The sequence below is a fragment of the Streptomyces profundus genome (assembly GCF_020740535.1).
Taxonomy (GTDB): Bacteria; Actinomycetota; Actinomycetes; order Streptomycetales; family Streptomycetaceae; genus Streptomyces; species Streptomyces profundus.
This window is the reverse complement of record NZ_CP082362.1, coordinates 3027844-3258529: the sequence shown is the minus strand read 5'-3', so window position 1 is coordinate 3258529 and position 230686 is coordinate 3027844. Positions and strand designations below refer to the sequence as shown.

The 230686-nt window shown below is 70.9% G+C and carries 179 protein-coding genes, 1 tRNA gene and 5 pseudogenes (2 of these 185 running past the window's edge); 77 read left to right on the top strand and 108 right to left on the bottom strand.

The features are described from left to right. A protein-coding gene (locus tag K4G22_RS14185; protein WP_228080601.1) for a hypothetical protein crosses the window boundary here: on the bottom strand, positions 1-380 show its 5' portion. Its footprint begins 217 nt before the window's first position; the window shows 380 of its 597 coding nt (coding positions 1-380); the start codon lies at positions 378-380; its stop codon lies beyond the left edge, outside the window. A gap of 328 nt (positions 381-708) precedes the next feature. Here K4G22_RS14185 and K4G22_RS14180 point away from each other — a divergent pair, with 328 nt between their 5' ends. Together K4G22_RS14180 and K4G22_RS14175 are read left to right on the top strand one after the other, a co-directional pair. Continuing rightward, positions 709-2220, top strand: a complete 1512-nt coding sequence (locus K4G22_RS14180) for an SDR family oxidoreductase (protein WP_228080600.1) — start codon at positions 709-711, stop codon at positions 2218-2220. Between the two features lie 18 nt (positions 2221-2238). Continuing rightward, positions 2239-3600 carry a cryptochrome/photolyase family protein gene (locus K4G22_RS14175; protein WP_228080599.1) on the top strand — a complete coding sequence of 454 codons (1362 nt, stop codon included), beginning with the start codon at positions 2239-2241 and terminating at the stop codon, positions 3598-3600. A gap of 16 nt (positions 3601-3616) precedes the next feature. Here K4G22_RS14175 and K4G22_RS14170 read toward each other — a convergent pair whose 3' ends face one another. Next, positions 3617-4702 (bottom strand): hypothetical protein, encoded by a 1086-nt coding sequence (locus K4G22_RS14170; protein WP_228080598.1) that lies wholly within the window; start codon positions 4700-4702, stop codon positions 3617-3619. A 164-nt stretch (positions 4703-4866) separates the two neighbouring features. Here K4G22_RS14170 and K4G22_RS14165 point away from each other — a divergent pair, with 164 nt between their 5' ends. Then, positions 4867-7089, top strand: coding sequence for a terpene synthase family protein (locus K4G22_RS14165; RefSeq protein ID WP_228080597.1), 2223 nt, complete (start codon positions 4867-4869; stop codon positions 7087-7089). Positions 7090-7141: 52 nt separating this feature from the next. Here K4G22_RS14165 and K4G22_RS14160 read toward each other — a convergent pair whose 3' ends face one another. Both K4G22_RS14160 and K4G22_RS14155 read right to left on the bottom strand, forming a co-directional pair. After that, entirely contained in the window at positions 7142-9430 is a 2289-nt protein-coding gene (locus tag K4G22_RS14160) for a rhamnogalacturonan lyase (protein WP_228080596.1), read from the bottom strand. A gap of 1032 nt (positions 9431-10462) precedes the next feature. Next, positions 10463-11653, bottom strand: coding sequence for an RNA-guided endonuclease InsQ/TnpB family protein (locus tag K4G22_RS14155; RefSeq protein WP_228084079.1), 1191 nt, complete (start codon positions 11651-11653; stop codon positions 10463-10465). Positions 11654-11818: 165 nt separating this feature from the next. On the opposite strand from K4G22_RS14155, the gene K4G22_RS14150 reads away from it, so the two are divergent. Next, positions 11819-12460: a sensor domain-containing protein gene (locus K4G22_RS14150; protein WP_228080595.1), complete on the top strand. Its 642-nt coding sequence runs from the start codon at positions 11819-11821 to the stop codon at positions 12458-12460. Between the two features lie 190 nt (positions 12461-12650). Here K4G22_RS14150 and K4G22_RS14145 read toward each other — a convergent pair whose 3' ends face one another. From K4G22_RS14145 to K4G22_RS14125, 5 genes are all read right to left on the bottom strand, one after another. After that, positions 12651-12857 carry a cold-shock protein gene (locus K4G22_RS14145; protein WP_228080594.1) on the bottom strand — a complete coding sequence of 69 codons (207 nt, stop codon included), beginning with the start codon at positions 12855-12857 and terminating at the stop codon, positions 12651-12653. 231 nt (positions 12858-13088) lie between these two features. After that, entirely contained in the window at positions 13089-14966 is a 1878-nt protein-coding gene (locus tag K4G22_RS14140) for a hypothetical protein (protein ID WP_228080593.1), read from the bottom strand. An 82-nt stretch (positions 14967-15048) separates the two neighbouring features. Next, entirely contained in the window at positions 15049-15684 is a 636-nt protein-coding gene (locus tag K4G22_RS14135) for an MBL fold metallo-hydrolase (protein WP_228080592.1), read from the bottom strand. Next, a complete protein-coding gene (locus K4G22_RS14130) occupies positions 15681-16766 on the bottom strand; it encodes an S-(hydroxymethyl)mycothiol dehydrogenase (RefSeq protein WP_228080591.1) in 1086 nt (361 codons plus the stop codon). The genes K4G22_RS14135 and K4G22_RS14130 overlap by 4 nt, the downstream gene beginning before the upstream one ends. 114 nt (positions 16767-16880) lie before the next feature. After that, positions 16881-17411, bottom strand: a complete 531-nt coding sequence (locus K4G22_RS14125; RefSeq protein WP_228080590.1) for a hypothetical protein — start codon at positions 17409-17411, stop codon at positions 16881-16883. 343 nt (positions 17412-17754) lie between these two features. Here K4G22_RS14125 and K4G22_RS14120 point away from each other — a divergent pair, with 343 nt between their 5' ends. Continuing rightward, on the top strand, positions 17755-18183 hold the full coding sequence (locus tag K4G22_RS14120) for a pyridoxamine 5'-phosphate oxidase family protein (protein WP_228080589.1): 429 nt from the start codon (positions 17755-17757) through the stop codon (positions 18181-18183). A gap of 78 nt (positions 18184-18261) precedes the next feature. Continuing rightward, positions 18262-19179: a DUF6891 domain-containing protein gene (locus K4G22_RS14115; protein WP_228080588.1), complete on the top strand. Its 918-nt coding sequence runs from the start codon at positions 18262-18264 to the stop codon at positions 19177-19179. A gap of 88 nt (positions 19180-19267) precedes the next feature. Here the strand turns inward: K4G22_RS14115 and K4G22_RS14110 are convergent, their stop codons facing one another. The 3 genes and pseudogenes from K4G22_RS14110 to K4G22_RS14100 form a co-directional block, all read right to left on the bottom strand. Next, positions 19268-21565 carry a heavy metal translocating P-type ATPase gene (locus K4G22_RS14110; protein WP_228080587.1) on the bottom strand — a complete coding sequence of 766 codons (2298 nt, stop codon included), beginning with the start codon at positions 21563-21565 and terminating at the stop codon, positions 19268-19270. Between the two features lie 68 nt (positions 21566-21633). Beyond that, on the bottom strand, positions 21634-22584 hold the full coding sequence (locus K4G22_RS14105; protein ID WP_228080586.1) for a hypothetical protein: 951 nt from the start codon (positions 22582-22584) through the stop codon (positions 21634-21636). Between the two features lie 161 nt (positions 22585-22745). Further along, positions 22746-23069: pseudogene (locus tag K4G22_RS14100) on the bottom strand (heavy-metal-associated domain-containing protein); the annotation flags it as partial. Between the two features lie 227 nt (positions 23070-23296). Between K4G22_RS14100 and K4G22_RS14095 the strand changes: the two are divergent. Together K4G22_RS14095 and K4G22_RS14090 are read left to right on the top strand one after the other, a co-directional pair. After that, on the top strand, positions 23297-23767 hold the full coding sequence (locus K4G22_RS14095) for a DUF4396 domain-containing protein (protein WP_228080584.1): 471 nt from the start codon (positions 23297-23299) through the stop codon (positions 23765-23767). A 199-nt stretch (positions 23768-23966) separates the two neighbouring features. After that, positions 23967-24572: an NADPH-dependent FMN reductase gene (locus K4G22_RS14090; protein WP_228080583.1), complete on the top strand. Its 606-nt coding sequence runs from the start codon at positions 23967-23969 to the stop codon at positions 24570-24572. Here the strand turns inward: K4G22_RS14090 and K4G22_RS14085 are convergent. Both K4G22_RS14085 and K4G22_RS14080 read right to left on the bottom strand, forming a co-directional pair. Continuing rightward, positions 24557-25435, bottom strand: coding sequence for a helix-turn-helix domain-containing protein (locus tag K4G22_RS14085; protein ID WP_228080582.1), 879 nt, complete (start codon positions 25433-25435; stop codon positions 24557-24559). The genes K4G22_RS14090 and K4G22_RS14085 overlap by 16 nt on opposite strands. Positions 25436-25615: 180 nt before the next feature. After that, entirely contained in the window at positions 25616-26317 is a 702-nt protein-coding gene (locus tag K4G22_RS14080; RefSeq protein ID WP_425336681.1) for a lytic polysaccharide monooxygenase auxiliary activity family 9 protein, read from the bottom strand. Positions 26318-26779: 462 nt separating this feature from the next. On the opposite strand from K4G22_RS14080, the gene K4G22_RS14075 reads away from it, so the two are divergent. Then, positions 26780-27838 (top strand): glutathione S-transferase family protein, encoded by a 1059-nt coding sequence (locus K4G22_RS14075; protein WP_228080581.1) that lies wholly within the window; start codon positions 26780-26782, stop codon positions 27836-27838. 45 nt (positions 27839-27883) lie between these two features. On the opposite strand, the gene K4G22_RS14070 is transcribed toward K4G22_RS14075, so the two are convergent. The 3 genes from K4G22_RS14070 to K4G22_RS14060 all read right to left on the bottom strand — a co-directional run bounded on the left by K4G22_RS14070 (position 27884) and on the right by K4G22_RS14060 (position 30308). After that, complete coding sequence (locus tag K4G22_RS14070; protein WP_228080580.1) at positions 27884-28789, bottom strand: hypothetical protein; 906 nt, start codon at positions 28787-28789, stop codon at positions 27884-27886. Then, complete coding sequence (locus K4G22_RS14065) at positions 28786-29355, bottom strand: hypothetical protein (protein ID WP_228080579.1); 570 nt, start codon at positions 29353-29355, stop codon at positions 28786-28788. Before K4G22_RS14065 ends, K4G22_RS14070 begins: the two co-directional genes overlap by 4 nt. A 140-nt stretch (positions 29356-29495) precedes the next feature. Beyond that, on the bottom strand, positions 29496-30308 hold the full coding sequence (locus tag K4G22_RS14060; protein ID WP_228080578.1) for a LysR substrate-binding domain-containing protein: 813 nt from the start codon (positions 30306-30308) through the stop codon (positions 29496-29498). A gap of 59 nt (positions 30309-30367) precedes the next feature. On the opposite strand from K4G22_RS14060, the gene K4G22_RS14055 reads away from it, so the two are divergent. Continuing rightward, positions 30368-30772, top strand: a complete 405-nt coding sequence (locus K4G22_RS14055) for a DUF5997 family protein (RefSeq protein WP_228080577.1) — start codon at positions 30368-30370, stop codon at positions 30770-30772. 34 nt (positions 30773-30806) lie between these two features. On the opposite strand, the gene K4G22_RS14050 is transcribed toward K4G22_RS14055, so the two are convergent. After that, complete coding sequence (locus K4G22_RS14050) at positions 30807-32015, bottom strand: RNA-guided endonuclease InsQ/TnpB family protein (protein WP_228080576.1); 1209 nt, start codon at positions 32013-32015, stop codon at positions 30807-30809. Positions 32016-32040: 25 nt separating this feature from the next. Here K4G22_RS14050 and tnpA point away from each other — a divergent pair, with 25 nt between their 5' ends. After that, positions 32041-32457: an IS200/IS605 family transposase gene (gene tnpA, locus K4G22_RS14045; protein WP_228080575.1), complete on the top strand. Its 417-nt coding sequence runs from the start codon at positions 32041-32043 to the stop codon at positions 32455-32457. A 181-nt stretch (positions 32458-32638) separates the two neighbouring features. Here tnpA and K4G22_RS14040 read toward each other — a convergent pair whose 3' ends face one another. Continuing rightward, complete coding sequence (locus tag K4G22_RS14040; protein ID WP_228080574.1) at positions 32639-33343, bottom strand: glycoside hydrolase family 11 protein; 705 nt, start codon at positions 33341-33343, stop codon at positions 32639-32641. Between the two features lie 538 nt (positions 33344-33881). On the opposite strand from K4G22_RS14040, the gene K4G22_RS14035 reads away from it, so the two are divergent. From K4G22_RS14035 to K4G22_RS14010, 6 genes are read left to right on the top strand one after another with little or no spacing between them, the layout of a single operon-like run. After that, the gene (locus tag K4G22_RS14035; protein WP_228080573.1) at positions 33882-34856 is read left to right on the top strand and encodes an MBL fold metallo-hydrolase; all 975 of its coding nucleotides are present in this window, start codon (positions 33882-33884) and stop codon (positions 34854-34856) included. 23 nt (positions 34857-34879) lie between these two features. Then, on the top strand, positions 34880-36718 hold the full coding sequence (locus K4G22_RS14030; RefSeq protein ID WP_228080572.1) for an ATP-binding protein: 1839 nt from the start codon (positions 34880-34882) through the stop codon (positions 36716-36718). Further along, entirely contained in the window at positions 36715-37143 is a 429-nt protein-coding gene (locus K4G22_RS14025; protein WP_228080571.1) for a roadblock/LC7 domain-containing protein, read from the top strand. The genes K4G22_RS14030 and K4G22_RS14025 overlap by 4 nt, the downstream gene beginning before the upstream one ends. After that, the gene (locus K4G22_RS14020) at positions 37140-37496 is read left to right on the top strand and encodes a DUF742 domain-containing protein (RefSeq protein WP_228080570.1); all 357 of its coding nucleotides are present in this window, start codon (positions 37140-37142) and stop codon (positions 37494-37496) included. Before K4G22_RS14025 ends, K4G22_RS14020 begins: the two co-directional genes overlap by 4 nt. Further along, entirely contained in the window at positions 37474-38064 is a 591-nt protein-coding gene (locus K4G22_RS14015) for a GTP-binding protein (RefSeq protein ID WP_228080569.1), read from the top strand. Before K4G22_RS14020 ends, K4G22_RS14015 begins: the two co-directional genes overlap by 23 nt. Positions 38065-38073: 9 nt before the next feature. Further along, on the top strand, positions 38074-39330 hold the full coding sequence (locus tag K4G22_RS14010; protein ID WP_228080568.1) for a cytochrome P450: 1257 nt from the start codon (positions 38074-38076) through the stop codon (positions 39328-39330). Here K4G22_RS14010 and K4G22_RS14005 read toward each other — a convergent pair. The 6 genes from K4G22_RS14005 to sigJ all read right to left on the bottom strand — a co-directional run bounded on the left by K4G22_RS14005 (position 39276) and on the right by sigJ (position 47522). Further along, the gene (locus K4G22_RS14005) at positions 39276-40712 is read right to left on the bottom strand and encodes a nitrosuccinate lyase (RefSeq protein WP_228080567.1); all 1437 of its coding nucleotides are present in this window, start codon (positions 40710-40712) and stop codon (positions 39276-39278) included. The two genes, K4G22_RS14010 and K4G22_RS14005, sit on opposite strands and share 55 nt — an antisense overlap. Further along, positions 40709-42736 (bottom strand): FAD/NAD(P)-binding protein, encoded by a 2028-nt coding sequence (locus K4G22_RS14000; RefSeq protein ID WP_228080566.1) that lies wholly within the window; start codon positions 42734-42736, stop codon positions 40709-40711. The genes K4G22_RS14005 and K4G22_RS14000 overlap by 4 nt, the downstream gene beginning before the upstream one ends. A 358-nt stretch (positions 42737-43094) precedes the next feature. Beyond that, on the bottom strand, positions 43095-44165 hold the full coding sequence (locus tag K4G22_RS13995; RefSeq protein ID WP_228080565.1) for an acetylserotonin O-methyltransferase: 1071 nt from the start codon (positions 44163-44165) through the stop codon (positions 43095-43097). Positions 44166-44288: 123 nt separating this feature from the next. Then, on the bottom strand, positions 44289-45875 hold the full coding sequence (locus tag K4G22_RS13990; RefSeq protein WP_228080564.1) for a class I adenylate-forming enzyme family protein: 1587 nt from the start codon (positions 45873-45875) through the stop codon (positions 44289-44291). A gap of 243 nt (positions 45876-46118) precedes the next feature. Beyond that, positions 46119-46490, bottom strand: a complete 372-nt coding sequence (locus K4G22_RS13985) for a nuclear transport factor 2 family protein (RefSeq protein WP_228080563.1) — start codon at positions 46488-46490, stop codon at positions 46119-46121. 99 nt (positions 46491-46589) lie between these two features. Next, positions 46590-47522, bottom strand: a complete 933-nt coding sequence (gene sigJ, locus K4G22_RS13980; RefSeq protein ID WP_228080562.1) for an RNA polymerase sigma factor SigJ — start codon at positions 47520-47522, stop codon at positions 46590-46592. A gap of 206 nt (positions 47523-47728) precedes the next feature. Between sigJ and K4G22_RS13975 the strand changes: the two genes are divergently transcribed. Further along, on the top strand, positions 47729-48103 hold the full coding sequence (locus tag K4G22_RS13975) for a DoxX family protein (RefSeq protein WP_228080561.1): 375 nt from the start codon (positions 47729-47731) through the stop codon (positions 48101-48103). A gap of 125 nt (positions 48104-48228) precedes the next feature. Further along, on the top strand, positions 48229-48837 hold the full coding sequence (wrbA, locus tag K4G22_RS13970; protein ID WP_425336679.1) for an NAD(P)H:quinone oxidoreductase: 609 nt from the start codon (positions 48229-48231) through the stop codon (positions 48835-48837). Positions 48838-48910: 73 nt separating this feature from the next. Here the strand turns inward: wrbA and idi are convergent, their stop codons facing one another. The 9 genes from idi to K4G22_RS13925 all read right to left on the bottom strand — a co-directional run bounded on the left by idi (position 48911) and on the right by K4G22_RS13925 (position 58122). Continuing rightward, complete coding sequence (gene idi, locus K4G22_RS13965) at positions 48911-49483, bottom strand: isopentenyl-diphosphate Delta-isomerase (protein WP_228080559.1); 573 nt, start codon at positions 49481-49483, stop codon at positions 48911-48913. A gap of 115 nt (positions 49484-49598) precedes the next feature. Then, positions 49599-50540: an aromatic prenyltransferase gene (locus K4G22_RS13960; RefSeq protein ID WP_228080558.1), complete on the bottom strand. Its 942-nt coding sequence runs from the start codon at positions 50538-50540 to the stop codon at positions 49599-49601. Positions 50541-50714: 174 nt separating this feature from the next. Continuing rightward, entirely contained in the window at positions 50715-51713 is a 999-nt protein-coding gene (locus K4G22_RS13955; protein ID WP_228080557.1) for a methyltransferase, read from the bottom strand. Between the two features lie 10 nt (positions 51714-51723). Further along, positions 51724-52875 carry a DegT/DnrJ/EryC1/StrS family aminotransferase gene (locus tag K4G22_RS13950; RefSeq protein WP_228080556.1) on the bottom strand — a complete coding sequence of 384 codons (1152 nt, stop codon included), beginning with the start codon at positions 52873-52875 and terminating at the stop codon, positions 51724-51726. Between the two features lie 2 nt (positions 52876-52877). Beyond that, complete coding sequence (locus tag K4G22_RS13945; RefSeq protein WP_228080555.1) at positions 52878-53435, bottom strand: cupin domain-containing protein; 558 nt, start codon at positions 53433-53435, stop codon at positions 52878-52880. 94 nt (positions 53436-53529) lie between these two features. Next, on the bottom strand, positions 53530-54597 hold the full coding sequence (locus K4G22_RS13940) for a type III polyketide synthase (RefSeq protein ID WP_228080554.1): 1068 nt from the start codon (positions 54595-54597) through the stop codon (positions 53530-53532). 1067 nt (positions 54598-55664) lie between these two features. Then, a complete protein-coding gene (locus K4G22_RS13935; RefSeq protein ID WP_228080553.1) occupies positions 55665-55856 on the bottom strand; it encodes a hypothetical protein in 192 nt (63 codons plus the stop codon). Then, positions 55853-56278 (bottom strand): hypothetical protein, encoded by a 426-nt coding sequence (locus K4G22_RS13930; protein WP_228080552.1) that lies wholly within the window; start codon positions 56276-56278, stop codon positions 55853-55855. The genes K4G22_RS13935 and K4G22_RS13930 overlap by 4 nt, the downstream gene beginning before the upstream one ends. A 1217-nt stretch (positions 56279-57495) precedes the next feature. Next, positions 57496-58122 (bottom strand): TetR/AcrR family transcriptional regulator, encoded by a 627-nt coding sequence (locus K4G22_RS13925; protein ID WP_228080551.1) that lies wholly within the window; start codon positions 58120-58122, stop codon positions 57496-57498. A 102-nt stretch (positions 58123-58224) separates the two neighbouring features. Between K4G22_RS13925 and K4G22_RS13920 the strand changes: the two genes are divergently transcribed. Beyond that, complete coding sequence (locus K4G22_RS13920; protein WP_228084078.1) at positions 58225-59250, top strand: hypothetical protein; 1026 nt, start codon at positions 58225-58227, stop codon at positions 59248-59250. Between the two features lie 10 nt (positions 59251-59260). Here the strand turns inward: K4G22_RS13920 and K4G22_RS13915 are convergent, their stop codons facing one another. The 5 genes from K4G22_RS13915 to K4G22_RS13895 form a co-directional block, all read right to left on the bottom strand. Next, complete coding sequence (locus K4G22_RS13915) at positions 59261-59851, bottom strand: NADPH-dependent FMN reductase (RefSeq protein ID WP_322785096.1); 591 nt, start codon at positions 59849-59851, stop codon at positions 59261-59263. A 115-nt stretch (positions 59852-59966) separates the two neighbouring features. Then, the gene (locus K4G22_RS13910) at positions 59967-60176 is read right to left on the bottom strand and encodes a hypothetical protein (RefSeq protein ID WP_228080549.1); all 210 of its coding nucleotides are present in this window, start codon (positions 60174-60176) and stop codon (positions 59967-59969) included. A gap of 30 nt (positions 60177-60206) precedes the next feature. Next, entirely contained in the window at positions 60207-60707 is a 501-nt protein-coding gene (locus K4G22_RS13905; RefSeq protein WP_228080548.1) for a Pycsar system effector family protein, read from the bottom strand. Positions 60708-60810: 103 nt separating this feature from the next. Beyond that, complete coding sequence (locus tag K4G22_RS13900; RefSeq protein ID WP_228080547.1) at positions 60811-61629, bottom strand: hypothetical protein; 819 nt, start codon at positions 61627-61629, stop codon at positions 60811-60813. Positions 61630-61785: 156 nt separating this feature from the next. Continuing rightward, on the bottom strand, positions 61786-62508 hold the full coding sequence (locus tag K4G22_RS13895; protein ID WP_228080546.1) for a Crp/Fnr family transcriptional regulator: 723 nt from the start codon (positions 62506-62508) through the stop codon (positions 61786-61788). A gap of 109 nt (positions 62509-62617) precedes the next feature. Between K4G22_RS13895 and K4G22_RS13890 the strand changes: the two genes are divergently transcribed. Further along, the gene (locus K4G22_RS13890) at positions 62618-63058 is read left to right on the top strand and encodes an SRPBCC family protein (RefSeq protein WP_228080545.1); all 441 of its coding nucleotides are present in this window, start codon (positions 62618-62620) and stop codon (positions 63056-63058) included. A gap of 305 nt (positions 63059-63363) precedes the next feature. Here K4G22_RS13890 and K4G22_RS13885 read toward each other — a convergent pair whose 3' ends face one another. Further along, the gene (locus K4G22_RS13885; RefSeq protein WP_228080544.1) at positions 63364-65064 is read right to left on the bottom strand and encodes a sensor histidine kinase; all 1701 of its coding nucleotides are present in this window, start codon (positions 65062-65064) and stop codon (positions 63364-63366) included. 169 nt (positions 65065-65233) lie between these two features. Between K4G22_RS13885 and K4G22_RS13880 the strand changes: the two genes are divergently transcribed. Then, entirely contained in the window at positions 65234-65902 is a 669-nt protein-coding gene (locus K4G22_RS13880) for a response regulator transcription factor (protein WP_228080543.1), read from the top strand. Positions 65903-65928: 26 nt separating this feature from the next. Beyond that, complete coding sequence (locus tag K4G22_RS13875; protein WP_228080542.1) at positions 65929-66519, top strand: hypothetical protein; 591 nt, start codon at positions 65929-65931, stop codon at positions 66517-66519. On the opposite strand, the gene K4G22_RS13870 is transcribed toward K4G22_RS13875, so the two are convergent. Genes K4G22_RS13870 through K4G22_RS13850 form a run of 5 tightly spaced genes read right to left on the bottom strand, consistent with a single transcriptional unit; the run spans position 66512 to position 68107 of the window. Then, on the bottom strand, positions 66512-66883 hold the full coding sequence (locus K4G22_RS13870; protein ID WP_228080541.1) for a hypothetical protein: 372 nt from the start codon (positions 66881-66883) through the stop codon (positions 66512-66514). The genes K4G22_RS13875 and K4G22_RS13870 overlap by 8 nt on opposite strands. A 22-nt stretch (positions 66884-66905) precedes the next feature. Then, the gene (locus K4G22_RS13865) at positions 66906-67322 is read right to left on the bottom strand and encodes an NUDIX hydrolase (protein ID WP_228080540.1); all 417 of its coding nucleotides are present in this window, start codon (positions 67320-67322) and stop codon (positions 66906-66908) included. A 20-nt stretch (positions 67323-67342) separates the two neighbouring features. Further along, complete coding sequence (locus K4G22_RS13860) at positions 67343-67714, bottom strand: DUF7848 domain-containing protein (protein ID WP_228080539.1); 372 nt, start codon at positions 67712-67714, stop codon at positions 67343-67345. Then, positions 67711-67941, bottom strand: coding sequence for a DUF7848 domain-containing protein (locus tag K4G22_RS13855; protein WP_228080538.1), 231 nt, complete (start codon positions 67939-67941; stop codon positions 67711-67713). Before K4G22_RS13855 ends, K4G22_RS13860 begins: the two co-directional genes overlap by 4 nt. A gap of 22 nt (positions 67942-67963) precedes the next feature. Beyond that, positions 67964-68107, bottom strand: coding sequence for a hypothetical protein (locus K4G22_RS13850; protein ID WP_228080537.1), 144 nt, complete (start codon positions 68105-68107; stop codon positions 67964-67966). A gap of 255 nt (positions 68108-68362) precedes the next feature. Between K4G22_RS13850 and K4G22_RS13845 the strand changes: the two genes are divergently transcribed. Both K4G22_RS13845 and K4G22_RS13840 read left to right on the top strand, forming a co-directional pair. Next, positions 68363-69697, top strand: coding sequence for an NsdA family TPR-like regulatory protein (locus tag K4G22_RS13845; RefSeq protein WP_228080536.1), 1335 nt, complete (start codon positions 68363-68365; stop codon positions 69695-69697). Between the two features lie 49 nt (positions 69698-69746). Beyond that, complete coding sequence (locus K4G22_RS13840) at positions 69747-70283, top strand: NUDIX hydrolase (protein ID WP_228080535.1); 537 nt, start codon at positions 69747-69749, stop codon at positions 70281-70283. Positions 70284-70424: 141 nt separating this feature from the next. Here K4G22_RS13840 and K4G22_RS13835 read toward each other — a convergent pair whose 3' ends face one another. Then, on the bottom strand, positions 70425-71639 hold the full coding sequence (locus K4G22_RS13835) for a helix-turn-helix domain-containing protein (protein WP_228080534.1): 1215 nt from the start codon (positions 71637-71639) through the stop codon (positions 70425-70427). A 602-nt stretch (positions 71640-72241) separates the two neighbouring features. Here K4G22_RS13835 and K4G22_RS13830 point away from each other — a divergent pair. Then, complete coding sequence (locus tag K4G22_RS13830; RefSeq protein ID WP_228080533.1) at positions 72242-72847, top strand: HD domain-containing protein; 606 nt, start codon at positions 72242-72244, stop codon at positions 72845-72847. 452 nt (positions 72848-73299) lie between these two features. On the opposite strand, the gene K4G22_RS13825 is transcribed toward K4G22_RS13830, so the two are convergent. The 5 genes from K4G22_RS13825 to K4G22_RS13805 are packed head-to-tail and all read right to left on the bottom strand — an operon-like array spanning position 73300 to position 79427. Then, the gene (locus K4G22_RS13825; protein ID WP_228080532.1) at positions 73300-75186 is read right to left on the bottom strand and encodes an FAD/NAD(P)-binding protein; all 1887 of its coding nucleotides are present in this window, start codon (positions 75184-75186) and stop codon (positions 73300-73302) included. After that, positions 75183-75986, bottom strand: a complete 804-nt coding sequence (locus K4G22_RS13820; protein WP_228080531.1) for an ABC transporter ATP-binding protein — start codon at positions 75984-75986, stop codon at positions 75183-75185. The genes K4G22_RS13825 and K4G22_RS13820 overlap by 4 nt, the downstream gene beginning before the upstream one ends. After that, a complete protein-coding gene (locus K4G22_RS13815; RefSeq protein WP_228080530.1) occupies positions 75983-77116 on the bottom strand; it encodes a FecCD family ABC transporter permease in 1134 nt (377 codons plus the stop codon). Before K4G22_RS13815 ends, K4G22_RS13820 begins: the two co-directional genes overlap by 4 nt. A 6-nt stretch (positions 77117-77122) precedes the next feature. Next, a complete protein-coding gene (locus K4G22_RS13810; RefSeq protein WP_228080529.1) occupies positions 77123-78205 on the bottom strand; it encodes an ABC transporter substrate-binding protein in 1083 nt (360 codons plus the stop codon). Positions 78206-78251: 46 nt separating this feature from the next. Next, positions 78252-79427 carry a peroxidase-related enzyme gene (locus K4G22_RS13805; RefSeq protein ID WP_228080528.1) on the bottom strand — a complete coding sequence of 392 codons (1176 nt, stop codon included), beginning with the start codon at positions 79425-79427 and terminating at the stop codon, positions 78252-78254. Between the two features lie 292 nt (positions 79428-79719). Between K4G22_RS13805 and K4G22_RS13800 the strand changes: the two genes are divergently transcribed. From K4G22_RS13800 to K4G22_RS13785, 4 genes are all read left to right on the top strand, one after another. Beyond that, positions 79720-80025: a hypothetical protein gene (locus K4G22_RS13800; protein WP_228080527.1), complete on the top strand. Its 306-nt coding sequence runs from the start codon at positions 79720-79722 to the stop codon at positions 80023-80025. Between the two features lie 185 nt (positions 80026-80210). Then, entirely contained in the window at positions 80211-81353 is a 1143-nt protein-coding gene (locus K4G22_RS13795; RefSeq protein WP_228080526.1) for a hypothetical protein, read from the top strand. 74 nt (positions 81354-81427) lie between these two features. Beyond that, entirely contained in the window at positions 81428-82219 is a 792-nt protein-coding gene (locus K4G22_RS13790) for a hypothetical protein (protein ID WP_228080525.1), read from the top strand. Positions 82220-82262: 43 nt separating this feature from the next. Continuing rightward, complete coding sequence (locus K4G22_RS13785; protein WP_228080524.1) at positions 82263-82919, top strand: hypothetical protein; 657 nt, start codon at positions 82263-82265, stop codon at positions 82917-82919. Here K4G22_RS13785 and K4G22_RS13780 read toward each other — a convergent pair. After that, positions 82906-83061, bottom strand: a complete 156-nt coding sequence (locus K4G22_RS13780) for a PIN domain-containing protein (protein WP_228084295.1) — start codon at positions 83059-83061, stop codon at positions 82906-82908. The genes K4G22_RS13785 and K4G22_RS13780 overlap by 14 nt on opposite strands. Before the next feature lie 196 nt (positions 83062-83257). Here K4G22_RS13780 and K4G22_RS13775 point away from each other — a divergent pair. Beyond that, positions 83258-84619: pseudogene (locus K4G22_RS13775) on the top strand (AfsR/SARP family transcriptional regulator); the annotation flags it as partial. A 473-nt stretch (positions 84620-85092) separates the two neighbouring features. Here K4G22_RS13775 and K4G22_RS13770 read toward each other — a convergent pair. The 7 genes from K4G22_RS13770 to K4G22_RS31645 all read right to left on the bottom strand — a co-directional run bounded on the left by K4G22_RS13770 (position 85093) and on the right by K4G22_RS31645 (position 93162). After that, on the bottom strand, positions 85093-86544 hold the full coding sequence (locus K4G22_RS13770) for an MFS transporter (protein ID WP_228080523.1): 1452 nt from the start codon (positions 86542-86544) through the stop codon (positions 85093-85095). Then, positions 86541-87461: a DUF6895 family protein gene (locus K4G22_RS13765; RefSeq protein WP_228080522.1), complete on the bottom strand. Its 921-nt coding sequence runs from the start codon at positions 87459-87461 to the stop codon at positions 86541-86543. The genes K4G22_RS13770 and K4G22_RS13765 overlap by 4 nt, the downstream gene beginning before the upstream one ends. A gap of 2 nt (positions 87462-87463) precedes the next feature. Then, entirely contained in the window at positions 87464-88654 is a 1191-nt protein-coding gene (locus K4G22_RS13760; protein WP_228080521.1) for a radical SAM protein, read from the bottom strand. Beyond that, positions 88651-89607, bottom strand: coding sequence for a DUF6895 family protein (locus K4G22_RS13755; protein ID WP_228080520.1), 957 nt, complete (start codon positions 89605-89607; stop codon positions 88651-88653). Before K4G22_RS13755 ends, K4G22_RS13760 begins: the two co-directional genes overlap by 4 nt. Then, positions 89582-90784 carry a glycosyltransferase gene (locus tag K4G22_RS13750; RefSeq protein WP_228080519.1) on the bottom strand — a complete coding sequence of 401 codons (1203 nt, stop codon included), beginning with the start codon at positions 90782-90784 and terminating at the stop codon, positions 89582-89584. Before K4G22_RS13750 ends, K4G22_RS13755 begins: the two co-directional genes overlap by 26 nt. Next, complete coding sequence (locus K4G22_RS13745) at positions 90781-92931, bottom strand: prolyl oligopeptidase family serine peptidase (RefSeq protein ID WP_228080518.1); 2151 nt, start codon at positions 92929-92931, stop codon at positions 90781-90783. The genes K4G22_RS13750 and K4G22_RS13745 overlap by 4 nt, the downstream gene beginning before the upstream one ends. A 105-nt stretch (positions 92932-93036) precedes the next feature. After that, positions 93037-93162, bottom strand: a complete 126-nt coding sequence (locus K4G22_RS31645; RefSeq protein WP_265590228.1) for a hypothetical protein — start codon at positions 93160-93162, stop codon at positions 93037-93039. 282 nt (positions 93163-93444) lie between these two features. Here K4G22_RS31645 and K4G22_RS13740 point away from each other — a divergent pair, with 282 nt between their 5' ends. The 8 genes from K4G22_RS13740 to K4G22_RS31815 all read left to right on the top strand — a co-directional run bounded on the left by K4G22_RS13740 (position 93445) and on the right by K4G22_RS31815 (position 103315). Next, on the top strand, positions 93445-94524 hold the full coding sequence (locus K4G22_RS13740) for a radical SAM protein (protein WP_228080517.1): 1080 nt from the start codon (positions 93445-93447) through the stop codon (positions 94522-94524). Then, positions 94521-95234, top strand: a complete 714-nt coding sequence (locus K4G22_RS13735) for a heme oxygenase-like domain-containing protein (RefSeq protein ID WP_228080516.1) — start codon at positions 94521-94523, stop codon at positions 95232-95234. Before K4G22_RS13740 ends, K4G22_RS13735 begins: the two co-directional genes overlap by 4 nt. After that, positions 95231-95485 carry an aroma-sacti cluster domain-containing protein gene (locus K4G22_RS13730; RefSeq protein WP_228080515.1) on the top strand — a complete coding sequence of 85 codons (255 nt, stop codon included), beginning with the start codon at positions 95231-95233 and terminating at the stop codon, positions 95483-95485. Before K4G22_RS13735 ends, K4G22_RS13730 begins: the two co-directional genes overlap by 4 nt. Positions 95486-95513: 28 nt before the next feature. After that, positions 95514-98690 carry an adenylate/guanylate cyclase domain-containing protein gene (locus tag K4G22_RS13725; RefSeq protein WP_228080514.1) on the top strand — a complete coding sequence of 1059 codons (3177 nt, stop codon included), beginning with the start codon at positions 95514-95516 and terminating at the stop codon, positions 98688-98690. Beyond that, on the top strand, positions 98687-99526 hold the full coding sequence (locus K4G22_RS13720) for a S8 family peptidase (protein WP_228080513.1): 840 nt from the start codon (positions 98687-98689) through the stop codon (positions 99524-99526). Before K4G22_RS13725 ends, K4G22_RS13720 begins: the two co-directional genes overlap by 4 nt. A gap of 25 nt (positions 99527-99551) precedes the next feature. Next, positions 99552-100139: a GAF domain-containing protein gene (locus K4G22_RS13715; RefSeq protein ID WP_228080512.1), complete on the top strand. Its 588-nt coding sequence runs from the start codon at positions 99552-99554 to the stop codon at positions 100137-100139. Positions 100140-100236: 97 nt separating this feature from the next. Further along, the gene (locus K4G22_RS13710) at positions 100237-101142 is read left to right on the top strand and encodes a helix-turn-helix domain-containing protein (RefSeq protein ID WP_228080511.1); all 906 of its coding nucleotides are present in this window, start codon (positions 100237-100239) and stop codon (positions 101140-101142) included. Between the two features lie 79 nt (positions 101143-101221). Continuing rightward, positions 101222-103315, top strand: a complete 2094-nt coding sequence (locus K4G22_RS31815) for an Atu4866 domain-containing protein (protein ID WP_322785094.1) — start codon at positions 101222-101224, stop codon at positions 103313-103315. 37 nt (positions 103316-103352) lie between these two features. On the opposite strand, the gene K4G22_RS13695 is transcribed toward K4G22_RS31815, so the two are convergent. Then, the gene (locus K4G22_RS13695) at positions 103353-103607 is read right to left on the bottom strand and encodes a helix-turn-helix domain-containing protein (RefSeq protein ID WP_228080510.1); all 255 of its coding nucleotides are present in this window, start codon (positions 103605-103607) and stop codon (positions 103353-103355) included. A gap of 710 nt (positions 103608-104317) precedes the next feature. On the opposite strand from K4G22_RS13695, the gene K4G22_RS13690 reads away from it, so the two are divergent. Further along, on the top strand, positions 104318-105292 hold the full coding sequence (locus K4G22_RS13690; protein WP_228080509.1) for a TauD/TfdA family dioxygenase: 975 nt from the start codon (positions 104318-104320) through the stop codon (positions 105290-105292). A gap of 28 nt (positions 105293-105320) precedes the next feature. On the opposite strand, the gene K4G22_RS13685 is transcribed toward K4G22_RS13690, so the two are convergent. The 3 genes from K4G22_RS13685 to K4G22_RS13675 all read right to left on the bottom strand — a co-directional run bounded on the left by K4G22_RS13685 (position 105321) and on the right by K4G22_RS13675 (position 109762). Beyond that, positions 105321-106091, bottom strand: coding sequence for a helix-turn-helix domain-containing protein (locus K4G22_RS13685; RefSeq protein ID WP_228080508.1), 771 nt, complete (start codon positions 106089-106091; stop codon positions 105321-105323). A gap of 22 nt (positions 106092-106113) precedes the next feature. Continuing rightward, entirely contained in the window at positions 106114-106881 is a 768-nt protein-coding gene (locus K4G22_RS13680; RefSeq protein WP_228080507.1) for a helix-turn-helix domain-containing protein, read from the bottom strand. 949 nt (positions 106882-107830) lie between these two features. Next, positions 107831-109762, bottom strand: coding sequence for an ABC1 kinase family protein (locus K4G22_RS13675; protein WP_228080506.1), 1932 nt, complete (start codon positions 109760-109762; stop codon positions 107831-107833). 374 nt (positions 109763-110136) lie between these two features. On the opposite strand from K4G22_RS13675, the gene K4G22_RS13670 reads away from it, so the two are divergent. From K4G22_RS13670 to K4G22_RS13595, 16 genes are all read left to right on the top strand, one after another. Continuing rightward, positions 110137-111372: a beta-ketoacyl-[acyl-carrier-protein] synthase family protein gene (locus K4G22_RS13670; protein ID WP_228080505.1), complete on the top strand. Its 1236-nt coding sequence runs from the start codon at positions 110137-110139 to the stop codon at positions 111370-111372. Continuing rightward, positions 111369-112502: a beta-ketoacyl synthase N-terminal-like domain-containing protein gene (locus K4G22_RS13665; RefSeq protein ID WP_228080504.1), complete on the top strand. Its 1134-nt coding sequence runs from the start codon at positions 111369-111371 to the stop codon at positions 112500-112502. Before K4G22_RS13670 ends, K4G22_RS13665 begins: the two co-directional genes overlap by 4 nt. A 33-nt stretch (positions 112503-112535) precedes the next feature. After that, a complete protein-coding gene (locus tag K4G22_RS13660; RefSeq protein ID WP_228080503.1) occupies positions 112536-112997 on the top strand; it encodes a 3-hydroxyacyl-ACP dehydratase FabZ family protein in 462 nt (153 codons plus the stop codon). Continuing rightward, entirely contained in the window at positions 112994-114721 is a 1728-nt protein-coding gene (locus K4G22_RS13655) for a phytoene desaturase family protein (RefSeq protein WP_228080502.1), read from the top strand. The genes K4G22_RS13660 and K4G22_RS13655 overlap by 4 nt, the downstream gene beginning before the upstream one ends. Before the next feature lie 188 nt (positions 114722-114909). After that, the gene (locus tag K4G22_RS13650) at positions 114910-115161 is read left to right on the top strand and encodes an acyl carrier protein (RefSeq protein WP_228080501.1); all 252 of its coding nucleotides are present in this window, start codon (positions 114910-114912) and stop codon (positions 115159-115161) included. A 36-nt stretch (positions 115162-115197) separates the two neighbouring features. Continuing rightward, positions 115198-116463, top strand: a complete 1266-nt coding sequence (locus tag K4G22_RS13645) for a beta-ketoacyl-[acyl-carrier-protein] synthase family protein (protein WP_228080500.1) — start codon at positions 115198-115200, stop codon at positions 116461-116463. After that, on the top strand, positions 116460-117638 hold the full coding sequence (locus tag K4G22_RS13640; protein ID WP_228080499.1) for a beta-ketoacyl synthase N-terminal-like domain-containing protein: 1179 nt from the start codon (positions 116460-116462) through the stop codon (positions 117636-117638). Before K4G22_RS13645 ends, K4G22_RS13640 begins: the two co-directional genes overlap by 4 nt. Positions 117639-117650: 12 nt before the next feature. After that, positions 117651-118631, top strand: coding sequence for a beta-ketoacyl synthase N-terminal-like domain-containing protein (locus K4G22_RS13635; RefSeq protein ID WP_228080498.1), 981 nt, complete (start codon positions 117651-117653; stop codon positions 118629-118631). A 62-nt stretch (positions 118632-118693) separates the two neighbouring features. After that, complete coding sequence (locus K4G22_RS13630; RefSeq protein WP_228080497.1) at positions 118694-120544, top strand: alpha/beta fold hydrolase; 1851 nt, start codon at positions 118694-118696, stop codon at positions 120542-120544. Further along, positions 120541-121626, top strand: a complete 1086-nt coding sequence (locus K4G22_RS13625) for a beta-ketoacyl synthase N-terminal-like domain-containing protein (protein ID WP_228080496.1) — start codon at positions 120541-120543, stop codon at positions 121624-121626. Before K4G22_RS13630 ends, K4G22_RS13625 begins: the two co-directional genes overlap by 4 nt. Further along, positions 121623-122117 (top strand): 3-hydroxyacyl-ACP dehydratase FabZ family protein, encoded by a 495-nt coding sequence (locus K4G22_RS13620; RefSeq protein WP_228080495.1) that lies wholly within the window; start codon positions 121623-121625, stop codon positions 122115-122117. Before K4G22_RS13625 ends, K4G22_RS13620 begins: the two co-directional genes overlap by 4 nt. A 17-nt stretch (positions 122118-122134) precedes the next feature. Continuing rightward, positions 122135-122881, top strand: a complete 747-nt coding sequence (fabG, locus tag K4G22_RS13615; RefSeq protein ID WP_228080494.1) for a 3-oxoacyl-[acyl-carrier-protein] reductase — start codon at positions 122135-122137, stop codon at positions 122879-122881. 45 nt (positions 122882-122926) lie between these two features. Beyond that, a complete protein-coding gene (locus tag K4G22_RS13610) occupies positions 122927-123658 on the top strand; it encodes a 2-hydroxychromene-2-carboxylate isomerase (protein ID WP_228080493.1) in 732 nt (243 codons plus the stop codon). 100 nt (positions 123659-123758) lie between these two features. Beyond that, entirely contained in the window at positions 123759-124028 is a 270-nt protein-coding gene (locus K4G22_RS13605; RefSeq protein WP_228080492.1) for an acyl carrier protein, read from the top strand. 16 nt (positions 124029-124044) lie between these two features. Next, positions 124045-125265 (top strand): cytochrome P450 family protein, encoded by a 1221-nt coding sequence (locus K4G22_RS13600; protein WP_228080491.1) that lies wholly within the window; start codon positions 124045-124047, stop codon positions 125263-125265. Between the two features lie 286 nt (positions 125266-125551). Then, complete coding sequence (locus K4G22_RS13595; protein ID WP_228080490.1) at positions 125552-125944, top strand: hypothetical protein; 393 nt, start codon at positions 125552-125554, stop codon at positions 125942-125944. 61 nt (positions 125945-126005) lie between these two features. Here K4G22_RS13595 and K4G22_RS13590 read toward each other — a convergent pair whose 3' ends face one another. From K4G22_RS13590 to K4G22_RS13570, 5 genes are all read right to left on the bottom strand, one after another. Next, a complete protein-coding gene (locus K4G22_RS13590; RefSeq protein ID WP_228080489.1) occupies positions 126006-127232 on the bottom strand; it encodes a cytochrome P450 in 1227 nt (408 codons plus the stop codon). Positions 127233-127318: 86 nt separating this feature from the next. After that, entirely contained in the window at positions 127319-139099 is an 11781-nt protein-coding gene (locus tag K4G22_RS13585) for a non-ribosomal peptide synthetase (RefSeq protein ID WP_228080488.1), read from the bottom strand. An 11-nt stretch (positions 139100-139110) separates the two neighbouring features. Next, complete coding sequence (locus K4G22_RS13580) at positions 139111-150327, bottom strand: non-ribosomal peptide synthetase (protein WP_265590227.1); 11217 nt, start codon at positions 150325-150327, stop codon at positions 139111-139113. Further along, positions 150312-164522: a non-ribosomal peptide synthase/polyketide synthase gene (locus tag K4G22_RS13575; protein ID WP_265590226.1), complete on the bottom strand. Its 14211-nt coding sequence runs from the start codon at positions 164520-164522 to the stop codon at positions 150312-150314. The genes K4G22_RS13580 and K4G22_RS13575 overlap by 16 nt, the downstream gene beginning before the upstream one ends. A 313-nt stretch (positions 164523-164835) precedes the next feature. Next, positions 164836-165195, bottom strand: coding sequence for a transposase (locus tag K4G22_RS13570; protein ID WP_228080485.1), 360 nt, complete (start codon positions 165193-165195; stop codon positions 164836-164838). A 153-nt stretch (positions 165196-165348) separates the two neighbouring features. On the opposite strand from K4G22_RS13570, the gene K4G22_RS13565 reads away from it, so the two are divergent. After that, positions 165349-166425, top strand: a complete 1077-nt coding sequence (locus K4G22_RS13565) for an LLM class flavin-dependent oxidoreductase (RefSeq protein WP_228080484.1) — start codon at positions 165349-165351, stop codon at positions 166423-166425. 182 nt (positions 166426-166607) lie between these two features. Further along, positions 166608-166862 (top strand): LysR family transcriptional regulator, encoded by a 255-nt coding sequence (locus K4G22_RS13560; protein WP_228080483.1) that lies wholly within the window; start codon positions 166608-166610, stop codon positions 166860-166862. A 136-nt stretch (positions 166863-166998) separates the two neighbouring features. Here K4G22_RS13560 and K4G22_RS13555 read toward each other — a convergent pair whose 3' ends face one another. From K4G22_RS13555 to K4G22_RS13525, 7 genes are all read right to left on the bottom strand, one after another. Further along, positions 166999-167208, bottom strand: a complete 210-nt coding sequence (locus K4G22_RS13555; RefSeq protein ID WP_228080482.1) for an MbtH family protein — start codon at positions 167206-167208, stop codon at positions 166999-167001. Positions 167209-167252: 44 nt separating this feature from the next. Beyond that, a complete protein-coding gene (locus tag K4G22_RS13550) occupies positions 167253-167957 on the bottom strand; it encodes an NADPH-dependent FMN reductase (RefSeq protein WP_228080481.1) in 705 nt (234 codons plus the stop codon). 58 nt (positions 167958-168015) lie between these two features. Continuing rightward, the gene (locus K4G22_RS13545; RefSeq protein ID WP_228080480.1) at positions 168016-168882 is read right to left on the bottom strand and encodes an ABC transporter permease; all 867 of its coding nucleotides are present in this window, start codon (positions 168880-168882) and stop codon (positions 168016-168018) included. Next, complete coding sequence (locus K4G22_RS13540) at positions 168879-169862, bottom strand: ATP-binding cassette domain-containing protein (RefSeq protein WP_228080479.1); 984 nt, start codon at positions 169860-169862, stop codon at positions 168879-168881. Before K4G22_RS13540 ends, K4G22_RS13545 begins: the two co-directional genes overlap by 4 nt. A 703-nt stretch (positions 169863-170565) precedes the next feature. Continuing rightward, complete coding sequence (locus K4G22_RS13535) at positions 170566-171663, bottom strand: DUF4185 domain-containing protein (protein ID WP_228080478.1); 1098 nt, start codon at positions 171661-171663, stop codon at positions 170566-170568. 28 nt (positions 171664-171691) lie between these two features. Next, the gene (locus K4G22_RS13530) at positions 171692-172681 is read right to left on the bottom strand and encodes an alpha/beta hydrolase (protein ID WP_322785156.1); all 990 of its coding nucleotides are present in this window, start codon (positions 172679-172681) and stop codon (positions 171692-171694) included. Positions 172682-172806: 125 nt separating this feature from the next. After that, positions 172807-173829 (bottom strand): ArsR/SmtB family transcription factor, encoded by a 1023-nt coding sequence (locus K4G22_RS13525; RefSeq protein WP_228080476.1) that lies wholly within the window; start codon positions 173827-173829, stop codon positions 172807-172809. A gap of 446 nt (positions 173830-174275) precedes the next feature. On the opposite strand from K4G22_RS13525, the gene K4G22_RS13520 reads away from it, so the two are divergent. Next, positions 174276-177581, top strand: coding sequence for a type ISP restriction/modification enzyme (locus tag K4G22_RS13520; protein ID WP_228080475.1), 3306 nt, complete (start codon positions 174276-174278; stop codon positions 177579-177581). A gap of 9 nt (positions 177582-177590) precedes the next feature. On the opposite strand, the gene K4G22_RS13515 is transcribed toward K4G22_RS13520, so the two are convergent. The 6 genes from K4G22_RS13515 to K4G22_RS13485 form a co-directional block, all read right to left on the bottom strand. Continuing rightward, the gene (locus K4G22_RS13515) at positions 177591-177977 is read right to left on the bottom strand and encodes a hypothetical protein (protein ID WP_228080474.1); all 387 of its coding nucleotides are present in this window, start codon (positions 177975-177977) and stop codon (positions 177591-177593) included. Between the two features lie 338 nt (positions 177978-178315). Beyond that, a complete protein-coding gene (locus tag K4G22_RS13505; protein ID WP_228080473.1) occupies positions 178316-178732 on the bottom strand; it encodes a PIN domain nuclease in 417 nt (138 codons plus the stop codon). Further along, positions 178729-178920 carry a type II toxin-antitoxin system VapB family antitoxin gene (locus K4G22_RS13500; RefSeq protein WP_228080472.1) on the bottom strand — a complete coding sequence of 64 codons (192 nt, stop codon included), beginning with the start codon at positions 178918-178920 and terminating at the stop codon, positions 178729-178731. The genes K4G22_RS13505 and K4G22_RS13500 overlap by 4 nt, the downstream gene beginning before the upstream one ends. 276 nt (positions 178921-179196) lie before the next feature. Further along, positions 179197-179730, bottom strand: a complete 534-nt coding sequence (locus K4G22_RS13495; RefSeq protein ID WP_228080471.1) for a hypothetical protein — start codon at positions 179728-179730, stop codon at positions 179197-179199. 137 nt (positions 179731-179867) lie between these two features. Then, positions 179868-181061: a response regulator transcription factor gene (locus tag K4G22_RS13490; RefSeq protein ID WP_228080470.1), complete on the bottom strand. Its 1194-nt coding sequence runs from the start codon at positions 181059-181061 to the stop codon at positions 179868-179870. Between the two features lie 179 nt (positions 181062-181240). After that, the gene (locus tag K4G22_RS13485; RefSeq protein WP_228080469.1) at positions 181241-181507 is read right to left on the bottom strand and encodes a hypothetical protein; all 267 of its coding nucleotides are present in this window, start codon (positions 181505-181507) and stop codon (positions 181241-181243) included. Between the two features lie 413 nt (positions 181508-181920). Here K4G22_RS13485 and K4G22_RS13480 point away from each other — a divergent pair, with 413 nt between their 5' ends. The 5 genes from K4G22_RS13480 (at position 181921) to K4G22_RS13460 (ending at position 187033) form a co-directional block, all read left to right on the top strand. Continuing rightward, on the top strand, positions 181921-182970 hold the full coding sequence (locus K4G22_RS13480) for a beta family protein (RefSeq protein WP_228080468.1): 1050 nt from the start codon (positions 181921-181923) through the stop codon (positions 182968-182970). Between the two features lie 423 nt (positions 182971-183393). Then, a complete protein-coding gene (locus K4G22_RS13475) occupies positions 183394-184641 on the top strand; it encodes a serine hydrolase domain-containing protein (RefSeq protein WP_228080467.1) in 1248 nt (415 codons plus the stop codon). Positions 184642-184756: 115 nt separating this feature from the next. Then, positions 184757-185419, top strand: a complete 663-nt coding sequence (locus K4G22_RS13470; RefSeq protein WP_228080466.1) for a response regulator transcription factor — start codon at positions 184757-184759, stop codon at positions 185417-185419. Then, the gene (locus tag K4G22_RS13465; RefSeq protein WP_228080464.1) at positions 185416-186633 is read left to right on the top strand and encodes a sensor histidine kinase; all 1218 of its coding nucleotides are present in this window, start codon (positions 185416-185418) and stop codon (positions 186631-186633) included. The genes K4G22_RS13470 and K4G22_RS13465 overlap by 4 nt, the downstream gene beginning before the upstream one ends. Before the next feature lie 112 nt (positions 186634-186745). After that, a complete protein-coding gene (locus K4G22_RS13460; protein ID WP_228080463.1) occupies positions 186746-187033 on the top strand; it encodes a hypothetical protein in 288 nt (95 codons plus the stop codon). A 424-nt stretch (positions 187034-187457) separates the two neighbouring features. Here the strand turns inward: K4G22_RS13460 and K4G22_RS13455 are convergent, their stop codons facing one another. From K4G22_RS13455 to K4G22_RS13430, 5 genes are all read right to left on the bottom strand, one after another. Further along, positions 187458-187979: a hypothetical protein gene (locus tag K4G22_RS13455; RefSeq protein ID WP_228080462.1), complete on the bottom strand. Its 522-nt coding sequence runs from the start codon at positions 187977-187979 to the stop codon at positions 187458-187460. An 11-nt stretch (positions 187980-187990) separates the two neighbouring features. Next, the gene (locus K4G22_RS13450) at positions 187991-192427 is read right to left on the bottom strand and encodes an RHS repeat-associated core domain-containing protein (RefSeq protein ID WP_228080461.1); all 4437 of its coding nucleotides are present in this window, start codon (positions 192425-192427) and stop codon (positions 187991-187993) included. A 725-nt stretch (positions 192428-193152) separates the two neighbouring features. Continuing rightward, the gene (locus tag K4G22_RS13445; RefSeq protein ID WP_228084076.1) at positions 193153-193452 is read right to left on the bottom strand and encodes an Atu4866 domain-containing protein; all 300 of its coding nucleotides are present in this window, start codon (positions 193450-193452) and stop codon (positions 193153-193155) included. 179 nt (positions 193453-193631) lie between these two features. Then, positions 193632-194135, bottom strand: coding sequence for a nuclear transport factor 2 family protein (locus K4G22_RS13440; protein ID WP_228080460.1), 504 nt, complete (start codon positions 194133-194135; stop codon positions 193632-193634). A gap of 1202 nt (positions 194136-195337) precedes the next feature. Beyond that, entirely contained in the window at positions 195338-196759 is a 1422-nt protein-coding gene (locus K4G22_RS13430; RefSeq protein WP_228080459.1) for an endo-1,4-beta-xylanase, read from the bottom strand. Positions 196760-197890: 1131 nt separating this feature from the next. Here K4G22_RS13430 and K4G22_RS13425 point away from each other — a divergent pair. From K4G22_RS13425 to K4G22_RS13415, 4 genes and pseudogenes are all read left to right on the top strand, one after another. Beyond that, a complete protein-coding gene (locus K4G22_RS13425) occupies positions 197891-199357 on the top strand; it encodes a non-reducing end alpha-L-arabinofuranosidase family hydrolase (protein WP_228080458.1) in 1467 nt (488 codons plus the stop codon). A 373-nt stretch (positions 199358-199730) separates the two neighbouring features. After that, positions 199731-200021, top strand: a pseudogene (locus tag K4G22_RS31980) (leucine zipper domain-containing protein); the annotation flags it as partial. An 84-nt stretch (positions 200022-200105) separates the two neighbouring features. Then, positions 200106-200444, top strand: a pseudogene (locus K4G22_RS31975) (tyrosine-type recombinase/integrase); the annotation flags it as partial. 53 nt (positions 200445-200497) lie between these two features. Then, positions 200498-201655, top strand: coding sequence for an IS701 family transposase (locus K4G22_RS13415; protein WP_228080457.1), 1158 nt, complete (start codon positions 200498-200500; stop codon positions 201653-201655). A gap of 716 nt (positions 201656-202371) precedes the next feature. On the opposite strand, the gene K4G22_RS13410 is transcribed toward K4G22_RS13415, so the two are convergent. From K4G22_RS13410 to K4G22_RS31965, 4 genes and pseudogenes are all read right to left on the bottom strand, one after another. Beyond that, entirely contained in the window at positions 202372-203604 is a 1233-nt protein-coding gene (locus tag K4G22_RS13410; protein WP_228080456.1) for a DUF4365 domain-containing protein, read from the bottom strand. Positions 203605-204076: 472 nt separating this feature from the next. Beyond that, on the bottom strand, positions 204077-205510 hold the full coding sequence (locus K4G22_RS13405; protein ID WP_228084074.1) for a sensor domain-containing diguanylate cyclase: 1434 nt from the start codon (positions 205508-205510) through the stop codon (positions 204077-204079). 123 nt (positions 205511-205633) lie between these two features. Further along, positions 205634-206134: pseudogene (locus K4G22_RS31970) on the bottom strand (caspase, EACC1-associated type); the annotation flags it as partial. Positions 206135-206287: 153 nt separating this feature from the next. Further along, positions 206288-206692, bottom strand: a complete 405-nt coding sequence (locus K4G22_RS31965; protein WP_425336677.1) for an effector-associated constant component EACC1 — start codon at positions 206690-206692, stop codon at positions 206288-206290. Positions 206693-207489: 797 nt separating this feature from the next. Here K4G22_RS31965 and K4G22_RS13395 point away from each other — a divergent pair. Continuing rightward, complete coding sequence (locus K4G22_RS13395; RefSeq protein ID WP_228080455.1) at positions 207490-210414, top strand: NACHT domain-containing protein; 2925 nt, start codon at positions 207490-207492, stop codon at positions 210412-210414. Between the two features lie 1035 nt (positions 210415-211449). Here K4G22_RS13395 and K4G22_RS13390 read toward each other — a convergent pair. The 10 genes from K4G22_RS13390 to K4G22_RS13345 all read right to left on the bottom strand — a co-directional run bounded on the left by K4G22_RS13390 (position 211450) and on the right by K4G22_RS13345 (position 217164). Continuing rightward, positions 211450-211884, bottom strand: a complete 435-nt coding sequence (locus tag K4G22_RS13390; RefSeq protein WP_228080454.1) for an NUDIX hydrolase — start codon at positions 211882-211884, stop codon at positions 211450-211452. Positions 211885-211939: 55 nt separating this feature from the next. Then, positions 211940-212551, bottom strand: a complete 612-nt coding sequence (locus K4G22_RS13385; protein WP_228080453.1) for an AAA family ATPase — start codon at positions 212549-212551, stop codon at positions 211940-211942. Next, positions 212473-213330: a hypothetical protein gene (locus K4G22_RS13380; protein WP_228080452.1), complete on the bottom strand. Its 858-nt coding sequence runs from the start codon at positions 213328-213330 to the stop codon at positions 212473-212475. The genes K4G22_RS13385 and K4G22_RS13380 overlap by 79 nt, the downstream gene beginning before the upstream one ends. A gap of 78 nt (positions 213331-213408) precedes the next feature. Next, positions 213409-214197, bottom strand: a complete 789-nt coding sequence (locus K4G22_RS13375) for a hypothetical protein (protein ID WP_228080451.1) — start codon at positions 214195-214197, stop codon at positions 213409-213411. A 2-nt stretch (positions 214198-214199) separates the two neighbouring features. Beyond that, on the bottom strand, positions 214200-215189 hold the full coding sequence (locus K4G22_RS13370; protein WP_228080450.1) for a radical SAM protein: 990 nt from the start codon (positions 215187-215189) through the stop codon (positions 214200-214202). Positions 215190-215278: 89 nt separating this feature from the next. Further along, positions 215279-215929: a hypothetical protein gene (locus tag K4G22_RS13365; protein ID WP_228080449.1), complete on the bottom strand. Its 651-nt coding sequence runs from the start codon at positions 215927-215929 to the stop codon at positions 215279-215281. Positions 215930-215934: 5 nt separating this feature from the next. Next, a complete protein-coding gene (locus tag K4G22_RS13360; RefSeq protein ID WP_228080448.1) occupies positions 215935-216084 on the bottom strand; it encodes a hypothetical protein in 150 nt (49 codons plus the stop codon). Further along, positions 216084-216602 (bottom strand): hypothetical protein, encoded by a 519-nt coding sequence (locus tag K4G22_RS13355; RefSeq protein WP_228080447.1) that lies wholly within the window; start codon positions 216600-216602, stop codon positions 216084-216086. The genes K4G22_RS13360 and K4G22_RS13355 overlap by 1 nt, the downstream gene beginning before the upstream one ends. Positions 216603-216832: 230 nt before the next feature. After that, on the bottom strand, positions 216833-216994 hold the full coding sequence (locus K4G22_RS13350) for a hypothetical protein (protein WP_228080446.1): 162 nt from the start codon (positions 216992-216994) through the stop codon (positions 216833-216835). Further along, a complete protein-coding gene (locus tag K4G22_RS13345; RefSeq protein ID WP_228080445.1) occupies positions 216991-217164 on the bottom strand; it encodes a hypothetical protein in 174 nt (57 codons plus the stop codon). Before K4G22_RS13345 ends, K4G22_RS13350 begins: the two co-directional genes overlap by 4 nt. Before the next feature lie 226 nt (positions 217165-217390). Between K4G22_RS13345 and K4G22_RS13340 the strand changes: the two genes are divergently transcribed. The 4 genes from K4G22_RS13340 to K4G22_RS13325 are packed head-to-tail and all read left to right on the top strand — an operon-like array spanning position 217391 to position 219381. Then, a complete protein-coding gene (locus K4G22_RS13340) occupies positions 217391-217810 on the top strand; it encodes a hypothetical protein (protein ID WP_228080444.1) in 420 nt (139 codons plus the stop codon). Continuing rightward, the gene (locus tag K4G22_RS13335) at positions 217770-218297 is read left to right on the top strand and encodes a DUF6879 family protein (RefSeq protein ID WP_228080443.1); all 528 of its coding nucleotides are present in this window, start codon (positions 217770-217772) and stop codon (positions 218295-218297) included. The genes K4G22_RS13340 and K4G22_RS13335 overlap by 41 nt, the downstream gene beginning before the upstream one ends. Before the next feature lie 7 nt (positions 218298-218304). Continuing rightward, a complete protein-coding gene (locus K4G22_RS13330) occupies positions 218305-219159 on the top strand; it encodes a helix-turn-helix domain-containing protein (RefSeq protein ID WP_228080442.1) in 855 nt (284 codons plus the stop codon). An 18-nt stretch (positions 219160-219177) separates the two neighbouring features. Next, complete coding sequence (locus tag K4G22_RS13325; RefSeq protein ID WP_228080441.1) at positions 219178-219381, top strand: DUF397 domain-containing protein; 204 nt, start codon at positions 219178-219180, stop codon at positions 219379-219381. 13 nt (positions 219382-219394) lie between these two features. Here the strand turns inward: K4G22_RS13325 and K4G22_RS13320 are convergent, their stop codons facing one another. From K4G22_RS13320 to K4G22_RS13305, 4 genes are all read right to left on the bottom strand, one after another. After that, positions 219395-221014, bottom strand: a complete 1620-nt coding sequence (locus K4G22_RS13320) for a mobilization protein (protein ID WP_228080440.1) — start codon at positions 221012-221014, stop codon at positions 219395-219397. After that, positions 221011-221622 (bottom strand): plasmid mobilization relaxosome protein MobC, encoded by a 612-nt coding sequence (gene mobC / locus K4G22_RS13315; protein WP_228080439.1) that lies wholly within the window; start codon positions 221620-221622, stop codon positions 221011-221013. The genes K4G22_RS13320 and mobC overlap by 4 nt, the downstream gene beginning before the upstream one ends. 2 nt (positions 221623-221624) lie before the next feature. Beyond that, positions 221625-222347 (bottom strand): DUF2637 domain-containing protein, encoded by a 723-nt coding sequence (locus K4G22_RS13310; protein ID WP_228080438.1) that lies wholly within the window; start codon positions 222345-222347, stop codon positions 221625-221627. Between the two features lie 230 nt (positions 222348-222577). Continuing rightward, complete coding sequence (locus K4G22_RS13305; protein ID WP_228080437.1) at positions 222578-223723, bottom strand: DUF3631 domain-containing protein; 1146 nt, start codon at positions 223721-223723, stop codon at positions 222578-222580. 588 nt (positions 223724-224311) lie between these two features. Between K4G22_RS13305 and K4G22_RS13300 the strand changes: the two genes are divergently transcribed. The 3 genes from K4G22_RS13300 to K4G22_RS13290 all read left to right on the top strand — a co-directional run bounded on the left by K4G22_RS13300 (position 224312) and on the right by K4G22_RS13290 (position 226859). Continuing rightward, entirely contained in the window at positions 224312-224527 is a 216-nt protein-coding gene (locus tag K4G22_RS13300; protein WP_228080436.1) for an excisionase family DNA-binding protein, read from the top strand. Continuing rightward, a complete protein-coding gene (locus K4G22_RS13295; protein WP_228080435.1) occupies positions 224527-225648 on the top strand; it encodes a tyrosine-type recombinase/integrase in 1122 nt (373 codons plus the stop codon). The genes K4G22_RS13300 and K4G22_RS13295 overlap by 1 nt, the downstream gene beginning before the upstream one ends. Positions 225649-225743: 95 nt before the next feature. Then, positions 225744-226859, top strand: a complete 1116-nt coding sequence (locus K4G22_RS13290) for a hypothetical protein (RefSeq protein WP_228080428.1) — start codon at positions 225744-225746, stop codon at positions 226857-226859. Positions 226860-227194: 335 nt separating this feature from the next. On the opposite strand, the gene K4G22_RS13285 is transcribed toward K4G22_RS13290, so the two are convergent. Continuing rightward, positions 227195-227268, bottom strand: a tRNA-Gly gene (locus tag K4G22_RS13285). Positions 227269-227408: 140 nt separating this feature from the next. Between K4G22_RS13285 and K4G22_RS13280 the strand changes: the two genes are divergently transcribed. After that, positions 227409-227606, top strand: a complete 198-nt coding sequence (locus K4G22_RS13280) for a hypothetical protein (protein ID WP_228080426.1) — start codon at positions 227409-227411, stop codon at positions 227604-227606. Here the strand turns inward: K4G22_RS13280 and dcd are convergent. The 3 genes from dcd to K4G22_RS13265 form a co-directional block, all read right to left on the bottom strand. Beyond that, positions 227574-228149: a dCTP deaminase gene (gene dcd, locus K4G22_RS13275; protein WP_228080424.1), complete on the bottom strand. Its 576-nt coding sequence runs from the start codon at positions 228147-228149 to the stop codon at positions 227574-227576. The two genes, K4G22_RS13280 and dcd, sit on opposite strands and share 33 nt — an antisense overlap. A 29-nt stretch (positions 228150-228178) precedes the next feature. Further along, the gene (locus tag K4G22_RS13270; protein ID WP_228080422.1) at positions 228179-229039 is read right to left on the bottom strand and encodes a Yip1 family protein; all 861 of its coding nucleotides are present in this window, start codon (positions 229037-229039) and stop codon (positions 228179-228181) included. Positions 229040-229113: 74 nt separating this feature from the next. Further along, positions 229114-230686, bottom strand: the 3' portion of a protein-coding gene (locus K4G22_RS13265; RefSeq protein ID WP_228080421.1) for a (Fe-S)-binding protein. It continues 695 nt past the right edge of the window; the window shows 1573 of its 2268 coding nt (coding positions 696-2268); its start codon lies beyond the right edge, outside the window; its stop codon occupies positions 229114-229116.

The following is a 230686-nucleotide window of genomic DNA, read 5'->3' as shown; positions in this document are numbered from 1 at the left end:
TCGATGGCGGGCGCCAGATCCAGCCGCGCGACCACGTGGTTCACGGAGAGCGGCTCGTCGCCGGCCCTGACCGTGGCGGTGTGGCGGACCAGGACACCGTCGTCCTCGCCGGTGCGCAGCAGCGCGGCGACGCCCTCGCCGGTCTGTCGGGCGGTGACCCGTAACTGGGCGAGGAACCGTAGCCGCAACGATTCTCCCGACAGTGATTCCAACAAGGTGGTGGTCTGGCCCTCGCTGCTGAGCAGCATCCGGGTGAGGGGGGAGGCGAACCCCCTGGTGCGCGCGAGGGGGCGTTCGCGGGCCGCCGCCACTGCCCGCTCCAGCGGGAAGGCGAGGGGGAACACCAACGGGAAGACACCCGGCGGCGTCGGCATGGACATCCTGATCACTCCTCACCGTGGGCATCCGAAGGGGCCAACGGTCGCCACGCCCGTCAGGTCACGGCCCAGGACCCGGGGCGAACACACGAGCGAGGATTCGTTCCGCTTGGGGAACCGGGGGCGTTGTTTTCACTCGAACGGGGAAACGCGATCCGATCATCGATTCCGTGGTCATCGGATCGTGGGAACGACGGCCGCCGGCGGTCCCCCGCTGCCGCCCGCCGCCCGCCGGTCCTCGGCCGCCGCGCTTGCGGGCGTTGGCGGGGCCGCCAAGCATGAACGGGAGGGGGAACCTACGGGTGCGTCGCGCCGCCGACCGGAGGCTCATATGGGGCAAGCCGAAGCAGAACCGCCACTGCGCTGCCTGGTCACGGGCGCCACCGGTTATCTGGGCGGCCGGCTGGTCCCCGAGCTGCTGGCCGCCGGCCACACGGTGCGCTGCCTGGCGCGGCGCCCCGCCAAGCTGCACGGTCGGTCGTGGTCGGGGCGGGTGTCGGTGGCACGCGGGGACGTCACGGACGCCGACTCGTTGACCGAGGCGCTGCGGGACATCGATGTGGCGTACTACCTGGTGCACGCGCTCGGCGGTGGCTCGGACTTCGCCGAGACCGACCGGCGCGCGGCCCGGGTGTTCGGCGAGCGGGCGCGCGTCGCCGGCGTGCGGCGCATCGTCTATCTGGGCGCGCTGACCCCGCCCGATGTGCCGGAGGAGGAACTCTCGCCGCATCTGCGGTCGCGCGCGGAGGTGGGGCGCATCCTGCTGGAGTCGGGGGTGCCGACGGCGGTGCTCGGGGCGGCGGTGATCATCGGCTCCGGCTCCGCGTCCTTCGAGATGTTGCGTCATCTGACCGAACGACTTCCGGTGATGACCACCCCGAGCTGGGTTCGTTCGCGGGTCCAGCCCATCGCCGTTCGGGACGTACTGCATCTGCTGGTGGGGAGCGCGCGGCTGCCCGAGCACGTCAGCCGGCGGTTCGACATCGGCGGCCCCGACGTGCTCACCTATGAGGCCATGATGCGGCGCTACGCGTTGCACGCCGGGCTGCCCCGGCGGGTCATCCTGCCGCTCTCGGTGCTCACCCCCCGGCTCTCCAGCCTCTGGGTCGGCCTGGTCACCCCCGTGCCCCGGGCGCTGGCCCGGCCGTTGGTGGAGTCCCTGCGCTACGAGGTGGTCTGCCATGAACAGGACATCACCTGCTACGTGCTGCCACCGCCCGGCGGATTCCTCAGCTTCGACCTGGCGCTGCGCCGCGCGCTGCGTCGGGTCGGCGGCGGCGAGGCGGTCGCCCCGGCCGAGGCCGTGGCGCCCAGCGATCCGCTGCCCAGCGACCCGGCGTGGGCCGGCGGCTCCCTCTACGCCGACCGGCGCGAGCGGGTGGTGAACGCGCCCCCTGAGGCGCTCTGGCGGGTGGTCGAGTCGATCGGCGGACAGAACGGGTGGTACTCCTCGCCCCTGGCCTGGGCGGTGCGGGGCTGGCTCGACACCCTCTGGGGCGGCTCCGGGCTGCGCAGGGGCCGCCCCGATCCGGTACGGCTACGGCTCGGCGACGCGCTGGACTCCTGGCGGGTGGTGGCGCTGGAACGCGGCTCCCTGCTGCGGCTGCGGGCGGAGATGCGGCTGCCGGGGGAGGCCTGGCTGGAGTTGGGAGTGGCCAGCGACGCGGCGGGTCGGACGGTCTATCGGCAGCGGGCGCTCTACCATCCGCGAGGGCTGGCTGGTCACCTCTACTGGTGGGCCGTCGCCCCCTTCCACGCGTGGGTGTTCGGCGGCATGGTCCGCAAGATCGCGGCGCGGGCCGAGGCAGGCCCCGCCGCGCTGCCGGCGCCCGCGCACCCCTGAACTGCTCCCGGAGGAGCGATGGACGTCTCGATCGCGCTGTTCACCGCCGACCTGCGGCTGCGCGACAACCCGGTGCTGCGCGGGGCGTTGGACGCCGCGCGCCGGGTGGTGCCGCTCTTCGTCGTGGACCAGGGCGTCGCCGAGGCCGGGTTCGTCGTGCCCAACCGGGCCGCCTTCCTGGCGGACGCGCTGGCCCAACTGGACGAGGGGCTGCGGGAACGAGGCGGCCGACTGGTGGTGCGGCACGGCGACGCCGTGGCCGAAACCGCCAGGGTCGCCGCCGAGACGGGCGCCGGCGAGGTCCATCTGGCGGCGGGCGTCAGCGCGTTCGCCAACCGGCGTGAACAGCGCCTGCGCGCGGCGCTCGAACGGGACGGACGCGCCCTGCGCGTCCATGACGCGGTGCTGACGGTCGTGCCGCCCGGCGCCCTGGTGCCCGCCGACCGCGACCACTTCGCGGTGTTCACCCCGTACTTCCGCCGCTGGGACCGCGAGCGGGTGCGCGATCCGCTGCCGGTGCCGCGCTCCGTGCCGGTGCCCGAGGTGCGGTCGGAGCCGCTGCCCACGGGCGCCTCCCTCGCCAAGGGGACGCCGTCGCCCGGGCTGCCCAGGGGCGGCGAGGCCAGAGGGCGACGGCGACTTTCGGCCTGGACAGGGCGCCACCTCGACGACTACCACACGGCGGCGGACGATCTGGCGGCCGACGCCACCTCGCGGCTCTCCCCGTTCCTGCACTTCGGCTGCCTCTCCCCCACCGACGTGCTGTACCAGGCGCGACGGCGGGGCGGCCCCGGCGCTGACGACTTCGTGCGGCAGCTGGCCTGGCGCGACTTCCACCACCAGGTGCTGGCCGCCCGCCCGGCCGCCGGGCACCGCGACTACCGCCCGAGGAACGACCGTTGGCGCCACGATCAGGCCGCGTTCGACGCCTGGCGCGCGGGGCGCACCGGCTACCCGGTGGTGGACGCCGCGATGCGCCAGCTGCGCCACGAGGGGTGGATGCACGGGCGGGCGCGGCTGCTGGTGGCCAGCTTTCTGACCAAGACCCTCTATCTGGACTGGCGGGCCGGCGCGCGGCACTTCCTCGACCTGCTGGTGGACGGGGACATGGCCAACAACCAGCTCAACTGGCAGTGGGCGGCCGGCACCGGCACCGACACGCGCCCGGGGCGGGTGCTCAACCCGCTCACCCAGGCGCGTCGCTTCGACGCGGCGGGGGACTATGTCCGGCGCTGGGTCCCCGAGTTGGCCGGAATCAGGGGGCGTGCGGTGCATCAGCCCTGGCGCCTGCCCGAGGCCGAGCGCCCCGACTACCCGCCCCCACTGGTCGATCTGGCGGACGGCGCGCGGCGCTTCCACGCCGCGCGCGACAGGGCCTGACCGGCCCCCGGACGGCTCAGTCCCCGCCGCCCCCGCCGCCGCCCCCGCCGCCCCCGTCGCCGCCCCCGCCGCCGGAGCCGCCCCCGTCGCCGCCGGAGCCGCCGTCGTGCCAGCCGTCGCCCGAGGCGCCAGGACCCGAGTCGTCCCGGTGTTCGCCGAGCCCGGTGTACCAGTGCGCCGCCCAGAGCAGCGGATCGTTGGGGCGCGGCACGGGGCGGGGGCTGCCGAAGCGGACGGTGCCCACCGCGTCCCCCAGGCCGAAGGAGACCGCGAGGAGATGGGCCGCCACGGCGTCCAGCGGGTCGGCGCTGGCATGGCGGATCTCGGCCAACGGCAGCAGCGCGCCGCCCGCCGGGGAACGTCGCGCGGCGGGGCGGGTGAGCTCCGCGACCGCCTCGCCGTCGCGGGTGAGCCGGGAGCCCCGGCGGGATGTCCTGGTCAGCCGCCACTCGCCGGCGTCCGCCCGCAGGGTGACGGCGTTCTTGGCGGCCCGCCAGCCGAACGTGGCGCCGAGCGCCGCCCGTTGCTCGCCCACCGTCACATCGAGGCCGTCCACGGCGCCCCGCTCGTCGTTGATCCAGCCGAGCGGGCCGCGCAGCCGCACCGGCGGCGCGCCCCTCGTCCACACGTCGGCGCGGACCAGGCGGCGGTCCACGGCCACCTGGATCGGGTGGCCGTGCGGGCCCTGGGCCTGCCGGCGCGCGATCCACAGCGGGACGGCGTCCCGCTCGGCCAGCGCCGCCGCCTTCCAGACGACCTCCCGGCCGCCGGCGAGGCGGACGGCGCTCTCGCCGAGCGCGGCGGCGAACGCGGCGACGTTCCGCACGCCGACCGGCACCGCCGCCCCGCTGGCGCGGGTCACCGGCAGGACGCCCGGGCCCTGCGGGAGTTCCGCCAGGGGGCGTTCGCTGCCGCCGCCGCCGAGCCAGGCGCCGCGCAGATAGGCGTCGGCGATCGCCACCAGCCGCAGCTCGGCCAGCGGGGTGCGCCGCCGGCCGACCCGCAGCTCCGTCGCGCCGAGCTCGACGGGCGGCGCCCCGAGCGGATTCCAGGATCGTCTCTCCGCGTAGTGCGCACCGCTGTTCGCGTTCATACCGTTCATCGGCGTGGATTTCCCCTGTCTCGCGTCCCGGTTCCGGCCGGACACCCAACTCATATGACTTATTGGGTACTTGGGTAGTTCCACCGAACGGCGGGTAAGGCTGGGCCGATCGGGCGTGGTGAAAACGCGAGGAACGGCAAGGACAGGGCGGAAAAGACGAGATCATGGCACAGCCGTTTGATTTGCCGGACTTCTATCTGCCGCACCCAGCGCGGCTCAACCCCCATCTGGAGCACGCCAGATCACACACCAGAGCCTGGGCGCACCGCATGGGAATGCTGGAGGGCTCGGGCATCTGGACGGAGAGCGATCTTGAGGCGCACGACTACGCGCTGCTCTGCGCCTACACCCACCCCGACACATCGGCCGAGGGATTAGCCCTGGTCACCGACTGGTATGTGTGGGTCTTCTTCTTCGACGACCACTTTCTTGAGATCTTCAAACGCTCCCAGGACCGCGAGGGCGGCAAGGCGTATCTGGATCGGCTGCCCGCCTTCATGCCCATGGACGGAACGCCGCCCCCCGAGCCGACCAACCCCGTCGAGGCCGGCCTCGCCGATCTCTGGGCGCGCACCATCCCCGCGATGTCGGCGGACTGGCGGGCCAGGTTCGCCGAGAGCACGGAGCATCTCCTCAACGAGTCGCTCTGGGAGCTGTCCAACATCAACGTCGGCCGGGTGCCCAACCCCGTCGAGTACATCGAGATGCGCCGCAAGGTCGGCGGCGCCCCCTGGTCGGCCGGCCTGGTCGAGTACGCCACGGGCACCGAGGTGCCGGCCCGGGTCGCGTCCAGCCGCCCGCTGCGGGTGCTCCGCGACACCTTCTCGGACGGCGTGCATCTGCGCAACGACCTCTTCTCCTACCAGCGCGAGACGGAGGAGGAGGGCGAACTCAGCAACGGCGTGCTGGTGTTGGAGACGTTCCTCGACTGCACCACCCAGCAGGCCGCCACCGCCGTCAACGACATGCTGACGTCACGTCTCCAGCAGTTCGAGCACACCACGCTCACCGAGCTGGCGCCGCTCTTCGCCGAGACCGGCCTCGACCCGGTCGAGCAGGCCGCCGTGCTCGCCTATGTGAAGGGCCTCCAGGACTGGCAGTCCGGCGGCCACGAGTGGCATCTGCGCTCCAGCCGCTATATGAACGAGGGCGCCGTCGACGCGGGCGCCGGCGGGCCCACGTTCGGCGCGTTGCCCCTGGTCCCCACGGGCCTGGGCACCTCGGCGGCCGATCTCCCGCGCGTCGTCGGCCGGTTGGGCTCCCGCCGGCTGCGCACCTTCAGCCATCTGCCGCATCCGGTCGGGCCCTCCCGACTCCCGGACTTCGAGATGCCGTTCAAGGTGCGGCTGAGCCCGCATCTGAACGCCTCGCGGCGCCATGTGGTCGAGTGGGCGCATCGGATGGGTCTGCTGCGGCCCCAGCCGGGCCATCCCGCCTCCTATGTCTGGGACGAGGCCGATCTGGTCGACTTCGACTTCCCGCTCTGCGCCGCCGGCATCCACCCGGACGCGCCCGAGGAGGGGCTCCACCTCACCTCCTGCTGGCTCACCTGGGGCACCTACGGCGACGACTACTTCCCCGCCGTCTTCGGCCGGTCCCGCGATCTGGTCGGCGCCCGCGCCTGCGTGGCCCGGATGTCCGCCTTCATGCCCGTCGACGGGAGTCCGCCCGCCGCGCCGGTCAACGCGCTGGAGCGCTCCCTCGCCGATCTCTGGGCCAGGACGGCGGCCCCGATGGGCCAGGAGGCGCGGCGCACCTTCCGGGCCACCATCGAGACCATGGTCAACAGCTGGGTCTGGGAGCTGGAGAACCAGGCGTGGAACCGCGTGCCCGATCCGGTGGACTACATCGAGATGCGCCGGATGACGTTCGGCTCCGACCTCACGATGAGCCTCTGCCGCCTGGGCCACGGCCGGAGCGTCCCGCCCGAGGTCTACCGCAGCGGCCCCATGCGTTCCCTGGAGAACGCGGCGGCCGACTACGCGGCGCTGCTCAACGACGTCTTCTCGTACCAGAAGGAGATCGAGTTCGAGGGCGAGATCCACAACGGCGTGCTCGTGGTCCAGAACTTCTTCGACTGCGACTACCCGACGGGCCTGGCCATCGTGCACGATCTGATGAAGTCCAGGATGCGCCAGTTCCAACATGTCGCCGCCCACGAACTGCCCGTGGTCTACGACGACTTCGACCTGAGCGCCGAGGCGCGTGCGGTGCTGGACGGATATGTGCGGGAGTTGGAGAACTGGCTCTCCGGCATCCTCCTGTGGCACCAGGACTGCCATCGCTACGCCGAGTCCGACCTGCGCCGCCTCCCCGGCCCCCGGGGCATCGGCACGATGGCCGCCCGGCTGCCGCAACTGGCCCTCGGGGGTGCCGCCACGCGCTGAACGGTCGGGGCCGGCCCGCCCGGGGTGTCCCGTGCGGGCCGGCGGTGGTGCGCTACCGGCGGGGCAGCGGCACGTTCGACCAGTCCATGTCCGAGGCCAGATAGAAGCTCGGATAGGCCGGCTGGTTGTAGGTGGTCTGCTGCCTCGCCACCTCAACGCGGTACTGCGGATCGTGCATCAGCGTGTAGAGCTTGTGGCCGGTCACCTCGGTGCTCACATAGATCCGCATCGCCGAGCTGTCCTCGGTGCGCACCAGCAACTCCTCGCGCCAGTCGCCCAGGACGTCGGCGACCAGCGAGGGGTTGCCCTTGGTGTGGTTGTTGGTGCGGGTGCCCTCGGCCGTCAGCAGCCGGCCGCGCGTCCAGTCGTCCACGGTCGGCGTCTCGTCCAACGCCCCGTTGACCAGCTGGGTGGTGGGCTCGGGCCCGAAGCGGATGCTCATGTTGGTGCCGGGGATGTCCGTGCCCAACTGCTCGCCGCCCGCGCTCCACAGGCCGACGCCATGGGAGCCCCAGGTCTCCAGGCCGGGAACGTCCGGGTCGATGTCGCCGATCATCCCGCGCCCGGTGTCCACACCGGTGTAACCGCCGTGGAGCACCTCGCCGGTGGCGGCGTCGCGCAGGGCATAGCCGAGCGGGGCCCAGGCACCGCCCTCGTGCACGGTGTAGATCTCAAGCCCCGGGCGGTCGGGGTCGATGTCCGCCACATGCATGGCGTCCCCATGGCCCAGTCTGGCCTCCTCGCCCGGCGTCGCGCTCTCCGGCGGCATGAGGTACGCCGAACTGTAGAGCAGGCTGCCGTCGTCGTCGATGGTGGCGGAGCCGTAGACGATCTCCTGCCGGCCGTCGCCGTCCACATCGGCCGAACTCAGCGAGTGGAAGCCCTGGGTGGTCAGCGTGCCGAACTCCGGATCGGTGCCGTCCACGCCGTGCGGGGAGTCGTTGAACGGGTTGGACATCGGGGCGAACCCGCTGTCCACGGTCCACTCCTGACGCAGCTTCCTGCCGTCCCAGCGGTAGGCGGCCAGGGTGCTCCTGGTGTAGTAGCCACGGGCGAAGACGGCCGAGGGGGTGCGCCCGTCGAGGTAGGCCACGGTGGCGAGGAACCGGTCGACGCGGTTGCCCGGCTCGATCCGGTTCATGGCGTAGTCGCCCCACATCAGCCCGTCGTCATGTCGGTCGGGCCAGTAGCGGACGGTGTCCAGCTCGCGTCCGCTCCTGCCGTCGATGACGGTGAGGTACTCGGGGCCGTCCAGGATGAAGCCCTCGAAGGCGCGCAGATTGTTGTTCGCACTGCGGGAGGGGGCGTAGACGTCGATGAAGTGGTCGACGAGGGCTTCCGCGTCCGTCGTGGAGAGCGGATAGGCATAGCTCGGCTCGATGCCGAACGCCTCCTCCAGCGTCGCGGGCCAGTTGCCCGCCACCACCTCGGGGTGCTCCGACCAGCCCTCGAACATCTCGACCAGATGGTGACGGTAGTCCTCCGCGCTGAGTCGGTAGTCGTCCTCATGCCCGTACCCGGCCCGGATGTCGCTTCTCGGCATGGTGATGTACCGCTCGGAGCGCACCTCGCCGCGCTCGTCATAGCGGATGATCCGACTGCCAGGGGCGGTCTTCAACATCAGCTCGGACCGGCCGTCGCCGTCGAAGTCCGCGACCAGGAACTGGGTGTAGTGCGCGCCGGCGCGCACATTGACGCCCAGGTCGACGCGGTGCAGCAGGGTCCCGTCAAGCCGGTAGGTGTCCAGGTAGACGGGCCCGGTGTAGCCGACCTGGGAGACGTCCTTGGAGTTCGACGGATCCCATTTGACGACGTACTCGTAGGCGCCGTCGCCGTCCATGTCGCCGACGCTCATGTCGTTGGCGTGGTAGGTGTACTCCTCGCCGGCCGGCGTCACCCCGTCCGCTGGCTTGCGCAGCGGGATCTCGTGGAACGCCTCGGAGGTCGGGGCGACGGGGGCGCTCGGGCGCTGCTCGCGCCCCTCGACCACGGCGGCCACCCGGTAGCTGGACTCCGGGGTGCCGCCCTCGTCGAGGAAGTTGGTGCTGTCGGTGACCGTGGTCAGGGCCTCACCGTCGCGGTAGACGACGAAGTCCGGCCCGGCGACGCCGGTTTCGGTGTGTCCTGTGGCCTCGGGGCCGAGCAGCCGCCAGCTCAGGAACACCCCCTCGTCGGTGCTGATGGCCGTAAGGCCCCGGTCGAGCCGTTCCATCCGGGGCCCGGAGGCATGGCCCCCAGGGCCGCCGTGGCCGCCGTGGTCACCGGGCTGGCCCTGGGCCAGGGGGGCGCCGGTGGCCAGCAGGCCGGCCGCCAGGAGGGCGACACCGAGCCGGCGTCTCACGCCGTTCGGGTGCCGGTTGCCTCGCCGTCGAGGTCGCATCGGAGGTCCTTCCGCTGTGCGGATGCGGGTTGAGTCGTTTCAATCAGATCGAGTGGGCGCGACAGTATGAGCGCGACCGGGATCGGTCAAGGGGGTGGGTAAGGGCTTTCTACGCGACGCGGGCCCTCCCGGCGGGTGGGAGCGGTGCCGTCCCGGCGGGTGGGAGCGGTGCCCTCCCGGCGGGTGGGAGCCGTCCGGGGTGCTGGTCGTCTGGGTGGGTGGGGGTCGGACCCTCCTGGCGGGTGGGGGTCGTCCGGGGTGGTGGGTTTGCCGCCCTGGGGTGTGCCGCGGTGGGCTTGCCGCCCTGGGCTACGTCGCGTTGGGGTTGCCGTCCTGGGCTGTGCCGCGTTGCGGTTGTTGCCATGAGGTGCGTCGCGTTGCGGTTGCCGCCTTGGGTTGCCGCCTTGGGTTTGCCGCCCTGGGGTGTGCCGCGGTGGGGTTGCTGCCTTGGGCTACGTCGCGTTGGGGTTGCCGCCCTGGGGTGTGCCGCGTTGCGGTTGCTGCCTTGAGGTACGTCGCCTTGGGCTTGCCACGGTGGGTTGCCGCCTTGGGGTTGCCGTCCTGGTGGGTGGGGGTGTCGGCGGTGCGGGCCTGTCGTCTGGTGGGTGGGGGGAGGGTGCACGGGCGGGGGTGTCGGCGGGTACACCCTCGCCCGGGTGGTGGCCGGGCTGACGTCGACTCCCGTCCCCGGAAGGATCGTTGATACCGGCCCTTGGGGCGCGGGCCGCTGCGCGGGACCGTGCGGGGCGCGGGGCCGTGGTGGGGCCGAAGCGGTGTGGCCGTGGGACGTGGCGCGAGGGGGGCGTGGGGCGTGGTGCCGTGCGTCGGAACGCGGCGGGATTCGGTGGGGCCGAGGTGGGGCGGGCGTAGTCGTGTCTCCAGTTGGCTGTGGTCAGCGGTGGTCCGTTTATGTCAACTCAGAGCGATTTCAAGGGACTTAAGGAAGCGCAGTGAGCTCGTTGACTTCCTCCCCCTCGTGAACGAGGGGGATTCCTACGGCTCGCGCCGTGGGGTTTTCTGCTTCGTCGCCGACTGCCCGCCCGGAGGACTCCGTTGAGGTCTTACACCAGCTCCACAGACAGACACCGTCAGCCCGACGGCCAGCAGGTTGCGCGCCGCGTTCACGTCCCGGTCATGGGTCGCCCCGCAACCGCCGCACGTCCAGACCCGGACGTGCAGCGGCATCCCACTTCGTACGGCGCCGCAGGTCGAGCACAGCTTGGAGGAGGGGAAGAAACGGTCGACCGCGATCACTTCCCGCCCGTACCAGGCCGCCTTGTACTCCAGCATGCTCCGGAACTCCGACCACGCCGCGTCCGAGATGGCGCGGGCCAGAGAGTGGTTTCGCACCATGTTCCGAACCGCGAGGTCCTCGATCACGAGCGTTTGGTGTTCACGCACGAGTCGAGTGGTCAGCTGGTGCAGGTGGTCCCGCCTACGGTCAGCGATCCGGGCATACACCCGGGCGACCTTCCGGCGGGCCTTGGCGCGGTTGGCCCCATCCCCCGCGGCCTTACGGGCCAGCCGCCGCTGGGCCTTCGCGAGACGGGCACGATCCGCACGCTCGTGCCTCGGGTTGGTGATCTTCTCGCCGGTGGAGAGGGTCAGCAGGTGGTCGAGTCCGACATCGATACCGACGGCCGTGTCGGTGGCCGGGAGCGGCTGAATGGTCGGGTCCTGGACCAGCAGGGACACGTGCCAGCGTCCGGCGGCGTCCTGGGAGACGGTCACCGTGGACGGCGACGCACCTTCGGGGAGCGGGCGGGACCACACGATGCCCAGCGGCTCCGCCATCTTCGCCAAGGTCAGCCGGCCGTCCCGGAGCCGGAACGCGGAGGTGGTGTACTCCGCCGACTTCCGCGATCGCTTCCGCGACTTGAAACGCGGGTACTTGGCTCGCTTGTCGAAGAAGTTGGTGAACGCTCCCTGGAGGTGCCGAAGCGCCTGCTGGAGCGGGACGGAGGAGACGTCGTTGAGGTAGGCGAACTCCTCGGTCCTCTTCCAGGCCGTCAGCATGGCCGAGGTCTGGTGGTAGTTCACCCGCTCCTGCCGCGTCCACGCTTCCGTACGCGCGGCAAGGGCCAGGTTGTAGACCTTCCGCACGCATCCGAAGGTGCGCGACAGCTCCGCCGCCTGCGCATCCGTCGGATAGCAGCGGTACTTCAACGCCCGCTTCACGTGCATGGTCTTCACAGTTCACATGATAAGGGATCAATTAGTGGTGAACTGCCGGTCGTTGCTGGTAGACGCCGGTCCGCCCTGACGGCGAACCGGCTTCCCCTGCCCTGCTCCGCAGGAGCCTCGTTTCCACCCCCGGCTGAAGCCGGGGATATCCACAAAGGAGTCCCGATGAACTCGACACAGGCGGGTGCTTCGGTGGGGTACGCGGTGGAGGGCCGAGTGGCCGGTTGGGTGCTCGCGCCCTGGCGGTCGCTGGCGCTCGCGGCGCTCACCCTGGCGGTCTCCGTGCCGCTCCTCTGCTTGGCCGTGGTGTCCATCTGCCTGATCCCGGTCGGGGTCGGGCTGTACACCACCCCGGTGCTCTTCGGCTGGATCGGGGCGTTGGCGGACCATCGGCGTGCGCTGGCGACGCGGTGGAGTGGGCTGTCCCTGCCCGCCCGGCGGGAGCTCCCCGCGCGCGGCGAGGCTCACGCGCCGGCGCGCACTCTCGCGCTGCTGAGGGAAGGGGCCAGTTGGCGGCAGCTGTGGTGGTTGCTGACGGATTTGACCGCCGGATGCCTGGTCGCCCTGCTGCCCGCCGGGCTGATCGCACAGGGCGTGTACGGCTATGTGCTGGCGGCCGGAGTATGGGAACCGATTCACCGGGCGGACGGCACCCACTGGTATGCGTTTGTGCCGGTGAGCGATCAGCAGACGGCGAATCTCGCGGCGCTTGTCGGCACCGGCGCACTCGTGCTCGGGATGGTCATCGGGCGCGCCTGCCTGCGCGGCCACTTGCGAACCACCGGCGCCGCGCTGGGAACTTCGTGAATCGCGGATGAACCACCGCCGGCCCGCGGCAGCGGCCCCGATCGGGGAGATCCGCTTCGGGGCCGGAGCGGCGGCCGGGAACGCGTTCGCGCTCCGGCCTTCCGGCCCGGCGCGCACGGGGCGCGCGAACGCGTTCGGCCGGGGACGCGCCACGCTGGGCGCGCCCCCGGCCGAACGGTGTCTCCCCAGGTCAGGCGATGGGGGAGATGTTCTCCGCCTGCGGGCCCTTCTGGCCCTGGGTCACGTCGAACTCGACCCGCTGGCCTTCCTGGAGCTCGCGGAAGCCCTGGGCGGCGATGTTGGAGTAGTGCGCGAAGACGTCAGCGCCGCCGCCGTCCTGCTGAATGAAGCCGTAGCCCTTTTCCGAGTTGAACCACTTGACGGTTCCGGAAGCCATACCTTTTCTCCTGCTGAATTCAATGCCAGCCCCACACTTTGTGGAGCTGAATTGTCGCCGCAATGAGCCCGTCTGGAAATGGCCGGCACAAAAAACGCGCCTGCGGGCCATATCCCGCCAGGCGCATAAAACGTTCATGGGTAACATGACTGCAACGCCGCCCAGCCTAGCACGGGCGATGCCGAATCGGGAGGCAAAACGTTATCGCGCCGCATCGGAGTCGAGCCGGTCTCAAGGGGCGCGATCGGGTCCCGCGAGGTCGAGCGCCGTGCCCAGGCGGAGCCCGCCGGGAGCGCGCAGCGGGCCGGTGGCGAAGCGGTGCCAGGCGTCGGCGTCGTCGCCCAGCGCCTCGGTGATCACCGAGAGGACGGTCGGCCCCGCCGCGCCGGGCTCGGGCGCCGGCGCGCGGAGTGCCGCGAGCGCCGGCAGCGCCCTGATCGTCCTGGCATCGCCGGTGCCGGACGCCAGCACCGCCTTGGCCCAGGTCTCCTCGGCCCCCGGGTGGTCGCCCAGATGATCGGGCAGCTCCTCGGTGAGCCGGCGCAGCGCCTCGGTGGGCGCCGAATGCGTCGCCAGCAGCTCGGCGAAGGCGGGCCCCGAGCGGTAGCCGCGCACGGCGTGGCCCAGCAGTAGCCGTTCGACCAGCGCGTCGGGGGCGCCGTCGCGCACCAACTCGCTCAGGACCCCGGCCGGTTGGAAGGCGAGTTCGGTCAGCGAAGGGTCCTGTGGGAGACCGCGCCAGCCCACGCCGAGCAGCTCCCTCAGCTCGGTGAGCGACTGGTCGAAGGCGCGGTCCTCGGCGACCGGATAGGCGCCCCTGCGGAGGCGGCGGTGTCGGCGCCCGCGCTCCGCGTCCGCCAGCAGGTCGGTGGCGCGCTCCCGCAACGCGCCGCGCAGCGGGGGGAGTTCGCGGGCCAGGGTGCGCAGCCAGTCGATCTGTTCCGGTCGGCAGAGGGGGAAGTCGGGGCGTGGGCGCCAGAGTTCGAGCGCCCGGAGCGCGGTCAGCGCGAAGCGCTCCCGCAGGGCGGCGCGCGTTTCGGGCGGGGTGCGCCAGGTGTGGGAGTCCTCGGCGGTCAGCAGCGGGCCCCAGCGTTCGGTCACCGCGCGGGCGACCCAGTCGGAGGCCGTGCGGAGCCCGCGCTCCGGGGTCGCGCCGAACTCCCCGAGGTAGGCGAGCGGCAGCCGGCGGTCCCTCGCGGGCAGCGCGTCGAGGTCGTCGGCGACCAGCGCCGTCGTCTCGTCGGAGGAGTGGCCGGCCAACAGGAGCTGACAGATCCTGGTGGTGAGGGCGGCGCCGGCGAACCGTTCCAGATCGTCCTCGGCCAGGGCGACCAACAGCTCGGGGTCGACCGTCCAGGGCAGCGCGCCCAGCAGCAGCTGGTGCACGACCGTCTCGGCCTGCTCGTCGTCGAGCAGCGTCAACAGCCGGGCGTAGCGGGCGGGGTGGGCCGTCAGCACGCGGCGCCACATGGTCCGCCAGGCGGCGAGCGCCGCGCCGTGCCTGGCCACCCAGTCGCGCAGCTCCTCCCCCTCGGTCAGCTGTGCCGGCGGTCCTGGCAGCAGCGGGATCGCGGCGTCGAAGACCTCGTCGGCGAGATCGGTGGAACGGAGCAGCAGCTGGGCGGCGTCGGGTCGGTCCAGCGCCTCGGGGGTGATGGGGGCCGGCGGACGCTGGGGCAGGCGCCGGCGCAGCTCGGCCACCACGCCGGCGCGCAGGGATTCGGGCGCGCCGGCGTGCGCGAGGGCGCCCAGGTGTTGGTCCGCGCTTCCCCGGAGGGCGGCCTCCCTGGTGTCGGGCGGGCAGTCCGGATGGGAGAGGGCGACGAGCGTCAGCCGCGGGTCGGCGTGGGGCGGTTCGGCCGTCGCCGCAGCGGTCAGCAGCCAGTCGGGCGCGGTGGTCGCGCACGGTCCTGCCAACAGGGCGGCCAGCAGGGACGTCCGGTCCGGTCCCGGGGGCAGTTGGCGCGCCTGGCGCAGGGCCAGCCGGACGACGGGCGACGCGGGGTCGACGTCGCGCAGCAGCGCGTTCAGCAGGGTGGCGGGCAGCCGCACCCGGTCCGCGCCAGGACCGGGCCGGGCCTCGTCTCCCGCGAGGTCGTGCTCCGCCACGCCGATCTCCCCCTCCGCCCCGGTACGCCTTGGCGTGAGCCTATGCGTACCGGGGCGGGCGCCGGCGGGGCGGGGGCCGGGGTCAGTGGCCTCGGGCGATCCACTCCGGGAGGTGTGGTGCCTCCTCGCCGACGGTGGTGCTGTCGCCGTGGCCGGGGCGCACCACGGTGCCGTGCGGGAGGGTGAGGAGCCGCTCCCTGATCGAGTCGACGATGGTGGGGAAGTCGGAGAACGAGCGTCCGGTGGCACCCGGGCCACCCTGGAAGAGCGTGTCTCCGGAGAAGACCGTGCCGAGCGCCGGCGCGTACAGACAGATCGCGCCGGGCGCGTGCCCCGGCGTGTGCAGCACCGTCAGCTCCGTGGCGCCGATCACCAGGGTCTGCCCGTCGGCGAGTTCGCCGTCCGGCGCGCGGTCCGGGTGGGTGGCCTCCCAGAGCGGCAGATCCCCCGGGTGCAGCAGGATGGGGGCGCCGGTGCGACGGGCCAGTTCCGGTGCGGCGTTGACATGGTCGTTGTGCGCGTGGGTGGAGACGATCGCCCGCAGCGTGCGGTCGCCCACGGCCTCGGCGATGGCGTCGGCGTCATGGGCCGCGTCCACCACCAGCACCTCGCTGTCGTCGCCGACGAGCCAGACGTTGTTCTCCACCTCCCAGCTGCCGCCGTCAAGCTCGAAGACACCTGCGGTGACAACCCGTTCGACGCGGACGCCGCCGCTCACAGGACCACCACCGAGCGGAGGACCTCGCCCGCATGCATACGGTCGAAAGCCTCCTCGACCTGGTCGAGGTTGATCGTTTCGCTAACGAAGGCGTCCAGATCGAGTCGGCCCTGTTGATAGAGATCGATCAACATCGGGAAGTCCCGCGACGGCAGGCAGTCGCCGTACCAGGAGGACTTCAGCGCCCCGCCCCGGCCGAAGACGTCCAGCAGCGGGAGGTCGATCCGCATCTCCGGGGTCGGCACCCCGACCAGGACCACCGTGCCCGCCAGATCCCGTGCGTAGAAGGCCTGTTCGTAGGTCTCCGGGCGGCCGACCGCCTCGATCACCACATCGGCGCCGAAGCCCCCCGTCAGCTCGCGGATCGCGGTGACCGGGTCCTTCTCTCCCGAGTGCACCGTGTGGGTGGCGCCGAGGCGCAGCGCGGTGGCCAGCTTGCGCTCGTCGATGTCCACCGCGATCACCTTGGCCGCGCCCGCCAGCCGGGCGCCCATGATCGCCGCGTCGCCCACGCCGCCGCAGCCGATCACGGCGACGCTGTCCCCCCGGCCGACCCCGCCGGTGTTGATCGCCGCGCCGATACCGGCCATCACGCCACAGCCGAGCAGCCCGGCGGCGGCCGGCGAGGCGGCGGGGTCGACCTTGGTGCACTGACCGGCCGCCACCAGCGTCAACTCGGCGAACGCGCCGATGCCGAGCGCCGGGCTGAGCGGCGTGCCGTCGGCCAGCGTCATGGACTGCTCGGCGTTGTGGGTGTTGAAGCAGTACTGCGGACGGCCGCGCAGACAGGCCCGACACTGCCCGCACACCGCACGCCAGTTGAGCACCACGAAGTCGCCCGGCGCGACCTCCGTCACGCCCTCCCCGACGGACTCCACCACGCCGGCCGCCTCGTGCCCCAGCAGGAAGGGGAAGTCGTCGTTGATGCCGCCCTGCTTGTAGTGCAGGTCGGTGTGGCACACCCCGCAGGTGCTCACTCGGACCAGGGCCTCGCCCGGGCCGGGATCGGGCACCAGGATCGTCTCCACCCGAACCGGCTCGTTCTTGCCGGGTGCGATCACACCGCGTACCTCATGTGCCATAAGTGCCCCTCCGGCGCTTTTGTCGATCAGGAACCAGCCATTCTGGTTCACCTCGAAGGCGTCGGAAACCCCCTACCCCCACCCGTCGGCCAACAGGCCGGGGCCCGGCGGGCCTCAGCGCGGACGGATCGGGGCGCGACCGCTCGGGGCCAGCGCGGCGAGCGCCCAACCCGTGGCCGCGCCGTAGGCGGCGTGCGGGAGCAGGTCGCTCAGCCAGTCCTTCGCCGACCAGGTGCGGGGGTCGCTCACCCCCAACACGGCCATCGGCGCGTTCGCCGCGACCAGGGCGCCCAGGGCGGCGGCCGTTCCGCCGAGCAGCGGCCCCGGCCGCCAGCCGGCCGCGCGGCCGAGCCCGAGCGCCGCACCCACGCCGACGCCGGTCGCGAGGCCGAGGAGCGGCCCGAGCCCGGTGACACGGTTGGCGCGCGCCGCGCCGTGACCAGGCACCGGCACCCGGCTGACCTCGGAGAGGCGTTCGACGGTCTCGCTCGGGGTGTCGCTTGACGCGCGTCCGCGCAGCACCATGTCCAGATAGCTGACGGCGTTGAGCGCGGTGGTGCCGGCGGCGCCGGCGACCGCGCCGCAGAGCAGACCGACCCCCGGCCCCGGCCGGAGATATGAGAGGTTCTGTCCGGTATGGCTCACGGGTCGAGGCTACGACGGGCGCCCGGGCGGCGCAGCGCGAGGGCGCGGTGTCGCGCGGTTGTCAGTGGCGGATGGCAGGCTGGGCCGGTCGCTTGGAAAAGCGGCCCGCTGATCCCGTCGACGGCCGTGTCCGGTCCTGTGCGGTCGTCGGACGATGGGGAACAGCGGCCGGTGCCAGCCGAGTTGAGCGGGTGTCGCCGTTCCGTTCGGCGGGGTCCGTCGTGTCCACGGGGGGCGCGGCGGGCCCACCCCGGCCAGGAGCGCGGTGCGTGGGCGCGTCGGGACCATCAGGGTCATGAGGGCCATCGGAACCACAAGAACCATGAGAAAGGGAACCAGGCGCATGCCACTCACTCCCCAGGAGCGCGAGAGCTTTCTGGCCGAGCCGCATATCGCGGCGTTCTCCGTGGCCTCGGGCCGCGCCGACCGCGCTCCGTTGACGGTCCCCGTCTGGTATCGGTACGAACCGGGCGGCGAGGTCTGGGTCCTGACGGGGCGTGACTCCCTGAAGCACCGTCTGCTCACCGAGGCGGGCAGGTTCACCCTGCTGGTGGAGCGGGTGGAGCCCACGGTTCGCTATGTCTCCGTCGAGGGCCCGGTGACGAGCGTGGTGGACGGCACGGAGGCCGATCTGCGCGAGGTCTCGGCCCGCTATCTGCCGCCGGAGAAGGTGGACGGCTATGTCGCGTTCGCCCTCGCCGAGCACGGTCTCTCGGTGGTGGTGCGGATGCGGCCCGAGCGCTGGTTCAGTTCGGACATGGGCGCTCTCTGACACGGCCGGCCCCGGGGTGGAGGCCCTGGGCCGGTGGTCGAGGGGCTCGTTGTCAGTGCCTCGTGGCAAGGTGTGACCATGCTGGGGATCACGGTGCTGACGGAGCGCCAGGAGCGGCACGTCCGCCCATCCGTCGATGAGTTGGCCGCGCTGGTGCGGCGGGTCGGTGGCGCGGGGGACAGGTTCCTCGTCGTGTGCCGGGTGCCGGATCTGCCGGAGTCCTTCGTCCAGCTGTGGCATGAGACGGGTGCGGACTACACCCTGGAGTACCGCGACGGCGGTCCCGAGCGGCACTTCGCCGTGCGGCTGGACGCGGTGGAACGGGTGATCGAGGCGGTGGTCGGCTGGGCGCGCCAGGAGCCCGGCTGGGACGCGGGGCTGGTCTGGGAGCCGGTCGGGCTGCCCGTTCCCCAGCCGCCCCCGCCGCTGGAGCTGGCGGAGAAGGACGAGAAGGCGCTGCTGGAGAGGATGCGCGAGCTGCTGGTCGGTGGCTACGCGACGCGGGCTGAGCTGGTGGAGGCGGCCGAGGAGTTCCTGGTCACGGCCGAGCGGCGGCCCGTCTCCAGGGAGCAGGCCCGCCAGTTGGTGGATCGGATGTGGCTGGAGCGGGTCGCCGAGCAGGCCGCTTGGGTGGGCGAGACGGATCCGGAGCGGATCACCCGGGCGTTCGACGCGCTCAGCGAGGCGGGGATCACGGCCAGGGAGCACTTCACCTGCTGCCGTGGCTGTGGGGTCGCGGAGATAGGCGGGGCGGGCGAGCCGGACGCGCGGGGCTTTGTCTTCTTCCACCACCAGTCCACCGACTCGGCCGCCGCCGGCTACGGCCTGACGCTGCACTACGGCGGGTTCGACGGCGCCGAGGAGACGACGGTTGCCGTCGGCCGCGAGGTGGTCGCCGCGCTCGGCGAGCTCGGCCTCTCAACGGACTGGAACGGCGATCCTGGCCGGGCCATCGCCGTCCCTTCGTTGGACTGGCGCCGCCGGCTTGTGGGGTGACATCGCCGCCGGGGGCAGCTAGCGGGAGCCGCCCCGGCGGTCCGGGGCGGCTCCCGTGGCTGCCGGCGGCTGCCGGCGCCGCGTCGGCTCAGGCCGCCCTGGTGGCGTGGAAGCGCCGCAGCCGAAGGCTGTTGCTGACCACGAAGACGGAGCTGAAGGCCATCGCGGCCCCGGCCAGCATCGGGTTGAGCAGGCCGGCGGCGGCCAGCGGCAGCGCGGCGACGTTGTAGGCGAAGGCCCAGAAGAGGTTGCCCTTGATGGTGCTCAGGGTGCGCCGCGCCAGTCGGATCGCGTCGCCGGCGGCCCGCAGGTCCCCGGAGACGAGGGTCAGGTCCGCCGCCTCGATGGCGACATCGGTGCCGGTGCCCATGGCCAGCCCCAGGTCCGCCGTGGCCAGGGCCGCCGCGTCGTTGACGCCGTCCCCGACCATGGCCACGGTCCGGCCCTCGCTCCGCAGCCGGGCGATCACATCGGCCTTGTCGGCGGGCAGCACCTCGGCGATCACCCGGTCGTCCTCGATGCCCACCCGCCGCGCCACCGATGCGGCGACGACCGCGTTGTCCCCGGTCAGCAGCATGGGGGTGAGCCCCAGCGCGCGGAACCGCTCGATCGCCTCCGCCGAGGTCGGCTTGATCGCGTCGGCCACCACCAGCACGCCACGCGCCGCGCCGTCCCAGGCGACCACCACGGCGGTGCGCCCCTCGGCCTCCGCCTCGGCCAGGGCCCGCGCCACCTCGGCGGGCAGCGTCAGGCCCCGGTCGGCGAGCAGGCGCGGCCGGCCCACCAGCACGGCGTGCCCGTCGACGCCGCCCCGCACGCCGAGTCCCTCGACATTGGCGAAGTCCTCGGGCGCGGGCAGCGCGCCCACCCGCTCCGTCGCGGCCTCGGCGATGGCCCGGGCGATCGGGTGCTCGGAGGCGTTCTCCACCACGCCGGCCAGCCGGAGCACCTCGTTCTCCTCCTCCCCCTCCGCCGGCCGCACCGCCAGCAGCGTCATCCGGCCCTCGGTGACCGTGCCGGTCTTGTCCAGCACGATGGTGTCCACCCGGCGGGTCGACTCCAGCACCTCGGGGCCCTTGATCAGGATGCCGAGCTGGGCGCCGCGCCCGGTGCCGACCAGCAGCGCGGTCGGTGTGGCCAGGCCGAGGGCGCAGGGGCAGGCGATGATCAGTACGGCGACCGCGGCGGTGAACGCGGCGGAGAGACCGCCGCCCGTGCCCCACCAGAAGCCGAGGGTCGCCGCGGCCAGCGCGATCACCGCGGGGACGAAGACGCCGGAGATCCGGTCGGCGAGCCGCTGCACCCGCGCCTTGCCGTTCTGCGCGTCCTCGACGAGCCTGGCCATCCTGGCGAGTTGGGTGTCGGCGCCGATCCGGGTGGCGCGCACCACCAGTCGGCCACCGGCGTTGACGGTGGCGCCGGTCACGGTGTCGCCCACGGCGACCTCGACGGGCACTGACTCCCCGGTGAGCATCGAGGCGTCCACCGCCGACGAGCCCTCGATCACCTCCCCATCGGTGGCGATCTTCTCGCCGGGACGGACGACGAAGGTGTCGCCCACGACCAGCCGCTCAACCGGGATGCGCTCCTCACGCCCACCGCGCAGCACCCCTACGTCCCGTGCGCCCAGCTCCAGCAGGGCGCGCAGCGCGGCCCCCGAACGCCGTTTGGCCCGGGCCTCGAAGTAGCGGCCGGCCAGGATGAACGTGGTGACGCCGGCCGCGGCCTCCAGGTAGATGTTGGCGGAGCCGTCGGTGCGTTCGATGGTGAACTGGAACGGATGGGTCATGCCGGCCTCGCCGGCCGTGCCGAAGAGCAGCGCGTAGAGGGACCAGCCGAGGGCGGCCAGGGTGCCCATCGACACCAACGTGTCCATGGTGGACGCGCCGTGCCTGAGGTTGGTCCAGGCGGCCCGGTGGAACGGCCAGGCGCCCCAGATCACCACGGGCCAGGCGAGGGCCAGCGAGATCCACTGCCAGTTGGTGAACTGCCAGGCCGGGACCATCGCCATGGCGATCACCGGCACGGTCAGCACGGCGGAGATCGTCAGCCGGTCGCGCAGCGCGCGCGTCCGGCCGTCCTCGGCGGAGGCCGCGGCCCCGTCCGCCGTCTCCGCCGGGCCGGGGGGCCGGTCGGGGTCGGGTGGTGGGGGCGGTGGTTCCGCGGTGTAGCCGGTGGCCTCGACCTGGGCGATCAGATCGTCCACCGTGACCCCGTCGGCGAAGTCGACCCTGGCCTTCTCGGTGGCGTAGTTGACCGTGGCGGTCACGCCCGCCAGCTTGTTGAGCCGGCGTTCGACGCGGTTGGCGCAGGCGGCGCAGGTCATTCCGCCGATCGACAGCTCCACCTGGCTGGTGTCCTCGGGGGCCGTGGTCCCGGTGCTCATGGTTCTGGTTCCCTTCGCTTCTGCCTGAGTTCGCCTGGATGGTCGACGGGGGCGCGGGCGCCCTGCCGTCAGTGCCGGTGGTCTCCGGGCTCCTCGGGGGCGGCGGGGGCGGTGTCGCCGACCCGCACCGTGAACTCGGCGGTCCGCACCTCGCCCCGGTGTTGGAAGTCCAGATACAGCCGGTATGTTCCCGCGCTCGGCACCTCGGTGTGGAAGGTGATCCCGGGACCGGCCGGGGTGACCCCGTCCCCCGGCTCGCCCTGCGGATGGACGTGCAGATAGCCGAGGTCCCCGGCGCGGAGCGCCACCAGATGGCCGTAGGCGCCGAGATACGGCTCCAGATCCGTGACGGGCTCGCCGTTCTCGTCCGCGACGGTGAGCGTCAGCTCGCTCTCGGCGCCGGCCTCGATCTCGCCGCCGAGGGTGACGCTGTAGCCGTCGACGGAGGCGGTGCGCTCGGCGGCCGGCAGCGCCCGCGGCTCGTAGGGCCCCGTGACGGCGACGTCGGCGCCGAGGGTGAGCCCGCCGGCGGGGTCGTCCGCCGGTGTGAAGTCGGCGAACACCCGGTGCTCCCCGGCCTGTTCGAAGGTGAGCGGGACGCTCCAGGTGCCGTCGGCGCTCAGCTCGGGGTGCACATGCTGGAACCCTGAGAGGTCCCGGCGGACCACGATCAGGTGTAGTTCCTTGTCGTGCGCCTCCTCGTAGTCGGTCAGCGGGGCGCCGTCCGGGCCGAGGATCCGGAACGTGAAGTCCGTGCGCTCGCCGGCGGGGAGCGGGGCCTGGTCGGGGGCCAGGGTGTAGCCGCGCTCGGAGATCTGTAGGCCACCGGGGGCTCCCCGCTCGCCGGCCCCCTCCCCACGCTCCTCGGACGCGCCGTCGTCGCCGTCGCCGTGGGCGCCGTGCGCGGCCGGCTCGGGATCGGAGCCCACCGGGCCCACCAGATGGCCGACGCCGAACGCGGCGCCGAAGGTAAGGGTGATGCCGGCCCCGAAGGCGCCGACCTTGATGGCGGTGTTCATCGCTCTGCTTCCCCGGGGTCGGACGCTGACTCTGGACGGTGGGCCCGCCGCCGGCTCGCGGCGCGAACCGGCGGCGTTCCCTCTCAGTGGCAGCCGCCGCCTCCGCAGCAGCCGCCGCCCTGCTCGGCGTCGGCGGTCGGCAGCGCGCTCGGCGCGGGGCGGACCAGCTCGTAGCCGGCCTCGTCGACGGCCGCCGCCACCGACTCCTCCGCCAGCGGGCCCTCGCTGGTGACCGTGACCAGGCCCTCGGCCAGGTCGACGCCGACCTCGCTGACGCCGGCGAGCTCGCCGAGCTCGGCGCTGACCGCGCTGACGCAGTGCCCGCAGGTCATGCCCTTGACGGTGTAGACGGTGACGGTCGTCGCTCCGGTGGAGGTGCTCATCTTCTCGATCTCCTGTCGCTGCTGCTCAGCCGCTGTTCCGCCGCTGCTCACTGGACTTGCCTGCGGTCGCGCCGTCGCCCTGGCGGTCGGCACATCGCCCATGGAATACCCCAGGGGGGTATATGTCAAGCCTGGGCGCGCCCGGGGCGCGCTCATACCCCTCAAGGGTATGACAGGCGCCGGGTGGGATCTCGCCCAGGTGGCCACGGGGGCGCCGGAGGGCGGCGCGCGGTCCCTCGCCCTCCTCCGACCGGAGCGCGGGGAACCGACCCGGACGGCGGTGGGTCACCGGGCGGCCCCATACCCCCCGGGGGGTATGGTCCGGGCCCATGGGAGACGACCACCCGCACGGGGCGGAGAGCGGCGGATGGGCCCCGGCCGTCCGCGCCACGGCGCACTGCCTCACCGGCTGCGCCATCGGCGAGGTGTTGGGCATGGCCATCGGCACCGCGCTGGCCTGGCACGCCGCGCCCACCATGGTCCTGGCCATCGCCCTGGCGTTCGTCTTCGGCTACTCGATGACCCTTTTCGCCGTGGTCCGGGTCGGGTTGGCGTTCAAGGCGGCCCTGGGGGTGGCGCTGGCCGCCGACACCCTCTCCATCACCACCATGGAAGTCGTCGACAACGCCGTCCTGTTGCTGCTTCCCGGCGCGATGGACGCGCATCTCTCCGACGGGCTCTTCTGGTGGTCGCTGGCGTTGGCCTTCGTGGTCGCCTTCGTCATCACGGCCCCGGTCAACCGTCGGCTGATCGCCCGCGGCAAGGGCCACGCCGTGGTGCACCGCTACCACGGGCACTGAGCGTCGCCGACACTGAGCGTCGCCGGCACTGAGCGTCGCCGACACCGAGCGTCGCCGGTGCCGGGCCGGAGGGTGGCCCTGTCGGTGTGCCCGTCTTCGCGCGGCCTTCCTCCGGGTCGCCGACGACCACAGACTCGCTGATCAGGCGGTGCGACACCGGATGTCGTGCCGCGTCAAGGATGGACGGGAGTCCGCAGCGATGTCGAGCAGTACCCTCAAACTCGCCGTGATCGTCGGAAGCGTCAGGGAGGGCCGGTTCGGCCCCGTGGTCGCCCGGTGGGCGGAGGAACAGGCCAAGGCGCACGGCCGGTTCGCGGTGAAGGTGATCGATCTGGCGGAGACGGAACTGCCGCTGGCGCTCGGCGAACTGCCGCCGGCGGCCGTCGCCGAGGACCAGTACCCCAGGCCGGCCGGGATGGCGCCGTTGACGGCGGCGCTCCAGGAGGCCGACGCCTATCTGGTGGTCACACCGGAGTACAACCACAGCTTTCCGGCCTCGCTCAAGGCCGCGATCGACTGGCACTACACCCAGTGGACCGCCAAGCCCGTCGGCTTCGTCTCCTACGGCGCCACCTACGGCGGCGTCCTCGCGATCGAGCAACTGCGCCAGGTGTTCGCCGAGATGCACACGGTGACCGCTCGGGACACCGTGACCTTCCCCAGGTACTGGGAGGGGTTCGACGAGTCGGGTCAGCCCACCGACCCGGAGGCGGGGCCGGCCGCCACCCGGCTGCTGGACCAACTGGCCTGGTGGGCGGCCACGTTGACGCGGGCCAGGGCCGCCGAGCCCTACCCGGCCGCCTGACCGGTGCCGACCGGACGAAGCCCGTCGGCGGAACCTGCCCCCCGTTCGCCCTCGTTCAGATCACGCAGTCGGGCGGCGGTGGACCGGTCGGCGGGGAGCATCACCACCAACCGCTGGTCGTCGTCGCTCGCTTCGAGCGTCTCGAAGTTCAGCCGTAGCGCGCCGATCTCGGGATGCTCCAGGGCGCGCACGCCGGAGCGCGGGCTCCCCAGCGGGCGCGTCTCCCAGCGGCGGGAGAACTCCTCGCCCGCCGCGCTGGTCAGCGCCGCCGCGAGATCGTCGACGGCCGGATCGCCCCAGCGCAGCTCGTGCAGGGCGGCCACCTGCTGGTCGGCCAGCTCGGCCCAGTCCGGGTGCGCGGCGCGGGCGCGCTCCTCGGCGAAGGTGAACCACGCCAGGTTGGGCGCTTCGGTCTCGAAGAGGCCCAGCGGGCGCATCAGCCGCGCATAGCCGTCGGTCCAGGCCAGCACGTCCGCGAGGTGGTTGACCACATAGCAGGGGTTGGGTTCGAGCTGGGCGAGGATCGCCCGCGTCTCGGGGCGAACGGTACGGGCGGTGCGCCGCGCGTGCCGGCACAGCTCGGGCCCGTTGCTGATGGTGGCGAGGTTGTTGAGGTGGTCGACGTCCGCCTTGCCCAACCGCAGCGCGTCGGCCAGCGCGGCCAGCAACGAGGGGGACGGACGGCGGTCCCTGCCCTGTTCCAGCCGGGCCAGGTACTCCACGCTGACGCCGGCCAGCATCGCCAACTCCGCGCGGCGCAGACCGGGGGTGCGGCGCCGCGAGCCCGCCGGCAGGCCGACATCGGCGGGGCTGAGGGCCTCGCGGCGGGCACGGAGAAACGCGCCCAGTTCGCCATCTCTCATGCCCTCAGTGTGGCATCGCCGCCGGCGCGGGACCCGCCCGCTGTGCCGCCCCGGGCTCCCCGCCAACCTTCCGTTCCGGAACAGGCGAAGGCCCGCCGGGAACGTCCCGGCGGGCCTCGGCGGCGCCCGCGCGTAGGCGGCGCACGCCCGGGTCGGCGGCTCAGCCGGCCGCCGACGCCGTCAGAAGACCACGTCGGAGCAGGAGTAGAAGTTCTCCTGGCTGTCCGACCTGATCCAGTGCACATAGAGGATGTGCTGACCGCTCTTGCCCGAGGGCAGCGTCACGTCCCAGTAGTAGTAGCCGCCGTCCGAGCCGGCGCCACCGCGCTGCGGCGGGTCGGTCACGCTGTCGATCAGCTCCAGGTCACCCCAGCCGAGCGGCTGGGTGGGGGACCAGCTGTCGTTGGTGATGTAGACGTCGAAGTCGCCCGGGTGCGCCGCCCAGTTGCTGTACTGCACCTCGATGGTCGAGCCAGCCGTGAGGCTGGTGGTGGGCCAGTCGGCGCGCGCCGCGTTGTAGGAGGAGAAGTCGTACGGGCCGTTGTGGCCGCCGCTGCACAGCTCGCCGTCGGGGATGTAACCGACCGTGCGGCCACCGGCGTTGGAGTCGAGCACCGCGAACCAGTTGTACAGCGGGTTGGTGCCGGTCTCGGCGACGGCGGCGGCGCAGGCCGGGTTGGACGGGGTCTGGTTCCCGCTGTCGATCATGTCCCGGTAGCACTGGTAGGTGCGTGAGCCGGGGGACATGCTGACGCCGTGCGCGGCTGCGGGTGAGGGCAGGCTCGTCATCACCAGCGCGACCAGCGCGGTGACCAGAATGCTGAGAAAGCGCGCCCGGCGCGCCGGTGAGGCGCTCCGCGATGTGGGGGGTCGATGGGTCATGTGGGGGTTCCCTCTCAGGTCCGCACCCCGGCGAAGGACGAACGCCGCACCGTCGACGGCCCGGCCGTCGAACCGACCGACCCGCGCGCCGGCGGACGTGGCGATGTCGCGCGCCCCTGCGCGACCACCCATGCACCCGCCCGTCCACACACGCCGGCCAACCGCGCCGACCACGTCCCACGCCGGAATGTGTCGGCGTGTTTCATGGGAGCGCTCCCTATGGCAACGTACCGTCAAAAAGTGGCCCTTGGAACCGTTGCCTCCGCGTCTGAGGGCGGTTATACGCCGGGAGGGGCCGGCCGGTGGTCGGTGACGTGCTCCCCTTCGGACGCTTCGTGGAGCGGAACGGGCGAGACGGGCGGAACGCTCGTGACCAGCGGGGCCCCGGTCGGCAGAACCGATCGCGAACGACGGTGGGTGCGGTCGGTTCATCAACGGCGAGCAACGAGAAGAGGCACCGGAATGACCGAAAACAGCGCAGCGCCGGACCCGGACGCGGGCGCCGAGTCGGCGGCCGACGGCAACACCGAGTACGGCCGGCGGAAGTTCAAACGCTCCCGTAGCCACTTCGCCGACCGCGTCACGGCGGCCGGGGAGGACGGCTGGCCGGTGAGCGCGGGCCGCTACCGGCTGGTCGTCAGCCGCGCGTGCCCCTGGGCCAGCCGGGTGCTGGTGTCACGGCGGCTCCTCGGTCTTGAGTCCGCGCTCTCCCTCGCGGTCGTCGACCCCCTTCAGGACGACCGGAGTTGGCGGTTCACCCTGGACCCGGAGGGCCGCGACCCGGTGCTCGGCATCCGCTATCTGAGCGAGGCGTACGACGCGCGCGAGACGGGGTACCCGGGCGGCGTCAGCGTGCCGGCCATCGTCGATGTGCCCAGCGGGCTGCTGGTCACCAACGACTTCCAGCAGATGACGCTCGACCTGGCCACCGAGTGGAGGGCCCTGCACCGTCCCGACGCGCCCGACCTCTACCCGGAGCCGCTGCGGGACGAGATCGACGAGGTCGCGGAGGAGATCTACCGCGACGTCAACAACGGGGTGTACCGCGCCGGGTTCGCCACCGAACAGGACGAGTACGAGGCCGCGTACGCCGACGTCTTCCACCGCCTCGACCTGCTCTCGGCCCGGTTGGCCGACCGCCGCTACCTGGTGGGCGACACCATCACCGAGGCCGACATCCGGCTCTTCACCACGCTGGTGCGCTTCGACCCCGTCTACCACGGGCACTTCAAGTGCAACCGGAACAAGCTCACCGAGGACCCGGTCCTCTGGGCCTACACCCGCGACCTCTACCAGACGCCCGGGTTCGGCGACACCGTCGACTTCGACCACATCAAGCGGCACTACTACGCGGTGCACACCGGCATCAACGCGACCGGCATCGTGCCGGCCGGCCCCGACCTGTCGGGCTGGCTCACCCCGCACCACCGCGAGCAGCTCGGCGGTCGCCCCTTCGGCGACGCCACCCCGCCGGGACCACCCCCCACGGCCGAGCGGATCGCCCACCCCGGCCGTCCCTGACCGGCCCCAACAGGCGCCGCGCGGCGCGCCGTCGGGGCGTCGGGCTCAGTCGACGACGCTGGCCTGGACCTCGGTGACCGGGACGGGGGTCTGGGCCCAGGGGGTGGTGAGGGAGTCGGGGAGGCCCGGCAGGTTGAGGGGGGCGCCGTTGTTCTCGAAGCGCACGTCGTAGACGAGTTGGGCGCGGGCCGGGTAGGCCGGGCCGCCGTCCGGGGCCTCGGCGCCGCCGTTGACCGAAGCGCGGGTGTAGGTGTGCGCGCACCGGCCCGAACGGGAGGCGACCAGGGGGCAGTTCAGCGTGGCGCTGCCGTCGCCCGGGTCGAGCTCCATCCGGTTGGGCTCAGCGATGGCCACCACCGAACCCGCCGGGGTGCCGCGCACCTCGCCGTCGGCCGCGCCGGCGGCCCACCACCAGGTGGCCAGGTTGACGATGGCCTCGTCCGGCGGGTTGAAGGTCAACTCAAAGCCGGGCAGGTTCAGTTGACCGTATGCCTGGGTGGCCAGCTCCCAGAGCGAGGGCCCCTCGGGGGTGTGCCAGTCCCATGCGTCATAGAACTCGCCGGCGGCGTTGACGCAGTACTTGTAGATATAGACCGAGTTCTCCTCGGGCGGGTCCGACGGCCACTGCTCCGGCGGGTAGGCCGCGGAGGGGATGTTGGCCCAGCAGGCGTAGTCGTCCTCGCACCACTGGGAGTCGCCGTAGCCGCCGGCCAGGGAGACGTCGCAGGACGGCTCGCCGCCGTCGCCCCCGCTGCCGGAACCGCCCCCCGAACCTTCCTCGTGTGTGCAGTCCCCGTAGTCGAGGCCGCCGGAACCCCCGTTGTTCTCCTCCCAGTTGAACTCGCAGTGGTCGGCCGCCGCCTCGCGCGCGCCCAGGGGGACCACCGTGCCGAGAGTCAGCGCGATGATGACGAGAAGTCGTGTCGTCCATGGGCCCGCACGGGCGGTCATGTGCATGTGATGGTCGCCTCATCCGCGGTCTGGGGGTGGTCGCTGATCAGCCAACCGGACTCGCCACGCGCCGCCTTGACGATTCCGGCCGAGGGGCCGGTGTATTCGCGGTCGATCGGCTCCCCGTCGAGGAGGGGCTCCCAGTGCTCCGTGTCGACGCAGGCCTGGATCACCGCGCTGTCGTCCGTCACCTCGACCGTCACGTCGTAGACCTCGGGCTCTCCCTGCCGGGTGATGCCCTCCTGGGCGAGTTGACGGATGCGCGCGCTCTGCCCCTCGCGGACGTGGAGTTCGGCGTACTCCTCCAGCAGCGCCCCGTCCGCGTTCCCCGTGCTCTCCATCTCGACCAGCCGCGCCTGGTAGCCCAGGTAGAGCTGCTCCAGCACCTCGATGTCGTCGGCGGCCTCCGGCTCGTCCCCGGCCGCCGGGTCCTCCGCCACGGGGCTCTCGCTGGACTCGACGCCCTCCGGCTCGTCGTCGCCGGAGGAGCAACCCACCAGCAGTACGGCGGCGAGGGCGGGAACAACCGAGATACGCGACAGGCGGGGCAGCTTCAGCGAGTTCACCCCATCAAGGTAGTGCGGCCGGGGCACGCCGAGGGAGACCGCGTCGCCCGGTTGGGATCCGGCTGTGACGGAAGCATCACCGTCCGCGGGGCCCGGGGGGCGCGATGGCACTCCTGTTCAAGGAGTGGAGGGGGAGGACCTCAGGAACGACGGCGGGGTTTGCCGTGTCTGTTGGACTTGCCGGCTCTGGTGGGCTTGCCGGCTCTGGTGGGCTTGCCGGACCGGTGGGGCTTCCCGGCTCCCGATCCGCCGCGCTGGTTCCCGCCCTGCCGGGCGGCCGGCTTCGGCTTGGCCTTGGCGGCCTGGGGCGGGGTCGGGCGCCCTCGGGAGCTGTTGACCGTCCGGCCGCGGACGATGCCGATGAACTCCTCCACCAGCTCTGTGGTCCCGTCCTCCCGCCAGCAGAGGCCGACGCGGGACTCGGGCGCCTCGGCGAGCGGGCGGTAGGTGAGGTCCCTGCGGTGGTGCAGTCGGGCCAGGGACTGGGGGACGACGAGCACGCCGACGCCCGCCGCGACCAGCTGGATCGCGTCCTCCGTCGTGGCCGGCCGCTCGTTCGCCGGCCGGCCGGGCGGCTCTTCCCAGGGGAGGGGGTCGTCGAGGGGGTGCAGCACGATCTCGTCGGCGAGGTCCTCGGGCGACACCTCGTCGACCGCCGTCAGCAGATGGTCCTTCGGGACCACGACGACGGTCGTCTCGGTGTAGAGCGGGATGACGCTGAGGTCCGTCCGATCCATCGGCAGCCGGGCGAAGCCGGCGTCGGCGCCGCCGGCGCGGAGCAGGTCGGGCGCCTCGTCCGCGGGCACCTGGTGCAGCCGCAGGGGGATGTCCGGCAAACGTTCCTGCCAGATCCGCATCCACTTGGTCGGTGTCACACCCGGGACATAGGCCAACCGGAACGTGGGGGACGCCGGCGGGCCGGCGGCCGAGTCGGGGGTGTCCTGGCCTGTCACGACGCCAGGCTATCGGGTCGTGGTCGGGCGCGGCCCGGACGCTCGGTACGGTGGACGGTATGACGTCGCACCCGAGCACCCAGACCATGAAGCCCGCGACCGCGGCGAAGAAGCTGGGTGTGTACCTGCGGGCCACCCCCGCCGAGTTCCAGGAGGGCGTGGTCTCGCGCGACGAGCTGCGCGCGCTCCAGACCGATCCGCCGGAGTGGCTGCGGGATCTGCGCCGTGACGGGCCGCACCCCCGCCCCGTCGTCGCGGCCAGGCTGGGCGTCTCGATCGCCGGGCTGGCCCGGGGCGGTGTGACCCAGGCCCTCACCACCGAGCAGATCGAGGAGCTGAGGCAGGAGCTCCCCGAGTGGCTCCAGCAGGAGCGCGCGACCCAGGCGGATGTGCGCAAGGAGGCGGAGCGGATCAAGGAGCGGGACGCGGCCCGCGCCGCGCGGTCCGACAAGCAGCGTTCTTGACTTCCTCGCCGCCCTGAGGGGCGGCGATTCCCGCCTACCGCGCCGTCAGAGGCTGTGGTGTCGGGTGGGTTCCTGCTTCGCTGCGCGGTGCCGGGACGGGTCCCGGTCTTACCTGCGCTCCACAGGCTGTCACGGCCAGTCCGGCCGCCTTGGCGACGTTGACCGCCGCGTTGATGTCCCGGTCCAGGACAGCCCCGCACGCTCCACACGTCCACACGCGGACGTGCAGCGGCTTTGGACCGTCCTTCACGCCGCACTGCGAGCACACCTGAGATGTGGGCTCGAAGCGGCCGATCTTCACGAAGGTGCGCCCGTACCGTGCGGCCTTGTACTCCAGCATGTTCACGAACGCCGACCATCCGGCGTCGTGGACGGACTTGGCCAGGCGCGTGCGGGCGAGTCCCTTCACCGCCAGGTCCTCCACGGCGACCGCATGGTTCTCGCGGATCAGCTTCGTGGAGAGCTGGTGGTGGAACTCGCGGCGCGCGTCGGCCACCTTCGCGTGAGCGCGGGCGACCTTCAGCCGGGCCTTGTTCCGGTTGCTGGAGCCCTTCTCCTTGCGGGAGAGGTTCCGCTGTGCCTTCTTCAGGCGCTTTTCGGCCCGGCGCAGGAAGCGCGGGCTGTCGACCTTCGTCCCGTCGGAGAGGACCGCGAAGTGCCCGAGCCCGAGATCGATGCCCAGCTCGGGCACGACCTCGGGAAGGACTTCCTGCGGACCGGTCTCCACGACGAAGCTCGCGAAGTACCCGCACGCGCTGTCCTTGACCACCGTCACCGTCGAGGGCACGGAGGGCAGCGTCCGCGACCACTTCACCTTGACGTCGCCGATCTTCGGCAGGCGCAGCTTCCCGCCGGTCGTGATCGACCAGCGGGCGTTCGCGGTGAACCGGACCGAATGTCGCGTGTCCTTGCGGGACTTGTACCGGGGTGCGCCCATGCGCGGGCGCTTGCCCGCCAGCCCGTCGAGGAAGTTCCGGTACGCGGTGTCCAGGTCGCGGAGGGACTGCTGGAGGACGACCGCCGACACGTCGCTGAGCCAGGCCCGTTCCGGGGTGTTCTTGGCCTCGGTGATCAGCGACTTCGACAGGTCACCGGTCTTCGGGAACGGCATGCCTTCGCTGCGGGCGGTCTTGCGAGCGCGGAGCGCGTCGTTGTAGACCACCCGCGCGCACCCGAACGCCCTCGCTAACGCGCTGCGCTGACCGGTGCTCGGGTACAGGCGGAAGCTGTACCGAAGCTGCATGGGGATCATGATACACAGTTGGTTTATGGGTATCGATGAGAACATTCGAACAGGTCGTCACTGTGTCTTCCGCATGCATGTCCACTTGGTTTTCGTGACGAAGTACCGGCACTCCGTCTTCGCCGACCGACACCTGACGCGGTGTGAGGAGATCATGCGCGCCGTGTGCGAGGACTTCGAGGCCGAGCTGGTCGAGTTCAACGGCGAGGCCAACCACGTCCACCTCCTCGTGAACTTCCCGCCCAAGGTCGCCGTGTCCAGGCTGGTGAACTCCCTCAAAGGCGTGTCCTCGCGCCGCCTCCGCCAGGAGTTCCCCGACCTCGTGCGCCACTACTGGCGAGCACAACGACTCTGGTCCGGCTCGTACTTCGCCGGTTCCGCCGGCGGCGCACCACTCAGCATCGTGAAGCAGTACATCGAGCAGCAGAACCGGCCGCTCTGACCTGGGCTGAGGTGAACAGTGCGGATCCATACACACAGCCGAGGCCAGAGCAGCTCTCAGATTCGCTTCACCACCGGGCTGAAGCCCGGTGCACTGCGAATAGCCCCGGTAGCCGCGCGCGCCCCGCGCCCGCGGAACGCGCGGCGACCCGGGGGTCGCCGCGCGGGTGCGGTGCGGAGGATCAGCCGCTCACGTTGATGTTGGAGTTGCCACTGCTCTGGTAGCCCTCCGTCGCCATGATCATGTAGTAGTTGAAGCTGCCCAGGTTCATGCCGGCCTGGCTCCACGCGTCGAAGTGGTTGCCGGTGTTGATCGTGCCGCCGACCCGCGTGGACTGCCGGGTGCTCCAGTACTGGGGGAACGTGCGGATGCCTTCGACGGACGGGGAGTCGTACCGCATCGTGTGGTAGATGTCGTACGTGCCGCCGTCGCTGCTGACGGTGCCCCGGTGCTCGCCGGTGGGCCGGTAGGTGCCCCAGGCGTCGACGATGTAGTACTCCACCAGCGGGTTCGACGTCCAGCCGTAGAGGCAGAGGTAGCCGTTCCCGGACGGGTTGAAGCTCCCGGAGTAGTTCACGTTCCGGCGGCTGCCGTTGCTCCAGCCCTTGCCGCAGACGAAGTTGCCGGTGTTGCTCCAGGACGTGCTGTAGTTCCCGCCGCCGCCCAGCGTCATGGAGACGGTGTTGTGCGCGTCCGTCCAGAACGAGAAGTAGAAGCCGTCGTGGGTGCCTTCCTGGTTGTCGATGATGGTCTGCCGGGTGCCGATGGACTCCTGTGCCCTGGCGGCGCTCGGCAGCAGCGCGGACGCGCCCAGCGCCAGGGCGCCGGCGCCGCCGATCATGGCTCTGCGGCTGATCGGGGGGTTGGGGGGAGTGTTCCTTTCCATGCTTCCTCCTCGTGGGGGGCCAACTCATGGGGGACTGGGGGGAGTGCGGGCAGCGCGGGGTGGCTCCGGGGGCCCGGGGCGAGGCCGGCGTGGGTCGGCGACGCGTGAGGGCGGCGGGGCCGTCCGGTCGGTGGTGCGGCTCGTGACCGGAGTGCCGGATCCCGCTGGTGAGCCTGATCGACAGCGGCTCTCTGTCGATGGCATGACAATGTTCAGCTGACCCCCCGGGGCTGTCAACAGTTTCCGCAAGCATCCCGGAAAACTCTGTCGGGGGCCGGAAGTCCCTGATCCCAGATCATGCCTGTTCAAAGTCATCTACCAGAGCTCAGCGGCGAGTTGACGGCCGTTCGACCGGCTCGGCTGGTGGCTTTTTCGGATCGATGTCACCGAAAACTTTCAGGATTCTTCCGGATCATCCTGGGCAGGGGTCACCGCCGCGTCGAGGTCAACTCCCGGCACGCTCACGGCACGTTCACGGCACGTTCCCGGCATGGGAGGGGGGCTCTGGCCGGAAGCCGGAGCGGCATAATCGCGTCGCATGACGGCCAAGGACTGGAACATCTCCGAGATTGCCAAGGACCTGCACGCGTGGCTGCCGCCCCGGCGCGGCTGGGGGTTGGCCAACTGCGGGCTGCTGGTCTCCTCGCGCACCGCCCTGTGGATCGACACGCCGTACGATCCGGTGCTCGCCCGGGCGTTCCTCGACCGGAGCCTGGCCCTGCTGCCCGAGGGGGTGGCGATCGACCGGGTCGTCGTCACCCATGCCAACGGCGACCACTTCTGGGGCGCTGGGGTGGTGCCCGACGCCGAGATCATCACCAGCCACGAGGCGCGCGAGCAGATGTGTTTCGAGCCGTCGCCGCGACAGCAGCACGCGCTGGTCAACGGCAGCGATCCGGCCACCCCACTGGGCGCGTATCTGCGGCGCCACCTCGGCGTGTTCGACTGGTCGGAGACCGAACCCGTGCGGCCGGCCACCTACTTCACGGGCGAGCTCGAACTGTCGGTCGGGGAGTATCCGGTGCGGCTCTCGTCCCTGCCCCCCGCGCACACCGCCGGCGATCTGATCGTCCATCTGCCGGCGCAGCGCACGGTGTTCACGGGGGACGTGGTCTTCGCCTCGACGCCCGAACAGCCGGGTGACCACCCGGTGCACTGGGTCGGGCCGCTCGGCAACGTGATCGCCGCCGTCGAGCGGGTGTTGGACACCGGCGCGGAGATCTTCGTCCCCGGACACGGGCCGGTTCTCGACCGGGCCGGGGTGCGGGGGCACATCGGCTATCTCGAACATCTGCGGGAGCGTGCCCATGCGTCGCACGCCGCCGGAGTGCCCGCGGCGGAGGCCGCGCGCCGGGTGATAGCGGAGGGAACCTTTCCGGAACTGGAGTTGCCTGAGCGGCTGGTGGTGACCATCGGTACCGAGTACCGTCACCTCGACGGCGCCGCCGAGCGGCCCGGAATTCTTCAGCTCATGACGGAAGTCGCGACGCTGGCAGACGAGTTGGAAGCATAAGGCGGGATCACGACGGGGGAGTCATGACCAACGCTGCGCTTGCCGTGGTGCTCCTGGCGGCGACGGCCGCGCTGGGCGCGGTCGGCTGCGCGCTGTGGCTGCGCCGTCGGGACGCGGAGCGGCTGCGCGCCATGGAGGCGCGGGTCGCGACGGCGGGGACGGGGGAACGGATCGCCGTCCGGCGGCTGGCCGCCGTCACCGCCGAGCTGCGGCGGCTGGCCGAGGACCGCATCCCGGCGGCGGCGCTGGCGCTCAACCACCCGAACGCGCCGGTCCCCGCCCCGCCCCGCGCCACGGAGATGGGCCCCGACGAGGTCCGCGCGCTCGACGAGGCGCTGGACGCCGTGTTGGCCGCGGTCGTGGAGGAACGGGAACGGGTGGACGCAGCGGCCCGCGCCGCGATGCGCGGCGCCACCGCCAAGGTGCAGTCGCTGCTCTACCAGATCCAGAGCCTGCTCCACGACCTCCAGCACGAGTACGACGACCCCCGGCTGTTGGAGCTCGACTTCCGCAACGAGTTGGCGCTCCGTCGGATTCAGGCCACGGCGGTGCTCTGCGAGGCCTGGCCGGGGCTCGCCCGCACGGACTCGCCGCTCGCCGAGATCGTCCGAGGCGCGCAGTCCAGGGTGCCGGGCTACGCACGCGTCAAGGTGGCCAACCACCTGCGCGAACCACGCACCGGCGTGGTGGCGCGCGCGGCGGAACCGCTGGCCATCTCGCTCGCGGAGCTGCTGGCCAACGCCACGGCCTACTCGCATCCGGAGACCGAGGTCCCCGTCACCCTCCAACAGGGCGGCGGCGGAAGCGTGTTCGTGGTGATCGACGACGCCGGCGTCGGCATGGACGACGACACGCTGGCCCGTGCCCGCAGGCTGCTGACCAGCCCGGACGGTGTGCTGCTCACGGAGTTGGGCAACCCGCCACAGGCCGGCTTCGCCGTGGTCGGCCGACTCGCGGGACAGTACGGATTCACCTGTCATGTGGAGCCGTCCCCCTACGGCGGCATCCGCGCGATGCTGCGCGTCCCGGCGGACGTCCTGACGGCCATCGAGGACGACCACACCCTCTCCGTCCTGGCCCCCGAACCGGTGCCCTCCCGGCGGGAGGTCGCGGTGCCCTCCGGGCGGGAAGTCGCGCCCCGAGGGCCGGCCGCCGCGGCGGTGGGCGCCCTCGGGACGGGGCCTGGGATTTTGGATATCACGGAGGACCCGGGTGCTGTGTCCGCTGGCGCGGCCTCCCGGCCGGGGGAGGGCTCCGCTGGTGTGGTCGCGCAGGTGCCTGAGGACGCCGAAGCGGGCGTGGAGGCCGGCCCCGTCAGGGGAGTTGGGCAGCCCACCGATCCGGCGTCCCGCCCCGAGCGGGGCGCGAGCGCCGATGGGGCGACGGGGGCGGCCGTTGCTTCTCGCCCCGGGCAGGCCGCTGTTGCTCCTGATCCGGGGATTCGGCGGGGCCAGGGCCCCGGGGCCGGGGGCTCCATTGATCCAGTGCCTGGGCCTGGGCAGTCCACCGCCGCTACCGCGTCGGGGGAGGGCTCCGCTGCCTCTGACCCGGTGCCCGGGCCCGGCCAGGGCTCTGCCGCCTCTGACCAGCCAACCCCGCCCGGCCAGGGCTCGGTTGGTCCGCCAACCCCGTCCGGGGAGGGCGCCGTGGTCGGGGTTGGGCGGGGGGTGGGGTTGCCGAGTCGGCGGCGGCGGGTGGCTCGGGCCGCGCGGCCTGCGCGCAGCGCCCCCGCGGCCGAGCGGAGTCCCGAGGAGGCCGACGCCCGGTGGAGTGCCCTACAGCAGGGCACCCGCCTGGGCAGGAGTGCCGCCGGCGACAGCGCGGTCGGCGATCGTGACGATATGGGAGGCGATGGATCGTGACCACCAGAGATGTCCGCGCGGACGATGGCCTGGCCTGGGTCCTCACACCCCTGCTGGAGCTGCCGGGGGTCCGGCACGCGGTGATCGCCACCGGCGACGGTCTGGTCGAGGGCAGTTCACCCGGGCTGGGCCGGGCGTCGGCCGAGCGGGTGGCCGCGATGACGGCGACGTTGCACGCCGCCGCGCGCGCGTTCACCACCTCGTTCACGGACGAGGAGGCGCCCGGCCTCCAGCAGACGGTGGTGGAGTCGAAGGAGGGGTTCGCCATCGTGGTGCCCGCCGGGCAGAACACCTCGCTGGCGCTCTTCGCCGATCCGGAGGCCCAACTGGGCAATATCGCCTACCAGATGCAGGTGCAGGTCGCCGCGCTGGCCAGGGCGATGGCTGCCCCCGCCCGTCAGCCGGATGCCGCCGCCACGCCATGAGCCGCGCGCCGCGACGCCGACTGGTTCCCGCCTATCTGGTGACGGGGGGCCGTCCGGTCGCGCGGCGTCCGGACCTGGAGCGGTTGACGGTGCTGGTCCTGGTGGAGCCGCCGGGCCCCGGCGGTGGGTTGGGGCCCGAACACCGTGGCCTGTGCGCGTTGTTGGAGCCCGGCGCGCTCAGTCTGGTGGAGTGCGCCGCCCATCTGCGCCTGCCGGTGAGCGCCACCGTCATCCTGGCCGCCGATCTGATCGAACGCGGCCATCTGCACGCCCGCCCGCCGGTGCCTCCGGCACAGGAGATCGACCGTTCGCTCGTCGAGAGGCTTCTCGTTGGACTCCGCGCCCTCCGTTGACCGGGTCGGATACCTGCCAGCCGGCGGGCAGACCCTGATGAAACTGGTGGTCACCGGCCCCTTCGGAGTCGGCAAGACCACCCTGATCCGTACCCTGTCCGAGATTCGCCCCCTGCACACCGAGGAGGTGATGACGCGGTCGGGCGCCGAGTTGGACGATCTCTCCGGGGTGCCGGCGAAGACGACCACGACCGTGGCCGTGGACTTCGGCCGGCTCACCGTGCCGGACGACGTGGTGCTCTATCTCTTCGGCACGCCGGGGCAGGAGCGGTTCTTCCCCCTGTGGGAGGACATCGCCAGGGGCGCGCTCGGCGCGCTGGTGCTCGCCGACACGCGGCGGTTGGCCGACTCGTTCCCCGTGATGGACGCGGTGGAGGAGCAGGGGTTGCCGTACGCCGTGGCCGTCAACCGGTTCCCCGACGCGCCCGCGTACGACGACGAGGTGTTGCGCGGGCATCTCGATCTGCACCCCGGCACCCCGCTCGTGCAGTGTGACGCGCGGGAACGCCGAGGCGGCGTCGCGGCGTTGATCGCGTTGGCCGAGCATGTTCTGACCCGACTGCCGTAAGGACCAGCCATGACGACCGGCGCCCCACTCGCCCTGTACGGCCCCGACTTCGCGGCCGATCCGGCCGGTCACTACCGGCGGCTGCGCGCCCATGGGCCGCTCGCGCCCGTGGAGTTGGCGCCCGGCGTGGAGGCGCTGCTGGTCATCGACTACCAGGCGGCGTTGGATCTGCTGCGGGACGCCGACAGCTTCTCCAAGGATCCGCGCGGCTGGCAGGCCACCGTGCCGCCCGACTCGCCGATCCTGCCGATGCTGGGCTACCGGCCGACGGCGCTGTTCAGCGACGGGGAGACGCATGCCCGCTACCGGGCGGCGATCACCGACAGCCTGGCCATGATCGAGCCCCATGTGCTCCAGCGCCAAGTGGCCGACGCGGCACGGCTGTTGCTGCGGGACTTCGCCGGCGCCGGCGAGGCGGATCTGGTGGCCCAGTACGCGCGGCAGTTGCCGCTGCGGGTCTTCAACAGCTGGTTCGGCGTGCCCGATACGGACAGCGACCGGCTGGTCGCCGGCATCGCCGGCATGGTCAACTCGACGCAGGACGCCGCGGCGGCCTACGCGGATCTGGTCGCCGTGGTCACCCGGCTGGTGGCCGACCGCCGTGCGGCGCCGCGCCGCGATCTGACCTCGTGGTTCCTGGCCCATCCGGCGGGCCTGGACAACGACGAGGCGATCCGGCAGATCACGCTCACCATGAGCGCGGGCCATGAGCCGAGCACCAATCTGATCGGCAACGCGCTGCTGCGGATGCTGACCGACCCCCGCTACGCCGGGTCGCTCTACGGCGGCGCCATGACCGCGCACCAGGCGATCACCGAAGTCCTCTGGGAGGACCCGCCGTTCGCGAACTTCTCCGCGCACTATCCGCGCCGCGACATGGAGTTCCACGGGCGCCGGCTGCGCGCGGGACAACTCCTGCTGGTCTCCTACGCAGCGGCCAACAGCCAGACGAGGACGCCGGCCGGGGACGATCCGGCGCGCGCGGGGGAGAACGCGCATCTCGCCTGGGCGGCCGGCCCGCACGGCTGTCCGGCGCGCCAGCCGGCGCTGCTGATCGCGATCACCGCGATCGAGCAACTGACCAGCCACCTCAGCGATATGGAGCTGGCGACCGAGCCGTCCGAACTGGTCTGGCGTCCCGGCCCGTTCCACCGCGCGCTGGCCAGGCTGCCGGTCAGGTTCTCCCCGCTCGCCGTGGTCGCGGAGGGGCCTCAGGGCCCTTCGCCCAGCTCCCGGTCGACCAGCGTGCCCGCGGCGCCCGTGTAGCCGGTGGGGTCGAGCAGCCGCCTGACCTGCGCGTCGGTGAGGTGTTCGGCCACCTCGGGCAGGGTGGCGAGGGCGTCGGCCAACGGTCGCCCGGTGCGCTCGGCCTCGGCCGAGGCGCGGGTGAGGAGCGCCTTGGCGCGGGCCTTGCCGAGCTTGGGCGCCAGGGTGGCGGAGACCCGCTCGGAGACCACCTGACTGCCCGTCAGATCCAGGTTCGCCCGCATCCGTTCGGGCCGCACCACCAGGCCCTCGGACAGCTCGACCGCCGTGTGCGCGGCGCCGCCAGCCAGCCGTAGGCACTCGCGGAGCAGCTGCCACTCGGCGTGCCAGACGCCGGCCGAGCGTTCGTCCTCGGTGACCAGGCACTGGGTGAGCCCGGCGGCCAGCACCGGCACCTGGAGCGCGGCGCTGCGCAGCAGGGTGGCCAGCACCGGGTTGCGCTTGTGCGGCATGGCGGAGGACGCGCCGCGCCCCTCGACGGCCGGCTCGGTGACCTCGCCGACCTCCGTCCTGGTCAGCGACTGGACGTCCACCGCGATCTTGCCGAGCGCGCCGGCGACGAAGGCGAGGGCGGCGGCCAGATCGGCCATCGGGGTGCGCAGCGCGTGCCAGGGCAGCGGCGGGCGGGCCAGGCCCGTCTCGGCGGCGTAGGCGTCCAGCAGCCGTTCCACATAGGCGTCGGTGGCCTCAGGGCTGGGCGGTTCCTCGACGCCGCCGACGGCGAACTCCAGATAGCCCGCGAGGGTTCCGGCGGCGCCGCCGAGCGAGACGGGCAGGCCGCCGTCGAGGACGGCGCCCACCCGGTCCCCGGCGTCCAGCAGCAGCCGACGCCAGCCGGCGGCCTTCAGGCCGAAGGTGGTGGGCACCGCGTGCAGCGCGAGGGTGCGTCCGGCCATCGCGGTGTCGCGGTGCCGGGCCGCGAGGTCGCCGAGCGCGGCGGCGGCGCGTGCCAGATCGGCGTGGATCAGGCGCAGCGTGCGGGCGGCGACCAGCATGGCGCCAGTGTCGAAGACGTCCTGGCTGGTGGAGCCGTGGTGCACGTACTCGGCGGCCTCGGGCGAATCCGCCGCGACGACCCGGGTGAGCGCGCGGACCAGGCCGACCACCGGATTGGCCGTCTCCCGGGCGGCGACGGAGAGTTCGCGCACGTCGAGCCGTTCGGCGCGGGCGGCCTCGGTGATGGCGGCGGCGGCCGAAGCGGGCACGGTGCCGAGGGTGGACTGGGCGCGGACGAGGGCCGCCTCGGCGTCGAGCATCGCCTGGAGCCAGGCCAGGTCGGAGGTCGCCGCCTCGGCGGGGGTGCCGGCCCGGACCGGGGAGAGCAGCCCCGCGTCGGGGCCGTGTCCGGTCGGGTCGCTGGGCGGGGGGCTGTCCGGGGTCACGCGGTCACCTCGACGGGGTCGGCGGGCGGGGTGCTGTCCCCGGCCGCGGGCGCCTCCGGGGTCCTGCTCGGGATGGTCATCGCACCTGTGCCGTGGGCGGCGAGCGCGAGCACGGCGCGGGCGATGGCGTCCGCGTCGCCCAGCGTCACGGAGTTGACGCCGGGACGGATTCCGGCGGCGGTCACCCAGTGCACGGTCTCCGTGGGCACACCGTAGGCGAAGCGCCGTGGGTGCGGGCGGCCGGCCCCGTCGATCAGCTGGTAGGGGCGTTCGGTGACGGCCAGCCCGGTCATCTCGTAACGGGTGCCGCAGCTGCCGTCGACGCGGTGCCTGGACGCCTCCCCGCGCTCCACCAGATCGCGCAGCAACGGCTCGGCCGTGCGCGGCAGATCGGGCTCCTGGAGCCGCGCCTCGACCACGGTGGTGGCCACCACCGGCGGCCCGGGGACCGCCGTCGAGACGGCGGTGAACGCCGCCTCGCCCGGCGGGAGTCGGCGCCCCGGATCGGGCGCGGCGAGCCGCACCTGGGGGCCGAGGACCTCGACCACGCCGGCCTTGAGCAGCGCGATCAGCTCCTCGATGCGGGAGACGGGCGGGCCGATGGAGAGGAAGGCGTTCAGTGGGGTGTACCAGGACTGGAGGTCGTCGCGGTAGGAGTCGCCGGCCAGCCGGCCGTGGTCGACGGCCAGCCGTATCTCGTTGCGCAGATCCCGCAGCACGTCGAGCGCCGACTTCAGCGGGCTGTCGACATTGCCCGCCCTGGCCTCGCGGACGTCGGCGGCGAGGTGGTCGAGCAGCCAGGCGTGGAAGTCGGCGCGGTCGGCGAAGACGCGGTCGCGATAGGGGTGGGCGATGGTCTCCCAGTCCCAGCGGTCGCCCGGGGCGATGCCGGTGGCATCGAGCAACGCGCCCTCCGCCGCGCGCCCCTCGGCGGCCAGATAGCGGCGGACGAACGCCTCGCGCTCCCGGCCGCGCCCCCGCACGGCGAGCAGCGTGCCGTAGTAGACGCTCTCCACCTCCTTGGCGATCAGCGGCCAGAGGTCGGTGGCGAAGTGCAGCCGCTCGCCCACGGCGGCCCGCTCGTGCAGCCGGGCGATCCGCTCCAGGGTGAGCAGCCTGGGCATGTAACGGCCGTACGGGCCCTTCTGGTTCTCGCCGCGCGCGTGGTAGGGCACGCCGCGCCGGGAGCCGGCGACGATATGCGGCTCCCGGCCCGAAGGGCGGTAGCGCAGCGCGTCGCCGACCCGTTCGAAGACGCCCCCGCGCCCCTCGGTGAGCAGCGAGAGCACATCGAAGAAGTTCAGCCCCAGGCCGCGGACGAACGTGGTCTCGCCCGGTTCGATCGCGGAGAAGTCCACGTCCGCCGGGTTCGCCGGCGCGAAGTAGCGCAGGCCGTGCGCGGCGGCGGCCTCGGCCAACGTGGCCTCCCGCCGGGTGGGTCGGGCCGGCACATGGCCCAGCGCGAGGACCACGGCGTCGAGGCCGGTGAGCCGGGTGCCGTCGGCCAGGGCGAGCGACTGGGCGCCGCCGTCGCCTGGCTCCTCGGTCAACGCGATGGCCCTGGTGCGGTGTTCGACGATGGTGACATGGGCGGGCGCGCCGTCGGCGATCGTCTGGAAGGCGTCCGCCAGATAGTCGCCGAAGAACGCGCGCGTCGGGTAGGCGTCGGGGCCCAGGCGGCGGGCCTCGCTCAACGTCTGCTCCGAGTGGCGGGCGCGCACCTCGGGCGCGTCGGCGCGCTTGGCGAGGTCGGCCGCCCACTCGTGGAGGCTGGGGCCGACCTCCACGGGGCCGTCCATCACCACGCTGTCGTCGGTGTAGACGGTGACCTGCGAGGCCACGGTGTTCATCAGCAGATGGCGCGACTGGTCGGTGCGCCACACCTTGCCCGGGCCCGGCTGGTAGGGATCCACGATGTGCACGGTCACCGCCTGGTGGCCCGGCGACTTTCGTTCGTTGGCACAGACGCGTTCCAGGACGGAGAGTCCGCGTGGTCCTGTGCCGACGATACAGACGTTAAGCACCAACAACTCCTCAACGTAGGTTCGAACGCCTTGAGCCCGCCGTCGGACAAGGGTTGGCGGTGAACCGGGGGCAGTGGGTCAGGCGGGGTGCGGTCAGGACGGAGCGCAACGGGCCGTGTCGCGGGCGGACTTGGGGCGGTGTGCGCGGTGGCTCGGTGGCGCGCGACGGTGGAGCGCCGTGGAACGGGCGAACGGTACCAGGACCGCCGGGCCGCCTCACCGCTCAGCGGTGGAACGGCCCGGTGGCCTCGGCGTTTCCTGGCCCTTCCTCAAGGGCCAGTTCCTGAACGGTCGTTGTCCCGGCACAGGGCGCCCCGGCGGGCGGTGTCCCCGCCGGCGGCGCTCAGCAGACGACGGGTCAGCGGACCTTGGTCGCGCAGAGGATGGCCTGGACGGGGATGACGTCCGGCGGGATCTCGGCGGCCGACTTGGTGATGGCCTTGGTGACCTCGAACCCGCACTCCTCCAGCCAGCTCTGGTAGACGGACAGCTTCTGCGGCCCGCCCTGGCCCATGGTGGCGCCGATGAAGAAGGCCGGGAAGAAGTCGACGTTGTAGTTGTCGGTGTCCCTGATGTCCTCGGGATAGACCGGCACCATGATGTTGACCTGGCCGCCGACCTCCAGCGACGCGTTGACTCCCGACAGGATCCGGAAGACGTCGTCCCGGTCGAACATGTCGAGGAAGTGCTTGATCAGCACGATGTCGAAGCCCTTGGGGATCTCGTCGAAGACGTTGCCCCCGATGAACGAGAGGTGCTCCTCCAGGCCGTGGGACCGGAAGTTCTCCAGCGCGTCCTGCTCCTTCTCCGGCAGGTCGAAGGTGGTCACCCGCAGCCCGGGAGAGGTCTTGTGCTGGTAGGTGTGGATCGCGCCGAGGCCGGTGTTGCCGGCGAGGTCCAGCACCTGGGCGCCGGCCGGCACGTCGATGTTGCCGAAGAACCAGGGGTCGATGTGCGCGGTGACGGTGTCCATCAACGTGGCCCAGGACTCCCGCAGATCGCGGTGCTCGGCCACCGCTCCGTAGAGCGTGCCCTCGGCCCCGTACAGCTCCTTGAGGCCGACGAGGCTGCCGGTCCGCACGCTGTCCGTGAGGTAGAAGAACTGTCGGAGCGCGACCACCTTGATCATGTTCATATAGGTGAGCGCCCGGCGGAGGTCGAGCTCGGGGACCTCGGCGAGCGCGTCGAGGGAGTAGCCGCCCGACTTCTCGTCGAGCGCGACAAAGCCCTCCTTGACCAGCAGGTGCAGGAGCTGCTCCACGGCGTCCGGCTTGGCACCCACGGCGGCGCCCAGCTTGTCAGCCGTCAGGCCGGGGGTCGCCCGGAGTCGGTCGATGATGCCCAGCTCAAAACAGGACAGCAGGGTCATAAAGCGCGAGGGCCCCACCATGTACTCGCGAAATCGCCCGAGGGTGGCTTCAGATGTCATTGCACTGGTCCCTTTCGAGTTGGTTGATCCACCGCCGTGGCGCACCGGAAGGCACCGGTGCGCCACCTCGATGAGGAATGGGTCGGCTCGGTGGCCGTGGCGGACTCCGCCGCCGGACGGGCCTCAGGCGCGCTCGGCCTCTTGCTCCTTGAGCCGGCGGGCCAGCTCCACCCGCTGGACCTTCAGCGTGGCGGTGCGGGGGAGTTCGGACTCGGGAATATGGACGGGGTCGGCGAGCTGCGGGAAGCCGGCGACCGCGGCGCGCCAGCGCTCCGGGTCCAGCGGCTTGTCCTCGACCGTGCAGATCACCGGAACCGGCTCGCCGCCCGGGCCCGGCACCACGACCAGCTCGGTGAGCTCGTCCAGCGCGCCCAGCACGCTGTCCTCGACCTCAAGGGAGCTGCGCAGCCCGGCGATCATGTCGATCTCCCGGTCGAGCATGTGCAGGCAGCCGAATCTGGTGCGGTAGCCGACATCCCCCGTGCGCCACCAGTCGCCGTGCCGGTTCTCGTCGTACCGGCCCTGCTCGGCGAAGTAGGTCTTCGCCAGGCCGGGCCAACCGACCTCGATGAAGCCGGGGTTCCGCTCGGACGGCGGCTGGCCGTCCCGGCTGACCACCCGGACCTTCGCCGCGCCGAACGGCATCGCCCAGCCGACGCACCGACCGTTCGCCTTGTGCGCCGAGCTCCGGAAGTAGGCCCGGCCCACGGCTGGGCCCACCTCGCTCTGCCCGTAGATCTGGAAGAAGAACGCGCCCCGCCGGTCGGACGACTTCAGCAGCTGGCTCATCGTCCTGGGGTGGATCGCGTCGAAGGTGCTGCTGAAGATCTTCACCGAGCGGAACGGCCGACGCTGGTCCTCCGTGAGCCGCTCCCACTCCATCAGCGAGTTGGGCAGCGCCTCGACGAACCCCGGCTGGTGGGTGACGAACTGGGCGGCGACGCTGTCCGGATCCGGGTTGTTCAGCAGGAGTATCGGCATCTCCTTGAGCAGCGCCAGGGCCATCGCCGCCACCATGCGCGAGTGCACGAAGGGGATATGGATGGCCACCGTCTCCTTGCGCCGCATCAGCGACAGCAGCCGCCACTGGGGTATGAGCCGGGTGCCCTGGGTCCTGGCCGTGTGCACGACCAGCTTGGGCAGCCCGGTGGTGCCGGAGGTGTGGGTGATCACGGCGGCCTCGTCGATCGGCCGCACCACGGGCCCGACCCGTGGCGAGCCGGCCAGCTCGGCCACGGAGACGGCGCCGGGCCGGCTGCCGGTCGCGGTGATCACCCGGGTCGTCAACTCCGCCAGGGGCACCTCGGCCAGTCCGTCGAGCTTGCGCTCGTCGGTCAGCAGGCTCGGCCGGCCCACCCGCTCAAGCAGCGCGCCCACCGTCGCCGCGTCCAGCGCGGGCGACAGCAGCACGGGCACGGCGCCGATGCGGGATGTCGCGGCGGCGAACATCCAGATGTCGGCGTTGGCGGTCTTGTGGATCACGACCCGCTCGTCCGGCCGGACGCCGGCCGCCGAGAGCCGGGCGGCCAGCTCGGCCACCGCCTCGGCGTACCTGGCGATGGTCAGGCGCCGCCCCAACTCGGGGAAGACGTCCAGATCGTGATCGAGCGTGAGCGATGTCGAGGGGTTGACGGCCGCGGCCATCTCGGGCAGTAGTCCGATGTGGAGACCGCGCTTCTGTACCGATTTGTAGGCCAGGGAGCCCTTCATCGAGTGTGTCTCCTTTGCGGTGTTCGATGGGTGATCGGACATCGCCGGCCCGCGCCGCGCCGGGGGGCGCGCGTCGAGCGGCGAGCTGTCGTCGGCCGGTGCGGGTCGGGCGGTGTGGTTCGGCGGTGCGGGTCGGGTAGTGCGGGGCGGGCGGTGTGGGTCGGGCGTGTGGTCCGACATGACAAGACCGCCGCCTCCCGGGGAAGCGGCGGTCTGCCGGGGGTGGTTGGGAAGGGCCGTCGGTCACGGGCCCTTGGAGCCGGGCTCCTCGCGGTTGACCTTGTAGCTCTCCACCTGGCTGATCGCGCCGCCCGTGACGGTGAAGACGTCGCAGAAGAAGAACTCGACCTGGCCGCCGGCCGCGAGAACGGCGCTGCCGGCGCCCTTCGCTATGACGGTGTCCCCGTGCTCGATCCAGCGGTCGACGGTGAGCGTGGGGGGGCCGGCGAAGACCGGGTTGCTGACGACGCCCTCCAGGGCCTTCTTCCCCTGGACCTTGACGCGGCCGACGACCTCCCACACGACATCGTCGGTCACATGGGCGAGGACCTGCTCCTTGTCGGCCTTGAGGACACCTTCCAAGTACTGCTTCACGATGGCGAGTTGTGTGCTCATGTTGTCGACCTTAGGCTAATATTGGGGTGATGGCAAGTTTGGAGGCGATGTAGTTTTTTTTGGCGGTTCTCATGCGTCGCGCGCCGCGCCACGCGCCGCTCAACTCGTCCAGGGCCGGAGCTTCTCCGGGTTGCGCACGGCCCAGACGTGTCTGATCCGGTCGCCCGCCACGTCGAACGCCAACACCGCCGCCGTGGCCCCGGCCCACCGGACCACAAGACCCGGCTGGCCGTTGACGGTGCGCTCCAGAAGCGTGAGGCCCGGCGCCCGCTCGGCGATGCCGACGAAGACCCGCGCGACCGGCTCGCCGCCCTCGACGGGGCGCAGCACGGCGCTGACCAGGCCGCCGCCGTCGGCCACCGTCGTCACCCTCGGATCGAGGACGGCGATCAGGGCCTCGATGTCCCTGGCCTCCCAGGCCAGCTTGAAGTTCCGCACCACGTCGGCGCGTTGGGCCGTCGGCGTGGTCGACGAGCGCAGCGTCCTGACCCGGCGGCGGCCCGTCGAGGCCAACTGCCGGCAGGCCGCCGGCGAGCGGCCGACGATCTCCGCCACCTCGGCGAAGGAGTAGTGGAAGACGTCGTGCAGGATGAACGCCACCCGCTCCGCCGGGGTCATCGACTCCAGCAGGACGAGAAAGGCCATGTTCACCGACTCGTCGAGGGTGACGCGATCGGCGGGGTCGGCCGGGGCGCCGGCCGAGCGGCCGTTGATCCACTCCGTGCGGTCGGGCAGCGGCTCCGGGATCCACTCCCCGACATAGCGCTCCCGTCTGGCCCGCGCCGAGCCGAGCACATCGAGGCAGATCCGGCTCGCCACCTTGGTCAGCCAGCCGCCGGGGGAGGCGATGGCCTCCTGCTGCTCCCTGGAGAGCGCGTACCAGCGGGCGTAGGTCTCCTGCACCACATCCTCGGCGTCGGCCAGCGAGCCGAGGAACCGATAGCCGAGGTTGATCAGTTGACGGCGCTCGCTGAGGACCGCGCTCAGGCCCGGATCGAGCCGGCCGTCCACCGGCTCCGACTGCGTGCTCATCTCTCTGGCCAACTCCCCTTGTCCCGTGCGCCCTTACTCGTGCGGCCCAGGCCCGGGCCGGCGCCCGACCTCACATTACGAGCGACCGCTTCGTCGTACCTTCGAGCCCAACGCGCTCGGGCCCGGCCACCCTCGCCCAGGGCGGCCGGGGCACCGCAGGCGGCCTCGACGGTGAGGCCGCCCCACCCGTTCGAGGAGAAACCGTCATGAACGTCGCTCTGTGGATCGTCGCTTCGCTGCTGGCCGCGCTCTTTCTGTTCAGTGGGCTGATGAAGCTGACCCAGACCAGAGAGAAGATGGCCGCCTCCGGCTATGGATTCGTCGAGGACGTCAGCGACACGTTCATCCGGTCCATCGGCGTCGTCGAGGTGCTGGCCGCGATCGGCCTCATCCTGCCGGCCGCCGTCGACATCGCGCCGGTCTTCGTGCCGCTGGCCGCCGTCGGGGTGGCGCTGCTGATGGTCGGCGCCATCGTCATCCACCAGCGCCGCAAGGAGCTCCAGTCCGTCGGGCTGAACACGATCCTGCTCGCCGCGGCCGTCTTCGTGGCGTGGGGCCGCTTCGGTCCCCACTCCTTCTGACGGTCCGGCCCTCCGGCCCTCGGACCTTCCGGACCTCTGACCGAAGCCGCGCCGCGCGGGGCGGTCGGCACGACCATGGCCCCGCGTCCCCGGAAACAACCCATATGACGACAGGAAGAACGCTCGTGGCATCCGTGAACCTCTCCATCATCTACTACAGCGCGACCGGCACCGTGTACACGCTGGCCAGGGCCGCCGCCGAGGCCGCCGAGAAGGCGGGCGCGACGGTGCGCGTGCGCAAGGTCGCCGAGACGGCGCCGCCGGAGGCGATCGCCGCCAACCCGGCCTGGGGGCCGCACCTGGAGGCCACCGCCGATGTCGAGCTCGTCGGCCACGACGACCTGGACTGGGCGGACGCGGTGCTGGTCGGCACCCCCACCCGGTTCGGGAACCCGGCCGCCCAGCTGAAGGCGTTCCTGGACAGCACCGGCCCCCTGTGGTTCCACGGGAAGCTCGCCAACAAGGTGTACTCGGCCTTCACTTCGAGCAACACCGCCCATGGCGGGCAGGAGTCCACCATTCTCGCGTTGAGCAATGTCTTCTATCACTGGGGCGGCATCATCGTGCCGCCCGGCTATACCGATCCCATCCAGTTCAAGTCGGGCAACCCCTACGGCACTTCCCATGTCGCCGGCGAGGGCCCGCCCTCCGAGGTGGCCCTGAAGGCGGCCGACCACCAGGCTCGCCGCGTCGTCGAGACCGCGGCGGCGCTCAAGGCCGGCCGCGCCGCCTGACGGGCCCCCAGCCCTGACGGACCCCCCGGCCCTGGCGGCCCCGAGCACCCTCCGGGGCCGCCAGGGCCGGGCCCTACGGGTGGGCGAGGGCCGCCGCCTCCGGGAGGCGGCCGGCGGCCTCCGTCGCCACCCCGAGGACCCCGGCCAGCCAGGGCGAGAACTCCTGCGGCCTGTCGTCCAGTTCGAGACGCAGCCGATCGGGCGCCACCCAGCGGATGTCCGCCACCTCGGCCGGATCCAGGCTCAGCCGCGGATCCACCGGCACCCGGCCGACCACCACATGGTCGTACTCGTGCTCGACCCGGCCCGTCTCCGGATCCTCCGCCCGATAGAGATAGACGCCGGTGTCGTGCAACGGCACGCCCCGCACCCCGATCTCCTCGAACAGCCGCTGCTCGGACGCCTCCAGCACGCTCTGCCCCGGCGCCGGATGACCACAGCACGCGTTGGCCCACCGCAGCGCGAACCGGGTCTTCACCGCGGCCCGTTGCTGGAGCAGAACGCGGCCCCGATCGTCCAGCAGCAGCACCGAGAACGCGCGGTGCAGCCGGCCGGGCGCGCTGTGCGCCTCGGCGACCGTGGCGGAGCCCGCCGCCGCGCCGTCCGCGCCGACCAGCTCCACCAGCTGCGATTCCCTTGCGACCATGGTTGGGCTCACCTGCCTCCCGTGATCCGGCGGCACCGGGCCGGCCGGAGATGAATACCGCCTGCGTGTCTGTGGTCGCCGCCCCCCGGGGGAGCGGCTCGGAATCCCCCAATCGCTAACGCGCGCCGGCGTCCTCGGGGGCGGCGTCCTGCTCCGCCTCGGCCAACAGCATCAGCTCCGTCATCTGGGACTGCCAGCGGTAGTAGGACTGGAGCTTGTAATACTCCCCCTCCGTCGCTGACATGGCGACATAGACCACGTTCCGCTCGGGCGCGCCATACGGGGGATTCCTCACCAACTCCTCGATCTTCGCGTCGAACCGCACCGGGAGATCCTTCGGATCGGGGGCCATCACGGAGAAGGAGATCCGCTCGATCCTCGGCACATCCCAGCGCAGGGTGGCGTAGAGCCCGAACGACTGCCCGCCGAGGGCGATCATCCGCTCGCTGGGCTCGGGCAGCTCGATGTCCCGGTGCATCGCCCGGATGTTCTCCGGGGACAGGCAGCCGTCGGGCAGCTCGCCGAAGTAGACGTTCATCGTGTGGTTCCGGTAGTCGATCCCGACCACGCTCACCCGGTCGTCGAGGCCGAACCTGCTGAAGTAGTCGGCGTTCTCGCCCAGCCCGGGCGGCATGGAGGGGAGGGCGGCGAGGTCCGATATCTTCTGGAGCCGGTCGGGAGGGAAGAACGACCAGGTCTTCTTGAATCCGCCGACGACCCCGAAGTCGATACCGGAGGTGTCCAGCGGGAACCGCTCGTGGACCTCGGCGAGCAGCGAGCCCGCCGGATGGTCGGTCGCCGGGACGAGGCCGCTCTCCACGGCGAGGGAGTAGGCGCTGTCCAGATCGTCGGGAGGCATCAGGAACCGGCAGTCCAGCTCTCCCACATGCCGCTTGCCGGTGGCCACCCGGAAGGCGATCACCGGCTGGGCGGCGATGGCGTGCTCGTACGCGGTCAGGATCGGCCAGACCGTCTCACGCGAACAGGGAACGTCGAGCACCCGGGCGGATGCCTCGATGGCGGCGTAGTAGGCCGCCAACTCGGTGGTCTCGGACATGCATCCTCCAAAAGTCTTCCTGAGCGTCTGTCGCGGGCGCCGTACCCGATCATGCGCGGTGCGTTGTTAACAGGGCGTTGCCGAACCGGATCGGCTCGCCGGTGCCGATCCGGCGCGACGTGCGACCGCGGCCCCGGGGCGGCCCCCGCCGACGCGCCGACGTGCCGACGCGCCCTAGCGGGCGAAGACCAGGGTGGCCGGCGAAGGGGTGGACTGGAACGAGATGTCCTCGAAACCGGCCTTGGTGAGCCAGGCGTGGTAGTCCGCCCGCCGCCAGGTGCCGCCCTGCTTGCTCTTGAGCAACATCTCCGAGGCGAAGATCAACGGGAAGGGCGGGCCGCTCCTGTCGTCCTCGACGACGTAGTCGCAGAGCACCAGGGTGCCCCCCGGCCGAAGGGCGCTCCGCAACCGGCTGAGGATCGCCACGTTGTCCTCCGGCCCCTCCTGGTGCGCGATATGGGAGTAGACCGCCACGTCGTAGGCGTCGGTGCCGAAGTCGGTGGCGTGGAAGTCGCCGTCCACACAGGTGAATCGGTCGCCCACGCCGCGCTCGGCCACCAGCCGCGTGGCCAGCTCGTTGATCGGGCCCCAGTCGAGTTGCGTCGCGCGGGCGGCCGGGTTGAGCCCCAGCCAGATCGCCGAGTAGATGCCGGAGCCGCCGCCCACGTCGAGGATGGAGATCTCCCCGGCCTCGGCGAGCCCGAGGGTCTCGGCGGCGATCCGCGCCACCGGCACCGACTGCGCCGCGATGGCCGGCACCACCTCGGCCCAGTGCGGGTTGTCGGCGACCTCGACCGCCGCGTCCCGCACCGGACCGCCGGCCCTGACCACCTCGGGCAGGTCCACCATGCCGCCCATGTGCGTCAGCTTCAGCTTGGCGAAGCTGCTCAGGTCGGCCGGCCGGCCCTCGACCAGGAACGTCGACGCCTCGGCGGTGTTGGCGTAGCGGCCGTCGTTCAGCTCGACCAGGCCCAGGCTGACCAGCCCGTCCAGGAGGGTCTGCGCCCCGCGCTCGGATATGCCCGCCAGGGACGCCAGCCGGTCGGCCGTGTCCGCGCCGCCGTCGAGATGGGTGAAGAGCGAGTGGGTCGCCGCGGCGCCGAGGATGCCGGTCGCCCAGTAGCCGTTGATGAGCCGCATAATCGCCTCGGGCGTCGGCTGGTTGTTCGTCATGCTGCCCCTTTCAGCCCTGGTGCGGGCGCGCGTGGGTGGTGAGGGCGCCACGGAGCGCGTCCGCGACCCGTTCGACCTGGTCCATGTTCAGCTCGGCGTGCATCGGTATGGCGAAGTTCCGCTCGAAGAGGTCGGCGGAGACCGGGCACCGCTGCTTGGACTCGTAGACGGGCTGGAGATGGCTCGCCCAGGTGCCGTGGCCGCAGCCGATGCCCTGGCCCCGCAGGTCGGCGGCGAGCGCCGCCCGGTCCACGCGCGGGTCCAGCGTCACCATGTAGGTCTGCCAGGCGTGGGTGCGGTCCGCCGGCACATGGGGCAGCGTGAGGAGCTCCTCGTCGCCGAGCAGCTCGCCATAGCGCGCGGCGACCGCGCTGCGGCGCTCCAACAGCTCGCCGATCCGCCGCAGTTGCACCCGCAGGATCGCGGCGGCGATATCCGACAGCTTGTAGTTGTAGCCGATCTCGGTGAACTCGGGGATCGGCAGGCCGACGATCTTCGCCTGGTCGAAGATGCTGCCGATGCCGAAGGACGACCGCACCCGCGCGTGCGCCGCGAGCGCCGGATCGGCGGTGAGCAACGCGCCCCCCTCGCCGCTGGTCGCGCCCTTGCGGCCGTGGAAGGAGAGACAGGCGACCGGCGCGAGACCGCCGGCCTCCACGCCCTGGTAGGTGGCGCCGACCGAGCAGGCCGCGTCCTCGACGAGGAAGAGACCGTGGCGCTCGGTGATCGCCCGCAGTTCGGCGTAGTCGGCCGGCAGCCCGACGGTGTCCACCGCGATCACCCCGACCGTGCGCGGGCCGACCAGGTCGGCCACCGCCCGCGGGTCGACGGTGCCGGTGTCGGCCCGCACGTCGGCGAAGACCGGCACGCCGCCGACGTAGTGCACCGCGTGCGCCGGCGCGGGGAAGGTGTAGTCGGCGACGATCACCTCGTCGCCCGGCGCCACGCCGAGCGCCAGCAGCGCCAGATGGAGCGCGACGCCGCAGTTGCTGGTCGCGACCGCGCCGCCGACGCCGTACCGTTCGGCCAGCTCGGCCTCCAGGGCCTTGCCCTGCGGGCCCTGCCCGGCCGGCCAGCCGGAGGCGAACACCTCGGCCACGGCGGCCAGTTCCTCGTCGCCCAGGCTGGCGTGCACCAGCGGGATCGGCTGGGTCGTGGTCATCTCTACGCTCCGTTCCTCGCGGCGGTACCGGCGCTCACCTGCGCCGGCGGGTCGTAGCGCAACGGGGTGATCTGGCTGACGTCGTAGCGGATGCGCAGCTCCTCGACGGCCTCCGGATCGAGACCGGCGCCGGCGGCGAAGATCTTGGTGATCTCCTCGAAGTACAGCTCGTGGTCGGGCGAGGGAAAGCTCTGGAACAGCATCCGGGCCGGCTCGTCCGTGGAGTTGCGGAAGGCGTGCGGGGTCCCCGACGGCACGAACATGCTGCTGCCGGGGCCGGCGTGGACGACCCGGTCGCCGTCGGCCGACTCCCAGTCCTGCCAGCCCTCCTCGGTCCGCTTGACCGGCTCGAACGCCAGCAGGTCCAACTCGCCTTCGAGCACGTAGAAGAACTCCTGCGCGTGGTGGTGGCTGTGCGCGCCCACGTCGAACCCGGGCGGGACGACCACCTCGAATATGGATATCGCGGAGCCGTCCGACTCGGTGGCCTTGAAGGTGACGTCCTGGGTCGGTGTCGTCAGGCGTCGTCCCTGACCTGGCGGAAGAATGAGGCCGCTCATCTGATGCGCTTTCTTGGTCGCTGGATTCGGGAGAGGGCGCACGCGCCGCCGCGACGGCGCGTGGGGGCCGGGGTGCGGCGCCACCCCGGCGGGGTCAACCGGCCTCGCCTGGCGCGTCGACGGCCCAGGTGCCCAGCGCCATCTCGGCGGTGATGCCGGGCCCGAAGCCGGCGACCACGCCGGTGGCCCCCGCCATCGGGGGCTCCTCGTCGAAGAGCCTGCGGAGCGCGTCGAGCACGACGGCGCTGGCGATGTTCCCGTACTCGGTCAGCGTCGCCCAGCTGTGCCGGAACATCTTCCGGTCGACGTCGAGGAACTTGCTCAGGTCGTCCAGGATGCGTGGCCCGCCCGCGTGCACGATGTAGAAGTCGAGGTTGCGGACGTCCCATCCGTGGTCGGTCGCCAGATCCCGCATCACCGGGGCGAGGGGCTCCATCGTCCCCGGCACGCGGCGGTCCAGCTGGAAGTGGAAGCCGGTGGACCGCACCGCGTAGGAGATCCAGTCCTCGGTGTTCGGGATCAGATAGGAGGCGTTGCGCTCCAGCGCGACGCCGGTGCCCCCGTGGCCGCGTACGACGGCGGCGGCGACCGCGTCACCGAACAGCCCGTCGGAGAGCAGCGAACCGACCCCGTCGTCCTCGGGCTGGTAGCAGAGCGAGCACAGTTCGCAGGAGACGATCAGCACGTTGCTGCCGGGGTAGGCCAGGCAGAAGTCGTGCGCCCGGTTGATGGCCGCGCCGCCAGCGGCACAGCCGAGTTGGGCGATGGGGATCTGCCGGGTGTCGGAGCGGAACCCCATGACGTTGATCAACCACGCCGTCAGCGACGGCATCAGGAACCCGGTGCAGGACACATAGATGATCGCGTCGATGTCCCTGGCGGTCACCTCGGCGTTGGCCAGGGCCTCTTCGATGACCTGGGGGCAGCGGTTCTTGGACTCGACCTCGTAGACCCGGTTGCGCTCCTCGAAGCCCGGGTGGCTGAGCGTCTGCTCGATGGGCTGGACGAGGTGTCGCTTCTTCACCCCGGTGTTCTGGATCAGGCGAAGTGCCAGCGGGAGCTGCGGCTTTCCGGCGTGTACTCTTTCGGCAAATTCCAGAGTTTCTTCCATGGTGATGGTGTATTCCGGCACACTCACCGACGGCTTGCATAGCCTTGGCATGTCTAGAATCTACTTTCTTTGGAGTCTACCTTTTGCGTGAGAGTCTTTCTCGCAGTCTTCCGATGCTGCGGACCATCCGCAGCACGTCAGCTGTAACGCCGTTACGGAGATGCATTTCCGGAGTGCTCCACCGAGAACTCGCGGGCGGTTTCCCGGAAATGCAAACGGGACCGTGGCTCCTGTCGCCGGTGTCGGTCGGTTGGCTGTCCCCGAGGGTTTTCCGGGGCCCGGAGTCCTGCGGGCACGCGGAGGTCTTCGGGCACACGAGGAGCGGGACGGCGAAAGGGCCGGCCTCGTCGGCCGGTCGCCGCCCCGCGGGTTGGACTGGTGGGTCGCGCTGATCCCCCCTGGTGGGAGGGAGGTCATGGCAGGTGCGACGCGCTCGCGCCATGACAGGTGGCCGCCGGGGCCGCACGCCCGTGGACCTCGGGTGAACGGCGGGGAGACCACGGGGCCCCACGGCCACGGGCATGGCACGGGAACGCGCGCCGGGCGCGCCAATTCCCGGGGAGCCCGGGAGTTGGTGGGAATTACCCCGCTCCGGCGAGGTGATCTCCGCCTCGGTCGCCCAAGTGCCCGGCGGGCGAATGGAATTGAGGCATGTGCCGGGGGCATAAGGGCGGAGTCAGGGTTACCAGTATATTTATATGTTCTTCAGTGCAGGGTGTCAAGACTCTTCTGTGGCTCCTGTGTCTTCGGTTGACTCATGTGGCCCTCCAGCCAACCGGTTCACAAGATCGGAGGGGTTCACGGGTCGCTGAGGCGCAAGGGGTTGCCCCGGGAAACCGTCGAATAAACCGACCCCGTGCCCCCACTTCGGCCGAAGCGGGGGCACGGGGTCGGCGTGGGCGCTGGAAACGGCGTCGTGTCCGAATCGCGGAGACGGCGGAGATCGCGAAGATGACGGAGACATCCGGTGACGCGGGCCATGGGCCCGGTCGGCTCGGGCACACTCCCGGTGGGTGACGCGGCGACAGCGGGAGGAGGGCGAACCGCCGATGTCACGCGCGGTCGGGACCGAAGGGACCAACGCGGCTCACGCGGTGGGAGGTTGTCGGTGGGGTAGGCTAACGTCCCTCCTTGGCCAACTCGTCGAGCGTCGCCGAGACGTCCTCGGGGTGGTAGTAGGCGCGGCCGGTGTAGGTGTAGCGCCGCCATCGGTACTTGTGGGCGTACCGGTAGATCGTGCCCTTGGGAATGTGCCAGACGCCGGCTATGTCGTCGGCGGTGAGGCCGGCAACCGCGCTCTTACCGTTCAAGCACGTTCTCCTTGCCTTGTGCGTATCTGGCGGGCAAGCCTGGTCCACCAGGTGACGGGCCATGAGTGGCTGGGGGAGACGGTGCAGACGATCTCGGATGGCAGTACGTCGTCCTGACGCCGTATCAGGGCGACCAACTCGCCCGCGCAGCCGTCGTCGGGGCAGCCGCCGATCGGGACACGGCGGACGTTGTTCGGGTAGGCGATGTTGCGTGCTCGGCGGGTGAGATCCCGGATCTCGTCCACCATGTCGCCGGCGGCGGGATGGCGGGCCAGCCATTCGATGTGGCGGCCCAGAAAGCGTGCGAGAGTCGGTATGTCCCGGGTCGGCGGCGCCAGTCGGCGTTCTTCGGCGACCAGTCCGCCCCAAGAGGCCAGCACGTTGCGGATCGTGGATCGTATCTCGGCGGCGGCGGGATTCATCGAGTCGTTTGTGGCGCTCTTACGAGGGGCTTTTCGTATAACGCGTACCACTTCGGGGCCCGAGCCCCGGTGGCAGTCGGAGTACAACGTCGGTAATTGCAGCAAATCATGTGCGAGGCGTTTTCGGCAGGCCGGGCATAAGAAGACCCCTTCGCCTGCCCTTGTTCTGCTGTCCCCCGCGGCTGTATTTCGTGTGCTTCGGCATGATGTGGATCGACATAGCTCGCTTGGCACAGCCCTCCCCCTCCAGCGTGCATGACTACGGCCGGTCAACCGCGGACTGGTGCTGCATGCCCCACTGGCGCGCGGGACGCTGGCAAAACTGTGATCGGACCGTACAACGGCCGCGAACTCGCCGTGCGTAGAAGGGCTGACCCACGATCTTCGAGACTGACGGACCTCGTCAAGGGGGGCCAGACAGTTGCTACTGGGTGTGGCACCCGATGCCGCCTCCGTGACCCCGGGCCCTTGTTTCCCCCCTCTTTGTGGGCTTTTTTGAGGAATTGACCGCTGCCTGACGGGCCGTGGCGGAAAGTAGTGATGTGAGCGCGGCCCGGAGGTCGCCGGGTTCGGCCACCTGCCTGGGAGCGAGCGGTTCCGCTTGTGGTGACGCGGCGCCGTGCCGCCGGCGGCGTCGACTCGGCCGGGGTCCGGGAGGGTGAGAGGGGGTGTGACGCTCCTCGGAACGGGGCGAACTGGCCGCCCGCACCCGTAGTCACCTGCGGAGACGAGGCCCGCGATGCGGTCGGCGACGCGGTTGTCGCATCATCGGATGGCACACGAGCTTTAGGGAATCTTTGCCTGAGGAATCGCTTCACCATTGCTGAGATCTCATACTAAGTCCCGTTACTGGCAGGAGAGTTGGCGCAGGGCGGGTGATCGGGTACTTCGGCCGCGCGGCCGTCGGGGGGCCGGCGCCGGCCGCCTTGGCCGTCACGCCGGGTGGGGGTGGCGGGACCGGGCTCCCGTCGAGGGTGGGGCGAGCCTCTTCGCCGGCCTATTACCGCACTTATCGAGCCCCTTTCCCCACGGTTCCCGATAGTTTCCGACGGCTCCTGCCGGGTTTTCCGCGGGGGCCTTTGGGTTCCTCGCCGGCGCCCGCTCGGTTCTTCTCTCGTTCTCCTCCCGTTTTTTTCCGCGCTTCCCAGCGGGAAAGCCCTCCGCCCGCCGATCGCTACCGCGAATTCCCCCGAGGCGGGCGCCGGTGGCACCCGGGGTCAACGCGGGGGCCGCTCGGCGGCGTCGAGCGCGGGGGCGAGCACGGCCAGTGCCGCTCTCAGCCCGTCGGGCAGTGATCCGGTGGCCACCACCAGCCCCTCGGCGGCCGGCGTGATCCAGGCGCGCACCGCGACCCGGACGGCGGCGGCCACCCCGGCGGCGAGCACCCGGCTCCGCACCCCGCCCGCGTCGGGCGCGCGCGCCGCGATCGCCTCGGCGAGCGGCTCCTCAAGCGAGCTCGCCGCATCCGCGTAACAGGCCCGGAGGTGGGGGCTGTTGGCGAGCAGCCGCAGGAACTCCCGGCCGTGGCCAGGGGGGTCGGTGTACTGCGCCACCACGGCCTCGATGACCGCCTCGGCGAGGCCGATCCCGGCCGGCGCCGACGCCACGGCGCCCGCGACACGGGCGTCCCGGTCGGCGAGGACGGCGGCGACGATGGCCTCCTCGCGGCTGGAGAAGTAGTTGTTGTACGTCCTCGGCGAGACGCCGGCGGCCCTGGCGATGTCGTCGACGCGGACCTGTTCGGGGCCGTGCTCCAGCGCCAGGCGCAGCGCGGCGGTGCGCAGCGCCTCCCTGGTGGCCCGCTTCTTCCGCTCGCGAAGCCCCGGGTCGCGGTTGCCTGTCACGCGCCCAGCATGCCAGCGAAGGTGCGTGGACGCAATATTGCGCGCACGCAAGTTTTGGGCGTACGGTCTCCTCCCGTCCAGATGAGAGAAGGGACCTTCGACATGCGGGCCAGAGGAATGACCTATGACACCGGCTTCGTGCGGCAGGGCGGCAGCTCGCGCCCGACCTTCGATCCGGCGCGCGTCGCCAGGGAGTTGGCGATCATCAGGGACGATCTGCACTGCACCGCCGTGCAGATCACCGGCGGCGATCCGGACCGGCTGGAGCTGGCGGCGCGCGCCGCCGCCCGACTCGGCCTTGAGGTCTGGTTCTCGCCCTACCCGCTCGAACTGGACGCCGAGGCGATGCTGGCCCTCTTCGCCGACTGCGCGGCCAGGGCCGAGCGGCTGCGCGCCGAAGGGGCCGAGGTGGTGCTGGTGGCCGGGGTCGAACTCACCCTGATGAACCGGGGGTTCGTGGAGGGCGACAGCGTGGCGGAGCGACTCGCCCGGCTGTTGGCGGATCCCGGGCGCAGGGCCGAGCGGATCGCCGAGGCGAGCGAGCGGCTCAACGCCTTCCTGCGGCGCTCCGTCCGCCTGGTGCGCCGCACGTTCCACGGCCCCGTCACCTATGCGGCGATCCCCTTCGAGCGGGTCGACTGGGAGCTGTTCGACATCGTCGCCGTCGAGCTCATCCGCTCGGCCGAGGTGGCCGACCGGTTCCGGGACGGTGTGCGATCCCTCGTCGCCGGCGGCAAACCGGTCGCGATCACCGGGTTCGGCACCGCCACCTGGCGCGGCGCGGCCGACCGCGCGCCGCGCAGCATGGAGATCCTGGAACACGACGCGGCCGGCGAACCCGTCAGGCTGACCGGCCCCTTCGACCGCGACGAGGCGGGACAGGCCGCCTACCTGCGCGAACTGCTGGAGATCTTCGAGGCCGAGGGCGTCGACGCGACATTCGTCTTCCTCTTCGCCCTCGACAACCTGCCGCACCGCCCCGACGGCGACCCCCGGCTCGACCTTGACCTCGCGAGCCTCGGCATCGTCAAGGTCCTCGCGCAGGGGCACGGCACCACCTACCCCGGCCTGCCCTGGGAGCCGAAGGCCGCGTTCGCCGCCGTCGCCGAGAGCTACGGGGGCGGATGAGGCGCCGGGTTCACGCCGGGTAGGGGCGGGCGGCGCGCGCGTCGCGCAGGGCGAGCGCCCACCAGCCGAGCTCGTCCAGCAGCACCCTGGCGGCGGTGGCCGCGTCCTGGTCACCGGCGTCGCCGAAGTCGTCCCAGGGGCCGTGGTCCCGCGCGCTGGACCGGTGGAAGCTGACGGTGTTCCGCACGGTGGTGGCGCTGAGCTCGGCGAACACCTGCCGCAGGTGCTCGGCCGCCCGCAGCCCGCCGGACAGCCCGCCGTAGGAGACCAGCCCGACGGGCTTGCCCTGCCACTCCTCGTGGTGCCAGTCGATGGCCGTCTTCAGCGCCGCCGGATAGCTGTGGTTGTACTCGGGCGTCACCACGACGAAGGCGTCGGCGGCGGCGAGCCGGGGCGTGATCTCGGCGAGCGCCTCCCTGGTCGCCCGCGGCGGGTTCGCCGAGAGCCTGTCGGACAGCTCATGGTCCGCCAGGTCGAGCAGGCCGACGTCGAACTCCTTCTGCTCGCGGGCCCGTTCGGCGAACCAGGAGGCCACCGCCGAGCCGACCCGGCCCTCCCGCACGCTTCCGATGATCACTTCGAGACGAATCTGCTGGTCCACCACGGTCCCATCTCCTCCTTGGCTGCGACGGCCACGCCCCGACGACTTCGAGCGGCGCCACGACAGCACGGTAGAAGTTCAACCGTGGTTGAAGTCAACCGGCCGCGGGGGCCGCTCAGCGAGTCGGCGGCGGCAGATGGCCGACCAGGCGCTCCAGCCGCTTGGTGAGGCTCGGATGGGTGCTCAGCAGCGACTCCGCCGTGCCGGCCCGGCCGGCGGCGGCCACCACATACGGGCTGACCGGCATCGGCACGACCAGCCACGGCATGGTCAGCACGCCGGCGACCACGATCGCGCAGAGGCAGAGGAAGATGAGCAGCACCACGCCACCGCCGATACGGACGCCGCCCCGGCCTCAACCGGTGAGCAGGGCGCCCGAGATGAGCAGCACGCCGGCGGCGACCGCGATCAGGCCGTGCCGAACCCAGCGGAGCTTGATCGACGCGATCCGGCTGTTGAACTCCAGGGCCTTGACCAGCCGGGCCTCGGACGCCGCTTCGGTGGCCGTCAGCGCCTGGCGCAACTCCCCCCGCCGCGCCGCCCGGTGGATGTCGCCGAAGTAGGTCAGCGGCGCTTCCGACGTCCAGTCGTCCGGCCCGAAGCGCGGCGCCACGGCCAGCAGGAACGCGGCCAGCGCCACGATCAGGGCCAGCACGCCGAACCACCACGACACCCGGCCGGCAACGGCCAGGGAGCCGGGCGACCAGTCGCCGCTCGTCGTCATCCCGCCGAACAGCCCGGCGCCGAGCCCGAGCGCCGCCACCAGCAGGGCCGCCTTGGAGTCGGCCCTGGCGATCTCCACCCGGACCTCCCTGAGCAACTGCTCCGCCAGATCGTTCGGGAACTCCCGGGTCATCGGGGGCCGCCTTCCGGGTCCCGCCCCGCCGTGCGCCCGCCCCGCCCCGCCGCGCCGCCCGGCCCGGGCCTGGCGCTGCCCGCCGGCTTCGCCTCCGGCGCCGTCATGGCCGCTCACCCCGGCTCCGCCGCTGGCCGACGATCTTGTCACGCATGACGACATCCCCGCCGACCCGGCCACCCGGGACGCCATGGACGTCCCCGGCCACACAGCCGCCGCGAGACGCCGCAGCCGTAGCCGTCTCAGGCGCCTCGACGGCCGCCCGGCCGGGCTCGGCCCCGGCCGGCTCCGGGGTGTCCCTCGTCCGCTCCCCGGCCCGGGGGGCGCCCACCCCGTACACCCAGCCGCGCACCAGCCCCTCCTTCCCCGGCACGGTGATCGGCTGGAACGCGTCACTACGGATGCCACGGTGGTCGTGACGTGCCACGCCCTGGAACACCGCGTCGGAGACACACAGCAGCGCGTCCTCCAGGCCGGCGGGTCGGCCCCTGCGGCGGCGCAGCGCCTCCCGCAGCGGGTCGCCGTCCAGCAGCCGGAACGCCTGGTCCAGGTCCCGACCGACCGCTCCCCCCAGCACGCCTGGCCCCTCGTCCAGCGCGACCTCGCCCGCCGCCAGCACCACGCGCAGCCGCACCCGGGCGCTCTCGTCCGCCAGCCGGTTGTAGGCGTGCAGCCGCGCCGGGATCTCGGCGAGCACGGCGCGCAGCAGACCCACCTTCGACACGCCCGCGCTCACCAGCACCAGGACGCCGTCGCCACGGTCCTCCACGCGGTGGTCGGCCGTGCCCACCTCGGCGGCCTCCAGGGCGTACGCGACCGTCTCGTACATCTGGCGCCGCCGCACCCGCCGGACCACGTCGTCGCCCCGGCCCGAGCCCTTGATATCGACCAACAGGATGTTCTGGCGCGGTGGTTCCGCCACGTCGGGCCCCTCCCTCTCGCCGGGCCCGCTGGAGCGGGCGCCGTTTCGCTGTGGGAAGAGCAGCGTGGCGGCGGGAGTGGGTTCGCCTCTAGGGAAAGGGACGCAGACGAACTGTGACCGATGACGCACAACGAGGCGCGGGCCGCGGCCCGTCGGTCAGATCCTGCCCTCGTCGCCCACGATCCGGCGCAGCACCTCGGGCCGGCGTAACCACATCTTCCGCCGCGCGGTCACGAGCACGCCGCTGGCGCGGAGCTCCGCCAGCAGCCGCACGATCGCCTCCCGCGAAGCGCCGACCGACCCGGCCAGCTCCTGCTGGCTCAGCGGCACCGTCAACAACAGCCCGGCCTCGGTGCGTTCGCTGTGCGAACGAGCCAGATCGAGCAGGAGCACCGCCAACCGCTCCCGCACGGTCAGCGAGGCCAGCTCAAGCGCCCTGCGGTCGCCGGCCCTGACCCGGTCGACCAGCAGCGCGCTGAGCTTGCGGTGCGCGCCGGGGCGCCGGGCGAGGAAGTCGAGGAAGCCCTCCCGGCTGACCAGCACACACTCGGCCGCCTCCAACGTGGTCACCGTCGCCGACCTGACGCGCCCCGTCAACGCCGCCGACTCCCCGACCACGTCCCCGGGACGCCGCAGCGCCAGCAGCGCCACATAGCCGTTGGGGGAGCCGGCCGTCACCATCAGGCGGCCCCTGACGATGAGTTGCACATGGGAAGACGGGTCGTGCTCCCTGATGACCTCGGTGCGCGCCTTGTAGGCGACCTTGGGGCCCAGCGCGAGCAGTTCCGCCCGCTCCCCGTCCTCCAGGCAGGCGAGAAAGGGGACACGGTCCTGGAAGAAGGGAACCCTGACACCCTCCGACGGTGTGCTCCCGTCCATTGAGCCCCCGTGGTGATCGATTGACGCAGTGTAGCGAAATCACGCCATCCGGTGGCCTTCCCCGCCAACCCTCCGTCGTCTCCTCCCCTCCGTCTCCTACCATCGGCCCGTGGCCCTCTTCACCGTCGAACGCCGGTCGTCGCTGCCGGCCGACGAGGCGTGGCGGCGTCTCACGGACTGGCGGCTGCACGCCGCCCACACGCCGCTGACCAGGATCGCCGTCCGGCCGCCAGGAGAGACCAGGACCGGCACCACCGTCGTCGCCCGCACCGGCATCGGACGGGCCGCCTTCGACGATCCGATGGACGTCGTGCGCTGGCAGCCGCCCACCGAACACCGGCCCGGCGTCTGCCGGTTGGAGAAACGCGGCCGGGTCGTCGCCGGCTGGGCCGAGATCGAGGTGCGGCCCGAGGCCGACGGGTCAGCTGTCGTCTGGCGGGAGGAGGCGCGCGTCCGAGGGATGCCGCGACGCCTGCTCGACGCCCCCACCGCCTGGGCCGGCCGGCTGCTCTTCGGCCGCCTCGTCCGCGCCCTGCTCCGCGACCCCTGACCGCCCGGCCGACGCCGACGCCCCGCCGTCCGGCCTGCCCTTCGCGCGCAGCCGCCCCACCAGCCAGCCGCCCCCGACGACCAGGCCGACGGCGACGACCTGGCCGCCCTGGTAGTAGCCCGTCACCCGGTCACCCCCCGGGCCGGGCAATTCGAAGTGCGCCCAGAGCGCGAAGCCCGCCCCGAGGACGACCAGCACGGCGGCCCCGACCGGCCCCAACCCGGCCCACCACGGCAGGTAGGGATCGTCCCACCCGCTCTCGCGGCCGGTGGTCGTCCCCTGATCGGGCACCTCGGCGGCCACCCCTACCACCCCACCGCATAGGACCGCTTCTCCACCAGCTCGCCGTCCTTGAAGCAGAACCGGAAGACGAACGCCTCGTCGCTGTCCTCGGGTTGGTCGCTCGACAGCAGCACCAGACAGTCGGCGCCCGCCGGCTTCGGCGGGCCGTCGTCCTCCAGGTCGGTGAGCATGAACGAACTGTCCGGCAGCCGCTCCCGCAGCGCCGCCTCGTTCTCACCGATCCGGGCGGCCTCGTAGACCTCCGGGTCGATCATCGTCTTGGTGGCCTCCCGAATCCCCCAGTACGCCAGCACCCCGATGCCCACCACTCCCAGCAGGAGGGCTCCGCATCCGATGGCGCAGGCCCGCCTTCCGCGTCTCAGTCCCTGTCCCATGGCTCTGTCGAACTCCCCCTGCCGATGCGGCGATCCGGCCCAGTCGATGACCGCTCCACCGTCGCCCACCGCCCCAGCGGGCCGCTGTCGCCGAAAGTCGTCCACCGCCTCGACGAAAGGCGCGCCCGCGTCCGGCGCGGGCCGGTTCGGCGGCCCGTAGGGGAGCAGCCCGGCGATCCGGAAGCCGCCATCGGCCGTCGGCCCGGCGTGCACCATGCCGCCGACCAGCCGCGCCCGTTCCCCGATACCGGTCAACCCCTGGCCGCCGCTCACCACATCCGCGCCCGAAGCCCCTTCGACCAGCGGCCCGTTGGCGATCTCGACCACCAACGCGTCCGGCTCGTACCGCAGTTCCACGGTGACGGGAGCCCCAGGAGCGTGCTTGAGCGCGTTGGTCAACGCCTCCTGGGCGACCCGGTAGGCGGCCTGCTCCCCGGCCGGGGCGAGCGGACGCTCCTCGCCCGCCCGCCGCAGCGCCACCTCAGCCCCCGCCTGCCGCGCCGCCGCCACCAGCTCCTCGATCCCGCCGGTGCCCCGGCCCTCCGAGGCACCGCCGTCCGGCTCCCCCTCGTGCAACACCCCCACGGCGTCCCGCAGTTCCCGCAGCGCCGTGGCCGACGCCTCCCGCAGCACCACCACCTTCTCGCGCTGCCCGACCGTCAGGGACGGATCGACCTCCAGCGCGCCGGTGCGCAGCGAGATCAGCGCCAGCTGATGGCCGAGGCTGTCGTGCATGTCCTGCGCGATCCGCTGCCGCTCCCGCAACCTGGCGTGCGCCGCGATCAGTTCACGCTCCCGCAGCAGCTGGGCGTTGTGCTCGTGCAACGCGCGCAGCAGCGTCCGGCGTTGGCCCCGGTAGCGGTTGACCACACCCGGCAGCACGGTGGTGGTCAGGTACGCCAGCACGACGAAGAGGAGCGCTCGAGGCTCCAGGGCCATCCGGGGCTCGCCGACCGCCGTCAGCGCGCTGTGCAGACCACAGGAGGCGGCGAACGCCCCGACCACCCGCCTGGGTTCGACGATCCGCCGCCCCGCCGACCAGCCCGCCAGCACCAGCATGAGCCAGAAGACGCCGAACGCCCCGGTGAGCGCGCCGGCGACCACCAGCACCCCGCCGGGGACGAACCGCCGCAGCAGGGAGAGCACGGCCGCCACCACCGCCCCGACCACCATCGCCGCCACCCCGTACCGGGTGAGGCCGACTCCCGCCACCAGCGCGTTGATCGCCGCCAGCACGACCTCGCCGGCCGTCCGCCGCCCCGACCAGGCGCCGACCCCCTTCGCCAACAGGCGTTGCCAGGCGCCTTCGGCCCATGTCCTTCGCTGCACGCCCTCACCGTAGAGCCCGACGCCGCGCGGCACGGCAGCCGATCGGCTACGTCGGCAACGACCAACGGATGACGGCACCTTCGCCTCGCGTATCGTGAACCGCGCCGTCCCCACCGGGACGCGCCGGCCGACGCGCCGAGCACCGCCGCCAGAGCCGGGGGAGAGCGCCGTGATCAGGGTCATCGTCGCGGACGACGAGCCGCTCATCAGGGCGGGCATCAGGATGATCCTCACCTCCGCCGACGACATCGACGTCGTCGCCGAGGCCGGGAACGGCCGCGAGGCGGTCGAACTCGTCCGCCTACACGCTGTGGACGTGGCCCTGCTCGACATCCGGATGCCGCTGCTCGACGGCCTCGCCGCGCTGGCCGAACTGCGCCGGATCGCGCCGACCGTGCGCACCCTGATCCTCACCACCTTCGGCGAGCGCGACAACGTACTGCGCGCGCTGGGCGAGGGCGGCGCCGGTTTCCTCCTCAAGGACGCGGCCCCCGGCGAACTCATCCGCGCCGTGCGCGCCGCCGCCGCCGGCGACGCGTTCCTCTCCCCCGGCGTCACGCGGCATGTCGTCGACTCCCTGGCCACCGGCCCCGGCGGCGCCGCCGGCGCCCGCAGGGACGCGGCGCGCCGCCGCCTCCAGGCGCTGAGCGCCCGCGAGTTGGAGGTGCTCGCCCTCCTGGGCGAGGGCCTCTCCAACGCCGACGCCGGCCAGCGCATCCATGTCAGCGAGGCCACGGTGAAGACCTATGTCAGCCGCATCCTGACCAAGCTGGAATGCGACAACCGCGTCCAGGCCGCCCTCCTCGCCCGCGACGCCGACCTCGACCCCCACGCCTGACCGGGGTGCCAACGGTGGCGGGGGAGATGGCTGGACGACGGGTGTTGCGGCATCGCTGGCGGTTCGCCGGGTGGCTGCTGTCGGCGGTGACGGCGATCGTCTGTGGCGGCCTGAACGCCTGGGCGTCCACCCGGGATCGGGGCCCCTTCGCGCCCGAGACGTCGGTGAGCGCGACCGAGTACGCGCTGTGGACGGTGCTGACCGTGGCCTGTCTGCGGATCGCGTCGCGGCGGATGGTGCTGACCGACGAGGGCGCGGTGCTGGTCGGTTCGGTCAGGAACCGGCGGGTGCGCTGGGCGGATGTCGTCGAGGTGGAACTCGCGCAGCGCACCGGTAGCACCCAGCCGGGCGGCCGATGGCGGATCGCGTTGCGCATGCGCGACGACACGGCCCGCTGGGTGCCGTCGTTCGTCCATGGCGCGATGGGGCTCCACCGGGCCCCCGAGTTCGGCCCCGGCGACCGGGGCCGCTACGGCCAGGTCTTCCACCAGGCGCCACCGCACGCCCCACGCGAACTGGCCCGCCTGCACGGTGCGCTGCGCGCCGCCTGGCTCCGGGCCGGCGGCGTCCCCCAACCCCCGCCACCACCCCGCCGCCGGGCCGACCGGCTCAGGTAGCGGGCAACTGGACGCTGATCCCGGCGTCGGCGGCTTCCAGGGCTTCCTGGATGGCCTGGTTCTCGGTGAGGGTGGTGATGGGGGCCCAGCGGGCGTGGGGGTGGGTGTCCTCGGTGGCGTCGGGGACGGTGTCGTGGACGCCGCCGTCGAGCACCCAGAGTTCGCCGTCGTTGTCCGGGCCGATGGAGCGGACGGTCCAGGCGCGGGTGATGTCGGCGAGGTGTCCGGTCTGGCGGGCGAGGGTGAGCCTGCCTGTGAGGGCGAGGTTGCCGTGGTTGGGGACGGTTGCCTGCGGCAGTTGGTCGCGGTGGAGGAGGACGTATCCGTTGCGGGTGATGACGAGGACGATGACCTGCTGGGACATGTTCGGTTCTTTCTGTTGTCGTTCAGGTGTAGGAGGCGTCGGGGCGTTCGCCGTTGACGAGGACGGGCACGCGGCGCCGCTGCGCGGCGGCGGTGAGGGCGTATCGGACGATCGGGGGTGGTTCATGCAGCTCGCGTAGCGGGAGCCAGCCGGCGTTGGCGGGGAGGTGCTTGTGCGCGCCGGCGGGGACGGTGGGGGTGTGTCCGCCGTCGAGCACATAGGTGAGGGACACCGGGTCGGCGTGGGTGACGCTGATCGCGTAGGCGTCGGTGACGCCTCGGTCGTAGCCGGTGGTGTCCATCAACGTCTGCCGGGCGGTGAGGACGGGACATCTGCCGGGCGGGACCGTGCCGTTGGGCAGCGTCCAGCCGTCAGGTCCTTGGACCATGAGGAGGTGGCCGTCCCGGGTGGTGGCCAGCACCATAAAGGTGGTGTTCACGAAGTGGTGTTCCCTGGTGGTCAGTTGAGGGCGATGAGATAGCCGGTCAGGGCGGTGCACAGGCACATCAGCCCGACGAAGGCGGGTCCGAAGGCCCGGTCCAGGAACGCGACCACCGGCTTCTGCGGCGCCGGCCCCGGGCTCTCGTCCTCGTGCCGACGGCGGACCACCCGCCAGTGCTTCTCGGCTCGCGCGAGAAACAACTCGTGCCCCGGCTCCTGGGCCGTGTGTTGGATCGCCCAAACGGCGACGGGATGCGCGTCGTCGTCGAACAGCGGCGAACGGGCGGTGCACGTCATGCACTCCACGCCGTAGATGCCATCCGGCGCCCCGGGCCCGTGCTCGTCGGTGAGCACCCAGTCCGCACCCCTGATGATCGGACTGCCGGTCACGACGCCGCACCAGCCTCGAACCGGTAGGCCCGCGTGATGTGTTCGCGATAGGCGAGGTGATCCGGATGCAGGGCCAGGTGTTGAACGGCCCACTCCGCCCCGTCCTCCACGTCCTGCCCCTTCGGCCCGAAGAACCCGCAGGCCACGCACGCCATGACGAACAAGGTGGCTTCGCCGTCGTCCAGCACGAGCGTGAGGCCCGGCGAGTCGCAACCGCGCAACGTCACGGCAACCCCCCGCTTTTGATGCTTAGTTGACCTCGCTCGCCGCGTTCCGCGCCCGAAGCCGAGCGAGCAACTCCGCGTGCTGGTCGTGCTCCACGTCTTCGGGGCTTTCCTGAGGGGGCGCATCAGCGATCTCGGAGGTGGCGGTGGTCTCCTGTGGCGTGGTCACAAGGAGCCCCCCGCAGCACGCATGTGGCCCAAACGAGGGCTGACCTTCCGCATGGTGCACACCGCCTGAGGACGGCGCGCGACTTGGTTGAGCATCAGATGGCTCCGAGGGGTGCAGTGGATCGATGCGACCACCCTGGCGACTCCTACCCTGCGGCGGCAGTATGTGTCAGCTCCCAGGTGCCTCTTCGGATTCACACAGTGTGTGATCGGCTGTTCACTAGGATGGGGCTCCTCGACCGTTAGGGGGTTCTCCTTGGAGCCGAACACGCTGCTCGATGCCCTGTTGGACGAAGCGGGTATCTCGCACCTCGGTCTGGCGGCACGCGTCAATCGACTGGGCAGTCTGCGTGGACTGGAACTTCGCTATGACAACACTTCGGTGATCCGTTGGCTCAAGGGGCAACGCCCGCGTGGCCAGGTGCCGGACGTGATCTGTGAAATTCTTTCGAGTGTGCTCCAGCGCACCATCTCGCTGGATGACATCGGAATGACAGGTCAGCATGTCAGTTCGAAATCCCAGCCGTCTTTGAACGCCTTTGTCGATCGGGCAGCTGCGCTGTGGCGTGCAGATGAGCAGCGGCGAGTGGAATCCTTCGCGGTCAAGAAGGGGACGGATGCTATTGCTCCCGTATGGGAGTGGGAGAACCCGCCCGAAGACCTCGATGTAGGGCGGAAGGGTTCGCTGAGCGTCGATTCCTGTGATGTTGCCCTGCTGCGCACTGCTCGCACTCACTACGAGCAAATGTACCGAAAAGTGGGTGGTGTTGCCACCAGAAGTCGAATTGCTCAGTTTCTCTTTAGTCAAGTCATGCCACTGCTTCGTGGCACTTACTCTGACCGTATGGGGCGAGAGCTTCATCGCGCTGTGGGTGGACTGGTCGCGGTGGCCGGCATCTGTTCCTATGACTCCGACGCTCAGGGGTACGCGCAGAGATACTTCCACCAGGCATTGCGGCTTGCTAAGGCGTCCGGTGATCGCCAGTTTGGGGCCTATGTCATGGTGCTCATGGTGAATCAGGCCGTGTATTTGCGAGATTATCGGTTGGCAGTTGCTTTCGCGGAGGCGGGTCTACGGGCAGCGGGGGCGCGGATCTCTCCGGCCTTGGCTACGGACCTTTATGCCATGCAAGCCAAAGCATTTGCCAGGATGGGAGATCAATCAGCGGCGCATCGCTGTATGCGGCGATCGGAGATGACGGTCGGCAGGATCCGGCCTTCAGAAGAACCCGCTGAGACAGGTTACGTTCAGCCTGGACTCATTGAGGCGCACTTCGCCGAAGCGCTCATGAGCCTCGGGGACACGGTGCCTGCCCAGGAATACGCGCTGGAGGCTGTGCGCACGCAGGCTCATTTTCGGGGCCGGGTCCATCGATTGGCTACCTTCGCTCGTACCCAGTCGGCTGCTGGTGAGGTTGAGGGCGCGGCGAGGACCGCCCTCGAAATGGTGGATGCGGCCAGAGGCATGGAATCTCGACGCCTACGGGAGCGATTGGTGTCAGTGCGCAATACGCTGTCCCAACACGAGGCCAGGGCCGCGCGCGGTGTGGTCGAGTTGATCGATGAGACCCTCCTGGTTCCCTTCGGCTAGCCGAAGGCCGCTGGGGTGGGTCCTGTTCTATCTGATGGAGAGGCACGTTGTGTTGTGGAAGAACCTGAGTGAGAAGCCCGTCTATAGCAATCCCTGGCTGCGGGTGAACCTTGCCGATGTGGAGTTGCCGAGTGGGCGGCATCTGGACCACTACGTCATTCGGCAGCGGCCGGTGGCGTTGGCGACGGCGGTGAACGACGCCGACGAGGTGCTGTTGTTGTGGCGGCATCGATTCATCACGGGCACCTGGGGGTGGGAGATCGCTGCCGGCGTGGTCGAGGACGGCGAGAGCGTCGAGGCTGCCGCTGCCAGGGAGATGGAGGAAGAGACCGGCTGGCGTCCGAGTGGACCGTTGCGGCATCTGTTGACGGTGGAGCCGTCCAACGGGTTGAGCGACGCGGTGCACCATGTCTACTGGGCCGATGGGGCGAAACACGTTGGGCACCCGCAGGACGACTTCGAATCCGAGAAACGCGCCTGGGTTCCTTTGCGGGATGTTCCGGAGCTGATTGCCAGGGGCGAGGTGCGTTCGGCCAACGCGGTCGCCGGGCTGCTGCTGCTTCACCATCTGAAGACTGCATCTTGACCGGTGCCGTCCGCTTGGTCAGTCGACGCGGAGCCGGTACGCACCGTCCGCCCACCGGTCCAACTCGGCCCTGACACAGGCCGGTTCGATGGGTACCCCGCTGTCGGCCGTTTCCAGGTACTGAAGGTAGGACGAGGCGCCCTAGACGTCGAGGCCCAAGCGGTCGGCGAGTGCGCTGATGGGCGAAGTCCGGCGGCGTTCACGGATCCGCAGTTCGGCTGCCACCCGCCGCGCCGTGGCGTGGTAACGCATCCATTCCGGCGCCTCCCGTTCCGCGTTCAGCAGCGCTTGCACCGCTCCGCCGTCGTCCTTGAGGTCGGCGTGTGCGATCGCCCTGTCGACATGAAAGCGCGCGGCCCAGGTGGGTGGCAGGGTTCCCACGTCGCGCACCTCGTGTGCCGCTCGAAGGGCCTCCCGACTTTTCTCCATTTCGACCATGAAGTTGACGCGAGCGACGCCGAAGTTGGTGATTCCGAAGGGGGTCGCATAGACGACCTTGTCCTGCCCCACCCGGGTGGCCGCCGCGCCGGCCAAGCTCAACAGCTCGTCCACCTCGGCCTCTTTGTCCTGGCGCACGGCCGCGGTGGCGGCTCGCAGCAGGAGAATTCCCCAGAGGGAGAGGTCGAGCGGGCGAGACCGAAAGCCGGGTTCGATCTTTGTGGCCTGCGCCAGGGCGACATGCTCCGCATCCGCGAGCCGCCCCTGTTTCGTCAGAATCCAGGAAAGCGTCGAGAATCCCACGGTTTCCAGATGTGGGTCATCCGACTGCCTGGCGGCGTGCATCGAACGTTCGAGAGCGGTAAACGCCGCGTCCTCCTTTCCAAGTGCCGCCAGCGTGGTGGCCCCCACCTGGTAAGCCTCGGCGAGCACCGCCCAGGCCGCCGCCCTGCTCACTCCCTCGGTCACCTGCACGGCGGCTTGCGCATCGCGAATCAGGCTGGGGAGCACGGCTCCGATGTCCGCCACGCGCCCCTCGCGCCGGATCCGCTCGGTGGACCGCAACGACTCCCGCAGCCGCTCCAGGGTGGGGGGATCCTCCGGGTCCGGATCGTGGGCCTCGCCCAGGAGTTCGTTGACGGGGGAGATGGCCAGTCTGAGCGCGAGTACCGACGGCGGATCCTCGCTCTCCTTCACCTCGAAGGTGTTGGGCTGCCCCACCAGCACGGAGGTTTCCACGTCCAACGCGTGAGCGAGCGCGTTGAGGGTTGCGAGCCGTGCGGTTTGCCGCCGTCCCTGTTCGAGTTTCCGCACCACATCGATCGAAAGCCGTGCCCGATCGGCCAACTGCTCCTGCGTCAGCCCACGCCTGACGCGGAGCCGCGCGATCCGATCACCGATGTTTGACTCTTCATGCATTGCGCCACCCCCGCCAAAGGTCGGATCTCAACGCTACGTCGGGGGCCGGAGGCTGTCATCGAGCAGACCGGGTGACCCCTGGGGGAGGGGGTATGGAACGGCGGTGCTCCGGGATATCGACCACCATTGGGTGGAGATGCGGGGTGTGGGCTGGGAGTTGCTCGGGCGTGCGTTCGCCCGGGTGGTCGCGTGGCGTATGGAGCGGCTGGCCGCTGTGGCCGGGATGGCCGAAGGGAGGACGCCGAGACGCGGCCCGAGCTGGTGCGCATCGCGCTGAAGCGGGCGGGCAGCCCGACGGTAGGCGAGGTGTTGCGTCTGGGGGACACGCCCGCGGACGTCAGGGCGGCTGTCGAGGTCGGCGTCCTGCCGTCGCCGTGGCCACCGGTCGGAGCACCCGGGTTGAACTCGCGGAGGCGGGCGCGGACTTCGCGCTTCCCGGCCTTGACGACACGGAACGCGTCGTCAACTTGGTACTGGCGCCCTGATCAGTTCGGGGTGGGCCCATGGCGCGAGGTACTGCCCGGAGGGCAACCAGAACGGGAGCAGGTCTGTTAGGGCTTTACGACTGTCGAGGTCGTGATCGAAGAGGAGGGTGTTCGAGTATGGAGGAACGGTATGCCCGGGGATGTGCGGGCTATCTGTTGGAGATGGGGGCGCTGAAGCGGAGTAAGCGCAGTGGCTGGTGGATCGTGGGGGTGAAGGAGCCGGAGTCGATCGCGGAGCACAGTTTTCGCACGGCGGTCATTGGTTCGGTGCTGGCGATGTTGGAGGGCGCCGATCCGGCGAAGGTCGCCCTGATGTGCACGTTCCACGACAGTCAGGAGACCCGGGTTGGCGACATCCCCTGGATCGGTCGGCGTTATCTGACGACGGCTTCCAACCAGGAGGTCACCGCCGATCAGGTGGCCGACGCGCATCCGGTCGTGGCCAGTGGTATTCAGGCGATCGTGGACGAGTACGAGACCGGGGACTCGCTGGAGGTCGAAGTCGCCCACGACGCGGACAAGTTGGAGTGCATGCTCCAGGGCATCGAATATCTGGAGCAGGGGTACAGCAACGCCCGTGAGTGGGTGGACAGCACGCGGGCCAAGCTCAAGTCCCCCTCCGCCATCGCCCTGGCCGACGCGGCCCAGACCATGACCTCCACCGAGTGGCAACGCACCTACCTCCGCACGACGCCCAGCGCGAGCGGGAAGGCCGGCGAATGATCACCTGCCGCCAAGGGTGACACGGTCCGTTGAACTGAGCCGCCTGCTCCCGCCGCCGGGGCGTCCTGACCATCGGCGGGGGCGGGAAGGCGCATTGAGTGGTGGAAGCACGTGTTCGCCATGCGTTCGGCCACGGTCGATGACGTCCCCGCCGTTGAGAAGGTGATCCTGGCCCGTTCCGTTGGCTGGAGGATTCAAGCTGGTGCACGAAGTGCGGCGCACACGCACCAAGTCTGTCTCATGGGCCGCCGAGCCGGGCACATCACGGATATGGAAGAACGCTACGGGGCGCGGTCGGGGGCCCCGGCCCTCGCGAGCACGTGATCTCCGCGTTCCCCCGGAGGGGATGCCCGCTGACCGCGTAGGTCACGGCGGGCGGCTCAGGCCGTGGAGACCTCCCACAGACGTCCGGCCCGCTTCCGTGGGAAGCGGGCCGTCGTGTGGGAAGTCCCTCAGGGGACGGGGGAGTTGGTCAGGATCTGGGCCGCTGCCAGGTCGGCGCCGGAGAGGAGGGGGGAAGGGGTGCCGGGGGTGGCGCCGATGGCGGAGCCGGGTTGGTGGGCTTCGGCGGGGATGCCCAGGACGATCACCCGTTCGTCGGGGACGCCCGCCGCGTCCAGCAGGTGGAAGCCGTCCGGGGTCACGTCCAGGGTGCCGCTGGACACGGGTGGGCCGTGGTCGCTCGGCCAGTGGTGGAGGCGGGCGCGGCCGGCGCGGAGGAGCCCGTCGAGGAGTGGATCGTCCGTGTCGGTCACCACGCCCTTCGACATCCGGGTCTCCACAAAGACGCGGGCCCGCACCGGGGCGTCCCGCCGCACGGCCGACCTGCCGACGAACGCGCCGTCCTCGCAGGTCACCGAGGTGGACTCGCCGAGGAGTTCGAGGACGCCGGCGTCGATCAGGGCCAGCACCCGGGCGGTGCGGTCCGGCGGTGGACCGGAGGCCAGGGCGAGGCCCAGCGGGGTGAACCAGCCGTCGACGTCGGCCACCACGCTGCCGCCGTCCAGGGCACCCCGGGTGACCAGCGCGCGCACCGGGCCGCGCACCGCCGCCATCGCGCGGTTGACGGCGTTGCGGGGGCTGGTGAGCGGGGCGTGGATCGCGTCCAGTTCGTCGTTCACCTGGTCACGGACCCAGGCCCGCCAGGTGGACTCGTCCACCGGGCCCGGCGCCGGCGGCCGGTCGAGGCGGCCGACGGAGAGCAGCCAACGGGGGGAGGTCACCGTGGTCGCGACGACCCGGTCGACCTCGGCGTCGCTTTCGGCGGCGCGGAGCCGGTCCAACGTCTCCCGTTCGCCCGCGCCCGGCACCACCGCCGTCGGGTGGTGGGTGAGGAGGGTGGCGAGATGGGCCCAGGCGAACTCCCTGGCGAGCTGCGGCCAGACGGCGCGGCGGAAGTCCTGCGCCGGCACGGTCGCGACCTCGGCGAACCAGGCGCGGGTGGCCAGCCGGGGCTCGTAGCGGGGCGGGAACCCGGAGGCGTAGCCGGCCTTGGCGCGGTAGGGCAGTCCGCGTCGTGAGCCGGCGACCAGCCGGGGCTCGCGTCCGCTGGGCAGATAGCGCAGCCGGGCCGGGCGCGCCGGATCCCCGGCGGGTTCGAACCGGCCGCCCCTGCCCTCGGTGAGCAGCGCGACCACGTCGAAGAAGTTCGCGCCGAGGCCGGTCACCAGCGCGGTCTCGCCGGCGGGGACCGCGTCCCAGTCGCGTTCGGCTGGCATCCCCGGCTCGATGTAGAGCAGCCCCGAACGTCGCGCCTCCGTCACCAACGACCGCACCCGGGCGGAGCGTTTGGCCTGGACCATGCCCTGGGCCAGGACCACGAAGCGGCCGGTCAGCGTCCGCCCCTCGGCCAGCCGCACGGTGCGGTCGCCGGCCGGGTCCCGGTCGAGGCCGACGGCGGTGCCGAGCACCCGGGTGACGGCCACCCGTCCGGTCTCCTCCGCGCGCGCCAACTGCTCGCGGTAGTAGACGCCCTGGATGCGGCGGGTCGGATAGGACCAGGGCCGCAGCCGGGCCGCCTCGTCGGCGACCCAGGCGGGGCGGTCGGGCGGCGGGACGCTCTCGCGGGCCCAGGTGATCAGGTCGGGGCCCGGCACCACGGGGCCCGTCATCCGCGTGGACTCGTCGGTGTAGATGGTGGTGTGCGCGCTGTAGGTGTTGTTGAGCAGCAGCGGGGACTGGTCGGTGCGCCAGGTGGCGCCGGCGCCCACCTCCACCTGGTCCACCACGGCCACCCGCACCGGCCGCGCGGTGGTCCGGTGCCTGGCGGTCAGCCGCTCCACGACGGCGACCGCGCGCGGCCCGCCGCCGACGACGATCACATCGAACGTCTCGGTCACGCCCGCTCCCGGACGGCACCGGTGACAGCGGGACTCTCCAGCGCCGCCGGCCGCACCTCGACGCCCGTCTCCCCCTGCGAGACCCGGACGTCGAGGCCGTACACCCGGCTGAGCACGGCCGCGTCGAACGCCTCGGCCGGCGGCCCGTCGGCGACGACCCGGCCGCCGTCCAACAGCACGGCCTGATCGCAGAAGTGCGCGGCGTGGTTGAGGTCGTGGATGGCGATCAGCGCGGTCACGCCCTCCTCGCGGGTCACCGAGCGGACGATCTGGAGCGTCTCGATCTGGTACCGCAGGTCGAGCGCCGACGTCGGCTCGTCCAGCAGCAGCACGCGCGGCTCCTGGGCCAGGGCGCGGGCGATCAGCACCCGTTGGGCCTGGCCGCCGGAGAGTTGGGAGAGCGGGCGGTCCGCCAGCTCCGTCAGGCCGAGCCGTTCGATCGCCGCGTCCACCGTCTCCCAGTCCCGCCGGGTGGGCCGCAGCCCGATATGCGGGGTGCGGCCGAGGAGGACGGCCTCCCGCACGGTCTGCTCGAACGGGGTGGCGCCCGACTGCGGAACGTAGGCGACCACCCGCGCGTGCTCCCGGCGCGGCGCCGCCAGCAGGTCCCGGCCGGCGAACGAGACGCCGCCGCCGGCCGGTCGCAGCACCCGGGCGATGATCTTGACGAGGGTTGACTTCCCCGACCCGTTGGGGCCGAGCAGCGCGCAGAAGCCGCCCTCGGCGACCCGCAGGTCGACGCCCTCAAGGACCGGGTTGCGCCGGTAGGCGAACCGGACCGACGCGACATCGAGGCTCACTGGGCCGCCTTCCTGGTCAGGATGAGGTTGATGAAGACCGGAGCGCCGATGAAGGCGACGACGATCCCGACCGGGACCACCGAGGGCGCCAGCACGGTGCGTCCCACGGTGTCCGCGATCACCAGCAGCAGTCCACCGGTCAGAAACGAGAACGGCAGCAGATAGCGGTGGTCGGCGCCGATGGCCAGCCGCGCGATATGCGGGCCCACCAGGCCGACGAAGCCGATCACCCCGCAGAACGACACCACCAGCGCCGCCAGCACCACGGAGACCACGATCAGCCCCACCCGCACCGCCGTGACATGGACGCCCAGGCTCTTGGCGGCGTCGTCACCGGCGAACGCGATGGCGTTGAGATCGCGGCTGAACCAGAGCAGCAGCGGCAGCACCACCACCGTGAACGAGCCCACCACCACGACATCGTTCCAGTCGGCGTTGTTCACCGAGCCGAACGTCCAACGGACGATCGCCTGGAGGGTGTTCTCGTCGGCGACGAACTGGAGCGCCGCCGTCATCGCCTCGAAGAGCTGGGTGAGCGCGATGCCCAGCAGAAGCAGCGTCGCGGCCGACATCGCCTTCGCCGACGCCAGCCCCAGGACCAGCGCCGAGACCGCCAGCGCGGTGCCGAGCGCGCTGCCGATCACCAGCCAGGAACCCGAGCCCGCCGAACCGCCGGTGAGCAGGATCGCCAGCGCGGCACCGAAGGCGGCGGCCGGCGAGACCCCGAGGGTGAACGGGCTGACCAGCGGGTTGCGGAGCAGCCCCTGCATGACCACGCCGGCCAGCGAGAGGGCGGCGCCGGCCGCGAAGGCCAGCAGCACACGCGGCAGCCGCAGGTTGATGATCACGGAGTACGTCTGGGCGAAGTCCTCCGTCAACACGCCGCCGAAGACGGCGAGTCGGATCGCGCGCCACACGTCGAGCAGCCCGGCGTTCGTGGTGCCCGCCGTGACGCACCAGGCGCTGACCAGGACGGACACCACCGTGCCGGCCCACAGCACCGCGGGCCGGCCCGCCCAGGCGGCGCGCGAGCGCCGGCCGGGACCGCCCTGGCTCTCGGCCGGCCCCGGGGACGCGGGGGACGACGGGGGGAGGGTGGCGGTCGCCTGGCCGCCGGGGGACAGCTTCATCGCGGGTCAGCCCACCCTCTGGACGTACGCGTCGTCGTCGGGGAGGTCGGCGCCCTGGAACTCCTCGGCCCAGCGCGCGAGATAGTCGCCCGGGTCGATGTCGGCGAACTCCTCGGGGTGCAGCCAACTGGCCAGGTAGAGCGCCCCGATGGCCTTGGACAGGCCGCTGGTGGCCCAGCCGTTGGTGACGAAGACCCGGTCGTCGGCGACCGCCGAGAGGTTCTCCCAGCCGGCCCGGGAGGTCAGCTCGTCGGCGAGGGTGTCGAACCGGCCCTGGCCGGTGGGCTCGGCGGAGGGGCCGAACTCGTGGACCACGACCTCGGGGTCGCGCTCCAGGATCGCGACCGGGTCCACCGTCGTCTCGGACTGCTCGTCGCCGCCGGTGTCCAGATCGCCGAAGACGTTCTCGCCGCCGGCGGCCACGATGATCTGGTCGAAGCCCGATCCCGGCAGGCCGGTGAGATAGGGCTGTTCCGTCTCCCAGTAGACGCGGACCGGTTCGGTGCCGGCCACCCGGTCGGTGATCAACCCGAAGATCTCGTCGTAGAAGCCGGACACCTGCCGTGCCCCCGCCTCCTCGTCGAAGACCTCGCCCAGCAGTTCCACCGTCTCGTGGAACACATCGAAGTCCCAGGCGGTGGCGACCACCACCGGGATGCCGAAGGTCTCCAGCTGCTCGCTGGCCTCCTGCCAGGCGCCGTTGCGGGGCAGGATGAAGACATCGGGGTCGAGTTGGACGACCGACTCGTAGTTGATCTCCTGGAGGTCCTCGCTGACGATCTCGTCGCCGGCTATCTCCAGATAGGGCAGCCGGGAGGCGGAGACCCGGTCGAAGCCGACGACCCGGTCGCCGGCGCCGATGGCCTGGGCGAACTCGTTGCCGTAGCTGTTCAGGATGACCGCGCGCTCGGCCGGCCCGTCGAGCTCGACGGTGCGGCCGACATCGTCGACGACGGTGAGCGATCCTTCGTTCCCGTCGCTCTCCTCCGAGGTCGGGGACTCCTCGGTGACGTTGCCGCAGGCCGCGGCGGAGAGCACGAGGGCGATGGCGGCGGCGAGGGTGGCGGCGCGAGCGGGGCGCTTTCTCATGGTGCTTGTTCCGTTTCGGGTCGTTCAGACGGAGGTCTCGGGTCGTTCAGGCGGAGGTCGGGGACGGGGCCTGGTCCTGGGCCGGCCAGTAGGGGGCGCCGAGGCTGAGCATCAGCCGGTTCGGCCAGGCGAAGAACGCGGTGGCCGCCACCAGATCGGTCAACTCGGCGTCGGTGAGCCCCTCGGCGCGCAGCCGGTCCACCTGCGCGGTGGTGGCGGAGACCGGGGTGGTCGCCAGCGCCCCGGCGAACGCGACGATCGCCGCCCAGCGGGCGTCCTGGCCCTCGGCCAGCGGCGCCGTGCTCGACGGCAGCCAGTCGGCGTCCCGCTCCAGGGCGACCGAGAGGAGGCGGTCCACGTCCGCCGGGCGCTTGGACATCTGGGCGGACTTCCTGGCGTGCACCGAGGCGCAGTAGACGCAGTCCGTCACCTTGCTGGTCGCGGCGGCGGCGAGTTCGCGTTCGGCGCGCGGCAGGCCCTCGCGGGTGGCGAAGATCGCGGCGTCCAGCGCGGTGCGGGCGGCCAGCACCCCGGGCAGCCGGGCCAGCAGCCGGAAGTACTCGCCGTTGGTCTTGCCCTGGAACGCCGCCTCCTGCTCGGCGGTGAGCTCGTCGGTCGGCACCGGCGGGACCCATGCCGTCCAGGAGAGCGACTCGCGGGTGTACTCCACCGGGCGCGGACGCCCGTTGGACGCGGTGAGCGCCGCGCTCTTGCGCCGGCCACGCCCCGGCGTGGGCCGCGCCGGCGGCTGGCCGGCCGCCGGCGCCCGGCCCTGGAGCAGCCGCAGGCCCTGGATGGCGCGGGCCTGGAAGGCGGTGAAGGCGGCCGTCTGGGAGATGGTCACGACGGCGTCGGTCGACCAGCCGGCGTCGACCAGCCGCGCCAGATCCTCGCGGCCGGCCAACGCGGGGGAGACGCTGAGCAGATCGACATGGGCAGCCGCCGCGCGCAGCGCGGGCTCTTCGGGGAGCTCGTCCCCCCAGAGCGCCGGGTCCCCGCCCGCCGCCGCGTGCTCGTCGACGAGCTCCTGGACGCCGTGCCAGCGCGCGGCCAGCGCGGCCAGGCCCCGGCGCACCGGGGCGCGCACCGGCGCGGGCCCGTCGAAGAGCGCCGCGCCCGCTTCCTGGGCCCGCTGGATCACCAGCGGCTTGCCGGCGCGTGCCGCGGCGATCGGCTCGGCCAGCCCGGCCAGTCGGCCGATGGTGTCGGGAGTGCTGCTCATTGTTCCGCCTCGTCGTGCTGGTTCGCTGGGCGACCGAGGCGGGAGGCAAGCGTGCGGAAGACATGAATGATCTTCACGCCCGCCGCTGGGCCGCGCCGCGCCGGCGGAGTGGCGGCGCGGGCGGGCGATGGCGGGCGCGGGTGGGTGATGGTCGGCGATGGTGCCGAACGGTGACAGAACCGGGGCCCGGCCGGGAACACAAGGCTGACTAGAATGTGGCCTGTTGACAGCCAGGGTCAACGGGACTCAACAGGATCATGTGAGCGACGGGCGATGACCCGATGGGGGAAACGTGAGCGGGGACAGCGATCTCTACATAGACGGTGAAGTGCTCTCCCGGGTGCGAAACAACCTGACCCACATCACCGACATCCTAGATGACCCGGCGGAGGCGATCGAATCCGTCGGCACCGCCTCGGCCGGGGTGCGGGCGCTCTCCGACCGGCTCGGCGACTTCGGTGACGAGTGGAGCTACGGCATCGGTCAGATCGGTGAGTTCGCCCGGGGGGCGGCGGACACCCTGACCCGGATCGAGCAGGAATTCGACGACCTGGACCTCAGCCTGGCGCAGGCGCTCAACGAGGCGAACTCCGGCTAGGAGCGGCGCCACCCGTGGGGACGGCGTATCGGCGCCAACGGCAGCGACATCGGCAGCGACATCGACAACGGCAACGGCAGCGACAGCGGTAACGGGGGACAACGCAGATGACCTTCCCGAGGGAACCTCACATATCCGACTTCCCGGCGCTCGGATTCGTACCGTGCCCCGGCGACCAGACCGCGATGGACACCGTCTCTGGGGAGTTCGGCGACACCGCCGAGGTGCTCGGCGAGGTGAGTTCGGTGCTCTCCGGGTCGGAGGACGGCGAGTGGCGCGGACGCACCGCCCGGGAGTTCCGGCGGATGCTGCGCGACGACTTCCGCCCGAAGGTGGAGGAGGCGCACCAGTCGTTCAGCGGCGCGCACCGGGCGATGGTCGACTGGCTGGTCGACATGGGCGACTTCCAGCGGCAGGCCGACAACCTGGAGCGGGACGCGGCCGCGGCGCTGGCCGAGCTCGAATCCGCCCAGGCCGGCCTCGACGGGATGCCGCCGCGCCCGGGGATCTTCGACCCCGAGCCGGAGACGGACGAGGAACAGGAGGCGGCGGACCGCACCGAGGAGGAGCGGGAGCGGCGGGAGAGCTCGGTCCGGGTCGCCGAAGCGGCGCTCCAGCAGTTCAGGGAGCGGGCGCAGCGGCTCCAGCTGGACTACGACGCGGCCGGCCAGAACATCGCCGGACGGCTGCGGAACGCGATGGATCTGGCGCCCAACGAGCCGGGGTTCTGGTCCTCGCTCGGGGACGCGATCGGCGATCTGATGGACGGCTTCGTCGATCTGCTCGACGACCTCGGCGCCGCGTTGATCGACCTGCTCGCCGAGTGGGCGCCGATCCTGTCGAAGATCGGTGCCATCGCCGGTCTGCTCAGCTCGATCACCGGCCTGCTGGCGCTGATCCCCGGCCTTCAGGTGCTCGGCGTGGTCTCGCTGGCCCTGGGGGCCATCTCGGTGCTGGCCAACTACGGCGCCGCGGTGGGCGAGACCGGAAGCTTCACCTCGGCGCTCGCCGACCCGAACTTCCTGCTGTCGGCCGCGGCCCTGTCGTTCGGCGTCGGTTCGTTCGTCGGCATGACCGCGTTGCAGGGCATGAAGCTCGGGGGCGCCACCGTGAGCGCGGTCGACGACGTGTTCGGCTTCGCCATGCGCAACGGCAGTGCCACCAGCGGCCTGGCTGGCGTGGGGGGGCTCACGGTTCTCACCAACCTCAACGCGGGCGCGGGCCGGTTCATGGACGGCTTCGGCAACGCGAGCACCATCTTCGACCTCAAGGGCACGTTCGTGAATGGTTGGTCGACGAGCGACGCGCCGGTGCGGACCAGCGACTGAGCCCAGCCTGACGGCAGTGGTGGGACGCACCGCTGGCGAGCAAGGACCGACAAGCACGAACTGAGGACAGCGTGATGGAGACGACCGGCGGAGGACCGGCCCACATGGGCAAGTCGGAGCAGCCCGTGGACCCGAGGGTCCCCAGCCAGCCCGGCGGGGCGGACGGGGCGGCGCAGCCGCCGGCGGAGCACATCTTCGGCGGCGGGCCGCCGGCCGCGCTGTATCTGCCGACCGACTGGCTCAACTTCCTCGCGGACGGCGACGATCGGGACGCGGCCCGGCGGCGGTACGAGCGACTGATACCGCAGATCTACCCCAACATGCCGCTGGAGGGCCACCAGGAGATCGTCGACGGCCTGATGCTCTGGCGCGACGGCCTGTGGACGGACGGGTTCCTGGCGCACGGCATCATCAGCGTGCCGGCCCGGGGCAAGGAGAAGGGCGCGTTCTGGCAGATCCTGGTGGCGGCCATGAAGCTGCCGTCCGCCAGTGCGGAGCTGGATACCACCACGTTGCTCCAACGGATGGTCGGCAGCTCGGATCTCGACCACCTCACCCATGTCGAGAAGTACCAGACCGAGATGGGGCTCGGCCTGGGGCTGATCGGCCGCCCGCCGATCACGCTGCCCGGCGGCGACACCGTGCCGGACGTCAACGGCGAGCCGCGCAGAACCGGCATGGCCACCGCGCTCTCCTATGCGCCGGGCGCCGAGTTCGGCATCATTGCCATCGGTAGTTGTCTGGACCCCGAGCAGGACACGCAACTCGCCATGTTGGTGGCGTTGATCGCCGGCAGGTCCAAGCTGATCACCGGCGAGGAGGAGGCCGGTCAGGAGACCGCTGCCCCGGTGGCGCCCGCCGGCTGAGCACCGGGCGCTCCCCCGTGTTACCGACCAGAGAGGCGGAACCGTGACCCGAGCCCCACTTCCCCATACACCGAGGCACGAGTTCCCACCGGATCAGCGGCGGGCGCTCACGCTGGGGCACATCGGCGAGTGCGGTATCGAGCGGGTCGCGCAGCATCCGGTGTCCTACCGCAGATGGGGCGGCGCGGGCCTGATGATCGGGCTGACGCTCGGGGTGTTCCTGGCCCTGGGGATCGCGATCGGGGTCAGCGTGGCCACCAGCGACGACGCCGATGTCCCGTTCTTCGTGCCGGTGTTGGCCGGGGTGGGGTGCTGGGTGCTGCTGGTCGGGCTGCCGATCGTGCTGCCCCAGGGCCTCAAGGCCGCCCGCAGCAGGCGTCGGTTGGCGGCGGCGGTGCCCGCGTCCGGGGGGTATACGCAGGCGTTGCCGGGGTTCGCCGGGGAGACGCCGGGTCAGATCACCTACGGGGACCGCTGGTTGCGGCTGCTCACCACGCAGGGTCCGGCGTGGGGCGTGCCGTTCTCCAGCGTCTATGTGGTCGAGGAGCTGCCGCCCAAGGGGCTCTTCGGGATGCCGGGCATCGATGTGCTGGCCACCGACGGCACCTGGACGGAGATCCGCGTCACCGACAACCAGCAGCTCCTCACCACCCTCGAACAGTCCGGCACCCCGGTTCTCCGCGCCGTCAAACGCCTCTGACCCGGGCGCGCCACAGGTCGTCGGGCAGGAGGCGGAAGGCGTGGCCGCCGGTGAGAGGGGTGAGGGCTCGGAAACCCCGGCGGTCGAGGGTCAGGATGGTCTCGGTGTCATACGACTCGGCCAGGACCACGTTGTCCGCCATGCCGTCCGATACGGCCTGGTCGATCTCCTCAGCGGTGACCGGCGCGGTGGGCGTCGCGGGCGCTGGTTCGGGCGGAGGGAACTATCTGGGGGGAATTCCCCGATGCTGGCGGGGGCGTCTCGTGTCACGGTGACTACTCGGCGGTAGTACCGCCCTTTCCCGCCGTTGGACACCGAGTTGCCGCAGAGAGTGACGCATGTCTAGAACTTTATGTTCCGGACTTACGCCGGGAGCCCTCAAATTCTCGGTTCTGGGTCCTTTGACCGCTGAGTACGACGGCAGGCCGTTGGTGCTCGGGCCGCTCAAGCAACGTCTGGTCCTGGCGACGCTGCTGCTCCGCCAGGGCGCCGCCGTCTCGGTCGACGCGTTGGCCGAGGCCGTCTGGAACGACGATCCGCCCCGGACGGCTCGGAAGAACCTCCAGGTGTACGTGTCCGCGTTACGGCGGGCCCTCGCCCCCGCGGGCGACCGGCTGGTCCAGGCTCCCGGGGGCTATCTGTTACGGATCTCCGAGGCCGAGCTGGACGCCTCCCGGCTGCGGGCCCTCTCCCAGGCCGGCCGCCGGGCGGCGGAGGACGGCGACTTCCGGCGGGCCGCCGAACTGCTCGGCCAGGCACGGGGGTTATGGCAGGGCCCGGCGCTGCCCGAGCTGACGTGTTCGGAGGCGATCCGGCAGGTCTCGGACCGACTGGCGTTCCGGCACCTCACGTTGTCCGAGGACTGGGCCGAGGTGGCGCTCAAGTCCGGGCAGGTCAACGAGGTCGTCGATGTGACGGCGGAGCTGGTGGAGCGCCATCCGCTGCGGGAGCGGCTGCGGGCGGCGCAGATGTCCGCGCTGCATCTGGCGGGACGTCGATCCGAGGCGTTGGCGACCTTCGACGATCTGCGGCAGCGGCTGGCCCACGAGTTGGGGCTCTCGCCGAACGCCGCGCTTGAGTCGCTCTACCGTTCCATCCTCACCGAGCCCGCCGTGGGTCCGGGATCCCCGGTGAGCGCTGTGAGCGCCGTGAGCTCCGTGCGCGGTGGGCCGCCGCGTTCGCCCGTGGTGCTGCCCGTGGACATCCCCGACTTCACCGGACGGGCCGCGGAGACCGCCCGGCTGTTGGAGAACGCGGCCGTCGGAGCCACCAGCGTGGTGGTCGGCCCCGCCGGCGTCGGTAAGACGGCGCTCGCCGTGCACGCCGCCCACCAGCTCGCCGGCGAGTACCCGGACGGCCGGGTGCTGGTCCGGCTCAGGGACGAGGACGGTGCCCCCCGTCCCCCGTCGGCGGTCACCGCCGAACTCCTCGCCTACGCGCGCCTGACCACCGGCAGGTCGGCGCGGCTCGGCGACCCGGATCTGGAGGCGGCGCTCTGGCGCGGCTGGCTCGCGGACCGCCGGGTGCTGCTGATCCTGGACGACGCGGTCACCGAGAGCAGCGTCCGCCCGCTGCTGCCGGGGGCGGGGCGCAGCACGGCGATCGTGACGGCCAGGACCCAGCTCGGCGGGATCACCTCGGCGCGGCGGATCGCCTTGGAGTCGTTCTCCTCGGCGGCGGCCCTGGACCTGTTGGCGCAGGTCATCGGGCACGGCCGGGTGAACAGGGACCGTGCGGCGGCCCGGCGTATCGTCCTGGCCTGCGGCCGGCTGCCGCTGGCGGTGCGGGCCGCCGCGCAGAAGCTGGCGGTGCTGCGGCATCTGCCGCTTGAGGAGTACGCCGAGCGGCTGGCCCATCCAGGCGCGGTGCTGGACGAGTTGACCGTGGGGGACCTCGACGTCAGGGCGCGCGCCGCCGACGCCTGGCGGGGGGTGGCGGAACACCATCTGGCGTTGGTGGCGGCGCTTTCGGCGCTGCCGCCCGGCGGCACGTTCCGGATGGAGCAGTTCGCCCGGATGCTGGGCGGCGGCCCGGGGGAGACGCGCAGGGCCCTGGAGACGATGATCGAGGCGGGTGCCGTGCTCTCCCCACCGGCCGAGGCCCGTTCCCACCGCGCGGAGTATCTGCTGCCGTATCTGCTGCATCTCTACGCCGGCGAGGCCGGACAGCCCGTTCACGGCGCCGGCCGCTCCGACGCCGGTGTCCGCTCCGACGCCGGCGCCGGTTCCGCGCGTTCGACGGGGTCCGCGTGTTCGACGGGGTCCGGGGGGTCCACCGGTTTCCCCTCCGGGGTGTCCGGGTCGGGGAGGGCGAACCTGGCGTAGACGCCGGAGGCCATGACGATCAGCCCCGACACCGTGAAGATGGTGTCCGTCGCGCCGAAGTCGATGCCGAGCAACGTGGCGTCGAGGTCGCGTAGCACCGTGCCCGCGAGCCAGCCGGAGAGCACCGCGGCGAGCATCGCCGCCATCCTGGTCACCGGGTAGAACACGGCGAGCACCCGGCCCCGGTAGGCGGACGGGGCCGCGCCGAGCAGCAGCGGGGCCATCGCGGTGTTCAGCATGGTCAGCGGAACGGTGAAGAGGAACAGCACGACGACGCCGCCGAGGAACCCCGTCTGCCGCGAGTAGACCATCAGCAGCGCGCCGCTCACCAGCAGCGCGATCCAGGTGGTGCGCCGCGCGCCGAACCACTGCACCACGCGGCCGGCGCAGAGCGCGCCGGTGATGCCGCCGATGCCCATGGCCATCCCGATGTAGCCGTAGAGCTTGGCGGAGGCGTCGAGGGTCTCCGTCACGAAGAACACGTTGAGCGTTTCGAGGGCGCCCACGCCGAACTGCCCGATGGAGGCGAGGATCACCAGCGCCACCAGGAACCTGCTCCGCGCGAAGAACCTCAGCCCGGCGACGAACTCCCGCCACACGCCCTTCCGTTCGGGCGCGGGGTCGACGGAGTCGGGCGCCGGTTCCGGCACTGGTTCGGGGGTTGGTTCGGGGGCCGGTTCGGGAGTGGGGGACCTGACCGCGCGGATGGCGAGGAACGACACCAGATAGGCCGCCGCGTTGAAGAAGAGCGACCACTGCACTCCGGCGGTGAAGAGCAGCGGCGCGGCGAGCGGCGGCCCGATGATCCAGGCGGTCTGGCTGGTGGCCTGCGTGATGCCGGCGGCGCGGGCGCGGTCGGCGTCCCCGGTCACCAGGTCAGCGATGATCGCGAACCGCGCCGGGGTGAAGAACTGGGCGGCGGTGTGCAGCAGCAGCACCGTCAGATAGACCAGGCCCAGCCAGACGGCCACCGGCAGGGTCCGCGTCGGCAGGATCGAGACGATGGCCAACGTGCCGACCAGAAGGCCGCGTACCACCTCGGTGCGCAGCATCGTGGCGCGTTTGTCCCAGCGGTCGACGAAGACACCGGCGAGCGGGCCGATGCCCAGCACGGCGATGCTGGTCGCCATCAGCACGCCGCTGACGGCCATCGGCGCCCACGGTTCGCCGGCCGCCAGATCGGTGGCCACCCACAGCACCAGGGTGGTGCTGAAGACGGCGGCGCCGACGGACGAGACCGCCTGCCCGATCCACAGCAGGGTGTAGTCGCGGTTGATCAACACGAACCGGCGCCCTCTCATCGCGGGCTCGCGGCGGAGAGGGTCAGCGCCATCAGGGCGGTCACCAGGGTCGTGTGGTACGCCTTCGCGAAGGTCTCGGCGGCGGAGTCCCCGGCGACGGCGGCGAGTTCGGGGCTGCGCCCCGGTAGGCTCCCGTCGGGTTCGGCGGCCCGCGTCAGGCAGTCGACGGCCGCCGCGCCGGCGGCGTCCCGCAGGGGGTCGGCGCCCAGCACGAACTGGGTGAGCAGCAGCTCGGCGGCCAGGTCCCAGAGGTCGTGTGCCACGCAGTGGCGCAGCAGCGCCGCCACCAACTCCCGTGCGCGGGCGGTGTCCTGGGCGGGAAGCCCGGGGTCGGCGTGGCCGAAGTCGCCCAGGTAGAAGGTGGCGTGGGTCAGCCGGTACGCGTCGCCGGTGGTGAGCGGCGGGGCGCCGGGTTCCGTGGCCGCGCGCAGGGTGACGGGCGGGCTGTGCGGGACGAGCTCCTTCAGCGGCTCGATGCCGTGCGGGGCGCCGGCCTTGTCCGCGTAGTAGCGGATCTCGATGCGCTGGTAGGGCGTCTTCCCCGCCGGGGTGAGGAAGCCGGGCGCCACCCCTGCGAGCGCCGCGCGGCGGCGGCCGGCGTCGACGGGGCGCGGCGCGAGGGCCGCGAAGATCAGCGCGTAGGAGGAGGCGGTCGCCGGCCGGTCGGCGAGGAGACGGGAGAACCCGTCGGCCGCCCACAGCCGTCGGACGAGGTCTGGCGCCGCCCCCAACTCGGCTGTCGCGCCGTCGAGTCGGGCCACGCAGTGGCACAGCAGCGCCAGTTCGAGCGCTGCCTTCGCCGGCGGGTGGGCCGCCGAGGCGGCGCGGTCGGAGAACGGGTCGAAGTGGTCGAGACGCGTCACGAGCCAGTCGAGTGCGCCGGCGGCGAGCCGGTCGACGGAGCGGGAGGTGACCATCGCTACAGCCGCCCCGTCTCGTGCAGGTAGTCCAGCAGCGCCGCGTCGACGCTGTCCCGGAACGTGCGGAGCGTCGCGCCGTCGTCGTGGTAGCGGTAGAGGTCCTCGCAGCCGATCCACCGGTCCTTGGTGACCTCGTCCGGCAGATACCCGCCGGTGACGCTGCCGACGTCCCAGTCGGGTTTGCCGGCCGTCTCCCAGCAGCTGGCCAGCGACCCGTCGGCGCTCACCACCGCGCCGTAACGCCCGCCGGTGTGGCCGCAGGTGGAACAGGACCGGTGGGCGTCCGGACGGTTGACGGTGAAGCCGAGGTCCAGCGCCCGGCGCTGCCAGCGGCTGAACGTGGCGGCCAGTTCGCCGCTGTGCAGCAGATCGTTGGCGTAGCCGATGCCGACGTCGCCGACCCGGGCGAAGTACAGCGAGCACCGGGCGGGGTCGAGCTGGGACGCGAGCCGTTCGACCAGCGCGTCGATGCCGTCGAAGTTCTCCTGTGACACGTTCACCCGCAGCCCCCAGCGGAGCGTGGAGACCTCCGAGGCGCGGGCGATGTTGCGGACGATGGTGTCGTAGGTCCCACCGCCGTCGGCGCGGGAGATCCGGATGCGGTCGTGGTCGGCGCGGTCGCCGTCGAAGGTGACCTGGACCGAGTCGAGGCCGAGGTCGCCGAGTCGGCGGGCGAGCGCCGGGGTGAGCAGCGTCGCGTTGGAGATCATCCAGGCCGACGTCCGCCCGATGTCGTTGGCGCGTTCCAGCAGTTCCAGGCAGCCGTGCGGGTTGAGCAGCGGCTCGCCGCCGAAGAGCAGGACGCGCAGCTTCTCCAGGCCGACGGCCGCCATCTGCCGGCGGGTGAAGTCCAGCACGGAGGTGATGGTCGCCGAGGTGAGCCTGGTCCTCGGCATCCTCGGTGGGCGGCTGCCGCCGGTCGGGTCCTGCGCGATGTTCTGGAAGCAGTAGCCGCAGCCCAGGTTGCAGTGGGTGCTGGTGAGGACGGTCAGCGCGTAGGAGCGGACGGCTCCGCCTGAGAGCAGCCCCCTCTCCAGCAGTTGGCGTCGCGCGCCGGGCCGCAGCGATCCTTCGGGGGTGACATGCCCGTCGCCGAGCCGGGCGACCCCGCCGGGGCCCAGGAACCACCAGTTCCGTTCGCCGTGCAACAGTCGTGCGCCCACGGCGCGTTCGGCCTGGTCGAGACTCACCTCTGCCCCCGTTCCGCTGGGGCGCCGGTGAGCGCCCCCGCCCGTCCCGCGGTGATCAGCAGCGTCGACAGGGCGGTGCCCAGGGTCGGCTGGTAGGAGTTGCGGAACCGCTGCTGGGCGGTCGCCGCCGGCGTGCTCCGGGTGTCGGCCGTCCTGCCGGGGATGGCGCCGTGCGCCGTACGGGCCCGCGTGAGCATCTCGATGCCGGCCCGGCCGGCGGCGGTGCTCGCCGGCCGCTGGCCCAGGCAGTGCTGGGCGAGCAGCAGCTTCGCCGCGTAGTCCCAGGTGCCCCGCCGGACGCTGAGTTCGAGGAGCTGGCGCACCGTGTTCCGCGCCCGCTCCACCTCGCCTCCGGTGAGGCCCGGATCGCGGAAGCCGAAGTCGCTGAGGTAGAGGACGGTGTGGGTGATCTCGCAGACGTCGAGCGACGCGGCCGGGAGGTCGTCGCAGCGGGCGAGCAGGCTTCGGGCGTAGAGCTCCTGGTAGGACGGGAGTTGGTGTGCCGCGCCGGCGAGATCGGCGTAGTACCTGGTCTCCAGCTGGAGGTAGGGCATCTTCCGGCGTGGCGTCAGATAGCCCTCGGCCGAGAACCGCGCCAGCAGGCCGCGGTACGGCTCCGCCCGGCCGCCGGCCGGCGCCAGGGCGGCGTAGGCCAGCCACAACTGCCGCGCGTAGCGCGGGTCGAGACGATCCGCGTGTGGGAAGTCCGGGCGCCGCCACGCCTGTTCCACGATGCCCGTCACCTCCCTGAGCCCGTCGTCCGCCGGCTCGGTCCTGGCCCAGTAGTGGCGGAGCAGCGCCAGCTGGAGCAGTGCCTTCACCCGGGGCGTGAGCGGCAGCTCGGCGCGTCCGGCCGCCGAGTCGAGGTATCCGGCGTGCAGCACCAGCCACTGCCGGGCGCCGGCCGAGAGCCGCGCCACGGCCTCGTCAGTGTCGGCTGATCGTGTATCCATGGAACTCCTCGGGGTCACGGATGCCTTGGGCCACCCGCTCGACGGTGTCGGCCGCGCGGGCCGCGCCGTCGACGGACGCCAGCCGGTCGCCGAGCTCGCGGGCCCGCGTTCGCAGGCCGACGTCCCGCCAGGTGGCCGCCACCGGCGCCGACGGGTCGGCCGACGTCTTTCCGGGGTCTTGGGGCACGCGCACGGCCACGCCGGCCCGCTCGCAGGCGAGGGAGAGCAGCGGCTGTTCGGAGCCGTTGGGCGAGATCGCCAGCGGCCGGCCGCGCAGCAGCGCGCCCAGCACGGGGGCCGAGGTGCCGTTGGTCAGCACCAGTCCCGCGCGGTCGACGAGCGGACCCAGCCAGCGCTTCCGCACCAGCAGGATGTCCGCCTCGGGCGCCGGCGTCGGGTCGGCCGACCTGCCCTGCTCCACCACGGCCTGGAACCGGCCGCCGGTGAAGAGCTCGTTGAGCCGGGGCCAGAGGCTGGCGCCCCCGAAGGCCCGGCCCAGATGGACGTAGACGACGGGTTTCCCCGACCGCGCCAGCCGGCCCTCGATCTCGGCGAGCTCCGCCGGGTCGGCCCTCGGCTCCCAGGCCAGCGGGCCCACATGCGTGACGGGCGCGGGCAGTTGGGCGCCCGGGTACTCAAGCGCCGGATCGCCGCGGAGCAGCAGCGCGTCGCCCAGCAGCGGATCGGCCCAGCGGGCGGCGCGCGCCGACAGGCCCGCCTCCTCCCGCACCTGGGCGTGGAGCTTCCGCGACTCGTGGGTCCGGCTCTCCCTGGTCCTGCCCAGCTGGGGCTCGCCGTCCCCGCCCGACCGGTAGTCCCACAGATGCACCGCGAGCCCGACCACCACCACCGGAAGGTCCAGTTTCTCGGCGGCCAGCAGGGCACCGTTGCACAGCACCGAGGTGATCAGCAGATCGGCCCGCGCGGCCCTGGCCGCCCGGACCGTCGCCCGGTACTGCGCCAGCCCCGTCGGCCCCCACCAGGTGGCGGAGAACGCCCGCCGCCCGCCGAGGTCGTCGGCCGCGACGAAGGGCAGCCCCGCCTCGGCGACCACCGGGGCGGCCGAGGCCCGGCCCAGCACGTCGACCCGGTGGCCACGGCGCCCCAACTCCCGGCCGACGGCGAGCGTCGGATAGAGATAGCCGCCGTCGCTCAGCGGACAGAGCAGCACCCTCACGCGCCCTCCCGCCCTCGCTCGGCCGGCGCCGCCAGGCCGAGGTGCGCGGCGAGGAACGCCAGGCACTCGGCGCGCAGCGCCACCGCGCTCGACGCCGCCCGGTCGCCGTGGCCGACGCCGTGCTCACGGCGCAGCAGTACGGGCCCCGGGCCCGAGGTGGCGTGTTGCAGCGCGGCGCACATCTTCCGCGCGTGCAGGGGATCCGTCCTGGTGTCGCCGTCCGACGCGGTCAGCAGCACCGCCGGATAGGCGGTGCCGGGCGTGACCCGGTGGTAGGGCGAGTAGCTCAGCAGGGTGCGCAGTTGGTCCGGAACGCTGGCGCTGCCGTACTCGGGCACCCAGCTGGGGCCGAGCCCCGAGCCCTCGTAACGCACCATGTCCAGCAGCGGGGACATGCACACCACAGCGGCGAATGACCCCGGCCACTGGGTGAGGGCCGCTCCCACGAGCAGTCCGCCATTGGAACCTCCGATGATCCCGAGCCGCCCTTCGGCGGCCCATCCGCTGGTGACCAGATGCCGGGCCGCGGCGGCGAAGTCGTCGAACGAGTTCTGCTTGTGCGCGCCGCTGCCGGCCCGGTGCCACTCCTCGCCCTCCTCGCCGCCGCCGCGCAGCCCCGCCCAGGCGAACGCGCCGCCGGCCCGCACCCAGGCCAGGATCTGCGCCCGGTACCGGGGGGACATGGTCTGGGCGAAGCCGCCGTACCCGGCGAGCAGCGTCGGGCGCGGCGTGTCGGGCCGGCCGGTCGGCGAGATCACGAACATCCGCACCGTCGTGCCGTCCGAGGACGGGAAGGCGATCTGCCGGGTGACCGCGCCGTGCCGGTCGGGCGCTTCGCCCGGGTCCCGCTCCCAGCGGGTCACCCGCAGGGTCCGCGCGTCGAAGCGGAGCACCAGGGGCGGCGTGCCGAAGTCGGTGTAGGCGAACCACGCCTGGTGGCTCCCGTGCGGACCGGCCGAGAAGTCCCCCACGGCGCCGACGCCGGGCAGCGGCACGGTGGCGAGGAGCCGTCCGTCGACCAGATCGTGCGCGGTCACCTCGGCCGCCATATGGCGGGTCCAGGCCACCAGCCCGACGGGACGGTCGAGTTCGGGCCCGGAGAGCACCAGAAGATGGGTCAGGACCGCGTCGGGCCGCTCCGCGATCACCTCCCGCCACGCGTCGGGGCCGAGGTGCGCGTCCGCCGGCCGGCAGGCGACGACCCGGCCGCGCGGCGCGTCCCGGTCGGTGCGCAGCCACACCGGATCGTCGGGCCCCGTGTCGGGGACCGCGTGCAGGCGGGTGGCCGCGTCCCTGCCCTCCTGGACGGGGCGCAGCCGGGGCCGGTCCGGTGGGTCGAGTGTCAGGTCGGCGAGATAGAGATCGGTGCCGCGCCCGGTGCCCAGGGTGGCCGTGACACCGAGCCAACGCCCGTCCGAGGTCACCGAGACGCTGTAGAACTGGGTCCGCTCCCGGCCCTCGCCGAACACCGGCACGTCCGCCTCGGGCGCGGTGCCGACCCGGTGCAGATAGACCCGCCGGTGGTAACGCGCCTCGTTCGGGCGGGCCGTGGGGTCCAGCGGGTCGAGATGGCGGACGTAGTAGAAGGCCCCGCCGCCCGGCAGCCAGGCGACGGGGGACCGCCGCACCCGGCGCACCGGACCGTCGACGACCTTTCCCGTCGCCACCTCGATCACCAGCAGCTGGGAGTCCTCGGTGCCGTTCGACGACACCTGGTAGGCCAGCAACTCGCCTTCCAGGGACGGTTGCCAGGCATCGAGGACGGTGTGGCCCGTGGGGTCGAGCACCGAGGGATCCAGCAGTACCCGCTCCGTCGCCCCCTCGGCGACCGCGAGCACGGGATGCTCCTGGCGGGCCGCCCGTCGCCGCCAGAAGACCCGGTCCCCGCAGACCTTGGGCGACATGGCGCGGCTGACGGCGGTGAGCCGCGTCACCTCGTCGTGCCACTGGGCCAGCCCGGGCCAGCTCGCGCGCTCCGCCTCGTAGAGGGCGTCCTGCGCGTCGCTCCAGCGCGCCGTCGCCTCGGCCTCCGCGTCCTCCAGCCAGCGGTACGGGTCGGCGACGCGCTCGCCGTGCAGGTCCTCGCTCACGTCCTGCCGGGCCGCGTGCGGATACCGGCGCTGGGTGGGTGGCACGACGGAGGTCACTCGGCGCTCCCTTGATGGCGTGACGGGCTGCTGCGGTGCCGGCTCCCGGGCCCGCGGTCCGCCCGAATCCCACGGCCAGGTGGGGAGTCGGGCGGACCGCCTGGCTCAGGAGAGTTCGCTGGAGTGGTTGATGATGCAGCTGGCTTCCAGCTCCTCGTCCTCGCTGTGCGCGACGACCTCGATCTCCTCGCCCTCGGTCTCAGCCGGCTCCACGTTCTTGTCCTCGGACATGCTGACCTCCTTTGCGGGGGTTGCCGGCGTCCGCTGCGCCGACTCAGCGAGAACATACGGATCTTCGGTATGGGAACGCCTTGCTGTCGGTTGGGCACCGGTATACGGACCGTCAGCTGGCCGGGAGCCCGGACGGCGGCCCGGTGAGCCGGCGATCACCCGGGCTGGCCTGCGGCTTTACCGTTTCCCAGGCGTTACAGGACCGGAAATCTCCCGCCGGGGGCAGGATTCCGCTCGGCCGTGTTGTCCGTGTGGCACCAACTCGGCGTACGGGAGGGGCACATGGACCTGGCGGAACTCATCGGCCGCCGGCCGACGCCGGGCGCCGGCCTGCTGGTCGCGCTCACCCGGCGCTGCCCGCTGAGTTGTGCCCACTGCTCCACCAACTCGTCCCTGACCACGACCCAGCGGCCGGATTCCAAGCAACTGCTGCGGTTCGTGGCGTCGTTCGAGCCCGCGAACCGGCCCGACGTGGTGATGCTGACCGGCGGCGAGCCGCTGCTGCTGCCCCGACTCGCCCTTCGTCTCACCAGATCGGCCCAGCGGGCCGGATCCCGCGTCGCGCTGCTGAGCGGCATGTACTTCGCCCGCCAGGGCCGTGTCCCCCGCCCCGTCATGGGGGCCATCACCGCGCTCGACCACTTCTCCGCCAGTGTGGACGCGCACCACGAGCGCGAGGTTCCCCGCGCCGCCGTGTTCCGCGCTCTCCGGGCGGTGCTCGACGCCGGCACGCCGGTGAGCGTCCACCTCACCGGCAGCGGCCCCGACGACCCGTATCTGGCCGACGCCGTCGCCGATATCCGCCGCACCTTCGCCGACCGGGTGCCCATGCTGGTCAACGAGGTCAGGCCGCTCGGCCGAGGCGCCCGGCTGGCGGCCCAACCCCCGCCGGCCCCGCACCACTTCCGCGCCCCGCCGTGCGCCATGGCGGCCTGGCCGACGATCGCCTTCGACGGCACCGTGATCGCCTGCTGCGGGCAGCGGGCGATCGACCGCCGCCCCGTCCCCGCCCATCTGCGCCTCGGGCACATCGCGGAACACGACTGGCCCACCATCAGGGAACGCTCCCTCGAATCCCCCGTGCTCCGCCTGGTGCGCGCCATGGGACCGCGCCGCCTGCACTCCCGTTACGCGTCGTCCCCGCCCCCCGACGGCTACTGCCGCGCCTGCCACGGGCTCAGCGACCAGCCCGAGGTCGGCGACGGCGCGGCCCGCGACGCCTCGGGCCGGGTCGGCGCGCTCATCGACGGGCTCGTCGCCGACGAGCAACGCGCCGCGGGGCCAGCGGCGTTGGTCCGGCGCTTCGGCTGCGCCCGCTACGCCGACCTGGTGACGCTGGCCCCCGCCGAGGGCGACCGATGACCGCGTCGCCGCCCTCCGTCGCGCCCTCCGCCGCGCCCTCCGCCGTGCTCGGCATGAAGCTCGCGCTCGTCACCCCGGCGCTGCACCGCGCCACCGAACGCCTCTGGCGGCCCGAAGGGCTCAGGGAGCGCTATCTCCGCTATCTGGCCGCCATGCACCCGCTGCTGGTGGCCTCGGTGCCGCTGCTTGAGCGCGCCGCCGCCCGCTGCGCCGACCTCGACGACCCCTACGCGCCGCGCCTGGCCGCCTACTACCGCCGCCACGCCGAGGAGGAACGCGGCCACGACGCCTGGCTGTTGGCCGACCTCGCCGAGGCGGGCGGCCGGGCGCCCGACGTGCCGCCCAGGGCCGTCGTCGAACTCGCGGGGGCGCAGCACTACCGCGTCGAGCACGAGCACCCCGTCGCGCTGCTCGGCTATATGGCCGTGCTGGAGGGCAACGCCCCCGCCCCCTGGCTGCCGGACCGGCTCGCCCTGGCCACCGGGCTGCCGCCCGCCGCGTTCCGCACCCTCCGCGAGCACGCGGCGCTGGACGGCGGCCATCTCGCCGCGCTGCTGCGGGAGTTCGACGAGCTGCCGCTGACCGGGCGGCAGCGGACGGTGGTCTCCGTCAGCGCGCTGCACACGGCCGGCCTCCTCACCCAGCTCTTCCGCCACCTGGCGACCGACCCGCCCACCGACCCCGCGAACGACCCCGGAGAACCCGCATGAACGACAGCACGCGACCCGAGCCCGCGTCGTCCGAGCCCGCGTCGTCGGAGCCCACATCGTCCGAGCCGACACTGGGGGCCCTCGCCGAGGCCGGGTTCAACTTCGACGCGCTGAGCGACGAACAGCACGCCGTGCTCCGCACGTTGACCCCCGAGGAGCTCTCGCTGCTGATCGACATCAAGGTGCGTCTCGACGAGGCCGCCCCCGAGGTGCAGGCGCACGCCGAGGTCGCGGGCGGCGCCCTGTTCTGAGCCGGTCCGCTCTTCTGGAGGAAACCCCATGTTCTGCGCCCCGTGCCGGCGCGAGCTGCCGTCCGACGCCCGGTTCTGCCATCTCTGCGGCCAGCCGTGCGCCCCCACGGCGGCCACCGGCAGGGCCACCGGCCGCAAGGTCGTGACGGTGCTCTTCTGCGACCTGGTGGGCTCCACCGCGCTCTCCGGCACGCTCGACGCGGAGACCCTCCGCTCGGTGAGCCTGCGCTGGTTCGACCGGATGCGGCTGCGGATCGAGGAACACGGGGGCACCGTCGAGAAGTTCATCGGCGACGCCGTGATGGCCGTCTTCGGCGTGCCGACGGTCCGGGAGGACGACGCCCGGCAGGCGATCGCCGCCGCCCTGGGCATGCGCGCGGCGCTGACCGAGCTCAACGACCGGCTGGAGACCGCCATCGGCGTCCGCCTTGAGATGCGCATCGGCATCAACACCGGGCAGGCGGTGACCGGTTCGTCCACCGCGCGGCAGGCGATGGTGTCCGGCGAGATCGTCAACGTCGCCGCCCGCCTGGAGCAGAACGCGTCGGCCGGCGAGATCCTCATCGGCGCCGACACCCTGCGCGCCGCCGGCGCAGGGGTTCGGGTCGCCGACATCGGGCCGCTGCGGGTCAAGGGCAAGAGCGAACGGGTCACCGCCCACCGGCTGCTCGGGCTGGACGCGGAGGAAGGGCCGGACGCACCGCGCGGGACCGACGTCGACTTCGTCGGCCGCGCCCCCGAACTCGCCGCGCTGGACGCGGCGTTGCGGCAGGTGATCGACACCAGGCGGGCCACCCGAATGGTGGTGAGCGGCGAGGCGGGACAGGGCAAGACCCGGCTGCTGCGCGAGTGGCTGCGCGGGACCACCGCCTCGGCCGGCCGCCGCTGGTACGGCGTGGGGCGGGGCCGGGCGCGCGGGGAACAGGCCAGCCTCGGGCCCCTCGCCGACGCGGTGTCCTCCCTGCTGCGCACCGAGGACACCGTGCCCCCTTCCCTCGAGCATCCCCTCGAACATCCCCTCGGACTCGCCCTGCTCCAACAGGGCCTGCTCCGCAACGGAACCCCGCACCCCTCCGTCGACGCCACCTGTGCCGCGCTCGTCCAGGTCCTCACCGACCTCACCGCGACCCGGCCCGCCATCCTGGTGATCGACGACTGCCACTGGGCGGCCGACCCGTTCTTCGACGTCCTCGACCAGACGCTCGCCGAACTCACCGAAGCCGCCGTGCTCGTGGTGCTGCTCACCCGCCCGCAACTCTTCGACCGGCGGCCCGAACTCGCCGGCGAGGCCATGGCGTTGGCCGGACTCCGGGACGAGGAGGCGCGCCTCCTCGCCGCCGGGCTGGCCGCCCACGACGGGCGCGCGCCGGGGCAGCCGCTCGCCGGGCAGCTGCTGGAGCGAGCCGGCGGCAACCCCCTCCACCTGGAGCAACTGCTCATCGCCCAGGGTGCGTTGGGCGCCGCGCCCGGCGATGTCCCGCTCCCGCTCCAGGCCCTGATCGGCGCCAGGATCGACACCCTCGACCCGCCCGAACGGCGCGCCCTCGGCCTGGCCTCCGTGCTGGGCCGCGACTTCACCGCCGACGAACTCCTCGACCTCGCCGACCGCCCCGAGGCCCACCTCGCCGACCGCCCCGAGACCCACCTCGACGCCGGCGCCCGCACGGAACCGCGCGCCGAACTCCACGCCACGCTGCGCCGCCTGGTGCGCCACCGCCTGATCATCCAGGACGGCGACGCGTTCCGGTTCGCCGGCGGGCTCATCCTGGAGGTCGTCTACGACAGCCAGCCCAAGAACGACCGCGCCGACCGCCACGAACGCGCCGCCCGTTCGGACTCGGTACGGCGGAGCGGCAGCGCCGCCGTCGGTGCCCATCTGGAGCAGGCCCACCGCTACCGCGTCGAGTTGGGCGCCCAGGCCCCGGACACCGACCGGCTGCGCCGCCAGGCGGCCGACGCGCTGGCCGACGCCGGCCGGCTGGCCCTGGCCCACGCCGACCCCGTCTGGGCCGCCGGGCTTCTCACCCGGGCCGTGCACCACTACCAGCCGGGCGAACCCCACAGCTCGGGCGCCCGCAGACGACTCGGGCAGACCCTCATCGACCTGGGGCGCGGCGCCGAAGGCCGGGCGCTGCTCGAAGAACTGCTCGCCACCGCGCCGGCCACCGAGGCGGACACGGTGGAGGCCGCGCACGCCCGGCTGGTCCTCGCCTCCGTCGGCGGGGCCGGTGGCCGCGCCGAGTCACCGGCCGAGGCCGCGCGCGCCACGCTGCCCGTCTTCGAGGCCGCCGACGACCACCTCGGCCAGGCCAGGGCCTGCCTGCGGATCGCCCAACTCGACCAGGAACGAGGGCGGCACGGCACCGCCGAACGCGTCCTCGCCCGCGCCCTGCACCACGCGGTGCGGGCGGGCGTCGAGCCGGAGCGGGCCGCCGCCCTCGGCGCCATCGGGGTCTCCCTCTGGCGCGGCCCCAAACCGGTCACGGCGGCCCTGGACCACTGCCGGACGCTGCGCACCGAACACGGCGGGGGACGCCCCGCCGTCCGCCTCACCCTGAGCTGCACCCTGGCGGTCCTGCGCGCCCTGCACGACGACGCGGACGGCGCCCTCGCCGACCTCGCCGAGGCCGAACGCCTCGCGCCGCGCCTCGGCTACGCCGAGGCGGACGTCTTCCTCCCGCTCTTCACCGCGACCGTGACCGACCTCGCCGGCCGCCCCGAGGAGGCGCTGCGGCACCTGGGCCTGGCGGCCACCGCCGCCCGCGACCTCGGCGCCACCGGGCTGCTGCGCGGCGCGCTGCTGGACGCCGCGCGCATCCACCTCGACCTCGGCGACCGGCACGCCGCCCGCCGCGCGCTCGGCGACGCGGCCGAAGGCGCCGACTCCGCCGACCTCGACGGGCTGCGCGCCCGCGTCGCGGCGGCCGAGGGCGACGCCGGCGCGGCGATGCGGCTGGCCCGCCGCGCCCGCGAGACCGCCGCCGCCACCGACTCCCCGATCGTCCAGGGCTACGCCGCCCTGGACTTCGCGCGCGCCGCGCTCGCCTCGGGCCACCAGGACGCGGCGGCGGAGGGGGCGGCGCACGCGCGCCGGCGCTTCGAGGCCAAGGGGCACCTCCCCGCCGTCCGCCAGGCCGAGGCGGTGGCCACCGCCGTGGCCGCCGCCTCGGCCGCCTCAGACACCGGCGTGGAGGTATCCCCATGACCACCGTCCGCAGACCACCGCCCGGGCTGACCTGGGGCCTGCGCGGACGCGGCCCGGCCGATGTGCCCGTCGAGGCCGACCCGGTCGATCTGCCGACCGCCCCCGAACGTCCGTTGATCGGCGGCAGCGGGCGCGGCGTGCGGGTCTGCGTCGTCGACTCGGGCGTCGAGGCGGACCACCCCCTCGTCGGCCCCCTCGCCCGCACCTGGCGCGTCCGCAAGGACGACGACGGGCTCCACGTCGAGGAGACCGACCTCGGCGACGCCTGCGGCCATGGCACCGCCTGCGCCGGGATCATCCGCAGGACCGCGCCCGACTGCGAACTCTCCAGCGTCCGCGTGCTCGGCGAACGGTTCTCCGGCAGCGGCGACGTGCTCCTGGAAGGCATCCGCTGGGCGGTCAGGCAACGGTTCGACGTGGTGAACCTCAGCCTGTCGACCACCCATGTCCGCTTCGCCGACGAGCTCCGCAAACTCGCCGACGAGGCGTACTTCCAGCGCACCGTGATCGTCGCCTCGGCGCACAACACCCGGGTGGAGAGCTTCCCCTGGCGGTTCTCCTCGGTGATCTCCGTCGGCAGCCACCAGGAGGACGACCCCGACCTCCACCTCTACAACCCCCAGCCGCCGGTCGAGTTCTTCGCCCCTGGCCAGAAGGTCAGGGTGGCCTGGCTCGGCGGCACCGAGATCCGCAGCTCGGGCAACAGCTACGCCACCCCGTTCATCGCGGGGCTCTGCGCCCGCATCCTGTCCAGCCGCCCCCGGCTGACGCCGTTCCAGCTGAAACACGCCCTGTACACGTCGGCGGCCAACGTCCGGGTCCACGGACATCGGTGACGCCTCGGAGCCGGAAGGGGGCCTCATGGCCCAGACGAGTCTGCCAGCCGAGCCCACCGCGCCGCGCCCCGACCCGGCGGTGACCGAGCTCCTCCAGTCGGTCGTCGACACCGCCTGCGCGATCTTCGGAGCGCAGGCCAGCTCCATCCTGCTGCTCGACGCCGAGACCGAAGAGATGATCTTCGAGGCCGTCTCGGGGCAGGGCGAGGAGTTCCTCGTCGGCTCCCGCTTCCCCGCCGGCCGCGGCATCGCCGGCTGGGTGGCCGCCTCGGGCGAGCCCATGGTCGTCGACGACCTGCGCGCCAGCCCCTCCTTCGACCGCACCATCGCGAAGTCCACCGGCTATGTCCCCGACGCGCTGATGGCGGCGCCGCTGATCCACGGCGAGGACGTGCTCGGCGTCCTTGAGGTGCTCGACCCCTCACCCCAGGCCAGATCGGGCCTCGAAGAACTCGACGTCCTCGCCCTCTTCGCCCGCCAGGCCGCCGTGGCCCTCCACGTCCTCACCGGCCACACCAGCCCCCCACCCACCGCCGACCCCACCCGGGACACCCCGACCCGCACCGAACTGATCCGCCTGCTCACCGAGGCCCGAAGACTCCTCGACGAATGACGCCGCCGTGCGGGCCGGGCGGCCGGTCCGTCGGTGGGTGTCGCGCACCCACGTTCGGGGCTGCCCAACGTCGCGGGTCCGTCCTAGCCTCGGCCGTATGGGCGCTGACCAGAGAGACGGACCTCGCATCACCCTCGACGCGTTTCTGCGGGCCCGGCGTGCCGGGCTCCGGCCCGAGGACGTCGGCCTGCCGACCTCAGGGCGCCGACGGGTGCCAGGGCTGCGCCGGGAGGAGGTCGCGACCCTGGCCGGCGTGAGCACCGACTACTACACGCGCCTCGAACAGGGCAGGGAGCGGCACCCCTCGGCCCAGGTGCTCCACGCGCTGGCCAGGGCGCTGCGGCTGGACGAGGAGGCGGCCGACCACCTGCGGCGGCTGGCCCCGTCCACGGAACGGCGAACCCGCCGTACGCGCCCCGGTGACCGGGTGGGCGCCGGGCTGCTCGGGCTTCTCGACCGCTGGTGCGACACCCCGGCGCTCGTCCTGGGCGACACCCTCGACGTGCTGGCCCGCAACGGCCTCGCCGAGGCCCTGCACCACGACTTCGCGATCACGGACAACATGGCGCGCATGACCTTCCTCGACCCGAGGGCCCGCGCGTTCTTCCGCGAGTGGGATCGGGCCGGCGCCGCCGTCGTCGCGGAGCTGCACCGGGCGGCGGGGCTGCTGCCCGACGACGACCGGCTGCGCGTGCTGGTCGGGGAACTCTCCCTCGGCAGCGTCGAGTTCCGCTCCCTGTGGTCCCGGCACGAGGTGCGGCGCAAGGGCGGCGGGTCCAAGCTTCTGCACCACTCCGAGGTGGGAGATCTGGAGCTCCACTACGAGAGCTTCTCCGTCAACGACGCCGCCGGCCAGCAGCTGGTGGTCTACCAGGCCGAGCCGGGGAGCTCGTCCGAGGAGGCCCTGGCGCTGCTCGGCTCCCTGCACAGCACGGGCCGGGAGAGTGGCGCCGAGGCCGCCAGGAGCCGGCGCGCGCTGCCAGGGAGCGCCGCACCGGGGTGAACGGCGGCCTGGTTGCCGGAGGGCGACGGGACGAGAGTCGGTGGTGAGTTCCCGCCCGCACCACCTTCAGGGAGATCCCATGCCTGCCACCCCCGTCATGCGTCCGACCGACGCGACCGCGCTGGACGAGATCCGGGCCCGGCGCCACGACCGGCGACGGCGCGTCCTGTTCACCCATGCCGCGGTGGTCACCATGGACCAGGACCTCGGCGTCCTGGACGACGGTGACGTGCTGGTCGAGGGCGACACGGTCCTCGCCGTGGGGCGAGGTCTTGAGGCCGGTGACGACGCGGTCGTGATCGACGCCACGGGCTGTGTCATCACGCCCGGCTTCGTCGACACCCACCGGCACGCGTGGCAGTCCCAACTGCGCCGGATCATGCCGGACGTGGACGACCTGGCCGCCTATGTCACCGCCACCCTGGCCGGTTACGCCCCCGCGTACGGCCCCGAGGACATGTACGTCGGGACACGGCTGGCCGCGTTGTCGGCGATCGACAGCGGTGTCACCTGTCTGCTCGACTTCTCCCACAACGCACGCTCCGCCGCCCACTCCGACGCCGCCGTCCAGGCCCTGGTCGACAGCGGCATCCGGGGCGTACACGCCTCCATGGCCCCGCACTTCGGCGACTGGGACGGGCAGTGGCCGCGCGATCTGACCCGGCTGCGGGAACGGTGGTCGGGTCCGCTGCTGACCGTGCGCCTGGCCGCCCTGGCCACCGACGAGATCGCCGGGCCCGAGCTCGCGTACGGCCCCGCGCTGGCGCGGGTCGCGCGGGAGCTGGACATCGGCGTCAGCGTCGACGCCGTCTTCGGCACCGCCTCCTCGCTGGCGGTGCGGGCCTGGGAGGCGCAGGACGTGCTCGGCCCCCAGGTGACCCTCATCCACGCCACCGGTCTGACCAGCGACGCGTGGCGGGCGATCGGCGGGAGCGGCACCACCGTCTCCCTGGCGCCCACCTCGGACACCCAGATCGGCCTGGAGACCGCCGTCCCCGCGATCGACGAGGCGCTGGCCGCCGGGGTGCGCCCCGGGTTGGGCGTCGACGTCGAAGTGGCCCTGGCCGGCGACATGTTCACCCAGATGCGCGCGCTGCACACCGTGCAGCGCATGCGGGCCGTCAACGACGCCTACGGCACCGACCGGGTGCCGAACCGGATCACCGTCCACGATGTGCTCGACTTCGCCACGCTCCAGGGCGCGCGCACCAACGGCCTGGACCACGTGACGGGTTCGCTCACCCCGGGCAAGAGGGCCGACCTGCTGGTGATCAGCGCCGAGGAACTCAACAACATGCCGCTCAACGACCCGATCGGCACGGTGGTGCTCGGCGCCGACGCCCGCAACATCGTCGCGGTGCTGGTCAACGGCGAACCCCGCAAGTGGGCCGGCCAGGTCCTGGACGTGGACCTGGCCGCCCTCCGCACGCGGGTGCGCGACTCCAGGAGCCGGATCGTCGAACCTGGCCGCCGGCCGGCCGGCAGCCGCACCGCCACGGTCGGCCCCCGCCGCGACGGAACGACCCTCGCCCAGGTCAGGGACCCCCAGGGGCGTCCGCTGCTGCTCACCGGCGGCACCGTGCTGACGGAGAACGCGCTGATGGGCGACTGGCCGGCGGCCGACGTCCTCATCGGAGGGGACACGATCGTCGGTGTCGGTCCCGGCCTGCGCACCGCCGCCGACGACGACGGCATGATCGTGATCGACTGCGCCGGAACCGTGGTGCTGCCCGCCGCCCTCGACCACACCGGCGCCGGCCCCGTCGGCACCCTCACCCCCGGCGAGCGCGCCGATGTCGCCGTCTACCGGGTCGCGGACGCCGCGCCGTCCCGGCACCATCTCGACCTGCTGGTCCTCGGCGGGCAGGTCCAGCTCTGGGACGGCCACCCCACGGCGGCGGCCCCCTCGCCCGCGACGGCTCCGGAGCCCCCGCACGACCAGGACCACCCCTACGTCGGATCCTGGTGCACCGAAGACCGGTTCCTACGGCAGGAGCTGCTGCCCGACGGGCGCTACGACGAGGCACGCGGCGACCGCGAGAGCGCCTACACGGGGCGGTACTGGATCAACGGCGACCGCATCGACTACCTGGACGACCTGGGCTTCTGGGCCTATGGCGAGTTCGTGGACGGAACGCTGCACCACGCCGGCTACCACATGACCCGGGACTGACCCCGCCGGAGCGGCGCCGGCACCAGCCGAGCGCACCCTAGGGGGCCGTGACCGCCTTCATCGTGTCGATGAGGGCGAGCACGGCGTGGGCGGAGGGGAGGATCATGCGGCCCTCCCTGGTCAGCCGCGCTCCGGTCGAGTCCCTGGTGAAGAGACGGGTGCCCAGCATCTGTTCCAGACATTTGATCTGGTAACTGATAGCCGGCTGCGAATATCCCAGTGCTTTCGCGGCTTCGTCCATTCGTCCGTTCTCGGCGACGGACACGAAGGCGCGAAACTCACGCTCGTGCATGGGACCCCCAGTTTTTCGGCGCCCGGCAGCGACCGCTGCGCGCCGTGGTGCGAAACCACAGGTTGTGGCTGAACTCCACTCCATAGCAACGTATTTGAAGCAGGGTGGCAACCGCGAGTGCAGGAAGCTGCAAGAGCGGTCGGATGTTGTGGGGAAGACAGGAAGAAAGGGACAGCGGAGAACCGGGCAACGGAGGCGCGCGTCACCCGACCGGCGCGGCGGGCGTTGGCAGGACCATGCGATGACACCCCGCGAGATCGCTGCGAACGGAGCCCCCGCGACGGTCGGAAGCGCTCCCGCAGGCAAGGTCCTGCCGAGGTCAGCCGTCCGCACTCAAGTCTTTGAACTGCCGGGGGACACCTCGCGGTGCCACGTCCACACTGGGCTGGTTCAGCATCGCTCCGCACCTTCCTGGAACGACATCCCGCCATGGTCCCGAAGACCGAGCAGCCGTACTGCTCAGCCGCGCCCGCCGCCGCATCCCCGCGGCGGGTCACGACCGGTTGTGGAGCCATGCGTCAGCCGGGCGCCGACACCCCCACCCCGGTGTCCGGACGGCCGTCGCACCCCGTCAGGACCGCGTTCGACGTGGCGGCGCGGGAGCCCACCATCGACGGCCACGCGCCGACGGGGGAACGGTGGGCCGTCCGTCGCGACGAGCGACCCGCCGCCTGCCTGCCACTGACCCCACACCAAAGGAGCGGACCCGCATGCCCTTCGTGCAGGAGAGCCCACACGTTGCCGAGACCCATCTGCTCACCCTCTCGGCCGCCGAGCGAAGGGAGACCGAGGAGCTGGTCACGCGACTGGCAGCCGCGGAGCCGGGGTTGGTGGACGATCACGGCTGGGTCTCGCGCGCCCGCCGCGCCTCGTGTGAACTCCCGCTGCGGCTGCGGGACATCCTGCGTCAGTTCCGGCACGACCCCAGCCTGGACGGGCTGCTGATCCTGCGTAACCTGCCGATCGCGGTCGACCAGCTGCCGCCCACCCCGGAGGGCCCCGAGCTGCACAGCACGGTGCCGGCGACGGTGGCGATGCTGGTCTCCCTCCAGCTGGGGGAGGTGGCCGGCTACCGCGAGGGGCAGTGCGGCGCCCTGGTGCAGAACGTGGTCCCCGTGCCGGGCCGGGTGGCGAGTCGGCGGGCGGCCGGGGCGAGCCCGCTCGAACTCCAGGTGGAGAACGCCTGGCACCCGCAACGCCCCGACTATGTGGGTCTGTTGTGTCTGCGCGGGGACCAGGGCCGGTCGGCCGGCATGCTGGTCTCCTCGATCCGGCGGACGCTCCGCCTGCTGCCGGTCGAGATGATCGACGTGCTGCGGCAGCCCCGGTTCAGCACCGCGCCCGCCTCCCGTCCGCGGGGCGCCGCCGCCGCCCCGCAGCCCATCCTCTCCGGCGATCCGGCCGACCCGAACGTCATCGTGGACTTCCACGCCACCGTGGCCCGCGACAGCGCGGCGAAGCAGGTGCTTGAGGCGCTGCGGGTCGCCTTTCTCGAAGCCTCGACCTCGCTGATGCTGAAGCCGGGGGAGATGGTCTTCGTGGACAACCGGGTCGCCATCCACGGCCGCACCGCCTACACGCCACGGTTCGACGGCACCGACCGCTGGCTGCACCGCACCCTGGTGCACCTGGACGCCAGGCGCACCCGCTCCTACCGCGCGGGCAACGGCAACGTGCTGGTGTGACCGGGGATGACGACCCGGCGCCACCCGCCTACGGCGAGGTGGGGGGCAGGAGTTGGAGTTCCGCGGCGCGGACGCCCGCCTGGAAGCGGGAGGTCGCGCCCAACATGGACATGATCTCCGCGACCTGGCGGCGGTAGGTCCGCACCGAGATGCTGAGCTCCCTGGCGGCCACCTCGTCGGTGACCCCCGCCTGGAGCGCCCCCAGGATGCGCCGGGCGAGCAGCGCCCTGTCCCGGTCCCCGAAGATCATGCGTTCCCCGGGGGAGGCCGCGTTGCGCCAGGCGTTGTCCACGAACGACCGGACGCTGTCCACCAGTTCGGGCACCTGGAGGACCGAGGCGCGGTGCCCGGCGGCGGACTCGGTGACCACCAGGGCGGCCCGCCCGTCCGCCAACAGCGCCTGCATCGGAGGCATCCGCGCCACCCGGACGGACACCTGCGACTCCTCGTCGGCCCCGGCCCACCCGTCCACCGGCAGTTCGGGGAGGAGCGCGGGCACCGAGAGGAACCGCAGGTGGACAGGGGTCGGACGGCTCAGCATCAGCTGCCGCTCCGCCCGCCTGATGTCCGGGGTCCTGGCGTAGAAACAGCCGGTGTAGACGATGCTGACGTGTGTGGTCGTCGCCCGCATCAGGGTGAGCGCCGCTTCCAGCACGGCGCCGTACCCACCGTCGATGACCTCGATCAGCTCCCCCTGCGACCGGCGGTCCCGATGCATGGCGACCGTCGAGTCGATGAGCGTCTGGACTTCGAGCAGGGCACGCTCCAGCTCGTCCTGGTGCTGTTGCGGCTGGTCCAAGGTACGACTCCCGTCTCAAGGATCACTGGAGCGAAGCGACGCTCTTTCCCGTCGGGGTCTCCTCTCGTGGCTGGTCGACGGCCGGCAGACCGGAGAGCAGGCCGAGTTGGGCGGCGCGGACCCCGGCCTGGAACCGCGAGCTGGCGTCCACCTCCCGCATGATCTCGGCGACATGGCGGCGGTAGGTGCGCAGCGAGACGTTGATCTCCCGGGCGGCGACCTCGTCCGTGTAGCCGAAGCGGAGCTGTTGCAGGATCTGCCGCTTCAACTCGCTCTGTAGCCAGGGCCCGAGCCGCAGGTGGTCGGCGAGCTTGTGACCACGGGTCCAGGCGCTGGCGAAGAGCAACTCGACGGTGCGGACCGCCGCCGGGTCGGTGATGGTGGTGACGCGACGGTAGGGAGCGCGCTGGTCGGCCCAGACCAGCGCGGTGGAACCGTCGACGACCAGCACCTCGCGCAGGTCGCTGTTGGAGACCCTGGCCTCGGCGTGCTCCGGGATGTGCTGGAGCCTGGCCGAGGTGACCCGACTCGCCTCCGTGGTGTACAGCACCCGGACCGTCACCTCGGACGGCAGGCTGTTGAGCGTGGCCAGCACCGCGTCCGTGAACTCGCTCACCCCGTTGAGCGCGACCACGACGGAGTGCTGGGCCCTCGGCAGGTGCTCGCCCAGCAGCTCGCCGAGGCGGGCGGCGGCCATCCGCACCACCGCCGACGGCGTGCGGATCTGCCGGCGGTTCACCGAGACGGTGGTCCTGATCAGCGCGCGTGCTTGAAGCAGAGCCTGTTCCACGTGCGCTTCTGTGTCTGGCGTGGTGGACTCCAAACCAACGCCAACGCGTAATGGTCTGGTCATTACCATTTTGTTCATCTCCCCGTACTCCCCCATGGTGTCTGGCTCTGTCGTGGAGCCCAGTCGCCATTGACCGACGGCTACTCGGTCGGGCTCCCCACAGGGCCATTAGTTCAATATAGAACTAGGCCGTTACCCGGCCTGACAATGCACGGTCAGGGCGCCATGGCCCCGGCGCGCTACGGACGAGTATCAACTCGGCCAGATCGCGCGTAGCTGAGTAAACATGACGGCCCCCGCCAAGGCCACTGACGCAAAGCTCTTTCCGGCGCGATGGCAGCAAGTTGCAAGTGTTTCGTGAAAAGGAACCGTGCCGCGGGGCTTCACGACTACGCAGCGCTGCCGAGGAGTTGCCGTCGGTCGCCGCAGGCGCCCTCAGTGGTTACTCTTTGTCGCTACCGTAACACTCAGGCGATTCTTGTTGTGTGGGAGGTGGGGGTGTGCTATCCCCGCTCCTCCGGTGGGCGTCGCGACGGGCAGCCGCCGGGGCCGGCGCCATCCGGCGGCCCGGCCGGAATAGGGCCGCGCGGGGTGGCGCATTTCACAGGCCGGTCCTGATGCCGCATTGGACGGGCGGAATTGCGCGGTGGAGAACTCGGGGTGACGCGACATCGGAACCCCGGGGCAGGCGCGCCATCGGCGTCCGTTGAACGCCGTTCCGGCGGGCGTCAGGACGACTTCTCATCCACGTGAACCACTTCGACGGCGGTGGGCTGCCCCAATACGGAACGGAGTCTCCGGAGACGGGCGTGCGGGACGAACCCGGCCGAACGCGCTCACGCGTCGGAGGACCGGAGGGTTTTCCGCGAATTCCCGTGTGGGGATCAGCGGAAAGAGCGGGAAACGTAAAGCGATCGACCTGGCCCGAGCTTTCCGACGGCCGGCCGGATCATTCCTTGTGCCGGGAGATCACGGACAGCGCCCGCACCAGCAACACGGCGGCCAGCACCAGCAGGTGGTAGCCCACCAGCTCGAAGAGGTCGATCCGCTGGGTCAACCGGGGGCCGTCGTCGATGGTCAGCATCACGGCGCCGGTCAGCCCGCTGGCCGAGCTGACGACCACCAGCAGCGCCTCGTGCATCAGGGACCGCAGATACCGCCGGTCCCTGGCGTCGGCGAACGGCCGGACGCTGACCGTCAGTTGGCCGCGCTCCATGGCCTGGGTCACCCGGTCGAGGCGGCGGGGCAGCCGGCGCAGCATGGTCAGCGCCGAGTAGAACTCGCCCTGCAACGTCTCCTGGACGGACCGCTGCGAGGGGCCGGCGCCCAGCGTGTTCTCCGTGGAGAGGTCCCTGGCCTCCGCCATCAGGTCGAAGCCGGGCGCGATCCGGGTCAGGGTGCCCTCCAGGGTGGCCAGCGACCGGAAGACGGCGGCGATCTCCGCCGGCACCCGCAGACCGTGGTCCGTGACGATCCGGAACAGGTTGACGAAGGCCTGGACGCTGGGCGGCGTACGGGAGTTGAAGTGCCGGGCCAGAAACCGGCCCAGGTCACGCTCAAGGCGCTGGGTGTCCACCTCCTCTGGGCGGGTCAGCACGTCGAGCAGGGCGTCGCTCATCGCGGCGGCCTGACCGCTCTGGAGCGCCACCAGGAACGCCTTCAGCGCCGACCGGGACTGGGCGTCGATCCGCCCGACCGAGCCGAAGTCGATCAGCGCCAGGTCGCCGTCCGCCAGCAACAGGATGTTGCCCGGGTGCGGATCGGCGTGGAAGACCCCGTCCACCAGGATCTGCCGCATCAGCTCCCCCAGCAGCTCCCTGGCCAACTCGGCGCGGTCCCGGGGCAGTTCGTCGAGCCTGGCGAAGGCGGTGCTGATCGGGTCGCCCGGCAGGTGGTCGAGCACCAGCACCCGTTCGCTGGACAGCTCCCGGTGCCGTCCTGGCAGCCGCACCCGCGGCGGCCCCGAGTGGCGCTCCCGCAGATCGGCCACATCGTCCAGGTTCTGCGCCTCGATGCGGAAGTCCAGCTCCTCCTGGACCGATCTGGCGAAGTTGTCCGCCAGCTCGACCAGGCCCAGGGAGACCGCCCAGCCCGTCCTCCGCTCCAACTGCCGCGCCAGCCGGCAGATCACGTCCAGATCGCGCTCCACCCCCGCCCTGATGCCGGGCCGGCGGATCTTGACCACCACCTCGGTGCCGTCCACCAGCCTGGCCCGGTGCACCTGGGCTATCGAGGCGGCGGCCAGCGGATCCTCGTCGAAGGAGGCGAACACCTCCCGCGCCGGCCGGCCGTACTCGCGCACCAACTCGGACCTGATGTCGGGCAGCGGCTCCGGCGGCACCTGGTACTGGAGCACGCTCAACTCCCGTACCAGCGCCGGCGGCAGCAGGTCGTCGCGGGTGGCGAGCACCTGGCCGAGCTTGACGAAGGTGCCGCCCGCCTCCTCAAGGGCCCGCCGCAGCGGCACGGCGAGGCCGGTGGAGCGCGCCTCCCTGCCCCGCAGGTAGGGGCGCAGCCCGTGCCGGACCACGATGGAGCTGATCCCCGAGTAGCGCCTGGCCCTGGCCGCCGACGAGCGCAGCGCCGCCCACCAGGCGTTCGGCCAGCCCAACGACCCGCTGGGCGCGACGACTTCGAGGCCGGCGAGAAAGGCCATCGCCACCACGAGCGTGGTGCCCAGCTGCACCCCGAGGAGCAGTCCGCTCTGCTCCTCCTTCTGCACCTCGCTCAGGATCATCACCACGGTGCTGCCGACCGCGCCGGTCAGCAGCGACCGGACGATGCCGATCCGCAGCCCCAACAGCCGTCGGCTGGCCACGGCGAAGGCGACGGTGAAGAGGATCAGTCCGGTGATCAGTCCTGGCAGGCTGGCGGCAGACATGAGGCGGGACCTGCGCTTCCGTAGTCCTGGCTGGGCGCTCGTTCGCTCGCGGCCCCCGTCGGGAGTGCGACGCGCCGTCACGGCCGTCGGTCGCGGGGGAGCGCCGCGTGCCGCCGCGGCCGGGTGGCCCAGAGTAATCAGGCTCTCTCGGCGAGCGGGGTCGCCGTGGCAGCAAGCTGCCCGAGCGCGCGAGAGCCTCCCCATCCCCGCTGGCAGGTCCCTGCATGGCATAGCGGGTCAGGGCCAAGTCGAACATAGCCTCGGTCGGGTGCCGCGCACGCCGTTGTGCTTGGCGGTCGCGGTGGGTGCCGTCCGAGACGCGTGGGGCGAGCGCTGTCCGAAACGAATGGACGACGAGTTATGGGGGTGATCTCGTGCCGGATGCCACAGCGGAACAGGGGCGGCAGCGGGTCGTGCTGACCGGCCTCGGTGCGGTGTCCTGCATCGGGGTCGGTGCCGAGGAGCTGCTCCAGGGGCTCTCCCAGGGACGCAGCGGGGCCCGGCCGATCACGGCCTTCGACACCGCCGGCTTCGACCACGCGGTGGGCTGCGAGGTGACCGACTTCGACGCGGGGAAGCATCTGCGCACCCTCGACCCGGCGAGCCTGGGCCGCGCCGCGCGCTTCTCCGTGGCCGCCGCGCGGATGGCGGTCGCCGACGCCGGCCTGACGGACGCCGAACTCGCCGCGCTCCCTGGTCTTGTCTCCGTGGGCACCACCGACGGCGAGTCCCGCGATCTGGACCGGCTGGTGGAGCAGGGCCTCGCGGGCGGGCCCGAGGCGATGGACCCGGAGGTCGCCGCGCGGGCGTCGGTGGCCAGCATCTCGGCCGCCATCGCCAGGGAGTTCGGGTTGGCCGATGTGGAGGCGGTGACGGTGCCGACCGCGTGTGCGGCCGGCAACTACGCGATCGGCAACGGTTTCGACGCGATCCGGGCGGGTGAGGTGGACTTCGCGCTGTGCGGTGGCGCGGACGCGATGTGCCGCAAGACCTTCACCGGGTTCTACCGGTTGGGGACGATCGCGCCGGAGGTGTGCGCGCCGTTCGACGTGGATCGCAGCGGGATCCTGACGGGTGAGGGTGCCGGGATCCTGGTGTTGGAGAGCCTGGAGTCGGCGTTGCGTCGGGGGGCTCGGATCTATGCCGAGGTGTTGGGTTACGGGTTGAACTGTGACGCGCACCATCCGGTGGCGCCGCATCAGGAGAGTGTCGCGGACTGTATGCGGTTGGCGTTGGAGGACGCGGGGGTCAAGCCGTCGGAGGTGGACTTCATCTCGGCGCATGGCACGGGGACTCGGGCCAACGACGTGACGGAGGCGCGGGCGATCCGGGACGTGTACGGGGAGAGTCCGCCGCGGACGGTGTCGGTGAAGTCGATGCTGGGGCACACGATGGGTGCGGCCAGCGCGTTGGCGGCGATCGGCTGTGTGCTGGCGATCACCCGTGGGTTCATCCCGCCCACCATCAACCACCGCACCACCGACCCCGAGGTCGCCCTCGACTGTGTGCCCAACGAAGCCGTGCGCGCCGATCTGCGGATCGTGCAGAACAACGGCCTGGCCTTCGGCGGTAACAACTCCGTCGTGATCTTTGGCAGGTATGACGCGTGAACCAGCGAACTCGCCGGCCGGCGCCGGTCATCACGTCCTGGGAGACGATCTCCCCCTTCGGTGTGGGCCGGGCGGCGTTCCGCGACGGCATCCTCGCCGGCGCGGCCCCTGAGCCGGTGCCGCCGGCGGGCGATCAGGTGCCGGGGATCAGCACCCGCCCGGTGCCCGACTTCGACGTCCGCGCCGTGCTGGGCAAGAAGGGGACCCGTTCGATGAACCGGGTCACCGGCCTGACGGTCGCCACCATCAGGGAGCTGCTGGCCGGCGAACCCGAGGCGGAGGAGTCGGGGCAGCGGCGCGGCACGGCCCTGGTGCTCGGCACCACGACGGGCAGCGCGCAGTCCATGATGGACTTCACCCACACCTCGTTGACGGGGAAACGGCCCTACCACGTGGACCCGGCCGTCTTCCCGAACACGGTGATGAACCACTCCGCCGGCAGCGCCGCGATCTGGTACGGCCTGACCGGGCCCAATGTCACGGTCGCCGGCGGCCGGGCCGCCGGCGTGCTGGCCTTCAACTACGTCCGCCGGCTCCAGGTGAGCGGCCGGGCGCGGACCGTGCTGTGCGGGGCGGCCGAGGAGTACTCGACGGCCCGCGCCTGGCTGCGCCGGCACAGCGGGACCGCCGACGGCGCGGCGGCGGACGAGCCGACCGTGCTCGGCGAGGGCTGCGCCATGCTCCGCGTCGAGGCCGAGGCCGAGCGGGGCCTGGCGGATGTGCTCGCGGTGCGCTCCGGGGTCTTCGCCGCCCCCGAGGAGGCGGGCCGGGTGCTGGTCGCGAGCGTGCGCCGCGCGTTGGCCGACGCCGAGGTGGCCCCTGGGGACCTGTGGGCGGTGGCCGCCGACGGGCCGCTGGACGCCGGCGGCGGCGCGGCCGGCGCCGCGCTGGACGAGCTGCTGCGCGAGACGGGTGCCCGGCGGATCTCCTGCGTGGACCGGATCGGCGACACCGCGTCGGCGGCCGGCATGTTCCAGGTCGTCTCGCTGCTGGTCCACGCCGAGTCCGAGCCGAGCGACCGGCCCAGGATCGGCCTGGTGACCTCGGTCGACAGGGACGGCGTCGCCGGCTGCGCGGTGCTGTCCGTCCGGCCCACCGGCGGCCAGGCACCCACATCCCGCCCGGCGTAGGCCGCGGACCCCATCACACGGAGGACATCCCTCATGCCGTCCCCAGCAACCCCGCGCGCGCTCGCCGGCGAGATCCGCCTGGTCGGGTCCGAGGCCGCCGCCGGGTCGGCGCCGCAGGCCGAGGCGCGGATCGACATCGCCGCCGACGAGGCGGTCTTCGCCGGCCACTACCCCGGTTTCCCGATCCTGCCCGGGGTCTGCCTGATCGAGTGCGCCCACCGGGCTGCGCTCGCGGCCTTCCCCGAACCACGGCCGGCCGAAGGCGAGTTGGTGCGCCTCGACGCCGTGGAGTCGGCCCGCTTCCTCGATCCGGTCTACCCGGGGGAGCCGGTGACCGTCGAACTCGCCTGGAAGTCCGTGGACTCCGGCTGGCAGTGCCGCGCCGTGGTCAAGAACCCGCGGGGCGTGAGCGCCCGCGTCCGGCTGCGCTTCCCCCGGCCCGGCACCGCCGGGTCGGCGGCGACGCCCGCGCTGGCCCGGGTGGGTGGCGCGTGACCCGGCGGGCGGGGGCCGCGACCGGACTGGCGCGGGAGTGGGACGCGATCGTGGTGGGCGCGGGGCTCGCCGGGCTCACCTCGGCCGCCTATCTGGCGGCGGCCGGGCGCCGGGTGCTGGTGCTGGAGCAGCACGACATCGCCGGCGGCAACAGCCATGTCTTCCGGCGCCGGCGCCGCTACGAGTTCGACGTGGGCGTGCACTACGTCGGCGACTGCGGGGCGGACGGCACGGTGCCGGCGATCCTCGCCGGCCTCGGCGCCCGGGACCGGGTGGAGTTCCGGGAGATGGACCCGGACTGCTTCGACCGGGTGGTGCTGCCCGGCCTGACCCTCGACGTGCCGGCGAGCTGGCCGGAGTACCGGGCCAGGCTGGCCAAGGCGATGCCCGAGGAGACCACGGGGCTGGACACGTTCACCGGGATCGTCCAGGCGCTCGGGGCCGAACAGCGCGCCGCGCTGCTGGCCGGGGGCGAGCCGACGTTGACCGAGATGCTGGCGATGACGCCGACCGTGCGGGAGTGGGGGCGCAGGCCGCTGGCCGCGCTCTTCGACCACTGCGGCCTCTCCGCCAGGGCGCGCACCGTGCTGGCCGCGCAGTCGCCCAACTACGGGCTCAGTCCCCAGGATGCCACCGTCGGCATGCACGCCACCGTGATCGACCACTACATCCGTGGCGCCTACTTCCCCGTGGGCGGCGGCCAGGTGCTGGCGGCCACCCTGGTCGAGGCACTGGAGGCCAACGGCGGCGCGCTGGTGACGCGTTGCCTGGTGGACCGGCTGCTGGTGCGGGACCGCACGGTGGGCGGGGTGGCGCTGGCCGACGGGACGGAGTTCCACGCCCCGCTGGTGATCTCCAACGCCGACTACCGGCGCACCATGCTGGAGCTGGTCGGCGAGGAGCATCTGGCGCGTCCCGTGGTCCGCAAGACCCGCGAGGCGCGGATGACGCTGCCGTTCGCCACGGTCTATGTGGCCCTGGACCGGGAGATCGCGCGGCTGGGCGGGCCCTACAGCGCCGAGGCGGGCGAGGCCAACATCTGGTGGTACGACACCGAGGACATCGACGACTACTACCGGGAGTTGGCCACCGGGCGGCTCCCCGACGAGGTGCGGTTCCTCTTTGCCTCCTTCAGCTCGCTCAAGGACCCGGGATCGCGGCACATGTGCCCGCCAGGGCACAGCAACTTCCAGCTGATGACGGTCTGTCCGCCCGAGTACGAGCCCTGGGGGGTCTCGGGCGGCCCGGCGGACGGGGTGCGTTACCGCAGGCAGGAGGCGTACCGCGCGGCCAAGGAGGAGTTCACCGAGCGGGTGCTGGTCGCCGCCGAGCGACTGCTCGGCCCGTTCCGGGACCATGTGGTCCATCTGGAGACGGCGACCCCGCTCACCCAGGAGCGCTACACCCGTTCCACGGGCGGCACCCCCTATGGGATCGCGAGTTGGGGCGGCCACGGCACCCGCCCGGATCTGGGCACCGGGATCGCCGGGCTGTACGCGGTGGGGCAGAGCTCCCGCTACGGCAGCGGGATCACCGGCGTGATGGTCGGCGGGATGGCCTGCGCCGGCGCGGTGCTGGGCCGGCGGCTGATGAGCGAGGTGCACGCCGGCGCCGTGATCGGCGATCCCGACCGGCTGCCGGAACGGGCCGCCGACTGGGATCCGCTGGTGGTCTCCCGCGGTGTGGCCCGCCGTTCGGCGCGCGGCCTCGCCCGGATGGAATAGCGCAACCGAGGGTTCGCGTACGGGAATTGACTCGATGCTGCCGAATCCATGGCATCTTCCTGCCTGATACCCGAAATTACTCGCCCTCAGGATGTTTACCGGGCAGCATGGCAGCACTGTGCCCAGTTGTCTGCGGGCCGGTGCATACACACCCATTGAAGTTCTTGCGGAAGTAGCGGAGGCATCCAGTGACTGCACCAGTTGACGAGCGGTTCGGGAAGATCAAGGAGATCGTCTGCGAGATCCTCGAACTGGAGGAGGACGAGGTCACCGCCGAGGGGCTGTTCGAGGAGTACGGCGCCGACTCGCTGCGGGCGATCGAGATCCTCGCCTCCCTTGAGCGGGAGTTCAACGTGGTGATCGACCAGTCCGAGCTGGCGGAGATGGTCAACCTGAACGCCGTGGTCAAGGTCGTCGAGGTGGCGATCGAGAAGAAGTAGCCCTCCCTCACTGTCGATTCGGAAAGAGGTGGGTTGATGGAATCCCGGCCGTCCGATTCCTTGCCCAAGGCCCCGGCCGCGCAACGCGTGGTGATCACCGGGCTCGGGATCATATCGAGTATCGGTATCGGTGTTGATGAATTCTCATCCGGTCTGCGCGCCGGATTGAGTGGTGCCAAGCCCATCACCGCATTTGACACCGAAGGATTCGCGCACGCAAAGGGTTGCGAGATAACGGACTTCGATCCGAAGCCGTTGATCCGCCATCTCCCGCCCGACTCCCTCGGCAGGGCGAGCCAGTTCTCCGTGGCCGCCGCCCGGATGGCCGTCGAGGACGCGGGGCTCGACCCCGCGACGCTGCGCGCCCAGCGCGGTCTCGTCTCCGTGGGCACCACCGACGGCGAGTCCTACGACCTGGAGCGCCTGGTGGGCGCCGAGCTGGCGGAAGGACCGGCGAGCATGGAGCCCGCCGTGGCGGCCCGGCTGCGGGCCAGCCGGGTCTCCGTCTCGGTGGCCAGGGAGTTCGAGTTGGCCGATGTGGAGGCGGTGACGGTGCCGACCGCGTGTGCGGCCGGCAACTACGCGATCGGCAACGGTTTCGACGCGATCCGGGCGGGTGAGGTGGACTTCGCGCTGTGCGGTGGCGCGGACGCGATGTGCCGCAAGACCTTCACCGCCTTCTACCGGTTGGGGACGATCGCGCCGGAGGTGTGCGCGCCGTTCGACGTGGATCGCAGCGGGATCCTGACGGGTGAGGGTGCCGGGATCCTGGTGTTGGAGAGCCTGGAGTCGGCGTTGCGTCGGGGGGCTCGGATCTATGCCGAGGTGTTGGGTTACGGGTTGAACTGTGACGCGCACCATCCGGTGGCGCCGCATCAGGAGAGTGTCGCGGACTGTATGCGGTTGGCGTTGGAGGACGCGGGGGTCAAGCCGTCGGAGGTGGACTTCATCTCGGCGCATGGCACGGGGACTCGGGCCAACGACGTGACGGAGGCGCGGGCGATCCGGGACGTGTACGGGGAGAGTCCGCCGCGGACGGTGTCGGTGAAGTCGATGCTGGGGCACACGATGGGCGCGGCCAGCGCGTTGGCGGCGATCGGCTGTGTGCTGGCGATCACCCGCGGGTTCATCCCGCCCACCATCAACCACCGCACCACCGACCCCGACTGCGGGATCGACTGCGTCCCCAACGAGGCGGTCGAGGCCACCCCGCGCATCGTGCAGAACAACGGCCTCGCCTTCGGCGGCAACAACGCCGTGGTGATGCTCAGCCGCTACGAGGACGCGGGGGTGGCCCGATGACGAAATCCTGGCCGATCGTCGGCGCCGGCGCGCTGTCCAGCGTCGGCGACACCGCCGACGAGATGTTCGAGAGTCTGTGCGCGGGCCGCAGCGGGCGCGCCCCGCTGCGCGGCTTCACCGCCGAGTGGTACACCGCCGGCCACCTCTTCGAACGGGACGACCGCGAGCAGGGCGCCGACCGGCCGCTGCGGGCGACCGAGTTCCTCGTCGAGGCGATCGCCCAGGCGCTGCGCGACGCCGGTCTCCCCGAGGATCTGCGCGACGTACCCGTGCTCGTCGGCACCGGGCTGCGGGAGCTGCGCTCCGTCGAGCTGTGGCACCGCGACCAGGCCCCGCTCACCGCCGGCGACCTGCACTTCGGCACCGCGCTGCGGGAGCGGTTCGGCGCCACCGACACCCACACCGTCGCCAACGCCTGCTCCGCCTCCCTCTACGCGCTGTCGATGGCCACCGACCTGCTGGCGGCCGGCGCCGCCGACACGGTGGTGGTGGCCGGCACCGACTCCATCACGGAGAGCATGTTCGGGATCGCCGACCGGGTGCAGTCCGTACCGCCCGACACCATCCGCCCGTTCGACGCCGAGCGGGCCGGCTCCATCCTCGGCGAGGGCGCGGCGGCCGTGGTGCTGCGGCGTGAACCCGCCCCGGACGACCGGGTCCTGGGCTGGGTGCGGGGCGTCGGCATCAACTGCGACGCGGGGCACCCCACGGCGCCGAGCCTGGAACGGATCTCCGACGCCATGAACGAGGCGCACCGCCGGGCCGGCACCGAACCGGACGACATGGACCTGGTGATGCTGCACGGCACCGGCACCCATGCCAACGACCTCACCGAGGCCCAGGCCATGCGCGCCGTCTTCGGCCCGGCCGTCAAGGTGCCGCTGATGACCGGCCTCAAGTCGCTGACCGGCCACACCTCCGGCACCTCGGGGCTGCACAGCCTGATCGTCGCCCTGCGCTCCATGGCCACCTCCCAGGTCGTGCCGATCGCCACGCTGCGCAACCCGATCGACGAGGTCGGGGAGTTCCGCATGGTGCGCGGCGAGGCGCCGGTCTCCGAACCGGTCGCGCTGGCCCAGATCAACGCGTTCGGGTTCGGCGGGGTCAACGCGGTCGCCGTCGTGGAGTCCCCGGCGACCAACGCCGAACGGCGCGAACGCGCGCTGCGAGCCTGAGGAGGCGGCACTATGAGCGACGAGACCCCGAGCGGCGGCGCCACGGTGGTCACAGGGGTCGGGCTGGCGCTCCCAGGGGCCCTGGTGCCCGCGGGTCTCGCGGCGGCCGACGACACCGGGCCCACGGACGGCGCCACGCCGGTCGACCCGGCCGCCAGGATCGGCAAGAAGGGGCTGCGCTACAAGGACAGGGCCACCCAACTCGCCCTGGTCGCCGCCCATGACGCGCTGCGGGCCGCAGGGCTTGCCGAGGGCGAGGGCCGGGCCGCCGCGCTGACCGCCGAACCCACCTCGGTGGGGGTGGTGGCCAGCTCCAACTACGGCAACCTGGACTCCGTCTGCGATGTGGTGACGACCGTCGCCGAGGCGGGGAGCACCCGGCTGGTCAGCCCGATCACGGTGCCGAACCTGTCGAGCAACGTCATCGCCTCCGAGGTGGCCATCCGGTTCACCCTGCGCGGCCCCAACCTGACGGTCTGCAACGGGCCGACCTCGGGGCTCGACGCCATCCGCTGGGCGCTGACCTGGCTGGCCGGCGGCCGGGCCCAGCGGGTGCTGGTGCTCGGGGCCGAGCCCGACAACCCGGTGGTCCGTGAACTGCTCGCGGGCCGCCCCGGGTTGGACGGCGCCGTGGCGCTGGTGCTGGAGACCGCGGCCTCGGCCGCCGAACGCGGCGCGCCGCCGCTCGCCGTCGTCGACCGCTACGCCCGCACCGGGGACGTGGCCGGCGTGGTCGCCGCGCTGCGCCTGGAAGCGGACGAACTGGCCGGCTGGTACCCGCCGGAGAGCGAGCTCGACGGCGACCCGCTGCCCGGTGTGGCCAGGCTCGACGCGCCCCCGGGGCCCGCCTCGTCCGGCGCGCTCGGCGTGCTCTGGTGCGCGGCGGCCACCGGCCGGCTGCGCGAGAACCCCGACGGCGCGGTGCTGGCGCTGGCCGGCGGCGGCGCCGGCGAGGACGCGGCCGGCGTCCTGATGCGGTCGGCGGCACCGTGACGGGCGCCGCGAGCAGCACCCTCAGTGGCCCCAGGAGCGAACCGGGGAGTTCGCTCCCGCCCGTGGCGGTGCGCCCGGCCGACCGCCCGGTGCTCCTCGACCACGAGCCGGGTGCCGGCCCGCGGTATCTGCTGCTGCACGGCGTGGCCAACAGCGGCCGGGTCTGGGACCGGCTCGGCCCCGCGCTGCCGGCGGACGCCGCCCGCACCGTGGCCGAACTGCCCTGGCGCGGTGGCGGCGGCGCCGCCTGGAGCCACGAGGGCGGGGCCACCCGCTGGGTGCGCGAGGCCATCGAGCGGACCTCGCGTGACACGGGGCGTGTCGACGTGGTCGTCGCCCACTCGTTCTCCGCGCTGCTGCTGACCGAACTCCTCTCCGAGGAGCCGGAGTTGATCGAACGCCACGGGCTGAGCGCCGTGGTCCTGGCGGGCCCCTTCTACCGCGCCTCCGCCGACCAGTTCGACTGGGGCACGGTCAGCGGCATGGCGGACACCTTCCGGCAGGCCATGGCGGAGGGCATCCGCGTCATCGCGGACGGCCGGGGCAACCCGGAGCTGCACGGCGCCATGGCGGAGCGGGTGTGCGAGGAGATCGGCCCCTACGGCTGGACCCGGTTCCTGGAGCACTATCTGCGCACCCCGTGGCTGCGCACCGAACGGGTGCGGCTGCCGGTGCTCGTCGTCTCCGGGGAGTGGGACACCGCGGCCCCGCCGGACGAGGGCCGGGCGTTGAGCCGGGCGCTGCCGCAGGGCCGTTTCCTGCCGGTCGAGGGCTGCGGCCACTTCCCCATGATCGAACAGGCTTCGCGGTTCGCCGCCGGAATCCGCGCGTTCCTGGAAACGCCCACCGGCGTGCGCCCGGCGGGCACCACGAGCTACCCCGAAGGCAATGAGAGAGGCTGCCCGATGACTGGCACCGCAGTGAAGAGGCTGCTCACCGAGACGACGACGGTCACCCACGAGCCCGGCTACGAGGGTGCCAACATCGGCACCGGCATCGGCTTCAAGCACGTCAACTACCTGGTCGAGAAGGCCGTCCTTGACCACTTCAGGCGCTGCGGCCTGCCGGTCGGGGCGCTCTACCAGGAGCAGGGCGTCGGCTTCGACCTGGTGCACATCAAGAGCCGCCTCGCCGCCGCCCTGTTCGTGGACGACACGGTGTCCATCGAGGTCAGGCCGGCCACCAAGGACGGCGCCTCCGAGCTCACCTTCAAGGTCGACATCACCGCCGAGCGGGACGGGCAGCCGAAGAAGGCCGTGACCGCGACGGCGAGGGCGGTGCTGCGCCGGGACGCGAGCGAGGTCAGGTTCACCCGCTGGCTGCCGCTGCCCGAGGGGCTTGAGCCGTTTGTCACCGACCGGATCGGCGGCGCCGAGCCAGGCGCCCCCGTGCCCGCGCCGACCGGGCCCGCGCTGGTCTCCGGCGGATCGACCGACACCGGGGACCCGGTGCTCGACCAGCTGACCGAGGGCGCCAACGCCTACGCCTGGAAGTTCCGCGTCCCCTACACCTATGTGCACTTCTTCGAGCGGATGCAGATGTCCGCCTATCTGCGGGTGATGGAGGAGGCCAAGCACCGGTTCGTCGACGCGCGCGGCATCTCCATCCGCACCCTGCTCGACGAGCACAACTGGATTCCGGTGGTGACCCACTCCAGCCTCACCCTGCTGGACGAGGCCCTCATCGAGGAGGACATGTATGTCGTCTTCACCGTGGAGAACATCTTCAAGCAGCTGATGTACACCTCCCGGGTGGACTGCTACGTGGCCAGGGACGGCCATCTGGTGCGGACCGCCACCGGCGACATCACCCACGGCTACGGCCAGTTGACCAACGGCAACGAGGGCGGCCTGGTCACCTGGGACGAGCGGGTCGCCGCCGCGCTCCGCGGCGAGCGGGAGGGCGACAGATGAGTCGCCTCGTCATCTCGGACTGGTCGGCGATCTCGCCGTTCGGCGTCGAACGCGACGCGTTCACCGCCGGGATCACCGCCGGCGCCGTCGCAGGGACGGTGCGCCCCGACCGCCTCGAAGCGCTGCCCGGCGACGGACTCGCCCACGAGGTGCCGGACTTCGACATCCGCCAGGTGCTGGGCAGCAAGGGCACCCGCTCCATGGACCGGCTCAGCGCGCTGTCGGTGGCCGGCGTCCGCCAGCTGCTGGACGCCGTGCCAGGACGCCGGGTCAGCGCCACGGGCCGCCGCACGGCGCTGGTGCTCGGCACCACATCGGGCAGCGTGCAGACGATGGTCAACCTGACCAGGGACACCCTCGTCCAGCAGCGTCCCTTCTACGTCCAGGCGGCGCAGATCCCGAGCGGCATCATGAACAGCGCCGCCGCCCAGTGCGCCATCTGGCACGGCATCACCGGGCCCAACGCCACCGTCGGCGGTGGCCGCGCCGCCGGGCTCTTCGCGCTCCGCTACGCCCTGCGGCTGCACGCCGCCGGGCGCGCCGACACCGTGCTGTGCGGCGCGGCCGAGGAGCTCACCCACGCCCGCGCCTGGGTCGAGCACCAGGGCCGGCCGGCCGGCGAGCCGAGCGGCCCGCTCGGCGAGGGCTGCGCCGTGCTGCTGCTTGAGCGGACCGAGGAGGTGGACGGCGGGCTCTGCGAGGTGCTCGCCGTCGAGACCGGCATCCACGGCGGCACCGATGTCGAGCCGGCGCTCACCGAGTGCCTGACCAGGACCTTCGACCGCGCGGGCGTCGACCCCGGCACCGTCTGGGCGGTCTCGACCCAGGCCGGTGCTGGTCCGCTCGGCGTCGCCGAACGGAACGCGGTGGACGCCCTGTTGAAGGACGAGCGCACCCGGCGGGTGCCGACGAACCAGCCGTGGGGCGAGGCGGGCGCGGTGACCGTGCCCTTCCAACTCGCCTCGGTGCTGGTCGAGGCCGGCCGCGATCCGGCCGCCGCCGGCGGGACCGCCTTGGTCGTCGCCGTGGACCAGGACGGCGTGCTCGGCTGCGCGCTGCTGCGGATGGGAACCAGCGGGTGACCGCCGCGCGGACACCGATCGAGCGGGAGATCCACCGGCTGCTGCCGCACCGCTACCCGATGCTGCTGGTGGACCGGATCCTGGAGCTCGTGCCGGGCGAGCACATCGTCGCGGTCAAGGCGGTGTCGCTCAACGAGCCGTGGTACGCCCACATCTCGGACGCGCCCGAGGGCCGTGACCTGGGCTACCCGCCCGCGCTGCTGCTGGAGTCGTGGGGGCAGGCCGCCGGGCTGCTCGCCGGCGCCGGGCCGACGGGCGGGATGGCCGGCGAGGACTCCGTGATGCTCTTCGGCGGCGCCTCGGCCGTGGAGTACGCGCGGCCGGTGTGGCCGGGCGAACTCGTCACCCACCACGTCCGGTTGGGCCGGGTGTTCGACGAGGCGCTGATGGTCGAGGGCGAGGCGCGCTGCGGTGACGAGGTGGTGATGACCGTCGGTCAGGGACTGATGGCCTTCCGCCCGGCCGCGGTGCTGCGGCCGACAAGCGACTGAAACGAGGGAAACAACCCATGTCGGAAAACAGCCAGCGGGTCGCGTTGATCACCGGCGGCTCCCGGGGTATCGGCCGCGCCACGGCGCTGCGGCTCGCCAGGGACGGCTATGACATCGCCTTCTGCTACGCCTCGGACGGCTCCGCCGCCGAGCTGTTGGAGAAGGAGCTGACCGCACTCGGCCGCCGGGCGCTCGGAGTCCGCGCCGATGTCGCCGACGGCGCGGCCGTGCGTGAGCTGGTCGCCCGCACCGAGCGGGAGCTCGGCCCCGTCGACCTGGCCGTCGCCTCGGCCGGCATCACGCGGGACAACCCGCTGCTGCTGATGACCGACGAGCAGTGGCACTCCGTCCTCGACGTCAACCTGGACGGGGTCTACCACCTCAGCCGGTCGGTGGTCTACGAGATGATGAAGCGCAAGTCCGGCACCATCGTGAACCTCTCCTCGGTCGCCGGGGTGCACGGGCACGCCGCCCAGTCCAACTACGCGGCGTCCAAGGCCGGGATCATCGCCTTCAGCAAGTCGCTGGCCCAGGAGGTCGGCCGCTACGGCATCCGCGTCAACGTGGTCGCCCCCGGCTTCATCGAGACGGACATGACCGCGGCGGTCGACGAGAAGTTCCTCAAGGACGCCCGCAAGCAGATCGCGCTGCGCCGCCTCGGCACCGCCGACGAGGTGGCCGACCTGGTGTCCTTCCTCGCCTCCGACCGGGCCGCCTATGTCACCGGCTCGGTCTTCCACGTGGACGGCGGCATCCGCCTGTGACCGCGCGGCACCGTCCCCACCCGCCCCTACCCCAGGGAGACTGAGATGTCCGCAGCGACCAAGCCGGGCAAGGGCCCGCGCTGGTACTTCTCGTTCCGCAGCCCCTACTCCTGGATGGCCTACCGGGAACTGACGGAAAACCACCCGGAGATCGCCGACACCATCGAGTGGATCCCGTCCTGGAACCCGGACGAGCTCACCGAGAAGACGCTCGCCGACCGGGGCATCCGGCTGCCGTTCGTGGCGATGTCGAGGGAGAAGGACTTCTACATCCTCCAGGACACCGCCCGGCTGACCAAGGCCCGCGGCTGGCAGATGCGTTGGCCGGTGGACCGCGACCCGCACTGGGAGGTCGCGCACCTGGCGTACCTGCTGGCGGTGGACGCGGGCCAGGGCCGGGCGTTCGCCGACAAGGTGTACCAGGCGCGCTGGGAGCGCGGCGAGAACATCAGCGACCGTGAGCTGATCGGCCGGATCGGCGGCGAGGTGGGCCTCGACCCGGAGCGGGTGGCCACCGCGGCCGACGATCCGGCGTTGCGCGAGCGCGGCGTCGCGGGACTGGCCAGGGGGCACAAGGACGGCGTCTTCGGGGTGCCGTTCTTTGTCGCCGGGCGCGACAAGTTCTTCGGCGTCGACCGGTTCCGGGCCTATGTGGCGGTGCTCGGCGGGGCCGAGCTCTCCGACCCGTCCGACCAGTCCTGGCTCGGCGCCATCGCCGACCGGGCCGATCTTGAGGTTCCGCAGCAGGACGCCGGGCACGCCGGCGGCTGCGGCTGACCCGCCCAGGGCGGGCTGTCACCCGCCCCTTCGAAACGTCCGGCGCGACAAGCCGGTCCAGCAGACCCAGCAGATTCAGCAGATCCAGGAGAGAGACCCCATGAACGCCGCCAAGACCGTGGACAAGGCCGAACTGCGCGCGCTGGTCGCCCAGGTGCTGGACCTCGACGAGGAGGTCATCACCGACGAGGCCCACTTCATCGAGGACCTCGGCGTGGACTCGCTGCTGGCCCTTGAGCTGGCCGTCGCCATGGAGCGCGAGTACGAGATCAAGATCGAGTCCACCGAGATCGCGCAGGTCACCAGCCTCCGCGACATCATCGGCCTGCTCGGCCAGAAGACGGCCGCCGCCCCGGCGGCCGAGGGCTGAGCTCCAGGGAGACCTCATGAGCAGCACGCGACCCCTCTCCAAGTACTGGATGCTCACCAACGAGTTCACCCAGAACCCCTACCCGATGCTGGAACACCTGCGGGCGGAACGGCCGGTGACGGAGTTCCCGTTGCCGGACGGCCAGCGCATGTGGGTGGTGACCCGCCACGCGGACGCCAAGGTCGCGCTGTCCGACACCAGGCTGAGTCGCGACATCCACCTCCAGTACGAGCAGATGTCCAAGGAGGCGGGGCGGACCATCCTGCCGCCGCCCGAGGAGGCCAACCACCTCGCGAACCTGGACCCGCCCCGGCACACCCCGCTGCGGAAGGCGATCAGCTTCGCCTTCACCCCGAAGCGGACCGAGTCGATGCGCGCCAGGGTCGAGGAGGTGTCCGACGAGCTGATCGACCGGATGACCGGCCAACCCGCCGATCTGATCGAGGGGTTCGCCGACCCGCTGCCGGTGATCATCATCGCCGAGTTGATGGGCGTGCCGACCCACATGTGGTCGGAGTTCCTGCGCTGGTCGGTGGCGCTGCACACGCACTTCGCCGCCGACCCGTCGGCGGTGGCCGACCGGCAGGCCAACATCCGCGAGCTGTCGGACTACCTGTCGGGACTCATCGAGGAGAAGGAGAAGGAGCCGGGCGACGATCTGCTCTCGGCGCTCATCCACGCCGACGAGGACCGTCGGCTGACCAGGATCGAGATCCTCTCCACCGCCTTCGCCCTGATGTCCGGCGGGAACGAGACCACGGCGACGCTGCTCGGCGGCGTGCTCGCCACCCTGCTCACCCACCCGGCGGAGCGGGAACGGCTGTTGGCCGACCCGAAGAGCTGGAAGAGCTCGATGGACGAACTGGTGAGGTTCGTCAACCCGCTCACCACCTCGCTCCAGCGGGTCACCACGGCGCCGGTCGAGATCGGCGGGGTGGAGATTCCCGCCGGCGAGACGGTGGTGGTCAGTGTCCTTTCCGCCAACCGGGACGAGGAACAGTTCCCCGGCTGCCCGCACAAGCTCGACCTGGACCGCCCCAAACCGGCCCAGATGAGCTTTGGTTTCGGTATCCACTACTGTTCCGGAGCGCATCTGGCGAAGCTCATCACCGAGGTCGGAACGCGCCGGATGTTCGCCCGCCGCCCCGAAATCAAGCTGGCTGTCGACCCGTCAGAACTGCGCTATCTCCAGCGCATTGGGGTGCGACCGCTGGAACGGCTCCCGGTGGTCTGGTGAATATCATCCTCAGGGCGTAGCGGCGCTAGCTTCAGGGATGATCCGGCGGGACAGCCCGGCGGGAGACGATAGTTCCGGCAGAGAACCGGGACGGTCGCAGGAAAGAGGAATTCGGATGTCTACGCTGGCTGGACTCCGCAGGCGCATCGCAAAGCATCCGTTGGTCCAGACGTTGCCCGATGTGCCGAGATGGGCCAAGATCTCGGCAATCGCGGTGCCTCTGCTCAACGTTCCCTCGGTCCTGTGGCGAATGGCTCTGGTCGCCAGAATTCCGGTCCACCAGGAAATGAATCTGTACTGGTGGGAGTATCCGTATCTGATAGTGATGAGCGGCGCCCAGTTCGGCGCCGCGTGGCTCACCCTGGGCCTTGTGCAGTCCTGGGGTGAGGTGGCGCCGCGCTGGATTCCGCTCATCGGCGGCCGGAAGGTGCATCCGCTGGCCGCCGCTGTGCCGGCGGTGGTGGGCGGCCTGCTCGTCCTCGGCGGCTGCGTCTACGCCGCCTGGGGCGTGCACGCCGGCTATGGCACCCCCATCTCGGAGATGACCAGCCCCGGCTTCCAGCGCGTCGCGCTGGTCGGCGCCTATGTGCCGCTCGCGGCCTGGGGGCCGCTGGTGGCCGCGCTCGGCGTCCACCACTACCGCCGCCGCACCAGGCGGACCGAGCTCCAGCCCGCCTGAACCGCCGACCGCCCCGGCCCGCCGCGACAGACGTCGCCGGCGGGCCGGGGCGGTCTCGCGTTCAGGACCTGGCGGTCAGGGTCAGCGGCAGCTGGCTGATGCCGGTCAGGAAGTTGGAGTGGATGCGCCGCACCTCGCCGCTGACGGCGATCGAGTCCACCATCTCCCGCACGCTCTCCAGCAGCGCGCCGATCTCCACCCTGGCCAGATAGGCCCCCAGGCAGAAGTGCGGCCCATGGCCGAAGGTCAGATGCTTGTTCGGGGTCCGCGCCAGGTCGAAGGCGTACGGGTCGGGGAACGCCTCCTCGTCCCGGTTGGCCGAGCAGTTCCAGAGGGTCACCGCCTCGCCCGCCGGGATCAACTGGTCGCCCACCGTGGTCTCGTACCTGGCGACCCGCCCGAAGTGCAACGTCGGGGTCATCCAGCGCAGCACCTCCTCCGTCGCCGTCTCGACGGCGACCTCGCCGTCGCGCAGCGCACGCCACTGCTCCGGATAGCGGGTGAAGGCCTCCATCGCGCCGATCATCGACAGCCGGCTGGTCTCGTCGCCGCCCAGGATCAGGCTGTAGCAGTTGAGGACGATCTCGTCGTCCGTCAGCTCCTTGCCGTCGATGGTCTCCGTCGCCAGCACGCTGATGACATCGTCCCTGGGGTCGAAACGGCGCTGGTCGGCCAGGCCGGAGAAGTACATCAGGATCTCGTTGCGGGCCAGCCGCGCGTCCCGGTCGGTGGCCGCCGCGTCGTCCGAGCTCAGCGCGGACTTGTTGAGCCGCAGCAGGAACTCCTGGTCCTCCTCGGGCACGCCGAGGAGCGCGCAGATGGTGCCCATCGGGATGTGCGCGGCGACGTCCTTGGCGAAGTCGCACTCCCCGTCGGCCACCACGGCCCGCACCCGTTCCCTGGTGGTGCGCCGCACCTGCTCGGCCACCCGGTCCAGGGCCCGGGGGGAGAACGCCTTCAGCAGCACCGCGCGCAGCTGCCGGTGCCGGCGCCCGTCGGTGACCGCCAGCATCTTCCCCGCGGCCGAGTCGCCGCCGTTCAACAGCGTGGTCAGCACGTTGCCCCGGGAGGAGATGAACCGTTCGTTGTCCCGGTACACCGCCAGCAGGTCGGCGTAGCGCGACAACACCCAGAAGGCCGGGCCGTTCTCGGTCTCCGGATGCCGGAAGACCGGCCGCCTGGTGCGCAGCAGCCGCCAGTAGTCGGCCAGGTCCCTGGTGCTGTGGGTCATGGGGTCGGCGAGGTTGATCGTCTCGAGTTCGTCGATGGTCAGGGTGGCAGTCGTCATCGTTCCCGTTGTTCCCGTTCCTTGTTCCGTCAGGAAGGAGCCGGGTGGGTGGGCGGCCCGCCGACCGTCCACCCACCCGACTCGGCTCAGAGCCGGTCCAGCCGCTCGGCGACGATCCGGCCGACCTCGCCCATGGGGCCAGGCCGCATGATCTCGCCGTGGCTGCACGCCACCTGGTGGGTCTCGACCCGCTCCTCGGCGAACGGTCGCCAGGCGTCCAGGTGGTGGCGGACCAGGTGCCGGTCGGCCAGGGGATCGGGGGTGGCCACGAAGGCCAGCACCCGGGCGCGCAGCTCGGCGCCGTGCCAGGTGTCCTCAAGACGCCGGTTGTTGGCGGTGACCGCGGCGATCCGCGGCACATGGCGGCGTTCGAGACCGGCCAGCGCGCTGCCCTCCCGCTCCAGGACCTCCCAGACCCTGGCCGGGTCGAGCGGGCCTTCGCCCAGGCTGGCGGGCTCCACCCCGACGGCGTTCAACAGCCCGTCGAGGATGTCCTGTTCGTCGACCTCGGGGACGTCGCCGACCACCTCGGACTCGGCCACGGCCGGCAGCTTGTCCAGATAGACCAGCAGGCCCACCTCCTCGCCGGCGCGCTCCAGCTCGACGGTCATCGCGTGCGCCACGTTGGCGCCCATCGACCAGCCCAGCAGGTGGTAGGGGCCGTGCGGCTGGACCCGGCGGATCTGCGCCACGTAGTCCCTGGCCATCTCCGCCATATCGGCCGGCAGCGGCTCGTCCCGGTCCAGGCCACGCGCCTGGAGCCCGTAGACCGGGCGGTCCTCGACATGTCGCAGCAGCCCCGAGTAGGCGGAGCTCAGCCCGGCCACCGGATGCACACAGAACAGCGGGGCCCGGGAGCCACCGGTCCGCAGCGGGAGCAGGACGGCGAACGGGTCGTCCTCCTCGACCCCGCCCTGGTCGCTCCGCAGCGTCTCGGCGAACTGCGCCACGGTCGGCGCGTTCCACAGCGTGCGCAGCGGCAGGCTGACCGAGAAGGTGCTGCGGATCCTGGCCACCAGCATGGCCGAACTGATCGAGTTGCCGCCGAACTCGAAGAAGTTGTCGTCGATCGAGATCCGGTCGAGACCCAGCGCCTCGGCGAACAGCTCGCAGAGCAGCTCCTCACGCGGGGTCCGTGGCCCACGCCCGTTGCTGACGGTCGCCTCGGGCTCGGGGAGGGCGGCGCGGTCGAGCTTGCCGTTCGGGGTGAGCGGCAGCGCGTCGAGGACCACGAACGCCTCGGGAACCATGTACTCCGGCAGCGTCTCCCGCACATGGCCGGCCCAGTCCGGGTCCGCCGGCAGCTCGGCGTCGGCGGTCGGCACCAGATAGGCGACGAGCATCGGCGACTTGCCCTCGTCCTCCCGGAGGATGACGGCGGTTTGGGTGAGGTGGGGGTGGGTGGTGAGGGCGGTTTGGATTTCGGCGGGTTCGATGCGGTGGCCGCGGAGTTTGATTTGGTGGTCGGTGCGGCCGTGGTAGTGGAGGGTGCCGTTGGTGGTCCAGGTGGCGAGGTCTCCGGTGTGGTACATGCGGGTGCCGGGTGGGCCGTAGGGGTCGGCGGTGAAGCGTTCGGCGGTGAGGTCGGGTCGTTTGTGGTAGCCGTGGGCGAGGCCGTGGCCGGCGATGTAGAGGTTGCCTGGGGTGCCTGGGGGTTGGGGTCGGAGGTGGTTGTCGAGGATGTAGACGCGGGTGTTCCAGATGGGGTGGCCGATGGGGGGGTTGGTTACGTGGGTGGGGGTGATGGGGGTGGTGGTGGACCAGATGGTGGTTTCTGTGGGTCCGTAGAGGTTGTGGGTGGTGTGGGTGTGTTGGGTGAGTTGGTGGGCGAGGTGGGTGGGGAGGGCTTCGCCGCCGGTGAGGGCGTGGAGTTGGTTGAGGGGGTTGGGTTGGGTGGTGGTGTGGGTGGTGGTGAGGGTGTGCCAGAGGCTGGGGGTGGCTTGGAGGGTGGTGATGTGGTGGGTGTTGATGAGGTGGGTGAGTTGGTGGGGGTCGCGGGTGTCGTTGCGGGTGGCGAGGGTGAGGGTGGCGCCGGTGGTGAGGGGGAGGTAGATCTCTAGGGCGGCGATGTCGAAGGCGATGGTGGTGACGGCGAGGAGGTTGTCGTTGGGGGTGAGTGGGTGGGTGGTGTGGGGGATGGAGGTGAGGAAGTTGGTGAGTGCGTGGCGGGGGATGGTGACGCCTTTGGGGCGTCCGGTGGAGCCTGAGGTGTAGATGGTGTAGGCGGGGGTTTGGGGGTGGATGGTGGGGGTTGGGTTGGTGGTGGGGTGGGTGGTGAGGGTGGTTTGGGTGGTGGGGTTGTCGAGGTGGGTTTGGGGGATGTGTGGGGGGAAGAGGTGGGTGTGTTCTGTGGTGGTGATGATGTGGGTGGGTTGGGTGTGGGTGGTCATGTAGGTGATGCGGTCGGGTGGGTAGGTGGGGTCGATGGGGAGGTAGGCGGCTCCGGTTTTGAGGGTGGCGAGGAGTGCGGTGGGGAGGTGGTGGGTGCGGGGGAGTGCGATGGCGATGTGGGTGCCGGGTTGGGTGCCTTGGGTGGTGAGGTGGTGGGCGAGTTGGTTGGCTTGGTGGTTGAGTTGTTGGTAGGTGAGGGTGGTGTTGTTGGTGGTGAGTGCGGGGTGGTTGGGGGTGTTGGTGGCGTGGTGGTGGAAGAGGTCGAGGAGGTCGTCGTAGGGGAGTGGGTGGGTGGTGTTGTTCCAGTCGTGGATGATGCGGTGGTGTTCCTCGGTGGTGAGGATGGGGGTCTGGTTGGTGGGGGTGGTGGGTGCTTCGGTGAGTGTGGTGAGGATCTGGGTGAGGCGGTCGGGCAGGAGGCGGGCCTCGTCCTCGGGGATCAGATCCGGCCGATACCCGATCCGTACGCTGAGGCCGCTGGCCGGGGTCACGGAGAGCGTCAGCGGGTAGTGCGTCGAGTCCTCGCCGTCGAAGTCGGCGATCCGCAGCCCCTCCGAACCCTCGCGCAGTCCGTCGGCGTCCAGCGGGTAGTTCTCGAAGACCAGCAGGGTGTCGAAGAGTTCGGGCAGTCCGGTGAGGGCCTGCACGTCGGTCAGTCGCAGGTGCTGGTGTTGGAGGAGCTCCGCCTGCTGCTCCTGGAGGCGGGTGAGCAGGTCGGCGAGTGGTTCCTCGCCGTTGAGGCGGACCCGGACGGGCAGGGTGTTGATGAAGAGTCCGATCATGGACTCGACGCCGCGCACCTCCGGGGGGCGGCCGGCGACGGTGGCGCCGAAGACGACGTCGTCCCGGCCGGTCAGCCGGCCCAGCAGCACCGCCCAGGCGGCCTGCATCACGGTGTTCAGCGTCACGCCGCGGGCGCGCGCGGTCTCCTGGAGCCGCGAGTACAGCTCGTCGGGGAGCTGCGTCTCCCACTGCACCGGAGTGGCCGATGTCCGGCTGGACTCCGGCGGCGCGATCAGCGTCGGCTCGGTGACGCCGTCCAACACCTGGCGCCAGGCGGCCTCTCCGGCCGCCTGCTCCTGGCGGGAGAGCCAGGTCAGATACTCCCGGTAGGGCGGCACCTGCGGCAGCCCGGCCGGGTCGCCGCCCCGCTGGTAGGCGGTGAACAGCTCGTTGAGCAGCAGCGGCGTCGACCAGCCGTCCAGCAGGATGTGGTGGTTGTTGAGGATCAGCGACCAGCGGTCGGCGGCCAGCTTGACCAGGGTGAAGTACAGCAGCGGGGGCGCCGTCAGATCGTAGGAGCGGAACCTGTCCTCGGCGATCAGCCGGTCGAGCTCCGTGGCGCGTTCGGCCTCGGGCAGCGCCGAGAGGTCCACGTCCGTCCAGGGCAGCGCCACCTCGCGGTGCACCACCTGCACGGCCTGCCCCGAGCCCAACCGCACGAAGCCGGCCCGCAGGTTGGCGTGCCGACGCAGCACCGTCAGGGCTGCCGCCCGCAGCGCCGCGCGGTCCACCGCGTGGTGCAGCGTGAACACCGACTGCGTGGCGTACACGTCGTCCTCGTCGCCGTCCTCCAACTGGGCGTGGAAGAGCAGCCCTTCCTGGAGCGGCGCCAGCGGCAGGATGTCCTCGACGGAGGTGGGGTCGCCCGCCTCCAGGGCGGTGATCTCGGACTGGCCCAGCTTCACCAGCTCCAGATCGGACGGCGTGCGCCCACCGGCGCCCGGCTGGTCGACATGCGCCACCAGGGCGCGCAGGGCGCGCACCCAGGTCGCCGCAAGGCCCTCGATCTCCGCCTCGTCGAACAGCCCGGAGGCCCAACGCCAGTCGGAGGTCAGCTCCGGTCCCTCGGCCTGGTCCACCGCCGAGGCCAGGATCTCCAGACCCTGCGCCACCGGCATCCCCGGGTCGTCGCCGCCGATCTCGCCGCCCTCGCCGGCCGGCGACCAGTCCTCGCCCCTGGCGGCGCCACCCGCGCCCCAGCGGCCCAGGTAGTTGAAGCCGACCTGGGGGTCGGGGAAGGCCGCCAGCGCCTGACCGGTCTCCGCGTTGAGATGACGCAGCAGGCCGTGGCCGAGGCCGTTGTCGGCGGCGGCCCGCAGCTGCTCCTTGACCCGCTTGACGGCGGCGCCGACGGCGGGCCCGCCGTCCCACACCTCGGCCCAGTCCAGCCGCCCGGCGTCCAGCGGCACCGGGTGCTCGGCGGTGAACCAGCCGACCGTCCTGGTCACATCGGCGCCCGGTACCAGCTCCTCGCGGCCGTGGCCCTCCAGGGCCAGCAGCAGACCGGTGGCGGTGTCCCCCGACGCGTGGCGGTGCTGGGCCACCGCCACGGCCAGGGCGGTGAGCAGGACATCGTTGACGCCCGCGTGGAAGGCCGCCGGCACCCGGGTGAGCAGCGCCTCGGTGAGCTCGGCGGGGACCGTGACGGTCGTCGAGCGCACGGTGGCCGCCAGGTCCCGCGTGGGGTCGGTCGGCCGGCTGGCCAGCAGCGGCTCGGCGGTCGCCAGGCGCCGCCGCCAGTCCTCCAACTCGGCGACCCTGGCGGGCTCCCCGGCGGCCTCGACCAGCCCCTTGGCCCAGGTGCGGAACGAGGTGCCCACCGGGTCGAGCTCCGGCTTCCGGCCGGCGCTGACCGCCTGCCAGACCTGGGCGAGGTCGGGCAGCAGGATGCGCCAGGACACGCCGTCGATCGCCAGATGGTGGATCACCAGCAGCAGTCGGCCCTGACGGGCGGGCCCCGCGTCGCACCACAGGGCCTGGAGGAGCACGCCGCCGTCTGGGTCGAGCCGGTCGACCGCCTCCTGGCCCAGCGAGGTCAGCGTGGCGTGCAGCGACTCGGCGTCGGCGTCGGCGACATCGGCTCGGTGGATCAGGGCGTCGGCGGTGACGGCGCCGCGCGGCCTGACGCGCAGCGTCCAGGGGGCGTCGGCCGCCCGGTCCAGCGTCAGCCGCAGCATGTCGTGGTGGTCGACCAACGCCTGGAGGCAGGCCGCCAGTTGCGCCCTGGTCAGCCCGGCGGGCGTGCGGACCACGGCGGACTGGCTGAAGCGGCTGATCGCGGTGGCGTTCTCGCTCAGCCCCCGGATGATCGGCGTCAACGGCACCTCGCCGATGCCGTCGTCAGGGCCGGCGACGGCCCTGGGCGCCTCCCGCTTGGCGACCAGCGCCAGCGCGGCGACCGAACGCTCCCGGAAGACATCCCGGGGCGTGAGGACCAGGCCGGCCTTGCGGGCCCGGGAGACCAGCTGGATGGAGAGGATGCTGTCCCCGCCGAGGTGGAAGAAGTTGTCGTCGACGCCGACGCGCGGGACGTTGAGGATCTCGGCGAAGAGCGCGGTGAGGGTTTCTTCTTGGGGGGTGCGGGGGGCGTGGTAGTCGCTCTCGTTGGTGGTGGGGGGTGTGGGCAGCGCTCGTTGGTCGATCTTGCCGTTGGTGGTCAACGGCAGTTCGTCGAGGTGGATGAAGGCGGTGGGGACCATGTAGTCGGGGAGGGCGGTGGCCAGTTCGCGCCTGAGGTCCTCGGTGGTGGGGGGCGTGGCCGGGTCCTCGGGGACGAGGTAGGCGACGAGGCGTTGGTGTCCTGGGTTGTCCTCGCGGACGAGGGCGGTGGCCTGGCCGACGCCGTCGAGGCGGGTCAACGCGGCGGTGATCTCGCCCAACTCGATGCGGAAGCCGCGGAGTTTGACCTGGTCGTCGGTGCGGCCGAGGTATTCGAGGCTTCCGTCGTGGTGTCGGCGGGCGAGGTCTCCGGTGCGGTACATGCGTTCGCCCGCTGGCCCGTGGGGGTCGGCGATGAAGCGGTCGGCGGTGAGTTCGGGGCGGTTGAGGTAGCCGGTGGCGAGTTGGTGTCCGGCGAGGTAGAGCTCGCCCGGGGTGCCGGGGGGTGTGGGGCGGAGCAGGTGGTCGAGGATGTAGGCGCGGGTGCCGATGGTCGGATGTCCCAGCCTCGGCGCCGGCTGCTCGGCGACCGGGCACACCAGGGTGTCCACGGTGGCCTCGGTGGGGCCATAGGCGTTGTGGGAGACGGTGTCGGGGGCGGCGCGCAGGCTGTCCCAGAGCGCGGCTCCCGATGCCTCGCCCCCCACCATCAGCGTGCGCGGCCGGTGTTCGGGGTTGCTGAGCAGCCCCTCCTGCACCAGCAGCTCGGCGATGCTCGGGGTGACGTCCATCATGTCGATCCGGTGCGCCACGACGTACTCCGCGAGCGCCGCCGTGTCCCTGCGGGTGTCGTCGTCGATGAGGTGGAGGGTGTGGCCGTCCAGTTGCCAGGTGATGGCGTCCCAGAAGGTGTCGAAGGTGAGGGAGGCGGTGAGGGCGGCGTGGACGTGGACGGTGTCCCGGTCCTCCTGTGGGGTCAGCGTGCTCTGGTGGTTGTGGATCAGGGCGGCGAGGTTGTGGTGGGTGACGATGACGCCTTTGGGGAGGCCGGTGGAGCCTGAGGTGTAGAGGAGGTAGGCGGGTTGGTGGGGGTGGTGGGTGGTGGTGGGGTTGGTGGTGGGGAGGGAGGCGAGGATGCGTTGGAGGTGGGGGTCGTCGAGGGTGATGTGGGTGGTGGTTGGGGGGGTGGGGAGGTGGGTGGTGTGGTGGGTGGTGGTGATGAGGTGGGTGGGTTGGGCGTCGTTGAGGATGTGGGTGAGGCGTTGGGTGGGGCCTTGGGGGTCGATGGGGTGGTAGGTGGCGCCGGTTTTGAGGGTGGCCCAGAGGGCGATGAGGGCTTGTTCGGTGCGGGGGAGTGCGGTGGTGATGAGGGTGTCGGGTTGGGCGCCGTGGGCGGTGAGGTAGTGGGCGAGTTGGTTGGCTCGGTGGTTGAGTTCTTCGAAGGTGAGGTGGGTGTTCTGGTAGGTGAGGGCGGTGCGGTGGGGGTGGTGGGTGGCTTGGGTTTCGAGGAGTTGGGTGGCGGTGGGGTGGGGGGTGTTCGGCTGGTCGGTGTGGGTGGTGAGGAGTTGTTCGTGTTCGTCGGGGGTGAGGGTGGTGAGGCGGTGCAGGGTGGTGTCCGGGTCGCGGGTGACCTGGTCCAGCAGCAGGTGGAGACGCTCCGCCAGCCGCTCCACCGTTCCCCGCTCGAACAGGTCGGAGCTGAACTCGATGACCCCGCTGATCCCCGTGGGCTCGCCGCTCCTCCCGTAGTGGTCGTTGAGCGCGAACGACAGGTCGAACTGGGCGACCTGGGCCTCCGACTGGTAGGCGGAGCTGGTGACACCGGCCATCCGCAGCTCGGCCGACTCGACGTTCTGGTAGGCCAACATCACCTGGAACAGCGGGTTGTGGGAGAGGGACCGCTCCGGGTTGAGGTCCTCCACCAGATGCTCGAAGGGGATGTCCTGGTGCGCCAGGGCGCCGAGGTTGGTCTCGCGGACCTGGGCGAGGAGTTCGCGGAAGCTGGGGTTCCCCGAGACGTCGGTGCGCAGCACCAGCGTGTTGATGAAGAAGCCGACCAGGTTCTCGGTGGCCTCGTCGTTCCGTCCGGCGACCGCCGTGCCGATCGGGATGTCCGTGCCGGCGCCCACGGCCGAGAGCAGCGCCGCGACACCGGCGTGCACCACCATGAACGGGGTGGCGTTGGTGGCCTGGGCCAGCTCCAGCAGTCGGGCGTGCAGCTCGGCGTCCAGCTGGACGGGCACGGAGCCGCCCCGGTAGCTGGGCTGGTCGGGACGCGGGTGGTCGGCCGGCAGGTAGAGCTCGGCCGGTGAGCCGTCCAGCGTCTGCCGCCAGTAGGCCAACTGCCCGGCGACGACGCTGTTCTCGTCCTCGGCGTCGCCGAGCAGCTCGTTCTGCCAGAGGGTGTAGTCGGCGTACTGCACCGGCAGCGGCTGCCAGTCGGGCTCCCGGCCCTCGACCCTGGCCGTGTAGGCGAGCGAGAGGTCGCGGCTCAGCGGGGCGGCCGACGAGCCGTCAGCGGCGATGTGGTGCAGTTGCAGCAGCAGGAGGTGCTCCGACGGGCCGGTGGCGAAGAGCACGGTCCGGATCGGGATCTCGCTGGCGATGTCGAAGGCGTGGTCCAGGGCGGCTGCGAGATCCGCGTCGAGCCGGTCGGGGCCGCTGTCCACCAACGTCAGGTCGGGCACCTCGTCGAGGACGACCTGTCGGGGGACGCCGTCCACCTCCTGGATCACGGTGCGCAGGCTCTCGTGGCGGCGCACCACGTCCTGGAGCGCCGCCCCGAGGGCGGCGCGGTCCAGCGCGCCGGAGAGCCGCAGCGGCAGCGAGATGTTGTAGGTGGGGCTGGGCCCCTCCAGCTTGTTCAGGAACCACAGCCGCCGTTGGGCCACCGAGGGCGGGACGATCTCGGGGCGGTCCTTCACCCGGGTGAGCGCGGTCCTGGCGTGCTGCCCGTCCTCGATCAGCTCGTCCAGTCGGCTCGCCAGCAGGCTGACGGTGGGCGCGTCCCAGAGGGTGCGCAGCGGCAGTTCGACCTCGAAGGTGGTGCGCACCCGGCCGATCAGCTGGTTGCCGAGCAGCGAGTTGCCGCCCAGGTCGAAGAAGCGCTCGTCGGTGCCGAAGCCGTCCTCGGCCAGCCGGAGCACCTCGGCGAAGACGCCGTGCACGGCCTCCTCGCGGGCGGTCCGGGGCCGTCGGGAGCCTTCCCCCGAGCCCAGTTCGGGGTCGGGGAGGGCGGCGCGGTCGAGTTTGCCGTTCGGGGTGAGCGGCAGCGCGTCGAGGACCACGAACGCGCCGGGAACCATGTACTCGGGCAGGGCCGCCGCGGCGTGCGCGCGCAGTTCGTCGACGCTCGGCGCTTCGGCGCCGTCGGCCGGGACCACATAGGCGCACAGGTACTGGTGGGCGCTGTCCTCGCCCCGGAGGATGACGGCGGTTTGGGTGAGGTGGGGGTGGGTGGTGAGGGCGGTTTGGATTTCGGCGGGTTCGATGCGGTGGCCGCGGAGTTTGATTTGGTGGTCGGTGCGGCCGTGGTAGTGGAGGGTGCCGTTGGTGGTCCAGGTGGCGAGGTCTCCGGTGTGGTACATGCGGGTGCCGGGTGGGCCGTAGGGGTCGGCGGTGAAGCGTTCGGCGGTGAGGTCGGGGCGTTTGTGGTAGCCGTGGGCGAGGCCGTGGCCGGCGATGTAGAGGTTGCCTGGGGTGCCTGGGGGTTGGGGTCGGAGGTGGTTGTCGAGGATGTACACGCGGGTGTTCCAGATGGGGTGGCCGATGGGTGGGGTTTTTCCGTTGGGGGGTGTGTTGGTGGGGGTGATGGGGGTGGTGGTGGACCAGATGGTGGTTTCTGTGGGTCCGTAGAGGTTGTGGGTGGTGTGGGTGTGTTGGGTGAGTTGGTGGGCGAGGTGGGTGGGGAGGGCTTCGCCGCCGGTGAGGGCGTGGAGTTGGTTGAGGGCGTTGGGCTGGGTGGTGGTGAGGGTGTGCCAGAGGCTGGGGGTGGCTTGGAGGGTGGTGATGTGGTGGGTGTTGATGAGGTGGGTGAGTTGGTGGGGGTCGCGGGTGTCGTTGCGGGTGGCGAGGGTGAGGGTGGCGCCGGTGGTGAGGGGGAGGTAGATCTCTAGGGCGGCGATGTCGAAGGCGATGGTGGTGACGGCGAGGAGGTTGTCGTTGGGGGTGAGTGGGTGGGTGGTGTGGGGGATGGAGGTGAGGAAGTTGGTGAGTGCGTGGCGGGGGATGGTGACGCCTTTGGGGCGTCCGGTGGAGCCTGAGGTGTAGATGGTGTAGGCGGGGGTTTGGGGGTGGATGGTGGGGGTTGGGTTGGTGGTGGGGTGGGTGGTGAGGGTGGTTTGGGTGGTGGGGTTGTCGAGGTGGGTTTGGGGGATGTGTGGGGGGAAGAGGTGGGTGTGTTCTGTGGTGGTGATGATGTGGGTGGGTTGGGTGTGGGTGGTCATGTAGGTGATGCGGTCGGGTGGGTAGGTGGGGTCGATGGGGAGGTAGGCGGCTCCGGTTTTGAGGGTGGCGAGGAGTGCGGTGGGGAGGTGGTGGGTGCGGGGGAGTGCGATGGCGATGTGGGTGCCGGGTTGGGTGCCTTGGGTGGTGAGGTGGTGGGCGAGTTGGTTGGCTTGGTGGTTGAGTTGTTGGTAGGTGAGGGTGGTGTTGTTGGTGGTGAGTGCGGGGTGGTTGGGGGTGTTGGTGGCGTGGTGGTGGAAGAGGTCGAGGAGGTCGTCGTAGGGGAGTGGGTGGGTGGTGTTGTTCCAGTCGTGGATGATGCGGTGGTGTTCCTCGGTGGTGAGGATGGGTGTCCGGCTGGTGGGGGTGGAGGGCGCTTCGGTGAGTGTGGTGAGGATCTGGGTGAGGCGGTCGGGCAGGAGGCGGGCCTCGTCCTCGGGGATCAGATCCGGCCGATACCCGATCCGCAGCGTCAGTTCCCTGGCCGGCATCACCATCAGCGTCAGCGGGTAGTGCGTCGAGTCCTCCCCGGTGAGGCCGGTCACCTGGAGGGTGGAGGTCGAGGCGTTCTCGCTCAGCGAGTCCCCGTCGACGGGGAAGTTCTCGAAGACCAGCAGGGTGTCGAAGAGTTCGGGCAGTCCGGTGAGGGCCTGCACGTCGGTCAGCCGCAGGTGCTGGTGTTGGAGGAGTTCCGCCTGCTGGCCCTGGAGGCGGGTGAGCAGGTCGGCGAGTGGTTCCTCGCCGTTGAGGCGGACTCGGACGGGCAGGGTGTTGATGAAGAGTCCGATCATGGACTCGACGCCGCGCACCTCCGGGGGGCGGCCGGCGACGGTGGCGCCGAAGACGACGTCGTCCCGGCCGGTCAGCCGGCCCAGCAGCACCGCCCAGGCGGCCTGGAGCACGGTGTTCAGCGTCACGCCGCGGGCGCGCGCGGTCTCCTGGAGCCGCGAGTACAGCTCGTGGGGCAGCTCGACGGACAGCTGTTCGGGGGCCCGCGCCGCCCTGCCGGCGCCCGAGGGCGCCAGCAGGGTGGGCTCGGTGACCCCGTCCAACACCTGGCGCCAGGCGGCCTCACCGGCCGCCTGGTCCTGGCGGGAGAGCCAGCTCAGATACTCCCGGTAGGGCGTCACCTGCGGCAGCCCGGCCGGGTCACCGCCCCGGCCGTAGAGTTCGAGCAACTCGCCCACCAGCAGCGGCATGGACCAGCCGTCCAGCAGGATGTGGTGGTTGCTGAGGACCAACTGGTGGCCGTCGGCGCCGAGATCGAGCAGCGTGAACCGCATCAGCGGCGGCTGGCTGAGGTCGAACCGACGGAACCTGTCCTCGGCGAGGAGCCGGTCCAACTCCTTGGCGCGGGCGGTGGGTTCCAGCGTGGCGAGATCCACCTCGGTCCAGGGCAGCGCCACCTCGCGGTGCACCACCTGCATCGGCTCGCCGTTGCGCCGCAGCCGGAACCCGGCGCGGAGGTTGGCGTGCCGACGCAGCAGCGCCTCGGCCGCGGCCCGCAGCCGGTCCCGCTCCAGCGGTCCCTCGATGGTCAGGACGAACTGAACGGTGTAGACGTCGAGTTCTTCGTCAAACGTCGCATGGAACATCATGCCTTCCTGCAACGGTGACAGCGGAAGGATGTCCTCGATCTTCGAGTTGCTCACGTGCTTGTCTCCTACAGTCCGTTCAGCTCTGCTTCGAGGGCGTCGATCTCGTCCTGGTCAAGCGAGGACAGGGTCACGTCGGACGGGGTCAGCCCACCGGCCCCCGGGCCCTCGGCGTCCTTCACCAGCGCGGTCAGCGCGCGGAACCAGCTCTCCGCCAGCTCGGCGACGGCCGACTCGTCGAACAGGGCCGCCGGCCAGTGCCAGTTCGCGGTCAGCCGGGGGCCGTCCGCGTGCTGCTCGGTGAAGGCCGTGATCTCCAAGGCGTGCGCCACCGGCATCCCCGGGTCGTCGCCGCCGTAGGCGCCACCCTCGGGTGAGGGGGCCCAGTCGGCGATCTCGCCGGCCCCGCCGGCGTCGAAGCGGCCCAGGTAGTTGAACCCGATCGCGGGGCTCGACGTGGAGTCGAGATCGCGGGCGGTCTCCGGGTTGAGATACCGCAGCATCCCGTAGCCGACCCCGTTGTCCGGGATGGCCCGCAGCTGCTCCTTGACCCGCTTGAGCGCCTGCCCGGCGCCCGTCCCCTCGGCCCACAGCGCGTCGTCGGCGGCCCCCGGGTCGACATGGACCGGGTACATGCTGGTGAACCAGCCCACCGTGCGGGACAGGTCCACGCCGTCCAGGAACTCCTCGCGGCCGTGGCCCTCCAGGGCCAGCAGCAGACCGGTGGCGGTGCTGCCGGTGCGCCGCCGGCGCCAGTCGGCGACGGCCAGCCCCAGACCGGTCAGCAGCACGTCGTTGACCCGCGCGTTGAAGGCGGTCTGGACGCTGGTGAGCAGCGGCGACGTGGTCTCGGTCGGCAGGGTGAAGGTCAGCGTCCGCACCGTGTCGGCCACGTCCCGCTCCCGGTCCACCCGCTCGCTGGTGATCGGCGGGTTGGGGCTCTCCTGCCGCGCCCGCCAGGCCGCCGACTCGGCCGTCCTGGCCGGGTCCTTCGCCGCCTCGATCAGCCGCTCGGCCCACCGGCGCAGCGGGGTGCCGGCCGGTTCGAGCTCCGGCTGGCGGCCGGCGACGACCGCCTGCCAGACGCTCTTGATGTCGGAGCGCAGGATCTGCCAGGACACCGCGTCGACGGCCAGGTGGTGCACCGACAGCAGGATGCGGCCCCGCTGTGCCGAGCCGCCGTCGTACCAGACGACCTGGATCATCTTTCCGGCGTCGGGGTCGAGGCGCCGCCGGGCGGCCGGGCCCTCGACGTGCATGGTCGTCCCCCATGTCTCGGGGGCCGTTCCCGACAGGTCGACATGGCGGATCACCGCTTCGGCCGGCACGGTGCCGGGCGGGGCGATCTCAAGCGACCACTCCGCCTCGGTGCGCTTCAGCCGCATCCGCAGCGCGTCATGGTGGTCGACGAGCGTCCGCACGGTGGTGACCAGCTGCTCGTGGGTCATTCCGGCCGGCGCCTGGAGGATCATCGACTGGTTGAACTGGCCGATGGCTCCGCCGCGTTCGCGCAGCCAGTGGATGATCGGCGTGAGGGGCATCGGCCCCGTGCCCGCCGACTGGTCCTCCTGCTCCTGCTCCGCGACGGGCGTGGCGATCTCCGCCAGCTCGGCCGGCGTCCGGAACTGGAAGACGTCCTTCGGCGCGAAGACCAGCCCGTGGTCGCGGGCCCGGGAGACCAGTTGGAGCGAGGAGATGCTGTCGCCGCCGATGTCGAAGAAGCTGTCGTGCGCGTCGACCTCCGGCTGGCCGAGCAGCTCGGCGAACAGCCCCCGCAGGATGTCCTGCGCCGACCGCTCGGCCGGCTCCGCCGCCGCCGGCGTCTCGGCTCCTTCCGCGACTTCGGTGGTCTCAGCCGCTTCAGCCGCCTCGGGCGCTTCAGCCGTGGGCGTTTCGGGCGCTTCAGCCGTTTCGGGCGCCGGCGTTTCGGGCGCCGGCGTCTCCCGTGCCTGGTCGGGCGCGGGCAGCGCCCGGCGGTCCACCTTGCCGTTGCCGGTCAGCGGCAGCCGCTCCAGCGGGACCAGCCGGGCCGGCACCATGTACTCCGGCAGCCGTTCCGCCAACAGCCGCCGCAGCTCGGCCACATCCAGCCGGGCCCCGGCCTCGGCCGGCACCACATAGCCGACCAGCTGCTTGGGCGCCGGCGGCTCGTGCCGCACCACCGCGACCGCGTTGCCCACCGAGGGGGCGGCGAGCATCGCGTCCTCCACCTCGCCCAGCTCGATCCGGAAGCCGCGCAGCTTCACCTGGTCGTCGGTGCGGCCCAGGAAGACCAACTCGCCCGCCGCGGTCCAGCGCACCAGGTCACCCGTGCGGTACAGCCGTGCTCCCGCCGGCCCGTAGGGGTCGGCGACGAACCGCTCGGCGGTCACGCCCGGTTGGCGCACATAGCCGCGGGCCACGCCGTCGCCGCCGATGTACAGCTCGCCGGCGACGCCGATCGGCGCCGGACGCAGCCGCTCGTCGAGGACCAGCAGCCGCATCGAGTCCAGCGGCCGGCCGATCGGCAGCAGGGCCGGCACCGCCGCCGCGTCCCGCACCGGGTGGCTGGCGGCGAACGTGGTGGCCTCGGTCGGCCCGTAGCCGTTGGTCACCACCAGCCCCGGGCAGTGCTCAAGCACCCGGCGCACGGCGGCGGCCGGCACGGTGTCGCCTCCCGTCCACAGCTCCCGCAGGCCGGCGAAGCCGGCCGGCCGCTCCTCGGCGATCAGCCGGAACAGCCCGGCGGTCAGGAACATGCCGGTGATCCGCCGCTCGCCGAGCAGCGCGGCCAGCCGCGTCGGGTCCAGCGGACCGGCCGGCGCGACGGCCACCTCGCCGCCGCCCAGCAGCGGGGCCCACAACTCGTAGGTGCTGGCGTCGAAGGCGTGCGGCGCGTGCAGCAGCACCCGTTCGTGCCCCTCGGTCCAGCTCCGGTCGGCGGCGAACGCCAGGATGTCCCGATGGGTGACGGCGACGCCCTTGGGGCGGCCGGTCGAGCCCGACGTGTACATCACATAGGCAAGCTGCTCCGGGTAGATGGTGACGTCCAGCGGGTCGGGCGGCTGCTGGCCGATCGCGAAGTCCACGTCGACCAGGAGCGGTTCCACCCCGGCGGGCAGCTCGGGACGGGCCCCCATGCTGTCGGCCAGCAGGACCGACACCTCGTTCTCCAGGATGATGTCCCGCACCCGGGACGACGGGAAGCGCGGGTCGAGCGGCACATAGGCGGCGCCGGTCTTGAGCACCGCGAGCGAGGCGACCACCACGTGCACGGAGCGCTCCAGCAGCAGCGCGACCGAGGACCGCGGGCCGACGCCCCGCTCCACCAGCCGGCGGGCCAACTGGTTCGATCTGGCGTCCAGTTCGGCGTAGCTGAGCGAGACCCAGCCGGCGCTGACGGCGACCGCGTCCGGCACCCGCCTGACCTGCTCGGAGAACCGGTCGGGGACCGACGCGGCCAGCGGCTCGGTGTCCTGTTCGATCCCGCTGAACTCCCGCAGCAGCAGCCGCCGTTCGTCCTCCTCCAGCAGCTCGGCCGCCGACACCCGACGGTCGGGATCGGCCGCGAGGGCGGCCAGCAGCCGGGTCAGCCGGGTCGCCAGCCGGCGGGCGGTCTCCCGGTCGAACAGGTCGGTGCGGTACTGGAGCGCGCCGTCGATGCCGGCGGCCGAGCCGTCCTCGGCGCGCAGCTCCTCCAGGCCGAAGAGCAGGTCGAACTTGGCCACGTCGAGGCCGAGCGGCTCGCCCGACACCGCGACGCCCGGCAGTTCGAGCACCGCTTCGGCGTTGTTGTCCAGCGTCAACAGCGTCTGCACCAGGGGGTGACGGGCGAGGGACCGCTCCGGGTTGAGGTCCTCGACCAGCCGCTCGAAGGGGACGTCCTGGTGGGCGAACGCGCCCAGGTCGGTCTCCCTGACGCGGCCCAGCAGCTCACGGAACGTCGGGTCGCCCGAGACGTCGGTGCGCAGCACCAGCGTGTTGACGAAGAAGCCGACCAGGTCGTCGAGGGCGTCGTCGGTGCGGCCGGCGACGGCCGTGCCGACGGGGATGTCCTCGCCCGCGCCGCTGCGGGCCAGCAGCGTGGCGAGACCCGCCTGGAGCACCATGAAGAGGCTGACATCGGCCTCCCGCGCGATCTCCCGCAGCCGGGCGTGCAGTTCGGGCCCGACCCGCAGCGGCACGCTGTCGCCCTGGTGTCCCGCCTCGGCGGGCCTTGGGCGGTCGGTGGGCAGGGGCAGTTCGGCGGGGAGGTCGGCGAGGGTGTTCCGCCAGTAGTCGAGTTGCCGGGAGATGGGGCTCTCCTGGTCGTTCTCGTCGCCCAGCCAGTGGCGTTGCCAGATGGCGTAGTCGGCGTACTGGACGGGCAGCGGCTCCCAGCTCGGGGCCCGTCCTTCGAGCCGTGCGGTGTAGGCGGTGGACAGGTCGCGGGCCAGGGGCACCAGGGACCAGCCGTCGCCGACGATGTGGTGCAGCACGACCAGCAGCACATGGTCCTGCTCGCCGCAGGTGAAGACCCGGGCCCGCAGGGGGAGTTGGCTGGTGAGCTCGAAGCCCTCGCCGGCCGCGTCGCCGAGCGCGTCGCGGAGCCGGTCCGCCGGGTAGCCGGTGGCGTCCACCACGGTCAACTCCGGTGCCCGGTCCGTGCGGACGACCTGATGGCCGCGCCCACCGGTGTCGGGGAAGACCGTCCGCAGGCTCTCGTGCCGCCCGGTCACGTCGTCCAGCGCGGCGCGCAGCGCCTCGATGTCCAGCGTGCCGGTCAGCCGCAGCGTCATCGGCAGGTTGTAGGTGGGGCTCGGGCCCTCGAACCGGTTGAGGAACCACAGCCGTTGCTGCGCGTAGGACAGCGGCACCCTCTCCGGCCGCTCCTGCCGGGTCAGCGCCGGACGCGCCGCCCCGGCCGGGGAGTCGGCCAGCAGTTCGGCCAGCCCGGCGACCGTCGGGGTCTCGAAGACGGCGCGCAGCGACAGCTCCACGCCGAGCACCGAACGGACCCGGCTGATCAGCCGGGTGGCCAGCAGCGAGTGGCCGCCCAGCACGAAGAAGCTGTCGTCGATGCCGATCCCGGACTCGGCCGGCACCCCCAACACCTCGGCGAACAGCGCGCACAGCCGCTCCTCGCGCGCGGTGCGCGGCGCCCGCCGGCTCACCGCCCCCCGCTCGGGCGCCGGGAGCGCCCGCCGGTCGAGCTTCCCGTTGGGCGTCAACGGGAGCTCCGGCAGCGGCACGAAGACCGCCGGCACCATGTAGTCCGGCAGTTCGGCGGCGACCTGGGCGCGCAGCTCCGCCTCTCCTGGCAGCTCCCCGCCGTCGGCCGGCACCACATAGGCCACCAACTGGCGGGCCGTACCCTCCCGATCCTCCTGATCCTCCCGGTCCCGCCTGGCCAGCACGGCGGCGGCCGACACCGCCGGAAGTCGGGAGAGCACCGACTCGATCTCGCCCGGCTCGATCCGGAAGCCCCGCACCTTCGTCTGGCCGTCGGCGCGGCCCAGGTACTCGATCCGTCCGTCCGCCCGCCGCCTGGCCAGGTCGCCGGTGCGGTACATCCGCTGGCCGCCGCCGGCGAAGGGATCGGCCAGGAAACGGTCGGCGGTCAGCCCCGCCCGGTTCAGATAGCCGCGCGCCAGGCAGTCGCCGGCCGCGTACAGCTCGCCGACGACGCCGACGGGGACCGGCTCAAGCCGGTTGTCCAGCAGGTAGATCCGGGTGTTCCACACCGGCCGCCCGATGGGCGCGGTGGCCGGCCAGAGCGAACGGTCCCCTGGCAGCTCCTCGGCGGTGATCACATGGGTCTCGGTCGGCCCGTAGTGGTTGAACAGCCGCCGGTCGGGGGCGGCGGCGTGGAACCCGTCGATGTTCCGGCTCAGCACCAGGGCCTCACCGGCCTGCACCACGGCGGTCAGCGCCGGAAGCGCCAGGTCCTGCTCGACGGCGGCCTCCGCCACCGCGTCCACCACGATCCGCGGCGCGTACAGCTCGTTGACCCGCTGCTCGTCCAGCCAGCGGGCGAACGCCGCCGCGTCCCGCCTGATCTCCTGGTCGGGGACCACCAGCGTCTTGCCCGAGGTCAGCGCGGAGAGCACCTCCTGGGCGGAGACATCGAAGCTGAGCGCGGTGAACTGGGCGACCCGGGCGGGTCCGGACGCGGTGGTGCGTCCGATCGCCGACTCGTGCCAGGACAGCAGGTTCAGCATGGCCCTGGCCGGCATCACCACGCCCTTGGGGCGGCCGGTCGAGCCCGAGGTGTAGATGACATACACCGGCGAGTCGGGGGTGAGCCGGCCGGTGCGCCGTGCGTCCGTGGGGTCGGTGACCGGCTGCCGCGCCAACTGGTCGAGGGCGTAGCCCGTGTCCAGCTCCAGGTGCGGGACGGCGGCCGTGCCGGGGCGTGGCCGCCAGGTCGCGGAGTCGGTCAGCGTCAGTGCCGGCGCCGCGTCGGACAGCATGAAGGCCACCCGCTCCGCCGGGTAGTCGGGGTCGATCGGCAGATAGGCGGCGCCCGCCTTGAGGACGGCCAGCAGGGAGACGAGCTGGTCGGCCGAGCGCGGCAGCAGGATGCCCACCACCGACTCGGGGCCGACGCCCTGGCCGATCAGCAGATGCGCCAACCGGTTGGCGCGCTCGTTCAACTCGGCGTAGCTGAGCGTGGTGTCGCCGACCGCGACGGCCGTGGTGTCGGGGGTCTCCCGGACCCGCGCGGCGAACAGCTCGGGGATGCTGGTCGCCGGCACGGGGCGGGCGGTGTCGTTCTCCCGCACCAGCAACTGGTGCCGCTCCACCGGGTCCATGATCTCCAGCGAGCCGAGGGCGCGCCTCGGGTCGGCCGCCGCCGAGGCCAGCAGCCGGACGAACCGCTCGGCCAGCCGCGCGACGCTCTCCCGGTCGAACAGGTCGGTGCTGAAGTCGATGCTGCCCTCCAGGCCGTCGGGGGCGCCGTCGGGGCCGCGCCGCTCGGCGAGCTGGAAGAACAGGTCGAACTTGGCGACCGAGCCGCCCAGCGGATGGCTCTGGGCCCGCAGCCCCGGCAGCGCCACGGTGGCCGTCGGGTTGTTCTGGAGGGTCAGCATCGTCTGGAAGAGCGGGTGGCGGGCGAGGGACCGCTCCGGGTTGAGGTCCTCGACCAGCCGCTCGAAGGGGATGTCCTGGTGGGCGTAGGCGCCCAGGTTGGTCTCCCTGACGCGGCCCAGCAGCTCGCGGAACGTCGGGTTGCCCGAGACGTCGGTACGCAGCACCAGCGTGTTGAGGAAGAACCCGACCAGGTCGTCGAGGGCGTCGTCGGTGCGGCCCGCGATCGGGGTGCCGACGGGGATGTCGTCGCCGGCGCCGCTGCGGGCCAGCAGCGCGGCGAGCCCGGCCTGGAGCACCATGAACAGGCTCGACTGCCCGGCCCTGGCCAACTTCAGCAGCCTGGCGTGCAGTTCGGGCTCAAGGCGCAGCGGCACGCTGTCCCCGCGGTGGCTGGCCAGCCGGGGCCTTGGCCGGTCGGTGGGCAGGGGCAGTTCGGCGGGGAGGTCGGCGAGGGTGTTCCGCCAGTAGTCGAGTTGCCGGGAGATGGGGCTCTCCTGGTCGTTCTCGTCGCCCAGCCAGTGGCGTTGCCAGATGGCGTAGTCGGCGTACTGGACGGGGAGTGGCTGCCAGTCGGGGGCGTGTCCTTCGAGCCGTGCGGTGTAGGCGGTGGACAGGTCGCGGGCCAGGGGCACCAGGGACCAGCCGTCGCCGACGATGTGGTGCAGCACGACGAGCAGCACATGGTCCTGCTCGCCCCGGGTGAAGACCCGGGCCCGCACCGGCAGTTCGGCCGTCAGGTCGAAGCCCCGGCAGGTCTCCTCGTACAGCGCCCGGTCGAACTCCGTCTCGGACAGGTCCGTGGTGTCCACGGCGTCCAGCGCGGCGGGCCCACTGCTTCGTTCGCGCGGCGCCTGGTACGGCTCGCCCTCGTCGTCGGGGAAGACCGTCCGCAGGCTCTCGTGCCGGTCCAACACGTGCTCCAGCGCGGCGCGCAGCGCCTCGACGTCCAGCGTGCCGGTGAGCCGCAGCGCCATCGGGATGTTGTACGTCGGGCTCGGGCCCTCGAACCGGTTGAGGAACCACAGCCGTTGCTGCGCGAAGGAGAGCGGCACCCTCGCCGGCCGCTCCTGCTCGGTCAGCGCCGGACGGGTCCCCTCGGCGTCGGCCAGCCGGGGCGCCAGGGCGGCCACCGTCGGAGACTCGAAGAGCACCCGCATCGGCAGCTCGACCCCGAACACGGCGCGCACCCGGGCGATCAGCCGGGTGGCGATCAGCGAGTGACCGCCCAGCTCGAAGAAGCCGTCGTCGATGCCGATCAGGGGGACCCCGAGCAGCTCGGAGAAGAGCGAGCAGAGGATCTCCTCCTGCGGCGACCTGGGCGCACGGGCCGTGCCGACGCCCGCGACCTGCGGCTCGGGCAGGGCCTTGCGGTCCAACTTGCCGTTGGGGGTGGTCGGCAGGGCGTCGAGCGGCACATAGACCGCCGGCACCATATGGGTGGGCAGCGAGGCCGTCAGATGCTCCCGCAGCACGGCGGGCGGCGGCACCGTGCCACCAGGCTCCGGCACCGGATAGGCCACCAGCTGCCGGGCGTCGTCATCCCCGTGGACCACCACCACGGCCTGGGCGATGTCCGGGTGCGAGGTCAGCGCGGCGGAGATCTCGCCCAGCTCGATCCGCACGCCCCTGACCTTCACCTGCTCGTCGGCGCGGCCGATGAACTCCAACTGGCCGTCGGGGCGCCAGCGCACCACGTCCCCGGTGCGGTACATCCGCCGGCCCGGGCCGCCGAAGGGGTCGGCGACGAACCGCTCGGCACTCAGCCCGGGACGCCCCAGATAGCCGCGCGCCAGCGCGGCGCCGGAGACATACAGCTCGCCCGGCACCCCGGGCAGCACCTGCTGGAGCGCGTCGTTCAGCACATAGAGCCGCACGCTGTCCACCGGGCCGCCGATGGGCGGCAGCCCCGGGCCCGACAGCGGGGCGCTCATCGACGCGCAGACCGTCGTCTCGGTCGGCCCGTAGGCGTTGACCATGCGTCGGCCCGAGGCCCAACGCCCCGCCAGCTCCTCGGAGATCGCCTCGCCGGCGACCACCAGGCTCCGCACCGAGGGGAGTTCCCTGGGCGGCAGCAGCGCCAGCGTGGAGGGGGTGATGGTGGCGTGGGTGACCTCGTGTTCGGCGATCAGCCGCACCAGCGGCTGGCCGGCCGCCAGCCGCGCCGCCGGCGCCAGCACGGCGGTCGCGCCGGTGAGCAGCGCCATGCACAGCTCCCAGAACGCGGCGTCGAAGCTCGGCGACGCCAGTTGGAGCACCCGGCTGCCAGGGCCGGCCTCCAGGCGCCGCCTGTGGGTCTCGGCGAGGGTTGCGGCGCCCGCGTGCGAGACCACGACGCCCTTGGGGCGCCCCGTCGAGCCCGAGGTGTAGATGACATACGCCGGGCTGGCCGAGGTGAGCGGCCCGCCCCGGTCGTCGGCGACCGGGTTGCGCTCCGGGCGGCCCATGATCTCGGCGGCCGTCGCCGGCTCGTCGAGCACGATCCGCGGGACGCCGTCCTCGTCCACCGGCAGCCCGGCGCCGCCGGCCACCGTCGTCACCAGCGCCGAGGGGCGGGAGTCCGTCAGCAGATAGGAGATGCGGTCCGCCGGGTAGTCGGTGTCGACCGGCACATAGGCCGCGCCCGACTTCAGCACCGCCAGGATGGCCACCACCAGCTCGGGCGACCTCGGCAGCGCCAGCGCCACCCGGCTCTCCGGGCCGGCGCCGGCCGCGATCAGCTGGTGCGCCAGCCGGTTGGCCCGCCGGTTCAGCTCCGCGTAGCCGAGCTCGGTGCCCTCGTAGGCCACCGCCGGCGCGTCCGGCTGCCGCTGCGCGAGCCGCTCGAACAGCTGCGGGATGACCTGGCCCCGGTGGTCGGGGAGTTCCCCGGTGCCCCGCGCCAGCAGCTCCACCCGCTCCAGCGGCGTGGTGACGTCCACCCGGGCCAGCGGCTGGTCCGGGTGCTCGGCGAAGGCGCGCAGCACGGCCAGCACCCGCTCGCCGACGCGCTCCACCTCCTCCCGCGCGAACAGGTCGGGCCGGAAACCGAACCGCATCCGGAAGGAATCGCCCGGCAGCCCGGCGATGCTCAGCGGGTAGTGGTTGGCGTCGGTGCCCTCGGCGCCGACCAGCCGGACGTCGCCCCGGGGCGCCTCGAAGTCGTCGGCCTCCACCGGGTAGTTCTCGGTGACCGTCAGCGTGTCGAACAACTGCCCGCCGCCGGTGAGCCGTTGGATGTCCGGCAGGCTCAGGTGCTGGTGCGGGATCAGCGACGCCTGCGAGCCCTGCAACGCGGCCATCATCGCGGCCAGCGGCTGCTCGGGGCGGATCACGACCCGCACCGGCAGGGTGTTGATGAAGAGCCCCACCATGGTCTCGGCGCCGGGCAGCTCCGCCGGACGGCCGGAGACCGTGGAGCCGAACACCACGTCGTCCCGCCCGGTCAGCCGGGAGAGCACCAGCGCCCAACTGCCCTGGAAGACGCTGTTCAACGTCAGGTCGTGGCGGCGGGCCGCCTCGGTGATCCGCCGGGTCAGCTCCTCCGGCACGGTCACCGTCAGCTCCTCCGGCACCGTCCCCGACTCGTCGTCCTCGGGCACGTCGGCCAGCAGCGTCGGCCCGGCCACGCCGTCGAGCGCCGCCCGCCAGGCGGCCTCGGCCGCCGGCCGGTCCCGCGCGGCCAGCCACCGCAGGTAGTCGCGGTACGGGGTGACCCGGGGCAGCCGGGACTCGTCGCCGTGGTGCCGGTACAGCTCGAACAGGTCCCCCATCATCACGCCCGTCGACCAGCCGTCGAGCAGGATGTGATGGCAGGTCACCACCAGGTGGTGACGCTCGGCCTCCCGCTTGACCAGCAGGAACCGCAGCAGCGGCCCGGACTCCAGATCGAACGGCTCGTCCGCCTCCCGCTCCCGCACCTCGGCGAGGGCGGCCTCCCAGAGCTCGGGCGCCCGGTCGCTGAGATCCACCTCCCGGTAGGGCGGCTTGAGCTCCCTGGGAATGACCTGGACCGGCTTGCTCAGCCGCTCGAAGCGGAAACCGGCCCGCAGGTTGGCGTGCCGCTTGAACAGGGCCCCGACCGCGGTGCGCAGCCGCTCGCCGTCCAGCGGACCGGCGAGCTCCAGGGCGACCTGCGCGACATAGACGTCCAGCGACTGCTCCTGGTAGAGCGCGTGGAAGAGCAGGCCCTCCTGCAACGGTGCCATCGGGAGGACATCTTCGAATCCCGGCTGAGCGGTCACTGCAATCTCCATTCGTCTTCCAGCTGGTCGATCTCGTCCTGGTCCAGCTCCACCAGGGGGAGGTCCGAGGGCGTGTATCCGCCGGAGCCCTCGGTTTCCGCGTGGGCCCGCAGGGCCTTCAGGGCCTCGAACCAGCCCTGCGCCAGCTCACGGACCTCGGATTCGTCAAGCAGCGCCTTGGGCCAGGACCAGGTGGCCACCAGCTCGGGACCGTGCGGCCGGTCCACGGTCAGCGCGTTCAGTTCCACGGTGTAGGGCGTGCCGAGCTCCGGGTCGTGCCCGGCCGGCAGCTCGGCACGTTCGGCGGCCATCTCCCAGTCCGCGCCGCCGGCCGCCGACTCGGGCGCCCGCACCCGGCCCAGGTAGTTGAAGCCGATCCGGGGCGTGGCGGCGGCGGCCAGCGCGGGTCCCGCCTCGGCGGAGAGATGGCGCAGCAGGCCGTAGCCGATGCCGTGGTCCGGCACCCGCAGCTGCTCCTTGACCCGCTTCACCACCCGGCCGGCGATCGGTCCGCCGCCCCACAGCTCGCCCCAGTCCACCGGGCCCGGGTCCACCCGCACGGGGTGCAGGCTGGTGAACCAGCCCACGGTGCGGCTGAGGTCGAGCCCCGGCACGATCTCCTGGCGGCCGTGCCCCTCCAGGCCGATGAGCACCGGACCGGTCGGCTGGCCGCGCCGGCGCAGCCAGTTGGTGACCGTCAGCGCCATCGCCGTCAGCAGCAGATCGTTGACGCCGGCGTGGAACGCGGTCGGCACCCGGGCGAGCAGCGGCTCGGTGTCGGCGACCGGCAGGCTCAGGGTGATCTCCTGGACCGTGCCCAGCACATCGCGCCCCGGGTCGGGCGGATCGGCGAGCACGGCGCCCGCGTCGGCCAACACCTCCTGCCAGTAGGGCAGTTCGGCCAGCCGCTCGGGGCGGGCCGCGTCCTCGACCAGCAGCCGCGACCAGCGCCTGAAGGAGGCGCCGACCGGCGCCAACCCGGGCGCCCGACCGTCCACCAGCGCCTCGTACGCCTGCCGCAGGTCCGGCAGCAGCACCCGCCAGGAGACCCCGTCGATCACCAGGTGGTGGGCGACCAGCAGCAGCCGGCCGACCCGGTCGGCACCGGCGTCGAACCAGACCGCCTGGAGCATCAGGCCGCTGACGGGCGACAGCCGCCGCCTGGCCGCCTCGGCGTGCTCGACCAGCACCTCGGTCAGCCGCTCGTCCGGGACCTCGGTGATGTCCACCCGTCGCAGCAGCGGCAGTTCCGGCACCTCGTCGACGCCCGGCACGGTCAGCCGCCAGTCCTCGGCGCCCAGCCGCAGCCGCAGCGCGTCATGCCGCTCAAGCACCGCGCGCAGGGCACCCGAGAGCGCCTCCTGCCGCAGCCCGGCCGGCGCCCGCAGCAGCTGCGACTGGCTGAACCCGTCGATGCCGCCGCCGCGTTCCCGCAGCCAGCGCATGACCGGGGTGGCCGCCAGCTCGCCCGTCGGCACATCGGGCTCGGTGGGCCCGGCCGCCTCCAGCGGCGCCGCCACGGCGGCGAGCCCGGCGGCCGTCTTGTGCTCGAAGACATCCTTGGCGCTGATCACCAGGCCGGCCTTGCGGGCCGCCGCCACCACCTGGATGGAGACGATGCTGTCCCCGCCCAGCTCGAAGAAGCTGTCGTGCACACCGACCGAGGGCAGCCCGAGCACCTCCTGGAAGATCCGGCAGAGCGTCGCCTCGGTCTCGTCCCCCGGTGCCCGGAACTCGGCGCGGGTCCGCACCTCGGGGGCCGGCAGCGCCCGGCGGTCGAGCTTCCCGTTGGGGGTCAGCGGCAGCGCCTCAAGCACCATGAGGGACTGCGGCACCATGTAGTCCGGCAGCCGGGCGGCGAGCCGGGCGCGCACCTCGTCCAGGTCGGGGGCGGCCTCCTGCTCGGCGACCAGATAGCCGGCCAACCGCCGGATGCCCGGGGTGTCCTCGCGGACCACCACGGCGCAGTGCGCCACCCCGGGGGCGGCGGCCAGCGCGCTCTCGATCTCGCCCAACTCCACCCGCAGGCCCCGGATCTTCACCTGGCCGTCGACCCGGCCGAGGAACTCCATCGCGCCGTCGGGGCGCCACCGCGCCAGGTCACCCGTCCGGTACATGCGGGTGCCCGCCGGGCCGTGGGGGTCGGCGACGAAACGCTCCGCCGTCAACGCCGGTCTGTTCAGATAGCCGCGGGCCAACTGCGCCCCGGTGAGGTACAGCTCGCCGGGGACACCCGGCGGCACCGGACGCAGCCCGTCGTCCAGCACATAGAGCCCCGTGTTCCACACCGGCCGGCCGATCGGCACCGTCGCCGCGTCCGGCTCCGCGCGGCACTCCCAGGCGGTGACGTCGACCGCCGCCTCGGTCGGGCCGTAGAGGTTGTGCAGCCGGGTGCCGGCGGTGGCGAACAGCTCCAGGAACCGGTTCTGCGCCGCCACCGGCAGCGCCTCCCCGCTACAGAACACCTGCCGCAGCGAGGCACATCCGGCGGCGGCCGGCTCGGCCAGGAACGGCTGGAGCATGGACGGCACGAAGTGGGCCGTGGTGATGCCCTGTGTACGGATCAGCTCGGCCAGATAGCCCGGGTCCCGGTGCCCACCGGGCCGCGCCACCACCAGCGTCGCGCCCTCGATCAGCGGCCAGAAGAACTCCCAGACCGAGACGTCGAAGCCGGAAGGCGTCTTCTGGAGCACCCGGTCGTCCTCGGTCAGCGGGTAGGCCGACTGCATCCAGGCCAGCCGGTTGACGATGCCGCTGTGCGGCACCGCCACGCCCTTGGGGCGGCCGGTCGAGCCCGAGGTGTAGATCAGATACGCCGGGTGGGCCGGTTCTGTGCCCGCCACATCCGGCAGGTTGCCCTTCGGGCAGCCGGCCAGCCGCTCCGTCAGCCCGGGGGCGTCCAACACCAGGACCTCCCGGTCCCGCAGCGCCTCGGCCGGCAGCGCGCCCACCGTCTCCTCCGTGGTCACCAGCGCCAACGCGCCCGCGTCGCCCAGCAGATAGGAGATCCGCTCCTCCGGGTAGTCCGGGTCGACCGGCACATAGGCGGCCCCGGACTTCAGCACGGCCAACAGCGCCACGATCAGCTCGACCGACCTGGGCACGGCCAGCGCCACATGGCGCTCGGGGCCCGCGCCATAGCCACGCAGCAGCCACGCCAGCCGGTTGGCCCGCTCGTTCAGCTCCGCGTAGGTCAGCTCGGTGCCCTCGAAGACCACCGCGGTGGCGTCCGGGCAGCGGCGCACCCGCTCCTCGACACGCTCCGCCAGGGTCGTGGACGGCACCGGGTGCTCGGTGGCGTTCCAGCCGGTCAGCACCTGGTGGCGCTCCGCCGGCTCCATCAGCTCCAGCTCGTCGACGGGCCGCTCAGGGTCGGCCACGGCGGTCGCCAGCAGCCGGGCCGCGCGCTCGGTCATCCGCCGCGCGGTGGCCTCGTCGAACAGGTCGGTGGCGTAGTGGAGTCGGCCCAGCACGCCCTGCTCGGCGCCGTCCTCGGAGGGGCGCTCGGCGAAGACGAAGTGCAGGTCGAACTTGACGGCGGCGCTGTCGGTCAGCAGCCGTTCCGTGGTGAGCCCCGGCAGCTCGGGGGCGTCCGCCAGCTCGCTCTGGAAGGTCAGCATCGTCTGGAACAGCGGGTGGCGGGCGAGGGACCGCTCCGGGCTCAGGGCGTCCACCAGGTATTCGAAGGGGATGTCCTGGTGGGCGTAGGCGCCGAGGTTGGTCTCGCGTACCCGGCCGAGGAGTTCGCGGAAGCTGGGGCTGCCCGAGACGTCGGTGCGGAGCACCAGCGTGTTGACGAAGAGACCGACCAGGTTCTCGGTGGCCTCGTCGTTCCGTCCGGCGACCACGGTCCCGATGGGGATGTCCGTGCCGGCGCCCAGCCGGGACAGGGTGGCGGTGACGGCCGCCTGGAGCACCATGAACAGGCTGGTGCCGGTCTCCCTGGCCAGCTGGTTCAGGGCGCGGTGCGTCGCCACGTCGAGGTTCAGGTCGACATGCCGGCCGCGATAGCTGGCCGCCGGTGGGCGGGGGTGGTCGGTGGGGAGGGGGAGTTCGGTGGGGGTGTTGTTGAGGGTGGTTTGCCAGTAGGTGAGTTGGTTGGTGATGAGGCTGTTGGGGTCGTTGGTGTTTCCGAGGAGTTGGTGTTGCCAGAGGGTGTAGTCGGCGTATTGGACGGGGAGGGGGTGCCAGTTGGGTGGGTTGCCTTGGTGGCGGGTGGTGTAGGCGGTGGTGAGGTCGTTGAGGAGGGGGGTGGTGGACCAGCCGTCGGAGGCGATGTGGTGGATGACGAGGAGGAGGATGTGGTCGGTGGGGGTGAGGGTGAGGAGGGTGGCGTGGATGGGGAGGTCGGTGGCGAGGTTGAAGGTGTGGGTTGTGGTGTGGGTGAGGTGGTGGGGTAGTTGGTCGGGGGTGGTGTGGGTGTGGTTGAGGGTGAGGTGGGTTGTTGTGGGGTGGTGGATGTGTTGGTGGGGGATGCCGTTGGTGTCGGGGTAGGTGGTGCGGAGGGTTTCGTGGCGGGTGATGAGGTCGTTGAGGGCTTGTTCGAGGGTGTGGGGGTTGATGGGTCCGGTGAGTCGGAGGGCTTCGCCGGTGTTGTAGTTGGGGTTGGGGCCTTCGAGTTGGTTGAGGAACCAGAGGCGTTGTTGGGCGTGGGAGAGGGGGAGGGGGTTGGGTCGGGGTTGTGGGGTGAGGGGGGTGCGGGTGCTGGTGTCGGTGAGGGTGGTGGTGAGGGTGGCGATGGTGGGGTGGTGGAAGAGGTCTCTGAGGGTGATGTCGGTGGTGAGGGTGGTGCGGATGCGGCTGATGAGGCGGGTGGCGAGGAGGGAGTGGCCGCCGAGGTGGAAGAAGTTGTCGTCGATGCCGACTTGGGGGAGGTCGAGGATTTCGGCGAAGAGTGCGGCGAGGGTTTCTTCTTGGGGGGTGCGGGGGGCGCGGTAGTCGCTCTCGCTGGTGGTGGGGGGTGTGGGCAGCGCTCGTTGGTCGATCTTGCCGTTGGTGGTCAACGGCAGTTCGTCGAGGTGGACGAACGCGGTGGGGACCATGTAGTCGGGGAGGGCGGTGGCCAGTTGCTGGCGGATGTCCTCGGTGGTGGGGGGCGTGGCCGGGTCCTCGGGGACGAGGTAGGCGACGAGGCGTTGGTGTCCTGGGTTGTCCTCGCGGACGAGGGCGGTGGCCTGGCCGACGCCGTCGAGGCGGGTCAACGCGGCGGTGATCTCGCCCAACTCGATGCGGAAGCCGCGGAGTTTGACCTGGTCGTCGGTGCGGCCCAGATACTCAAGGCTTCCGTCGTGGTGTCGGCGGGCGAGGTCTCCGGTGCGGTACATGCGTTCGCCCGCTGGCCCGAACGGATCGGCCACGAAGCGGTCGGCCGTCAGCCCGGGGCGGTTGAGGTAGCCGGTGGCGAGTTGGTGTCCGGCGAGGTAGAGCTCGCCCGGGGTGCCGGGGGGTGTGGGGCGGAGCAGGTGGTCCAGGATGTAGGCGCGGGTGCCGATGGTCGGATGTCCCAGCCTCGGCGCCGGCTGCTCGGCGACCGGGCAGACAAAGGTCTCGACGGTGGCCTCGGTCGGGCCGTAGCCGTTGTAGGCGGCCGTGTCGGGGGCGGCGGCCCGCAGTTTGTCCCAGAGGGCCTGGCCCGGTGCCTCGCCGCCGACGATCACGGTGCGCGGCCGGTGTTCGGGGTCGCTGAGCAGCCCCTCCGCGATCAGCAGTTCGGCGATGCTCGGCGTGATGTCGAGCATGTCGATGCGCTGGTCGGCCACATAGCGGGCCAGGGCGGCCGGATCGTGTCGGGTGTCGTCGTCGATGAGGTGGAGGGTGTGGCCGTCCAGTTGCCAGGTGATGGCGTCCCAGAAGGTGTCGAAGGTGAGGGAGGCGGTGAGGGCGGCGTGGACGTGGACGGTGTCCCGGTCCTCCTGCGGGGTCAGCGTCTCGCGGTGGTCGTGGAAGAACGCCGCGAGGTTGTGGTGGGTGACGATGACGCCTTTGGGGAGGCCGGTGGAGCCTGAGGTGTAGAGGAGGTAGGCGGGTTGGTGGGGGTGGTGGTGGGTGGTGGGGTTGGTGGTGGGGAGGGAGGTGAGGATGCGTTGGAGGTGGGGGTCGTCGAGGGTGATGTGGGTGGTGGTTGGGGGGGTGGGGAGGTGGGTGGTGTGGTGGGTGGTGGTGATGAGGTGGGTGGGTTGGGCGTCGTTGAGGATGTGGGTGAGGCGTTGGGTGGGGCCTTGGGGGTCGATGGGGTGGTAGGTGGCGCCGGTTTTGAGGGTGGCCCAGAGGGCGATGAGGGCTTGTTCGGTGCGGGGGAGTGCGGTGGTGATGAGGGTGTCGGGCTGGGCGCCGTGGGCGGTGAGGTAGTGGGCGAGTTGGTTGGCTCGGTGGTTGAGTTCCTGGAAGGTGAGGTGGGTGTTCTGGTAGGTGAGGGCGGTGCGGTGGGGGCGTTGGGTGGCTTGGGTTTCGAGGAGTTGGGTGGCGGTGGGGTGGGGGGTGTTCGGCTGGTCGGTGTGGGTGGTGAGGAGTTGTTCGTGTTCGTCGGGGGTGAGGGTGGTGAGGCGGTGCAGGGTGGTGTCCGGGTCGCGGGTGACCTGGTCCAGCAGCAGGTGGAGACGCTCCGCGAGCCGCTCCACCGTTCCCCGCTCGAACAGATCGGTGCTGAACTCCACCACCAGCTCGATGCCGTCCTGGTGCTCCGTGCCCTGGCCGCGCTCGCTGTAGGAGAACGCCAGATCCACCTTGTTCGCGGTCAGCTCGATGGGCTGCGGGCGGGCCTCGATGCCCGGTATCCGCAGCTCGGCCTTGGCCACCGAGCTTGCGGTCAGCATCGTCTGGAAGAGCGGGTGGCGGGCGAGGGACCGCTCCGGGTTGAGGTCCTCCACCAGGTATTCGAAGGGGATGTCCTGGTGGGCGTAGGCGCCGAGGTTGGTCTCGCGTACCCGGCCGAGGAGTTCGCGGAAGCTGGGGTTCCCCGAGACGTCGGTGCGCAGCACCAGCGTGTTGACGAAGAGACCGACCAGGTTCTCGGTGGCCTCGTCGTTCCGTCCGGCGACCGCCGTGCCGATCGGGATGTCCGTGCCGGCGCCAACCGCCGAGAGCAGCGCCGCGACACCGGCCTGCATCACCATGAAGAGACTCGTACCGCTCTCCTGCGCCAGGGCGTCGAGCCTGCCGTGCAGCTCGGCCGGCCACTCCCGGAACAGCACATCGCCCTCGTTGCTCGCGACCGGTGGGCGGGGGTGGTCGGTGGGGAGGGGGAGTTCGGTGGGGGTGTTGTTGAGGGTGGTTTGCCAGTAGGTGAGTTGGTTGGTGATGAGGCTGTTGGGGTCGTTGGTGTTTCCGAGGAGTTGGTGTTGCCAGAGGGTGTAGTCGGCGTATTGGACGGGGAGGGGGTGCCAGTTGGGTGGGTTGCCTTGGTGGCGGGTGGTGTAGGCGGTGGTGAGGTCGTTGAGGAGGGGGATGGTGGACCAGCCGTCGGAGGCGATGTGGTGGATGACGAGGAGGAGGATGTGGTCGGTGGGGGTGAGGGTGAGGAGGGTGGCGTGGATGGGGAGGTCGGTGGCGAGGTTGAAGGTGTGGGTTGTGGTGTGGGTGAGGTGGTGGGGTAGTTGGTCGGGGGTGGTGTGGGTGTGGTTGAGGGTGAGGTGGGTTGTTGTGGGGTGGTGGATGTGTTGGTGGGGGATGCCGTTGGTGTCGGGGTAGGTGGTGCGGAGGGTTTCGTGGCGGGTGATGAGGTCGTTGAGGGCTTGTTCGAGGGTGTGGGGGTTGATGGGTCCGGTGAGTCGGAGGGCTTCGCCGGTGTTGTAGTTGGGGTTGGGGCCTTCGAGTTGGTTGAGGAACCAGAGGCGTTGTTGGGCGTGGGAGAGGGGGAGGGGGTTGGGTCGGGGTTGTGGGGTGAGGGGGGTGCGGGTGCTGGTGTCGGTGAGGGTGGTGGTGAGGGTGGCGATGGTGGGGTGGTGGAAGAGGTCTCTGAGGGTGATGTCGGTGGTGAGGGTGGTGCGGATGCGGCTGATGAGGCGGGTGGCGAGGAGGGAGTGGCCGCCGAGGTGGAAGAAGTTGTCGTCGATGCCGACTTGGGGGAGGTCGAGGATTTCGGCGAAGAGTGCGGCGAGGGTTTCTTCTTGGGGGGTGCGGGGGGCGCGGTAGTCGCTCTCGCTGGTGGTGGGGGGTGTGGGCAGCGCTCGTTGGTCGATCTTGCCGTTGGTGGTCAACGGCAGTTCGTCGAGGCGGATGAAGGCGGTGGGGACCATGTAGTCGGGGAGGGCGGTGGCCAGTTGCTGGCGGATGTCCTCGGTGGTGGGGGGCGTGGCCGGGTCCTCGGGGACGAGGTAGGCGACGAGGCGCTGTTGTCCCGGCGTGTCCTCACGGACCAGGGCGGTGGCCTGGCCCACACCGTCGAGACGGGTCAACGCGGCCGTGATCTCGCCCAACTCGATGCGGAAGCCGCGGAGTTTGACCTGGTCGTCGGTGCGGCCCAGATACTCAAGGCTTCCGTCGCGGCGCCAGCGCGCGAGGTCACCACTGCGGTACATCCGTTCGCCCGCTGGCCCGAACGGATCGGCCACGAAGCGGTCGGCCGTCAGCCCGGGGCGGTTGAGATAGCCACGGGCCAGCCCCTCGCCGGCCAGATACAGCTCGCCGGCCACCCCGGGGGGCAGCGGCTGGAGCGCGGCGTCCAGCACATAGAGCCTGGCGTTGCCCTGCGGACGGCCGATGGGCACCGGGCCCGCGTCAAGCTCGGTTCCCGGCTCGATCCGGAACTCCGCGCAGTTGACCGTCGCCTCGGTCGGCCCGTAGACGTTCCGCACCGTCACATCCGGGTGCCGGCGGCGCCAGTCGCGCAGCGCCTCGCCCAGCAACCGCTCGCCGCCGAGCAGCAGTTCACCGGTCGGTGAGAACGCGTCCGGCAGCGTCTCCAGCAGCGGCAGATGGCTCGGGGTGCCCTTGAGGAAGGTGCATGGCCGCCCGCTCAGCTCGCCGAGCACCGCCGGGTCCTCCGCCAGCGGCGCGAGGACCACCGCGCCACCCGAGGTCAGCGTCGTGTACAGCGCGGTCACGGTGAGGTCGAAGGCGATGGAGGAGTGGACCAGGGAGGTGCCGCGCGCGCTGGGGTGGTTCCGGCCGGTCCAGGTGAGGTAGTCGACGACCGAGCGGTGCTCGACCACGACGCCCTTGGGGCGGCCGGTCGAGCCAGAGGTGTAGATGACATAGGCCGGGTGCGAGCGGTGCGGCGGCGCGGTGCGGTCGGCGTCGGTGAGGTCGTCCGAGGCGAACCCGGCGGCGGCCTCGACCGCCTCCCTGGCCGGCATCCGGCGCCCGCCCCCCGCGTCCGCCGGGTCCGCGGTCAGCACCAGGGCGGCCCGGGAGTCCGCCAGGAGGTAGGCGATCCGGTCGGCCGGGTAGTCCGGGTCGATCGGCAGATAGGCCGCGCCGGACTTGAGCACGGCGAGCAGTGAGACCAGCAGTTCGGGGGAGCGGGGCAGGATCAGTGCCACCAGGTCGCCGGCGCCGATCCCCCGGTCCGCCAGATACCGGGCCAGCCGGTTCGCCCGGGCGTTCAACTCGCGGTAGTCGAGGCTCTCGTCCGGGTCGATCAGGGCCGTCCGCTCCGGGGCGGCGGCGACCTGTGCCTCGAACAGCTCGGGCAGGGTGCGCCCGGGCACGGCCAGTTCGGGTCCGAAGCCGTGCCGCAGCACCCGCTGCCGTTCCTCGGCGGGCAGCACCGGGTGCCGGCCCACCCGCTGCCCCGGGTCGGCGGTGGCGGCCCGTAGGAAGCCGGTCAGCCAACGCGTGATGGCCCGCACCGTGTCCGGCTCGTAGAGGTCGGCGCTGTAGCGGACGGTGCCCGCCAGGCCGGCGGCTCCGCCCGTCTCGTCGAACCGCTCGGTGAACTCGAAGGCCAGGTCGAACTTGCTGCTGCGGACCTCGACCGGCAGCTCCTCGACGGTCAGGCCGGCCATGCCCAGCTCGGCGGCCGGGTCGTTCTGAACGCTGAGCAGCACCTGGAAGAGCGGGTTGCGGGCCGCCGAACGCTCCGGGTTGAGGGCCTCGACCAGCCGCTCGAAGGGGACGTCCTGATGGGCGTAGGCGCCCAGGTTGGTCTCCCGGACCCGGCCGACCAGCTCGCCGAAGGTGGGGTCGCCCGAGACATCGGTGCGCAGCACCAGCGTGTTGACGAAGAAGCCGATCAGGTCGTCCAGGACGTCCTCGGAACGGCCGGCCGTCGGGGTGCCGATGGGGATGTCGTCGCCGGCGCCGAGCCGGGAGAGCAGCGCGGCGAGACCGGCCTGGAGCACCATGAACAGGCTGGCGCCCTGGCCGCGGGCCAACGCGGCGAGCGCGCCGTGCAGTTCCCCGTCCAGGTGGAAGCCGACGGTGCCGCCGGTGGTCAGCGCCGCCGGTCGGACCCGGTCGGCGGGGAGGGTGATCTCCTGCGGCAGCCCGTCTAGGGTGCGGGTCCAGTAGTCGAGTTGGCGGCTGAGCGGGCTGTCCGCCGCCGACTCGTCGCCCAGCGCGGCGCGCTGCCAGAGCGCGAAGTCCGCGTACCGCACCGGCAGTTCCGGCCAGTCGGGGGCGTCGCCGGCGAGCCGGGCGCCATAGGCGCTGGCCAGGTCGCGGGCGAGCGGGGCCAACGAGAGGCCGTCGGCGGCGATGTGGTGCATCGCCAGCAGCAGCACATGCTGGTCCTCGGCCAGGGTGAACAGCTCGACGCGCAGCGGCGGTTCGACGGACAGGTCGAAGCCGCGGGCCGCCGCCCCGGTCAGCCGGGCGGGCAGCGTCTCCTCGTCCGCCTCAATCTGACGGACCGTCACTACCGACGGGTCGAGCACGTGCTGCCAGGGCTCCCCCTCGGTGTCGGGGAAGACCGTGCGCAGGGTCTCGTGGCGGGTGACCACATCCCGCACCGCCGCGCGCAGCGCCGCGTGGTCCATCCCGCCGGAGAGCCGCACCGCGTAGGGGATGTTGTAGTCGGCGCTGCCCGGCTCCAGCCGGTTGAGGAACCACAGCCGCCACTGCGGGAAGGACAGCGGGGGCCGCTCCGGGCGCGGCTCGGCGCGGCGGATCGCCGCCCCCCGGCGCTCCGTCGGGGTCAGCAGCGGGGCGAGCGCCGCCGGGGTCGGCGCCTCGAAGAGCGACCGGATGGACAGCTCCACGCCCAGGGCCGAACGCAGCTTGGAGGTCAGCCGGTTGGCGAGCAGGGAGTGGCCGCCCAGGTCGAAGAAGCTGTCGTCGACGCCGACCTGGGAGACGCCGAGCACCTCGGCGAACAGCCCGCAGACGATCTCCTCCTGGGGCGTGCGCGGGGCCCGGAAGGCGGTGCCCGAGCTGACCTCGGGGGCCGGCAGCGCCCGGCGGTCCAGCTTGCCGTTGGGGGTGAGCGGCAGCTCGGCCAGGACGACGAACGCGGAGGGGACCATGTACTCCGGCAGCGCGGCGGCCAGCCGGTCGTGCAGCTCGGCGGTGGCGGGCGGCGCGTCGTCGCGCTCCGGCACCAGATAGGCCACCAGCCGCTGGTCTCCCGGGGAGTCCTCGCGGACCAGCACCTCGGCGTCGGCGACGCCCGGCGCGGCGGTCAACGCGGCGGTGATCTCGCCGAGTTCGATGCGGAAGCCGCGGATCTTCACCTGGTCGTCGGCGCGTCCCAGATACTCCAGGGTGCCGTCCCCTGTCCACCGCCCCAGGTCGCCGGTGCGGTACATCCGGGTGCCGGGGGCGCCGAACGGGTCGGCGACGAAGCGTTCCCCGGTGAGCGCCGGCCGGTTGAGGTAGCCGTGCGCCAGGCCGGCGCCCGCCACATAGAGTTCGGCGACGATCCCGGGCGGCACCGGGCGCAGCGCCGCGTCCAGGGCGTAGATCCGCAGGTCGGGGATGCCCCGGCCGATCAGGCTGCCGCCGCCGGCGGCGGCCTCCGGGGTCACCGGCAGATAGCTGACATGCACCGTGGTCTCGGTGATGCCGTACATGTTGACCAGCTGGGGGGCGTCCCCCCGGTGCCGCTCGTACCAGGGGGCCAGCCGGCCGGGGTCGAGGGCCTCGCCGCCGAAGACCACGGTGCGCAGGGCGAGTTCGCCGGCCCCGGGGTCGGTCGCCGCCTCGGCGTCCGCCTGGATCAGCTGGTAGAAGGCGGACGGAGTCTGGTTGAGCACGGTGACCCGCTCGGTGGCCAGCAGCCGCCGGAACTCGCGCGGTGAGCGGGAGACGTCGAAGGGCACCACCACGAGACGGCCGCCGTGCAGCAGCGGCCCCCACAGCTCCCAGACGGAGAAGTCGAACGCGGCGGAGTGGAAGAGGGTCCACACGTCGTCGGGGCCGAAGCCGAACCACGGGTCGGTCGCCCGGAAGAGCCGGACCACGTTGCGGTGCGGGACGAGGACGCCCTTGGGGCGGCCGGTCGAGCCCGAGGTGTAGATGACATAGGCGGGGTGGTCGGGGGTGAGCGGCGCCGGCCGGTCGTCGTCCGTCACGTTCCGCGTCGGGAGGCCGGCCAGCCGGCCGGTGACCACCGGGGCGTCGAGCACCAGCCGTGGCCCGGGGGCCAGCTCGGTGCCGAAGTCGGTGGTGGTCAGGGTCAGTCTGGGGCGGGCGTCGTCCAGCATGAACGCGATCCGCTCGGCCGGGTAGGCCGCGTCCACCGGCACATAGGTGGCGCCGGACTTCACCACGGCCAGCAGGGCGATCACCAGGTCGAGCGATCGGGGGACGGCCACGGCGACGAACTGTCCGGGGCCCGCGCCCTCGGCGATCAGCAGCCGGGCGAGCTGGTTGGCGCGGTCGTTCAGCTCCCGGTAGCTGATCCCGGTGCCGTCCCAGCTGACGGCGGTGGCCGTCGGCCGCTCGGCGGCCTGCCGCTCCACCAGCGGCGGCAGGGTGGTCGGCGGCCCGGGGACGGCGTCGCCGTTCCACTCGGTCAGGACGCGGTGGCGCTCCTCGGCGCCGGTGAGCGGGAGCGCGGCCAGCGGCTGCTCGGGGCGGGCGTCCGCCAGGCTCCGGATCAGCCCCGTCAACCGGGCGGTGTGGGCGGCCAGTTCCTCGGCGGTGTAGAGCAGCGGGCTGGCGGTCACGTCGTACCGCGCCGCGCCGCCGCTGACCCGGGTGTCGACGACCACCATCAGGTCGTCGTCCTGCCCGCCGGCGAGGGGGCGCACCGTGCCGACGCAGTCGCCGAAGGCGAGCGCGCCGTCGGCCAGGATGATGTTGAGCCGGGGGCCGGCGATCCGGCGGCCCGTGCCGCCCTGGTCCAGCAGGCGCCGCAGGTCCTCGAAGCGGTACCGCTGGTGGCGCAGGCACGCCCGCATCTGCCGCGCGGCCTGCTTCAGCAGGTCGGCGACGGTGGCGCCGGGGTGGACCGTCAGCGGCACCGGCACCATGTTGGAGACCATGCCGGGGACGAGGCGCGGCCCGCGCTGGGGCCGGGCGGCCACCGACATGCCCAGGGTCACCTCCTGCTGCCCGGTCGCGGCGTGCAGATAGACGGCCTGGGCGGCGAAGAAGGCGGCCGGCCAGGGCACCCCGACCTCGCGGCTGAGGTCCCGCAGCCGCTCCATCAGCTCTCCCGGCAGCAGCTCCTCGGCGCGCAGCATGGTGTCGGGTATCCGCTGCGGGTCGGCGCCGAGCCCTGGCGCGGCGGGGCGCTCGCTCATCAGCTCGCGCCAGAACTCCTCGTCCTCGTCCCGCTTGGCCGAGGCGCGGTACTCCTCGTCGTCGGCAACGAGTTCGGCGAGCGTGCCGGCCGGCGGCTCCGGCACCGGCTTCCCGGCGGCCAGGGCGGAGTAGACCTCCGCCACCCGGCGGACCACGAGCCCGCCGCCGGCGCCGTCCAGCGCGATGTGGTGGAACCTGCTGTACCAGGAGAAGCGGTCGTCGGCGAGTCGGAAGAGGGCGAAGGTGTGGGGGCGGTCCTTCGTCAGATCGGTGGGGCGGCGCAGGTCGGCCTCGATCCAGGCGTCCATCTCGGCCTGGGGGGCGTCGGCCGAGCGCAGGTCGAGGAGTTCGGGTCCTGAGTCGGCCTCGGCCAGGACCAGTTGGTAGGGGCCGTCCTCGTCGCTGGCGAAGCGGAGCCGCATCGCCGCGGTCTCGGCGGTGACGTGCTCCAGCGCGGCGGTGAAGAGCTCGATGTCGAACGGACCCTGAATATCAATGCGCTCGGCAAGACTGAATACCGAGCTGTCCGGGTACATCTGCTGCGCGAACCAGATTCCCCTCTGGCCGTCTGTCAGGGCCAACCGGGAAGCCGACTGATTCAACATTGCGTAACTTCACCCCACACGCTGACTATTGAAAAGAAAGTGGCGCCGGAAAGCCCCCAACGGGCCACCCTACGGGCGGGTGTTGGCGGGGGCTATCCCAGTGGGAAAACTTCGATGTGCGCGGAGAAACCCCAGGCCGGGGCGTACTATTCGAGGGGTTCACTCTTGATGCCGGGGAACTCCAGGTTCCCGCTTTGGCTTCTTAGAGCTTGTCTCATGTGGTGGGTTTCTGTGCGCTTCTCGCGGCCGGTGGGCGCCGAAGCGGGACCGGGGAGGGCCGGGGGGTGGTTCAGCGCGTTCCCTCGCCCGCCCTGGCGGCGGCGGCCAGGGCGACGGCCGAGGCCCAGTCCGCCTCGGCGCGCGCCCATGGCGCCTTCCGTGCGTCCCGCCGCAGGCGGGACCACACGTCGGCCTCGCTCCAGGCGGTGAACCGCCGGTGGGCGGTGGCGGGCGAGACGCCGAACGTGGCCGGCAACCGGCGCCAGGCGCAGCCGCTGGTGACCACGTACACCACGGCCGCGAACACGGCCCGCTCGTCCAACGGCGCGGTCCCGCCGCCCTGCGGGCGCGCGGGGAACGGCGGCAGCAGCGGCGCGACCAGCTCCCACAGCTCGTCGGGCACCAGCCGCAGCGACAGTTCGACACCCACGGCCAGCCATCATGCCGCACGCTCCGGCCACATGGGACAAGCACTTGATCCGGCGGCCGTGAACCGACTTGACGACGCCAGCTTCGCTGGAAACCGGAGGTAGTCGAACCGGCCGGCCGCAAAGGCTGATTCGCTGCCGCAGAGGAGGATCCCGTGGAATTCAGTCTGCTCTATTTCGCGAACAACGAGACCGAGGAACATGACCGCTATCGGCTGTTGTTGGACGGTGCCCGCTTCGCCGACCGGCAGGGATTCGCCGCGGTCTGGACGCCCGAGCGGCACTTCCACCCCTTCGGCGGTCTCTACCCCAACCCCTCGGTGACCAGCGCGGCGGTGGCCGCCGTCACCGAGCGGGTCGCGGTGCGCGCCGGCAGCGTGGTGGCGCCGCTGCACCACCCCATGCGGATCGCCGAGGAGTGGTCGGTCGTCGACAACCTCTCCAACGGCCGGGCCGGCATAGCCTTCGCCTCCGGCTGGAACGCGGCGGACTTCGCGCTGCGCCCCGAGGCGTACGAGGACCGGAAGAAGACGCTGGTCGAGACGATCAACACGGTGCGCCGGCTGTGGGCCAGGGAGTCGATCACGCTGACCGACGGCTCCGGCAACCCGGCCGAGATGACCATGTACCCGCCGCCGGTGCAGCCGGAACTGCCGGTGTGGCTGACCAGTTCCGGCACCCCCGAGACCTTCGCCCTCGCCGGCGAGCACGGCTTCGGCATCCTGACCCATCTGCTCGGCCAGGAGGTCGAGGGGCTGAGCCAGCGCATCGAGGGCTACCGCGGCTCGCACCGCGCGCACCAGCCGGGGGCGGCGAACGCCGGCCATGTGACGCTGATGCTGCACACCTTCGTCGGCACCGACCGGGAGCAGGTCAGGGAGACCGTGCGGGAGCCGTTCTCCCGCTATCTGGCCAGCTCCTTCGACCTGGTGGTCCGGGCCGCCGAGGCGATGGGCGCCGAAGGGGTCCAGGCCTCACGGCAGTTGCGCGACATGAGCGAGGAGGACCTGGCGTTCCTGGTCAGCCAGGCATTCGACCGCTACTTCGACACCAGCGGCCTGTTCGGCACCGTCGACGACTGTCTGGGGATGCTCAAGCAGTTGAAGGACGCCGGCGTCGACGAGGTGGCCTGCCTGGTCGACTTCGGGGTCGGGACCGAGGAGGTCCTCGACAGCTTCCAGCACCTGGGGCGGCTCCACGACGCCTGGCGGGCGATCGAGCGGGGCCACTGAGCCACCGCGCGAGGCCCGGGCGGGACCTGCCGCGTCCCGCCCGGGCCCACCGCTGTCCGAAACCTGACACCGACCTGCCGGCCGCCGAAGATCCAGCAGTTTCCTGCCGGGCACGTTGGAGCCCTCAGCGCCATGCGTTGCAATGGACCCAGGAACGCATGTTGCAGGGAGCGGTGTGTGTCATGCATGAGAGAGAGTTTCGCGCTTTCGTCTCGATCGCCGAGATAGGGCGAATGGACGAGGCGGCCGTCGCGTTGAAGTACTCGCAGTCCGCCATCAGCTACCAGGTCAAGTGCCTGGAGCAGTCGTTGGGGACCCAGCTGTTCACCCGTGACTCCGGCGGTGCCAGGCTCACCCAGGAGGGCAGGATGATCCTGCCCTCCGCCCGGGCCGTCCTGGCACTCATGGACACCATCAAGGTGAGCTGTACCCCCTGAGCCGAACGCGCCGGGCGGTGGCCGGCCGGCACCGACCGCGGTGCCGCGCCGCCCACCACCCGTCGCCGAGGGCCGGTACGTCAGGGGCCACGCCGCCCCACCGCACCGGCCTCGACGCGCGCCCGGGAGGCGGGCCTCAGCCACCCATGGCGTCGACCAGGCTCTTCGGCCGCATGTCGGTCCAGTTCTCGTTCACGTACTCCAGGGCCTGCTCCCGGGTGACCTCGCTGAGCGCGACCGTCCAGCCGGCCGGCACCTCGGCGAACGAGGGCCAGAGGGAGTGCTGCCGCTCGTCGTTGACCAGGACGTGGAACGTGCCGTTCTCGTCCTCGAAGGGGTTCGTCATGGTGCTCCTTCTCTCGTGCTTCTCCTCGGTGGCTGCCGGGCGTCTCAGCGGCCGGCAGCCATGGCGGACCACTGGACGTCGGCCCCGGCCGACAGGCGTGTGCGGACGTCGGAGTCCGGCGTGCCGATCCGCTCCCGCTGCGCCGACTGGCGCAGCGCCCTGGTCATCTGGGCGAAGCGGAGCGCGTGGTTCATCTGGGCGAACTCGACGACCTGGGTGCCGAGTACCCGCAGCTGGTTGTGCAGGCTCGTGTCGGCGAACGTGCCGTCCGCCTCGAAGACCCCGGCCTCGGTGTTGATCGTCACGCCCAGCGGCGTCGGCCAGCCACGCAGCGCGTGCGCGGTGTCCCGCAGCGCGGCCAGGGCCGACGCGGGACCCTGCCAGCCCTGCCCGACCGAGAGGCAGCCGACGGCCCGGTCGGTGAAGTACGGCCGGTCCGCGCCCCTGAGGTCCTCCACATAGTCCAGGGCGTTCTTCACCAGCCCGGAGATGGTGCCGTGGTAGGCCGGGGTGGCCAGGATGATCCCGTCGGCCTGGGCGATCTGCCGCACCAGGTAGCGGGCCCGGTCGCTGCGCAGCGCGACATTCGGGTCGTACAGCGGCAGGTTGAGCTTCTCGCCCGCGATCATCCGCGTCACGGCGCCGCGTTGCTCCGCGGCCTCCAGACACACCCGCAGGGCGCGCTCCGTCGTCGATCCTGCTCGCGGCGAACCCCCCAGGCCGAGCACCACTATGGCGTCATCAGTCACGATCCATACTCTCCGATCCCAGTGCGCGGGGGAAGGACGCCGCGCGCCCGTCCTGACGTCAGTTGGACACCGCGCGCCGGTAGGCGCGGGAGGCGAGCGGTATGGTGATCGCCAACACCAGCAGGGGCCCGATCACCGCGTAGGGCAAGGGGTTCTGCATGACGGTGGCGCTCTCGTCGGTGACCGCGGTCGGGTTGCCCCACAGCTCGCGGCAGGCGCTCACCACCGAACTGATCGGGTTCCACTCGGCGATGGTGCGCAGCCAGCTCGGCAGGTTCGTCAGCGGGAAGAACGCCGACGACAGGAACGCCAGCGGCATCGTGATGAACGCCGCGATGGAGCTGACCGCCTCGGCGTTGCGGACCACCAGGCCGATCAACGCGCCCACCCAGGCCACCGAGTAGCCGAGCAGCAGGATCAGCCCGAACGCGGCGAGGGTCTTCCACACCCCGTTGTGCGCCCGCCAGCCGATCATGAGGCCGACCACGGTGATGCCGACGCACGACATGATCGTCAGCACCAGGTCCGAGACCGTGCGGCCCACCAGGACCGCCACCTGCGACATCGGGAGGGAACGGAACCGCTCGACCAGGCCGTTCTCCAGATCGGTCGAGACCCCGACGGCCGTGGTGCCGATCCCGGCGAGCATCATCTGCACGAAGATGCCGGCCATGATGAACTCGCGGTAGTTACCGCCGCCCGGCACCGTCATCGCGCTGCCGAACATGTAGCCGAAGACCAGCACGAAGGCGATCGGCATCACGGTGACGCCGATCAGCTTCTCCGGCGTCCTGGCGATGTGCTTCATGTGCCGGCCGATCAGCGCGATCGAGTCCGCCACCATCTCCTGCACGACCCGCTGCGGTCGCGGTTCCAGGCTCACCGGGACGGGGGGCGGCGCCTGCCGCTGCACCGTGTCCGTCATCGTGCGACCTCCGCTGTGGTGCCGGGCTCCGGCGCCTTGGGCGCGCCCGGCTGGCCGGTGAGTTCCAGGAAGACGTCGTCGAGCGACGGCTTGCGGACGGAGAAGTCGAGGACCGTCAACCCCGCCTGCTGCAACGCGGTGGACGCCGCCGCGATCCCGGCGAGGCCGTTCTCCAACGGGGCGGAGACCCGGCAGTCGTCGTCCTCGGCGACCGGCGCCGGGAACCCGACGCCCTGGAGGGCCTTCACGGCGAGCGGAAGGGACTCCACCGAGGCGAAGGTGATCTCAAGCCGCTCACCGCCGACCGTGCGCTTCAGCTCGTCCGGGGTGCCCTCGGCGACCCGAAGACCCTTGTCGATGACGGTGATCCGCTCGGCCAACTGGTCGGCCTCTTCGAGGTACTGAGTGGTCAGCAGCACCGTCACGCCCTGCCGCACCTGCTCCCTGACCATCCCCCACAGCACGGTCCTGCTGCTGGGGTCGAGCCCGGTGGTCGGCTCGTCGAGGAAGAGCACCGGCGGGCTGGCGATCAGGCTGGACGCCAGGTCGAGACGGCGCCGCATGCCACCGGAGTAGGTGGAGACCCGGCGGCTGGCCGCGTGGGTCAGCTCGAACTGCTCCAGCAGCTCCTGGGCCCGCCGCCTCGCGGTCGGCCGGCCGATATGGAAGAGCCTGCCGATGAGTTCCAGGTTCTCCCGGCCGGTCAGCCGCTCGTCGAGAGCGGCGTACTGGCCCGTCAGACCGATCCTGCGGCGCACCTCGACCGGATTCCTCGCCACGTCGACACCGGCCACCGTGGCCTCGCCGCCGTCCGCTCTGATAAGCGTGGCGAGAATGCGGACGGCGGTGGTCTTCCCGGCGCCGTTCGGGCCGAGCAGAGCGGTGACGGAACCGGATCGGACGGAAAGGTCAACGCCCTTCAGCGCCTCGTGTTCGCCATATCGCTTTCGCAGTCCACGGGCGGCTATCGCGACATCCATAGGTTCCCCTCCTGGCCGACTCCCGCCGAATTCCCAGCGGGGAAAACATGCGCACCGGATTGCCGCCATTCCCGGTCAGCGCCGGATGTCGCTTTTCGTCGGCCGACCTTAGCGTAGGAGCGGGCATCGGCGGCGGGGCCGGATTTCAATTGTTTGATCTGCGGTGCGGGGTGAGGGGAAGCCCGCCCGGCCAGCGCTGATCTGCTTTTCTCCCGGTTCCGACGTACTCGGGGCTGAGATCTGGATCACCCGATTTGTGGCCGACGCCGGCGGTTCCGCGGACCCCACCGTGGCCGGGGGGAGCGCGGCGCGGTGGGCCACCGCCGCCGGCGACGGCCGGCCAGCGGCCGGCCCACCGGCCGGTGGGCCGGGGAAAACGCCTGGTGGGGCGGGTGGTTCGGCCCCCGGCCCGGGGCGGCGCCCGGGCCGCGCCCCCGCGTCGGGCGCGCCCGGCGGCCCCGGCCGGCGGCCCGGCGGCCCCGCCCCGCCGGGGCGGAGCTCCCGGGCCCGGGCGCCGCAAAAGGTTTTGAAGTGAACGACCAGGCCGCGCCACCCCTTCGGGGCCCGTCGACGCGTGCCCCTCGCCGCCGTGCCCCAGCGCGCGCCACCACAGCTCAGCGGGTAGCCGGCCGGCCGTCGTCCAGCGCGCGCCAGTCGGTGCCGACGGCGTTCCAGCCCGTCAGCCCGTCAGCCCGTCAGCCCGTCAACTTGTCAGCCCGTTCACGCGGTACTGCATCACCCGGTAGTTCTGGTTGTCGTACCACTGGCTGACGGCGATATGGAGATCGCTGAGGCTCGACCCCGGAACGATGAAGCCGCCGTACGGGCTCGCCACGGCGTTGCCGGTCTCCCGCCCTGGCACCGTGGGGACGATCATGGTCTGTTCCGGGGTGGTGAACAGGTTCGATGTCGGCACGGCGAAGATCTGCGCCCTGATGTCGAGCGGACTCATGTTGAGCCAGGTGAGCGCGTACCTCCCGGCCATGGCCCGGAAGCAGATCTCGCCCCAGCGGCGCGCGGCCGTCACGGATGTCGGCGGACGGCCCCACGCCCAGCCGCCGTCCGCGTACCCCCACGGCTCGTACGCCGCCGGGTTCCCCAGGTCGTCCTGCGGGACCCGGTGCAGCAGCAGCGCCGAGGTCACCTCGCGGTTGAAGACCGTCGAGAGGACATAGCAGTAGCCGTCGTCGGCGACCGCGTAGGTCTTCTGCTGGAACTGCCCGCCGTACTGGTCGCCCGGCCACTGGCAGAGGTAGTGCCAGGTCTCACCGTTGTCGTCGGAGCGCCAGAAGTCCGTGTGGTGGGTCTGGTAGATCACCCCGCGCATCAGGTGCATGTACATCGTCGACCCGACGGTGAAGACATCGGACGGGATGGCGGTGGTGCCGCCCGTGTGGCCCTCGGGGACGAGGCCGACGGCGCGGGAGCCGCCCACGCTGCCGTCGATCAGGAGCGAGTCCGGCGCCGGATTCGACGAGCGCAGCCCCACGGGCGACCGCCAGTCGGGGCCGCCGACGCCCCCGCCGTCGAAGGTGTCGCCGCAGACGAAGAGCATCGAGCCGTCGGGGCAGCGCGCCGGTATGCCCAGGTCGGTCCAGGGCGCGGCGAACCGACCGGTCTGCGCCGGCCCCGTGAGGTCGCGCACCTTCGCCCCGGAGACCAGCGGCCCGGCCGCCGCACCGGGACCACCGGCGCCGACGCCCACCACGGCGAGCCCGCCGACCGCGCCGGAGCGCAGCAGCGCCCGGCGGCTCGGACCGGCGGACCGGACGGCACGCGGGGGGTTGTTCGATCCATGCATGACGGGACTCCCGGGGGTCGTGGGCACGTCAGGCCTTTCGGAGCCGGGCGACGATCCCGTCCAGATCGCGGAGGAACAGGTCCGGGCGCACGAAGTGGCCGCCCGCCGGCTCGTGCCACTCGTGCGGAATCCCCGCCGCGCCGAGCACGCCGCGGAACTCCCGCTGGCCCGCCAGGACCTGGGTCTCGTTGACGGTGTCGAACCAGTTGACCGGGTCGGGGCTGGTGCCGGCCACCAGGAACACCCGCTTGTCGCGGTAGCTCTCCACCCGCTGCACCGGGTTGTCGGCACTGACCCGCGCCTCGTCCCACAGCGGCGCCCCGTAGACCGTGCCGCCGCCCAACTCCACGGCGGCCGAGGAGACGTTGGCCCAGTGGGTGACCAGGCCGAAGTCCCGGCGCAGGCTGGCGGGCCCGGAGTGGGAGCTCACCGAGGCGAAGTGCCCGAAGTACTTGGCCGCGTACTTCAGCGCGCCGAACCCGCCCATGGAGAACCCGGAGACCGCGCGGCCGTCGTACTCGGCATAGGTCCGGAAGTTCGCGTCGACCCACGGCAGCAGCTGCTCGATATGGAAGAACTCCCAGTTGCGGGGGCCCACGTTGGTGCTGACCGGGTTGGAGTACCAACCGGCGCTGCCTCCGTCGGGCATCACCACGATGAGTGGCTTCCCCGCGGTCCAGGCGCGGATGCCCATCCGGTCGAAGGTGATGAAGTCCTGGTCGACGCCGCCGCCGTGGAAGAGGTACAGGACGGGATATCTGCGCCCCGAGGTGTGGTAGCCGTCCGGGAGAAGGACGTTGACGCCGGGGTCCCAGCCGATCTCGTCGGTGGCGAACCGGAAGTACCGCATCCGGGCGTCGCGTTCGTCGCTGTCGACGATGCGCAGGCCGAAGCCGTCGCCGACCGCGTGGGCCGGGGACGCCGACGCCAGGAGACCGGCCCCGCCGACGGCCGTCATCGCGGTGATGCCGGCGGCGGCCTTCAAGGCACCTCTGCGGGTCGGACGCTGCGTGCTCAACATGACCTCCGGGGGGACGTGGGCTCGGACGCGCGGCACCGCGCCGGTGTGCGCGTGACCGGCCCTGGGCGGGAGGCAAGCGTGCTGCCCCGGCCGGGACGGGCACAAGAGACGTAAGCCCAGGCTTACATGGGCGTCGCCTCGGCCCCTCCCCGCCCGGCGCCGTGGTCGTCGGCGGTCAGCAGGGCGCGCCCCTCGGCCGTCGCGAGGTGGAACGCGCGCCCCACCGTGCGGACCGTGGTGATCAGCCCCGCGGCGCGCAGCACGTTCATGTGCTGGCTGACCGCCGGATGCGTCACCTGGAGCAACCGCGCGGCCTCCACGGTGGAACAGCCGGTACGGGCGGCCCGCAGCAGCTCCGCGCGGGTCCTCCCCAGGAGGCGCCCGAGCGGATCGCGGCCCGCGACGGCCCTCGGCCCGGCCGCCCCCGACGCCCAGCCGGCCGTGTGGTGGATCGGATGCACCAGGACGGGCGGCAGCCTCCCGTCCGCCAACGTGGTCGGGGTCGGCCAGCAGAAGAACGACGGCTGGAGCAGCAGCCCCCGGCCCGCCAGATACAGGTGCTGATCGACCGGATAGGCCACCTCAAGCACGGGCGGGCACCAGCGGGTGCCGGGGCCGAGCCCCGCCAGCAGCCCCTCGGTGCCGCCGTCCATCAGACTCTGCAACCGCCGTGCGCGGTCCGCCTCGACATCCGCGCGGACGTGCGCCCAGTGCGGGAGGAGCGCCTGTGCCTGGTAGGCGTGGAGGGCGTCGCCCAGCTGGACGAGGGTGTCCGCGTCGCCCTCGGCGAGCGCGCGCGTCCAGCCGGGCAGCCGGGTCGAGGCGGCCAGCCGCGTCAACTCCGTGCGCAGCCGGGGGCGTGGCGTCCCCAGCAGGGTGTCGATGGCCGCCCGGAGGGTGGTGCGGTCACCGGATGTCGGGGTGAGGAAGTCGGGGGAGTAGCCGTATGGCGGCAGCAGGGGGGAGAGCAGCCGCCGGCTCTGCGGCAGCCGTGGCCGCGCCCATCGACGCCAGGCGCCGAACACCCGCTCCCCGTCGCTCCGTTGCAGCGTCTGCACGCTGTTGGTGATCTCCCACAGGAAGTCAGGCCCCGGGGCCACCCTGACCCGCGCCAGGTCCTCGGGCGTGAAGTGGATTCGCAGCATGGACGCTCCATCGGGACCACCGCCGAGGAGCCACACCTCGCCCCTCCGACCACCAACCACCACACCCACGACGACCGACAACGACCACCCCCTACCCGCCACCTCCCGGGTGTATGCCCCCACCAGGTCGGTGCTCCCGGCCATGTGAACGGGTCCCGTGTCGGCGCCCAGACCTCGTGCTCCCAGGTGTCGAGATGTTCCCGACAGTGGGTGTGGTCGTTGCGCTCGGCGTGTTCCCGAGCTCCGTGTTCGCGAACTCCTCGGGCCACATCAACCGGGGCAGGGTGATAGGCCGAGTGGATCGTAGAAGACGTGGGGTTTGTGTACGTGGGTGACCGGGTTCGGGGCGGGCACCAGGCCACGGATCCCGCCCAACGCCCTCTTCCCCCCAACGCCGGGCAGTAGCTAGCCTGCTCGGCAGGGTCACCGATGATGTCTGGGGGAAGATGTCCGGTTCGGCGCGCACCTGGTTGCTCACCGCAGTCGCAGAGTTCGGCCGAGAATCGCAACGGAAACTATCTGGTGGTGGCAGCCCCGAGGCGTCGATCCGCGGGCCCCTGGAGGGTCTGCTGCGGACTGTCGGCGAGCACCATCAACAGCCGGAGATCAGCTGGCACGACGAGTACCCTGTCGCCGAGTTGGGAGTCCGGCTCGACTATGTCGTCCGCGCGGCAGGCGAACTCACCGGGTACATCGAACTGAAACGTCCCGGTCTATCGATCGATCCTTCGACGTTCCGCGGGGCCAACAAGAAGCAGTGGGAGCGGCTGCGCGATCTGCCCAACCTGCTTTACACCAATGGCACGGACTGGCGCCTCTACCGGCACGGTCATCCGGTCGCCGAGGCGACGTTCACGGGTGGGCTGGCGGTCATGGGCGGCAAGCTCGCCCCCTCGGACCCCGATGCCTTCGACGCGCTCCTCAAGCAGTTCCTGCTGTGGCGCCCCATCGCGATCACCAATGTCGCGCGGCTGGTCCAGCAGGTGGCGCCGCTCTGCCGACTTCTGCGCGGCTCCGTCCTCGAACAGCTCAGCGCCGAGGCGAAGTCGTCCGCCCCGCCGCAGGATTTTCGGGTGCGACCGTTCACAGGTCTCCGCAACGACTGGCGTCAACTCCTCTTTCCCACAGCCGACGAAACGACGTTCGCGGACGGCTACGCCCAGACCGTTGCCTTCGCGCTGCTGCTGGCCCGCGCCGAGGGGCTGCTCCAAGAGGACTCCACGCTGCATGACGTCAGCCGTCGGCTGGACGCCGGGCACGCGCTGATGGGCCGCGCGCTCGACCTGCTCACCGGACATGTCGGTGAACGGTTCGCTGTCAGCCTGGAGTTGCTCAAGCGCACGGTGGCGCGTGTCGACTGGTCGGCGATCGAGTACGGCAACAAGGACGCCTATCTCCACCTCTACGAGCACTTCCTCGACGTCTACGATCCTGGCCTGCGTCAGAGGAGCGGTTCGTACTACACGCCCCGCGAAGTCGTGACGGAGATGGTCCGCCTCACCGAGGACATCCTGATCAGCAGGCTTGGGCACGCCGAGGGCCTCGGGTCGGACGAGGTCCGTATCGTCGATCCGGCGATGGGGACGGGGACGTTCCTGCACGCCGCCATCGAGCGCGTCGCCGCGCGCGCTGAGGAACGGCAGGGCTGTGCCATGCGCCCCGACGCGGTCGCACGGTTCGTCGGCCGGCTGCACGGGCTGGAGTTGCAGATGGGCCCGTACGCCGTGGCGGAGCTGCGGACGACCGTGTTGCTCAAGAGGTACGGAGTGCATGTCCCGGCCGACGGGCCGCACTTGTACGTCACCGACACGCTGGACAACCCGCACACCGAGACCGACTATCTCCCGTCCACCTATGACCCGATCTCGGACTCTCGCCGGCGCGCCAACCAACTCAAGGCGAAGGTGCCCGTGACCGTCGTCATCGGCAACCCGCCCTACGACGACAAGGCGGAGAACCGGGGCGGCTGGGTGGAGAAGCGGGAGGCGCGCGACGACGTTCCACTCCTGGAGGACTTCCGACTGGCGGGCAACGGCAGGTACGAGCACGTCCTGAAGAACATGTACGTCTACTTCTGGCGGTGGGCGACGTGGAAGGTCTTTGACGCGCATCCCGAAGACCAGCACGGTGTGGTCTGCTTCATCACGCCCTCGGGTTGGGCGACCGGCCCCGGTGGGCGGGGCATGCGGGACTACATCCGGCGTACCTGCGACGAGGGGTGGATCATCAGTCTCAGCCCGGAGGGCCAGCGGGCGGATGTCGGCACCCGCGTCTTCCCGGGCGTCGCCCAGCCGTTGGCGATCTGTGTCGTCGTTCGCCGGGCGGGGGCGATGCGCGGGCCGGAGCATCGGGCCACCCTGCACTACCGGTCGCTGTCCGGGCGCCGAGCGGAGAAGTTCTCACAGCTGCGCCAGGTGCGACTGGACGACGACGGCTGGCGACCGGTCCATTCCGGCGCGACGAAGCCGTTCACACCGCGTACCGAGTCGGGTTGGGACGACTACCCGGCGCTCGGCGACCTGTTCCCGTGGGGCAGCCCCGGGGTGAAATCCAACCGCGCGTGGGTCAGCGCGCCAAGCCCTGAGACGCTCCGTCGTCGCTGGCGGCGACTCTTCGCGGAGACCGACCCGGAACAGCGGTCCGTGCTCTTCAAGGAGACACGCGACCGCGCCCTGTCGCACTTCGCAGGCACTTCGGCGACCGGAAACGACCAGGTCACGACATCGAGTGGTGCGGAAGAGCCGGAGGTTGTCCGCTACGCGCAACGCAGTTTCGACCGACAGTGGCTGATCCGGGACTTCCGCGCCGTCGACTTCCCGCGCCCCGACCTCTGGTCGGCGCTCAGCCGGGAGCAACTGTTCCTCAACCAGCAGTCGTCTCAGGCGATCGAGTCCGGGCCGGCGGTGGTCGCGACCCATCTGATCCCTGACACCCACCACTTCAACGGTCGCGGTGGTCGCGTGATGCCGCTGTACCACCCGGACGGCTCGGCCAACGTTCCCCACGGGCTGCTCACCTGTCTTGCCCGTGCCCTGGAACTGGGGCGTGTGCCGGTTGCCGATCTTGCCGCCTATGTCGTCGCCATCACCGGACACCGGGGCTTCACCGATCGCTTTCGCGAGGATCTGCTCACCCCGGGCGTTCGTGTCCCCCTCACCCGGGATCCGGAGTTGTGGCACCGGGCTGTCGGGATCGGCCGGGAGGTGCTGTGGACATCCACCTACGGCGAGCGCTTCGCTGACACGGAAGCCGGGCGCCCCCGTGGCAGTGTCGAGTTCGTCCATGGGGACCACCGGCAGGTGCGCTACGACGTCCACATCGGCACGGCGGTGCCGGAGCACGTCTACCACGACCTCGGCACGGCGACACTCCACATCGGGGAGGGCACTCTGGCCCCTGTCACCGATGAGATGTGGAACTACGATGTCGGCGGGATGCCTATCGTGCGGAAGTGGTTCGGCTACCGCAAGGCGTCGCCCAGCAGCAAGCGGTCCAGTCCGCTGGACGACCTCCACGTGGAGAGTTGGCCTGGTCAGTGGACCATCGAGTTGATCGAACTCCTCTCGGTGCTTCGCCGGTTGACCGAACTCGTCCCACATCAGCAGGAACTCCTCACCGACGTGCTCGCCGGCCCCGTGATCTCGCGGGGTGACCTTGCCTCAGCAGCGGTACTGCCACCAGGGAAGGCCGCGACCCGAGCTCGGGCGCCGTCCTCAGAGACGCTCTTCACGGCGGAAACCGAAGGGGCTTGAGGGCGCCGTTCAGCGCGTTCCGTCCATTCGGTTCTGGGCGTCCTCCGGCGGCAACGCTCCCTGCGCCATGTCACGAACACAGCCGGCGAAGCGTCGTGCCGCCCCGCCGTGCACGTCCGCGAAGTGTGCGATACGGCTGAGCAGGAGCTCCAGCCGCTCGGCCTCCGCCCGGTAGAACACGGCGGCGCCGAACGCCGTCACGCTGATCTCGCCAGCCGTCGTGCGCACCAGACCCACCGGCATGCCCGCCAGCGTGCGGCGAAGCAGGTCCGGGTCCAGCCCTCTGGCGGTCAGCAACGCCGAGGCCGTTTCACTGCCGTCTGGGGACGGAAGGTTCGTCCGCACCAGCTCCCTGAGCAACTGATGCTGTTCCTCTTCCAGTTCGATGTACGGCACGGGCCCGGAGTGATCCATACCGGATGCCTAGCACACGGGGACGACAGGCCCGGGCGCCACGTCCGCTCGTTCCGCCCGCTGATCGACATCGTGGCTCGATACGCGTTGGACGGTGGCTACCACGTCGTGCTGGAGGGGATCCTCCTCGCCGCGCACTACGAGGTGATGCTTGACGCTCCGCGAAGCGATCATCGAGGGCGGACGCATCGCCTCTGTCTCCAGGTGGCGTTCGACGAGACTCCGCGACGTCATTCCACCAATCACCCGCCGTTGACGACCTTTGGTGACCGCGGTTGGTCGTTCTGCCGGGAACGCGTCGGGCGGTGCGGGATCTCCGGTCAGTCGGCCGTGCCGGGTTCGGCTACCCATCGATGCGGTTGGCCGGTGATGGCGGCGATCTGCTCGTAGTCCTCGTCGTAGTGCAGGATGCTCACGCCATGCCGCTCGGCTGTCGCGGCGATCAGCAGGTCCGCGGTGGACAGGGCGCGGTGGTTGCCCTTACGGATGGCTTGCACCTGGACGTCCAGGGTCCGGTCCCACACCTCGTCAGGGCACGGCAGGTAGTCGAAGCCGCGCAGCAACTCGCGGATCATCTCCGCTTCACGGGCGTTGCGGGCGGAGTACAGCATCTCGACCTCGACTACTCCGGTGACGGCGAGGAGGCCGCGTTGCACGAGCGGGTCGAGAAAGGCCCGGACCCCTGGCTTGGTACGGCGGGCCAGGGCGGACTTGTCGAGCAGATAGCGCACGGTCACGCTGCCCGGGCGTCGTAGGTGAGGTCGATCTCTCCGCTGTCGATGGCGTCCATGAGTGCGACCCGCTTGTGCAGCTTGATCGTCTCGTCGATGGCACGCCGAACAGCCTCAGCCTTCGTCTTTGCCCCGTACAGGCGCATCAGCTCTTCGGTCGCCTGGTCGTCCAGGTCGATCACGGTCCTCGACATGCATTCCTCCTTGTTGTGGACGATACCTAAACGATATCGCAGTCGCCGGTTCCAAGGTATCGAATCGGTGGTCGGGGCGCATGGTCAACGCCATCCCTCTCGCTTACGCGGCCCGGCCGGGACGCCCTTCCGGTCCATAGCCGGCGCCTCTGGCTGATTCGCGACGACTTCGGCTGCCGTGCGGAGAGTAGCCGGTTGAGTGCGGGGATCGACCAAGACGTCGAGGGCCACGCGTCTGCACCAGCCGGGCCCGACGGCGCGGAGGTACCCGGCCGGTCAGTTGTCGGAGTGGGGGTGTGGTCGGCCGCTGTGGCGCAGTCGGAGTCGGCGCCGGGGATGTGAGCGAAGCACCGGGTGGAGGTCCCAGCCCCGCTCCGAGGCGGCGCGCACGACGTAACCGGCGCCCGCGCCTCGGAAGTAGTGCACGCCGAGTTCCAGGTCGCGGTCGTACCCGTGGGAAGTCTCCACCCGCCGGGTGCTCCTGCTGACGCGGCGGTCCACTCGTGCCGTGTAGTACGTCGTGTCGCCCTCGCGCACCAGCGCCACCGGGGTCACGCACCAGCGTGGGATGAACGGGACCCTGCCCAACGTGGCGTCCAGCATCCTGATCGCGCCGGCCTCGGTGCGCGGCAGCACGTAGACGACCAACTGGACCACCGAGGCCAGGCCGTAGCAGCAGATCGCGAGGAGGATCCACATCACCCACCACAGCGGCAGGACCAGCAGGGTCAGGGGGAGAAGCAGCAGCCAGCGCAGTGCGGCTGGCCGGACGGGGAGCGGCCCCCAGGCCGGCTCGTCGTAGTCGTGCACGGTTCCCCCGGGTTGGTCATGGCCTCGACGGCCCGCCGGCGAGTCTACGCCGGGCCCGCCCCGGCCGGCACGGCGAAGCCGGCCCCGCGCCGTCGCCGCCCCCGCCCGGTGGCGGGGCAACCGCGACCGACGCGGCACTAGGTCGCTCTCTCGCGCGTGTTGAGGAGGTCGAGGATGCGTCCGGCGTGGCCGTGGCCGGCGGGGGGAGTCCTCGGGTCGGCCGGCGGCGGAGGGCTGACGGGGGGCCGGTAGAAGTACCCGATGCCGCGCGCCGAGGCGATCGCGTCGCTGCCCAGCGGAGTGGCGTCGAGCTTGCGACGCAGCCGCGAGACCATGAACTTGACCCGGTTCGCCCCCCGTCCGCCAGGGTCGTTCCAGGCCGCGGCCAGCAGCTGCCCGAACGGCTGTACCGCGCCCGGAAAGCGCACCAGCTGGTTCAGCAGGCGGAACTCGGTGGGCGTGAGCGCCAGCGGCTCGCCGACGACATGGGCCTCCAGCGTCAGCGAGTTCAACCGCAGCAACCCGTCCTCGTAGACCGCTTGCCGGCTCTCCGTGACCTGGTGCCGACGCAGCACCCGAGCGATCCGTGCCTTGAGTTCGTTGACGTCGAACGGCTTGACGATGTAGTCGTCGGCGCCGGCGGCCAGCCCGATCACCAGGTCCTGACTGTCGCTCCTGGCGGTCAGAAAGATCACGGGAACATCGCTCACGCCGCGCAGGCGACGCAGCACCTCGATCCCGTCGATCCCCGGCAGCATGATGTCGAGCAGCACCAGGTCCGGACGTTGGGTGTACGCCGCGCGGAGCCCCGTCTCGCCGTCCCGCGCGCTGCTGACCAGGTAGGCGTCGCCGCGGGTCAGCACCATCCTGAGGACATCGCGAAGGGCGTCGTCGTCCTCGATCAGGAGTACGCGAGCGGGCCGAAGGGGACGTCCCACGGGGTGCCGCGCGGACGGGGCGGCTGGTGTGGCGGGCACCGGGTCCGGCTGGGGCTCCGGCCCGGTCAGGGGTACCGCCCTGATGTCGCGGGCCGTCACTCCCTGGCCGATCAGGAAATCGATGGCCGCCTTGTGGCAGGGGCCGCACAGCCGGGTCTCGCGGCGGCTCAGCGTGATGGCGAAGCGCGCCGCGCGACCGCAGCGGTGGCCGGCGATGTCCGTGGCGCAGGGGCCCGCCGGGAGCGCGGTGCCGCCCGCGCTCTCGGCCCGGCGGCGCGCCCGGCGGGCGGCCGACCGGCAGGAGGCGGAGCAGTAGCGCCGTGGCCGTCCCACCCTGGCGGCCACGGGCAGCGGCGTCCCGCACTCCTGGCAGCGGTCCGTGACGGTGTCCACGTCCGGTCGTCCTCCTCCCCCTCGCGTCGCTGGCGAACGGACTCGCGTTCCTGGCGCACGGAACGACTTTCGTGCCGGGTGACAGGTGCGAGAAGGTTCGCGTCCCTTGGTACTTCGGGCCGTATGCGGTTTCCTGGGGAGGTGCGGCCCGGCCGCCTTGCGACGGCCAGGCCCGGGGATCACGATCGCCTGTGCTGTCCGGCGTCGACGATCGGATTCCCTACCGCGCGGAGAGCCCTCGCCGCCACGGCGAGGGCCTCGTCCTGTGTCAGGACCGCGACCGCGTCCAGGGCGGCGAACACGACGCCCAGGCCCGTCCCCCACGAGACGCCCTCCCACAGCCGCCACCTCCTGGCCGACCGCGCGGGCCCGAGGGCCGGCCGTTCCCCGTTCTCCTTTCCGTCCTCGCCCTTCTCCCCGCTGGTCGGCTCAATGGGTTGGCACATGTGCGACCTCCGTCCGACAGCGACCGCGACCATCGCGAGCTGTCGCGACAAGCACGCGTCGGCCATGACACGTCGGAAGTCGATCGACCTGCGCCCTCCTCACCCGAGGTGACGGGTCAACTGTGCTTCGTGGCGAGGCCGTACGGCAAGGCGCCGCAATCAACGTAGCTTCGGGCCGGACGATCGCGCGGAACCGGAAGCGGCTCGTCCCTCGTTGACCCCGGCTCCGCCGGCGGTCGACGTCGGCCACGACGGGCGTCTTCTGGAAATCCCCCTGGGCCTGGTGCCTCAGCCATGTCCGAGTCTTTTCAGACAGATGCCTTGATCTCGCCCTGTTCGTCCCGTGTTTCGGTAGGCACTCTCGAACCAATCCCTCCAGCGAGGGCGGGCTTGCGTGGCTCCTTGGGGCAGCGATGGCGTATGTACCGATCCTGAAAGGAAAACGAGGCGAGTTCACGGCGCTCGGGCAGATGGAGCCCGAGGTGCGGGCAGAGGTCCATCCGATCATGGAAGTGGTCCACGACGAACGCCTGCGAGACGTCATGGAGACCTTCCGCAAGAACGCCTGGAACCAGCTCCCGAAAGGGCTGGACATCGCAGTCGACTGTGGCGACCTCTGGCATCACGGTGAGATCGGCGGGGTGTGGACCGGACGGCCGATGAACTGGCTCAGCGAGGCGTTCGGAGCCTGGCTGCTCTCTCTGATCCCCGTCTTCCGTCCGGACGATCCCGTCGGAGCGCTGGCCGAGGTCCGTGACGTCCAGCGCGCCCACGGCCGGGGAGCGGTCCTCCGGGTCGATGTGCTCGACACCCCGCCGCGGTTGTCGGCGACACCGCGCCACCTGCGCGGGGTCTTGCGTACGGTGCGGTTGGCACCCGAACAGGTTGACCTGGTGCTGGATGCCGGCCATGTCGCCGGGGACGCCGCGCTGGCCGGTGCGGTGCCGCCGATGCTGGACGCGCTGCACTGGTCCCGGCAGGCCGCGTGGCGCAACGTGGTGGTCGCGGCAGGGGCTTTCCCCCGGTCCCTGCGGAAGCTGGCGCGAGGGATCCCCCAGCGGGTGCGTCGCTGGGATGCCGCCCTGTGGCGCAAGGTGGCGAATGAGACCGAGGGCAGGCCACCGCACTTCGGCGACTACGGGGTCAGCCACGCGGCCACGCCCCGGCGTGGTCGCGGCAGCATCCCCAACATCCGGTACACGGTTGGCGAGGACTGGCAGGTCTATGTGGCCCGTCAAACCCTCCCGGGAAACGACGACTTCTTCACGATCGCGCGCGCACTCCTCCGGTCGGAGCACTGGCCGGCGCGTGGGGAGGCCACCTCGTGGGGAGACGCCGAGCTGGCGAAGTGCGCGCGCCGAGAGCGGCCGAAGGCGGGCGGCGGCGCGGAGTGGCGCGCCTGGGCCACCTCGCACCACCTGGCGGTCACCGCCGAGGCGCTGCGAACCATGGGCCAGCCGTGACGCGTCGAGCCGGGCCCGAGTCGCCGGACACCACAACGCCCACCGCCGGGGATGACGCCCCCGACCCGTCGGCGAGGGGAGTCGCGACCGCCAGATGTGTCGGACTCCCCAGGAGACCGTGACGACCGTGACGAAGGTGAAGGAGCCCCGCCGCGCGGTCGGGGTCCGTCGGATCGTTCCGGGTGGGGTCTGATCAGGCCGGACGGCCGGCGGCAGCCCGCCGTCAGGGACGGTGGCCGGGCCGGGGCGACGTCCACAACTGGTCACCCTCGATCCACGGCCTGTCCCCCCGACCTCCAACAGCGGCCCGAACCCACACCGGACACGGCCACCGGCGCCACATCACGGGGGCGGGTCACAAGCCCCTGGTCACTAGGGTGAGGGACACAGCCGAACCGCGAACCATGGGAGTTGAGGACCGTCGTGCGTTCCCCCACACGCAAGCGGGTGGCGCTCGTCGCCGCCACGCTGGTCGCCTCGTTCGCCGTCGCCGCCCAAGCCATCGGCGTGCCGGGAGGCGACGACGACGCGTCGCCAGGACCCGCGCCCGACTCGGCGGGGGTGCGGGCGGCACTGACCGAGGCGACCGAGCTGGGCGCGCCAGGCGCCATGGCGCGCTTCGACGGGCCGGACGGCGCGCTGTCCGAGGTCGTCGGCGAACGGGAGCTCGGCTCGGGGCAGCCGATGGACACCGACGCGCGGTTCCGCGTCGGCAGCGTCACCAAGTCCTTCTCCGCCGTGGTGCTGCTCCAACTGGTGGAGGAGGGCGCGGCCGGGCTCGACGACCCGGTGAACGACCATCTGCCGGGTCTGCTGCCCGACGACCGGATCACGTTGCGGCATGTGCTGAGCCACCGCAGCGGGCTGTGGGACTACAGCAACGACATGTTCGCGCAGACCGTGCCCGGGTTCGAGGCGGTGCGGAACGAGGTGTACACGCTCCAGGAGTTGGTCGGGCTGTCGACGGCCGAGCCGCTGACGGTCGAGCCCGGCTCGGCCTACGCGTACTCGAACACCAACTTCGTGGTCGTCGGCCTGCTGGTCGAGCACCTCACCGGCCAGCCGCTCGCCGAGGCGTACCGGGAGCGCGTCATCGACCCGCTCGGCCTTGAGGACACCGCGTACGCGCATCCGGAGAACACCGTCCCCGGGGCGCACATCGACGGGCACCTCACCCCGGACGAGGCCGGGCAGCCGCTGGTGGACTCCACGGAGCAGACCGTGTCGTGGGCCCAGTCGGCCGGCGCGATGATCTCCACCCCCGCCGACCTCAACCGGTTCACCAGCGCGCTCCTCGGCGGGGAGCTGCTGGGCTCCGAGCAGTTGGACGCGATGCTGGAGGTCGCCCCGAGCGACGACACCGGGACCCGTCACTACGGGCTGGGCCTGCGGCGCTACGACCTCTCCTGCGAGGTCTCGGTCTTCGGGCACACCGGCACGGTGCAGGGCTACTACACCTACGCGTTCACGACCGAGGACGGCGCGCGGAGTCTGGCCGCGACGGCGAACACCTCGAACAACGGCGACGTGAACACGGCGCTGGGCGGCACCCTGGAGGCCGCGTTCTGCGGTGCCGAGAGCGCCGGGCGGCGGACGGCTGCCGACGCCGAGGACACGCGCTTCGTCCCGCCGGCCGAGCCGGACCTGCCGGCCGGGCTCCAGCCGAACTGACCGGTCCCGCGGCCTTGGTCCCTCGATCCGGCCGCGCCACGGCCAGCACACGGGGAGGCTCGTCGGCGTCAGACGCTTACGCGTCTGTGACCGACGGCCTGATGTCATGGGCGCCATGAGGGTTCTGGTAGCCGAAGACCACCGCGTGCTGGCGCGCACCATCGCCAAGGGGCTGCGCCGGGTGTCGATGGCGGTCGATCTGGCCGCGTCGGGGGACGAGGCCGAGCGGATGTGTCTCCTGACCGAATACGACGTTCTCGTGCTCGACCGCGACCTGCCCGTGATGACGGGGGACGAGGTCTGCCGAAGGCTGCGGGAGCTGCCGGATCCGCCCCGGGTCCTGCTGCTGACGGCCGCCGGCGAGCTCGCGGAGCGGGTCTACGGGCTCGAAGAGCTCGGCGCCGACGACTACTTGGCGAAGCCCTTCGACTTCGTCGAACTCGTGGCCCGCATCCAGGTCCTGTACCGCCGTACCCCGAAACCCCCGCCCCTGGTGCTGCGGCGGGACGGCATCCGGATGGACGGCGCGCGCCGCGAGGTGCGGGTCGACGGGCGGCCGGTCGATCTGACGCCCAAGGAGTTCGCCGTCCTGCACATGCTGCTGGCGTCCGGCGACGAGCCCGTCTCGCACCGCGACCTCGTGCGCGCCGTCTGGGACGAGCACCGCACGCCCCGAACGGGCGCCGTCCGGGCCACCGTCAGCCGGCTGCGGACGAAGCTGGGCGGCCCCGGCACCATCGCCGCCGACACCGGCCGCGGCTACCGCCTCACCCCGTGAACCGGCGCCGGTGGGCCCGCACCCCCTTCGTCACCCGGCTCGCCCTCGCGTTCGGCGGCCTGTTCCTGCTCTCCGGGACGGCCCTTCTGGCCTTCGTCGTCGTCCTGGCCCGCTACGGGACGGCCGCGCGGATCTCCGGCATCGCCCTGACCACGGACGACGAGCCCCCCAGCGGGCGGATGTATCCGACCGGCTACCAACCCACGGAGGACGGGCCAGCCGCACCGGACGCGCCGGGCGGCCTGTCCGCCCACCACATCGACGCCACCGTCCAGACCGTGCAGGACACCGCGCTGCACCAGATGATCCAGTGGTCGGCCATCGGGCTGGTCCTGATGACCGTCCTCGTCGTCCTCACCGGCCGATGGCTGGCACGCCGCGCGCTCCGCCCGGTGGCCGCGGTCACCGACACCGCGTTGCGGATCAGCGAGACCAGCCTGGACAAACGCCTCGACCTGTCCGGCCCGGACGACGAACTGCACCACCTCGCCGACGCCTTCGACTCCATGCTGGAGCGTCTGCAAGGGGCCTTCGACAGCCAGCGCCGCTTCGTGGCCAACGCCTCCCACGAACTGCGCACCCCCCTCGCCGCCCAACGCGTTAGCATCGAGGTCGGCCTGGCCGGCCCGCTCCCCGAACACCTCGCGGAGACCCGCGAGGACCTCCTCACCACCAACCGCGAGGCCGAACAGCTCATCGCGTCCCTGCTGCTCCTGGCGCGCGGCGAACGCGGGTTGGAGCACCCGGAGCAGGTGGACCTGGCCGACGAGGTCAACGCGGCGGCGCGGGGGCCGCGTCGGGTCGCGGCGGAGCAGGGCCTGGCCCTGCGCACCCGGTTCCGCGATCCGGCGCGGGTGCGGGGCGACCCGGTCCTCATCCGCCACCTCGTCGCCAACCTGCTGGGCAACGCGCTCCGTTACAACCGTCCGGACGGCCACGTCGAGGTGACGCTCGACGGCGGCACCCTCACCGTCACCAACACCGGCGGCCCCATCGACCCCGGCCTCGTCGACGACCTCTTCGAGCCCTTCCGACGCCTCGGACAGGACCGCGTCGGCACCACGGGGCACGGCCTCGGCCTGTCCATCGTCCGGTCCATCGCCCACGCGCACGGGGCCGACCTGCGCGCCGAACCAGGCCCTGACGGAGGGCTCACGGTCGCCGTCCACTTCGCCGCCGGGGCCCACCAGGCGCCGACGGTGACGGCCGGATAAGGAAACGCGGCGCATGTCCCCTCTTCCGCTTACCCGGCTGAACGTGGCCCCGCGATGTGATGGAGCAACGAACAGGGCACAGGGCCGGGTTCGCGACAACAAGGAGCACCTCATGCGCAAGTCACGGGTCGTCGGAATCATCGCGTCGTCGGCCGCCGCCGTCGGCCTGACCGCACTGGCCATCACCTCGGCCAACGCCGCCGCCGACGACGACGGCCCCGCGAACCAGCCCGCCGAGACGGAGTACCAGCCGACCGAGCCCGGCCCGCCCGCGGACCTGGAGCCGGGGGTCTCCGTCCAGCGCACCGAGGACGGAGTCGAGGTCGAGCGCCTGACCCAGGAAGAGGTCGACGGCATCGACGGCTGGCAGCCGGTCGAGCCGGCCCAGCCGGTCGAGTAACCACCGACTCCCACAACGGCGGGGGTGCCCCGGCTCCGCGCACCCGAGCCCACCACCAGGCACCCCCGCCCACCGATCGCCCTCTCCGCTCTGGAACTCCGCGACCCAGGCCCGGAAACCGGCCTCGCCGCGCGGAGTGACTCCGACCGCGGCCTCAAGATCAGCGCCACTCGGGGCACTCACCCTCCATGACTGCCACAGCCACTCGGCCGCCTCTCTGCCAGCCCGGCGGAGGGGCCTTCGAACCCCTGCGTCGCGTCTGCCCGACTCACCACGTTTGTCGCGCACCTCGGCGAACCTCATCACGACCGAGCCCCGACGCCTCCTGGCAACCGGCCATCCCCACCCGCCACCTTGCTCACCCCGCTCGGTGATCACATTGCTCGCGACTCCCCCCATACGAGCGCCCCCTCGACGTGGTGTGTCACCCCATCAAACGGGCCGCAAGTTGTTGTCCGCCCAGGCTGGTGAGAAAATCGCGCAGCACACTCTGGGAGAAGGGATCATCGCTCGGATCATCCGGAGTAAGCAGTGTCGCCTTGATGTACTGGGCGAGCAGGAGCTGTGTTCCCTGAAACTCTGCCGATGGCTTGTTGAGAGGTCGAATTTCGTGCACGTCGACTAGGTTTCTGGCATAGAACGGGTGAGTTGCCAGGCTGAAGAAGACAGCGAAGGGCCCCTCACCACTCGTTGGCTCGATGGCGTATCCGTTATTGTCCCAGAAGGTGTCCATCTGTTCATCGCGGCAAAATGTTAGGATTCCGGGCATCTTTTCATCGCTATCGCCAGGAAATGTCCAATCCGTAGGAGGCGATTCGGGGAGATCTTCGTCGTCGAGAAGAAGGCTGGGCCATCTTGCCCACTGTCTGGAGATGAAATCTCGCATCGCTGCTGAGAAGGTCGATGAATCGCAGATAAAATCGCTCGATACGCCGGTCAGTTCCATGGGGCTCCCTTTCAGTTAAGTGAGTAGTTGGCGGTTGGGCCATGGTAGGAGATGTTCTCCTTCGGGATTCTGAGGTCCTGCGGAGAGAATTCAACATGACTCCCCCTGCTGCCTCTAATGCTGCGCAGCAAATCGCCATCCATGGTGAATTCGATCATGTGCTCGGACTTCTCTCGGGTTAGACCCAGATACTTTTTGAAACCGTTCGGCTTCTTGAGGATCTCCGACAGTGGCCTCTGTGTCACATACACACCCTGCGGATGTCCCCTGACGGGTGAACTCGCGCGGAGAACGATGTGGTCCTTGCCGCCGCCACTCATGATGCGTTGATAGTTGGCGCGGGTGGTGAAGTGCCGTACTACCGTACAGGCCAGTCCGTACGGGTCGGCCCAAACAAGCGGGTTCGGGGTGTAGTTGTAGTGGTGTGGTGCGGGTTCGAGTCCCAGTGGGTCGGGGGAGAGATAACGGCCTGTCTCGGGGTCGTAGTAGCGGAATACGTTGTAGTGCAGCCCGCTTTCCTCATCCCGGTACTGACCGGGGAAACGCAGCGGGCACCTTGTTACGCTTTCCGAGCCGCCGAGTGGCACGCCCCAGAGCGTGCTGTTGTTCCGCCAGACGACATCGCCCTCCTCAGTCACCAGTTCCTGTGGCGTTCCCACGGAATCGGTGACGACAGCGAGCAAGCGTTCCCTGTCGTCGTCCGGACGCCATTCGAGCTGCGCGGTCGGGGATTCCGTTTTCTCGTCCCATTCCCATGCCGTAATCAAGTCGGGTCGATCGGCTCCTGGCCGCCAGGTTGTTTCCTCGACCAGTCGGAAGCGGTCCCAGGTGAAGATGACGTGGTCGCGTTCAGTGTTGTCCGGCGCTCGATGGAGCTTCTCGATCCGCCGTCCGATGGGGTCGTAGCGGTACTCCCACCGGGAGCCGTCCGGAAGTTCGACATGCCGCAGGTGGTCCTCGCCGTCCCAGGCGTAGACAAACTCACGGACTCGCCCGGAGAGGGTGCGCGTTCGCCTGCGCACCAGGCGTCCCGCGTCGTCGTAGGCGTAGTGGGTCCGGCCGGCTCGGACGAGCCTGGTGCCGTGGTGGTGGCGCTCGCCCGCTTGTTCTGTCTCAACCACACCCGCTGAGGATGGCCAACTCGCCGATCGGAGACTGCCGGTGGCGTCGTAGGCGTACTCTTCGATGCCGTGGCGTGATTCGGCCCGGCTGACGCGACCGCCTGGATCGAGAATGAACCGCGTTTCCCCGAGTGCGCTGTCATCGACAACCTCGGGGTAGCCATCGGCGCGGTAGTCGTATTCGCGAACGGACGCGGTCCCGATCCTCTGCCTCGTCAGGCGACCTGCCGGGGACCAGTTCTGTTGCAGGGCTGCCACCGTGTCCAGGTGCCGTCCGGTCTCCCGGCCGTTGACATCGTGCGTGAAGCGCAGCGCCTCTCGGCCGAACCGCAGTGACAGCGGTCTGCCATCGATCCCGTAGGTCCAGACGCTCTCCCACCCCGATGGGGTCATCCGGCGAGCCGGGCGTCCCATGCGGTCGTGGTCGATCCGCAGTTCGCGGCCGTCGCAGATCTCAGCCGTGATGCGACCGTTCGCGTCCCGTTGCAGCACCAGTTCCGAATGGTCGTTGACTGCCCGCAGCAGTCGCCCGTTGGCGTCTCTGTCGTACCTGGTGACCATCCCATCGACGCTCTTGACCGTCACCCGTCCAAGCACATCGCGTTGGTACTCGATGCGTTGAGCCAGTGCGTTGCTACTCAGAACGCGCTCGCCACAGGCGTCATACGCGTACTCCGTGACGCGGCCGTCGTAGTCGCGTTCGGCGACGAGGCGGCCTGCCCTGTCATAGGTGTACGACCACTCATGGCCCTTCGGGTTCAACACGCTGAGAAGGTTCAGCTCGGTGTCCCGTTCGAACGAATACACCGCGCCATCCGGCTCGACGCGGCGGTGCAGCGCTCCGAAGCAGCCGTACTCGTAGCGCGTGACGTTGCCTGCGGCGTCGGTCTGAGTGGTCCTGTTGCCCTCCGCGTCCCACTCGAAGGCTTGGACGCCACCCTCCGGGTCCGTCTCGGTGAGCAGCCGCCCTTCGAGGCTCCAGGTTAGTCGCGTGACCGATCCGTCCGGAACTGTGATCTCGACCGGACGACCGAGATCGTCCCGCCGAACCCGCGTGGCCGCTCCCGCACTGTTCTCGCTGCGCACGGGGAGTCCGGCGGAGTCGCACTCCACCTCGGTTCGTTCACCGGCCGCGTCCACCATCCAGGCGATTCCGCCGTGCTGGTCATAGCCGAACCGGCTTTCCAAGCCCAGGGGGCTCACTGTCTGGACGCGATTTCCTGCGCTGTCGAAATCCTGCCGCCAAGTCGATCCGTCTGGCTCGGTGATCGCAATCGGGAAGCCCGACTCATCGTATTCGCATACATATCGGCTGCTGTCGGGGCGCACCACCGCCGTGAGCCGGTGGGCGACATCGTATTCATAGTGGGTGACGCGCCCCATCGGGTCGGTGACGGAGACGGGCTGGTCGTAGCGGTCGTATTCGAACCGGGTGGTATGGCCCAACGGATCGATCTCGGAGTCGAGTTGGAAGGAATCGTTGAAATTGAAACGCGTCACTCGCCCCAGGGAGTCGGTGAAGACGGTCTGCCGTTCCTCGTCGTCAAAATGAATCTCACTGGTCAGAACACCGTTCATTCCTTCAGTCGCCAGACACCGACCGTCCGGCCCGTAGTGGTACCGGTACCAGTGGCCGTTGCGATCCTGCCATCCGGTGATTCGCTGATCTTCGTCGTAGGTGTAGCTGGCGGGAACACCCGCAGAATCCCGAACCTCTGACAAGGAGCCCTGATCGTCATAGCCGAAGGACCTCAGGACAGGGTGATCCGGGGCGCTCAACAACCGGATCTCGGTGACCTTCTGAGTAGCAGAGAGGGTGAAGCCCAGGCGGAATCCACCGGAGTGCGTGATTTCCCGTGGTGTGCCTTCTTCGGTATGGCGAATCTCGACCCGATTGCCGTTCCCGTCGGCGATCGCGGTCAGAGACAACTCATGCGCCGGACGACCGTTCACGGGCGAGAAGGACAGGACGTGGCCGTGCTCCTGCAGGCGAACGGTCAGCGTGCCCCCTGCGGTGCCATCCCACGAAAGTCCCCAGCGTGGTCCCTCCACAGGGAACACGGGAGCCTCCGCGTCCGACATGGGCACTGGATAGTCCAGCGCCATGCCGTCGGAGGTGAAGAACTGAACACCCGAATCGCTGAGCAATAGCCGTTGGTCCAGGGTTGAGGCCCAGGACGGGCCGAACCATCTGCCGTGCCGGTAGGAGGAGACGTGTTGCCGTTCCAGCGAGAACCGGAGGACGCCCGGCAGTTCGACATCGACCGCGTTCATGACCATTTCACCGGTTGCCATGTCGATCGGGTCGGTGCGGCAGACACGCACGTCCATCGGCCGTGCGTTGCGCCGCATGCTTCGGCCGAGGCCGAGTGCACCCTGTCTGATTCCTCGTAGACCGGTGGAGCCGGCACCGCGCAGCCCTCGGGCCAAACCCCCCAGGGTGGTCAGCCCCTTCATCCCCGGAATGCAGTCCAGTGCCGCAAACGCCACGTCGAGGAGGCCGGCTTTGCCCTGGGCGAATTTGATGAGGGTGTCCGCCAGGACCACCAGGGCCGCCGCGAGGACGACCCACGCCAGCGGGCCGCCGATGATCATGACGACGACGCCGAGGACGGCGACGATGACTTTGCAGATCTCGACGAGGGTGTCCCAGTTGTCGGTGACCCATTTGATGGCCTTCTGCCACCATTTCCGGTTCTGAATGCCGGCGTCGCTGGCTTCGTCAATTCCCTGCGCGCACTGGCGAGCTGCTTCCTCACGCATCTCCTGTGCGTCCTGGGCGAGTTGGCGTGCGGCGGAGAGGCGTTCCTCGGCGTCGTCGACGCGGGCCTGGGCGGCGCCGGCGGCGGCCTGGGCGGCCTGCTGGTCCCGCGCGGCGTTGCGGACGTCCGCCTCGTCCGGTGGTTCGACGTTGTCCCGTTCGCCCTCGCGTTGCAACCGCTCGGCCTCGTCGCCGGCGCGGCCGACCCAGTCGGTCGCGTCGCCTAACGCCGTTTGGGCGTTGGCGAGATCGGCCTGGGCGCTGATCGCGCGATCCAGGGCGCGGTCGGCCATGCCCTGGGCGGTCTGGAGCTGGGGCCAGTAGGACTGGAGCGCCTGCGAGCAGAGGCTGTAGGAGTCCTCCAGTTTGGTGAGGTTGTCGGGAACGCCGTCGAACTCGCTGCGGAAGGTGTCCGCCGACAGCCCCGCCCAGTCCAGGACGGCCCGCTCACCCGCCAGGCCACGGATCTTCCCCAACGCCTCGCCGACATCGTCGGCGAACTCCCGCAGATCGTCCGCCAACTCGCGGACCTCTTCCGGATTCCCCGGCGTCGGGTCCCGGTCCATGTCGACGGGTGACCAGTCAGATGGCCGTGCCACGATCCCCCCAAGGCCGCGTTCAGACGTCCACCGGAACGTTACCGAGCGGGTGCGCGGGATGGCAACGCGTTACCTGCCTCGGTCGGTGGGACCTCGTCGCACGGCAGAGGCCCAGGTCCCTGACCTGGGCCTCAGGCGGGGAAGCGGGCGACCAGAACCGAACTCGCGCTCCGAGCTCGGGAATCAGCGGGCCTCCGGCGCCTCCCTGGCAGCCGACCTGCCGAAACGCCGGTCCCGCCGCCTGAAGACGCGTGCGGCCGAGGCGGGCCACTCCCTCCAGGGGATCTCCCGGGCCCCGTCACCGGTGAGGCGGCCGAACCGACCCTCGCTGAGATGGCGGCCCGAGCCGACCGCCGCGCCGTCCGTGAGGTGGCCACCGACGACATCCTCGCCGCGATCGACGAACGGCGGGCCGGGCGTTGAGCGTCGCGGACCGTTCGACGCTCGTCGCCTCTCACGCACAGTGGCCAGCGGGCCCGCAGCCGCATGGCTCAGGAAACGCGTCTCCACGCCCCGCGTCCCCCGGGCCCCGAGATCACCGCGGCGCTGCTGGGCATGTCACGCGGCGCCGCGGACGTGCGCATCAAGAAGGGCCTTACCAAGCCCAACGGCGGGTCCATAGCCCGTTGCGAGATCCTCTGGGACACCCCGCGTCAGTGCGAGCGGGCCGGTCCCTTCGGTTGCCGCACCCGCTACCCGGCGTCGCTCCGGGGCCTGTCGGCCTGCCGGTGGAAGACGTAGCCGGCGTGGTGCAGCACGTCGCCGTCGAACTCACCGTCGGCGGTGAAACCGGTGTCGTCCCGGTACACGATGCGGTTGCCGCTGATCCGGTAGCTGCCGGTGTAGGCGCTCTCACGTTCGCCGCGCGCCTCGTCGTACCGCCCGTCCGCTGACAGCCGCTGGCGGATGTGCCCGTCGGCGGTGACCCACATGCCGACGTAGGGGTGGGGGTGCGCTTCGCTGTTCGTGGTGCCGTTCGTGGTGCTGTTCATGGTCTCCGCTCCGGATGTGGGGGACTCGGACGAGGGGGCGCGGGCCGCGGGGGTCGTCGGGCCCTCCGCGGACGGCACGCCGTTCTGGCAGCCGGTGCCCGCCGCCAGCGCGAGTACCAGCAGCGCGAGAGCGGTACGGGTCCCCGCACCGCGCCGCCGTCCGACGGCGTGACGGCCGGTCACCCGGGCAGCTCCACGCGCTCGATGAGCTCGGTCAGGGCGACGGTGTCCAGGAACGCGTAACCGGTGGTCACCCGCGCACCGTCGACGGTGAGCACCCAGCAGAAGTCGTTGTGGTACGGCTGTCCGTCCAGGGCGGTGGCGTCGGCCTGGAAGCGCACGATCACGGTGTCGCCGTCCAGCCAGAGGTCGACCACCGTCATGTGCAGATTCGTGCGCAACCGGTCCTGTACCGGCGCCACCCCCTGCGCCAGGAACGCCTCCCTGCTGCGGTAGGTGCTGCCGTTCACGATCGTCCAGACCACGTCGTCGTCCAGGACGTCGAAGAAGTCGCCGCCCGCGTTCTGTTGGGCGAAGGCGTCGAGCACGACCTTCCGGTTGCGGCGTTCCCGAGCGGTGTGCCGCGTCGTCGGGCCCGCCGCGTGCGCGGTGGCCGGGGCGGCGAGGACCAGCCCGCCGGCCGAGGCGGCGGCCAGCAGACCGCGCCTGGAGCTCTGGTTCATGGATGTCCTCCGAGAGATGCGCGTACGGACCGAGAAGTGCCCGGGAGGCGCCCTCACCGGGTGGGCGACGGCGTTTCCCGTACCCACGAGCCTCGCCGCGGGTGGCAGGACGTACCAGGCCGCGCCGTACCCCGGTGCACCGCACCCACGCACCGCTGGCCACCGCCCGACGGCGGGTGCCGCGTACCCCGGACCCCCTCGAACGGATCCCGGCGGGCGCGACTCCGGCCCGAGGACGTCGGCCTGCCGGTCTCCGGCCATGGTCACCACGGACCCCACCTCGGCGTCCTGGCCGACGGCGTCGTCCGCGTGCTCAGCCCCGGTTCGTCGGCACCCACCGCCACGCGTGGCGGGCGGCGCTGCGGAGCAGCACGCCGGATGACGCGAACCTCGGCGCCGATGTCACGACCACCCCGGCCGTCGCCTACGGCCCCGACGACATGGACGTCGGGACGACAGACGCGGCCCTCACCGCGGATGACTCCCGCGTCACCTTCACCCCGGCGCAGCCTGAACCGCGCACACCGGTGTCCAGAAACCAACGAGGCCCAGGCCGCTGACCTGGGCCTTTCTCAACGAGCTGGCGACGTGAATCGAACTCGCGCTCGGAGCTTGGGAATCGCTGAGCTCCTGGCGGGCCCGTGGTCGCTGGCCTGCCGGACCGCCGCCGACGGCGACAGTCCGGCAGGCCACGGAGAACCGCCGTTGACCGTGAACGACCGCCCTGACGGGCACGCGTCGGGCACGGCTCACCGGGCCACAAGGCCCCCGCAGCCCGCCAAACCTCACGCCGGTGTGTCACTCGAACTGTGCGAAGAACCGCCAGATCTCTCCCTTGGTCCAGGTGGCGACGCCGCTTTCGTCGGGGGAGCCGTCGACCGGACCGGGGATGTGGCCTCCGCCGAATGCGGCCCACTGGACCGGCGCCATTGCTGCTTGGTGCCGCCCAGTCGGCGTCCAGTGCCTTGCCGCTGTTGCGATTGACCAGGACGTACCAGGCGTCTGTGTCCACCGCCGCGGCCTCGGCGGACGCCGACAGCCCCTGGGCGGGCGTGGTGATCACCGAGGTGAGCAGGCCGGTCGCGAGGACCGCCGCCAGCACGGCGGTGAACCGGGACCACCATCGAGATCCGTGTGGGCGGGCGGAGCGAGCCGCACCACAGATCCTCGTCGGTTCACTTCTTTGTCAGCGGCAGGCCCCATCAGGTGACGGTCCAGCGCTGGTTGCTGCCGTTCCAGCAGGAGTAGAGCTGGAGCAGGGCGCCGTTGCCGGAGCCTGTGGCGTCGAGGCAGAGGCCGGACTGGACGCCGACGATGGAGCCGTCGGAGTTCACGCGCCATTTCTGGTTGTCGCCGCCCCAGCAGCTGTAGATCTGGACTCTGGTGCCGTCGCTGGTGCCGCCGGCGTCCAGGCACTTGTTGCCGTAGACCCTGAACTCGCCGTCTGCGGTGTGCGTCCACTGCTGGTTGGTACCGCCGTTGCAGTCCCACAGATGGACCTGGGTGCCGTCGGTGGTGCTGGAGTTGGGCACGTCCAGGCACCGCTCCGAACCGACGCCCCTGATCTGCCCACCCGGAGTCGGCGTGGACGAGCCGCCGTTGAGCGCGTTGAGGACGGCGTCGTAGGCGGGCTTCTTGCTGCCGTCGTTGTTGAACAGCAGCGGCGTGTGGTGCGATCGCCAGGAGTCGCTGTCACGCACGCCCCAGACGGTGATGCCGACGCAGCGCGCGACCGCCAGGCAGTCGTTGGTCACGTTGGCGTAGGTCGTGGGCGAGGCGCCCTGGATGTCGAGCTCGGTGACGGACACGTCGACGCCGAGCGCGGCGAAGCTTTGCAGGGTGGTGCGGAAGTTGCTGTTGTAGGGGTTGCCTTCGTTGAAGTGCGCCTGGAAGCCGACACAGTCGATCGGCACGCCGCGCTGCTTGAAGTCCTGGACCATGGCGTACATGGCCTGGGTTTTGGCCGAGTTCCAGTTCTCCACGTTGTAGTCGTTGTAGCAGAGCTTGGCGGCCGGGTCGGCGGCGCGCGCGGTGCGGAAGGCGACTTCGATCCAGTCGTTGCCGGTGCGCTGTAGGTTGGAGTCGCGCCGGGCTCCCGAACCGCCGTCGGCGAAGGCCTCGTTCACGACGTCCCACTCGACGATCTTGCCGCGGTAGTGGGTCATCACGCCGGTGATGTGGTCGGTCATCGCCTGGCGCAGCTCGCCGCCGTTGAGGCTCTGCATCCAGCCGGGCTGCTGGGAGTGCCAGGCCAGGGTGTGGCCGCGCACCTGCTTGCCGTTCTGCACCGCCCAGTTGTAGACGCGGTCACCCGCGGTGAAGTTGAACTGTCCGCGCTGGGGTTGGGTGGCATCGATCTTCATCTCGTTCTCGGCCGTCACCGAGTTGAACTCGCGGTTCGCGATGCTCGTGTACACCGAGTCGTTCAACCTGCCCGAGGCGATGGCGACGCCGAAGTAACGATCGCTCTGCGCCGCCGCGGCGGCGAGCGTGCTCTCGGCGGCGTGTGCGCTCGGCGGGGTGACCAGTGCACCGACCACCCCGAGGACGCCGACGACCAGCGCTGTCAGCAGGCCGTGGAACTTCCGGCGGGCGGTGGGTGGAGATATGGCATACGAGCCCATGACTGTGCCTCCAGGGTAGACGTCACGGAAGGGCTGAAGTGCGGCGGAGGCGTCGTCCGCCCCACGCGGCAGGCGGACGGGGCGGGCCGGAACCCGGACATTACGGGATCACCGGACACCATGGGCGCGCCGAAGCGCAGTGGATTCGGCGGGGACGCTGAGCGACGCCGACGCCAGGCCGTAGTGGACGACCACGGCCGCGCGTACCGGACGCGGGGCCGTGGCGGGGTTTCGACAGAGGCACGGGTACTCCATGGCGGCTCGATCGGCGGACCGCCACGCGGCGTCGCCTAACTCTCCAACTCTGCGAAGAGCCAGGATGCGCTGGCGTGAACCCCACCGGATCGGAAACGGGGTGGCGCGGGTGCTGTGGTGCGCGGCTCTGCCGTGCACCACGGATCGCTCGGGGTGGACCGTTCGAAGTTTCGGACGGCAACTGTCCTCTCAGACAGCGAGATTGAGGGATTGACGGTGGATCGTCAATGCTCCTCGCGAAAAATATTCCGTGTCTCGACCGAAAGTTTCCGGAAGTCTGGCGAGTCCGACGGGACCGCCGGCCCCGCCAGCGCCGCCGTCGGTGGGGGCCGTTGGCGCGGGCCCCGGCGAAAGGATCGAAACAGCAGGTCGGCGAGCTTGATCGGCCCCTGAGGCGGCAGGTCCACGTGCCGGCTGGTCGCGCGAGGTCGAGTGCCGGCCAGGGTCGGACGTGCTCCCTCAAGCCCGCAGGAGAGGCGCTGTTTGTGGACAGATGGGTGACAGGTCTTGACCGCGAGGTCACATGTTCCTACCTTGTGGCGCCAAGGAGTCCGTGAAGTTTCGTAAGTTTTCGATGCTTGACGCTTCCCGCCCCGGAGGTCTCCATGGCCAACACCCACCGGACGCCCAGCGGATCCGCTGGCGTGACGGCCCCTGGCAGTAGCCGTCACAACGGGTCGTCAGCTGGGACGGCTGAAGGCTGGAGGTATCTCTCGTCTCCGTCCACGGCGAAGCGCTCCGGCTGAGCGCCCAGCGCAACCAACTCTTCGGCATAGACGGCCGCTTTCGCACCTCTCCCCTCCCTGACCCCCCCGGGGCGGCCGTCGCGGTTCATCGGGGTCACCTCACCCCCGACCCCAGAAAGGGATGCCTCCTATGTGGCTTCGCCGTCCGTCCCCGCTCCGCCTGAGACGCCTGCTCGCCATCCTTGCGCCCTTACTGCTCGTGGCCACCTTCCTCGGCGCCCAGCCCGCCAGCGCGGCGACCATCGACCCCAACGCCTCGTATGTGCTGGTCAACCGCAACAGCGGCAAGGCCCTGGACGTCTACAACCAGGCGACCAGCGACGGCGCCCGCATCACCCAGTGGACCAGGAACGATCAGGCCCAGCAGCAGTGGCAGTTCGTCGACTCCGGCAACGGCTACTACCGCGTCAAGTCCCGCCACTCAGGCAAGGTCCTGGACGTCCACAACTGGTCCACCGAGAACGGCGGCTCGATCGTCCAGTGGGCCGACCTGAACGGGACCAACCAGCAGTGGCGGCTGGCCGACAGCTCTGACGGCTACGTGAGGTTCATTTCGCGCCACAGCGGCAAGGCCCTCGAAGTGCAAGGCGCCTCCACCGCCGACAGCGCGAACATCGTCCAGTACGACGACTGGGACGGCGCCAACCAGCAGTGGCAACTCGTCAAGGTCGGCGACGGCAACCCCGGCCCATGCGCTCTGCCATCGACATATCGCTGGACATCGACGGGCGCGCTGGCGGAGCCCAAGCCGGGGTGGGTCTCGCTCAAGGACTTCACCGTCGTCCCCCACAACGGCCAGCACCTCGTCTACGCGACGACGCACGACACAGGGACGCGCTGGGGTTCGATGAACTTCAGCCCGTTCGGCAACTGGTCGCAGATGGCCTCGGCCAGCCAGAACACGATGTCAGCGTCCACCGTCGCGCCCACGCTCTTCTACTTCGCGCCGAAGGACATCTGGGTGCTCGCCTACCAATGGGGCAGGACCTCCTTCTCCTACCGGACCTCAAGCGACCCCACCAACCCGAACGGCTGGTCAGCCGAGCAGGAGCTCTTCTCCGGAAGCATCTCCGACTCCCCGACCGGTCCCATCGACCAGACGCTCATCGCCGACGACACGAACATGTACCTGTTCTTCGCCGGTGACAACGGCCGGATCTACCGGGCCAGTATGCCGATCGGGAACTTCCCGAGCAGCTTCGGCTCGACCTCGACCGTGATCATGAGCGATACGCAGAACAACCTGTTCGAAGGCCCGCAGGTCTACAAGCTTCAGGGCGAGAACCGCTACCTCATGATCGTCGAGGCGATCGGCTCGCAGGGCCGCTACTTCCGCTCGTTCACAGCCACCAGCCTGAACGGCTCGTGGACACCCCAGGCCGTGACCGAGAACAACCCCTTCGCCGGCAAGGCCAACAGCGGCGCCACCTGGACCAACGACATCAGCCACGGCGAACTGCTGCGCACGAGCCCCGATCAGACCATGACCATTGACCCCTGCAATCTGCAACTCCTCTACCAGGGGCGCAGCCCCAACTCCGGCGGCGACTACGGTCTCCTCCCCTACCGCCCGGGCCTGCTGACACTGCAGCGCTGACGGCGTGACACGACTCCGGCTCCGGCACGGAGCCGACGTGGCGGGCTCGGCCTTCCACCGAGCCCGCCGGGTCGCGCGACAACGTCAGGACTCATACGGCAGCGGAGCGCGGACCGCACAACGCTCACCAGCCCAAGGGCTCCCACTACAGCATCTCGACCTCGACCACTGCGGTGATGGAGAGGAGACCGCGTTGGACGAGCGGGTCGAGAAGAGCCCGGACTCCTGAGTCACGTGCTGATGATTCTCCGAGACCCCGCCTCTGTATTGATCACGCGTGTTGTTGACTCTGGTCACGGTGGTTGGGGCTTGAGCATGACGAAGACCTCCGATGTGGTGGAGCTGTCTGGGACCGCACCACATGGAGGTCTTCGTGTCCCACCGCCATGCTCGGCTGACCGTTCATGGCAGCCGCCTTCTGGCCGAGCGGGTCCGCTCCGGTCGTCCCGTCGCGCATGTGGCCGCCGACATGGGGGTCTCCCGCGCGACCGCCTGTAAATGCGTCCGCCGGTGGCGGGCGGAGGGCGAAGCCGGTCTTGTCGAAAGGCACAGCCGTCCGCACACCTCTCCCCATCGCGTCGCCGCGGCCTTGGAAACCCGCGTCATCGCACCGCGCACCGCCCACAAACTCGGCCCGGCCCGCATCGGCCCCATCCTGGGCCTGCTCCTACAACTACCATCGCTGCCACACCGCACTCGGAGGCAAGCCACCCATCAGCCGTGTGAACAACCCTGCGGGCCAGTACACGAGAAGGAGGCCAACGGGTTGTTGTTCGTGGGGGAGCGGGGCAAGCCGTTTCGGCGCTCCACGTTCGGGCGCAAGTGGCGCCGGGCACTGGCTGCGGTCGGCCTGCCGAAGGGCTTCCGTCCGTACGACACCCGGCACACCGGCCACAGCGTCTCGACCCGCAGCGGGGCCACGCTCAAGGACACGATGGTGCGGGCCGGGCAGTCGTCGGAGAAGGCCACCATGATCTACCAGCACTCGGAGATCGAGCGACAGAGGGAGGTCGCCGCCGGCACCGACGCTCGGGTGCGGGATGCTCGGCTGAAGGCTTCTGGCGCGGATCTGGTGCAGGAGCCCTAGTACTGCAATGGTGCTTGCCGTGACGGTTGTCGGGTCCGTTCGTTGGTGCGTTCGTGGGTGGGGGAGTATCCGAGGTTGATGCTCGCCGTTGGTCGGATGGGTTAGCGGGGTTGTGCGAGCGGTTTGCTCGCCGGTTCGCACGGAGTGGGTCGCGGGAGTCGGCTCTCGCGTACATGCGGGGCCTGCTGGCGTCGTTGGAGCGCAAGAACGGCTGGACGGTGGCCGAGGAGGCTGGCCATTGCGGACCGGAGCGGATCCAGCGGCTGTTGAACCGGATCGACTGGGACGCCGACGAGGTGCTCGACGACGTGCTCGAGTACCTGGTCGAGCACTTGGCCGACCCGGGAGGCGTCTGGATCGTGGACGACACCGGCTTCCTGAAGAAGGGCGTGCGGTCGGCCGGCGTCCAGCGGCAGTACTCCGGTACTGCCGGCCGGACCGAGAACTGCCAGGTCGGAGTCTTCCTCGGGTACTCGGGCGAGCGGGTCCGGACCTTGATCGACCGGGCGCTCTACCTGCCGAGATCCTGGACGGACGACCGTGAGCGCTGTCGGGAGGCGGGAATCGGCGACGAGGTCGAGTTCGCCACGAAGGTCCAGCTCGCGAGGGCGATGGTCCGCCACGCGGTCGACGATGGGATCCCGTTTCGCTGGGTGACCGCAGACGCGGGCTACGGCTACAGCAAGGGCTGGCGCTACGAGTTGGAGCAGGCCGATGTCTTCCACGTTGTGGCCACGACCCGGTACGACACCGTCGTCACCCGGCAGGCCCTGGACCACCCGCTCCATGACCTGGTCGCCGATCTGCCCCGGCAGAAGTGGAAGCGCCGCTCGTGCGGCGAGGGCGCCCACGGCCCGCGGATCTACGACTGGGCCCGCGTCGAGGTCCGCCCCTGGCATCGTCCTGACCGCAAGCACTGGGTTCTGGTCCGCCGAAGCATCACCGACCCGACGAAGATCGCCTACTACATCGCCTACGCGCCCGTCGGCACCACACTGCATGAGCTGATCGCCGTCGCTGGTGCCCGTTGGGCGATCGAGGAGTGTTTCCAGACCGCGAAGGGACAGTGCGGCCTGGACGACTACCAGGTCCGCCGCTACCCGGGGTGGTACCGGCACATCACCCTGGCCATGGCCGCCCACACCTACCTCGCTGTCCTGCGGGCCCAGCACCTCGAAAAGGGGCAGGAGTGGATCGAACGCCAGACCTGATCCCACTCACCGTCCCCGAGATCCGCTGGCTGATCACCCGCCTCACCCGGCCCGCCCGCCGCAGCATCACCCACGTCCCGCACTGGTCCCGATGGCGTCGCCGACGCCAACACCAAGCCCGGACCAGCCACTACAAGAGACGAGGCCACAGCCAAAGAGCTGAAGCCTCGTCACGGCAAGCACCCTTGCAGTATTAGCAAGCTCGAACACGACAAAGGCCCGGGTCGGAGAGAATGCCTCTGACCTGGGCCTTGCCTACAAGAGCGGGCGACGAGAATCGAACTCGCGCTCTGAGCTTGGGAATCACTCGGCGCCGAGGGCCTGGAATGCCTCTCACCAGCAGGAATGCCTTCGGTGGCAGGTTTTGGGAATCCCTGGTGAGGTCCCCGAGTGACCGCTGTTAACCGTCCTGAACGGCACGTAGTGGCACGTCATCGCGAGTGGCCTGCCAGGAAGTGGAGTTGGTCGTCTCATCGTTGCGCCAGTGTCACGGTTGCACGTCCCGAGGGTGCGCGCTTTGCGAGAGCGAGCCAGCACGTGGGATGCGTCCGAGCATGAAGTCAGGGCCAACGGCCACGGAGAGGCCACTAGCTAAGGGATGTCGGCGCGGCTGGCTGGGGTGCCGTTGTTGCATACCTGGCATCGACGGGTAGCTGTGAGTGGGGTGTTCGTCACCGCGGTGGGAAGGGGGTTTATCGCTTAGATCCCGTTCGCGCTTATGGAGCCTGTGACGGGTGGGATGTCGTGGGCTCTGGGACGCGCCAGACGATTCGTACCTGTTCGTCGAGGGGGAGCGAGGGACCACTCACGTAGATGCATTGGATGAGATAGAGGATGGCCAGCCGGTAGGCCTCCGGTTCGATGTCGTCCACCGTCTCCACTGTCACCCGGCTGAGCTTGTGCACCTGTCGGACGACCCGTGGCTCGGTTTCGAGGGAGCCGAGTTCAGCCACGATGCCCGGTTCCAGATCGATTTCCTCTCGCATCGCTCGGATCGAGCGCTGCACGAGGTCGGGCTCGGCATCGATGCGGTCAAGTATGCAGCCGAGCACGTACTCATGGATGACGTCCGCTTCGATCCTGCCGTGTTCCTCGGGCTCCTCCCCGGTGCAACTTGGGCATCCCTCGCACTCGACGAGTTCGCCCTCCGGGCCTTCGTCGGCCTGCCGGGTGGAGGCGAAGCAGGCAGCCACCCACATGATCTCGGTTCGGTTCAGCCCTAGGTCCTCGGCAGTACACAGATCGACGTCTGGGATCCCGAGGCCGCCCGAGGGCTCTGGCATCGGAAGCTCGGACCGCATCAGCGACTCCAGAGTGACCAAAACCGGTTCCCATTCCTGGGTGCTGAGTAGCAGCGTCGCCGCTGCGTCGCCCGGGCGCTTCCAAAAGATGAGGTCATCGTCATCACCGTTGACGAAGTGCAGAACGTGATCTGCAGGGTCGAACTCCGCTCCGGACATCTCCTCGAGATGAGTGAAGACGGCCTGCCGGCCCCGGTAGCGGCCGACGTAGCGGCGTGCCTGGGCGACGAAGGAACCCATGGTGCTGTCCTCCAGCACCGCATTGGGACTTATCCCGATGAAGTGTGGTGCATGGAAGGAACCGAAGCGGCGCAATTGTTGGGTGGCGTTGGCCCAGTACAGCTTCTTGCTGTCCGGGTCGTACACCACACAGTAGACCGGGATGTTGCCCTCTGACCATGTATCGCGATGCCGCTCCACGGGCACGCCGTAGCCATTGCCCCGACGCCAACTGACCCCTCCCTTGACCTGGACCTTGATCGTGTCGCTGGTGACATCCCCGCCGTCCGTGAAGGTGACATAGAAATCCTCACCGAAGTCGTTCTGCCCGGATATCTCCTGGACGATGTGGTCGTGCTCTTCAAGCAGCGTGCGCAGCGCGTTCACAGCGGCTTGGCCTACCCGCCGCCCTTTGGGGATCTTCGGCATGTCACATTCTCCACATGTTCCTCGTCTACTCAGGCGACCCGTGACAGCCTCGCCCCCGGCTACCTTGCACCATGCGTCTGACATCGCCTCTGGGAGTGGTCGGATGACCAGGAGCGCACCGAGCCGCCGACGCATCCAGGAGTGGCGTCCGCGGGATGGGTGCAGGCGGCGTCGAGGCGGTGCGCGTCGTTTCGGTCGGTCCGGCCAACAAGCTAGGTGAAGCGCCACCCGGAGTGGTACGCGGAGAAGGAGCCCAACGGCCTCTCTGTTCGTCGGCGAGTGAGGTGTGTGGCGGTCGACGAGAATCGAACTCACGCTCTGAGGCTGGGAATCGCCGTCCCTCCAGCGCCAGTTGGCCACCCGACCTGCTCCTTCGCTGCTCTCGCCATACCTCCTACGCATCCAACTCTCTTTCGCTGGCCGGGGTTTACCACCCATCGAGCACGCGACGGGCACGCACGGCACGGATTTCTCAGACCGCAGCCTCACGGGCCGCCCGTATCGTGTCGGCCACTGTGGCTCCGCACCGCGCCCACGTGATGCCGAAGCTCCAGTTGACCCGAGTGATCTGGCCGCAGTCGAGATGTAGCGGATTGCGGAGTTCGTTGGCCGTGGACGCCACGAGATCCCGCACCCCAGCGGGATCGATGCTGTCGACCAGCAGGACGAATTCGTCACCGCCAAGTCGGGCTACCGTGTCCGTGTCATGCGTCCACGTGTGTAGGCAGCGGCCGATTTCGACGAGGATGGCATCGCCAACCTCGTGTCCGAAATTGGCGTTGATCGACTTGAAGCCACGCAGCGCGCAGAAGACGATGGCCACTCCTCTGGTGTGCGGATCTTCGGGAGAGGTCGCGTGCCGATGGCTCGACGGGGAATCGGCGCTGTCAGGTTCCCCGCACAATCGGTCGCTGAGACGAGCATGCAGCCCCATGGAGTTGGCCAGCCCGGTGAGCTGGTCGTGAGTGGCGTGATGGGTGAGCTCCAGTTCGCGCAGCTTGCGCTCTTGGATGTCCTCGACATGGGTGAGCCAAAAGCGGGGCCCTTCAGCGGTGTCAGCAACGATTGAGTTGCGGAGCGAAACCCACACGTATGTCCCGTCACGACGGCTGAGACGAAGCTCCACCGGTCCGCCCTCGGAGGAAGCGCGCATCCACGTGGGGACGTCCTCAAGATGGAGGAGGTCGGAGAGCGCGTAGCGCCGCATCACAGAGGCGGGGCGACCGAGTAGGCGGCACAATGCGTCGTTGGTCCTTATCGGACGCCCTGCTTCGTCGCCGCTCATCTCGGCTATGGCCGCGCCGCTGGGGGCATACTCGAACGCCTGACGGAAGCTCTCCTTACTGGCACGTACCGCCTGTTGCTCCCGCTCAAGGCGGGCCAGCGCACGCTGCATGTTGGAACGCAGCCTGGCGTTGCTGATCGCGATAGCCGCCTGGTACGCATAGGTCTGCAGCGTTTGCCGCTGCCCCCGCCCAGGCATGCGGCCCGTCTGTGTCCCGTGTACGGAGAGAACGCCCAGCAGCGCACCGTCTGTGCTGTACATAGGGGCGTAGAGACGGTCCTGAGGATGCCACTCGCCCTCGACACGAGCCGGGCTCAAGTACTCGGGAACGCCGTCCACTTCGAGGGTCTCCCACTCGGTCTGGGAAACGAACCGGAGGTTACCCCACGCGTCACCCATGGTGAGACGGTGATCCCAGGCTGCACGGGGCCCGGCCTTTCCGGCGATCTGGCTTTCGGCCGCGTCGCTACCCGACACCGCTGTAACTACGAGGTCGCCGTCTTGGCGTACTACATTCACAACGGCCAGCTCGTAGCCAAGATCGGCTACGGCGCGGTCTGCGACAGTCTGCAACGTGTCGGCCAAACTGCGGGCGGTATTGAGGTAGTGGAGGGCGTTCATGAGGCTGGAGCCGAAGTCGACGCACTGTTCCTGCACATAGGTGAGGTTCCTGGTGAACGATGTCCGACCCACCTGGTTGCGGCCCAGACACTGCGGCTCAGGCCGGGCTTGCTGCCTCAGGATCGACTGAACCCCCTGGAAGATCGTGTCCAGGTCGAGGAATTCGGGGGCGCCAGCTATGCCTTCGGTGAGCACACACACCAAGGCGCCGGTGAAAGCCGTGTAGGTCTCCCCCGGCGGCGCCAGCGCGACGGCACGCTCGACGGACGCCGCGAGCACGTAGGTACCCTCTGCCTCGGCAAGCGCCGCGATGCTGGAGGCCGGCGACTGTACGCCCATCGCAAGTGCGCTGAAGCAGCAGTCGAGGATGACGATGCGCCGCGCTGCGCCGCTGGCCCTTAGCCTCATCCGCATCCAGTCGTAGGGAAACGCCGTTGAGTGAACCGCGCCCGTGTCGCTGCCAGGCAACGCCAGGTGTAGATGACCCCGCAGGTCGAGCAGCCCTTGCCCCGCGTAGTACACCAACAAGGTCTCTGTCGCCGCCTCTGCGGCAAGGTGTACGGCGCGGTCTACCTCGCGGGTCGAGCCGGGATTGAGTAATCGCTTACACCGTGATGGGTCCAGCCCTCACAAGTCACCGGCGAACAGGTCGACGAGCGTCGACAGGTTCCGGCTGACCGCTGGCAAGGAGTCGAGACCGTCGCTGTCGAACCTGTCCGCTCCGACGAACAATGCGTGTGACCTTCGGGGGTCGGGTAGCCTGCTCATGCCCCGCTCCTACGATTGCCGCTGCTCGTTGCGTAGTTGCTCAACCATACGCTGTGCTTCGTCACGCGACATGCCACTGACTGTCACCCTGTGGCCGTCCGGACGCTCAACCGTGACGGTTGGTTCCTGAGGTCGAGTCGACCGCCACGACGCGATCGCCACCCCGAGCGAGCCAGCGCTGATACTGGTGCCCACTGTCAGGGACACCACGTCCAGGAGCGCACCCTGCTGTCCCGGTATCGGAGCGGCCGACGACGTCATCTTCAGGTGAGCGTCACGCCGCACTCCACGGTCCAGGAGCAGCCACTCGTACAGGGAACGCGCGTCCTGCTCCGCCGAGTCGCCATCTGTCCGCAAGGTAATCCGCAAATTTCCCCACCGCAGAGCTATTCGTTCCCAACAGGCCCTCGACATAGGGGCCGTTGAGCTCCTTCGTCACAGGCAATCAGCCGTCAGGGAGATTAGCGGTTGCGTCGTGCACGTGGGAGCCGAACTGTGTGCTGTTCATCAGTGCACGCGGCAAGCTGTTCCGGCGCTCGGCCTTCGAGCGGAAATGACGCAAGGCGCGGGTGAAGGTCGGGATGCCAGCAGACATCAGGTTCTACGATCTCCGGGCACGAGTCAAACCCTGGCGACTCAGGTCGGTGCGACGCTGAAGGACGCGATGGTTTCGTGCGGGGCAGTCCTCCGAGCGGGCGGCGCTGACCTGTCAGCACTCGGACCGTGAGCGTCAGAAGGAGATCACCGGCGCCCTGGATGGCCGGGCAGTGGCTGAGCGGAAGAAGAAGGCCACCAAGCCTTCTGGTGCGGATCGGGTGGTGCAAGAGGGCTGAACTGGGCTGGGCATCAAACAACCCCCAGGTCGCTGACCTGGGGGTTTGAGGTGGAGCGGGCGACGAGAATCGAACTCGCGCTCTGAGCTTGGGAATCACCGGGCGTGATTGCCCAAGCATCGGCACTGACCTGCATGAACGCCCCTCTTGCGGGCTGCTCGATAGCTGTCGCCGTGCCCCAGTTGACCGCAGTTCCCCGCCCGTTCTGGCACGCATCTGGCATGGATCAGGTTCGAGGGTTCGGGCGGGAAGTCCCCTTCCTAGGTAAAGACGACATTAACATTATCTCGGGCATGTAGGGATGATTGGGCTTTGTTGCTCCTTGCGGCCGTTGGAGAACTACAGTGGTCAGTTGGGAAGCAATGGGAGGGAAAAGATATGGATCCGATGGTCGCTGGAATGGCCGGTCGGCTCGCAGGAGGCGTTGTCTCCAAATCCTTCAAGTCCTTGACCGGCGCCAGTACTGCGGATCAGGCGGAGGGGGTAAGGCGAGAGTTTCCGGAATGGTCCGAGGAGGTCGACTACCGAGGCGGGTGGCCCCTGTACGACCCCATTACGGCAGAGATCGTGACTATCCTCACCCAAGACCAGGTTTCCCAAGTGAGCGACTTCATGGAGTCGCCTGAAGTTTCGACTTTGACGCAATTTCTGCTCATCGCTAAATTTGGATGCAGAATAGAAAGCGCATTCGCTTCGATAGTCGAAGATTTCGAAGCAGCCTTCTCCTCCCTCGTCGAAAATTTCTGCGACGATCGTAATTATAATTGGCGCGGACTCGCCTCGATTTTGTGGCAGGTGCTGCTGGATTCACTTGAGTCGGTATTCCCCGCCGAAGAATTGTCTGCTTTCATTACCGCAGATGAGCAAAAGCGTCTATCCTCGTATGTGGGTGCAACTCAACTTATAGAAGGGCGTGCGCGGCCTGCCAATGTTGCTTTTCGAGATCTGGTGGAAATTGCCGGTGATCGGAGTAGGTTCGAGGCTGCGCGCTTCGCCCTTCACGACATTCGTAGCGCCTCAGCTGAATTCTACTCCGAGGTCAGTCTTACGCATACGCTGAGCCACATGCAGGAATCTTTCCGATTCGAGAGAGGGTTGCTTTATGTGAATAGGAATCTTCGAGAGTACAATTCGAGTGAGAGTGTCACGGATGATTTCCTAGTCCGTCCCATTAGTCGCCCCAGGTGCGTGGTGATCGGTAATCCGGGGGTGGGTAAGAGTACTATAGTTCAACATGTCGTGCATAAACTTAGTTCGGTGCAGTCTGAGAATGGGAGAGATTTCGCTCCTCTGGTTATTCAGTGCAAAGAATTCGCCGGCGCCGACTCCAGTCATTTCATACTGGACTCACTTACCCGCTCTCTCCGAGAAGATTTGCAGCTGGATATTGACAGTAGAACAGTCAACGACATCTTAACTCTAGGTCGATCTTTTATAGTTTTTGACGGCGTAGACGAGATTATCGATATTGCCAGGCGTCAGTCATTCGTGCGGGCCGTTGAACTCTTCGCTGTTCGTTATCCACTGAGCCCTGTCCTGGTCACCGCTCGACGTATCGGTTACCAAAGAGCACCCTTGAAGCCGACAGAATTTAAGCTGTATGAGCTTGACGACTTCTCTGATGAGCAAGTAAACGAGTATGTCGAGAAGTGGTTCCGGGCAACAGAAAGAAGCGCCCTGGAGCGCGACGCCTTCTTGCGAGAGTCCCAAAGTATTCCGGACGTTCGCGTCAACCCTTTGATGCTCTCGCTGCTCTGCGCCTTGTATCGCGCCCGTGGGTACATCCCACGTAACCGCCGAGAGGTATATCGATCATGCGCAGACTTGCTCTTCCAGCGTTGGGATTCGATGCGTCAGATCGAACAGCCTATGGATCACCGGCATTACGGGACACGCCTGATGCAAGATTTGGCTTACTTCTTCTACCGGAGCCAATCGGCCCAAGGCGGAGTGGAAGAGGGGCAGCTAAGAAAGGTGATATCCCTATTCCTTACCGATACGGGTTCGGTCGAGGATAATGAGGCGTTTCGGCGGTCACAGGCTTTCTTGGACTTCTGCGCAGATCGGGCTTGGCTTCTGACAACGCAAGGTACGACAGACCGCGGCGAGCGTATATTTGGTTTCACTCATCGAACATTCATGGAGTACTTTTCGGCAGAAGAGATCGTTCGTCGAGCCTCTTCGATTGAGAAGCTGGTAGACGAAGTGGTCGGAGCTTACGAGCGTGATGCAAGCTCCGTCCTCGCTGATGTCATCGTGCAGTGTGTCGATGAGAAGTACGATCGAGGAGCTGAGGCGATCGTCGCAGGGCTTCTTGAAAAGGCGCGTTCCTTGGGTAGGGTGAACGCGAAGAGGTATGTCTCGCTCAGTCTTCGGATACTTAACGCGGCCCCACTGCCAAAGCGCACGACCGACGCTATTTTTGCCACCCTATTCTCTTTTTGGGAGCGCACCCCCCTTAATGATACCGAAGAGTCCTCGACGGACTTGTTCGACCTCTATCGGGACCCACGGAATCGACTTCATGCCCTGCTAAGCGGTGGGTTAACGCAAGGAGATTCTGCGGCGGCACGCGCCGTAGTGGCTCGATGGGCAAGGTTCTGGCTATCGGGAAAGGCTCGGTATTTCGACGAAGCGTGGGCACCACAGATGGTGGAATTAGCCGAGCGGTTGTATGAGATGGGGGGAGTGACAGATAAGCCCACTCAGGCGTATATGCTCCACAATGGAATTCTGGATATTTCGGCTGTTCGGCAAAGGAATCGCCCGGGTTGGTTAACCCATATTGAGGCTTTCGATAGTTTTTGCCTTGGCCCGCTTTCTGTGCAACTCTTGGCCTCTGTTTGGCCCGGCAGTAGTATTTACCCTTATGAGCCTTTGCCTGAAGGGCTGGTCTGGCTGGAGGGAGATGATCTGGGAAAATGGGTGATGCGTAACGGTGCGGACTTCTCCCAGGTTCTCGGTGACATCTCGGCATTTCTTCCAGAGTTAACGCGAGAGCAGATGGCTCACGTGAAGTCGGATATTACTGCTCACCATCTCCTTGTGTGGGTGAGCTGCGTCTTGGTGGAAACCACTTATCCGAGTCTGCATCCCTTTCATGAGATAATCGACGGCGTGCATGGGCTTGACTGGTTCAGGCGGGTAATCGCTACACGGGAGAAGTCGGCGGCCCTCGATGTCTGGAAAGGGAAGCCATTGTCTCGATCAGAGCTTTCAAGTCAAATTGCCTCCCTTGGGCTGCCGACATGGTTCGGAAAATGGTGTAGGGGAACTGTGGACTTCACGCACGCAGAGGAATAGAGAAACTTCGGTCAGCCCAGGTGTAGTTGCCCGCCGTCGAGGGCAGCGTAGGCTGCGGCAAGATGTTGGAGACTTGCTCTCTGAGCTGGGGTACCTGCGGGATGCTACCGGCGTTACGCGCGCAAGGGCTAATGTGACTGTCTCGGACGATGAAGGGCAGTTCATCGATACCCCAATTGATTTCATTCTTCACCGCGTCACAGCCAAGCAGCGGATCAACTACAGGGCATTCAGGGCGGCCCCGCTATGAAGTGTCGGTGGAAGCGATCTTGGAGTCGGCGCGCAGTTGCGAGGCAGAGCTGAGGGCCGCTGTCGGTGCCTAGCGCTAGGGTTGGTCTCCTCTTGTAAGGAAGGGGAGGCATGGCTGCGGTTCGCGTGCTGGCGCGTCGTCTGCAGGACTCGTGGAGCGAGCGCCCCAGGGTCGACTGGCTCGTGTCCATGATCATTGTTGCTGTGCACGTTCTTTTTACTCACGTGGGAGGGCCGGCGAGCTTGCTTCAAGGGCTCGATGCTCAGCAGCGCAGCACTATCTATACAACAACTGCTTCAGTCTCGGCGCTGGTTGGGGGCTTCGGGACTGCGGCAATTGCGTAGTACGTCACGGCGGGTGGAAGCCGCATGCTGCAGCTTCGGCGATATTACGGCGTAAGACTGCGGATTAACTGGTCCGGGGTGTTGAGCAGTATACTTACTGTCTCGGGCTCTTCGCTCGCCTTCTTGATCTGGGATCGTGGTTCGTCGCTTGGTCGTGGTGCTTGGGTATTCGAACTGATTCTGGTCTTCGGTGCACTCAGAGCGGTGCGGCTTGTACGGCTCTTCAGGATGTTGATCGATGTCCCTGACCGTGATGCGATTGATCCACCGCGATCACCGCCTGTTGGCATTCCGGAAGATTAGTGAATTCTATGCTGCTATATGTGGAGTAGGCATAGGGAGTAGAGGGCTCTTGTCCTCGTGCGCTGAGTGGCTCGGTTATAGGGCTTCTGCGAAGCGGTAGATCAGCCCCCATCCTGATGTTCTGTAGGTATGTCCCAGTCACCACCCGTGCACGGAGAAGGTTTCGCCTTTGAGGTAGTGGGTGATGCCGAGGGCGTTGTAGGGGACGGTGTGGGGTGGGAGGTTGTCGGCAGGATGCCAGCTGATCCCCGCGCATTTGTGGGGTTCGGCGTTGTTGGGGTGGCCGTGCCAGTGGGGGGTGGCGAGGAACCAGCCGAGGCGGGGTTGGCCCTCGGGGTTGCGGTAGTGCATGGCGTGGACGGTGCGCAGGGCGGCCGGTTCGATCGTGACGCCGATCTCTTCCCGGGCTTCCCGGGCGGCGGCGTCGATGACGTTCTCGCCCGGCTCGACCTTGCCGCTGGGGAGGTTGAGGAGGCCGTCGGCGTAGCCGGTGTTGGCGCGCTCGGCGAGGAGGACGTGGCGGTCCTCGCGCTCCAGGATGATCATGACGTCGATGACGGTGTGGGCGGCCATGGGTCCCTTCCCCGGTGTGGTGCCTGAGGGAGGGACCTTAGCGAGTCCGCCGGTGTCAGTGGGGCGTGAGTTCGCGGAGCGTGAGCTGTTCGGCTATCCACTGGACGCGCGCGGGGGTGTCCAGGCCGGTGGGGAGTTCGACGAGGGGCACGCCGGTCGCGGTGCAGGCGTCGAGGACGGCGTGGTCGGTCTGGTCCTGGAGGGTGAGGACCTTGTCCCGGAAGCGGTCCCCGCCGGCGCGTTGGTCGAACCGGTCGCGGCAGTGGACGACGAGGTCGTAGGCGGTGGGCATCCAGGCCGCGCAGAGGGCTTCCATCGCGGACAGGGTGGCGGCCACGCCGGGTTCGCTGGGGTCGAGGACGAGGTGGGCCAGGGCGAGGACGTTGGCCGGGGTCTTGTCGGTGATCAGCAGGCGGTGGTTGCGGGCTGCGCGTAGCGGGGTGGTGAGTTGGAGGGCGAAGAGGTCGAGTTCGGCGGCGAGGTCGAAGGTGCCCTGGCCGTGGAGGACGACGGCCTCCATGAACGGGCTGGTGCGGGCGGGTTCGCCGGTGCAGGTGACGTTGACGGACCGTTCACGGTAGTGGGCGGTCAGGGCGTGGACGAGGGTGGTCTTGCCGGCGGCCTGGGTTCCCTCGATGGCGATCGCGGTGCAGTCGCGGATGGGCATGGTTCTCCCAGCAGGGTGTGGAAGGTGGGTGAGGTGAGCCAGTCCCAGGCGCCGGCGGTGGTGGCGGCCAGGACGCGGTTGACGTTGAGTCCCTCGGGCGCCCAGTGGCCCAGGCCGGCCGCGTGGGCGGCGACGTAGGCGGTGGACAGGGAGTGGCGAACGTTGAGGACGCTGATCTTCTCCCGGGCGGTCGCGTCCGCGTCGGTGAGCCAGCGACGATGGAGGGCGGTCATCGAGGTGCCACGGAGTTCGGGTTGGGTGACGTCAAGACGGAGTTCGGTGCACACATCGACCAGGCGGCGTGAGGTGCCGGTCAGCAGGTGGCCGGCGTCGAAGCGGGTGTCCAGGTAGCGAGGGTCACCCTCGGCCGGGGCGTTGCGCTGCTTCCAGGAGGCGCGGGCTTGGTCGATGGTGGGCTGGGGCCGGTCGGCGGTGGCGGCGAGGACGGCGAGGTCGGAGCAGAGTTGGTGGCCGGTGATCAGGTCCGCGCTGTTGGTGGCGGTGCGCAGGGCGTTGGCGGCCGAGCGCACCAGGGCCGGCTGTTCGTCGGCATCCTCGACGTAGACGCTGGTGAAGTGGAACGGGACATCCGCGAGGTCGGCCTGGCGAGGGGCCCTTGCGGGGAGGTCGAGCCAGACCACGGAGTAGCAGAAGGGCCGGTTGCCGTTCTTGATCCGGTAGTTCTTGGTCCACTCGACATCGATGGACGCCAACCGCACGGTTCCGGAGGGCTTCCTGGGCGCGCGGGTGGGGGTGGCCAGGTTGCTGGTGGTGATCACGGGCGTCTCTCCAACGGGGGCGATGGTGGGGCCGGCCGCCGTTGTCGGAGGCCGGCCCCACCGCTTGCCCTGGGGACGTTACTGGTTGGGATCGGCCGTGTTCGGTGGGTTGGTCGAAAACACGGCGGGGAGCAGGTGCCACGCCTCGCGTTCGACCGCTTCGGCGGCGTTCAGCAGCGCCTGCCAAACGAGGCGTTCGGTGTGCTGGCCCGCCAGCAGGGCCACGCACAGCGCCTGGCCGAGGACCCCCGCCGCCAACTCCTGCACCAGGCGGGAGGTGGCGGAAAGCCCGGCGGCGAGTTCCTCGAACCGTGCCTGTATCGCTGCCGGTTGCTGGAGGGCGTGCAGGCGCGGCCCGATGTCGATCCCCAGGTCACCGGCGATCGTACTGGCGAGGGAAGTGGTGCCGAGATCGTGGCCGGTGTCCACCAGGGTCGCCAGCCCGCGCTCCCGTTCCGCGCGCCTGGGCCAGGCGTCACCCACTGCGGTGAAGCCCGGCAGGCGTCCAGCGGCCAGCATCCGCACCACGTGCAGGTCGTCCGGGAAGGAGTGCCAGGCCAGCATCTCCGCGTGCCGCCGCCCCTGAACGAGAACGCCATCGGTCAGCCGCAGCAACTCCTGTGCGTCGTCGGAATGTTCGATGACCGCGAGGCGGAAGCCGAAGTGCAGGGTCGCCGCCTCGACGTGCCGGCGCTGGGTGCGCTTGACGGGCAGGAAGACGGCCGCCGCACTGACCGGCACGGTGTCCTGTCCGTCGTCGGCGAAGTGCATCGCCATGCCCGTCAACAGCCGCACGTTCCTGGGGAAGGTGCGCTTGTCCGCGCCGAAGGGGGTGTCGGGCCAGGCCAGGTTCGAGATCCGCAGCACCGTCAGCCTCGCGCGGCCGGGGTGTGGGCGGCGGTGCGGATGGAGCGGCCGAGGTACTTGGCGAAGTGGTTCTCCTTGAACCGGTACCGCTGCCAGATCGCGCTGATCGGCTCCTGGAGCACGTTGCCCAGCGGCTCCCACAGGTCCGGCGCGTCGTAGACCGGCCAGGCCCGCGCCACGCCGTTGGGCTCGATGACGATCATGTGACCCTCGTTGCTCGGCGTCCACGTCGTCATCCGTAACGCCGGACGCCACTGGTGCACGGTGCGCAACTCCGACAACCGGGAGAACGTCTCTGCGGCCTCCTGGTCGGAGATGAACTCGTTCTCGTCCAGGTCCAGCGCGTTGCCCTTGCGTAGCGGCATGATCAGCTTGACCTTGCCGGCGTCCAACACGTCGGCGATCTGGCAGGTGAACGGCAGAGCGGGGAGCGTGGATCGGTAGACCACGGCCGAGAGGGATAGCGGGATGCCGGCGTCCATCAGGGCTCGGACTCCGCGCATCACCTGGTCGTAGTCGCCCCGCACGCGGTTCGTGGTCGCCCTGGGCCCTTCCAACCCGACGTTGGCGAAGGCGATCTTCCCCGCGATGTGCCGGGCGTGCTGCAACCCGTGGGTGGCGTTCGTCGGCACCGCCAGGATGTGGTCCTGGTGGTACATGTCCACGATCTCGCCGAAGTCCCGCCGCATCAACGGCTCCCCGCCGGAGAGGAACACCCGCGCCACGCCGGTGAGGTTGCGACGCATCACGTCGAGCTGCTCCAACGTCGGGTCGGGCAACTGGAGGATCTCCGAGCAGAACGAGCAGTCGAAGTTGCACCGCTTGGTGACCTGGAGGATCACAGACAGCGGAGCGCTCGCGGCAGCGGCCAACGAGGCGGTGTCCACGCCGGTGTCGGCGGCGAAGTGGTGGCCGTCGTTGGCGAACGCCACGCCGCCACCGACAGGCCGCGAGGCCGGGCTGGGCACGGCGGGGATACCAAGGTGCGTCATGTTCGTCTCTCCCATGGGTTGGATTTGGGACCACAACATGCGGGGGGGCACGAGGGTGAGCCGGGGAGGGGACTGCCTGAGTGCGGAAATCAGGTCAATGCCGCGAGTTCCGCGTCGAGATCCACGACGGTGCAACGCTTGAGTTCCACGACCAGTTGGGAGGCCAGGAACCATTCCGTGACCGGGTGGCCGTAGGGCAGGTATTCGTCTACGTGCGGCTTGAGCTGGGCATTCGGCGTGGGCGTGAAGAGGGTGCCGAAGACGCCCCAGATCTTCGGGCGGCGGGAGCGGACTCCGACCGGGTGGGTGAGGTGGGGGCAGTAGCGGGTGGCCAGGACGGCGCAGCGGACGCAGACCGGAGGCTTGGTGACCTTCGCCCCCTCGTAGAGGTCCGAGCCGTCGTGGTTCATCAGGAAGAGCCAGCCGTCCTGGGTGTGGCTTGCGCTCTCGCCGCAGACCTGGCACAACCGTTCGGCCTGGGCGCGGCGTTGGCGTGCCGGGTGCATCGCGGGGAAGTCCGGACGGCCGTCGCCGGGCGCTGCCTGGACGCGGGCCCACAGCACGCCGAACGCGTCACGGTCGGCCGGCGTCTCGTCGAGGTACCAGACGCCGGCTACGTCCGGGCGCATCGTCACCCGTCGTCCGTAGGGGCCTTCGCCGCTCCAGTGCGCGGCGTAGGGCACCGGGAGACGGCGCGGCCCCCAGGTCATCACGGCTTCGGGAACGAGAACATCGGGCACGGCGGTCAACTTTCCGGACGGCGGTCGAGTGGGTGGGGTTGCGGTGTGTCGCGGTCGGCCTGGCCGATGCGCCGCACCAGCGCGACGGTGAAGGCACACCCCGGAAGGAGGGGTGCCAGCAGCGCGAGCAGGGCGGCGCACAGCGCAAGCGTCATCAGGCGGGCTGGTCCGTGGTGTCCGGCTCCGGCCACGCCGGTCGGTCGCCGTTGACCAGGACAGGGACGCGCTCACCGCGCGCCAGGGCGAGCAGGGCGTTCTGCACCACGGGCGGGGACTCCAGCAACTCCCGCATGGGGCGCCAGCCAGCACCGTCCGCGAGGGTGCCCGCGTCGCAGGGCGGGGTGTCCGCCTGACCGCCGTCAAGGACGTAGTCCAGCGCGATCGGGAGCCCGGACGGGCCGTGCTCCAGGGTGATGGCTAACGCGTGCGTGGCCTCCTGGTAGTAGCCGGTCTGCGAGACGCTCAGATGCCGCGCGGTCCGTACCGGGCAGTCGCCCGGCGGCACCGTGCCACTCGGCAATTGCCAGCCGCCCTCGATGTGCGGGTCTCGGACCATCAGCACGTGGTTGTCGCGCGTGGTGGCGAGCAGGGTCACCCGGACGGTCAACGGACGGGTGATGCGCGGGAGTTCGGGGGACGGGGCCGACGGGCTGTCGGTGGCGGTCTGCGGCATGGGGACACTCCGGGTTCGCAACGGGAGGGGTTCGGGGGTGGGCTGGGGCCGTTCCCCCGAGCGGGAGAGATCTCGGACCGGCCCGGGGGAACGGCGGGGTGTCGCCCGCACCCACCGCGAGAGGCGGGACGCCCGGGGCGGGCGACGGTCCGCCCGACGTGGGCAGTTCTCCGGGACTGGGAGCCGGAGAACACGCCAGGCCGTCGGGCGGAGTCTGTGGGGGAGCGCCGTCAGGCGTCCGGGGCCGCCGTCGCCTGGTCGGGGACGGCCGTGGTGGTCTCGGCGGCGTAGCCGATGAAGGCCAGGCCGAAGACGTTCAGGAAGATCAGCGCAAGGCCAGCGAAGTGGCCGTCGATCGTGGGAACGCGCTGGCGGCGATGGCGGCCGTTCACCGGGCCATCCCCGCGAGGTGACTGTGGACGCGGCTGCGCAAGTCGTTGGCCCTGGCGAGCAGTTTCTCGGTGGTCAGGGCCTGATCGCTCGTCGCTTCCTCGGCTGGGGAGATCGAGGGCTGGCGGCCTTCGGGGTTCGGGTCGGGTGCGTGTTGTGGGGATGGGGGCATGGGTCGACTCCGTTGCTGCGTGGGCGGGTTCCTTCGTTCGGGCGGCGCCGTGGGGCGGGTCGTCCGCCTCGGCTGCTCGGGTTCGGGTTCGAAGGTAGAGCGGCCGTCGCTCAGGCCCCAAGGAGATTGCGCGAGTTTGCGGCAAGCTGATTGACGGTCTCGAACACCGAGCCGACCATCGTCGTGTCGCGCAAAACTCTGCAAGGCAGCAGACAGGGGAACGACCATGAAGCTACGGTTCCTTGGTAAGAACTCCACGATCGGGGACTGCCCGACCCTGTACGCCACCGACCGTGACACCTACCTCGTCCAGGGCTGGAGGATCTTCGCGAACGACCTGCTGATGCGGCTCGATCTCCAGGAGGGAGAGACCGCTGTGGAGGTGCCCACCGAGTTGTTCGAGCACCTCACCGAGGACGGCCTGCCAGCCGGGGAGATCAAGCGGGTGGCGGACCCGATCATGATCCTGACGCCGGGCGGTACCTTCGTCGTCCAGGGGCGTGAGGTGACCGACCCCCACGCCCTGGCCCAGATGGACATCCCGGACTACGAGACCGTGGTCGAGGTCCCCAGGACCGCGATCACCGCCCTACTGGAGGAGCCACGTGGAGCTGATCTCCAGCGCCGAGCGCAACCAGCTCTTTGAGAGCTTCGAGCGGGACGCGTTCCACCTGGAGCTGCGGGACGACTACTCCGTTCCCGACGAGGACAGCCCGTTCACCAGCTGGCTGCGCGGCGAGAACGTCGACTACTCCTACATGGCGCCCTGGACGCGGCTGATACGACGCGTCACGAGCGAGGGGCGCACGGTTCGGCGAGTGCGCGTGGTCACCGAGCCGCCCAGCCCCTACATCCGCTGGGAACACGCCACCACCCACCTCAACGAGGAGGCAGGCGAGGACATTCGCTGGCTGCCCCGGCACCTCCTGCCCGCCGATGCCGCCCTCCCCGTGGGAGGCAACGACTGGTGGCTGTTCGACGACCGTCTCCTCGCCGTCGGTCACTTCGATAACGACGGCCGGGTCCTCGGCTCGGAGTTGGTGGATGCCCCGGAGACCGTGGCCGCCTGCGTCCGCCTGCGGGACCGGCTCTGGGCCGCAGCCGTTCCGCACCGCGACTACCACCTGTCCTGAACCGCCCGTGACCACCCAGGTAGAAGAGGCACTTCAGGCGCTCGGCGCCCGGCTGCGCGGCTTCCGCAAGGACGCCGGATTCACCAGCGGCCGGGCGTTCGCGCGCGCCACCTCCTGGCAGGAGTCGAAGGTCTCGCGGATCGAGAACGGCAGGCAGCGGCCCAGCGAGGACGACATCCGGATCTGGTGCCAGGCCACCGGACAGAACGACCAACTCGGCGACCTGATCGCGATCGTTCGCCACGTGGACGAACTCTGGCTCGACCTGCGCAGGTTGCTGCGCACCGGCGCCGAACAGCGACAGCAACAAGCGATTCCCGTCTATGGCAAGACCAGGGTGTTCCGCATCTGGCACCCCACGGTCATCTGGGGAACGATCCAGACCTCCGAGTACGCTGCGGCGGTCTTCGACCAGGTCGTCGGCTTCTACGAGGTACCGGACGACGCCGAGGCAGCCGTCGCCAAACGGCTGGAACGCCAGCGCTACCTGTACCGGGGCGAGAAGATCTTCAACGTCCTCCTCGGCGAACAGGCCCTCTACACCAACTTCGGCGGCCCCGACACGATGAAGGGCCAACTCGACCGGCTCCTGGCCGTGATGCGACTGCCCCGCCTCAGCCTCGGCATCATCCCCAGGTCGGCACCGGTCGCCATCTGGCCGGGCAACTCCTTCTCGATGTTCGACGACCGACTGGTCCTCGTCGAGACCTACTCGGCCGAGCTGTCCGTCACCCAGCCCCGCGAGATCGAGATGTACACCAAGGCGTTCGCCCTGCTCCAGCAGTCGGCCGTCTACGGCACCGCCGTCCGCGAACTCGTCCTTCGGGCGAGCCACCACTACGACCAACTGCCGACCGACTAGAAGGACCCCGTGAAGTCCGTGAACTCCGCAACACAGCCACTGATTTGGCGCACCAGCACCTACACGAAGTCCGACAGCTGCGTCGAGGTGGCCGACAACGACCCCGAGCGGGTGAGGGTGCGAGACACCAAGGCGCGCGGGAAGGGAACGGTGACCGCTCGGCGGGACGCCTGGGGCGTGTTCGTCGAGTACGCGAAGCGGACTCCGGGCGCGGGGAGTTGAGGCTCGGACGGGCTTAGCGGTGGCGTCGTGCCTGTCGAGGCGCGGCGGTGGGATGCGGGCGGGTGGACGTTGCGGAGGCGGTCAGGCGTTGGATGCGCCAGATCAGAAGGCGTGCGGGGGCGTGCGCGTTGTCTAGGGGGCGCTGGTGGGTGGCCTGCCGCAGGAGACGGTCAAGTTCGTGGCCGGCGGCTTCGGCGGTGGAAAGCGCGGCGCTGAGGTGCGGGAACGCGGGATCGTCGATGATCTGCTGGGCGTGAGCCGGGAGGGTGCGGCGGAGGTAGTGGAGGTGCCGGGCGTGCGTGTCGGCTTGGGGCCACGGGTGGTGCGCGACGCCCAGGGGAGGCGCTTCGGTGGCCTGGCGGTAGGCGGCGTGGAGATGAACGAGGGTCTGGTGCGCGGCGGCGGCCTGCTGGTCGTGCCGGCGTGACCGGTGCCAGTGGTGGGCCGCGATGACGGCGATGATGAGTGCGTCGACGAGCATGGCGAAGGTTGCGTCGCCCCGAGGCGGGGGCGGTTGGCGCAGCAAGGCGCGGATGGTTGTGCGCAGGGCGCGAGCCTGGTCGTGCTGGGCCCTGATGCGGGAGCGCGTGGCGCGTTCGAAGGCCGCTGCGGCGGACTGGAGTTGGGCCCGAAGGATGGGCGGAGCCAGGAGGGGCAGCAGGTCGAGGGTCTCGCCGAGGGCGTTGATGTGGGCTTGGGCTGCCGGATCGGGGGCGTGGTGGAGATGGTGCGGGATGCCTTCGATGGCGTCGGCTGTGCGGTGCCAGGAGGCCGGGGCGTGGAATGACGCTGCGGGGAGGCGTTGGCGGATGCGGGGCCAGGAGAGGTCCTCGGCGAGGGTGGAACCGGCGTACCAGACGGGTTCGCCGGCAGCATTGGTGTCGCCTCGCAGCGCGGCCTTGTAGCCACGAATGTCGCCCGAGGGCAGGCGATGGAGTTCGACGAGGACATCGGGGGTGTGGGCCAGCAGCGCGAGGAACTCCTCGGGGCTGCTGGCCGCGGCGACGGCCGTGCGAATGAGGGTGCGGAGGCACTCGCGGGCGGTGCCCGTGTGGCCCGCGCGGTGGGCCTTCTCGCGTTCGGCACGAGTGGGACGCGAGGCGGCGGTGCGGTCGCCACGTGGGACGCGCCGCAGCGCGTAGTCGATCTCGATCCGGGCGAGTTCACGGTCGGCGGTGAGGTAGTCGTTCCAGTGCCGGGCCGGCCGCAGGTCGCCGCGCACGGTCGTGGCCGCGATGTGGATGTGGTCGTCGGCGTGGCGGACGGCAACCCAGCGGCAGCCGTCCGGATCACCTTCGGGAGCGATGCCGGTGACGGCCACGACGCGGCGTGCGATGTCAGCCCACTCGGCGTCGGTGAGGTGGTGGTCCTGTGGCGCGGCACGGATCGAGCAGTGCCACACGTGGCGGCTCGGAGCCCGCTGTCCGGCCTGGTGAACGCGCAGGTCGAGGGCGTTGACCAGCTGCTTCCTTACGGCGGTGGCAGTGGCGCTGTTGGTGCGGCCCGGATCGGGGGCGAAGCCCTCCCAGGAGGCGACCAGGTGCGGGTCGGTGTGTTCGTTGGCCCGCCCAGGGCCGTACAGGTAGGCGATCAGCTTCCCCGTGTTGCCGCCACGGGTGATCTTCGCGATCACGAGGCCGTCGGCCTTCCGGTCGCGGTGCGGTGCGCGGCCGAATCGAGCGCCGCGATCGTGGAGTGGACGGTCTCCAGGAGACGCTGGGCGCGGGAGAGGACGACCGCGTCCACAGGCTGGGGATCGGCCTGGGAGTTCAACGCGCGGGCGATCTGGTTGACATTGCCCCCAAGCCGTGCGACCTGCCCGCGCAACGCGGCCAACTCGTCGATCAGGTCATCCACCGCCGTGCGCTGCCCCGGCAGCGCCAACTCGCCGTCCAGATAGGCCATCACCGCCGCGCCCACCAGATGGGCACCCGCGATGTTCAACGACCGGGCCCGCGCCAGGATCGCCTGCTTCTCCGCCACGCTGTACCGGACATCCACCCGTTCCGCCCGCCGCACGGGCTCACGCCGGCGACGCCGAGCGACCCGCCGCAGCGCCGCCTCCTCCGCGGCACGCCGCGACAGACTCGCCCCCTCCCCCTCGGGCGCCCCCCGGCGCCCGCCCTCCTCCGCCACCCCCGGGGCGGAGGACTCCCCGTTGGACCGGCCCTTGGACGGTCCAACGGGATACCTTGCTCCGCCGTCGGTGGTGGCGGGTGGGCGTTGGTGGTGTGCGGCCATGGTCAGTTTCCTGAGGTGGGGCGGGTGGTGTGGAGGTGGTGGAGGGCTTCCTTGATGCGTTGGTTGCCGGCAGAAAGGCCGGCGGCCTCGATGGCGGTGCGGGCCATGGCGCGGGTGATGTGGTCGGTGTGGGGGTGGGCGGCGGCGATGGTGGTGGCGAGGTGGGGGATGGAGGCGTCGGCGCGGCGGCCTGGGCGGCGGGGCCGGTTCGTTTCGGCCGGGGCCGGCCGAGTGGGGGGTGTCGGTTGGCCGGTTGGGGATGGGCCGGCCGGTTCGGCCGGAATGGAGGGTGATGCGGCGGGTGGGTGGCTGTGGCGGTTGATGAGGATGTGAAGGTGGGTCGCGCCGGCGAGGGCGAGGGGCGCGATGGCGGAGAGGATGGCGACGGTGGTGTCGTCGAGGCGGAGGGTGGTGGTGCCGGGTTGGTTGAGGTTGATGGCGTGTCGGCAGTTGGCCCAGATGCTGGCGGTGGTGGCGGCGATGAACAGCGTCCAGCCGTAGAGGCGGGGGCGGACGGGCGCGGTGCGTAGGACGAGGAGGGCGCGGACGCCGTAGGCGATGAAGCCGTCGATCACGATGGGGAAGAGGTAGGTCAACGGCGGTCGGATGTGGGCGGCCAGCGCCATCTGAACGAGGGCGTCGTAGGAGAGGGCGCACCCGACGAGGCCGAGGCCGATGATGGCGTAGCGGTCCCGGCGGGTGGCGGTGGGTGTGTTGGCGTTCATGGGTCCTCGGGGTGGTGCGTGGGGTGCCGTCTTGGCCGTCTTGCCGTTGCTCTCGCAGGTCAGGGTGGGTACGGCCGTGGCGGGTTGTGGTGCCCGGGACGGATGGGTATCCGTCTCAGGACGGGGTGCCGTCCCGTCGACTCCCCGTCTGAGCTGGGCTTTTGGGGTGGGGACGGCTGGGACGGCAGAAGACGGGTGCCTGGCGGGTGGCTGGTCCGCTTGGCCCGGGTTCAGGTGGTAGGCGCGGTCGCGTCGAGGGGGTGGATGGTGGGGCAGTAGCGGCGCCAGGCGTCGGTGAACTTGGCGCGGGTGTAGCCCTTGCGCTGGGTGTGGTCGGGCATCCGGACGTTGCCGGAGCGAATGTCGTAGTCGCGCAGCAGCCTGGCGAGGGCGCGGGCGGTGAGGCCGGTGCGGGTGTGCTCGCCCCAGGGCGCCTCGGGGTCGCTGTTGAGGGCGAAGAGGAGTTGGTCGGTGCTGAGGCAGTCGGGGTCGCCGGCGGCGGCGAAGACGCGGCGGACGTCGGCCAACAGGCGGGCGTTGTCGGGGTGATCCGCTTCGGCGCGTGCCTCGTCGGCGACCATCCGCGCGCAGGCGGCGCGGGCGCGGGCCGGCCAGGGGCCGCCGGCGAGGTCGGCGACGATGATCAGAGGTTCCCAGGTGTCGGCGGCGCGGTCCTCGACTGGCATCTGGGGTTCCAGGCGCAGGGCGTGGGCGGTCAACGGGTGCGCCCAAGCGGCGACCCGGTCGCGGATGGCGCGCAGGCGGGGGCTGTCTCGCTTGGTGCGGTAGGGACTGACGCGTTCGCCGTCGGCGCGGCGGCGCATCCGGATCACGATCGACCGGTCCATGACCGTGTCGGGCAGCTCGCCGATGCCGGCGAGCGCGGCCATCGCGAAGGTGGGGAAGTGGTGCGGGGTGTGATCGTTGCCGATCACGCGCAGCACGTAACGGCCGCGTTGGTGACCGGCGTTGAGCAGACCGCGCATCTCTTCGTTCTTCTCGGCCACCCTGGGGGTGCCGAAGAGGGTGTCGGCCTCGTCCACCAGGAGCGTGGGTGGTTCCTCGGTGATGGAACGGAAGACGGCGGCCGGTGTGGAGTTGACGGTGATGACCGGGGCGTGGACGGTCTCGGTCAGCACGTCCAGCAGCCGGGACTTGCCACAGCGCTTCGCCGGGCCGACGACGGCCAGGCGTGGCGCGTGCTGCCACGCGGCCTGGAGGTGGGTGGCGGCGACCCACAGTGCGGTGGCGTCCAGGGCGTGGTGGTGGGGTGGGATGACGAAGCGGGCGATGGCGTCGCGGAGTTCGTCCAGGAGGGCGGCACCCGGCGACGGCGGGGCGTCGTGCTGGGTTGGTTGGGCGGTATTCTCGGTCATGGAAGATCCTCGCTCGGCGGTTTCGGGAGGCAACCCGATGCGCCGTGGGTGACTGTCCTGGGATGGGCGGTTGAAGGTATTCCGGCTTCAGGCCCCCGGTGTTCGTAGCACCGGGGGCTTTCTGCACGGGCATTACTACCCCCAAAACCACTGCACCGCCAAACAGTTGCGATGGGCCATGCTGGGAGGCGACCCGGAACAGCTTGGAATAACCGCATTCGACCCTGCCGTCGGCGCTCTTTCTTGGAGCGGCCGTGAAACGGATGCTAGATTCCGACGCCCCCTGAGACGAAGGGCGTTGACCCACCATGCACCCCGCCTCTCTTTCCTCGCGGACCGTGAGCCGAAGAGCGCTAGCCGGCGACCACGTTCTTGCCTGACCTGCGGGCACGCCCGCACGCCCGCTCGGCCACGGTGCTACGAACACCGTGAGCCGACACGGCTTGACGCCAACCGATACCCGCCCATCCCGCATCTGCCACTTCAGCGGTCGGCTTTACCTTGCGCCCGCTGAGAGGAGACCCATGACTTCTTGCCGCACCACATCCATGCCTTTTTCACGTTCCTTCGCTGAGGAGGTGGTGTCGCGTGGCTGAGCGAATGCTGAACGTCGCCCAGGCCGCCGAGATGCTCGGCACCACCGAGCGTTTCCCGCGCCGGCTGATAGCCGAGCGCCGCATCAGGTTCGTCCGAGTCGGGCGCCATGTGCGCATTCCGGAGAGTGCGTTGAGCGATTTCATCGCGCACCACACCGTTGAACCGATTCGCCGCCCGGAGCGATTCCGGTACCGGAGGGCCGCCTGATGCCGGGCCGCAAGCCGCGTAAGCGGCGCTTCGGCAGTGTGCGGAAGCTCCCCTCCGGCCGCTTCCAGGCGCGGTACACCGCACCAGACGGGTTGATCCGCAAGGCGCCTGACACCTTCCCGAGCAAGACGGACGCCGACCTCTGGCTGTCCGAGACCGAGGTGGATATCGCCCGGGGCGCCTGGACCGATCCGCACGCGGGTGAGGTCCCCTTCGGCGAGTTCGCGACGCGCTGGGTCGGCGAACGCGGCCTCGCCGCCACATCCGCCGAGCTGTATCGGCGTTTGCTGCGCGTCCATCTCCTGCCGACGTTCGCGGAGGTGCTCGTGAACGAGATCACTCCGGCAGCCGTGCGTACCTGGCGTGCGGCGCGTTTGGAGACGACCGGCGCCACGACGGTAGCCAAGGCGTACCGGCTGCTGAAGGCCATCATGGAGACAGCTGTCGAGGACGACATGATTCGGCGCAATCCGTGCCGCATCAAGGGCGCAGGCCAGGAGTCAGCGGCGGAACGGCCGATCGCCACCGTCGACCAGGTCCTCGACCTCGCCGACCACGTTGGGCCCCGCTGGCGCCTGATGGTCCTGCTGGCCGCCTTCGCCTCCCTTCGCCCCGAGGAACTGGCGGAACTCCGACGCGGCGACGTCGACGTGGAGCAGGGTGTGGTGCGGGTCCGGCGGGCGGCGCCCGAGCTGACGACGGGGCGTCGGGTGGTCGGCGACCTCAAGTCGCGAGCGGGACGGCGGGAGATCGTGTTGCCGAGCTTTGTCCACCTCGACGTCCGTCGCCACCTGGAGTGGTTCGCGCAGAAGGAAGACGACGGCCTGCTCTTCGTCGGCGAGCGCGGGGCGCCGTTTCGCCGCTCGACGTTCGGCCGCCGCTGGCGACGAGCGCGGGCCGGCGTCGGCCTGCCTGAAAGCTTCCGCTTCTACGACCTGCGGCACACCGGCAACACTCTCGCCGCCGACACCGGTGCCAAGCTCAAGGACCTGATGGTTCGCGCCGGCCAGTCCTCCACTCGGGCGCAGCTCTTCTATCAGCACTCCACCGAACGCCATCAGCGGAAGATCGCCGACGGTATTGACGCCGAGGTCCGCAGGCGCTCCGACGGGCGCACCTGACCAGGCGTGGATGTGGGGTGATCCGGGATGCGGTCCGTGGGGCCGCATCCCTGATTCGCGTCCCGACGGACGGGCGATTGCTGCACGATGAAGGGGTGACGTACTGGGTGACGGTGGAAGTGGGGACCCCCGAGGGGGTCGTGGGGCTTGATGAGCTCCAGCGGGAGGGTGCGGCATCGCTGCTGGCCAAGGGGCTGGAGTCGGTGGAGGCGATCGACGGACCCGACGGGGTCGAGGTGGAGGTTGCCGACTGCTTCGTGGGCGCACACCCGGAGGGTGTGCTCCTCGGGGTGTCCGTGGACGCGCCTGCCCTGGAGTTCGCGGAGGACGCCGTGCGGGCGGTTGTGACTGACCTGTTGGAGCAGAACGAGCCGCTGGCCGAGTGGCAGATCTCCAAGTGCGCGGTCGACCTGCATCCCGAACTCGCTCAGCGGAGCCTGGAGGCGGCGGGTGGAGAGGACGCTCCGCCCGCTGACCCGAAGGAGCGGGCGCGGCGCCACGCGGAGGCCCGTAAGCCGGTCCATACTCCCCAGCTTGACCCGGCGGAGATCGAAGCGATGCGCGGCAAGATCTGTGGACTCGCTCCCCGTCTGAAGGCGTTTCCCGTGGAGTGCTTCGGTTACTCCGACGATGAGGAGGAGCGGATCGTCAGCCGGGATGACGCCGAACTGGCCGCGGGCGCCTTGGTGTACGCCTCGGAGATCCTGGTGGATGAGCTGTTCCAGGATGTGGTGATGCTGCATGAGGAGAGCGGGACCAGCGTCGCGGACAGCGACGGCGTGTTCATGGTGCTGGAGCAGCTGCCCCCGGCGTACGCCCACCTGTACACGGCGCTGTTCGCCAAGCGGCTCACCGTTGCTGCCGTGTCGATGATCGAGAAGTTCACGCGCACCGACCACGCCGAGCTGAGCTGTGTCGCGGAGGAACTGCTGCTGCGGCTGCTGCTCGACGAGGCACTTGTCGTGGTGGACATCAACGGCCTGCTGAGCGAGGAGATCAAGGTCGCCTGGGAGTGCTTCGCCAATCAGGTGTATGAGGACACGGACCACGAGTGGCTGTATCAGCCGGCGATGGACGGAATCGACGAGGAACCCAGCCTGGCCCATCTGGGTACCGCCCCGATGGGAGTGAAGGACTGGTTCACTCCATTCGACGACCGGGGCTATGTGCATCCGTTCGCCGCTGCGGAGGCTGATGGCGACGCGACGTGAGGGCGTTCTCCGGTGTCCCGCTCTGGCACGGATCTGGCACGGCCTCTGGAGTGGTGCGGCCAGGAGGGGTCTTCCTGATGCTCGGGACGCTGGGCACCCGGCGTTGTCCGGGTATGTCTCTGTGTATACCGCTATGCGGCGCGGGCGAATGTGGTACACGTCATGCAACATGCGTCTCGCGAAATGGATATCAGCGGTGTCCGACGGTCACGCACGAGCCATAAGTGTGGCTACCCGGGCGCCCAGGAGCTTCATTTGGCACGGATCTGGCACGCGGCCCCATGCCGGCCTCGCTCAGCAAACAACCCCCAGGTCGCTGACCTGGGGGTTTGAGATGGAGCGGGCGACGAGAATCGAACTCGCGCTCTGAGCTTGGGAAGCTCATGTTCTACCATTAAACTACGCCCGCTTGAGCGGCTTGAGGGCCGTTCGTGGGGTACAGGTTACCTCATCTCCTCGGGGGGTGGGGTGTCGGAGTGCCGGCGTGGGGGTGTCGGTGTGGTCGCTTAGAGTGGTCTTCGTTGTCAAGAGGCAGGGGAGAAGGCCACGTTGTCTGGTGTCGGCGCCGTTACCGTTGTTCGTTGTGTTGAGGGGCATGTGTTCAGCGCCGCTCGGTTTCCGATGCGGCAGTTGGGGAGCGACCGGATCGGGCCTGGGCGGTTGGTGAGGTGTCCGCGGTGTGCGCGGTTGCGGAGTGTGGTGCCCGTGCGGAGGTCAGATCTCGGTGCGGTGGAAGTTGAGGTATGAGCGCGAGGGGGTGGGCCCGCGTTGGCCCTGGTAGCGGGAGCCTGTCGCGCCGGAGCCGTAGGGGCGCTCGGCCGGTGACGTCAGCTGGAAGACGCAGAGTTGGCCGATCTTCATTCCGGGCCAGAGCTTGATCGGCAGGGTGGCCACATTGGACAGCTCCAGCGTGACATGGCCGGAGAAGCCCGGGTCGATGAAGCCCGCAGTGGAGTGGGTGAGCAGGCCGAGGCGGCCGAGGGAGCTCTTGCCCTCCAGCCGGGAGGCGAGGTTCTCCGGGAGGGTGATCATCTCGTAGGTGGAGGCCAGGACGAACTCGCCCGGGTGGAGGATGAAGGGCTCGTCGCCCTTGGGCTCGATCATCCTCGTCAGGTCCGGCTGTTCCACCGACGGGTCGATATGCGGGTAGCGGTGGTTCTCGAACACCCGGAAGTAGCGGTCGAGTCGGACGTCGATGCTGGAGGGTTGGATCATCGTCGGTTCGAATGGCTCGATCCGCACGCGGCCAGCATCGATTTCGGCCCGGATGTCCTTGTCTGACAGAAGCACCCCCCGAGGTTACCGGAGGGGTTGGTGGGTCAGAGGGTGCCCAGCTTGATCAGCATGAGCAGGCCCAGGAGTTGGATGCTGGAGGCGCCGAGGGCCCGGGGCCAGGCGATCTCGTGGGATCGGCTGACCATCATGGTGAACAGCAGCCCCGCGTAGAGCCAGGTGGCCCAGCCGAGGACCTGGACGATGGGGTCGCCGCCGCCCAGGAAGAGGGCCAGCGCCAGCCGCGGGATGTCCGTCAGCGTCATGATCAGCATGGCCAGACCGGCCGTCGGGGCCCACAGCCCGTTGCCGCCGAGTTGGCGCGCCAGGTTGTGGGTCACGGTGCTGAGGACCAGCGCGCCCAGCACCATCGCCACGCCGGTGAAGAGCAGGTAGGGGATCAGGCTGGAGATGGTGGTGTCGAGGATGGTGTCGCGGGAGTCGTCGAGCCCGAAGACCGCGATCAGTCCGTAGAGGAAGCTGACGATCAGTGCGGGCCACCACATCGGGTAGTCGCGCATCGTCCAGAAGGTGCCGCTGGGGCGGAAGACGATGCCCAGCAGCAGTTGACGCCAGGGCAGCGGGTCGGCGGGCGGGGGCCCGGGCGGAGCGCCGTCGCCGTAACCGCCGTCGGCGTACCCGTCGTTGCCGCCCTCGCCGGGCCCGTCGTCGCCGTAGCCGCCGTACCCCTGCCGGCCGTACCCGTCGTCCTGGTACGCGCCGTCGCCGTAGTCGCCGTGACGGTAACCGTCCGGCGGGTACGGGCCGTTGCCCGGCGGTGCGCCTCCGTACGGGCCAGGCCCGGGATATGACTGTCCGTCATATCCCGGCTGGGGGCCCTGACCCTGTGGGTAGGGGTGGGAGCCCTGTGGGTACTGGTTGTCGCGCTTCCTTCGGAATCCGGCCACGCCTAGAACGTACCTTCTTCCGGAGCCACCGGCGCCCCCGGTCTCCGGGATGGCCGGCCGCCGGTCGGCCGGCGTCAACTTCCGGTCGGCTGCGACTCCGGCGAAGGCGAGGACGGTGGCGAGGACGGCGGCGAGGACGAGGGGGAAGGCGACGGCGACGGCTCGGCGGCCCCGTCGGCGCTCGGGGTCCGCACGGAGTCCAGCAGCAGCTGGGCCACGTCCACCACCCGCAGCTCCTCCTTGGCCTGCTGGTCGTTCTTCTTGCCGTTGACGGAGTCGCTGAGCATCACCAGGCAGAACGGGCAGGCGGTGGAGATGATGTCCGGGTCCAGGGCGAGGGCCTCGTCCACGCGTTCGTCGTTGACGCGCTTCCCGATGCGCTCCTCCATCCACATCCGGGCGCCGCCGGCGCCGCAGCAGAAGCCCCGCTCCTTGTGGCGGTGCATCTCCTCGTTGCGCAGCCCCGGGACCCTGCCGATGATCTCGCGCGGCGGGGTGTAGACCTTGTTGTGCCGGCCCAGGTAGCACGGGTCGTGGTACGTGATCAGGCCGTCCACCGGGGTGACCGGGACCAGCTTGTTCTCGTCCACCAGGTGTTGCAGCAGCTGGGTGTGGTGGATGACCTCGAACTCGCCGCCCAGCTGCGGGTACTCGTTGGCGATGGTGTTGAAGCAGTGCGGGCAGGTGGCGACGATCTTCCGCGCCTTGGCCGCCTTGAGCGACTCGACGTTCTGCTCGCCCAGCTGCTGGAAGAGGAACTCGTTGCCAAGGCGGCGCGGGGAGTCCCCCGTGCAGGCCTCGTCGCCGCCCATGATGGCGAACTTCACGCCGGCGATGTGCAGCAGCTCGGCGAACGCCTTGGTGGTCTTCTTGGCGCGGTCCTCCAGGGCGCCGGCGCAGCCGACCCAGTAGAGGTACTCGACCTCGGTGAGGTCCTCGACGTCCTTGCCGACGACCGGGACCTCGAAGTCGACCTCCTTGGTCCACTCCAGGCGCTTCTTCTTGGCCATGCCCCAGGGGTTGCCCTTGCGCTCCAGGTTCTTGAGCATGGTGCCGGCCTCGCTGGGGAACGCCGACTCGATCATCACCTGGTAGCGGCGCATGTCCACGATGTGGTCGATGTGCTCGATGTCCACCGGGCACTGCTCGACGCAGGCGCCGCAGGTGGTGCAGGACCAGAGCACGTCCGGGTCGATCACGCCGTGCTGCTCGGCGGTGCCGATCAGCGGGCGTTCGTTCTCGGCCACGGCGGGCACGCCGTCGTCGGTGGTGGTGGCCACGGGGTCGGGGGCGGCGCCGGGCAGCAGGTAGGGGGCCTTGGCGTGCGCGTGGTCGCGCAGCGACATGATCAACAGCTTGGGGGAGAGCGGCTTCCCGGTGTTCCAGGCGGGGCACTGGGACTGGCAGCGCCCGCACTCCGTGCAGGTGGAGAAGTCCAGCAGGCCCTTCCAGGAGAAGTGCTCCACCTGGGAGACGCCGAACTGGGTGTCCTCGCCGCCCTCGTCGTCGAAGACCGTCTCGAAGTCGATGGGCTTGCCGGCCGACGTCATGGGCAGCAGCGCGCCGAGCGCGGGGGCGCCCTCGGCGTCGCGCTTGAACCAGATGTTGGGGAAGGCGAGGAAGCGGTGCCAGGCGACGCCCATGGCG

What these genes read in the sequence shown, in the direction of transcription:
- K4G22_RS14180 (WP_228080600.1), top strand. Translation starts at nt 709, where the DNA reads ATGGGGCAAGCCGAAGCAGAACCGCCACTGCGCTGCCTGGTCACGGGC.
- K4G22_RS14175 (WP_228080599.1), top strand. Translation starts at nt 2,239, where the DNA reads ATGGACGTCTCGATCGCGCTGTTCACCGCCGACCTGCGGCTGCGCGAC.
- K4G22_RS14170 (WP_228080598.1), bottom strand. Translation starts at nt 4,702, where the DNA reads ATGAACGGTATGAACGCGAACAGCGGTGCGCACTACGCGGAGAGACGA.
- K4G22_RS14165 (WP_228080597.1), top strand. Translation starts at nt 4,867, where the DNA reads ATGGCACAGCCGTTTGATTTGCCGGACTTCTATCTGCCGCACCCAGCG.
- K4G22_RS14155 (WP_228084079.1), bottom strand. Translation starts at nt 11,653, where the DNA reads ATGCACGTGAAGCGGGCGTTGAAGTACCGCTGCTATCCGACGGATGCG.
- K4G22_RS14150 (WP_228080595.1), top strand. Translation starts at nt 11,819, where the DNA reads ATGAACTCGACACAGGCGGGTGCTTCGGTGGGGTACGCGGTGGAGGGC.
- K4G22_RS14145 (WP_228080594.1), bottom strand. Translation starts at nt 12,857, where the DNA reads ATGGCTTCCGGAACCGTCAAGTGGTTCAACTCGGAAAAGGGCTACGGC.
- K4G22_RS14130 (WP_228080591.1), bottom strand. Translation starts at nt 16,766, where the DNA reads ATGGCACATGAGGTACGCGGTGTGATCGCACCCGGCAAGAACGAGCCG.
- K4G22_RS14120 (WP_228080589.1), top strand. Translation starts at nt 17,755, where the DNA reads ATGCCACTCACTCCCCAGGAGCGCGAGAGCTTTCTGGCCGAGCCGCAT.
- K4G22_RS14115 (WP_228080588.1), top strand. Translation starts at nt 18,262, where the DNA reads ATGCTGGGGATCACGGTGCTGACGGAGCGCCAGGAGCGGCACGTCCGC.
- K4G22_RS14110 (WP_228080587.1), bottom strand. Translation starts at nt 21,565, where the DNA reads ATGAGCACCGGGACCACGGCCCCCGAGGACACCAGCCAGGTGGAGCTG.
- K4G22_RS14105 (WP_228080586.1), bottom strand. Translation starts at nt 22,584, where the DNA reads ATGAACACCGCCATCAAGGTCGGCGCCTTCGGGGCCGGCATCACCCTT.
- K4G22_RS14095 (WP_228080584.1), top strand. Translation starts at nt 23,297, where the DNA reads ATGGGAGACGACCACCCGCACGGGGCGGAGAGCGGCGGATGGGCCCCG.
- K4G22_RS14090 (WP_228080583.1), top strand. Translation starts at nt 23,967, where the DNA reads ATGTCGAGCAGTACCCTCAAACTCGCCGTGATCGTCGGAAGCGTCAGG.
- K4G22_RS14085 (WP_228080582.1), bottom strand. Translation starts at nt 25,435, where the DNA reads ATGAGAGATGGCGAACTGGGCGCGTTTCTCCGTGCCCGCCGCGAGGCC.
- K4G22_RS14080 (WP_425336681.1), bottom strand. Translation starts at nt 26,317, where the DNA reads ATGACCCATCGACCCCCCACATCGCGGAGCGCCTCACCGGCGCGCCGG.
- K4G22_RS14075 (WP_228080581.1), top strand. Translation starts at nt 26,780, where the DNA reads ATGACCGAAAACAGCGCAGCGCCGGACCCGGACGCGGGCGCCGAGTCG.
- K4G22_RS14070 (WP_228080580.1), bottom strand. Translation starts at nt 28,789, where the DNA reads ATGACCGCCCGTGCGGGCCCATGGACGACACGACTTCTCGTCATCATC.
- K4G22_RS14055 (WP_228080577.1), top strand. Translation starts at nt 30,368, where the DNA reads ATGACGTCGCACCCGAGCACCCAGACCATGAAGCCCGCGACCGCGGCG.
- K4G22_RS14050 (WP_228080576.1), bottom strand. Translation starts at nt 32,015, where the DNA reads ATGCAGCTTCGGTACAGCTTCCGCCTGTACCCGAGCACCGGTCAGCGC.
- tnpA (WP_228080575.1), top strand. Translation starts at nt 32,041, where the DNA reads ATGGGTATCGATGAGAACATTCGAACAGGTCGTCACTGTGTCTTCCGC.
- K4G22_RS14040 (WP_228080574.1), bottom strand. Translation starts at nt 33,343, where the DNA reads ATGGAAAGGAACACTCCCCCCAACCCCCCGATCAGCCGCAGAGCCATG.
- K4G22_RS14035 (WP_228080573.1), top strand. Translation starts at nt 33,882, where the DNA reads ATGACGGCCAAGGACTGGAACATCTCCGAGATTGCCAAGGACCTGCAC.
- K4G22_RS14030 (WP_228080572.1), top strand. Translation starts at nt 34,880, where the DNA reads ATGACCAACGCTGCGCTTGCCGTGGTGCTCCTGGCGGCGACGGCCGCG.
- K4G22_RS14020 (WP_228080570.1), top strand. Translation starts at nt 37,140, where the DNA reads ATGAGCCGCGCGCCGCGACGCCGACTGGTTCCCGCCTATCTGGTGACG.
- K4G22_RS14010 (WP_228080568.1), top strand. Translation starts at nt 38,074, where the DNA reads ATGACGACCGGCGCCCCACTCGCCCTGTACGGCCCCGACTTCGCGGCC.
- K4G22_RS13995 (WP_228080565.1), bottom strand. Translation starts at nt 44,165, where the DNA reads ATGACATCTGAAGCCACCCTCGGGCGATTTCGCGAGTACATGGTGGGG.
- K4G22_RS13990 (WP_228080564.1), bottom strand. Translation starts at nt 45,875, where the DNA reads ATGAAGGGCTCCCTGGCCTACAAATCGGTACAGAAGCGCGGTCTCCAC.
- K4G22_RS13985 (WP_228080563.1), bottom strand. Translation starts at nt 46,490, where the DNA reads ATGAGCACACAACTCGCCATCGTGAAGCAGTACTTGGAAGGTGTCCTC.
- sigJ (WP_228080562.1), bottom strand. Translation starts at nt 47,522, where the DNA reads ATGAGCACGCAGTCGGAGCCGGTGGACGGCCGGCTCGATCCGGGCCTG.
- K4G22_RS13975 (WP_228080561.1), top strand. Translation starts at nt 47,729, where the DNA reads ATGAACGTCGCTCTGTGGATCGTCGCTTCGCTGCTGGCCGCGCTCTTT.
- idi (WP_228080559.1), bottom strand. Translation starts at nt 49,483, where the DNA reads ATGGTCGCAAGGGAATCGCAGCTGGTGGAGCTGGTCGGCGCGGACGGC.
- K4G22_RS13960 (WP_228080558.1), bottom strand. Translation starts at nt 50,540, where the DNA reads ATGTCCGAGACCACCGAGTTGGCGGCCTACTACGCCGCCATCGAGGCA.
- K4G22_RS13955 (WP_228080557.1), bottom strand. Translation starts at nt 51,713, where the DNA reads ATGACGAACAACCAGCCGACGCCCGAGGCGATTATGCGGCTCATCAAC.
- K4G22_RS13950 (WP_228080556.1), bottom strand. Translation starts at nt 52,875, where the DNA reads ATGACCACGACCCAGCCGATCCCGCTGGTGCACGCCAGCCTGGGCGAC.
- K4G22_RS13945 (WP_228080555.1), bottom strand. Translation starts at nt 53,435, where the DNA reads ATGAGCGGCCTCATTCTTCCGCCAGGTCAGGGACGACGCCTGACGACA.
- K4G22_RS13940 (WP_228080554.1), bottom strand. Translation starts at nt 54,597, where the DNA reads ATGCCAAGGCTATGCAAGCCGTCGGTGAGTGTGCCGGAATACACCATC.
- K4G22_RS13930 (WP_228080552.1), bottom strand. Translation starts at nt 56,278, where the DNA reads ATGAATCCCGCCGCCGCCGAGATACGATCCACGATCCGCAACGTGCTG.
- K4G22_RS13920 (WP_228084078.1), top strand. Translation starts at nt 58,225, where the DNA reads ATGCGGGCCAGAGGAATGACCTATGACACCGGCTTCGTGCGGCAGGGC.
- K4G22_RS13905 (WP_228080548.1), bottom strand. Translation starts at nt 60,707, where the DNA reads ATGACCCGGGAGTTCCCGAACGATCTGGCGGAGCAGTTGCTCAGGGAG.
- K4G22_RS13895 (WP_228080546.1), bottom strand. Translation starts at nt 62,508, where the DNA reads ATGGACGGGAGCACACCGTCGGAGGGTGTCAGGGTTCCCTTCTTCCAG.
- K4G22_RS13875 (WP_228080542.1), top strand. Translation starts at nt 65,929, where the DNA reads ATGGCTGGACGACGGGTGTTGCGGCATCGCTGGCGGTTCGCCGGGTGG.
- K4G22_RS13870 (WP_228080541.1), bottom strand. Translation starts at nt 66,883, where the DNA reads ATGTCCCAGCAGGTCATCGTCCTCGTCATCACCCGCAACGGATACGTC.
- K4G22_RS13835 (WP_228080534.1), bottom strand. Translation starts at nt 71,639, where the DNA reads ATGCATGAAGAGTCAAACATCGGTGATCGGATCGCGCGGCTCCGCGTC.
- K4G22_RS13830 (WP_228080533.1), top strand. Translation starts at nt 72,242, where the DNA reads ATGGAGGAACGGTATGCCCGGGGATGTGCGGGCTATCTGTTGGAGATG.
- K4G22_RS13815 (WP_228080530.1), bottom strand. Translation starts at nt 77,116, where the DNA reads ATGAAGCTGTCCCCCGGCGGCCAGGCGACCGCCACCCTCCCCCCGTCG.
- K4G22_RS13810 (WP_228080529.1), bottom strand. Translation starts at nt 78,205, where the DNA reads ATGAGAAAGCGCCCCGCTCGCGCCGCCACCCTCGCCGCCGCCATCGCC.
- K4G22_RS13805 (WP_228080528.1), bottom strand. Translation starts at nt 79,427, where the DNA reads ATGAGCAGCACTCCCGACACCATCGGCCGACTGGCCGGGCTGGCCGAG.
- K4G22_RS13795 (WP_228080526.1), top strand. Translation starts at nt 80,211, where the DNA reads ATGGACACCGTCTCTGGGGAGTTCGGCGACACCGCCGAGGTGCTCGGC.
- K4G22_RS13790 (WP_228080525.1), top strand. Translation starts at nt 81,428, where the DNA reads ATGGAGACGACCGGCGGAGGACCGGCCCACATGGGCAAGTCGGAGCAG.
- K4G22_RS13780 (WP_228084295.1), bottom strand. Translation starts at nt 83,061, where the DNA reads ATGGCGGACAACGTGGTCCTGGCCGAGTCGTATGACACCGAGACCATC.
- K4G22_RS13770 (WP_228080523.1), bottom strand. Translation starts at nt 86,544, where the DNA reads ATGAGAGGGCGCCGGTTCGTGTTGATCAACCGCGACTACACCCTGCTG.
- K4G22_RS13765 (WP_228080522.1), bottom strand. Translation starts at nt 87,461, where the DNA reads ATGGTCACCTCCCGCTCCGTCGACCGGCTCGCCGCCGGCGCACTCGAC.
- K4G22_RS13755 (WP_228080520.1), bottom strand. Translation starts at nt 89,607, where the DNA reads ATGGATACACGATCAGCCGACACTGACGAGGCCGTGGCGCGGCTCTCG.
- K4G22_RS31645 (WP_265590228.1), bottom strand. Translation starts at nt 93,162, where the DNA reads ATGTCCGAGGACAAGAACGTGGAGCCGGCTGAGACCGAGGGCGAGGAG.
- K4G22_RS13740 (WP_228080517.1), top strand. Translation starts at nt 93,445, where the DNA reads ATGGACCTGGCGGAACTCATCGGCCGCCGGCCGACGCCGGGCGCCGGC.
- K4G22_RS13735 (WP_228080516.1), top strand. Translation starts at nt 94,521, where the DNA reads ATGACCGCGTCGCCGCCCTCCGTCGCGCCCTCCGCCGCGCCCTCCGCC.
- K4G22_RS13730 (WP_228080515.1), top strand. Translation starts at nt 95,231, where the DNA reads ATGAACGACAGCACGCGACCCGAGCCCGCGTCGTCCGAGCCCGCGTCG.
- K4G22_RS13725 (WP_228080514.1), top strand. Translation starts at nt 95,514, where the DNA reads ATGTTCTGCGCCCCGTGCCGGCGCGAGCTGCCGTCCGACGCCCGGTTC.
- K4G22_RS13720 (WP_228080513.1), top strand. Translation starts at nt 98,687, where the DNA reads ATGACCACCGTCCGCAGACCACCGCCCGGGCTGACCTGGGGCCTGCGC.
- K4G22_RS13715 (WP_228080512.1), top strand. Translation starts at nt 99,552, where the DNA reads ATGGCCCAGACGAGTCTGCCAGCCGAGCCCACCGCGCCGCGCCCCGAC.
- K4G22_RS13710 (WP_228080511.1), top strand. Translation starts at nt 100,237, where the DNA reads ATGGGCGCTGACCAGAGAGACGGACCTCGCATCACCCTCGACGCGTTT.
- K4G22_RS31815 (WP_322785094.1), top strand. Translation starts at nt 101,222, where the DNA reads ATGCCTGCCACCCCCGTCATGCGTCCGACCGACGCGACCGCGCTGGAC.
- K4G22_RS13695 (WP_228080510.1), bottom strand. Translation starts at nt 103,607, where the DNA reads ATGCACGAGCGTGAGTTTCGCGCCTTCGTGTCCGTCGCCGAGAACGGA.
- K4G22_RS13690 (WP_228080509.1), top strand. Translation starts at nt 104,318, where the DNA reads ATGCCCTTCGTGCAGGAGAGCCCACACGTTGCCGAGACCCATCTGCTC.
- K4G22_RS13675 (WP_228080506.1), bottom strand. Translation starts at nt 109,762, where the DNA reads ATGTCTGCCGCCAGCCTGCCAGGACTGATCACCGGACTGATCCTCTTC.
- K4G22_RS13660 (WP_228080503.1), top strand. Translation starts at nt 112,536, where the DNA reads ATGCCGTCCCCAGCAACCCCGCGCGCGCTCGCCGGCGAGATCCGCCTG.
- K4G22_RS13645 (WP_228080500.1), top strand. Translation starts at nt 115,198, where the DNA reads ATGGAATCCCGGCCGTCCGATTCCTTGCCCAAGGCCCCGGCCGCGCAA.
- K4G22_RS13640 (WP_228080499.1), top strand. Translation starts at nt 116,460, where the DNA reads ATGACGAAATCCTGGCCGATCGTCGGCGCCGGCGCGCTGTCCAGCGTC.
- K4G22_RS13635 (WP_228080498.1), top strand. Translation starts at nt 117,651, where the DNA reads ATGAGCGACGAGACCCCGAGCGGCGGCGCCACGGTGGTCACAGGGGTC.
- K4G22_RS13625 (WP_228080496.1), top strand. Translation starts at nt 120,541, where the DNA reads ATGAGTCGCCTCGTCATCTCGGACTGGTCGGCGATCTCGCCGTTCGGC.
- fabG (WP_228080494.1), top strand. Translation starts at nt 122,135, where the DNA reads ATGTCGGAAAACAGCCAGCGGGTCGCGTTGATCACCGGCGGCTCCCGG.
- K4G22_RS13610 (WP_228080493.1), top strand. Translation starts at nt 122,927, where the DNA reads ATGTCCGCAGCGACCAAGCCGGGCAAGGGCCCGCGCTGGTACTTCTCG.
- K4G22_RS13605 (WP_228080492.1), top strand. Translation starts at nt 123,759, where the DNA reads ATGAACGCCGCCAAGACCGTGGACAAGGCCGAACTGCGCGCGCTGGTC.
- K4G22_RS13600 (WP_228080491.1), top strand. Translation starts at nt 124,045, where the DNA reads ATGAGCAGCACGCGACCCCTCTCCAAGTACTGGATGCTCACCAACGAG.
- K4G22_RS13595 (WP_228080490.1), top strand. Translation starts at nt 125,552, where the DNA reads ATGAATCTGTACTGGTGGGAGTATCCGTATCTGATAGTGATGAGCGGC.
- K4G22_RS13590 (WP_228080489.1), bottom strand. Translation starts at nt 127,232, where the DNA reads ATGACGACTGCCACCCTGACCATCGACGAACTCGAGACGATCAACCTC.
- K4G22_RS13580 (WP_265590227.1), bottom strand. Translation starts at nt 150,327, where the DNA reads ATGGAGATTGCAGTGACCGCTCAGCCGGGATTCGAAGATGTCCTCCCG.
- K4G22_RS13560 (WP_228080483.1), top strand. Translation starts at nt 166,608, where the DNA reads ATGCATGAGAGAGAGTTTCGCGCTTTCGTCTCGATCGCCGAGATAGGG.
- K4G22_RS13555 (WP_228080482.1), bottom strand. Translation starts at nt 167,208, where the DNA reads ATGACGAACCCCTTCGAGGACGAGAACGGCACGTTCCACGTCCTGGTC.
- K4G22_RS13545 (WP_228080480.1), bottom strand. Translation starts at nt 168,882, where the DNA reads ATGACGGACACGGTGCAGCGGCAGGCGCCGCCCCCCGTCCCGGTGAGC.
- K4G22_RS13540 (WP_228080479.1), bottom strand. Translation starts at nt 169,862, where the DNA reads ATGGATGTCGCGATAGCCGCCCGTGGACTGCGAAAGCGATATGGCGAA.
- K4G22_RS13535 (WP_228080478.1), bottom strand. Translation starts at nt 171,663, where the DNA reads ATGCATGGATCGAACAACCCCCCGCGTGCCGTCCGGTCCGCCGGTCCG.
- K4G22_RS13525 (WP_228080476.1), bottom strand. Translation starts at nt 173,829, where the DNA reads ATGCTGCGAATCCACTTCACGCCCGAGGACCTGGCGCGGGTCAGGGTG.
- K4G22_RS13520 (WP_228080475.1), top strand. Translation starts at nt 174,276, where the DNA reads ATGTCCGGTTCGGCGCGCACCTGGTTGCTCACCGCAGTCGCAGAGTTC.
- K4G22_RS13500 (WP_228080472.1), bottom strand. Translation starts at nt 178,920, where the DNA reads ATGTCGAGGACCGTGATCGACCTGGACGACCAGGCGACCGAAGAGCTG.
- K4G22_RS13485 (WP_228080469.1), bottom strand. Translation starts at nt 181,507, where the DNA reads ATGTGCCAACCCATTGAGCCGACCAGCGGGGAGAAGGGCGAGGACGGA.
- K4G22_RS13480 (WP_228080468.1), top strand. Translation starts at nt 181,921, where the DNA reads ATGGCGTATGTACCGATCCTGAAAGGAAAACGAGGCGAGTTCACGGCG.
- K4G22_RS13470 (WP_228080466.1), top strand. Translation starts at nt 184,757, where the DNA reads ATGAGGGTTCTGGTAGCCGAAGACCACCGCGTGCTGGCGCGCACCATC.
- K4G22_RS13460 (WP_228080463.1), top strand. Translation starts at nt 186,746, where the DNA reads ATGCGCAAGTCACGGGTCGTCGGAATCATCGCGTCGTCGGCCGCCGCC.
- K4G22_RS13455 (WP_228080462.1), bottom strand. Translation starts at nt 187,979, where the DNA reads ATGGAACTGACCGGCGTATCGAGCGATTTTATCTGCGATTCATCGACC.
- K4G22_RS13450 (WP_228080461.1), bottom strand. Translation starts at nt 192,427, where the DNA reads ATGGACCGGGACCCGACGCCGGGGAATCCGGAAGAGGTCCGCGAGTTG.
- K4G22_RS13445 (WP_228084076.1), bottom strand. Translation starts at nt 193,452, where the DNA reads ATGAACAGCACCACGAACGGCACCACGAACAGCGAAGCGCACCCCCAC.
- K4G22_RS13440 (WP_228080460.1), bottom strand. Translation starts at nt 194,135, where the DNA reads ATGAACCAGAGCTCCAGGCGCGGTCTGCTGGCCGCCGCCTCGGCCGGC.
- K4G22_RS13430 (WP_228080459.1), bottom strand. Translation starts at nt 196,759, where the DNA reads ATGGGCTCGTATGCCATATCTCCACCCACCGCCCGCCGGAAGTTCCAC.
- K4G22_RS13425 (WP_228080458.1), top strand. Translation starts at nt 197,891, where the DNA reads ATGTGGCTTCGCCGTCCGTCCCCGCTCCGCCTGAGACGCCTGCTCGCC.
- K4G22_RS13410 (WP_228080456.1), bottom strand. Translation starts at nt 203,604, where the DNA reads ATGCCGAAGATCCCCAAAGGGCGGCGGGTAGGCCAAGCCGCTGTGAAC.
- K4G22_RS13405 (WP_228084074.1), bottom strand. Translation starts at nt 205,510, where the DNA reads ATGAACGCCCTCCACTACCTCAATACCGCCCGCAGTTTGGCCGACACG.
- K4G22_RS31965 (WP_425336677.1), bottom strand. Translation starts at nt 206,692, where the DNA reads ATGTCGAGGGCCTGTTGGGAACGAATAGCTCTGCGGTGGGGAAATTTG.
- K4G22_RS13395 (WP_228080455.1), top strand. Translation starts at nt 207,490, where the DNA reads ATGGATCCGATGGTCGCTGGAATGGCCGGTCGGCTCGCAGGAGGCGTT.
- K4G22_RS13390 (WP_228080454.1), bottom strand. Translation starts at nt 211,884, where the DNA reads ATGGCCGCCCACACCGTCATCGACGTCATGATCATCCTGGAGCGCGAG.
- K4G22_RS13385 (WP_228080453.1), bottom strand. Translation starts at nt 212,551, where the DNA reads ATGCCCATCCGCGACTGCACCGCGATCGCCATCGAGGGAACCCAGGCC.
- K4G22_RS13370 (WP_228080450.1), bottom strand. Translation starts at nt 215,189, where the DNA reads ATGACGCACCTTGGTATCCCCGCCGTGCCCAGCCCGGCCTCGCGGCCT.
- K4G22_RS13360 (WP_228080448.1), bottom strand. Translation starts at nt 216,084, where the DNA reads ATGACGCTTGCGCTGTGCGCCGCCCTGCTCGCGCTGCTGGCACCCCTC.
- K4G22_RS13355 (WP_228080447.1), bottom strand. Translation starts at nt 216,602, where the DNA reads ATGCCGCAGACCGCCACCGACAGCCCGTCGGCCCCGTCCCCCGAACTC.
- K4G22_RS13345 (WP_228080445.1), bottom strand. Translation starts at nt 217,164, where the DNA reads ATGCCCCCATCCCCACAACACGCACCCGACCCGAACCCCGAAGGCCGC.
- K4G22_RS13340 (WP_228080444.1), top strand. Translation starts at nt 217,391, where the DNA reads ATGAAGCTACGGTTCCTTGGTAAGAACTCCACGATCGGGGACTGCCCG.
- mobC (WP_228080439.1), bottom strand. Translation starts at nt 221,622, where the DNA reads ATGGCCGCACACCACCAACGCCCACCCGCCACCACCGACGGCGGAGCA.
- K4G22_RS13310 (WP_228080438.1), bottom strand. Translation starts at nt 222,347, where the DNA reads ATGAACGCCAACACACCCACCGCCACCCGCCGGGACCGCTACGCCATC.
- K4G22_RS13305 (WP_228080437.1), bottom strand. Translation starts at nt 223,723, where the DNA reads ATGACCGAGAATACCGCCCAACCAACCCAGCACGACGCCCCGCCGTCG.
- K4G22_RS13295 (WP_228080435.1), top strand. Translation starts at nt 224,527, where the DNA reads ATGCCGGGCCGCAAGCCGCGTAAGCGGCGCTTCGGCAGTGTGCGGAAG.